Consider the following 230686-nt stretch of genomic DNA (forward strand, 5'->3'; position numbering starts at 1 on the left):
AAGGCGCCCTAGGTTCCGTCACCTCACTCATCGGCCGGCATGGCGGGTCCGTTCTGACCTCGCACATCACCGGCGACCACCTCGGGTTATCTGGGCACCTCCCCAGCGGCGAAATCTCCGCGCTGACGGCCCGGCTGCCCGACCTCACCGCAGGTGAGGGTGTCTGGATCAGCCGCCTCGATCATTTTGCTCCCGCGCCGCGTCCCGAGCCCAGCCGTCCCAGGAAGGGCCCAGACCCATTGGATCGCGAGATCTGGTTCCGAGACATGCCCCGCTAGACCTCTGCCGTGGCACTCTGGACTCATGGTGACTGTTGACCTCAATGCCGACCTCGGAGAGTCTTTCGGACGGTGGACGCTGGGAGATGATGAAGCACTCCTCCGTATCGTCACCTCCGCCAATGTCGCGTGCGGCTTTCACGCAGGCGACCCCGCAACGCTCGTGCGCACCTGTGCGTTAGCCGCTGAGCACGGCGTCACTGTGGGGGCACAGGTCGGTTACCGAGACCTAGCGGGTTTTGGCCGAAGGTTCATCGAGATGAGCCCAGATGACCTCTATGCCGACGTCGTCTACCAAATCGGCGCGCTCAATGCGATTGCGCGATCCCAAGGGACGTCGGTGAAATACGTCAAGCCACACGGAGCGCTCTACAACGCCGTCGTCCACCACCGAGTCCAGGCCGAGGCAGTGATTGACGCGGTGACCGACGTCGACCCGACCCTTCCCATTCTGGGTCTTCCCGGATCGGCACTTCTTGAACTGGCAGAAGAAGCCGGAACCCCTTGTGTGCGAGAGGTGTTCGCCGACCGAGGCTATACCGACGAGGGCACCTTGGTGCCGAGAGGAACTCGAGGCGCCTTGGTTCATGACCCGGCCGAGATCGCGCAGCGGGCCACGCGCATGGTGATCGAAGGGGTGGTCGAGTCCATTGATGGACGCCAGGTCGCTCTCGACGCGGACTCCGTGTGCTTGCACGGTGACTCACCCACCGCCGTCGAGGCCGCTCATGCCGTACGCACCGCACTGCAAGGCGCGGGCGTCTCACTTAGCGCGTTCGCCTGATGCGCGTACTCCCTTGTGGCGCAGGCGCGCTCCTGGTCGAAGTCGACACAACAAACCAACGACTCGACCTGGTGCGCCGTCTTGCCAATACTCCGGTGGCGGGCGTGGCAGAGACTGTTCCCGCCGCGCGCACAGTCCTACTCGTCCTGGAACCATCGACCGACCAGGGCAGGGTCACCGACGCCCTCAGGCGCCTCCCACCCGCGCCGGACACCCACGAGGTCGGTCACGACCTGGTACGCATCCCCGTGGCCTACGACGGCCCGGACCTCCAGGAGGTTGCCGACCACCTCCAGATCGCGCCCGACGAGGTTGTTCGACGCCATACTGCACAGATCTGGACGTGCGAGTTCGTCGGTTTTCTGCCCGGATTCGGCTATCTCACGGGCGAAGACCACAATCTCGATGTGCCCCGTCGGGAGTCTCCGCGCACCCGCATTCCGGTCGGATCGGTCGCGCTTGCCGCCGGCCTGTCGGCGGTGTATCCGACGTCATCGCCAGGTGGTTGGCAGTTGATCGGGAGCACGGATCTCGCGATGTTCGATGTCGATCGCGACCCTCCGGGCCTCCTGGTCGCCGGCACCCGCGTGCAGTTCGTGGAGGCGGCATGACCGCGCTCGTCGTCACCCGCGTCGACACCCTCGCACTGGTGGAAGATTCCGGCCGACAGGGTCATCGCCACCTTGGTGTTCCGCCGTCCGGTGCCGCCGACCGGACCTCCCTCGGCCGGGGAAATCGCGTGGTCGGCAACGATTCTGGTGCGGCCGGGATCGAAATCCTGCTCGGCGGTTTTGGTGTGCAGGCGACGACACCGCTCGTCATCGCGGTGACGGGAGCACCTGCACCCGTCACCGTCGGAGGGCGGCCAGCACCTTTTGGTGAGGCAATCCTGCTCTCGCCCGGCGACGAATTGCACCTTGGGCGCGTAACGTCCGGCCTGCGCATCTATCTCACCGTTGCCGGTGGAATCGCCGAATCAGGTTCAACGCCAAGGGTCTTAGGCAGCATGAGTAGCGATCCAACCTCGAGCATCGGGCCTGCTGCCTTGCAGCCTGGCACGGCCTTGGCGGTCGGCCTCCCCGATCGAGAACCCCATCTCGGCGTCTCGATCCCGCCGATAACTACCCCACCACTCGGCCTCGAATTGCCCGCGACGTGGGGGCCAAGAGCCGACTGGTTGAGCGACTCGGGTCGGGCGGCTCTGCAGGCGTCCCGATGGACCGTCTCGTCTCACACCGACCGGGTCGGTGTTCGGCTAGACGGCATAGCAGCTGAACTCGCCCGCCACGAACAACTCCCCAGCGAGGGACTGGTCCGTGGCTGCATTCAGGTGCCACCGAACGGCACACCGATCGTGTTCTTGGCCGACCACCCCACCACCGGCGGCTACCCGGTTGTGGCCGTGGTTGACGATGCCGCAACCGACCGGCTCGCGCAGGCCGCGCCTGGAACACCCGCGATGCTGCGGATCCGCTGACCCCGGAACGCTATTCAGTCGCGGCGGGCCCGCGCCTCTCGTGCGCGAACGGCGACCTCGTCGTCCGGCGGGTAGACGACCTCCATCAGCGACAAGCCATGCGCGGGCATCACCGTGACGGCCGGGTGTCGCATACCGCCGGCCAGAACGTCATACGGCCAGTCGACGTCGCGGTCGCCTTCGCCGACCGGGACGACGACACCGACGAGTGCGCGCACCATCGAATGGCAAAAGGCGTCGGCCACCACGGTGGCTTCCAGGACACCCGTCGAAGATCTGGACCAGGAGTAGTCGAGCAGCGTGCGCACTGTCGTAGCACCTACCCGCTTCTTACAGAACGCTGCAAAGTCGTTCAGTCCCAATAGTTTTCGCGCGGCAGCATCCATCGCCTCGACGTCAAGTGGGTGCTTGCGAACCACGGTGTCTCGGCGCCGAACCGGATCGAGGATGGTGATGTCGTCACAGAGCCGATAGCGATACCGCCGCCGGAGCGCCGAGAACCGCGCATCGAAACCCTCGGGGGCCGGGACGACCGACCGCACCACGACGTCGCTAGGCAGCACTCCCTGCAAGCGTTTCACTGCCGCCACCTCAGGCGGGTGGTCAGACCGGCCCGGCAGCGCTGCGTAAGCCTGCGCGTCGACATCGGCATGGCACACGGCACCCGCCGCGTGCACACCGGCGTCGGTACGCCCCGCAACCGTCAGCCGTACTGGCTGCTCCGCTCGCAGGATCGTCGTGAGCGCGGCGGACAGTTCGGCCTCGACCGTGCGATAGCCGGGCTGAGCCGCCCAACCCGAGAAGTCGGTCCCGTCATAGGCGAAGTCGATCCGAAGGCGCACCCGTCCAGCGTAGGCGCACCCAGGCCAAGGTTCACAGGGGTGCGGCGACCACCCAGTCGTACAACTCCGAATAGGTCATCTCACCGCGCTTGCTACCGACCTGCAGGTGGTAGCTGGACCGGTCGTCACCAGTGAATGTCAACAGGATCCAGTCACCATCGACCGGGTCTTCGAAGTGGTACATCCGGGTGTTGTGTGGCGACGTGATGCGCGGCACCCACTGCGGCGGGTCGAGCGCTTTCAGCGCCCGATCGGAACGCCCGGGTGCATAGGACAACAGGTCGACGGTGATGGTCGGTTTGCCGAACCCATCCTCACTCGCTCGACATCGCAGGGCGTACTCATAGGGGACCTCGGTCGCGGCCGTCTTTTCGTCGCTTGGCGCACACACCATTCGTTGGAAGCCCTTGTCCTTCGGACCATTGGGAAATAGCTTCGGCCACAAGGCAATTCCGGGCTGAGCCTTCTTCCACAGGGCAATCTCAGAGCTCGCGCTCGACACGGCAGTCGGCTTGGCTCCTTGGGTGACCGTGGACGGACTCGGACTCGCCTGAGTCTCGCCGCGCGAGTTAGCCCAGGCCAGGCCGCCAACCGCCATCCCGACCGCAAGAATCGCCGCTGTCGCCAGGATCGCTGTACGCCCACGTCGCGACGGAATGACCGACAGCGCCTCGGCGAACTCCAGGCAGGAAGGAAATCGTTCATCCGCCGACTTGCTCATCGCCCGAGCGATCGCCGCGGCGACTATGGCGGGCACCTCGCCGCGAGCGGCACGGACATCCGGGACGGGCGCGTTGAGGTGACCTCCACCGACCTCGACACCGGTGGTCCCGGGGTACGGCGGGGCGCCAGTCAGCAACGCGAACAGGGTGCAGGCCAGGGAGTACTGATCGGAGCGCCCGTCCACGGACTCGCCTCGCAACTGCTCGGGCGCGGCGAAGGCGACTGTTGCGCGCTGCACGTCCAGCCGCCCGGTGATCTGCGGGTGCCCGTGTGGCGTGGTCAGGGCAGAGATTCCAAAGTCGGTGAGGAGCGCCCGACGCGGCTGGCCGGGACGTTCCTGCGAGATCATAATGTTGGCGGGCTTGACGTCACGGTGAACCACACCGGACCGGTGAGCGGTCTCCAGGGCGACTGCGACCTGACGGGCGTAGGCGACCACTTCGGCCACGGGGAGTTGTCCGCGCTGGCGCAGTTCGGACGCTGCGTCCTGACCGTCGACGAGTTGGATCGAGATCCACGCGGTGCCCTGCTCGACGCCGCGATCGAGCACACTGACAATGCTGGGGTGATCCAGACTGGCGATCACCTCCGCCTCCCGGTCAAAGCGAGCTGCGGCGCCCGCATCGCTCGGGTCGGCCTGCAACAACTTCAGGGCGATATCGCGCGGCAGCCTCGGGTGACGGGCGGCATACACGGTGCCCATGCCACCGGTGCCGAGGCGCCGCACAATGCGGAACCCAGCAAAATTCGCCCCCGGCTGCAGTTCCGGACCCATGGTCGAAGATTAAACCGCGAGCGCCTCCCACGCCATGATCCCGGCGGATAGTCAACGCGGGTATGCGAACGGCCGGCCAGTCCGCGTGTTGCGGTCTGGCCGGCCGTATCGAGTGAGTCAGGCTCAGGCGTCGTCTTCGCCCTGCTGTGCCTTCTCGCCACCGGCGGGCTCAAAGCCCGCCTCGGCAGCGGCCTCAGCGGTCGCGAACCACACCTCGGCCTCAGTGGCGTCGTACCACTGCGAGCCGGGAACGTGGTACTTCATCGAGTCCTTGTTGCCCTTGACGTCAAAGCCCTCGGGGGCTGAGCCGTCTTCGAGTGGGGCCGCGGAGTCGGCGCCGAAGCCACCGTCGGTGGCCTCAGTGGTCTCTTCCGGCTCGGCCTCTTCGGCAGGTGCCGCTTCCTTGGCCGCACGCTTGGTGGCGCCCTCAGCCTCGGCCACGACGGCGCGCTTCGGCTTGGACTGCACCGGCTCGCGAACGAGCTCGATGACGGCCATCGGAGCGTTGTCGCCCTTGCGCGGCGCGATCTTGACGATGCGGGTGTAGCCGCCGTCGCGCTCCGCCATGTCGGGACCGATCTCGGTGAAGAGACGGTGCACGACACTCTTGTCGCGGATGACAGTCATCACCCGACGACGGGAGTGCAGGTCGCCGCGCTTGGCGAAGGTGACCAGACGCTCGGCGTACGGACGCAGGCGCTTGGCCTTAGCTTCCGTCGTGGTGATCCGGTCGTGCTCGAACAGCGCCGTGGCCAGGTTAGCCAGGATGAGCCGCTGGTGAGCGGCCCCGCCGCCGAGGCGAGCTCCCTTAGTGGGGGTAGGCATGGTTTCTCCTTGATGGTCGACGACTCATCCGCTGGGGCAAGTCGTCTGGGGCCCAAATAGTTCTTAGTACTGCTCGTCCTCGGCGAAGCTGGCGTCAGCCTCGTCGGCGGGTGCGTCCTCGTCCTCGTCATCGTCATAACGGTCAGCGATCGCGCCGGCGTCGAATCCGGGAGGTGAGTCCTTCAGCTGGAGACTCATCTCGCGCAGCTTGTCCTTGACCTCATCGATCGACTTCGAACCGAAGTTACGAATGTCGAGCAGGTCAGCCTCGCTGCGACCGACGAGTTCACCCACGGTGTGGATGCCCTCGCGCTTGAGGCAGTTGTAGGAGCGGACCGTGAGTTCGAGGTCCTCGATCGGCAGCGCCAAGTCGGCAGCCATCGCGGCGTCGGTCGGCGAGGGGCCCATGTCGATGCCCTCGGCCTCGACGTTGAGCTCACGAGCCAAGCCGAAGAGCTCAACCAGCGTCTTACCAGCGGACGCCATCGCGTCACGGGGTGCCATCGAGTTCTTGGTCTCAACGTCAACGATGAGCTTGTCGAAGTCGGTGCGCTGCTCGACACGGGTCGCCTCGACCTTGTAGGTCACGGCGAGCACGGGTGAGTAGATCGAGTCGACCGGGATCCGGCCGATCTCGTTGTCGAACGACTTGTTCTGCTGCGCCGAGACGTAGCCGCGGCCGCGCTCGACGGTCAGCTCCATCTCGAGCTTGCCCTTGTCGTTGAGCGTCGCGATGTGCAGGTCGGGGTTGTGCACCTCGACACCGGCCGGAGGCGCGATGTCAGCAGCGGTCACGGTGCCAGGCCCCTGCTTGCGCAGGTACATGACGACGGGCTCGTCGTGCTCCGAAGACACGACCAGGCCCTTGATGTTGAGGATCGCCTCAGTGACGTCCTCCTTGACCCCGGGGATGGTCGAGAACTCGTGCTGCACGCCGTCGATGCGGATGCTCGTCACCGAGGCACCAGGAATCGAGGAGAGCAACGTACGACGGAGGGAGTTTCCGAGGGTGTAGCCGAAGCCAGGCTCCAGCGGCTCGATGACGAACCGCGAGCGGTTGTCGGCGAGAACTTCCTCGGAGAGTGCGGGACGCTGTGCAATAAGCACGGTGTGTTTCCTTTCCACGGGCGACCGCTATATGACGCCCAGTGAGTACCAGTGAATCGGCTCTGTCCCCGATCCACCTATTCAGTTGTGTTCAGTTGCCCGCTCGACCGGCGTGGTGAGGGCCCGGGAGACCCGAGCCCTCACTCAGCCGAAGCAAGAAGACACCGACGAGAGGGACCGATCCAGCGACGAAGGAGCTGGATCAGTTCTTCGAGTAGAGCTCGACGATCAGCTGCTCGGTGAGCGGGATGTCGATCTGCTCACGGGTCGGGAGCTGGTGAATCAGCACCTGCAACGAGCCCTCGGAGACGTGCATCCAGGCCGGGGCCTGACGCTCGCCGAAGGTCTCGCGGGCGAGCTGAATCGGGAAGGCTTCCCGGGACTTCTCGCGCACGGTGATGATGTCGAACTGCTCCACGCGGTAGGACGGGACATCGACGCGCGTTCCGTTGACGCAGAAGTGACCGTGGGTCACGAGCTGACGGGCCGCACGACGGGTACGGGCCAAGCCTGCGCGGTAGATGACGTTGTCCAAGCGGGACTCGAGCAGGATCAACAGGTTGTCACCGGTCTTTCCCTGGCGACGGGCCGCTTCCTTGTAGTAGCGGACGAACTGCTTCTCCATGACGCCGTAGGTGAAGCGAGCCTTCTGCTTCTCCTGCAGCTGCGTCAGGTATTCCTTCTCCCGCACCCGGCCACGGCCGTGCTGGCCGGGAGGGAACGGACGCATCTCGAAACTCTTGTCGCCGCCGACGAGGTCGGTCTTGAGCCGGCGCGACTTCTTGGTGATGGGGCCGGTGTAACGGGCCATAGTTCTCTACTCCTCGAAGATTCTGCGCGGATCAGACGCGACGGCGCTTGGGCTGACGGACGCCGTTGTGCGGCACGGGGGTGACGTCCTGGATCGCGCCGACCTCAAGGCCGGTGGCGGTCAGGGAGCGGATCGCGGTCTCACGACCGGAACCGGGGCCCTTGACGAAGACGTCGACCTTCTTCATGCCGTGCTCCATGGCGCGACGCGCGGCGGCCTCGGCGGCCATCTGCGCGGCGAACGGCGTCGACTTACGCGAGCCCTTGAAGCCAACCTGGCCGGCGGAGGCCCATGCGATGACCGCACCGGTCTCGTCGGTGATGGAAACGATGGTGTTGTTGAACGTGCTCTTGATGTGCGCCTGTCCGGCGGACACGTTCTTCTTGACCTTGCGACGCGTCTTGGTCGCTCGGGTCTTGGGAGGCATCTCTACTTACTCCTGCTTGCTGGGGGAAAAAGGCTGTGGCGTCCGGCTGTTCTGTGATCGCTTCAGTCGGAACATGGATCGGATGTGCGAGGCAATCCGATCGATCACGTCAGCGGGATTACTTGGTGGCCTTCTTCTTGCCAGCCACGGTCCGCTTCGGACCCTTGCGGGTACGCGCGTTGGTCTTGGTGCGCTGTCCGTGCACCGGAAGGCCGCGGCGGTGCCGCAGGCCCTGGTAACTACCGATCTCGACCTTGCGGCGGATGTCGGCGGCCACCTCGCGGCGCAGGTCACCTTCGAGGCGGTACTCGCCTTCGAGGTGGTTACGCAGCGCGACGACCTGGTCTTCGCCCAGGTCGCGGACGCGGGTGTTCGGGTCGATACCGGTCGCGGCCAGCGTCTGCTGGGCGCGGGTACGGCCGACACCGAAGATGTAGGTGAGGGCGACCTCGACACGCTTTTCGCGTGGCAGGTCGACACCGATGAGTCGTGCCATGTTGGCGGTGTTCTCCTTGTGAATCTGCGGAGGTCTCGGGTGCAGTGCCAGTCCCGTTGGCCGGCCGGAGTGGCCGCGGGTCCCCAGCCTCCGCGCCGGGGGTGCGTCCTGAGCAATGTCAGGGGTCGGGCACTGCGTGCTATTCAGTTGGCGTGCTGTGAAGCTCTCCGACAGATGCCGGATCTGCTCAGCCCTGGCGCTGCTTGTGGCGCAGGTTTTCGCAGATCACCATGACTCGCCCGTTCCGGCGAATCACCTTGCACTTGTCGCAGATCTTCTTGACGCTCGGCTGGACCTTCATCTGCCTACTGTCTTGAAGTCGTGCTGCGGCTCGGTTGCCACAGCGTGCGGGTGATGGGTTCGTGCTCAGCGGTAACGGAAGACGATCCGGCCCCGGGACAGGTCATACGGGCTGAGCTCAACCACGACCCGGTCCTCAGGGAGGATTCGGATGTAGTGCTGCCGCATCTTGCCCGAGATGTGCGCGAGCACGGTGTGACCGTTGGTGAGTTCTACCCGGAACATCGCGTTCGGGAGCGCCTCAACGATCGTGCCCTCAATCTCGATGACACCGTCCTTCTTGGCCATGTCCTCCACAATCCGTTGGTTGGCGGCCGCCCTCTCGGAACGAAAGCAGCCGGAATGACCACGCGCAAACGTGGCCGTCGTCCATCGTACGTGAGGGCTGAAGGTTCCACGAAATCGAGCCAGCCGAACCAGTCGGGCGGCTAACCCTGACGCTCGAGCCAGGTCTGCCAGTCATCACCGCGAATGATGGCGCTGTCAGGCGGCAACATCGAGCCGCCAGCCATCGACGGCGGCCCGTCAATAGCTTCGACAGTCACATCGTCACCCAGGTGCAAGGCGTATCGGCGAACGAGGTCGACTAGTTGCTCGGGTTGAGGTCCAGCGAGGTCAGTGTCCTTTGCCTCGTTCGCAGTTGCGAGTTCTACCAGCAGGCGCACGATCTCGGCCACGTCGACCGGTTGGGTGGGCACATCGATGATCCGAGTCACGTCGCCTTCGCGATTCCACTGCAACATTTGCGCGGCGAAGTCGTGGAACTGCGTCGCCCGCAGCACTACAACACCCGGGGCGTAGGTGCGCGCCACCTTCTCCTGCTCAACCTTGGCGACGTAGTAGTCATAGTCCGGACTTCGGTCAGCACCCACGATCGACAGCAGGACGGTGCGCCGCACGGCCACCTCGGTGGCCGCCTCACCAAGGTTTTGGGCCACGGCCTGAAAGAACTCGATGGCCCCTGGGCCTACCGGGCCCTGTGTCACATCGACAACCACATCGACACCACGCAGGGCCTCCACCAACTCCCGACTCCCGGGTTGCGTCAGGTCGAAGCCTCCTTCACGAGAAATCCCGATCACCTCATGACCCAGCTCCTGCGCCAACGTGGCCACTCGTGAACCGATCAAGCCGGTGGCCCCGGCAACTGCAACGCGCATACTTCCCACCTTAACTCGGACATTTCTTGTCTATGTTTATGGTGGCAGATAACGTGGACAAGTTCAATCCGGGTATTGTTTGGGGGATGAAGTTGACAGCCGGGGTCGAGTGGGCGGTGCACTGCAGCGTCGTCCTGAGCCAGACCGACGAGCCAGTGTCAGCACAGCAGTTGGCTGAGTTACACGGAGTTTCCAAGACTTATTTGGCCAAGACCTTGCAGGCCCTGTCGCGCGCCGACATCATCACCGCGACCGAAGGTCGGGTCGGCGGCTATCGCCTAGCCCATCCGGCCGAGAAAACGACACTGCTTGACGTGGTGCTGGCCGTCGACGGTGCGGAGCCAGCGTTCCGATGCACAGAGATCCGACAGAACGGGCCGCTGCCGACGCCACCCGAAGCCTGCGTCACACCGTGTGGCGTCGCACGCGCGATGCAGACCGCCGAGCAGGCGTGGCGGCGTTCCTTAGCCAGTGTGACGATCGCCGGCCTTGCTGCCGGCGTCGGCGCGGAGGCTTTCGCTGGCGTGCGAGCCTGGCTCGCCCAAGGGCATCCGCCCGCCGACGGGTGAGAACGCGCAGATCGCGACCCCGACGTTCAGGTTCAACGACTTGGGAAAGATTGCTGGCGTGAAGTCGCGCGCACCGGCAACTTTTCACGAGTCGATGGATTGTGGACGGTTCGTGGTCAGTCGAGCGGGGCGTACCGCTCCCCCAGGTGCGCCTCGCCCCCGTCGACTTCGGTCAGCACCCACAGCCCACCCTCGGTGACAGCGATCGTGTTCTCCCAGTGGGAGCCACGCGAGCCATCCTGCGTCACGACAGTCCACTCGTCGTCCAACTCGTGGCTCTGATGCGTTCCGAGCGTGATCATGGGTTCGATGGCGACGGTGGCACCCGTACGCACGAGGGGCCCGCGCTCCCGAACTCGCTCGTTATAGACCGACGGCTCCTGGTGCATCTCGGTACCGATCCCGTGGCCGGTGTAACCATCGAGGATCCCCAGGCTGAGCTCGCGCGCGGAGGCCTCCGCCTCGACCCGGTCCTGAATCGCGGCGCCGACCGCGTGCAGACGCTCGCCATCCCGCAGCGCTCGGATGCCGTCCCACATGGATGCTTCCGTCACCTCGTTGAGCTCCCGGTCCTGCGGACGCCCAGTCTCATCGCCGCCGACGATCGCGGTGAACGCCGCATCGCCATGCCACCCGTCCACGATGGCTCCGCAATCCACCGATACGAGGTCGCCAGCCTCCAGAACCCGGGATCCCGGTATGCCATGCACGACCTCGTCGTTGACGCTGACACATATCACGCCGGGAAAACCGTAGTAGCCAAGGAAACTCGGGGCGGCGGCGTGGCCACTGATGACCGAGGCGGCGAGGTCGTTGAGTTGCCCGGTGGTGATGCCAGGTTCTAGGGCGGCATTCACCTCATCGAGCGCGGCTCGGACCACCAGACCGGCCCGGCGCATCACCCGGATCTGATCCGGGGTCTTCACCGGCAACACTGCGCGCCTCCATCCGAGCATGACCAGATGCTCCGCTCAGCGCGACGAGGTCTGCAACGCGTCGAGCGCGGCGCTGATACGTCCCGTGACCTCATCGATCTCGCCCATACCGTCAACCTCGACGACTCGACCCTGCCCGCCATAGTGCTCGGCCAGCGGGGCAGTCTCGCGGTTGTAGATGTCCATCCGCTCGCGGATGACCTCTTCGGTGTCGTCGGTACGCCCAGACGTCTCGGCCCGCTTGAGCAGGCGACCGACGACTTCGTCCTCATCGACGGTGAGCTGCAATACCGCGTCCAGCGGTGACTCGCGTTCCTCGAGCAGCGCGTCGAGGGCCAACACCTGCGGCATCGTGCGCGGGTAACCATCCAGGAGGAAACCGTTCTGAGCGTCCGGATCGGTCAGCCGGTCCGCCACGATCTGGTCAGTGACCTCATCGGGTACGTACCCACCAGCGGCCAAGATGTCCTTGACCTTCAAGCCCAACGGCGTCTCGTTCTTGATGTTGCTCCGGAAGATGTCACCGGTCGAGACGTGCGGGATCCCGCGTGCTTCTGCGAGCCGCTCGGCCTGCGTGCCCTTACCCGCGCCGGGCGGGCCAAGAATGATCAGTCGCATCGGTCAGGTGACCTTCCGTGTCGGGTCTCGATACGGTCGCTGCGCGACCTACTCGACCAGCGTTATCTTCTGCTACGAGCTAGCGCAAGAAGCCTTCGTAGTGATGTTGCTGCAACTTGGCGTCGATCTGCTTCACAGTCTCAAGACCGACACCGACCAGGATGATGATCGAGGCCCCGCCGAACGGGAAGTCCTGGCTCGCACCAAACAGGTCGAGCGCCACCAGCGGAATCAGCGCCAGGATCGACAGGTAGAGCGCGCCCACCACAGTGACGCGGTTCAGGACATACCCGAGGTACTGCGAGGTGGCCTTACCGGCGCGCACACCCGGAATGAAGCTCCCGGCCTGCTTGAGGTTGTCGGCCACCTCATCGGGCTGGTAGGTGATCGACACATAGAAGAACGTGAAGAACAAGATCATGCCGGTGAACAGTGCGGCGTACCACGGTCCCTGACCGTTGCCCAGGTTGTCCATGATCCAGCGCGCCCACCCGGCTGGCTGCTCCGTAGAAGGCGGCTGCGGTTGAGTGAACTGCGCCAACAACATCGGTAGTGACAGCAGCGAACTCGCGAAGATCAACGGGATCACGTTGGCCATGTTGACCTTGAGCGGGATATACGTCTTCGTCCCGCCATAGGATCTGCGCCCGATCATCCGTTTGGCGTACTGGACCGGTATGCGTCGCTGGCCGTTCTCTACGAACACCACCGCAACGACGATCACCATTCCGATGGCCAACACCATCAGGAACGTGCCCAAGCCCTTGGACTCCCTAATCGCCCAGATCGAGGTCGGCACGCCGGCCGCGATCGAGGTCAGGATCAGTAGGGACATACCGTTGCCAACACCCTTTTCGGTGACCTGCTCACCGAGCCACATCACCAGGCCGGTTCCGGCCGTCAAGGTGAGGATCATCAGGACCAGCGTCGGAAGGCTGTCGTCCTCCATGATCCGGGTGCACTGCGGGCCCAGCAGCGTGCCGGGCGCCCGGGCTGCGGTGGTCACCAGTGTCGACGACTGCAGGAGCGCCAGACCGATCGTCAGATAACGCGTGTATTGCGTCATCTTGGTCTGACCGGACTGCCCTTCCTTCTTCAACTGCTCAAAGCGGGGAATGACCACCGTCAACAACTGCACGATGATGCTGGCCGTGATGTACGGCATGATCCCGAGCGCGAAGACGCTCAACTGGAGTAGCGCACCGCCGCTGAACAGGTTGGCGAGCCCCAGGAGGCTGCCGTTGCCGGCTGCTGCTTCCTGGCACTGCTTCACCAAGGCATAACTGATGCCAGGGGTCGGAACGTGAGAGCCAAAACGGAAGATCGCCATCACCGCGAGGGTGAACAGAATCTTGTTACGCAGTTCCGGCGTGCGGAATGCGCGTCCGAGGGCGGTGAGCACTAAGTCCTCCTGGCGGGCCACCGTGGGTGGCAAGTCGTGAACGAAGAGAGACGATACCTGTTCAACATGATGGTTTGACGTCTGCTACCCACCGCAAACATCGCCACACCAGCTGAGACGACATACGCCCCGGGCGATCCGGGCCGTGTGGCCCGGGCACCCGGGGCGTATGTCATGTGCTGAGGGGCACGATCACCGAAGGGTGATCGAACCGCCAGCTGCTTCGATCTTCTCTCGGGCGGAGCCGGAGAACTTGTCGGCCGTGACGTTGACCTTGACCGAGATCTCACCGGTGCCGAGCACCTTGACGGGCTGGTTCTTGCGAACCGCGCCCTTGTCGACCAGCGCGTCGACCGTCACGTCGCCACCCTCGGGGAACAACGTCGCAATGGTCTCCAGGTTGACCACCTGGAAGTAGACCTTGCTCGGGTTCTTGAAGCCGCGAAGCTTCGGCAGCCGCATGTGGATCGGGGTTTGACCACCCTCGAACGCTGCGGGCACCTGGTAGCGCGCCTTCGTACCCTTGGTACCCCGACCTGCTGTCTTACCCTTCGAACCCTCACCGCGACCGACACGAGTCTTCGCGGTCTTGGATCCGGGGGCCGGACGCAAGTGGTGCACCTTCAGTGCGTGCGTCTTGTCAGCCATCAGTCCATCTCCTCCACGGTCACCAAGTGGGCAACCGTTTGGACCATGCCCCGGAACTCCGGACGGTCCTCTTTCACGACGGTGTCGCCGATCCGCTTCAGACCCAGCGAGCGCAGAGTCTCACGGTGCTGTGGCTTCCCGCCGATTTGCGAACGAGTCTGAGTCACCTTGATCTGTGCCATCAGGACCCCGTCCCGGCCGCGGAAGCCGCGGCGGCTTCCTTGGCGCCCTCTGCCATGGCCCGACGCATACCCGCCGGAGCAACCTCTTCGAGAGACTTGCCGCGACGTGCAGCAACAGCCTCGGGACGCTCCAGGCCCTTGAGGGCCGCGACGGTGGCGTGGACGATATTGATCGGGTTGTCCGAGCCGAGCGACTTGGACAACACGTCGTGGATACCGGCGCACTCCAGCACGGCGCGCACCGGGCCACCGGCGATCACACCGGTACCGGGCGATGCCGGACGCAGGAGCACAACACCAGCGGCGGACTCGCCCTGGATGGGGTGCGGGATGGTGCCCTGGATGCGCGGAACGCGGAAGAAGTTCTTCTTCGCTTCCTCGACACCCTTGGCGATCGCGGCTGGTGGCTCTTTGGCCTTGCCGTAGCCCACACCGACGGTGCCGTCGGCGTCACCGACGACAACGAGCGCGGTGAAGCTAAAGCGACGGCCGCCCTGGTGGACCTTGGCGACACGGTTGATCGTGACAACGCGCTCTTCGTACTGGTTGCGGTCGTTATCGCGACGGTTGTTGTCGCGGCCTCCGCGGCGGTTGTTGTCGCGGCCACCGTTGTTGCGCTGGTCGTTGCTGTTGCTGCTACTGCGCTCACCGGCCTGGCCGGCGGCGCCTCGACGCTGGGGTCCAGCCATCAGTGGTTCCTCTTCTCAGCCTTGTTGATGTTCACAGGGTCAGCCCGCCCTCGCGAGCCCCATCGGCGATCGCTGCGACGCGACCGGCGTACCGGTTACCGCCGCGGTCAAAGACGACAGCCTCAACCCCGGTGGCCTTCGCACGCTCGGCGAGCAACTCGCCAACACGCTTGGCCTTTGCCGTCTTGTCGCCGTCGAAGCCACGCAGGTCGGCTTCCATCGTCGAGGCCGACACGAGGGTCTTCCCCACGGTGTCGTCGACGATCTGCACGAAGACGTGGCGGCTTGAACGCGACACGACCAGACGGGGCCGGACAGGCGTACCAGAGATGCGCTTGCGCACCCGCAGGTGACGACGATCGCGCGCGCCTGACTTGCCAGCGGCCCGCTTAATGATCTTTGCCATGGCTTACTTACCAGCCTTTCCGACCTTGCGGCGGATGTGCTCGCCTTCGTAGCGGACGCCCTTGGCCTTGTACGGGTCAGGACGACGCAACTTACGAATATTGGCGGCGGTCTCGCCGACCAGCTGCTTGTCGATGCCAGACACCGAGAAGCGGGTGGGGTTCTCCACAGCGAACTGAATGCCCTCAGGGGCCTTGATCAGGATCGTGTGGCTGTAGCCAAGCGCGAATTCCAGGTCGCTGCCCTTGGCAGTGACGCGGTAACCCGTGCCGTGGATTTCGAGCTTTTTGGTGTAACCGTCGGCAACGCCGACCACCATGTTGTTGATCAGGCTGCGGGTCAACCCGTGCAACGAACGAGACTCACGCTCGTCGTTGGGGCGGGCCACCTCGACCGAACCATCGTCGCCCTTGGCGACGGTGATCGGATCGGTCACGGTGAGCGCCAACTGCCCCTTGGGGCCTTTGACCTGCACGTCCTGGCCTTCGATGGTCACCTCGACGCCGTTGGGCACCGGGACCGGAAGACGTCCGATTCGCGACATATTCTTCTCCTCCTTGGTCCCGTAGTTACCAGACGTAGGCGAGGACTTCTCCGCCCACGCCCTTGCTCTGGGCCTGCTTGTCGGTCAACAGGCCAGACGATGTGGAAATGATCGCCACACCCAGGCCACCGAGGACCCTTGGCAGGTTGGTGGACTTGGCGTAGACGCGCAGACCCGGCTTGGACACCCGGCGGACACCCGCGATGGAGCGCTCCCGATTCGGTCCGTACTTGAGGTCGATGGTCAGCGTTTTGCCTACCTCGGCGTCCTCGACGTGCCAGCCGGCAATGTAGCCCTCGGCTTCGAGAATTTCCGCGATGTGGCTCTTCAGCTTCGAGAACGGCATGGAGGTCGCGTCGTGGTGCGCCGAATTGGCGTTCCGCACTCGCGTCAGCATGTCCGCAATCGGGTCGGTCATGGTCATGGGGCTTCTGCCCTTCCTCACCGGGGTTTCAGCTCAGGCGGTACGCCTGCGCCGACCTACGGCGTTGGTGGTTAAAGGGGTAGGTCTATTACCAGCTGCTCTTGGTGACGCCGGGCAGTTCGCCACGGTGCGCCATCTCGCGCAGGCAAATTCGGCACAGGCCGAACTTGCGGTAGACCGAGTGCGGACGGCCGCAGCGCTGGCAGCGGGTGTAGGCGCGTACCGCGAACTTCGGCTTCTTCTTGGCCTTGTTGACCAGAGCGGTCTTCGCCATTGTCAGTTCTCCTTGAACGGGAAGCCGAGCTGCTTGAGCAGCGCGCGGCCTTCGTCGTCGTTGGCTGCGGTCGTCACGACCGTGATGTCCATACCGCGGACCCGGTCAATGCGGTCCTGGTTGATCTCGTGGAACATCGACTGCTCGTTGAGACCGAACGTGTAGTTGCCGTGGCCATCGAACTGCTTCGGCGACAAACCGCGGAAGTCACGGATACGAGGCAACGCGACCGACGTGAGCCGATCCAGGAACTCCCACATGCGGTCGCTGCGCAGCGTGGTGTGCGCACCGATGGGCATGCCCTCGCGGAGCTTGAACTGGGCAATCGACTTGCGCGCCTTGGAGACGGCCGGCTGCTGGCCGGTGATCGTCGCCAGGTCGCGCACAGCACCCTCGATGAGCTTGGAGTCACGCGCTGCGTCACCCACACCCATGTTGACGATGACCTTGGTCACCGTGGGCACCTGCATGGCGTTCGCGAAGCCAAACTGCTCCTGCAATGCCGACCGGATCTCGTCCTGGTAGCGCTGCTTGAGGCGGGGCTTCGTGTTGGTCTGGGTCGTCTCAGTCATCAGAGGTCCTTGCCTGAGCGCACGGACACACGGGTACGGACCGTCTTGGTCCGTCCGTCACGCTCAACCGTCTCGACCCGGGTCCGGATTCGGGTCGGCTTGTTGTCCTCGGGGTCCACGAAGGCCACGTTGCTCACGTGGATCGGGGCCTCGACGACCTCGATACCGCCGCTGGCGGCGCCGCCCTGGCCAGCACGGGTGTGCTTGGTCACGCGGTTGATGCCCTCGACCAGCACACGCTGGCTCTCGGGGTAGACCGCGATGACCTTGCCCTGCTTGCCCTTGTCGCCGCCATTGGCCTGGGTACGACCAGTGATGACCTGTACGAGGTCATTCTTCTTAATCTTCATCTTGGGCTTCGCCATTTCTCAGAGCACCTCCGGAGCCAGCGAGATGATCTTCATGAACTTCTTGTCACGCAGCTCACGGCCCACGGGGCCGAAGATGCGGGTTCCACGCGGGTCACCATCAGTCTTGAGGATGACGGCCGCGTTCTCATCGAACTTGATGTACGAGCCGTCGGGACGACGTCGCTCCTTACGGGTACGCACGATGACAGCCTTGACGACGTCGCCCTTCTTGACGTTGCCGCCAGGAATGGCGTCTTTGACGGTCGCCACGATGGTGTCACCGATGCCGGCGTAGCGACGGCCCGAGCCACCGAGAACCCGGATGCACAAAATTTCCTTGGCACCGGTGTTGTCGGCGACGCGAACTCGCGACTCCTGCTGGATCACAGTTTCTCTCCTGTCGTCTCACTGGTTCTCGGTGCCACGCGAGCGTGGATTCGAGCCTGGTGGAACGGATACTGGTCTTGGGTCCGTACGTCAGGTGAGCCCGACGTACGGCACATCACTTAGCGCGCTCGAGGATCTCGACGATTCGCCAGCGCTTGCTTGCCGACAGCGGACGCGTCTCCATAATCAGGACACGGTCGCCGATACCGGCCGAGTTTTCCTCGTCGTGGGCCTTCACCTTGCTGCTGCGGCGAATGACCTTGCCGTAGAGCGCGTGCTTCACCCGGTCTTCAACCTCAACGACGATGGTCTTCTCCATCTTGTCGCTGACCACGTAACCCTGACGGGTCTTGCGGTAATGACGGCTGGAGTCGGAGATCACCGCGCTCGCATCGAGGACGGTCTGCCCGTCGTCAACTGCCTTGGTGTTGTCGTCAGCCATGGTCAGCCCACGCTCGCTTTCTTATCGGACTCGGCCTCGTTCTCGTCAGCCGCGGGGGCGTCCGACTTGTCGTCGGCAACCGGAGCGCGACCAATGCCGTGCTCGCGCTCACTCATCTCGGTGTAGATGCGGGCGATGTCCTTGCGGACGGCACGCAACCGCGAGTTGTTTTCCAGCTGGCCGGTGGCCGACTGGAACCGCAGGTTGAAGAGTTCCTGCTTGGCCTTGGCCAACTCTCCGCGTAGCGCGGCGTCATCGAGCGCACGCAACTTGTCCGGCATCAGGTCCGGGGAACCGATCGCCATTAGAAGTCACCACCTTCACGCGCGACGAAGCGGCACTTCATCGGCAATTTGTGCATCGCCAGGCGCAATGCCTCGCGAGCCACATCTTCGGGAACACCGGACAGCTCGAACATGACACGACCCGGCTTGACGTTGGCGACCCACCACTCGGGGGATCCCTTACCGGAGCCCATGCGGGTTTCGGCCGGCTTCTTGGTGAGCGGACGGTCTGGGTAGATGTTGATCCAGACCTTTCCGCCACGCTTCATGTAGCGAGTCATCGCGATACGAGCGGACTCGATCTGACGGTTGGTCACATAGGCCGGCTCAAGCGCCTGGAGACCGAAGTCGCCGAAAGCCACGCTCGTGCCGCCCTTGGACATGCCACCGCGCTTGGGGTGGTGCTGCTTACGGTGCTTGACGCGACGGGGAATCAACATCAGGATTCGCCTCCCTCAGTGCTTGGGGCCTCCGCGGCCGCAGCTGCGGGTGCCGACTCGCCAGCAGGTGCCTGCTCGCGACCGGCGTTGTCGCCACCGCGGGCGGGACGATCGCCACCACGGCGAGGTCCGCCACCGCGACCCGGACGGTCACCATCCCGACGACCGCGCTGCGGACGCGACGGGGCGGCAGCCTGCTCACGGGCAAGTTCCTTGGCGGTGAGGTCACCGTTGTAGATCCAGACCTTCACGCCGATACGGCCGAACGTCGTCTTGGCCTCGTAGAAGCCATAGTCGATGTTGGCGCGCAGGGTGTGCAGCGGAACCCGACCCTCACGGTAGAACTCGGTACGGCTCATTTCGGCGCCGTTCAACCGGCCCGACACCATCACTCGGATGCCCTTGGCACCGGAGCGAGTTGCGGACTGCATGCCCTTACGCATCGCGCGGCGGAAAGCCACGCGGGCGGAGAGCTGCTCGGCGATGCCCTGGGCCACCAGCTGAGCGTCAGCCTCGGGGTTCTTGACCTCGAGAATGTTCAGCTGGACCTGCTTGCCGGTGAGCTTCTCGAGCTCGGTGCGCAAGCGGTCGGCTTCGGCGCCGCGACGGCCAATGACGATGCCTGGACGCGCGGTGTGGATGTCGACGCGAACCCGGTCACGGGTGCGCTCAATCTCCACGCGGCTGATGCCGGCGCGGTCCATGCCCGTGGACATGAGCTTACGGATCGCGACGTCTTCCTTGACGTAGTCGCGGTAACGCTGACCCGGCTTGTTGGAGTCAGCAAACCAGCGGCTCTTGTGCTCGGTCGTGATGCCGAGGCGGAAGCCATTCGGGTTGACCTTCTGACCCATTAGTTGCGGCCTCCCTTGTTGTTGCGCGGCGCGACCTTCAGCGTGATGTGGCTGCTGCGCTTGTTGATCCGGCTCGCACGGCCCTGCGCCCGGGGGCGGAACCGCTTCATGGTCGGGCCCTCGTCGACGAACGCCTCGCTCACCACGAGCTCACGCTCGTCAAACGCGCGGGACTGCTGGTCGGCGGTGACACGCGCATTGGCGATCGCGCTCTCGAGGAGCTTCTTGACCGGCTCGCTCGCACTCTGGGGAGCGAACTGCAGCGTGGCCAAGGCCTCGGTGACCTGCTTGCCGCGGATGAGGTTGACGACGCGGCGAGCCTTCATCGGCGTGACGCGGAGGTACCGCACCTTTGCCTGGGCTTCCATCGTCTGTCCTTCGGTTTCGGTGGTCATCGACGGCGCCCCTTACGGTCGTCCTTCTCGTGACCCTTGAAGGTCCGAGTCGGCGCAAACTCGCCGAGCTTGTGCCCGACCATCGATTCGGTCACGAAGACCGGCACGTGCTTGCGGCCGTCGTGCACGGCCAGCGTGTGGCCGAGCATGTCCGGGGTGATCATCGACCGGCGTGACCAGGTCTTGATGACGTTCTTGGTACCGGCTTCGTTCTGGACCTCGACCTTTTTGGCCAGGTGGTCATCGACGAAGGGGCCCTTCTTCAGGCTGCGTGGCATCTCGTATGGCTCCTATCAGCGCTTCTTGCCAGTACGACGGCGACGCACAATGAGCTTGTCGCTCTCCTTGTTGGGGCGCCGGGTGCGGCCCTCGGGCTGACCCCAGGGGCTCACCGGGTGACGACCACCTGACGTACGGCCTTCACCACCACCGTGCGGGTGGTCGACCGGGTTCATGACGACACCGCGGACGGTTGGGCGCTTGCCCTTCCAGCGGTTACGGCCGGCCTTACCCCAGTTGATGTTGCTCTGCTCGGCGTTGCCGACCTCGCCGATCGTCGCGCGGCAGCGGACGTCGACGTTGCGGATCTCGCCGGAGGGCATACGCAGCTGGGCGTAGGGACCATCTTTGGCCACGAGCTGCACGCGGGCACCAGCCGAACGAGCGATCTTGGCGCCACCAGCGGGCCGAAGCTCGATGCAGTGGACGACCGTACCGGTCGGGATGTTGCGCAGCGGCAGGTTGTTGCCGGGCTTGATGTCCGCGCCGGGGCCGTTTTCCACCCAATCGCCCTGCTTCAACTTCGCCGGCGCGATGATGTAGCGCTTCTCGCCGTCGGTGTAGTGCAGCAGTGCGATGCGTGCGGTGCGGTTGGGGTCGTACTCAATGTGCGCGACCTTGGCACGGATGCCATCTTTGTCGGCACGACGGAAGTCGATGAGACGGTAGGCCCGCTTGTGGCCACCACCGATGTGACGGGTGGTGATCCGACCGGAGGCGTTGCGGCCACCGGTCTTGGACAGCGGGCGAACGAGCGACTTCTCGGGCGTGGAGCGGGTGACTTCAGCGAAGTCCGCGACGCTCGAACCGCGACGACCCGGGGTCGTCGGCTTGTACTTACGAATAGCCATTAGATGCGTCTACTCCCCTCAGCCGACCTGGCCGAAGATGTCGATCGAACCCTCACGCAGCGACACGATGGCGCGCTTGGTGTCCTTGCGCTTACCCGTGCCGAATCGCGTACGGCGCGACTTGCCCTTGCGGTTCATGGTGTGGACCGAGTCAACCTTGACGCCAAAGACGGCCTCGACGGCTGACTTGATCTCAGTCTTGTTGGCCCGCGGGTCAACGAGGAAGGTGTACTTGCCCTCGTCGAGCAGGTTGTAGGACTTCTCAGAGACGACCGGCGCGAGCAGGATGTCGCGTGGGTCTTTGCGTGCGATGCTCATGCGTCCTCATCTCCTCGCTGTGCAGCAGCGCCACCAGCCGGCTCGAAGCCAGCAGCAGCGGCCGCTTCAGCGGTGCGGAACCAAACCTCGGCCACGGTGTTGTCATACCAACGCGAGCCGGGCACGTGGAACTTCATGGAGTCCTTGTTGCCCTTGACGGTGAAGCCCTCGGGGGCCGAGCCGTCGGCTAGTGGCTCGGCGCTGTCGGCCGAGCTCGTGGAGCCCTTCTTGGCCTTGGCAGCGGCGCGAGCCTGGTCACCAAAAGTCAGGAAGTGCTCGAGCGCAGCCTGCGTGAAGACCACGTCGTCGGCGCAGAGCACGTCGTAGGTGTTGACCTGGTCGCTCCACAGGACGTGCACATCCTCAAGGTTGCGCACGCTCTTGATGCCGACCGTGTCTTCGCGGTGCAGCACCACGAGGAGGTTCTTACGCTCGCTCAGGCTGCCGAGGACGTTGGCGGCGGTACGCGTGGACGGGGCGTCGCCCTCGACCACAGCGGTCAACACGTGGATACGACCGTGGCGCGCCCGGTCCGACAAGGCGCCACGCAGGGCGGCGGCCTTCATCTTCTTGGGGGTGCGCTGGCTGTAGTCGCGCGGCTGCGGGCCGTGGACCACGCCACCGCCGGCGAACTGCGGAGCACGAGTCGAACCCTGACGGGCGCGGCCGGTGCCCTTCTGGCGGTATGGCTTGGCGCCTCCGCCACGCACCTCGGCGCGGGTCTTGGTCTTGTGGGTTCCCTGGCGGGCCGCGGCCAACTGGGCCACGACGACCTGGTGAATCAGCGGGACATTGGTCTGCACGTCGAAGATTTCGGCGGGCAGCTCAACGGTGCCGGACTTCGTGCCCGTCGGCCCGAGGACATCGATGCTGGTCATGTCGCTCACGCCTCCTTTACAGCGGCCTTGGCGGCCGTCTTCACGAGGACGACGCCACCGCGAGGTCCGGGCACAGCGCCCTTGACCAGCAGCAGGCCCTGCTCTGCGTCGACCGCTTGAATGGTCAGGTTCTGGGTGGTCTGGCGCACGCCGCCCATCCGGCCAGCCATCCGCGTACCGCGAAAGACGCGACCCGGGGTGGCGCAGCCACCGATCGAGCCCGGCTTGCGGTGGTTGCGGTGGGCACCGTGGGATGCGCTCACGCCGTGGAAGCCGTGACGCTTCATCACACCGGCGAAGCCCTTGCCCTTGGTGGTGCCGACAACGTCGACCACCGCCCCGGACTCAAAGGCCTCAACGGTGATCTCCTGGCCGAGTGCGTACTCAGCAGCGTTGGAGGTACGCACCTCGGCGAGGTGGCGACGCGGGGTCACCCCTGCCTTCTCGAAGTGGCCCTTCAACGGCTTGGTCACCTTGCGTGGGTCGATCGCACCAAAGGCGATCTGGACCGAGTGGTAACCCTCGTCGTCCTGGACCTGCGTCACAACGCACGGGCCAGCTTGGATCACGGTTACCGGAATCAGGCGATTGTCGGCGTCCCACACCTGGGTCATGCCGAGCTTCTCGCCGAGGACGCCCGTCACTGGGCGCTCAGTAGTTGCAGTCATAGCGAGTCAATCCTTCGCGTTAACGAGCGGCCCGGTCAGAGCTTGATCTCGATGTTGACGTCGGCCGGAAGGTCCAGACGCATCAACGAGTCAACGGCTTTAGGGGTCGGGTCCACGATGTCGATGAGGCGCTTGTGTGTGCGCATCTCGAAGTGCTCGCGGCTGTCCTTGTATTTGTGGGGCGACTTGATGACGCAGAAAACGTTCTTCTCCGTCGGCAACGGCACCGGTCCAACGACCGTGGCACCGGCACGAGTCACCGTGTCGACAATTTTGCGCGCCGAGCTGTCGATGACTTCGTGGTCATACGACTTCAGCCGGATGCGGATCTTCTGTCCCGCCATTCGCGTGCGTCTCTCTCTCGCGTCCAACAAATTCTTTGTCCCGGAACGCCTGCCTGGTGTCCGACCCCCGCGCTCGGGTGTGTCGTGGCTGCTTCGCAGCACACCGCGGCACAATCTTGCGTGGTGAGGGTCGGCCCTGACGGACCGGGGGCTTGTGATTTCTTCTGGTGGCGTGCTGTGGCCCCAGTGAGATTGGGTCCTGGTCTGCACTGCCGCTAGAAGAAGGTCGCCGCTGACATGGATCAGCGCCGCGCAACAAGCAACCTGGCTAGTGTGCCAGAGCGGGCCGTGCCCGTCCAAATCGGTGCTGCGATGACCTTCGTCTCGCGGGCGTCGACCCGCGTACCGCGCCCGCCCAAAACTGAGTTAGGTGCCCTTGACCGGGAAATTTTCCAGTCAAGGGCACCTAACTCGGTTAGTTCCCCGGTACGAGGTCAGGCCCCGCTCGTCGCGCTCGAACGCTTCGCGAGGCGGGTCCACGTCTCCAGGACGGTGTCGGGGTTCAGCGACATCGACTCGATGCCCTGGTCGAGCAGCCAGTCAGCCAGGTCCGGGTGATCCGAGGGGCCTTGGCCGCAGATGCCAACGTACTTGCCCTGCTTGAGGCACGCCTCGATCGCCATGCTGAGCATCTTCTTGACCGCAGGATCGCGCTCGTCGAACTTGTCGGCCACCAGGCCGGAGTCGCGGTCCAGACCAAGAGTCAACTGAGTCATGTCGTTCGAACCGATCGAGAAGCCGTCGAAGTACTCCAGGAACTCCTCGGCATTGACCGCGTTGGAGGGGACCTCGCACATCATCACGACTTCCAGGCCGTTCTCACCGCGAGTGAGGCCGTTGCTCGCCAGCAGATCGATGACGCCCTTGGCCTCCCCCAGGGTGCGCACAAACGGGATCATGATCTTGACGTTGGTCAAGCCCATGTCTTCGCGGACTCGCTTCATCGCCTCACACTCCATGGCGAAGCAATCGGCGAAATCCGGGGATAGGTACCGCGAGGCCCCGCGGTAGCCGATCATCGGGTTCTCCTCGTGCGGCTCGTAGGCGGTGCCGCCGATGAGGTTGGCGTACTCGTTGGACTTGAAGTCGCTCATCCGCACGATGACCGGCTCCGGCGCGAACGCAGCCGCAAGCATGGCGACGCCCTCGGTCACGCGGGTGACGAAGAACTCGCGCGGGCTGCTGTAAGCCGCGGTCAGCGTTTCGATCTCCGCCTTCAGGTCGGCATCAATCTCGCGGCCCTCTTCCAGGTCGAGCAACGCCTTGGGGTGGATGCCGATCTGCCGGTTGATGATGAACTCCAGGCGGGCCAAGCCGATGCCCTTGTGGGGCAGCCTCGAGAACTCAAACGCTTGGTCCGGCGTCCCGACGTTCATCATGATCTTGACGGGAATCTCGGGCATCGCGTCCAACGCGGTGGTGTTGACCTCGAAGTCCAACTCTCCGGAGTAGACGAACCCGGTGTCGCCCTCGGCACAGGACACCGTGGCGGACTGTCCGTCCTCCAGCTGCTGCGTCGCGCTGCCGGTGCCCACGACGGCGGGGATCCCGAGCTCACGCGCGATGATCGCCGCGTGGCAGGTACGCCCACCTCGGTTGGTCACGATGGCGCTGGCGCGCTTCATGATCGGCTCCCAATCGGGGTCGGTCATGTCGGCGACGAGCACCTCACCAGGGACGAACTCGTGCATCTTGTCGACGTCAGTGAGTTTGCGGACCTTGCCCGCACCAATCTTCTGACCGATGGCGCGCCCCTCGACCAGGACGTCACCACGATCCCCCATGACATAGCGCTCCAAGGTGGAACCGCTCTGGCGGGACTTCACCGTCTCCGGACGCGCCTGCAGGATGTAGAGCTTTCCGTCGACACCGTCCTTGCCCCACTCGATGTCCATGGGCCGTCCATAGTGCGCTTCGATTTTGAGGGCGTGCTGCGCCAGCTCGGTGACTTCCTCATCCGTAAGCGAGAGTTTGCCGCGCTTGGCTTCCTCGACGTCGACGAACTCCGTGGTCTTTCCGACGCCGGCGTCCGCGGTGTAAATCATCTGAGTGGCTTTGCTGCCCACGGTGCGCTTGAGTACCGCGGCACGTCCCTCGCGCAGCGCCGGCTTGTAGACGTAAAACTCATCGGGGTTTACTGCACCCTGAACGACCGCCTCGCCCAGACCGTATGAACTCGTCACGAACACGGCTTCGTCGAAGCCGGACTCGGTGTCGATCGTGAACATGACACCTGAGGCTCCGATATCGGAGCGGACCATGCGCTGAATGCCCGCCGAGAGTGCCACGGCCTCGTGATCGAAGTTGCTGTGCACGCGGTAGGCGATCGCCCGGTCGTTGTAGAGCGAGGCGAACACCAACTTGATGGCGTGCAGGATGTTGTCGATCCCCTTGATATTGAGGAAGGTCTCCTGCTGCCCGGCGAAGGAAGCGTCCGGTAGGTCCTCCGCGGTCGCGCTGGAGCGTACGGCCCAGGTGACCTCATCGCCCTGTTCGCCGACCAACCGCTCGTAGGCGCTCCGGATCTCGGTCTCAAGGTCCTCAGGGAAAGGCCGCTTCTCAATGGCCTCGCGGATCCCGCGGCCGACGCGGGCCAACTCGCGGACGTCGTCCACATCGAGTTCGCGCAACTGAGCATTGATGTCGTCGGCAAGTCCGCTCTCGCTCAGGAAGCGCCGATAGGCATCGGCGGTGGTCGCGAACCCGGTGGGTACGCTCACCCCGGCCTTGGCCAGGTGCTGCACCATCTCGCCGAGGGAGGCGTTCTTTCCACCTACTCGCTCGACGTCCCCGAGGCCAAGGTCCTCGAACCACTCGATGTTTTTCGCGCTTCCAGGGGTCCCGGACATGCGTTTGTTCCTTTCGGGGTCACTGATCAACGGCGTACGTGCCGCTGAGGTCGCTCGTCGAGATTCTGCAGGATGACCGCCGTGATCTCCTCCACCGACTTGTTCGCCGAGGAGATGGACGGCACATTGTGCGCGGAATACAACGCTTCAGCGCGGCGCAGTTCATAACTGCACTGCGCCATGCTCGCGTAGCGCGAGCCTGGTCGACGCTCACCGCGCACCTGGCTGAGCCGGGCTGCGGTAGAGGACAGACCAAAAATGCGATCGGCGTACGGCCGAATGGGGCGTGGCAGACCCTGATGATCGAAGTCTTCTTCGACGAGTGGGTAGTTCGCGACCTTGAGGCCGTGCTGGATCGCGAGGTACATCGAGGTCGGGGTCTTCCCGCAGCGGGACGGCGCGATCAGGATCAGGTCGGCCTGGTCGAGGGCCCGCAGGCTCTGGCCGTCGTCGTGCTCCATCGAGTAGTCGATGGCCTTCATCCGAGCCTCGTACGCCAGTTGGTCGTCGATCCCGTGCACGGTCCCGGCATGGTGGGCGGCGTTGACGTGCAGGACGCGTTCCACCATGTCCAGGTGGGCGCCGAACAGATCGATGAACGCGCACTCGGTCTTGACCAACTCTTCCCGGATCGCCTCATCGGCCACCGTAGAGAACACCAACGGAGTCACCGCTTCAGTCTTGGCAGAGTCGACGTGAGCGACCACACGCTGGGCCTCAATCACCGTCTTGATGAACGGGATTTTGCGCTTGGTGAACGGCACCCGCGGGAACTGGCCCAAGATCAGGTTGCCGAGTGTCTCGGCAGAAATGCCCGTGCCGCCAGCGAGAAAGAACACCGGAGTTGATTCTGGCGTGGGCTCCGTCGGTGGCGACGTCATGGGGTGAGTGTGCCACCCCCGTACGCCGCCAGTGGCAGCGGTTCGCCTCGGTGCCACTGGATGACACCAGAGCGAACCTCTCGCAGTTCAGGCGGCCCTGGTGAAAGTGGTCACTGCTACACAACCCGGCCCAACCCGACCGCCGCAGCGTCCAGATCACGCTCCAGGTCGGAGTCGCGGCGCCCCGCGCCCTGGTGAAACGCTCGCCCGTCGAGCTCGATGATCTGGCGGCCAAGAACAAGGCCGTCGCGGATGACCGAGCCCGACAGCAAAGCCTGAGCCACCTGAAGCGACCCGGGCGGTAGGCCATGTGGGCGCTGCACCCGTCGCACGTAGCCCTGCTCAAGCACGCTGGTGGCACCGGCGCCAACATCTTCAACAACGCCCACCAGCCACTCGCGGTGGGCGACCCTAGACCGTCGGTCCAACGACTCCAGGACTCGTGCGGCCGTGGTCCGCCCCGCCTGGATTGGCTCAGCGATGGCAGCGACGGCGTTCAGATGAGCATGCCGCCTCCCCCTCGACAGGTATGCCAGTGCCAGATCGAGTGCGGCCTCCTCCTCGCGCTGCCGAGGCGGGGAGGCGACCCACAGGACTGACCGCTCGAGCGATGCGCGCGAATGAAGCCGGATCCAGGTCGGCGCTCGTAGGTGCCGCCCGCGGGCAATCGCGAGGTGAATCTGCCGCTCGTCCGCTGAGGCCCCAGGAAAGGTGCTTGCACTACCGCGCGCAGCGCGCACCGCAGAGGCCATCGCAAGTGCGGCTGGCTCGGCCCACAGCACAGCCGACCAGGCTCGTTGTTCCCAACTGATCGGACCAGTGTGCTCGGCCATCACACCCGGCAGAACGACGGCGAGGTCCTTGCGGCGGATCCATCGACGCATGTCGTGCGCTTGAGCGCCGTACGAGGCCAGCTGCGCGCGTCACGACTCCCGATTGCCGACGCAACAGGCCGGCGGCATCACCCAGGTCCATCTACCGAGCCTGCTGGAAACCTGCCCGCTGGGCTATGTGCTCGAAGTCCCCTGTGGACAACCGCGCACGCTGCGGTTCGCGTTGGTGCCAGTGGGTGACACCAACGCGAACCCTTCTCTCACTGTGGCGCCAGGATGCACACCTCGTTGCCGGACGGGTCGGCACACACCGTCCATGGCAGATCGGGTGCAGGCTGCTCGAGCACGCGGCCTCCGAGACGCCTGACGGACTCGACCAGGTCGGGATCGCCGCGGTCCGGACGTACGTCAAGGTGCAGACGACTCTTGCCCTGGCGTGGCTCGGGTTCAACGCACAACTCCAGCAATGGTCCAGCGCCACTTGGGTGCCGCAGCGACACGGGTGCGTACCCCACGGCGGGCTGCCATCCGGTGATCGCGGCCCAGAACGCACCATCGCGTTCTGGGTCGGAGGAGTCCAACGGGAGGGAGGCGATCGGCCCGGTGCCGCGCGCGTACTCCTCGCGATGTTCCATCACACAGAACGCGTTGCCTTCGGGGTCGGCGAGCACCACCCACGGCACCTCACCCTGTCCGAGATCGACGTGCGTCGCCCCGAGCCCCAACAGACGCTGCACCACCTCGTCCTGATCCGCACCGCCGAGCAGATCGAGGTGCAGTCGCTGCGGGCCCTCGAATGGGTCGGGGACCTGGGCGAAGCACAGGTCGAGGAACTGTTGCTCTCCGAGATCGAGGCGTGCCTCGACCAGGCCTAGCCCTTCGTACCCCACCTGCAGGCCGAACGCCGCCACCCAGAAGTCGGCGACCCGCCGCTCGTCGTGACAGTCCCAGCTGATGTTCTCCAGGCGCATAGTGGTCCTTTGGGCTGTGGGGCGCCCTCAGAAGATGGCCGCGACCCACTCCGGGTGATCGATAAACGGATTCCGGTTCTTCTGGATCGAGGTGAAGATGACCTCGTTGCGGTTCTTCTCGAAGGCGTCCGGTGGATCCTGCTGGCTCCATGCTTTCAGGACGGAAAGCCGACCCATGTACGGAGCGGAACCGTTGTTGACCTTGTCGTTGACCTCCAGGTCGGGAGCGCCGCCGGAGCCTTCGTAGCGCACCGCCATGTAGAAGATCATCCGTGCGACGTCCCCCTTGACCGCATCACGTGGTTCCCAGGAGTCGCTGTCGGAGAAGTTGCCGGGCGCTTCGTCGTTCTCCGTGCCACCCTCGTCGAAGTCGAGATTGCCGCGGTCGGAGTTCACGGTCACGTCGGTTGGGCGCAGGTGGTGGACGTCAGTGCCAGGACCGTTAGACGTTCCAAAGTCACCGTGGCTCTTGGCCCAGACGTGCTCCCGGTTCCAGTTGTCCGCGCCGCCACCGTTGTTCGACTTGGGTGTCGACTTCCCGGTGTATAGCTGGATGACGTTGTTGCTGTTGTTCGGGTCCTGGTCAGTCTTGCCCAGCGCGTCCCAGACGTCGCCATACGACAACACGGTCTGCTTGCTGATGATCGTGTTGAGCTTCGTCTTCAACGCTGGCCCGGTCAGGCCCTCAGTGCCGGCGTAGTAGTCGCCAGGGTCACTCGGCGGATCCGTGGGATCGGTGGGCGGGTCTGTGGGATCAGTCGGCGGGTCCGTGGGGTCGCCCGCGGTAGCGATCGATGAGGCGCTTTTCAACCCAGGATGGGAGAAGTACGCAGAGAGCGACCCGGTCGCATCCACCTGAGTGCCACGCAGATTCGGATTGCTCGCCAAGCCCCATGTCGAGCGCAGCCCGCTCGAAAGCTGGATAAAGAGCATCTTGCTCGGGTCGGTCTCCCCGGCCCGATCGGCCAGCGCGATGGCGTAGTCGTTCGGATACTTCGAGGTCACCACCGAGTTGGTACCGGTGGGCTGGCCGACGACATACCCGCGAACGGTCTGGCTGGACCCGTCCTGGCGGGCAAGGGCGTCCGTGACGCTCAGCGAGGCGGCATACGCGGCGCTCATGGAGGACGGCCACGGCGCGGCCATCGCGGTGAGCGGCGACGCAAGCGTGGGGGTCACGGCGAGCGCGGCCACCCCCAGGGCGGCAACGGAACGGCGAACGGTGATCAGCATGGCTTCCTTAGGTCAGATTCGAACGGCCCCTCCATGCTGCACACTCGCGCGGACGCATGGGGAAAGCCGAGGTAACCAATCTGCCAACACCGCAACGGTGGGGGTGCGCTCGTCGACCCATGTGGCTGCTTTACACAGGTTAATCAATGGGACATTAATGTGAACGCCGATCCATTGTGGAAGGGTTCCAGAAATCGATCTGTTCTTCTATTTATGGGCCAGCATTGATAGCATTGAAGATGCCTCCAGGGCACCCAGTCCGCGCATCAACTGCCGTGAACGAAGGCGCGGGACGCCTCTAGGAGATGTCATGTCCAAGAATCATTCATACACCTATTCAAAAAGGAGAACAGCTCCCGCGGTAGTGAGCATCGCTCTCTCGCTCGGCGCTATTGCCACCACGGCCCCGACTCCGTCAGATGCCGCCACACCGGCGGCTTCGTCCACGCCCACTTGGGCCGACGATTTCAACAGTTTTGACTCCACCAAGTGGGAGAAGCGACTCTTCCGCGACAAGAACAGCCTCGACGGTGCAGACTTCCCGGAGCAGGTTTCCATCACCGGTGACGGCCACCTGCGACTACGGGTCGGCAAACTGCCCGAACCACAGATCTTCTGGAGTCAGCCGATAACCCATGCCGGTGGTTACGTCTGGAGCCGCGGCAAGCACACCGTCGGGCCGGGACGGATTGACGTCCGAGCCAAACTGTTGCCCACCGGGAGTTCAACCGGGATCTGGACCGCAATCTGGTTTCGGGACACCACGCTGAATGGAGAAATCGACCTGGCCGAGATGATCGGCACACCAAACAAACAGCCGAAATACTACCCTTCCGATGGAACCGGAATTCAACAAACAGTCTATGCGAACATGGGGGTTAAATCCGATCCCTACCACCAGCGAAATTTCACCTTGAAATCACCTGCGGCCGAATGGCATGTCTATACGCTGGACTGGAGTCGCAGCCAGATCATCATGAGGATCGACGGAGTCGAGACCTATCGCACGAAGGACCCAGACATCATGAAGGCCTTCAGTGGATCTCTGGACATTCGATTCAGTCAGTTCATCGGCGAAAACTGGGGTTCTCGCGTCGGCGCGACCACAGGCAACCCCACGGACACCTTCATCGACTACGTCCGCTACTGGAAGGCTCCCGCGTAGGCCCGTGCGTCAGGAAGCGGTAACACGCTCCGCCGCGGCCAGCAGCACGCACGTGGTCACGACGGCCATCGCGTCGCGTACCTCTGACAGCGGCGGCAGGGTCGGCGCGAGCCGGATGTTGGTGTCCTGCGGGTCTTTGCCGTGGGGAAAGGACGCCCCGGCTGGCGTGAGCGCAACACCGGCGGCCTTGGCCAACTCGACCACGCGCGCGGCGGTGCCAGGAAGCACGTCCAGGCTCACGAAGTAACCGCCCTCGGGACGAGTCCACGTCGCAACCTCATGTGCCGCGAGGTCGTCGGTCAGGATCTCGTCGACCGCGTCGAACTTCGGCTTGATGATGGCCCGGTGTTTGGCCATATGAGCGCGCACGCCGTTGGCGTCACCGAAGAACTGCATGTGGCGCAAGTGGTTGACCTTGTCAGGACCGATCGAGCTCTTGCCGAGGTGACCGGTGAACCACTTCACGGTCTCGGTCGAGCCCGCGAGGAAGGCCACACCCGCGCCAGCAAAGGTGATCTTGCTCGTCGAGGCGAACACCACGGGGCGGTGCGGATGACCGGACGCCGACGCTAGCGAAAGGATGTCTGCGCTCTTGACCTCGGTGTCGGTCAGGTGATGCAAGGCGTACGCGTTGTCCCAGAGAATCTTGAAGTCTGGCGCCGCAGTCTCCATCCCCGCGAGTTCAGCAGCGACCTCTTGGCTGCAGGTGATCCCGGAGGGGTTGCCATAGGTCGGGACGAGCCACATCCCCTTGACGCTCGGGTCCTTGACCAATTCCTTGACCGCCGCCACGTCTGGGCCGTCGGCGTTCATCGGCACGGTGACCATCTCGATGCCGAGAGATTCCAGCAACGCGAAGTGGCGGTCGTAGCCGGGCACGGGACAGATGAACCGCATCGTTCCCTGGCCCGCCCAGGGGCCTTCTGAATCGACACCACCGTGCAGCAGGAGGTGCACCAAGGTGTCCGACATCAGGGTCAGGCTGCTGTTGCCGCCCGCAATGATCTGGCCGGGTTCCACGCCAAGCAACTCGGCGAAGAGGGCGCGGAGCTCGGGTAGTCCCGCGAGCCCGCCGTAATTGCGGACATCCGTTCCGTCCGCGGAGGTGTGGCCCTCCGGGAGGCTCAGCAGCCGCTCCGAGAGATCCAACTGCTCAGCCGAGGGCTTGCCGCGCGTGAGGTCGAGGGACAGTCCAGCGGCCACGTACTGCTCATATGCCGCGCGCTGCTCCTCGACAAAGGCTGACAGTTCTTCGGACGACAGGTCGGACAGGGCCACGCTCGGCTCCTCGAGGATGCGCACGGATAGTTGGTGGGGCCATTCTCGCAAAGGACCTTATGTCCCCGATCGCCCGTCCAGGGACTGGGTCTCAGAGGATCGAGGTGGGCAACCGGTGCACGGTGACGGCTCCGACGGCAGTCATGGGGTGCAGCGGATCTGGGTCGATCGACCCTGTCGGTCCGCCAAGCTCGGAGTGGGCCAGCGCGCTCATCACGACGTATGCATCGGCTCCAGACCAACCGTGATCCTCGACGAGAAAGTCGTACATGTCCTCATAGCCACGGTTGATGGACTGCTGGACGGGGTCGCCCAGACCAACAAAGACCATCTCCTCGCCGGTATCAACGCGCGGGGCACGCAGAACTCGAGCGCCGCCCGCCCCGCCTTTCACCAACTCGATCGACACGTGTGCGGTGCCCTGCGCCTCGATGGCGACGAAGGACGATTCACCACGCGCCATGATCGCGTGCAGGTCACCGATCGACAGGAGCGCGCCGGGCACCTGCACCGGCAGGTAGACCGTGGAGCCCGGCTTGGCATCGGTGAGGTCCATATTTCCGCCGTACGCATAGCTCGGCATCACCGTCGACCCGACCCCCGTTGCGGGGGCGACACCCATGCACCCGATCATCGGCTGGGCTGGGACAGTGAGCGATTCGGTGAGCGCGACCTGCCCGTCGCGGGTGATCGGCACACTGCGAGTCATCGACTCGGAGCCCATACGGCCAGCGAGCGCGCCGACCCCCGGCAGATATACCGACCAGCCGTGATCGATGAAGTCGATGGCGTGGATGGTGACCGCCAGCGTGTCGCCTGGCTCAGCGCCCTCGACATAGACCGGTCCGGTGATCGGGTTGATTTGCGCGGTGACTTTGTCGAGGCTGCCGCGCTCGTGGAGTTGGGCGTAGACCGCGTCGTCGGTCTCGAAGCCAATAACCGCCCCGGTTCCGGGCTCGATCCTGAGCGCCGGCGCCACAGCGGCGTCGAAGCCCGCCTTGCCGTAGGACTTGTCGAGGAAATGATCCATGGTGGGCTTCCTTCAATCGGGGGTAGAGGGGCTGAGGTCGAGACCGACAACGGGACCGATCACCGTAATGGCTGGCGCGCCGATCCCCGAGTGCGCAACGTCCTTAGCGAGCGACCGCAACGGAGCCCGGATGACCCGCTGGCCCGCTAGCGAACCGTCCGCGATGGTGGCCCCAGGCGTCTGCGGGTCGAGCCCGGCGACCATGAGCGCCTCGCAGTAGTCCGGAAGAGTCGCGACGGCCATGAGCAGCACGATGGTCAGCCCGGTGCGGGCGAGCGCTGCCACATCGACCTGGCAGTCAGGATGATGCGGCGGCAGGTGCCCTGACACGACCGAAAACCCTTGTGCGACACCGCGATGCGTGAGTGGGATACCGGCCAGAGCAGGAACCGAAAGCGCCGAACTCACGCCCGGCACGACCGTGACGGGGATTCCAGCCTCCGCGCAGGCCAGCATCTCGTCCCCGCCGCGGCCAAAGACGAAGGGGTCACCACCTTTGAGGCGTACGACCCGGCTCCCCGCGCGCGCATGCTCGACCAGCAACTCATTGGTCCGCTCCTGGCTGGTGCCGGGACCACGGGGCACCTTGGCGACGTCGAGGAGCGTTGCGGTGGGCGCGAGTTCGCGTAAGGCCGCGACCGGCGCCAGTCGGTCGAAAAGCACGACCTGCGCCTGGCGAAGGGCGCGCTCACCCTCTCGCGTCAGAAGCCCGGGATCGCCCGGTCCGCCGCCCACGAGGGTGACCGTCCCGCCATCGTGCTGACCGGAGGCCGGCACTGAGCGGTGCAAGCACGTCACGTTCGCGGCATCTGCCCAACGCTGCACGTCGGGCGTGTCTCCCACGCTCACCACGAGGTCGGCTTCCTGAACCAGATGCTCAGTGGCAGCGGACCGTGACTCGACCTCACCACGGGTGATCAGATCGTGCACCGAGGAAGGCATGCCCTCCCCCGCCACCACAACCCGCGCACCGGCCGCATGCAACTCGAGAACCGCTGCGGACACAGCACCGTCGAGCGCAGCACCGTCGAGCGACGCCACGCCTAGGGGCTCACTGAATGTCACCAAAACGCGGCGCCCGATGACCCGAACACTCGCTTTGAAGTCACGCATACTGGTCATTCTGGCCGACCTGATGAATTCAGATGGAACGCGTTCGGCTTGCTGACCGTCACAGGCCACGAAATCGAACAAACAAAGCCACACCGAGGAGTTTCCAAACATGCGCGCTATCCACCGCATCGCCGTCCTGCCGCTGATCGCCGCAGCGACCGCTGCGAGCCTCACGGCATGCCAGGACGAAGCACCGCCGGCCAGCCCGACCTCAGCGGCCGCTACGTCAGCGGCCGCCGAGTCATCGACCAGTGAGTCGTCGGCTCCGGCTGAGACTGCCGCTCCCACCGAATCAGGGTCCTCCAGCACTTCGGCGTCCGACGAGTCGGCCAGCGCGGTGCCCGAGAGCGAGCGCGAAGACGCCAAGAGCAAGTCGAGCATTCCCGCAGAACGCAGCAAGATCCCCGCCGGCCCGATGACTTCGGTCGAGGTCAAGACCCTCGGCGGCTACGACGCCTCCGGCGACGGTGAGCACGGCACCTTTTATGCAGTGCTCGACGTTGACTCCACCGAGCCTGGCCTGGTCGACCTCGAATACGTCTTGCTGGACAAGTCCGGCAAGGAGATCGGCGCCATCAAGGATGGCCTGAACGTCGGCGGCACCAAAGACGAGCTTAAGGTGACACGCGCCTCGGGTGAGTTGCCGCCGGCGAGCGAAGGCAAAGTGGAGAAGGTCCAACTCCGGGTGACGAAGAACACGGCCAATCAGTTCGCGACGGTCACCACGATCGACCCCAAGTTCGAGTTCGCCACCGACCCGGACGGTAACTTCCCGATCGTCAAGGGGCGCTACAAGACCGAGGGCAAGGCCAGCGTCACCAATCTCACCGCCATCTGCACCGACGCCCAGGGCATCGTCCATGCAGCCAGCAGCCCGGTCGAGAAGATCGAATCACCGACCTGGACCCCATTCGAGGTCAAGCTGATCCTCGCGCCGGATGGCTTCAAGCCGGCCAAGTGCTACGTCGGCTCCTGAACGCTCGCCAAGGCTGATGCGAGGTCGCCGTGGGGCTCCACGGCGACCTCGCTGAGACTCAGCCAGTCGGCCATGCTGCGCAGTTCTGCCGCGAGTTCAGCCGCCGTGTCGGCGGGCGCGCCGGGCTCGGCGTAAGCCCCGCGCACCACCAGGCGTCCGCTCGCCCGGTCGGCCTTCAGGTCGACGCGGGCGACCAACCGGTCGCCGAGGAGGAAGGGCAGCACGTAATAGCCGTGCACTCGCTTGGCGGCCGGAGTGTAGATCTCGATCCGGTAGAAGAAGTCAAACAACGCCTCGGCGCGGTCCCGCTCCCACACCAGCGGGTCAAAGGGCGCGAGCAGCGCCCGCGCTGTCATGCGCCGCGGGATGCGGGCGTCGCGGTGCAGGTATGCCGGTCGCTTCCATCCCTGCACCGTCACCGGCGTCAACTCACCGGACTCCACCAGCACATCGACCGCGCGCTGCGTGTCGGCCAGATAGGGCAGGCGGTAGTAGTCGCGCAAGCAGTGCACCGTCGCGACCCCGTGCGAGCGCGCAGCCCGCCGGACCAGCTCGATCTCAGCGTCCTCCCGTGAGATCGCCGGAGCGTCGAGGGCCTCCGCAGGCAGCACCCGCTCGGGCAGGTCATAGCGCAACTCGAACTGGCTATTGCGCCCCGCCGCCGCCAGTTGGCCCGACATGAACAGGAAGTCCAGCGCCACGCGCGCCTGCGACCAGTTCCAGCCCCAATGCTCTTTCCGGCGCGGCGCGCCATCGTCCAAGTCGCGCGCAGTCACCGCGCCCACATCCCGAACCTGTGCCAACACCTCGCGCTCGACGTCCAGCGGCAGCGGCGCATGCCACTTTGCCCGCCGCTGGGCGTATCGCTCCATCCGGTGCCGCATCACCGGCCACAGGTCGACGGGCATGAACGCCTGGCAGTGCGCCCAGTATTCGACCATCCGACGGGGACGGGTCTCAGCGGCCCGACGCAGCAGGTCGGTGTCGTAGGGACCCATCCGCGAGTAGAGCGGAAGGAAATGCGCCCGGGTCAGTACATTGACGCTGTCGACCTGCAGCACGCCGGTGCGTGCCACCGTCCGCTCGAACGTGCGCATGGTCGGGCGCGCGTGAGGCAGGTCAGCGAAACCTTGGGCGGCCAGAGCCACCCGACGGGCCTGCGCCAGAGACATCGAGGTCGACACCCACCGCATGCTAGTGGCGCGCGCCGACAACCCACCCCGGCGATCTGGGCCGCCTCGCCTTGCGCGGATTAACCTACGGGCATGAAGGTCACCGATCGACTCGGCACTGTCTGGCGGGTACGCCGCCGTTGGCTCCCCTGGAGGCGCCGACTGCGCGACATGACCCCGGACTGGTTTCCGCATATCGGCGGCCTGGGCGACGATCCGATCAGCATGATCATCGGGCTGATCGCCCTGGTGATCTTCCTCCCGGTGTTCATCCTGCTGCTGGTGGTCGCGCTGGAGTTTCTGCTCTTGCTGTTGCTGCTTCCGTTTGTGGTCCTTGCCCGTGTGCTCTTCGGCCATCACTGGGTCGTCGAGGCTCGCAAGGGCAGTTGGCCAGGCGACCTCTGGTGGGATGCGCCCTCAGGGTCTTGGTCCGAAAGCGGCCAACGCATCGACAACATCGCCGGCCTCATTCAGCAGGGGCGAACTCCCCCGCCAACCGTCGGGGACTGAACGACGAACGCCCCCGAAACTCCTCGCGGAGCCCGGGGGCGTTCGTACAGGCTGGTGATCAGCCGTTCAACACAAGATCACTCAATGATCTTGGTGACGCGACCCGCACCCACGGTGCGGCCACCCTCACGGATGTTGAACTTCAAGCCGTCCTCCATGGCGATCGGAGCGATGAGCTCGACCAGCATTTCGGTGTTGTCGCCTGGCATGACCATCTCGGTGCCCTCGGGGAGGTCAACGACGCCGGTCACGTCGGTCGTCCGGAAGTAGAACTGCGGACGGTAGTTGTCATAGAACGGCGTGTGACGGCCGCCCTCGTCCTTGGACAGGATGTAGACCTGCGCCTCGAACTTGGTGTGCGGGGTGATCGAACCCGGCTTCACGACAACCTGGCCACGCTCAACGTCCTCGCGCTTGGTGCCGCGAAGCAGCAGGCCGACGTTCTCGCCCGCGCGACCCTCGTCGAGGAGCTTGCGGAACATCTCGATGCCGGTGACCGTGGTGGTCTGCTTGTCCGGACGGATGCCGACGATGTCGACAGTGTCGTTGACGTTGAGCACACCGCGCTCGATACGACCGGTGACAACGGTTCCACGACCGGTGATCGTGAAGACGTCCTCAACGGGCATCATGAACGGCTTGTCGAGGTCACGCTCGGGCTGCGGGATGTACTCATCCACAGCGTCCATGAGTGCCATGAGCTTCTCGCCCCACTCGGCGTCGCCCTCGAGCGCCTTCAGCGCCGAGACCGGGAGCACCGGAACGTCGTCGCCCGGGAAGTCGTACGCCGAAAGCAGCTCACGAACCTCCATCTCGACGAGCTCCATGATTTCCTCGTCGTCCACCATGTCGGCCTTGTTCAGGGCGACGATGATGTAAGGAACGCCAACCTGGCGAGCCAGGAGGACGTGCTCCTTGGTCTGGGGCATCGGGCCGTCAGTCGCCGCAACCACGAGGATTGCGCCGTCCATCTGAGCGGCACCGGTGATCATGTTCTTGACGTAGTCAGCGTGACCCGGGCAGTCAACGTGCGCGTAGTGACGCGACTCGGTCTGGTACTCGATGTGAGCGATCGAAATCGTGATGCCGCGCTGCTTCTCTTCGGGCGCCTTGTCGATCGTGTCGAAGGCGGACGCCTCATTGAGGTCGGGAAGCTTGTCGTGCAGCACCTTGGAAATCGCCGCGGTCAGCGTCGTCTTTCCATGGTCGATGTGACCGATGGTGCCGATGTTGACGTGCGGCTTGGTCCGCTCGAACTTGGCCTTAGCCACTTGGGGTCCTCCTCAAGGACTTGGTCTGACGCCGGGGCGGCGCCGGGTTGGGTTTTCTCTTTCCGTACCGGTGGGCTGACGCGATAGTACGCGTCACTCGCCCCGGATCTTCTTGATGATCTCCTCAGCGACGCTCTTGGGAACCTCAGCATAGGAGTCGAACTGCATCGTGTAGTTCGCACGACCCTGGGTCTTGGACCTCAGGTCGCCGACATACCCGAACATCTCGGACAGCGGAACCAGGCCCTTGACGACCTTGGCACCACTGATGTCTTCCATGGACTGAATCTGTCCACGGCGAGAGTTAATGTCACCGATGACGTCGCCCATGTAGTCCTCGGGCGTACGCACCTCAACAGCCATCATCGGCTCAAGCAGCGCGGGGTCGGCCTTACGGACGGCCTCCTTGAGCGCCATAGAACCGGCGATCTTGAATGCCATTTCCGACGAGTCGACGTCGTGGTACGCGCCATCGAGCAGCGTCGCCTTGACACCCACCAGCGGGTAGCCCGCGAGCACACCGAGCTGCAAGGCGTCCTGGATACCGTGGTCGACCGAGGGGATGTACTCCCGCGGGATGCGACCACCCGTGACCTTGTTCTCGAACTCGTAGAACTCGCCCTCGGAGGTGTCTAGCGGCGCGAAGGTGATCTGAACCTTTGCGAACTGACCAGAACCACCGGTCTGCTTCTTGTGGGTGTAGTCGAACTTCTCGACCGCGCGACGAATCGTCTCGCGGTAGGCGACCTGAGGCGCGCCCACGTTGGCCTCAACCTTGAACTCCCGCTTCATGCGGTCGACCAAGATGTCGAGGTGGAGTTCGCCCATACCGCCGATCACGGTCTGGCCGGTCTCCTCGTCGAGGCGCACGGTGAAGGTCGGGTCTTCCTGCGCAAGGCGCTGGATGGCCGTACCGAGCTTTTCCTGGTCGGCCTTCGACTTCGGCTCGATCGCCACGTGGATGACCGGCTCCGGGAACGTCATCGACTCCAGAACGACCTGGTCGTTCAGGTCCGACAGCGTGTCGCCGGTGGTGGTGTCCTTGAGGCCGATCACCGCGTAGATGTGACCTGCAGACGCCTTCTCGACCGGGTTCTCCTTGTTGGCGTGCATCTGGAAGAGCTTGCCCAGACGCTCCTTCTTGCCCTTGGTCGCGTTGATCAACTGCGCGCCCGCGGTCACCTCACCGGAGTAGACCCGGATGTAGGTCAGCGTCCCGTAGAACGGGTGTGCGGCGATCTTGAAGGCCAGTGCGGCGAACGGCTGCGTGGAGTCCGGTCCGCGGTGCACGATGGCCTCTTCGTCGCCCGGCTTGTGGCCATCGGCGCCGTCGACGTCGATCGGGCTGGGGAGGTAGTCCAGGACCGCGTCCAGCAGCGGCTGAACGCCCTTGTTCTTGAACGCCGTGCCACAGAAGACGGGGTTGACCTCGTTGGCGAGGGTGAGCGTACGCACACCCTTGCGGATCTCGTCCTCGGTCAAGTCTTCGCCACCGAGGTACTTCTCCAGGAGCTCCTCGTCGGCTTCGGCGACCTTCTCGATGAGCAGGCTGCGGTACTCGTCAGCCTTGTCCTTGAGGTCGGCCGGGATCTCCTCGGTCGCGTACTCCTCACCGAGCTTGGTTTCACCGCGCCAGGTGAAGGCCTTCATGGTCACCAGGTCGATGACACCCTCGAAGTCAGCCTCTGCGCCAATGGGCAACTGCATGACCAGCGGAACGGCGCCGAGGCGGTCGACCATGGTCTGCACGGAGAAGTAGAAGTCCGCGCCCATCTTGTCCATCTTGTTGATGAAGCACATGCGCGGGACGCCGTACTTGTCAGCCTGACGCCACACGGTCTCAGACTGGGGCTCGACACCCTCCTTGCCGTCGAACACGGCAACCGCGCCGTCAAGGACACGCAGGTTGCGCTCAACCTCGACGGTGAAGTCGACGTGACCGGGGGTGTCGATCAGGTTGATCTGGTAGCCCTTCCAGAACGAGGTGACAGCAGCGGAGGTAATGGTGATACCCCGCTCCTTCTCCTGCTCCATCCAGTCGGTCGTGGAAGCACCATCGTGGGTCTCGCCCATCTTGTGCTTCACGCCGGTGTAGAACAGGATCCGCTCGGTCGTGGTGGTCTTGCCGGCGTCGATGTGCGCCATGATGCCGATGTTGCGGACCTGGTTGAGGTCAGTTAGCACGTCCTGTGCCACAGAAGGTCTCTTCTCGTCTCTCGTGCGTCTTCAGAATTCTGGTTGCGGTTAGGTCAACCGCTTCGCCGAGCGCGGCATTCCGCAGAATGCCGCGCCCTAGGCGACTACCAGCGGTAGTGGGCGAAGGCCCGGTTCGACTCGGCCATCTTGTGCGTGTCCTCGCGACGCTTCACTGCGGCGCCGAGGCCGTTGCTCGCGTCGAGGATCTCGTTCATGAGGCGCTCGGTCATCGTCTTTTCGCGGCGCTGGCGGGCGTAGCCAACCAACCAGCGGAGCGACAGCGTGGTCGCACGGTTGGGCTTGACTTCGATTGGCACCTGGTAGGTCGCGCCGCCGACGCGGCGGGACTTGACTTCAAGGGCGGGCTTGACGTTGTCGAGCGCGCGCTTGAGGGTCACGACCGGGTCGGTGCCGGTCTTGTCGCGGCAACCTTCGAGCGCGCCGTACACGATGCGCTCGGCGGTGGACTTCTTGCCATCCAGCAGGATCTTGTTGACCAACTGGGTGACCAGCGGCGAACCGTAGACCGGGTCGACGACGAGGGGGCGCTTCGGCGCGGGGCCCTTACGCGGCATTACTTCTTCTCCCTCTTCGCACCGTAACGACTACGGGACTGCTGGCGACCCTTGACACCCTGGGTGTCGAGCGAGCCGCGAACGATCTTGTAGCGGACACCCGGCAGGTCCTTCACACGACCGCCACGCACGAGCACGATGGAGTGCTCCTGCAGGTTGTGGCCGACGCCCGGGATGTATGCGGTGACCTCGATACCCGAGGTCAACTTGACGCGCGCAACCTTGCGCAGCGCGGAGTTCGGCTTCTTGGGGGTGGTGGTGTACACACGCGTGCACACGCCACGCCGCTGGGGGCTGCCCTTGAGTGCCGGGGTTGTGGCCTTGACGGCCTTGTCCTGGCGACCCTTGCGGACGAGCTGGTTGATTGTAGGCAACCTGGTCTCGACTTCCTGATCGATTCGTCTTGTCTGCGTGACCGCACGCGGATGCGCGCACTCACGTTCCTTGGATGCCGGCCGACTGCCCCACCCACGAGGTCGGGCGTGTCTTCCGGAGCCGCCACCCGCACTTCTGCGAGGATGACCTCACAGTTGCCCGGCGACAGCGTTGTGCGGAGCCTGATACACCGCCCGTTGCAGGGCAGGCAGGGCAGAGCCCACGCACGAAGCACAAGCGTACCGGCCGCGTGTTGCACGGCCAAATTGGTTCCCCAGGGCACCCCACGAGTCCCCAAGTGACCCCATCGGTCACCTGTGGTGACCGATCTGGGCATCTGGCGTCCGTAGGTACCCCATCGGTCACCTATGGATGCATCGCGGCCGCGGAGGAACTCCACGCAAGCAGATCGCCCACGACGTACTGGGTACGTCGCGGGCGATCTGATGGTCTCGACAAGCTCGACCGGCGTGAGGACAAACTCGACCGGCGTGAGGACAACCTCGACCGGCGTGAGGACAAGCTCGACCGGCGTTAGGACAAGCTCGACCGGCGATCAGCGGTCGCTGAAGCCCAACGACGCGTCGTCCAACCGGACGGCTTCGCCACTGCCCGGGCCGAAGACCGGGTAGTCGTAGGCCTGGTAGTCCGGCAGCGCGTAGAGCGCAGCCTTGGCCTCTTCAGTCGGCTCGACCGTCACATTGCGGTAGCGGGCCAGACCCGTACCAGCCGGGATGAGCTTACCGAGGATGACGTTCTCCTTGAGGCCCAACAGCGGGTCACTCTTGGCGTGCATCGCGGCCTCGGTGAGGACGCGAGTCGTCTCCTGGAAGCTCGCCGCCGACAACCACGAGTCCGTGGCCAACGACGCCTTGGTGATACCCAGCAGGTCGGGACGACCCGATGCCGGACGGCCACCTTCGGCGACCGACTTGCGCGATTCGTCTTCGAACCGACCACGCTCGGCCAGCTCACCAGGCAGCAACTCGGTGTCACCCGCTTCGATGATCGTCACGCGACGCAGCATCTGGCGCACGATGACCTCGATGTGCTTGTCGTGGATCGACACACCCTGCTGGCGGTAGACCGCCTGTACTTCGTCGACCAGGTGCTTCTGCACGGCACGCGGGCCGAGGATGCGCAGCACCTGCTTGGGGTCGATCGCACCCTGCACCAGCAGCGTGCCGACCTCAACGTGCTGGCCGTCCTCGATCAGCAGACGCGCACGCTTGCTGACCGGGTAGGCGTGCTCCTCAGAGCCATCGTCCGGCGTCAGCACCAGCTTGCGTGCCTTGTCGGTCTCCTCGATGACCACGCGACCTGTCGCCTCCGCGATCGGGGCGACACCCTTGGGGGTACGCGCCTCGAACAGCTCGACAACACGCGGCAGACCCTGGGTGATGTCATCACCCGCGGCACCACCGGTGTGGAAGGTACGCATCGTCAGCTGGGTGCCCGGCTCACCAATGGACTGCGCGGCAATGATGCCGACTGCCTCACCGATGTCCACGAGCTTTCCGGTCGCCAACGAACGGCCATAGCACTTGGCACAGGTGCCGACGCGGGACTCACAAGTCAGGACCGAACGGACCTTGACCTCCTCGACCCCTGCCGCAACCAACTTGCCAATGGCGACGTCACCGATGTCGTGGCTGGCCTGGACGAGAACCTCGCCACCCACCTCGATGTCGACCGCCGACGCGCGACCGTAGACCGAAGTCTCGGCGTCGTCGTGCTCGACCATCTTGCCGTCAGAGTTCTTCTGCGCGATCGGCAACAGCAGGCCACGCTCGGTGCCACAGTCGTCTTCACGAATGATGACGTCCTGGCTGACGTCGACCAGACGACGAGTCAGGTAACCCGAGTCGGCCGTACGCAACGCGGTGTCCGCGAGACCCTTACGCGTTCCGTGCGTGGAGATGAAGAACTCCAGCACCGACAGGCCTTCACGGAAGTTGGCCTTAATCGGGCGCGGGATGATCTCACCCTTGGGGTTGGCCATCAGGCCACGCATGCCGGCCAGCTGGCGAAGCTGGAACCAGTTACCACGCGCACCCGAGGCCACCATGCGGTAGATCGGGTTGTCCTTCGGGAAGTTCTCCTGCATAGCGGTCGACACATCGTTGGCCGCCTGGGTCCAGATCTCGATGAGCTCCTGACGGCGCTCGTCCTCGGTGATCAGACCGCGGTCGTACTGCTGCTGAACCTTCTCAGCCTTGGTCTCGTAACCGGCCAGGATCTCAGCCTTGTCGGGCATGGCGACGTCGGCAATCGACACCGTCGTACCCGAGCGGGTTGCCCAGTGGAAACCCGCCGACTTGAGCTCATCCAGGGAGGCCGCAACCTGACCCTTGGAGTAGCGCTCGGCAAGGTCGTTAATGATCGAGGACAGCAGACCCTTGTCCACCACCGAGTTCACGAAGGGGTAGTCCTCCGGGAGCGTCTCGTTGAAGATCGCTCGACCCAGCGTGGTCTCGACCACTGCACTCGCGACCATGCCTTCGGCGTCCGCCACGACACCCTCGGCCAGCGGCGTGCCAGCTGACGGTACGAAGTCGACCAAGCGCACCCGGATGGGCGTACCGAGGCCAATCTGGTGGGCGTCGAACGCCATCCGTGCTTCCGCGACGGTGGAGAACGAACGGATCTCCTCCGAGGCGCTCAGCTCAGAGGTCAGGTGGTACAGACCCATGATCATGTCCTGCGTCGGCATGGTGACCGGACGACCGTCCGACGGCTTCAGGATGTTGTTCGACGACAGCATCAGGATGCGCGCCTCGGCCTGCGCTTCGGTGGACAGCGGCACGTGGACAGCCATCTGGTCACCGTCGAAGTCAGCGTTGAACGCCGAGCAGACCAACGGGTGAATCTGAATGGCCTTGCCCTCGACCAACTGCGGCTCGAAGGCCTGAATGCCGAGGCGGTGCAGCGTCGGTGCGCGGTTGAGCAGCACCGGGTGCTCGGTGATGACCTCTTCGAGGACATCCCACACCACCGGGTTGGCGCGCTCGACCATGCGCTTGGCCGACTTGATGTTCTGTGCGTGGTCGAGATCGACCAAGCGCTTCATCACGAACGGCTTGAAGAGTTCCAACGCCATCTGCTTAGGCAGACCACACTGGTGCAGCTTCAACTGCGGACCGACAACGATGACCGAACGGCCGGAGTAGTCGACGCGCTTACCGAGCAGGTTCTGACGGAAGCGGCCCTGCTTGCCCTTGAGCATGTCGGACAGCGACTTCAACGCACGGTTGCCCGGCCCAGTGACTGGACGACCGCGACGACCGTTGTCGAACAGAGCGTCAACAGACTCCTGCAGCATCCGCTTCTCGTTGTTCACGATGATCTCGGGAGCACCGAGGTCAAGCAGACGCTTCAACCGGTTGTTGCGGTTGATGACGCGGCGGTACAGGTCGTTGAGGTCGGAGGTCGCGAAGCGGCCACCGTCCAACTGCACCATCGGACGCAGGTCCGGCGGGATGACCGGGACGCAGTCCAGCACCATTCCGGTCGGGTTGTTCTTCGTCGTCTGGAACGCGGTGACCACGCGCAGGCGCTTCAGCGCCCGAGTCTTCTTCTGACCCTTGCCCGTCGCGATGATCTCGCGCAAGGACTCGCCTTCAGCGTCAAGATCAAAGGTCTCGAGACGCTTCTGCAGTGCCGCGGCACCCATCCCGCCCTCGAAGTAGAGACCAAAACGCTCACGCATCTCGCGGTAGAGCACCTCATCGCCTTCGAGGTCCTGCACCTTGAGGTTCTTGAAGCGGTCCCAGACCTGCTCGAGGCGCTCGACCTGAATGTCAGCGCGCTTGCGGATCTGGTTCATCTCGCGCTCGGCCGACTCGCGCACCTTGCGGCGCGCGTCACCCTTTGCGCCTTCCTTCTCCAACTCGGCCAGATCGGCCTCGAGCTTGGCGGCGCGGGTGTTGACGTCGTTGTCGCGACGGTTCTCGATCTCCTTCTTCTCGACCTCGATCTGCGCCTCCAACGAGGGCAGGTCAGCGTGACGCTGGTCCTCGTCCACAGAGGTGATCATGTAGGCCGCGAAGTAGATGACCTTCTCGAGGTCCTTGGGTGCCAGGTCGAGCAAGTAGCCCAACCGGCTCGGCACGCCCTTGAAGTACCAGATGTGCGTGACGGGGGCGGCTAGCTCAATGTGGCCCATCCGCTCACGGCGCACGTTGGAGCGAGTGACCTCAACGCCACAGCGCTCGCAGATGATGCCCTTGAAGCGAACCCGCTTGTACTTACCGCAGTTGCACTCCCAGTCCCGAGTCGGACCGAAGATCTTCTCGCAGAAGAGTCCGTCCTTCTCCGGCTTAAGGGTTCGGTAGTTAATCGTCTCGGGCTTCTTGACTTCGCCGTGGCTCCACTCGCGAATGTCCTCCGCGGTTGCCAGGCCAATGCGCAGCTCGTCGAAGAAGTTGACGTCTAGCACGTTTGCTGCCTTCTTTCATATGACGTGAAGTCTGAAATCAGTTGAATGTCAGTGATATTCGTGTGGTGCCGACCTCTCCCGGTGCGCCCGCTGTGGGGCGCACCGGGTCTGAGATCAGACTTCTTCGACGCTGCTCGGCTCGCGCCGGGACAGGTCGATTCCGAGTTCTTCCGCAGCGCGGAAGACCTCCTGCTCGGAGTCGCGCAGATCGATCGTCTGACCGTCAGAGGACAACACCTCAACGTTCAGGCAGAGCGACTGCATCTCCTTGATGAGCACCTTGAAGGACTCCGGGATACCCGGGTCCGGAACGTTCTCGCCCTTGACGATGGCCTCGTACACCTTGACGCGGCCGGTGATGTCATCCGACTTGATGGTCAGGAGTTCCTGGAGGGCGTACGCCGCTCCGTAGGCCTCGAGGGCCCACACCTCCATCTCACCAAAGCGCTGACCACCGAACTGCGCCTTACCACCCAGCGGCTGCTGCGTGATCATCGAGTACGGACCCGTCGAGCGGGCGTGAATCTTGTCGTCGACCAGGTGGTGCAGCTTCAGGATGTACATGTATCCCACTGCCACCGGGTCCGGGAACGGCTCACCGGAACGGCCATCGAACAACCGCGCCTTGCCGGTGTCGTCGACCAAGCGGTCGCCGTCACGGGTCGGGGTCGTGGACTCCAACAGTCCGCGGACCTCGTCCTCACGAGCACCATCGAAGACGGGGCTGGCGATCTTGGTCATCGGACCCGCTTCCCGCGCGTCCTCCGGGATCATCGAGGCCCAGTCCGGGTTGCCATCGATCTTCCAACCGCGCGAGGCAGCCCATCCCATGTGCAACTCGAGCACCTGGCCCGGGTTCATTCGGGACGGAACACCCAGCGGGTTGAGCACGATGTCGACCGCGGTGCCGTCCTCAAGGAACGGCATGTCCTCGATCGGGAGGATCTTGGCGATGACGCCCTTGTTGCCGTGGCGGCCAGCGAGCTTGTCACCATCGGTGATCTTGCGCTTGTTGGCAACGTAGACGCGGACCAACTGGTTGACGCCCGGAGGCAGTTCGTCATCTTCATCGCGGTCAAAGACCTTGACGCCGATGACCGTTCCGGTCTCGCCGTGCGGCACCTTCATTGAGGTGTCGCGCACCTCGCGCGCCTTCTCGCCAAAGATCGCACGCAACAAGCGCTCTTCCGGCGTCAGCTCGGTCTCACCCTTGGGCGTGACCTTGCCGACGAGGAGGTCGCCGTCACGAACCTCGGCGCCGATGCGGATGATGCCGCGCTCGTCGAGGTCAGCCAGGACATCCTCGGAGACGTTGGGGATGTCCCGCGTAATCTCCTCAGGTCCGAGCTTGGTGTCGCGGGCGTCGATCTCGTGCTCTTCGATGTGAATCGAGGAGAGAACGTCGTCCTGCACCAGACGCTGCGACAGGATGATCGCGTCTTCGTAGTTGTGGCCTTCCCACGGCATAAATGCCACGAGCAGGTTCTGGCCCAGCGCCATCTCGCCGTTCTCCGTTGCCGGAGCGTCAGCGATCACGCCGCCCACCTCGAGGCGGTCACCCGCGTCGACGATGACCCGCTGGTTGTAGCAGGTGCCCTGGTTGGACCGGGAGAACTTCGCGATCCGGTAGGTCTGGTACGTGCCGTCATCATTGGCGACGGTGACCAGGTCAGCCGAAACTTCCTGGACGACGCCTGCCTTTTCGGCGCGGACGACGTCACCGGAGTCCAGCGCCGTGCGGTATTCGATACCGGTACCGACCAGCGGGGACACCGACTTGACCAACGGCACAGCCTGACGCTGCATGTTGGCGCCCATCAGCGCACGGCTGGCGTCGTCGTGCTCCAGGAACGGAATCAGCGCGGTTGCCGCGGAGACCATCTGGCGCGCCGAGACGTCCATGTAGTCGATCTCATCGACTGGCACGTCATCGGACTCGCCGCCCTTGGTCCGCGCGAGAACGCGCTCTTCAGCGAAGTGGTTGTCATCGGTGAGCTGCGCGTTGGCCTGCGCGATGACGTACTGGTCCTCTTCATCGGCGGAGAGGTAGACGATCTCATCCGTGACGTGGCGCCCATCGACCTTGCGGTAGGGGGTCTCCACGAAACCGAACGGGTTGATGCGGCCATAGGACGCAAGCGAACCGATCAGACCGATGTTGGGACCTTCTGGCGTCTCAATCGGACACATCCGGCCGTAGTGGCTGGGGTGAACGTCACGGACCTCCATGCCAGCGCGGTCACGCGAAAGACCACCTGGGCCGAGCGCGTTGAGCCGGCGCTTGTGGGTCAGACCCGCAAGCGGGTTGTTCTGGTCCATGAACTGCGACAACTGGCTGGTTCCGAAGAACTCCTTGATGGAGGCAACGACCGGCCGGATGTTGATCAGCGTCTGCGGCGTGATGGCCTCGACGTCCTGGGTCGTCATCCGCTCGCGCACCACACGCTCCATCCGGGACAGACCCGTACGGACCTGGTTCTGGATGAGCTCGCCCACATTGCGCAGGCGGCGGTTGCCGAAGTGGTCGATGTCGTCGACCTCGACCGGGATGTCAGCCGGCTTGGCGTCACGGACACCGGAGATCGTCGTGTCGCCAGCGTGCAGAGCCACGATGTAGTGGATCGTCGCGACGATGTCGTCAACACCGAGTACCGACTCGTTGAGCGGTGCCTGCAGGCCCAGCTTCTTGTTGATCTTGTAGCGACCAACCTTCGCCAGGTCGTAGCGCTTGGTGTTGAAGTAGAGGTTGTCCAGCAGAGTCTGGGCAGCCTCCTTGGTCGGCGGTTCGCCCGGACGCAACTTGCGGTAGATGTCCAGCAGCGCCTCGTCCTGGTCGGCCGTGTGGTCCTTTTCCAGGGTCTGGCGGATCGACTCGTACTGACCGAACTGCTCGAGGATCTGCGCCTCGGTCCACCCCAACGCCTTCAGCAGCACCGTGACGGACTGCTTGCGCTTACGGTCGATGCGCACACCGACCATGTCGCGCTTGTCGATCTCGAACTCCAACCACGCGCCGCGGCTGGGGATCACCTTGGCGGTGTAGATGTCCTTGTCGGTCGTCTTGTCGGCGGAACGCTCGAAGTAGACGCCGGGGCTACGGACCAGCTGGGAGACCACGACACGCTCGGTGCCGTTGATCACGAAGGTGCCGCGGTCGGTCATCAACGGGAAGTCGCCCATGAACACCGTCTGGCTCTTGATCTCACCAGTGTTGTTGTTCATGAACTCAGCCGTGACGAAGAGCGGCGCCGCGTAGGTCATGTCGCGTTCTTTGCACTCCTCGATGGAGTACTTGATCTCCTCGAACCGGTGGTCCCGGAACGAGAGCGACATCGAACCCGAGAAGTCCTCGATCGGGGAGATCTCCTCGAAGATCTCCTCCAACCCGGAACGGTCGGGTACGTCAGCGCGGCCGGCCTTCTTGGTCTCCGCGACACGCTGTTGCCAGCGCTCGTGGCCCAGAAGCCAGTCAAAACTCTCAGTCTGAAGAGCCAGCAGATCGGGAATCTCAAGGGGTTCGCGAATTTTCGCGAAGGTTAGTCGGCCAGAGGGCATCTTTGCCGAGGACAGAGTCTGAGTCGCAGTGCGCGAGGCAGCCAACGAAGGGTCCTTCCAGAGCCATAATGAGCGGCGGTCAGCGCGTCTTGTGACTCTGATCAGCCCTCATCCGAGGCCCGCGAGGCGCGGACACCACGGAGTCTCAGCTTCCACATCGACGGCTCCCGTTGCGACGAGGTCGCTTCCGGGCGCGTCAAAGATTGTCACTGAGAGCGAAGGTGAGTGAGCACAGGACAGCGCAAAGCGACAGCATACCGATATATGGGCAGCATGTCTAGCCGGTGCTGTCAAGCACCGTGAGCCGCGTTCTGCACCCCCGTGAGCCGCGTTGCGCAGCATGCTCCCCCGACATCCCAGGCTGCGTCAAGGATCCGCGCGGAAAACACCAAATCTAGAGGGAATCGTGACCCGCAGAAGAGAGTGGCGAGGTCACACTGTCGATGGTCACCCACCACCCGGCATGACCGGCCGCCCCTTGTCACACCTCAGGAGACTGTCATGAAGGTCCACGCTATCGGCGCCATCGCCGCGGCTCTCGCGCTCACCGCCACCACGGCATCTTCGTCGTCAGCCGTTGATGACCCGAGGCGCATCGTCAACGGCTCTGTCGCCACCGACAACCCGGGTGCGGTGTCCCTGTTCGTGACGGACCAGTTCGGTCTGTATGGCAATCCGAACCGGTCCCTCGCCTGGTGCACAGCGACGCTGCTGGACGCTGACTCGGTCCTTACGGCTCGTAGTTGCGTCGACGACTCCGGCCTGCCCCTCAACTATCTGCGCATCGGGTCGATGCGGCTCGGTGGGGGCACGACCCACGGAGCATCAGATGTTGTCTCGCACGGCAGCGCCGACCTCGCGGTCATCACGTTGAAGAAACCGGTGTCCAACCCGAACACCGCCACCTTGGCCGACAGCGCACCTGCAGTGGGCGACACGACGACCGTCTACGGCTGGGGACGCACCGAGTCGCCAGCCGAAGGAATGCCCTCCAAGTTGAAGAAGTCCAGCTCACCGGTCACGAGTTTGAGCGGCCAGGACCGATACGGCGGCACCGCCATCGTGACCGACGGCGGTGACGGTTCCGCGTGGATGGGCGACGAGGGCGCGCCGCAGGTCAACGATGCGGGCGAACAGGTCGGTGTCTACTCACAAGGCGGCTACGACAGCCCGCAGAACTTCGCATCGGTTTCGGACCACCTGGACTGGATCAAAGACGAGGCTGGCCTCTAATCTCCTGGACCCCGAATGCCGGGAAATCCGGACTAAACCTTTACCGTCACCAAACCCTCGGTAGATCGAATGCGACCTACGTTGAAGTCCATCGTTTCGTCCAATGCACGAGGAGATCACCATGAAATTCCGCACGCTCACCGCAGCAGCCGGCGCTCTCGCGATGACTGCCGTTCTCGCTCCGACCGCTCACGGCGTCGATGACCCCGGCCGCATCGTCGGCGGTTCGGTCTCGACGCAAGACCCGGGAGCCGCATCGCTCCACGTGGTCATCGAGGGCCAGGTGACCTTCTGGTGCAGCGCTTCGGTGCTCGACGCGAACTCGATCCTCACCGCGGCGCACTGCGTCGACCAGAAGGAGGACCATGTTCGGGTCGGCTCCCTCAACAAGTTCAGTGGCGGCACGAAACATCGCGTCTCGAAGGTCGCCGCCCACCCCAGCACTGACCTCGCGGTGCTCACGCTCGCGACTCCGATCGCCAACCCCAAGACCGTTCGGTTGGCGACCACCAACCCCTCCGTCGGTGACACCAACACGCTGTATGGCTGGGGCGGGACGACGCCTTCCGGTACCAACGATTCACCGGTCCTCAAGCAGGCGAATGTGCCCGTCACCAATGTGTCCCGCGGCTACATCACCTCGGGGGTCGGCAACGGCTACGCCATCTTCGGTGACTCCGGCGGCCCCCAGTTCGACCGCGCTGGCAATCAGGTCGGCGTGTGCTCCGGTGGCCATCCTGGGGAGGATCAGTCGTACGTATCGGTGTCTGACCACCTTGGCTGGATCAAGTCCAACGCAGGGCTCTGACCTGGTCTAATCCGTACCTCGTTGGCCGGGCACACCATGGGTGTGCCCGGCCAACGCGTATCCAGACGAAGTCTTGGATCCTTCCTGACCCGCTCTTGAAGAACTTCTGCCTACCTTGAATGAGTCCACCACAATCAAGGAGATCCCTCGTGAAGACTCGAATTCTGGGCGCCGCCACCGCGGCCCTCGCAGCCACCGCACTCGCCGCCCCTGCCGCTCAGGCCGTTGACGGCCCGGACCGGATCGTGGGAGGGAGCGCCAGCACCTCCAGCCCAGGCGCCGCAGCCCTGCACGTGATCTCACCCAGGACTGGCCAGGAGGTATTCGGGTGCAGCGCAAGCATGCTCAGCCCGACCAAGGTTCTGACGGCCCGTCACTGCACTGACGGATACCAGGAGACCCACGTCCGCGTCGGCTCGCTGAACCGATCGTCTGGCGGCACCAAGCACAACGTCGCCAGCGTGGTCGAACACCCCTCTACGGACCTCGCCATCCTCACCCTCGCCACGCCGGCGAGCGGCACCAAGACTGTGAAACTGGCGACTGCTGACCCTCAGGTCGGCGAGACAAACACGCTGTATGGCTGGGGCCGGACCGCTTTCGAGTCCGACTCATCGCCGGTGCTCAAGCAGGCGAACGTTCCGGTGCAAGGCACCAACTCCACGCCCGCCTACGGCGGTAAGGGCATCAAGTCGGGCGTCGGCAACGGGCACGCCTGGAAGGGTGACTCCGGCGGCCCGCAGTTCAACGCAGCTGGGCAGCAGGTTGGCGTCTGCTCGATCGGTGGCTTCGGCGTGTACCAGGTGTATGTCTCGGTGGCGAACTACCGGTCGTGGATCACCTCGAACGCCGGCCTGTGAGTTAGCTCTTCACCGCTTTCCACAATGGTCGGGCACCCCAGGGGGTGCCCGACCATTCGTGTTGCGTAGGGGGCCGGACATTCTTGCCGCACCGGCAAATACTCATACGAGGTCTTGAACTTTCGCTGACCTACGCAAGAGAAACCGGAATCTATGTTGATTTCAGGCCGTGGTCTACACCGGCGACGGCCATCCCTACAGATCACCAGGAGATAGTTCTCATGAAGAAATTCGCCTTGGGAGCCGCCACCGCAGCGCTCGCGATCACCGGCCTCACCGTCCCGACCGCGTCGGCAGTTGATGGTCCCGATCGCATCGTCGGTGGAACCACGGCTACCTCTAATCCGGGCACCGTTGCTCTCTTCGTCAACGGCGCTTACAACTGCACCGCGACCTTGCTGGACTCCAACTCAGTCCTGACCGCAAAGCACTGCATCGGCAACGGTTCGGCCAGCGCGCTCTCCTTCCGCGTCGGCTCACTCAGCAAGGGCTCCGGGGGAACGATCCACAAGGCGAGCAAGGTGACGTGGCACTCCGCCGACCTGGCCGTTGCGACGCTCGCCACCCCGGCCACCGGAGCCCCGACCGTTCGCCTGGCCACCGCACGCCCCGCAGCAAACGAGACGAACAAGATCTTCGGTTGGGGAGGGACGACCTGCGCTGAATTTCCTCCGTCGCCAGCCACGCTGAAGACCGCCAACGTACGAGTTCAGAGCCTCACGTCCGACAACTACGGTGGCATCGCCTTCAAATCGACCGGCATCAACGGCACCGCATGGAAGGGCGACTCCGGCGGCCCGCAGTTCAATGCGGCTGGTCAGCAAGTTGGCGTCGCGTCCACCGCCGACTGCTATTCGGTGCAGAACTACACCTCGGTTCCTGACTACCGCTCCTGGATTACTACCCAGGCTGCTGGCTGACCCACCCGGTTCACATCGCAAAGCGGTTGCCTGGTCGCTCGCCTCGGCCAGGCAACCGCTTTGTTCGCCGCACAGAAGGAGATCCGCCACATGAAGGTACGCCCTCTCGGTGCCGCTGCCAGCGTCATCGCGCTCACCGCACTTCTCGCGCCAACCGCCGACGCAGTCGACAAGCCCGATCGCATCATCGACGGCACTATCGCCACCAGCACCCAAGGCTCGGTCGCGCTCCATGCGAAGGACGTAACCGGAATCGTCGGGCCGGCCGGCGACGTCATCTTCAAATGCTCAGCAAGTCTGGTGGACGCCGACACAGTGCTCACCGCTCGACACTGCGTCGATGATGATCGGTTCCCCACCGACCACCTGCGGGTCGGCTCATTGAAGCGGGCGTCCGGCGGCACCGTTCATCAGCCATCCAAGATCGAGATTCATCCCGGTGCCGACCTTGCAGTCATCACGCTAGAAACCCCGGCTCAGGGCGCACCAACAGTGACTCTCACGAGTGAACGTCCCCCGATCGGTGAGACGAACCCGATCTATGGGTGGGGGAAGACCAGTTGTTCGGAGCCGGAGCCCTCGCCGGTGCTGAAGACCGCGAATGTTCGGTTCACTGGCATCACCAGCGACTACTACGGCGGGATCGCTCTCGGATCGACCGGCATCAACGGCACGGCCTGGCAGGGCGACTCCGGTGGCCCGCAGTTCGGCGCCTCTGGGGAGCAGGTCGGCGTGGCGTCGACCGCAATCTGCTCCGAGACTCAGGCGTACACCTCGGTCGCCGACTACCGGACGTGGATCACTGACCGGGCCAACGGCTGAGTTCCTTTACCCCCGCGGATAGCCACGTCGCACGGCGCGCTCCAGGATGCCCAGCGTCGCTTTGAGATTCGCCTCGGAGATCACCGGGAAGATGCCCAGATCCTTGAAGTCTTGGGAGGCCCGGCTCCAGTCGTAGTAGGAGGTGACCCTGGTGGCCTGGGACTCCGGTTCGAGCCGGTAGCCGAACACGTGGCCGATCGGTGGTTTGACCGTGCCGATGATGCTCCAGGCGATGTCGCGGCCCGACTCGAAGGCCTCGATCACCACCGTGACGTCGTACTGCCCCATGGGCATATCGCCCAAGGACTCCCGGTCCATGTGCACCAGGAAGGTGTCGCCCACTGCCGACACCGGAGCACCTTGGGCACCCTGCAACATGCCGGATGCGTCGATGGCGACGTGCCCGTCCGGGTCGCACAGCACCGCAAAAATATCGTCCGCCGGAAGTTCCATGACGCGCTGCACTTCGATGCGTTCAGTCATGGACGACAACGTACAGCGAGCCATGGTCCGGGCATGCCAACGGCGCGTGCCCCTGGTTAAGGGACACGCGCCGTTGGCGTCGGTGAGGCGCTTACGCAGCACCGTCACCGGGTTGCCGCCGAAGCGGCAGGGTCTTACTTGAGCTCGACGGTGGCGCCGGCGCCCTCGAGGGCTTCCTTTGCCTTCTCCGCGGCGTCCTTGTCGACGCTCTCGAGGATGGGCTTGGGGGCGCCATCCACGAGGTCCTTGGCTTCCTTCAGGCCGAGAGAGGTCAGCGCACGGACCTCCTTGATGACCTGGATCTTCTTGTCACCGGCAGCAGTGAGGATGACGTCAAACTCGCTCTGCTCCTCGGCAGCAGCAGCGTCGCCGCCGGCTGCCGGGGCTGCACCGGCGACGGCAACGGGGGCCGCGGCGGTGACGTTGAAGGTGTCCTCGAACTCCTTGACGAACTCGGAGAGTTCGATCAGGGTCATTTCCTTGAAGGCCTCAAGGAGCTCGTCAGTGCTGAGCTTCGCCATGGTGGCGTCCTTTCTATTGCGTTCGAACGGCTAGGCCGCTCGTGCCGTGAGTGGCGGTTGATGGTGGTGCTGTCTGATCCGCGTCGCGGATCAGGCGTCGTCGCCACCCTCGGCGACGTCGGTGCTCTCCTCGGCCGGAGCCTCGGATGCTGCGGCCGGGGCCGCGGGTCCTTCTGTCTCGACCTTCGCGCGCAGAGCGTCGACCACACGGGCCGTCTGCGAGAGCGGTGCGGAGAACAGGTAGACCGCCTGGCTGAGCTGGGCGTTCATCGCCCCGGCCAGCTTGGCGAGCAGCGTCTCGCGCGACTCCAGGTCGGCGAGCTTCTTAACCTCGTCAGCAGTCAGCGGGTTGCCATCCAGCACCGCGCTCTTGATGACCAGGTTGGGGTTGTCCTTGGCGAAGTTACGCAGACCCTTAGCCGCCTCCACCGGGTCACCGGTGACGAAGGCGATTGCCGACGGGCCTTCCAACTGCCCGTCGAAAGCGGTCACACCGGCGGCCGAGGCTGCCCGTGCGGTAAGCGTGTTCTTCACCACGGAGTAAGTCGCGTGCTCGCGAAGAGATTCACGAAGAGTCGAGAGCTGGCTCACTGACAATCCGCGGTACTCCGTCAGCACGGCCGCAGTCGATTCACGGAACTTCTCCGTGAGATCGGCAATCGCTGCGTCTTTCTGAGCGTTCGCCATGCGGGCCTCCTTCCGGGTGAGGCCGGTCGTCCAGGCCCGGACATGAAACGAGCCCCGGCGCAGATGCGCGGGGCTCTCAGCACGAGTTCGTGCGGTGTACGCGATCCACCCGAGGGCGGCGTACGGCCTGCTCACCTGCGCTGGTCGCCCGCTCCTGGCGGAACCTTCTGTCAACACGGGTGTGTCAACAACCGGCGGTCATTGGTGAGGTCAGACTACGGCGAGGGTGGGCGAGGCACCAAATCGGCAGCTCGCCCACCATCGCGCCTACTTCAGGTCACCCTTGTCCGTGCGCGCTACGGGGATCTCGATGGAGGTGTCCTGCACCGCGACCTTCATCGTGGCACCGGCCGCGGGGCGGACGGTGAATTCCTGGTCGCCCTGAAGCACCACCAGGCCGAGCTTCGAGCCAGCCTTCACGGTCGTATGGATCGGTTGGAGCTTGACGTCGACCGTCACGTCCTTGCCGCGCTTCAGTTCCTTTTCCCGGCTCACCGAGGACGCATTGCGAGGGTCTGCCCAGCCACGGGAGATGACCCGAGCCGTGCCATCCGGGAGGTACTCGACGAGCGCCGCCGTGAGGTTGGCGCGCTTGGCGTCGAAGGAGGCACGGATCCGCGCGGACGGGGATCCGGTGACCAGCACGTCACTGGGTAGGGCGTCGGTGGCAAACGCCAGGCGGTGTGGCGAGGTGGTTGCTTTGGCGAGGTCCGCGACGGTGATCGCAGCATTGTCCGTCACCGTCTGCGAACCCTTGGCCTTGCCAGCACTAGTCCCCTTCCGGTTCAGCATGCCGATGGCGTTGCCGTCGCCACTCGCTTTTAGCCGTACCGAACCCGACCCGGGCACCGGCCACGTGCGGTGTCGCTCTAGTTGCCTTTGACCGTTCACGACGTACGTCTGTGGCTGCTTCTCCACCCCGTTGCGGTGGTTCCAGAGGTAGCGGCTGAACCAGCGGTTCATGAGCTCATCAGTGGGTGGGCCGCCGTGCCCGCCCTGGTGGAGATAAATCTGCCGCGGGACGCCCTGTTTGCCCAACTCGCGATAGAGGTTCACCGCCTGATCCGGCATCACATTGCGGTCGTTCAGGCCATGCGAGATCAACGCCGGTGTGTGGAACTTATGCGCGTCCTCGAGGTAGTTGCGGTCCTTCCAGAACCTGGTGTAGTCACCGGTCACCCGATCTTGCTTCTTCGCCAGAGAGGACAGCACGCCCTGACACACCTCGGGGTTCTTCCGGGTCGTCACGGCATCGGCCAGCACATCGGCGTCTTCTCCTTGAAAGCCGCCTGGCGCGCGCACCGCGCCCTGGGATCGGTAATAGCCGTACCAACTGGAGATGGCTGCGTCGGGCACGATGGCCTCAAGGTTGGCGACCCCCGCGCTCGCGGCGGCGATCGGCAACGTTCCGTTGTAGGACGTGCCCGTCATACCCACGCGCCCTGTGGTCCACGCCGGCTTCTTGAGGCGCTCACCCCCGCGCTGCTCGGAGTAGGCCTTGCCCTTGCCGGCAAACCACTCGATCACCGCTTTCGCCGCGAGAGTCTCATTGCGATCACCGGTCGTCGCGCACCCATCGGATAGCCCACTTCCCGGCGACTCCATCTGGGCAACGGCGAATCCCCTTGTGACCCAGCGAGACTCAAACGATTTACTGATGATCGGAGTGGTGTTACCTGGCTTGAAAACGGGGGTCTTAATCCGCGACTTCGGGGGCTGTCCCAGCGGGTGATCAACTGACCAGTTCTCTGCCTCGGCCAGCCCGGCAAAGTACGGGCTGTCCTGGAGAATGATCGGCACCTTCACGCCAGCATCTCGAGACTCCTTGGGTCGGGCGAGGCTGACGTGGATCCGGTCGGGCCGACCGTCACCGTCGCTGTCGGAACGGCCCTCCACCCAGAACTCCTGGCGCTCCCACGTGGTGGCGTCCTTGTCGAAAACATCCTGGCTCAGACCATCTTTGAAGACTGGCCCATCAGATTCAGGCGCCGCCGACGCCGCGATAAGCGCGGGCGTCATCAGGCCCATGCATACGAGTGTGGCCAACGTACGGCCTGGGGCAGAGCGAGGGGTCATCGCGATCTCCTGGGTTGGTGGATGCGCATAGCCTGCCCTCTTTGCGACCCGCACGTGCGAAATTGCGGCCATCCCTTGTCGGGGAACGCGGCCGGGTCTAATGTCCGAAACATCAGCGCCCACCGCGTCCAGGCGATTACCGGACCTGGGTAGTTTTTGGGCGGTCTGCACTCAATGAGGAGCGCAAATGTCACAAGGTAACGACTGTGTGGTCTACAAAAGCAGCGGCGAGGTCGAGGTCGTCGATATCGGCTACCCCAAGATGGAAATGCCCAAGGAACTGGGTGGCCGACAGATCAACCACGGTGTGATTCTGGAACTTGTCGCGACGAACATTTGCGGCTCCGATCAGCACATGGTGCGCGGTCGGACGGCCGCCGAGCCGGGGCAAACGCTCGGTCACGAACCCACCGGCAAGGTCGTCGAAGTCGGCGGCGACGTGGAGACCCTCAAGGTCGGAGACATCGTCTCGGTTCCGTTCAACGTTGCCTGCGGGCGATGCCGAATGTGCAAGATGGGCCGCACCGGCGTCTGCGATCGAGTGAACACTGTAGGCGGCTGGGGTGCCGCCTATGGGTACGTCAACATGTCGGGCTGGATCGGCGGCCAAGCGGAGTTTCTGATGGTTCCGTACGCAGATTGGAACTGCTTGAAGTTGCCCGACACCGACGAGGCCCGTTCGAAAATCATGGACCTCGCGCTGCTGTCGGACATCTTCCCCACGGGCTTTCATGGGGCCGTGACGGCGGGAGTAGGGCCCGGAAGCACGGTCTACATCGCCGGCGCCGGCCCAGTGGGCCTGGCATCTGCCACGGGAGCGTTTTTGCTCGGCGCGGCCCACGTCATCGTAGGAGACCTCAACCAGGAGCGGCTCACGCAGGCAGAGTCATTCGGCTGCATCCCACTCGATGTGAAGAAGGGCCCGCTCGACGAGCAGATCGCCTCATTGTTGGGCCGCCCCGAGGTCGACTGTGCGGTCGACTGCGTGGGCTTCGAGGCATCGGGCCACGGCACCGAAGCCACCGAGGAAAAGCCCGCAGCCGTACTCAACGGCCTCATGGACATCGTCGAACCCGGCGGTGGCGTCGGGATCCCAGGGCTCTACGTGACCGGCGACCCCGGAGCCAGCGATGCCAATGCCAAGGAAGGTCGACTCTCCATCCGGATTGGCAAGGGCTGGGCCAAGAGCCAGCACTACACCACCGGCCAGTGCCCGGTCATGAGGTACAACCACTCGCTGATGGAAGCGATCCTTGGCGGACGCGCCGACATCGCGAAGAATGTCGGCGCGAAGTTACTGCCCCTTGAAGAGGCCCCGCAGGGATACCGGGACTTCGACCAGGGTGCCAGCGTCAAGTACATCCTCGACCCGCACGGACTCGCTGCCGCGATGGTCTGATGCACCAACGAAAATGCGGCCCGAACCCCTCAGGGTTCGGGCCGCACTCACGTGAGTTGTCGTCAGGCGGAAGCGTCGTCGCCCTCGCCAAGCAGGCTCTTGGTACGGCTGGAGTCCAGCGGGATACCGGGGCCGTTCGTCGTCGACATGGTCGCCTTGGTGATGTAGCGACCCTTGGAAGCGGACGGCTTCAACCGGAGGATTTCCTCCAGTGCGGTGGCGTAGTTCTCGACGAGCGACTTCTCGTCAAAGCTCACCTTGCCGATGATGAAGTGCAGGTTGGCGTGCTTGTCGATGCGGAAGTCGATCTTTCCGCCCTTGATGTCGCCGACAGCCTTGGCGACATCCATCGTCACCGTTCCGGTCTTCGGGTTCGGCATGAGACCGCGCGGCCCCAGGACCTTACCGAGTCGACCGACCTTGCCCATGAGGTCCGGCGTCGCCACGACGGCGTCGAAGTCGGTCCAACCGCCGGCCACCTTGTCGAGGAGCTCGTCGGTGCCCACGAAGTCGGCACCCGCTTCCTCGGCTGCGGCGGCCTTGTCGCCAGCGGCAAAGACCAGCACGCGGGCGGTCTTTCCGGTGCCGTGCGGGAGGTTGACCGTGCCGCGGACCATCTGGTCCGACTTGCGCGGGTCGATGCCGAGTCGGAAGGCAACTTCGACGGTGGAGTCGTACTTGCTGCTGCCGGTTTCCTTGGCGAGACGAACGGCCTCCAGCGGGGCGTACAACGTGTCAGCGTCGATCTTCTCGACGGCCTTCTGGTAGTTCCTGCTGCGCTTCATGAATTCTCCTGGTGGTTCAGAGTTGTGGTGTGCGGGTCAAGCGCTGACCCATCCCACGGTTTTCGGCTGAGCGATGCTCAGTCGGTGGTGATGCCCATCGACCGCGCGGTGCCGGCAATGATCTTGCTGGCCTGCTCGATGTCGTTGGCGTTGAGGTCGTCCATCTTGGTCTGTGCGATCTCGCGGACCTGGTCCTTGGTGAGCTTGCCGACCTTGGTCTTGTGCGGCTCGCCGGAGCCCTTCGGCACACCTGCGGCCTTCTTGATCAGTTCGGCGGCCGGCGGCGTCTTGGTGATGAACGTGAACGAGCGGTCTTCGAAGACCGTAATCTCGACCGGCACGACGTTGCCGCGCTGGCCTTCCGTCGCGGCGTTGTACGCCTTGACGAACTCCATGATGTTGACGCCGTGCTGACCCAAAGCCGGACCGACGGGCGGGGCCGGGGTGGCCTGGCCTGCCTGGATCTGCAGCTTGATGAATCCGGAGACCTTCTTCTTCGGAGGCATTCCTCAGTGTTCCTTCACTTGTTGTGGGCCGACGCCTTGGGCGATGACCCGGTTGCAGGACCGCCGCAAGGTAGCGGCGGCTGGGCGTTGCGATGAGGTCAGAGCTTCGCGACCTGACCGAACGCCAATTCGACCGGCGTCTCCCGGCCAAAGATGGATACCAGCACCTTGAGTTTCTGGGTGTCGGTGTTGATCTCGGAGATGGTGGCAGGCAGCGTCTCGAACGGGCCTTCCATCACGGTGACCGATTCGCCAACCTCGAAGTCAATCTCGATGGCCGGGGACGAGGACTTACTCGCCGCCTTCTGCTGGCTCGAACCGGCCGAATCGGTGTCGGATTCGGCAGACTCCGGCTCCTCGAAGGTCGGGTTGAGCATGGTCATGACCTCATCGAGGGACAGCGGTGACGGCTGATGGGCATTGCCCACGAAGCCCGTCACGCCTGGGGTGTGGCGCACCGCGCCCCAGCTCTCGTCGGTCAGGTCCATGCGGACCAAGACATACCCGGGCATCCGTACCCGGGTGCCGGTCTTCTTCTGGCCGTTCTTGATTTCGGAGAAGTCCTCGGTCGGGACCTCGACCTGGAAGATGAAATCTTCCATCGCAAGCGAGATGGCGCGCGTCTCCAAGTTGGTCTTTACGCGCTTCTCGTAGCCGGCGTAGGAATGGATGACGTACCACTCACCGAACTGCGAGCGCAGCTCGTCCATGAAGGCCTGACGCGGGTCAACCACCGGGACGTCTTCGCCAGCGGGCGCGTCGTCGGTCGCTTCCTCATCGTCGGAGACGGTGTCGTCCGAGACGGTGTCTTCGTCGGAGGCGGCGGGTTCATCGGAGACAACGTCCTCCGCGGGTGCGTCCGCCTCGTCGCTTGCGACAGTCTCAACGCCAGCGGCGGCGTCGTCCTCAGATGCCGACGCGGCAGCCTCGTTCGTCCCGTCCTGGGGTGCGTCGACCTGCGCCGACGCTTCGTCGGCCAGTGCCTCGTCGGTCGGGCTCCACTGCTCGGTCATGGACCTGCTTCCTTGTCGCTGCTTGCTGTGCGTGCCCCGTCAGGAGCACGGTCGTACATCGGTCATGGTCATGCGGGGTCGCGCGCTGGCTACTCGCTGAAGAGCCAACTGACCAGGCGCTTGAACACCTCATCGACGCCAATGATGTAGGCCATCACGATGCACAGGAAGATCACGACGACGATCGTGTATTGGACGAGTTCGTTACGCGTCGGCCACACGACCTTGCGCATCTCATCGATGACTTGCCGCACATAGAGGAAGAACCGAGCGAAGATGTTGCCCTTCTTGGGGCCTTGCGCATCGCTCCCAGCACCACTGTCGGTGGCGGTACTCGAGGTGCTCACGCAATCACACTCTTTCTTGGTCGGCTCGTCTCGTCGGTCAATGTCGGTCTATGCAGGGCACGAGGGACTTGAACCCCCAACCCCCGGTTTTGGAGACCGGTGCTCTGCCAATTGAGCTAGTGCCCTTCGGCTGTCACGGTTGGACTGCGACAGTCGAGGAAATGGTGGACAGCACGGGATCGTGGCTGGCGTCAACCATCCGAGAAGGCAGCATACGCGACCAAGAGGGGGCGACGCGAACCGGCAGAATCAGGTTGCCCAGGAGCGGGTCAGCAGGCCGCAGTACCGTCACCTCATGGTTGCTCCGGATGCTCCTGATGCGCGGCGTGCGATTCGCGCGCTGCCGAAGGCACACCTGCACTTGCACTTCACCGGCTCCATGCGCCTGTCGACCTTGCACGAGCTGGCTCAGCGTCACGGACTACGTCTGCCGCATGCCTTGCTGGAGGACTGGCCACCGACATTGTCCGGGGTCGATGAACGCGGCTGGTTCCGCTTCCAACGCCTATACGACGCCGCTCGAGCTTGCGTTCGCGACGAGGCCGATATGCGACGGATTGTCCGGGAGGCTGCCGAAGACGACGCCGCAGAAGGCAGCCGGTGGCTGGAGATCCAGGTCGACCCGACCTCGTACGCGGCCCACCTGGGAGGCATCACCCCGGCGGTCGAGATCGTCTTGGACGAAGCCCGTGCGGCGAGCGCCGCCACCGGCTGCCAGGTCGCAATCATCATCGCGGCCTCCCGCATGCGTCACCCCTTGGACGCCCGGACGCTGGCACGGCTGGCCGCACAGCATGCCGGCGAAGGCGCGGGCGATGTCGTCGGCTTCGGACTGAGCAACGATGAACGGCGTGGCACCACGCCAGACTTCGCCAAGGCCTTCGAAATCGCCCGGAACGCTGGCCTTGCCTCCGTCCCGCACGCCGGTGAACTGCTCGGTCCCGACGCCGTGGAGACCACGCTCGACAGCCTCGCCCCCACCCGCCTGGGCCATGGCGTACGCAGCATCGAGTCGCCGCGTGTGCTCGAGCGCGTCGTGAACGAGGGCGTCGCCCTTGAAGTCTGCCCCGCGAGCAACGTCGCCCTGGGCGTCTATCCGCAGATGGAATCCGTTCCGCTCCGCGAACTGGCTCAGTCCGGTGCGCAAATCGCCCTCGGTGCGGATGACCCGCTGCTGTTCGGCTCACGCCTGGTGGCTCAATATGACGCCGCGCGCGACCTGCACGGCTTCACCGATGCCGAACTAGCCGACCTCGCGCGCAGTTCGGTACGCGCCGCCCGCGCGCCCACACCGATAGCGGACGCGATCGTGGCCGACATTGATGACTGGCTGGCGGCACCAGCCGACTCAGCGGGCGAACCGGCCTAGAGCGAAAGACCGACAAAGACCGGCTCGTTGACCAACTCGACACCGAGTCGGTCGCGAACACCATCGCGCACCTCGCGGGCGAGCGCCGCGACATCGGCCGCAGTCGCTGATCCACGGTTGGTCACCGCGAGTGTGTGTTTGCTCGACAACGCGGCAGGCCCGGGCAGGCCGTATCCCTTGCCGAAGCCGGCTTTGTCGATGAGCCAGGCGGCGCTCGTCTTGGTTCTGCCCTGTTCGCCAGGAAACAGTGGCGGGGTCACATCAGGGCCGAGGACAGCGCGAGCGCGCTCGAGAAGGGCATCGCGCTGCGCGTCGGTAAGTTGCGGATTCGTGAAGAACGAACCGCACGACCAGGTGTCGTGATCTGTCTCATCGAGCACCATGCCGCGCTTGCGGCGCTGGGCTAAGACGCCGTCCCGAACCTCGACCATCGGCGCCCGCTCGCCCTGCTCGACGCCGAGTTGGGTGGCGAGGTCGGCGTACGCAATGGGCTGGGACATCGAGGAGGGGCGCAATTGGAAGAGCACGTCGAGCACGACGTAATAGCGAAACGCCTTGAAGATCGAGTACCGGTAGGTGAAACCACAGTCCGCGGCAGCAAGTGTTCGCACCTGCTGATCTCGGCGGTCGTAGACCCGCACGGAGGCGATGGTCGTGGCGACCTCCTGGCCGTATGCCCCGACGTTCTGCACCGGAGTCGCGCCCGCGAGTCCTGGGATTCCGGAGAGACATTCGATGCCCGACCAGCCCTCGCTCACAGCCTGTGCGACGACGTCGTCCCAGTTTTCGCCGCCGGCGACCCGGACCATGACGCCACCGCAGTCGTCGGCTGACTCGACCGTGACTCCGCGGGTGGCGATGCGGACCACGGTGCCGGGGAAACCTTCGTCGCGGATCACGACATTTGATCCACCCGAGAGCACCAACAGTTCTTCATCTGCTTCGTCGACCTCGCGGATCGCGTCGACAACTTCGTCGTTTGTCTCGGCCACGACGAGGCGCGCGGCGGGGCCGCCCACACGCATCGTGGTCAACGGCGCCAGCGGGACCTGGAAGAGTTCGCGCATCAGTCGAGTCGGACGGTCGCCAGAGCCCGGCTGAGCACCTTGTCGCCAGCGCACGTGGCCGTGAGCTCGACGATCGCGATGCCCGCGTCGGCGTCCACCGACTTCACGGTGCCGCCGACTTCCACATCAACACCGTCGCCATGGGGTACGGGCACCATGCCGCTGAAGCGGGTCGAGCACGCGGTGACCCTTCCGGGGTCTCCGGCCCAGTCGACCACGATCTGCATCGCGGCACCCATGGTCAGCATCCCGTGCGCGATGACATCGGGCAGTCCGACGCCGGTTGCGGTGCGTTCGTCCCAATGGATGGGGTTGAAATCGCCACTCGCTCCGGCATAGCGCACCAGGTCAGCGCGATCGAGATGGACGGTCTTGCCGGGGAGAGCCTCTCCGACCGTGACGTCAGCAAGGGCGGGCATCAGCTATCCCCTCGGATCACCATGAGTGAAGTGGCGGTGCATACGGGATCCTCGCCCGCGCGCACCTCGGTCGTGAGCGTCACCATGCTGTGCCCGCCAGCCACTCGCACTCGAGTGACCGTGGTCTGTGCGGTGACTTCATCGCCAGCCACCGTTGGTCGGTGGTGCACAAAACTCTGCTCGCCATGGACTAGCCGGGTGAAGTCGATCTCCGCTTCGGGATCGATCATCGCGGCGCCCTCGCCTTGTTGCGCCACACTCACCAAGAAGGTGGGCGGCGCGACCACGTCGGCATAGCCAGCCCGACGGGCCACCTCCGGGTCAGTGTGCTCTGGGTTCTTGGCACCGACCGCGGCAGCGAACTCGGCGATCTTGGCGCGCGAGACGACATAGGGCGCGGTGCGGGGGTATTCCCGTCCTTCGACGGCTGAGTTGACCGGCATACCCCCAGCCTATCCGGGCCGCCTCCCCCGCCGGACGAGCCGCGTCGGGACCCCCACCCGCCGGTCGAGCACGCGAGCGCCCCAGCGCGAGCCGTGTCGAGACCCCCACCCGCCGGTCGAGCAGGCGAGCGCCCCAGCGCGAGCCGTGTCGAGACCCACCCAACGCCGGTCGAGCAGGCGAGCGCCCCAGCGCGAGCCGTGTCGAGACCCACCCAACGCCGGTCGAGCAGGCGAGCGCCCCAGCGCGAGCCGTGTCGAGACCCACCCAACGCCGGTCGAGCAGGCGAGCGCCCCAGCGCGAGCCGTGTCGAGACCCCCAGTGAGAGGCGCGACCGGCATACGAGCGCGCAGCAGGGAGGATGAGCGCGGCGCTGGCTGGGTCTGGCGGGAGCCCGCCGAGGCGCTAGCCGAGAAGGGCGGATGGCTGCGTCGCGCTCGTCCTCCCGGCGGAGCGCGGGAGCCAAGGGGTCTCGACAAGCTCGACCGGCGTTGAGTTGGGCGCTCGACCGGCGTAGGGAACGGCTCGACCGGCGTAGGGAACGGCTCGACCGGCATACGAGCGCACAGCCGGGAGGACGAGGGCGGCGCTGGTTGGGTCTGGCGGGAGCCCGCCGAGGCGCTAGCCGAGAAGGGCGGATGGCTGCGTCGCGCTCGTCCTTCCGGCGGAGCGCGGGAGCCAGGGGTCTCGACAAGCTCGACCGGCGTTAGGTTGGGCGCTCGACCGGCGTCGGTCTCGACAAGCTCGACCGGCGTTAGGTTGGGCGCTCGACCGGCGTTGGTCTCGACAAGCTCGACCGGCGTTAGGTTGGGCGCTCGACCGGCGTTGGTCTCGACAAGCTCGACCGGCGTTAAGTGGGCGCTCGACCGGCGTTGGTCTCGATACGGCTCGCGCCAGGGCGCTCGCCTACTCGACCGCCGTTAGTTGGGGGCGACGGCAGAACACCCCGCCGGGCGAACCCGGCGGGGTGTTCTAGCGAAAGTGGATCTGCGTCAGCGCGTCTCGCGGTGCGCGGTGTGCTTGCCGCAACGCGAGCAGTACTTGGAGAACTCCATGCGGTCGGGGTTGTTCCGCCGGTTCTTCTTGGTGATGTAGTTGCGCTCCTTGCAGTCCGTGCACGCCATGGTGATCTTCGGACGAACGTCAAGGCTCTTCTTGGCCATTTGGGGCAACCTGCTCTCGGTGTTACTGCTCTTGGTGATCGTGCTTCGGTGGTACTGCTCACGCCAACGCTGGCGTGCCTGCGCTTGTTCCAGTAGCGGGAGCGGGACTCGATCCCGCGACCTCACGATTATGAGTCGTGCGCTCTAACCAGCTGAGCTACCCCGCCGTGCGGTACGAAGCTCGGCCGCGCAGCGGCCAGCTCACAAACCCGAGCCCCCAAACGGAATCGAACCGTTGACCTTTTCCTTACCATGGAAACGCTCTACCGACTGAGCTATAGGGGCCTGCCGCCTGGCGTACGTCACCCTCTGGAACCAGCGGGAGACGCTGCTTGGCAGCGCAGCGACGAGGTTACACGGTCACCTTCGCCAGGACGAAATCGAGACCTAGGTGCGTCCGTTCACGCTCGCCACCGCGTGGATGAGAGCCTGTCGATCGCCTCGCAACGTCAGGTCCCAGCCTGCCAAACCGGAGGGGTGCGAGATGCACCGAACGGTGGAGGGCAGGAGGACGGGCTTGCGGAAGGAGATGTCGAAGTCGTAGGCATCCGGCACCCGGTTCTCGACCGTGGCGAGCATGCGCGCAGCGCTCCACATGCCGTGGGCGATGGTCCGCGGGAAGCCCAGCGCCTTAGCCGAGAGTCTGCTCATGTGGATCGGGTTGACGTCCCCACTGACCCGGGCATACCGCCGCCCAAGGTCCGACGGAAGGCGCCAGCGGGCACCGGGTCCGTCGATCGGATCGGTGGTCTCGATGGTCTCGATACGGCTCGCCCTGGGGGGCTCGCCTACTCGACCGGCGTTGTCGTTGTCGGACTCGCCTACTCGACCGGCGTTGTCGTTGTCGGACTCGCCTACTCGACCGGCGTTGTCGTTGTCGGACTCGCCTACTCGACCGGCGTTGTCGGACTCGCCTACTCGACCGGCGTTGTCGGCGGGGTCGGCGGGGTCGGCGTTGTCGACCTTCTGGCCGCGGTGCAGGTAGGTGCTCCGTCCGCTCCAGACGAGTTCCTCACCGACGTACGCTGCGCCAACGAAGTCGACGGTCGCGCCCCGCTTGTGGGTGCGTGCCGGTTCAGCCTGCACGCTGAGTCGCATGTCCTCACCCACTCGAACGGGCCGGTACTGAGTGATCCGGTTCGCGAGGTGGACCGAACCCGCCAACGGATACGGGTAGGCCCGATCGGCAAAGAGCGCCACCTGCAGCGGGAAGGTGAGGACGTGAATATAGGTGGCGGGCAGTGAGTCCCGGAGCGTGAAACCACACACCTGGTCGTACGCCGCGAGCGCGTCCGGGTCGACACTGACGCCGCGACGCACCACCTCGAGTTCGGGGACCGCTCCCCCGCGCCCGGCGGCGGTCGCGACCGCCCTGACCATCATCGGGGCAAGGCGCGGCGCGCCCTTGAGTTCTTTGGTCCGCGCCATCTCAGGCCCCAAGCTGGCTCTGGCCGCAGACGCGCAGCACCTGGCCGGTCACGCCAGCGCTACCCGGCTCAGCCAGGAAGGCAATCGCTTCACCCACATCGATGGGGAGGCCACCCTGGATGAGGGAGTTCAGGCGGCGCCCGACCTCACGGGTCGCGAGCGGAATCTTGGAGGTCATTGCCGTCTCGATGAAGCCAGGTGCCACCGCGTTGACGGTGATTCCGCGTGCGCGCAGGTGCACACCTTCGTGCCGAACAGCTCCGATTACACCCGCCTTGGAGGCGGCGTAGTTGGCCTGTCCGCGATTTCCACCGATACCGCTGATCGACGCGACACCGACAATGCGGCCACCGTCGCGAAGCCCGCCCGCGAGGGAGTCATCGAGCAACGTCTGGTTGATCGCCAACTCGGCACGCAGGTTGACGTCCAGCACGCTGGACCAGCGCTCGGCGTCGGTGTTGACGAAGAGCTTGTCCCGAGTGATGCCCGCGTTGTGCACGATGACGTCGAGTTTGTCTGCCCGACGGGCCACTACCTCTGCGATGCGCGTTCCGGCCTCGGCTGAGGTGATGTCGAGTTGCAGTGCAGTCCCGCCGATCTCGTTGGCGACCTCTGACAACGGCTGCCCCGCGGCCGGAATATCCACGACGACGACGTGCGCGCCGCCACGTGCAAAGACCCGCGCAATGTCAGCGCCGATGCCGCGCGCCGCGCCTGTGACGACAGCTACCTGCCCCGCAAACGGCTGCTCCGGGTCGGTGTCCGCGGCCAAGGTGGCGCCGTTGATCGTCAGTGGCTGACCGCTGACGTATGCCGAGCGCGAGGAAGCGAAGAAGCGCAGCGGCCCAGCCAGGACGGATGGGTCACGCTGAGCGTCCTCATCGAGGCGCAGCAGGTTGGCCGTACCGCCCGCGCGGAGTTCCTTGCCAATGCTGCGGGTGAGGCCCTCAAGGCTCTGCTGCACCGCAGCGCCTTCGACACTTTCCGCGCCGGCAGGGTCGGCACCCAGCACGACGACACGACCGGACTTGCCGAGCGCCTTCACCGCCGGGGCGAGGATTCCGCGGACGACTTCGAGGTCGTCGATGGTGCGTGCGGTCGTGGCATCAACGATGACAGCGCCGAGCTTGGCGGAGTAAGTGGCATCGGCCTCTGCGGTGACGACTTCTGCGGAGGCGGCGGCCAAGGTCGCGCGGATCGATTCGGTGACCGGGCCGGGGCGCACCGCGCCCACTGCAACCGGTCCCGCGACCAGGTCCTGGCCGCGTTCGAAGCGGCGCAGGCGTGCCGGGCGCGGCAGGCCGAGCTGGCCCGCCACCGACTTGCCAAATCCTTGGTTCACAAAGTTCGCGTAGGTGTCAGTCACTTGGTTGCCTCCAGAATTGCCACGACGCCCTGCCCACCGGCAGCGCATACAGAAATGAGACCGCGGCCAGAACCCTTCTCGTGCAAGGCTTTTGCCAGGGAGGCGACGATGCGCCCACCCGTGGCCGCGAACGGGTGACCGGCCGCGAGGGAGGACCCGTTGACGTTCAGTCGGTCGCGGTCGATCGAACCGAGTGCTCCGTCCAGGCCCAATCGGTCGCGGCAGAACTCCTCGCTCTCGAAGGCTGCGAGCGTGCACAGGACCGTCGAGGCGAACGCCTCGTGGATCTCGTAGAAGTCGAAGTCCTGCAGGGTGAGGTTGTTGCGCTCCAGGAGCCGGGCGATGGCGTACGCCGGAGCCATGAGCAACCCCTCGGCGCCACTGACGTAGTCCACCGCGGCGGTTTCCGCGTCGACGAATCGTGCGAGTGGTTGCAGGCCCTTGGAGTCGGCCCATTCCCGGCTCCCCAGGAGAACCGCAGACGCACCATCGGTCAAGGGCGTGGAGTTGCCCGCGGTCATCGTCGCGCCCTCGCCCTTGCCGAAGACCGGCTTGAGCTTGGCGAGCTTCTCGACCGAAGAGTCGGGGCGCAGGTTCTGGTCGCGCGACAGCCCGAGATATGAGGTGACCAGGTCGTCCTGGAACCCGCGGTCGTAGGACGCCGCCAGGCCCTGGTGGCTGCGTACGGTCAGCTCGTCCTGAGCCTCGCGGGTGATGCCCCACTCCTTGGCGGTGATCGCCATGTGGTCACCCATCGACAGGCCCGTGCGCGGCTCGGAATTGGCCGGCTGCTCGGGGACCAGTTGGCTGGGGCGCACGGTCGCGAGCGCCGCAAGTCGCTGCTGCGGCGTCTTGGCGTAGTTGGCCTTCATCAAGGCCCGACGCAGGTCGTCATTGAGCGCCAGCGGCGCATCACTGGTGGTGTCGGCGCCGCCGGCGATGGCGGAGTCGATCTGACCCAGCGCGATCTTGTTGGAGGTGAGGATCGCCGCTTCCAGGCCGGTTCCACATGCCTGCTGGATGTCGTACGCCGGGGTCGTCGCGGCCAAGTGTGACCCGAGAACAGCTTCACGTGTGAGGTTGAAGTCGCGGCTGTGCTTGATCACGGCGCCCGCCGCGACCTCGCCAATTCGCTCGCCCTGCAACGCATATCGCGCGACCAGGCCATCCAGCGCGGCCGTCAACAGGTCCTGGTTGGAGGCTGCGAGGTATTTGCCGCCAGACCGGGCGAATGGGGTGCGGTTGCCGCCGAGGACGACAACGTCGCGGGGACTCGTACTGCTCATGCGATCAGCTCTCCTGCACGCTGGTGGGGCCCGGGCGGCAGTCAGCGCCGTCAGGGAAAGTTACCGATACCGAGAGTAGCAGATACATCGAGTAGCAGGTACTCTGGGCGGATGAACTCAGCTGGACCCGCACCACAAGCTCGCCCCGACGGTCGCACGTCCCGGTGGACCGAGCATCGAATTGAGCGGCGGCGCGAACTCACCGACGCCGCGCTTCGAGCGATCCGCGAGCATGGCGCCGCCGTCGGTATGGATGAGATTTCCGCGGTTGCCGGCACGAGCAAGACGGTCATCTATCGCCACCTCGGCGATCGTCTCGGCCTTTTTCAGGCCGTCTGCGAAACCGTCGACGCACGCATCCTCAAAGACTTCGACCGGGCCCTCACCTCGGAAGCGGGTCCGGGGCAGCAAGTCCCCCAAGGGTCGGATCTACGACCCATCGTCCTCGCAGTTCTCGACAGTTACTTCAGCCTGGTCGAGAAAGACCCCGAGGTCTATCGCTTCGTCACCCGTAGACCGCTCATTGATGTACCGGTCGATGAAGATCCCGTCGCAGGGATGTCCAACACCATTGCTGATGCACTGGCCGAACTTCTCCGGACCACCTTGATCGCGCACGGACGCGATCCGGGCGCCGCAACCCCGTGGGCTCATGGGCTGGTCGGCTTCGTCCGAGAATCCGCCGACCGGTGGCTCGCCACACCAGACCGAGCCCCGCGCTCGACCGTGGTGGACCAGCTCGCCGATCTCGCGGCGTACGGACTGACCGGGATTCTTAACCGACCCAGCGATAACCGCGAAAGGGCCTGATATGACTAACAATTCGAGCATCGCAGCCGAGATCACGACCGTCTTGGACGGCGCCTGGCACGATCTACGCGAGACGTTGCGTGACGAGGTCGACCCGCAGATTCAGCTCGGTGAGCCCGGCTGCACAGTCGATCAGCAGCGGGAGCGGGTGACCAACCAGCTCCGCGCTCTGGCAGCGCGCGGCCACGGCCGCATCGGCTTCCCGCACGAATACGGAGGCACCCACGACTATGGCGCCTCATGTGCAGCATTCGAGATCCAGGCCTTTGGGGACCTGTCCCTGCTGGTGAAGTCCGGCGTGCAGTTCGGGCTCTTCGGTGGGGCCGTCGCCCGCCTGGGCACCGCTCAGCACCACGAGACCTATCTACGTCCGATCATGGACGGCGAATTGCTGGGCTCCTTTGCCATGACTGAGGTCGGTCACGGCTCCAACGTTCAGCGCCTGGAGACCACTGCCGCCTACGACGCAGAGACCGATGAGTTGGTGATCCACACCCCGACGCCATCCGCGGTCAAGACCTACATCGGCAACGCCGCACGCGATGCGGAGTTGGCCGTCGTCTTTGCCCAACTCATGACGGCTGAGGGTGGCCACGGCGTGCACGCGGTACTCGTGCCCGTGCGCGATCAGACGGGCGCGACGATGCCGGGGGTGACCATTGGCGACAACGGTGTCAAAGCCGGCTTGCCTGGCGTCGACAACGGGACGTTCGCGTTTGACCAGGTGCGCGTACCGCGGACCAACCTGCTCGACGCCTACGGCGGCATCGACGGCTCCGGCAACTACGTCTCCACGATCGAAAACGAGAACCGCCGCTTCTTCACCATGCTCGGAACACTCGTCCGTGGGCGAGTATGTGTTGGTGGCGGATCCGGCTCCGCTGCCAAGAAGGCGCTCGCCATTGCTCTGCGTTACGGCGCGTCGCGGCGTCAGTTCGAAGCACCCGGCGACCAACAAGAGACGGTGGTCTTGGACTATCTGGCGCACCAGCGCAAGCTGCTCCCCCGGCTCGCGAAGTCCTACGCACTCTCCCTCGCTCAGAACCTTGTCATCGAGCGATTGGAAGAACTCCAGGGTGCGGAGGCTGGCGACAAGAATCAGGAGGGCCAGCGCGAGCTGGAAACTCGGGTCGCCGGCCTGAAAGCCGTGCAGACCTGGCACGCGCTCGACACCATCCAAACGTGCCGCGAGGCATGCGGTGGCGCGGGCTACATGGCGGAGAACCAACTTGCCCAGATGCGAGCCGATGTCGACGTCTTCACCACCTTCGAGGGTGACAACACCGTGCTCCTGCAACTGTGCGCCAAGGGTTTGCTGACTGACTACAAAGAGATGTGGGGCGACCTCGACCCCCGCGGAACCGCACGAGCCATTAGTCGTCAGCTCGCCGAAGGCATGGTCGAGCGGACTACTGGACGAGCACGCTTGCAAAAGCTGCTCGACGTGGCAAAGGGCCGCGACGATGACAGCGCTCTCGATGACCGGGGTTGGCAGCTGTCTATGTTTGAGCAGCGCGCAGACCACAGTTTGGAGGGCCTGGCCCGACGCCTCCGACGCATTGGCGACGGCGACGCCTTCGAGGTCTTTAACAAGGCACAAGACCACCTGCTGTTCGCCGCCCGTACCCACATCGACCGGGTCGTCTTTGAGGCGTTCGCCGAGGCCGTCGACGGGATGGACCAGGGTCCGGCCCGCGCCCTCCTGGACCAGGTATGCAGCTTGTATGCCTTGAGCTCCATCGAAGCTGACCGCGCCTGGTTCTTGGAGCACGGCCGAATCAACACCACCCGGTCGCGCGCCATCACCACCCAGGTGAATGACTTGTGCCAGGCCCTGCGCCCACACGTTGATGTCCTCGTGGATGGCATGGGAGTGCCCGAGGCGTTGATCACCGCGCCGATCGCTGCGCGGAGGGTTTGACCGTTACCGGCAGAGACGGAACCGATCGAGCTTATCCATAGTCGGAAACGCACTGCACGCGGTGCTGGGGCCTCAAGGGGGCCACTGAGGAGCATCCGCGCCCGACGAAGGAGACATCGTGAAGAAGACACTGGTTGGCCTTGCCACTGCTGGACTGATCGGTGCAGCACCGCTGATCGCAGCACCATCCGCCGAGGCGGGTGGCTGCACGTGGTACGTCTACGAGACGACCAAAAACACGACGTACTGGGAGTACTCCAGCGGAAATATCGTGAACGGCGGTTTCTGGAAGCGCCCGGCAAAGGGCTTCCGCCTGAAGACCAACGAGCCGTTCAATGGCAAGGCGCGCACCGCGATTAAGTACCACGTCTGGGATGGAAAATGGCAGAAGCTCAGCGCCACCCACCGGTTCCCCTACATCAACCGAGGCGCCGTCAAGTTCGACTACTGCTACTGATTCGCACGTCGGTGGTGCCGCACCGTCACATCTGATGGTGCGGCACCCACCATATGCCGTTTACCCACCGGATGTCGGTGGTCAATGCAACGCTAGGCACAGAGCGCATCAATGGGGAGTGCTCACCATGCGAGGAGACGCACATGCCACACGGAGACATCACCCACATCGACATTCCGGTGGCAGACCACGCCGCCGCGACCAGTTTCTACGGCGACCTGTTTGGCTGGCAGATCGCCGAAATCCCTGGCTTTGAGGGCTACCCGATGTGGCAGGCGCCCAACAAGATCAGCGGCGGCGGGCTTGCGCCGCGCGGAGAAGGGTTCACCCAGCCACGGTCCTACGTCGAGGTCGACTCCATCGATGACGTGCTCGCTCAAGCGACCGAGCGTGGCGCACGCGTCACGATGGAGAAGTCACCCATCAGCGAGACGTCATGGTTCGCCGTGTTCGAGGACCCAGACGGCAACGCCATCGGGCTGTACGAAGGTGTCACCGAAACGTCGGGCAACGGCTGAGCGCTCGGGCAACGGATGCTTCATTCGAAGTGTCGGCGCGGGACATCGACCAGCATCGTCTCGATCGCGGCGTCAGTGACACCGCGATCACGCAGCGCGGGGAGCACGTCCTGGCTGATGTGGCGGTAGTTCCACTTCGGCACAGCCTGCTTCTTCGCCTCAGGCGCGAACCAGTCGATGAAGCAGGCTGCGTCGTGGGCCAGTGCCATTCGATCGGCGTACCCCTTCGCGGCGAGAGCCACGATGGTGTTGATCCGATCCTCGAAGGGCAACAGCACGTCGAGTCCGAATCGATCCATCCCCAGAATTGACCCAGCGTCAGCGACCCGCATGAGGTAGTCCAGGTCGGTGGTGTCTCCCGAGTGCCCGATCACGACTTTGGTGAGGTCCACGCCTTCGTCGGCCAGGACCCGCTGCGCCACCAGCCCGGACTGGGTATGCGGGTTGGTGTGCACCGTGATCGGCGCGCCGGTCTGGGCGCTGGCCTGCCCCACGGCACGCATGACCCGCTCCACTCCAGGGGTCAAACCCTGCTCCTCGATCGCGCATTTGAGGAAAGCCGCCTTTACTCCGGTATCCGCGATGCCTTCGGTGAGGTCACCGACAAACAGGGTGACCAGTGGCTCGGGCACATCGAACAGCAGCCCTGGGCCGGTGTGGTGAAACTGAAACGGGATGTCGTTATAGGTGTAGAGCCCCGTCGCGACGATGATGTTGAGGTCGATCTGCTCGGCGATGCGCTGAATCCGCGGGATATAGCGCCCAAGGCCAAGCACGGTCGGGTCCATGATCGTGTCGATACCCAAGCTCTTCAGTTCGCGCAGGTCTCGAACGGCTTCGGCGATCTTTTCCTCATCATCCCAGTCACGCTGATAGTTCTCGCGATACTCCTCGCCCAAGACGAAGACATGCTCGTGAACAAGGACCTTCCCCAGGTCCTCTGACTCAACGTGGCCGGTCACGGTGCTGACGGTGCTCATGCGTTCTCCTTGGTGAGTTGGTTCAGAGAATGTCGTCGATCCAGGTTGTCCCCACCTGCACTGGCTCCGCTGCGCCACCCGTGAGGGCAGCGATCTGAGCAACCAACGCCGCGCGATCGGCAGCCACCATCTGAAGGGTTGCCAAGGAGGCATAGTCGACGCCGAGCACCTGAACGCCATGTGCCCGCAGTTCCGCCTCCACCCTCCCCGCATCGGCGTGCGCGAGGCTCAGCTCAAAGCGTCCGAGCTCACGACGACGCACGAATTGGGCATCGGCGAGGGCCTCTTGCACCGCGCCTGCGTAGGCCCGCGCCAGCCCACCCGTTCCGAGTTTGATGCCCCCAAACCACCGGACCACGACGGCAGCTACGTCACTGAGCTGGTGCCCGCGCAGCACCTCCAGCATCGGCGCCCCAGCCGTACCGCCTGGTTCGCCGTCGTCGTTGGATCGCTCGACGCTGGGCACAGGACCCACGACGAAGGCGGTGCAGTGATGGCGTGCGTCACGGTGCCGTCGCCGCATCTCATCCACCAACGCGCGCGCCTGCTCTTCGTCCTCGACCCGGCGCACGATGGCGAGAAACCGCGAGCGACGCACCTCCGTCTCGGCGGCGAGGTCGGCCCCTGCGGTCAGCGTGAGATACAAACCCAGCACCTCCTTTGCCGCACCACTTGACTCTCACATCGTGTCAGCGCTCAGGCTTGTCCCATGGCCGATACCCCGAAACTCATGACCATAGGCCGGTTCTCCTCGCTCACCCGGATCAGCGTTCGCATGTTGCGCCACTACGACGCACACGGCGTCTTATTCCCGGCACGAGTCGATGACGTCACCGGTTACCGGTCGTATGCGCCCGCTCAACTCGCAAACGCCGTCCTGGTGAGGCAGTTGCGCGACGTGGGTTTCGGCGTACCCGCCATCGGTGCCCTTCTGGCCGCCCGGAGCACCTCCACCTATGGCGATGCGCTCACCCAGCAGCGCGACGTCATCGTGGACGAGGTCCGCGCAGCGCAGCACCGACTCGACCTCATCGACCGGATGCGCGAGGCGCATCAGAAGGAGCAAACCATGTCTACCCACTCAGTCACCATCGAAGAGCGAGCGTTCGCGGCCCGCCGGGTCGCGTCCATGCGCGGCACCATCCCGACCTACAAGGACGAGAGCCAGCTCTGGGATCGCTTCATGCCAGAGCTGGGACGCCAGCAGATTGCCATTCTCGGCCCGTGCGGCGCTCTCGACCATGACGAGGACTACCAAGAGCAGAACGTCGACAAGGAAGTGTTTGCGCCGGTGCCTGCTGGCGCGACCGCGATCGAGCCTGTGCAAGTCCGCGACCTACCAGAACAGCGCGCAGTCTGCGCCACCCTCACCGGGCCCTATGACCTCATCGGCGATGCCTGCGACCAACTCGTGGCCTGGGCCGCCGAGCGCGGGCTGTCCGGCACCGGTGGGATGCGCTACATCTATATCAACGACGTACGCACCACTCCCCCAGAGCAACTCGTCACCGAGATCTACCTGCCCGTCGACTAGCAAACGCCGGTCGAGCCACACCTAACGCCGGTCGAGCAGGCGAGCAAACGCCGGTCGAGCAGGCGAGCGCCCAGCGCGAGCCGTGTCGAGACCCCTGAGGCGCGAACTCGGTCTCGACACGGCCTCGGCTAGCGCCTCGGCCTGCTCGACCGGCGTTAGGGAGTGGGGCTCGGCCAGCGCCTCGGCCTGCTCGACCGGCGTTAGGGAGTGGGGCTCGGCCAGCGCCTCGGCCTGCTCGACCGGCGTTAGGGGGTGCTGCTCGACCGGCGTTAGGGGGTGCTGCTCGACCAGCGTTAGGGGGTGCTGCTCGACCAGCGTTAGGGCGAGGGTCTCGACCGGCGTTCAAGGCAAGACAGAAGGCCCCGACCGACTGGTCGGGGCCTTCGTCGCACTGGGTGCCAGGTGAAGGATTCGAACCTTCGAAGCTTTCGCGACGGATTTACAGTCCGCTCCCATTGGCCGCTCGGGCAACCTGGCCTGACGTGCGCCGCCGAGGATAGCAACCCAGACGGCACCGACTCCAATCGAGGATGCCCCACTAGCCTCAGACATATTCGCCGACCGCCCATAGGAGGACCACATGGCCGATAGTTCATTCGACATCGTGAGCAAGACCGACAAGCAGGAGGTCAGCAACGCGCTCAACCAGACCGCTAAGGAGATCTCGACGCGGTACGACTTCCGCGGCGTCGATGCGTCCATCGAATGGTCTGGCGACACGATCCTGATGAAGGCCAACAGTGAGGAGCGTGTCCGCGCGCTGCTGGACGTCTTTCAGACCAAACTCGTGAAGCGCCAGGTCTCGCTGAAGTCCTTCGAATACAGCGATGACGGCGATCCCAAGCTCTCCGGCAAGGAATACCGCCTGTCAGCCTCGCTTCGCGATGGCATCAGCCAGGAGAACGCCAAAAAGATCTCCAAAATCATTCGAGACGAAGGACCCAAGTCGGTCAAGGCGCGCATCGAAGGCGACGAACTGCGGGTGTCCTCCAAGTCGCGAGACGACCTGCAGGAGGTCCAGCGCCTACTGAAGGCGTCCGATCTGGATGTCGCGCTGCAGTACACCAACTACCGCTGACGCGACGGTCGCTCACCGCGCTGGGCTCCGACCATGCGTAAGGCCAGGTCGGCATGGTGGTCGGCGACTTCGGCCGGTGTCCAACGCCCCTCGTCCCGGTACCACCGGCCCACATCGATCGACATGCCCATGACTGAAACAGCCGTCATGGTGGGCTCCGCGCAGTCCAGTTGACCTGAGTTCATGCCGCGTTCGATGGCGGACTGCAGGGTGTCTTGGATCTGGCGGCGCAGATCGTCGATCTCGACTCGGTGTTCGGTCGTCAGCGCGTCCAACTCGTAGTTCACGATGCGGGCGGTGGCGTGCTGCTCGGCCTCACGCAAGACGAATGCCCGCACAATCGCATAGACCTGCTCCACCGGATCAGCGCTGGACGCCTCCGCAGCAGTCACATCGGCGAGGGTGGCGGTGTGACCAGCGAGCGACAGCGCATACAGGAGCGCCTCCTTGCTCGGATGGTGCACGTAGACGGCTGCCGGACTCATCCCTGCAGCCGCTGCGATGTGACGGGTCGTCGTGCCGTGAAAACCGTTGTTTCCGAACGCCACTCGCGCAGCCTCGACCAATCGATCACGGGCCTCAATGTCCGGGGTACGCGCGCTGGCGCGACCCGCTTCCGACTGGCTCACCGTGATCACCTGCCTTCCTTGCTGCAGCCTGCTACGCACGCCATAGATTGACGGATCTTGACTTCTCCATTGACGAGCATGTCCTATGTGGGCCACGCTAAGCAAGCGCTTAGTCGGCGCAGCGCGCGACCTGATGAAAAACTTGGAGAGGTTCTCGACCTATGACCACTGACCTGACACAACGGCTGGCTGGCAAGGTCGCCATCGTGACCGGAGCCAGCCGCGGCATCGGGTATGCCGCGGCTGAGCGACTCATATCCGAAGGCGCCCGGGTCGTCATCACTGCGCGCAAGCCTGAGGCCCTCGCGGAAGCGACCGCCGCACTCGGCGGACCCGACGTCGCCCTCTCGGTCGCCGGACGAGCCGACGATCCCGAGCACCAAGACGAGGTCGTGCGTACGGCACTCGAGACGTTCGGGTCGATCGACATCATGGTCAACAACACCGGCATCAATCCGGCATATGGTCCGCTACTGGAAATCGACCCTGAGGTATCGCGAAAGATCTTTGCGGTCAACGTGATTGCCGCACTGGAGTGGGTCAAGAAGGTCCATGCTGGCTGGATGAAGGAGCACGGCGGGTCGATCATCAATATCGCGTCTATCGCCGGAGTTCGCCCAGCGCCCAGCATCGCGATGTACGGCACCTCCAAGGCGGCACTCATCCACCTCACGGAGGAGCTCGCGATGGAACTCGGTCCCACCATTCGCACCAATGCGATCGCACCAGCCGTGGTGAAAACCAAGTTTGCCGAGGCGCTCTACGAAGGTCGTGAGGAGAAGGTCGCGCAGCCCTACCCGTTGAAGCGCTTGGGCCAACCCGAGGACATCGCGAGCGCGGTCGCCTATCTCGCCAGTGATGATTCGGCATGGATGACTGGCCAGACGCTGGTCATCGACGGCGGCGTCACCCTCAATGGCGGAGCCTGAGCGGATGTCGACCTGGACTGACAAAGGCGTGGTCGTCACCGGAGCCGCCCGCGGCATCGGACGCGCCATCGCCGAGCGATTGCACGCCGAGGGCGCACGCCTTGTCGTCGCCGACATCTTGAGCGACCCCTTGGCCGAAACCGCTTCTGCCCTAGACGCATTCGCGGTATCTGGGGACTGTTCCTCCGACCTAGGCGCCCGCCGACTTGTCGACCGGGCACAGGATCACCTGGGACAGATCGACTGCTTCATCGGCAACGCTGGCATCGCTCGCGGGGAGGGCCTGGATGGCTCGTCCGATGACGACTGGGCCGACTCGTGGGAGGTCAACGTCATGGCGCACGTCCGCGCCACACGACTACTCCTTCCTGGTTGGCTAGAGCGAGGCGAGGGGCGCTATGTCCTCACCGCGTCGGCCGCCGGATTGCTCACCATCCTGGGCCAACCGACGTATGCCGTGACCAAGCACGGTGCCGAGGCCTACGCCGAATGGCTCGCGGCGACCTACGGTCACCGTGGCGTCAAAGTTCACGCGATCTGCCCCCAGGGTGTGTTGACCGACATGTACCCGGGCACAGGAGATGGCGGCCTTGCTGATGTCATCGGCCACGACGGCGCACTCCCACCAGCGGCCGTCGCGGACGCCCTCATCGCGGCCGTCGAGGCCGATGAGTTTCTTGTCTTGCCCCACCCCGAGGTACGCAACTATTTCGCTTACCGCGGCACCAAAACCGATTCGTGGTTGCGCAGCATGCAAAAACTGCAGCAGCGCCTCGATGAGTCAGCACCAGATCAATCAACCAACCAGTAGGAGAACCCCAGCATGTCCGACAGCATTCGTACTGCGATCGTCACCGGCGCCGCGCGTGGCATCGGCGCAACGATCGCCAAGCGCTTCGCCGCCGACGGCATGCAGGTTGCCGTGCTCGACCTCGACGAAGGCGCCTGCCAGACGGTCGTCGACGAGATCGCCGCGGCAGGCGGCAAGGCCCTCGCAGTGGGCTGTGATGTTTCCGACGAGGCAGCAGTGGCCGCTGCCGTAGAACGCATCGCGAGCGAGCTCGGCGCACCGACGACCCTGGTCAACAACGCCGGGATCATTCGCGACAACCTGCTCTTCAAGATGGGTGTCGAGGACTGGGACGCCGTCATGAATGTTCACCTTCGTGGCGCCTTCCTCATGAGCAAGGCCACTCAGAAGTACATGACCGAAGCGAAGTTCGGGCGCATCGTTAACCTGTCGAGCACCTCCGCGCTCGGCAACCGGGGCCAAGCCAACTACTCGGCCGCCAAGGCGGGCATGCAGGGCTTCACCAAGACCCTCGCGTTTGAGCTAGGCAAGTTTGGCGTCACCGCCAATGCGATCGCTCCTGGGTTCATTGAGACCGACATGACGGCCGCGACGGCCGAGCGCGTCGGCATGGACTTCGACGCCTTTAAGCAGGCCGCAGCCCAGCAGATTCCCGTGCAGCGCGTCGGCCAGCCCGAAGACATCGCCGCGACGGCGTCCTTCTTCGCCCGCGAGGAAGCCGGATTCGTCTCTGGCCAGGTTGTCTACGTCGCGGGCGGGCCCCGCGATTAATTCCCATCAGCCGCGCTCAACGAGAGGCACATCATGAAGACATTCAACGGAGTCGACGAGCTCAAGGCCGCTGTCGGCGAGCACTTGGGCTACAGCGATTGGCACGAGGTCACCCAGGAGGCCGTCAACCAGTTCGCCGAAGCCACCGGCGACCACCAGTGGATCCATGTCGATGTGGAGAAGGCGAAGTCTGGTCCGTTCGGCGGCACGATCGCGCACGGTTATATGACGGTGTCGTTGATCCCGAAACTGGTCTGGGAGATCTACGAGGTCACCGGCGTCAAACTCGGAATCAACTACGGCTCCAACAAGGTTCGCTTCCCCACTCCCGTTCCGGTCGGGTCCAAGGTGCGCGCTGGAGTGGAACTGGTGTCGGTGGAACCGTCCTCGCTTGGCTTCACCGTCACCGCGAAGGTCACGATTGAGCTCGAGGGCGCTGACAAACCCGCGTGCATCGCGGAGACCTTGTCAGTCATCGTGCCCTGACCGAGTAATCTTGACTCGTTCAAGTTAGCGGGGCAGACTCGTGAGCATGTCGACGAGGGCGGGTGATGAGCAGCAGCTGCGCGATGCAGCACTGCGCGTCACCCGCCCTCGTCTTTCTGTGCTCGATGCCGTGCGCGCGCACCCCCACGCGGAGACCGCCCTGTTGATCGACGCCGTACGACGTGATCTTCCGGACGTCTCCCATCAAACGGTCTATGACTGTCTGGACGCCCTCACCGGCGCCGGACTTCTCCGTCGAATCCAACCCACGGGCTTGGTCGCGCGGTATGAGTCACGGGTCGGTGATAACCATCACCACGTCGTGTGCCGCGCCTGCGGAGCGATCGCCGACGTGGACTGCGCGAAGGGTCACGCGCCGTGCCTCGCGGCATCAAATGATCACGGCTTCACTATCGACCAAGCAGAAGTGATTTATTGGGGCAAGTGCCCCGATTGCGCATCTCGCCGCACGCCCTAAACAGCACGATCCCAACCCGGAGGGAACCATGACAGAGACTGCTGGCCCCGCGATGAGCGGCTGCCCCGTTGCCCACGAAGAACTCCCCCACCCCACGCAGGGTGACCCCAACCGCCATTGGTGGCCCAACCGCCTCAACCTCAAAATGCTCGCCCCTAACCCGGCTGTCGGCGACCCGATGGACGCGGACTTCGACTACGCAGCAGAGTTCTCCTCCCTCGACCTGCCGGCCGTGAAGCGCGATATCGAGGCCGTCCTGACCAACTCGCAGGACTGGTGGCCAGCCGACTTCGGCCACTACGGCCCGCTCATGATCCGGATGGCCTGGCACTCTGCCGGTACCTACCGCGTCACTGACGGCCGCGGCGGCGGCAGCACCGGGCAGCAGCGGTTTGCCCCACTCAATTCCTGGCCCGACAACGGCAACCTGGACAAGGCACGCCGCCTCCTGTGGCCGGTCAAGAAGAAGTACGGCAAGAAGATCTCTTGGGCGGACCTGTTCGTCCTGACCGGCAACGTTGCCTTGGAGTCGATGGGCTTCAAGACCTTCGGTTTCGCCGGCGGACGCGAGGACGTCTGGGAACCTGAGGAGGTCTACTGGGGCGCCGAGACCGAATGGCTCGGCAGCGACAAGCGCATCCTCAACGAGAAGCGCGACCTGGAGAAGCCACTCGGCGCCCACCACATGGGTCTGATCTATGTGAACCCAGAAGGCCCCGAAGGCCAGCCCAACCCCGAACTGGCTGCTGTCGACATCCGCAACGCGTTCGGCCGCATGGCGATGAACGATGAAGAGACCGCCGCGTTGATCGTGGGTGGTCACACCTTCGGCAAGACCCACGGTGCCCACCCCGACGACAAGCAGGGCCCCGAGCCCGAGGCGTCGCCGCTAGAGGCCCAGGGTCTCGGATGGGCCAACGGGTACGGCACCGGAAAGGGCCCAGACCAGTTGACGAGTGGGCTCGAGGTCACCTGGACTTCAACCCCGGCACGTTGGGGCCACGAGTTCTTGCAGAATCTTTACGGCTTCGAATGGGAGCTCACCCAGAGCCCGGCCGGCGCCCACCAGTGGGTCGCCAAAGACGCCCCCGAGACGATCCCCGACGCGTTCGACCCGGAAAAGAAGCACCGTCCGACGATGCTCACCACCGACCTGGCTCTGCGCGTGGACCCGATCTACGGCGAAATCACCCGGCGTTGGTTGGACAACCCGGAGGAGTTGGCGGACGCCTTCGCTCGCGCCTGGTACAAGCTGACCCACCGCGACATGGGCCCCATCCAGCGTTATCTCGGCCCCGAGGTGCCCTCCGAGGAGCTTCTCTGGCAGGACCCCGTGCCTGACCGTGGCGAGTACAACCTGTCTGAGGCTGACGTGGCGACGCTCAAGGAGCAGATCCTGGCCTCTGATCTCACCGTGTCCCAGTTGGTCACCACGGCATGGGCGGCAGCGTCCACCCACCGGGTGAGCGACATGCGTGGCGGTGCCAATGGTGCGCGCATCGCACTGGAGCCGCAGAACGGCTGGGCGGTCAACAACCCCGACCAACTCAACACGGTGTTGTCAACGCTCAAGGGCATCAAGGACTCCAGCAGCATCACGGTTTCGCTGGCAGACCTCATCGTTCTCGGTGGTGTTGCCGCGATCGAGAAGGCCGCCAAGGACGCGGGGCATCCGGTCACTGTGCCGTTCACCCCCGGCCGCACCGACGCGAGCCAGGAGCAGACCGATGTCGAGTCCTTTGGCTACATGGAGCCGGTCGCTGACGGTTTCCGCAACTACGTCGGCAAGGGTGCCGAGTTGCCCAGTGAGTTCCTCCTTGTTGACCGCGCGAACTTGCTGGGCCTAAGCGCTCCGCAGATGACTGCGCTCGTGGGTGGGCTGCGCGTACTCGGCGCGAACTACGACGGGTCGACCACCGGTGTGCTCACCAAGAACCCGGGTCAGCTCACGAACGACTTCTTCGTGAACCTGCTCGACCTTGGTCACACGTGGCGTCCGGTCGACGGCGAGAGCGCCGACGCGACGACGTACGAGTGCACGGACGACGCGAGCGGCGAGACGTTGTGGACCGGAAGCCGGGTCGACCTGCTCTTCGGGTCCAACTCCGAGCTGCGAGCGCTCGCCGAGGTCTATGCCTCCGACGACGCCGCTGAGAAGTTCGTCAACGACTTCGTGGCTGCCTGGTCAAGGGTGATGGATCTGGACCGCTACGACGTCTGATCTTCCGACGCCCTAACTGCGTTAGGTGCCCTTGACCGGGAAATTTCCGAGTCAAGGGCACCTAACGCAGTTTTGTGCCCGGGGCTATGCCCCGAGACGGGCGCGGATGTCGCGGCCGATATCAGCCATTCGGGCGAGCACCTCGTCGCGCGGATCGTCACCGTTGGACCAGTTGGCGACCACGGCGTACGCCGCCGTTCGCGCGCCGACAGTGACTAACCCGATGTCAGCACGGGCAGTGCTGATCGTTCCAGTTTTGTTGATCAGCAACACATCTCGGTCTGCCTCTGTGTGTGCCAATGGGTCGAGCCCGAACGCCGACGCCACCATCGACAGGTCCGTGCCGAGGGCCAGCCAGTCAAGGACGCCGCGGTCGAGTGTGCCTTCGTGAACGAGGGTGAGCCACCGTACGAGCGACCGGGCCGAGGCAACGGAAAGCGTCTCGGCGTGGCCAGGCAGGCTGGGGTCGCGGTCTTCGCGGACTCGATCCAGCAGCGCCATGGGCGCCAGGTCATGCGCCGATGCGAGCGCCGCGACGGGGTCCAGGCCGATCTCGCGGATCAGCACATTGGTCGCCAGGTTGTCGCTCACCGCACCGATCAACCGACACGCATCACGCACAGTGATATCCCGCTGATCCAGCGCGCTCCACAACCCCGAGTCGCGGACGAACTCCTCGTCTTGCCAACGGATCTGGCGATCAGCGTCGAGTTGTCCGGTCCCGATCTGGCGTGCCGCTTCGCTCAGCAACAAGCACTTGCCGACCGAGGCCGTACGCAGCACCTCGTCAGGGTTCTCCACCAGCCATGGTGGATCGGGCGTCTCCGCGCTTGACGCGGAGCCCTCCGGTGGGAGTGGCTGGACCAGGATGCTCCACTGCAGGCTCATACTCCACTCTCACACGTGCCGGTCCGGGCTGCTGAATCTTCAGCGGAGGTTTGGGCCGCCGGCCATCCCCTGCAGGCGGGCAACGCGCTCGGCGGTGGGCGGGTGGGTGGACATGAACTTGGAGATGTCTTGGGCCCGGAATGGGTTGGCAATCATCATGTGTGAGGCGTTGACCACCTTGGGTTCAGGGGCCAATGGGGCAGCCTGCACCCCGCGCTCGAGTTTCTGCAGCGCAGAGGCCAGTGCGAGCGGATCGCCAGTGAGTTTGGCGCCATCTTCATCGGCATCAAATTCACGGGTACGGCTGATCGCCGCCTGGATCAGCATGGCTGCGGCCGGCGCCAAGATCGCCATGGCGATCAACACCAACGGGTTGGGCCGGTCCTCGCTGTTGCCACCGAAGAACGGCATCCACATCAGCATCTGCGCGACGGACATGATGATTCCGGCGAGCGCTGCGGCAACCGATGAGGTGAGGATGTCGCGGTTGTAGACGTGCATGAGTTCGTGGCCGAGCACGCCGCGCAACTCGCGCTCGTCGAGCAGCCCCAGGATTCCCTCCGTGCAGCAGACCGCAGCATTCTGCGGATTACGCCCCGTGGCAAAGGCATTCGGCGCCTGGGTCGGAGAAATATAGAGCCGCGGCATCGGCTTGCCGGCGGTGTTGGACAGCTCGCGCACGATTCGGTACATCTCCGGCGCCTGAGCCTCGCTCACCGGGTAGGCCTTCATGGCCTTGATCGCGATCTTGTCGCTGTTCCAGTAGCCGTAGGCCGTCATCGCGACGCCCAGCAGAGCGAAGATCCAGATATAGCCCGGGCCAATGAGGGCACCGATACTAAGAAGGACGGCGAAGATCACGCCAAAGAGGCCAGCGGTCTTGAGACCGTTGAAATGATTGTGCATATCTTGCTTAACGAGCACCCCGGGGAGCCTGTTCCCGTCGGGACCTACTAGTCAGCGCGTCGCGCCTCACCCCAGGAGCGCGAGCAGCGTCTGGGGCGCGAGGCTGACGATGACGAGCGCGAGCAGGCCCACCGCCACTACACCAGCGTGAACCGCGGAGGGTCGATCGGTCACCGCGTCGCTCGGCGAGTTACCGGCCATCGCCAGGACAACCCGAAGGTAGACCGCGACCCCGAGCATCGCGTTGAGCGCCGCGATAATGGCCAGCCACCACAGGTCACCCGCGACGACCGACCGCAGCGCCAAGACCTTCGCGAGCAGACCCACCACGGCGGGCGGAAGCCCCGCCAGCGTGAGGAGCCCGAAACCAATCGCCGCCGCGGCGATAGGGCGCCGGCGGAACAGGCCCTTCAGGCTGGACAACTCTCGTACGTTCTCCCGGCCTTCGGCGTGCGCCACCATCGTGAGACCCGCGAACACCACGAGGGTGCCGATGCTCGTGATGAGTAGGTATCCCGTCGCAGCCTTCACCGCCCCAGAGGCCAACGTCGCCAGCGGCAGAACAATCCAGCCCGCCTGAGCGATGGTCGACCACGCCAGCAGCCTCAGGGTGTTGCCTTCACGCAGGGCCAACAGGTTGCCGACGGTCATACTCAGCGCTGCGAGGACGCCGATCGCAGCGAGCGCGGGCGCCCCCAACACAGTCAGCCCGCGCAACATAGCCAGCAAGGCGCCGAGGGCAGCGAGTTTGGAGGTCACCGCGAGGAATCCGGCGATCGGAATCGAGGCTCCGGAGTATGCCTCAGGCGTCCAGGCGTGGAAGGGAACCAAGGAGAGTTTGAAACCGAGACCGGCGACCAGGAACACGACCCCCACAATGAGGACCCGTCGCGTCTCTGGCTGGCCCGCCGCGGTGATCACCGCGTCTCCGGCCAGCAACGGCGAGCCAGACGAGGCGAACCAGAAGGCGGCGCCCACGGCAAGCAACGCAAACGACACCAACGAGGTCATCAACAAGGACAGCGCGCCGTCCAGGGACGAGCGCCGTGCTCGCAACGCGACGAGCGCAACCGTCGGCAGGGTCGCCAACTCCAGCAGTACGAGCCAGGACCCAAGGTCTCGAGCTGCGGCCACCCCGGCGGCGCCGGCCGTACTCGCGAGCAGCATGGAGACGGTGACGGCCACGTGCTCCTTAGGCGCTGGAATCGGAATCGCGAGCAGCGCGATGACGGCCGCCGAGACCAGCACGCTGACTTGCAAAACCAGGGTCAGCCGGTCCGCCGAATACAGGCAGGTGGTGTCGGCCAGGCATAACGTCCCCCGCTGCGTGCTCTCCGGCCGCAGACCTGGAGCCGTCGCCATCACCGCTGCCAGCAGGGTGGCCACCGCGAGCCACCAATGCACCCGAACCAGGTGGGGGCGGATCGCGTCGATGACCAGGATCAGGACCGCACCGAGTGCAGGGATCAGCGCTGGGGCCAGGACGAGGTAGTCGATGTCGAAGCTCATCGGCTCACCCCAAGCAACTGGATCACGTCAGCTTCACTGATCGGCAGGATGGCCGATGGCGCCAGACCGAGCCCGACAACGGCCACGATGAGCACTGCGGCGACCACCCATTCAGCCCCGTGAAAATCGTCCGCACCCTCGCTCTTGTCGTCGGAGCCCCCACCGGTGAAGTGCACCAATCGCAGCACGCGTAGCGCATAGGCCGAGGCGAGCACACCACCAAGGGCAGCCAGAATCGTCAAGATCCGGAACAGCAACTCCGGACGATAGGCGCCCGGGGTCCACGCGGAGAACACCGCGAGCACTTCACCCCAGAACGCGGCCAGCCCCGGCAGCGCCAAGGAGCCCGCCATGCCGACGACCAGTGCGAACCCCAGCCGTGGCGACGTCTCGCGCAGGGCGGGACGCGGCATCGTCACATCGTCGTTGCCCCAGCGCTCCTTGAGCCCACCGGCGACGACAAACAACAGCGCCGACACCACGCCATGGGCCAGGTTGCCGTAGAGCGCGGCTTGAACACCCGTCACCGTTCCCGTCGAAAGCGCGAGCACCACGAAACCCATATGGGCCACCGAGGACCAAGCGACCAAGCGCTTCAGCGAAGGCTCGGCCAAACAGACGAGCCCACCCCACAGGATGCCGACCACGGCAATCACTCCGACGACAGGTGAGAGCTGCGCCAAGCCATCAGACACTGGACCGGCCACGAGCCGCACGACGCCGTACGTGCCGAGCTTGAGAAGCACCGCAGCGAGAAGAATCGAGCCCGCCGTGGGAGCCGAGGTATGCGCCGACGGGAGCCACGAGTGCAGCGGAAAGACCGGCACTTTGATGCCGAGGCCGACCAACAACAGCGCGGCAATCAGCACCTGCTGGGAGGTGCTGAGGGTTGCCGGACCCTGCGCCGCCAAGGTGGCCAGATCGCTGCTGCCGACGGCATACGTCATCGCCAGGATGCCGACCAACATGAGGGTCGAGCCGAGCACGGTATAGAGGACGAAGCGCGACGCCGCCTCAACCCGGGTGTGCGGATCGCCAAATCCCTTGATGAGCATCCACATCGGGATGAGGACGAGTTCGAAGGCAGCGAAGAACAGGATCGCGTCTTGGGCGAGGAAGGTCGCGATGGCCGCCCCGATCACCAGGAGCAGGCTGCCAAGGAAGGTGCCGTGTCGTTCGCGCCGCCCTGTGACCGCGGTGGCCGGTGGGCGCGCGATTCCGTGCAGCACCGTCAGGACGCCAATGCCAGCTGTCAGCACGAGCAATGGTGCGCTGATGCCGTCGATCCCGAGATGCAGGCGCAACCCAAGCGCTGGCACCCAGTCCTGATCGAGGACCGGCCGCTCGATGACCGCGATGCCGACGCACGCCGCGGAGACAACCGACGCGGACAGCGCGATCGCCGCCGAGGTCCGCTGGCCCACACCGGCGATGTTGTCGGCGATCACCAGCGCGGCACCAACGATCAACGGCGCGAGGACCGCGGCCAGCAGCACGGCTACCACAGGATCACCCCCAGCAGAGCGACCGCCAGGGTGCCCGCGAGGAGGGCGACCAAGCCCGAGGACGGCGTACGCCGGTGCACGGCCGAACCGCGATCCCCCAGCGTGCGCGCGGCAGTGGAGAGTCCGGATACGCCGCGGTCGAGGTGGGCCTCCGCACGATGCACCGTGCGCGCAAGCGCCAGGACGGGCTGGGCGACCAACGCGACATACACCGTGTCGATGCCGAGCGAACGGGAAGCGGCCGAGCGCCACGCCAGCGGTGCTCGCTCGGCAGCGTCGCCATAGGTCGTGCGCAACGACATGATCCGCACGAGCAGTGCTGCCGCGGTCATGAACAGCAGGCCCGCGGCAATCAACAGCAGGTTGGCGTGCCGCCAATCCAGCTCAATGAGCGGACTCGCGACGACCAGCCCACCCAACAGGCTCAGCAAGCCCAAGAGCCTCAGCCCGAGTCGGGCAATGGAAGTCGGCTCCGGGTCGGCCTCCTCTGGGCCAGGCGTCGCCTCCACTTCATCAGTGGGTTGCCCGAGCGCATCAACCTGCGGCGCCTCGCGCAGCATCTCGACAATGCTGACCTCAGCAACGGTGCGGCTGTCGACGAATGTCGTCTCCTCGACTCGGCGCTGAAACACCGTGCGGTGCTGGATGACCAACCAGGCCCGCATGCTGTACGCAGCCGTCAGGACGATGACCACGCCCACGACGAAGAACCCGGCCGTGGCGAGTTCTTGGCCCTCCGCCACACCTTCGGCGGCTGCCTCCAGAATCAGGTCCTTGGAGACAAAGCCCACGGTCGGCGGTACGCCCGCCAGCGCGAGCAAGCCCACCGCCAGGAGGAATCGAGTCTGTGGGTAGCGGCGGATACCGCCCGACATGCGGGCTACCACCGTGCCGCCGACGAGGACCGACAGCCAACCGATCATGAGGAAGAGCAGGGCCTTGAAGGCAGCGTGGCTCACCAGATGAGTGATGGCCAGGTCCGGTCCCGCGCCGTCGGGGATCAGGCTCAAGGCGCCCAACATCAGCCCGACCTGACTGACAGTCGACCAGGCCAGGAGCCGCTTGAGGTCGGTCTGCAAGACCGCGAGCAACGCCGCCAGAATGCTGCTGAACCCGGCGAATACGAGCAGGACGGTCCGCGCCGCGGGAGCTTCCTGCAGCAGTGGGAGGAGGTCGGCTAAGACGATGGTGCCGGCGGCCACCATCGTGGCCGCGTGGATCAACGCCGATGCCGGAGTGGGGCCTTCCATCGCGTCCGGAAGCCAGTCCTGGAACGGAACCTGGGCACTCTTGCCGAGGACACCGCAGATGACCCCAAGGAGCGCTGCCGTCAACGCGGTCCCGCCCGCTAGCGGCGCCGCCGACCAGTGGTCGACGACCGCCTCAAGGGAGGTCGACCGCGCTCCCATGGCGAGCGCCGCGAAGCCCACGACGAGGGGCGCATCAGCAAGTCGGGTCACTAGGAACGCTTTGAAGGCCGCCCGGCGAGCCTTTTCCCGTTCGGACTCGTGCCCGATGAGCAGGTAGGAGCACCACCCCATGAGCTCCCAGCCGACGAGCGTGAGGAGCAGGTCACCCGACAGCACCACGAGCTGCATACCTGCCGTGAACAGGCCTACGGTTGCAGCGAATTGGCGGTATCGCTGATCGTCCCAGAGATACCACCGGGCGAACGCCTGGACGACAAAGGACACCACGGCGACCACGACTGCCACCAAGACGTTCCAGCCCTCGAGGTGCAACTGAAGGGGTACGTCGAGTGCGGGTCCGAGGGCGAGCGCACCCACGGTCTCCGGGTCAATGATCGCGGCATCTTCGGTCACTTGGATCAGCAACCAGAGCGCAGCCAGGAGCCCCAGGAAGTTTGCGATCAACGCCACCGCGGCTGCAGCGCGCGAGGAGTGGCGTACCAGCGGAAGGGTGAGCAGCCCGCCCAGGGCGGGAAGCAGAATGACGGCGTGGCTGGGCTGCAGCGCGCCGTCCAAGGCGAGGTTCATGGACTGTCCTCATCGCCTGGGCGAGTCAGGTCGATGTCGCCTCGCGCTCGATAGACCGCGATCACCAGCGCGAGAGCGACCGCGATCTCCGCAGCCGCGATGGTGATGAGAAAGATGGTGAGCACTTGGCCCGCGACGTACGGATCCGGCTGTGCCGCACCCATCGTCACCAGCAGCAGTCCCGCGCTCGCGAGCAGCAACTCGACGCCGATCAGCATCAGCACGGCGTTGCGGCGGGCGACGATGCCGTAGAGGCCGGTCGCGACCAGGACCGCGACAAGGATCAGCGGCAACTGGAGATGAATCACCGGATGCTCTCCGAGTCTGCATCGCCGACGCCCAGGCGCGACATCGCCAACGCCGCGACCAGCGCGACCAGCAACAGCAGCGACAACAACTCGAACGGCCATACCCACGTGCCGAACAGTTCGCCGCCGAGGGCACTCGTCCCGGCGGACTGCACCGCAACCTTGCCCGCATAGGCGCTCACCAGAACCGCCCCGACCAGTCCGCCAGTGCCCGCGGCGAGCACAAAGCCCGCCCACCGGGTGGCGGCCGAGGTGTTGTGCGCTGTCGTACGCCCGGTCGGTGACCGCGTCACCATCATCGCGAAGATCACCAGCACCACGACGGCACCGACATAGACGATGAGTTGGACGAGTGCCACCAGCTCGGCGCCAAGCACGAGGTAGCACCCAGACAGCGCGCCGAGCGCGACGACCAACCAGAGCGCGGCATGCAGGAGGTAACTGGTCGTCACCGCACGGATCGCCGCCCCCGCAGTCACCAGGCCAGCGAGGAGAAAAAAGACATCATGCGTCGTCACTGCGCGTGATCGCCTTCCCCGCCGCTCGCCTCCAGCGCCTGCGGCGGCGGCACCGTCGGCATCCATTCGCCCAGCCGATCCTTCTCGTGCAGCAGATCGCGGATGTCGGTCGCCGAGTACTCGAACTCCGGGCTCCAGAACAGCGCGTCAAACGGGCATACATCGATGCAGATCCCGCAATACATGCACAGGCTGAAGTCGATGGCGAACCGGTCAAGGTGGTTCTGCTGACGGTCGCGGCCGCCTTCAGGCCCCGCGGGGATCGTCTCTTTGTGCGAATCGATGTAGATGCACCAGTCCGGGCATTCGCGCGCGCACAACATGCAGGAGGTGCAGTTTTCCTCCAGCAGGGCAATGACTCCCCGCGTGCGCGGCGCGAGTTCTGGCTTGGTCTCTGGGTATTGCTGCGTGTGTGCAGGGCGCGCCAAGGTCCGGGCCGTCGTCGCCAAACCTTTGACGAGTCCCGGTACGAAACCCTTGCCTGAGCGCTGCTGTGCCATCACGTCCGTTCGCTGGATTGCCGTCGGGAACGCTACCGGCACAAGGTCGTCCCGCCTGGGAGCCACACGGCATTGCCACGACACAGGTTGACTTGACCGCCAATCTGATCGGGTTCGATGCGATTCTCCCCGCGCCGGCCGCCGCCGATGGTATGAGTTTCCCCAGGCGATACGTTCACGACAGGGAGGCACGGCGTGAGTACGAGGCGAGTTGCAGCGATCGTGACCACCGGGGCACTCACCCTCGCGGCGTGCAGTGGCGGTGGCACCAGTTCCACCGGTTCCGATGGGCCTGAGGAAGACTTCGAATCGGTGCCCGCCAGTGCGGGATTCGAGCCCACCGCAACGGGACCCGCTCCCAAGCCGGACGGCGCAAAGACCGGCGGCACGGTCATCATCAAAACCGAGAGCGTCCCCGACAACATGGACCCCTCGACCCAGTACTACAACGACGCCCAGGCCATTCTGCGGCTGACAACTCGGACCCTGACGCAGTTCAAGATGAAGGGCAAGAAGTCAGTTCTCGTACCCGACATGGCAACCGACCTCGGCAAGCGATCCAAGGATGGGCTCTCGTGGTCGTTCACGCTCAAGGATGACGTGAAGTTCGAGGACGGCTCGACCGTCAAGGCGTCCGACGTGGCGTACTCGGTCAAGCGATCGTTCGCCACCGAGGAGATGCCGGGCGGACCGACCTTCCAGATCGAGTACTTCAACGACGGGGACACCTACAAGGGTCCGTGGAAGTCCGGGGAGAAGTTCGCCGGGATCACCCACGACGACAGCTCCCGGACGGTCACGTTTCACCTGCGCAAGAAGATGGAGTCCTTTCCCTACTTCGCGTCGCTCACGCTTTTTGGCGGCGTTCCCAAGGCGAAGGACACCAAGCTCACATATAAGAACCGTTGGGTCGCGACCGGCCCATACAAGATCGATTCGTATGCCAAGGGCTCCCGGCTCGTCCTCGCCAAGAACGATCAGTGGGACCCCGCGAGCGACCCGTCGCGCAACCAGTTCCCGGATCGCATTGAGATCAATTTCCAGCAGCAAGAGACCGCGACAGCGAAAGCCATCATGGCCAACAACGGGCCCGACCAGCGCACGCTCAGTTGGGCCGGGGTCGACGCCTCGATCGTCAACGACGCGATCGGTCCCAAGAAGAACCAGGTCGCGACCGGCGCAGACCCGTGCACCAGTTGGGGTGGCGCCACCATCGACACCACCAAGGTTCCGCTCGCCGTACGCCGCGCGATCGTGATGGCCTGGCCGACAGAAGGTATCCGGCTTGCCGGCGGGAGCACCCGCTTCAGTTCTGCGCCTGGCGGCTCGATCTCGGTACCGCAGATGCCCGGGTTTACGAGGTACGCCCTCCCCAAAGGCCAAGACGGGCAAGGCGCAGGCAACCCGGAGAAGGCCCGCGAGATGTTGAAGAAGGCCGGAAAGATCGGCTTCGTACTGTCGTACTACTACGGCAACGACACCGACGAAAGTCGCAAGGTGCAGGGCGTCAAGCAGGAAGCCCTCGAGCGGGCCGGATTCACAGTCAAGGCCATCGGCGTCAACTCGAGCGCTTACCGCGGCAAAATCTCTGCCCCCAAGGCGCCGACCAACATGGGCAACGGAGTGTCCGCAGGCTGGTGCTATGACTGGCCATCCGGCGACTCGGTCTACCCGCCGCTTTTCAAGAGCACCCTCCCCAAGAACTCCGGTGTGGGCAACGTGCAGAGCAGGGAACTCGATCAGGAGATGGAGCGGGTGTCCCGCATGCCGTTGGGCAAGCAGGGTCCCGAGTGGAGCAAGATCGACAAGAAGATCGTGTCCGAGATCGTGCCTGTCGTGCCCATGTCGTACTCCCGGGCGTCGGTCATCTTCGGTACCAAGGTCGGTGGCGTGATCGTTGACCCCAACCAGGGCATGCCACACCTGACGGACCTCTATGTGAAGTGATCGGTCCCATCTCGATGCGTGCCGTGGGGGCTAGGCTCACGCGGGTCGGCTCCCCTCGTTGAGCCGCCCAAGCAAGGTAAAGGACGTCATGCGTAGCGCCACTGCTGTCACCATCGCCACCGGAATGCTCGCGCTCGCCGCGTGCAGCACCTCCACTTCGGACTCCGAGGAGGCCGGGCCGAGCGACGATGGCGCCACCGTGCCGGCCAGCGCCGGCTTTCAGCCTGAAGCGAAAGGCCCTGCGCCGCAGCCTGCTGGCGCCAAGCCCGGCGGCAAAATCATCCTCAATACCAAAGGAACGCTGGACACCTCGGATCCTTCGACGCAGTACTCCAACGACGCCCAAGCGATACTGCGTCTGACGACGCGCACCCTCACGCAGTTCAAAATGGACGGTAAGGATTCGGTTCTGGTCCCGGATCTGGCCACGGACCTGGGACGCAAGTCTCCGGACGGCCTGTCCTGGACCTACACGCTGAAGAAGGGCCTGAAATACGAGGACGGTACGCCAATCAAGGCACGCGACATCGCCTATTCAGTGAAGCGTTCCTTCGCCACTGAGGAGATGCCTGGCGGACCGACCTTCCAGATCGAATACCTCAAAGGCGGCGACTCGTACAAAGGTCCGTGGAAATCTGGTGAAAAGTTTGAGGGAATCTCCTACGACGACGCCAAGGGCACCATCACCTTCAACCTCGTCCGCAAGATGGAGTCATTTCCCTACTTCGCCTCTTTGACGATGTTCGGGGGGATCCCGAAGGCTAAGGACACCAAGCTCGACTACCGCAAGCGTTGGGTTTCGACCGGCCCGTACAAGATCAAGACCCACAAGCTCGGCTCGCAACTCGTTCTGGACAGAAACGAGCACTGGAACCCCAAGACTGACCCTTCGCGGAATCAGTTTCCGGACACTTTCGAGTTCAACTTTGGGCGGGATGAGTCTGCTACCGCGAAGGCGATCATGGCCGACAAAGGCCCGGAGCAGTTCGCCCTCAGTTGGGAGGGTGTCAGCCCCACCGTCTTGCGCGATGCGCTCGGACCGAAGAAGAACCAAGTTGTCACTGGACCCAACCCATGCACCAGTTGGGAAGGGACCATGGACACGACTCGCATTCCGCTGGCTGTGCGTCGCGCCGTGGTGATGGCTTGGCCGACCAACGCCATCCGGATCGCGTCGGGAGCCACCCAGTTCAACGTGGCACCCGGCGGCACTCTGGCCGTGCCCCAGTTGCCCGGATTCACCCGCTACTCCCTGCCTGAAGGGCAGAACGGCCAAGGCGCAGGAAATCCAGAAAAAGCGCGGGCAATGCTGAAGAAGGCCGGAAAGTTGGGCTTCGAGTTGTCCTACTACTACGTCAACGACACACCTGAGTCCATCAAGGCGCAGGCTGCCAAGAAGCAGGGCCTGGAGAAGGCAGGGTTCAAGCTCAAGCCCATTGGGGTGTCTTCGGATGATCACCGCGCCAAACGGAACAATCCCGATGCACCGACCAATCTCGGCAACGGTTTCACCAACGGTTGGTGCTACGACTGGCCTTCCGGTGATTCCATCTATCCTCCCCTGTTCAAGAGCTCGCTGCCGCGCAACGGCGGCGTCGGCAACGTGAAGAACAAGAAGTTGGACGTCGAGATGCGTCGCATCTCCGAGATGCCGCTCGCCAAGCAAGGCCCGGAATGGACCAAGATCGACAAGAAGATCGTCTCCGAAATCGTTCCGGTCGTGCCGACTTGGTACTCGCGGGCGTCCGTGATCCACGGCACGAAGGTTGGCGGTCTCGTGATCGATCCCAATCAGGGACGGCCCAACCTGACGGACCTCTACGTGAAGTGACCAGGCGCGCGACCTCAGGCCTCGGGGAAGGGCTGCTCATAGCGGATCGGTCCGACCTCGATGCAGGCCGTGGGGTCGCCGCTCCAGTGCACCGGAAGGTCATAGCCGCGCACCGTGTCCACCACGCGCTCGGCCAATCGTGCCGCGCCGGACCCCATGTCTCCTGACATATCGGAGAAGCCGATCAGGAGGGTGCCGGTCGCGACCAGCCGATCGATGTCCTGGGTGTGCGAATACACATACCCCAGAACGGCATTGCCACGGCGAGTAGCCATGGCCTGAGCCTGCTCATATCCGTCTTCGGCCCCTTCACCGGTGTCCCAGCCCACGCCGAAAGACACGGCGATGCCATCGGCCTCCAGTCTGCTGAACGCGCGCCGTAGGTTGATGGTGTCTCGCGCGGAGTGCGGGACCAGGCGATTGTGCTCGGCAATGACGGCCTCGAGCACCTCCCGTGCTTCGTCCTCGCTCAACTCGGGCTCATCGGGAAATTCCCAGGCGAACTCGCCGCTGTCGATGAGGTCGCTTATGCGCTCTTCAAGGTCACTGCTGTCCTCCGTTCCGATCACCACCCAACTCATGACCAGCCCCGCGAAGGTCGCGCCCTCATATGGTGGGTACGCCGAGGACATCACGGGGTGGGGCCGCCACGCCTCGCGCTCGCCTGGCACCGGCCCTTCGGGCGCGACTAGAGGTGCTTCGCTCGGTTCGTGCTCTGCGTCCGAGTCGCCCTTGCGGCTGCCAGAAAGCCAGTCACGGAGTCCCATGCCCCTCAGTATTGACTCATCGGGTGGTGAGCACGACCCCAATGGCGGTGATGGCCAACTGCAGCAACGCCAGCGGCACCAACCCGAGCCAGGCAAGTCGCTGCAACTGATCTTCACGCATCCGCGGCCAGGCAACGCGCATCCAGATGATGAACACTGCCACGGCGAATCCTTTAAGAAGGGTCCACAGCCACCCGATCGTGTCGTCGAACGGACCCGTCCAGCCGCCGAGGTAGAGCACGACGAACAGCAGTGACATCACGACGATTCCGGCATATTCGGCCAGAAGGAAGAAGGCGAAGCGCAGACCGCCGTACTCGGTATAAGGACCCATCACCAGTTCAGCGTCAGCGATCGGCATATCGAACGGCGGCCGCTGCAACTCGGCAGTGGCAGCGACCATCAGCACGAGCGCGGCAGGCAATTGCCAGATCAGCCACCACGGTGTCCAGGCGTGGGCGATGTCGGTCAGCGACAGCGAGCCGGCTGCCAGAGCAAAGGATGCGGTCGCCAGGATCAGCGGGAGTTCGTAACTCACCAACTGCGCGGCCGAACGCATTGCGCCCACGAGGGCGTACTTATTGCCCGACCCCCACCCGGCCATCAAGGTGCCGAGGGCACCGACGCCCGTGACCGCGAGAACAACCAGCAGGCTGCCTGGCATGTTTGCCCCGGCCACTCCGTCGGAGAGCGGGATGACCGCGAGCGCGACGAGATAGGACACCAATGCCACTGCAGGCGCCAGTCGGAAAACCGTTCGATCGGCAGCAGCCGGAACGATGTCTTCTTTCTGGGCGAACTTCACCCCGTCGGCGATGAGTTGTGCCCAGCCGTGGAATCCCCCGGCGTGCATCGGCCCCAGACGGCCCTGCATGTGCGCCATGACCTTGTGCTCGGTCTGCCCTACGAGCAGGGGCAGCACCAAGAACGCCCCCAGCACCAGAGCCGCGCGGAGCACGATCTCCAGAATCGTCAGGCCGATCACCTCGGCCCCCATGACGAGTCGGGCACTCCCGGCGGAAGGTTTTTCCTGCGTCCGCGCTTCGGTGCTGGCGAATCTCCTGACTCACCAGGGTCTTTCGCGCCCGGCCACGGCTTGGAGACACGCGCCGCCAGCACAAAGCTCTTGCGCAGCGGGTGTCCCTCGAAGCCCTCGGGAAGAAGCAGTGGTCGGACCCCGAGTCGGCTGCCGTCTTCGAATCCGGTGAAGGCAATGCCGAACATTTCGTGGGTCTCGCGCTCATGCCAGGCGGCGCCGCGCCACAGGGTCGTGACGCTCGGCAGCGGTGCGCCATCAGCGATGCGGGTACGCACCAAGACTGAGCGGAGCGCGGCGGGCGACCCCATGTCGTACAGGTGGACGATGATCTCGAACCCTGGGTCCTCTTCCGCGTCCGTCTGATCCACGGCGGTAAGGAAGTCGAAGAACGCGAAACCTTCCCCGCGCAGACCTTCGAGCGTGGCGTACCAGTCGAGGGGAGCGCACTCTCGGCGCAGCGGTTCACTGCTCATCGGCAGCCTCCGGCGGCGCCACCAGCGGCCGCGTCACGGCGCCAGCAAAGCGGCGCCGGGCCGCAACACCCTCTGTGGTGAGGCGCTCGCTCGCGATCGACTCCTGCAGCGTCAGGATGCCGTGTAGCAGTGCTTCTGGACGTGGCGGGCATCCAGGAACGTAGACATCGACCGGAATGATCTGGTCGACGCCCTTGGTGACTGAGTACGAATCCCAGTACGGCCCACCAGAGTTGGAGCATGCGCCAAACGAAATGACGTACTTCGGCTCGGGCATCTGGTCATAGAGACGACGAACAGCAGGAGCCATCTTGTCGGTCACCGTCCCGGAGACGACCATCAAGTCGGCCTGGCGCGGACCAGGAGCGAAGGGGATGACACCCAACCGAATGAAGTCGTGCCGGGCCATGCTGGCGGCGATGAATTCGATGGCACAGCAAGCAAGTCCGAAGTTAAACACCCACAGCGAATAGCGCCGACCCCAGTTGAGGATCAGCCGCATCGGCTTGGGTGCTACCTGCTGTAGCGGACCGACACGAGGAGTGGGGAGGTCGACGGCAGAGGACTTTTCGGTCATGCCGTCCACCGCAGCAGTCCGCGGCGCGCGGCGTGGGCTAGCCCGACCAGAAGCACGCCGATGAAGATGGCCATCTCCACCAGGCTCGCCATCCCAAGGTTGGTGTCTCGCAACACCGTGGCCCAGGGGAAGAGATAAACCGCGTCCACGGCGAAGACGACATAGAGGAAGGCGAACCCGAGATAGCGAATCTGCGACTGCGCCCAGCCGTGCCCCACCGGATCGACGCCGGACTCGTACGTCGTGAGTCGGGTCGCGACCGGCGACACCGGCGCGAGGAGGCGTCTCATCACCATCGCGGCGCCGAAGAGCAGGACCCCAGCGAGACCCACGGCGAGGACGACGGCATAGCCGGCAAGTGGTTGGCTCACGGCCCCGAGAGTAACGACCCCATGGGTCCGAGCGCGGGAGCCCGAGCCGGTGCGGTGTGAATCAAACGCGCTCGCGGCTGCTGTCGGGGTGCGGGGCATACCTGTCTAGGGTCGGGGCCATGAATGCACGGCGGCCATCCCCACAGGTGCAGAGGTGGCACGCCGAGATGGCGCAGACCGGGCGCGTCGTGCTGCACACGAGCCCCGTGAAGGCCTCGCTCCTGCTGCTGGTCGGTGTGGTGTTTCTTGCCGTCGGCGTCATCGGCCTGATGGTGACGCTCGATGGTGACGGCAACCGGCCCCTCGGGGTGGCATGGTTTGGCTTCATCATCCTGTTCGGCCTCGCAGGTGTCGTGGCCTCGATAGTGCGCCTCGCCCGCCCGGCGCGGCTTATCGTCGAGCCGCACCAACTGATGTGGGGGCCGAACGTGATTCCGTGGGCGTGGGTGGGTTCCGTCGACCAGTACAGCCTGAAGCTCGGGAGTCCGAAGTTCCTCTATGTCCGCTTCAACGAGACAGCCCAGGCGGCCATCCCGCCTCCCAACGGCGCACTCGCACAGGGACTCTTGAAGGCCGATCACTCGATGTTCGGCGGCCCGGCGACCGCACTGCCACCTAACCTGAACGGTCGAATCAAGGACCAGCTGGCCTTCCTGCGGGAGGTCCACGCCTGGAGTCATGCATCCAGCAGCGGGTAGCCCATCTGCGGGATTTATCCAGCCCACTGCGTTCTGGGGGATCGGTCAGGTACGTGACGTTGCGGGCTCCCAGCCAAGAGCGGGCGCGACGTGCTCGGCGAACGCCTCCAGCACGTGGGCGTTGTAGTCGACACCCAACTGGTTGGGGATCGTGAGCATCAGAGTGTCGGCGGCCATGACCGCCGAGTCAGCCTTCAGTTGCTCGATCAGGACATCCGGCTCAGCGGCGTAGGTCTTGCCGAAGGTCGACCGGTAGCCGTCGATGATCCCGACCTGGTCCTCGTCGGGTCGACCACCGAAGTATGCGCGGTCCAGGTCGCTCACCAGCGGAAACACGCTGCGGCTCACCGAAACCCGCGGGGTACGCGGGTGCCCGGCGCCGGCATACGCCTCCCGATAGCGATCGATCTGCGACCGCTGCAACTCGTGGAAGGGGGTGCCGTCTGCCTCCGTGAGCAGGGTCGAGGACATCATGTTGAGACCGAGTTCACCGACCCACCCGGCTGTGTCGCGCGAGCCCGAACCCCACCAGATGCGATCGCGCAGGCCAGGCGAGTGAGGCTGCACCGGCAGCCGGGTTCCGCGCGGCGCACGTGCCGGGTCGGCGTCGACCATGCCCTCACCGTCGATCGCTTGGAGGAAGGTCGCGAACTTCTCGCGAGCAAGGTCACCGCCGCGCGGGTCTTGGGCGCCGGTGTAGCCGAACGCTTCATATCCACGCACCGCGGTCTCGGGCGATCCCCGCGAGATGCCGATGGCGATCCGCTGGTCGGCGAGGAGGTCGAGCGCGGCGAGGTCCTCGGCAAGGCTCAGCGGGTTCTCGTAGCGCATGTCGATCACGCCAGTGCCGACCTCGATCGACTGGGTACGCGCTGCCATCGCCGCGAGCAAAGGGATCGGCCCGGCCGCCTGCCGCTCGAAGTGGTGAACCCGGACGTACGCGCCGTTGACGCCGAGCTCGTCCGCCGCGACGGCGAGGTCAACCGTCTGGTGCAGCATGTCCGCGGCCGTGCGGGTCTGTGAACCGCGTAGCGGTGAGTAGTGGCCGAAGCTCAGGAAGCCGAAGGATTTCATTGACGTTTCAACCAATGCCCGTCGGTCTTTGTTCCTTCTCTGCGGGTCTATGCCCCAGTGCCGATGCGGTGGGGTCAGAATCAGGCATGCTCACCACCTTGCGCCAGAAGCTGCTTCCCGAATCCCAGCGCCGAACTCTAGAAGAGCTGTCCGAGGACTTGGAGTTCACTGGCGACACGGTCGGTAAGCAATCGGCCTTCTGGTCAATGCTGGTGCTGTCGGGCATCATCGCGGCTGCTGGCGTGTTCTCGGACTCCACGGCGACCGTGATCGGCGCGATGATCATTGCCCCGCTCTCGACACCGATCATGGGAATTGCGCTTGCGGTGGTGAAGCGGCAAATCAACGGGTCCATCCCGTATGTCCTCGGCGGCGTCGCGGTCGTCGTTGCCCTTGGCCTGCTGTTTTCCCTTGCGCTCCCGGCCGACTACGAACTGTTGGGCAATAGCCAGATCTCCGGCCGGGTCTCTCCCAGCCTGATCGACTTGGTCGCTGCATTGGGCTCTGGGCTGGCCGGGGCGCTGGCGTTTGCTCGGCGCGACGTCGGGTCGGTCCTGCCCGGAGTGGCGATCTCGATCTCGCTGGTCCCGCCACTGGTGGTCGTGGGCCTATGTCTGGGGCAAGGCTCTTTCGGGCTCGCGGCGGGCGCCATGCTGCTGTTCGTCTCCAACGTGGTGTCGCTGGTCATCGCAGGACTGTTCTTGTTCACGGTCCTCGGATACACCGCGCCGGGCGACACCGCCGACGATGCGCACGCCGACCGAACCTCCAAGACCGTCGCCCTGCTCTTCACCGTCGTCGTCGTTTTCCTCGGCATCAACACGGCAGCGAACTACCTTCTCGCACACTGGGAATCCGCGGTGAAACAAGCCGCCGATCGTTGGGTGGCCGACACTGCGGGCGCAGAGGTCACCGAAGTCAGTCAGCGGGGCACGGTGTTTGAGGTGCACGTCACCAGCCCCTCCGATCTTCCGCCGGTATCGCGGCTGGCGACCGCCGTCGAGAAGGAGTTGCCCGACCTCATCGACCTTCGCGTAGTCAACACCCGCGGTGAGGTCATCGATGCCGATTGAGCGTGCACACCGGCCTGTCGGTCAGGTCAGCCGACCACCGATGACGTGCCGGAAATAGTCATGCAGCACCGTCATCTCTGGTGAAAACTCTCGCCCCTGCGCCCACGCCAGACCAATGTCCATGTCTGGGACGGGGTCGGCGAGCACGACCGCCTCGATGCGCCCGCCTTCCAACGACCACGGGCGATAGACCATGTCCGACAGGACCGTGATCGCATCTCCGCCTGCGACCAAACTGCGGATCGCTTCGATCGAGGACGTGCTGAGATAGACCGTCGGCGGCTTCGCGGACCAGTAGGCGCGGGTCGTCTGATCGGCTTCGTCGACGGTGAGGAGCGCGTACGGAAACTCGGCGACGTCCGCGAGTGTCGGTTCAGTAAGTTCGGCGAGCGGGTGGTGTGGCGCGACCCACAGGCGCCGGCTGGAGTGCACCAGGGTTTCGTAGCGGATCTTTGGACTGTCGACGTTGGACGTGAGCACCACGGCCAAGTCAAGATCGCCATCGACTACCTGTTGCTCGATCGAGGTTCGATCCATCTCGAACCACTGGAGGTCCAGATGGGGAAACTGCAGCCGTAGCCGGTGAATGTGCGTCGGCAAGAAGTAGCCCATCACCGTGTAGGTCACCCCGACTCGCAGGGTTCCCCGGATATCCGTGTCGCCGGGCGCGGAGGTCTCCGCCTCACGTGCCAGCTCCAGGATCTGACGAGCCTTGGGCAAGAGGCTCCGGCCTGCCGCGGTCAGCGTCACGCCACGTGGGCTTCGTTCGAAGACCGCCCTCCCCAACTCGCGCTCAACACCTTGCACGGCCGTCGTCACGGCAGATTGTGAGACATAGAGCTCCCGCGCCGCCGCACTGACCTGTCCCGCTTCGGCCACCGCGACGAAGTAGGTCAGCTGCCGCATGGTGAATCCCACTACATCTCCAGGTATCCAGTTATTCGATATCAACCTATCGAAACATTCGTCTTCCCAATATCCTACGTCGCTGCCACGCTGCTGAATACACCTTCCAACTTCGAGGAGACATCCCGGTGAAGACCGCAGTAGATCTCAACTGCGACATGAGCGAGGGCTTCGGCACCTGGCGCATCGACGGCGACATCGACGGGCTCTTGATGCCGATGGTCTCTTCAATCAATGTCGCCGGGGGTTTCCACGCTGGCGACCCAGCCACCATCGCGTTGAACGTCCGGCGCGCCCGCGAGCACGGCGTGGGCGTCGGCGCCCACCCCGGGTTCCGCGATCTCGTGGGGTTCGGACGGCGTCATATCGACGCCGCACCCGATGAACTCGTCGCCGATGTCATCTACCAACTCGGCGCTGTTCGCGAGTTCACCCGTCTCATGGACGTGCCCCTGCAGCACCTCAAACTGCATGGCGCTCTCTACATGCACGCGGCTCGGGACGAAGACTTCGCCACCGCTCTGGTCGAGGCACTCCAACGAGTTGACCCCAGCCTGCCCGTCCTGGTCATGGGGGGCACCGTGATCGACGTCATCGCGCGCAAGCTCGGCCAGCCCGTGATCCGCGAGTTGTACGGCGACCGGCACTACGGCGCCGACGGCACCATTGTCTTTACTCGTGATGTCGGTCGACTGTCCCCGAAGGATGTTGCGGCCAAGGTCCTACAAGCCTGTCGCCAGGGCACCGTGACCACGGTCGATGGCGACGAGGTTCCCCTTGAGTTCGACTCGATCTGCCTACACAGCGATACCCCCGGAGCCCTCGATCTGGTAACGGCCACTCGTACCGCACTCGATGACTCCGGCATCACCGTCCAGAGTTTTACGCAGAAGGAGATTCAGCTATGAGCACGCATGACGTCACTTCACCCCTACCCGGCACGTTCTATACCCGAGAGTCGCCGACCTCCGATCCCTTTGTCTCCGTGGGCGATACGGTCGCAGTCGGGGACACGATCGGACTGGTCGAGGTCATGAAGATGTTTAACCCGGTCACCACAGACGTCGCTGGCACCGTTGTCGAGGTCCTAGTTGAAACCGAAGACGCCGTCGATGTGGGCGATCCGCTGGTCCGCCTCGAGGTGGGATGAGCTGTGGGTTCAGTCACCCGCCTACTCGTCGCTAACCGCGGCGAGATCGCCGTACGGATCATCCGCACAGCCCGCGAAATGGGAATCACAACCATCGCCGCTTATAGCGACGCGGACCGAGATTCCCTCCCGGTCTGGCTCGCCGATGAGTCGGTCCACATTGGCGGCGCACACGCCAAGAAGAGCTATCTGAACGCTGAGGTCCTCCTCGCCGCAGCGACCCAGAGCAACGCCGATGCCATCCATCCCGGCTACGGGTTTTTGTCGGAAAGCCCTGCCTTCGCGCGGGCGGTTGCCGATGCCGGTCTGACGTGGATTGGGCCGGATGCCAACATGATTGAAAAGATGGGCGACAAGGCGCGCGCCATCGAAACGGCTCGCACTGCCGGGGTTCCCGTGGTTCCGGGAAGCGATGGCCCAGTGCGCGATGTCGAGTCCGCGGTGGTGGCCGCCGACTCGATCGGTTACCCCGTGCTGATCAAAGCCTCCGCTGGTGGTGGCGGTCGTGGAATTCGTCCGGCCGCTGATGAGGCCGAGTTGAGGACCGAGATCGTGGCCGCGCAGCAGGAGGCCGAGGCGGCATTCGGCGACGGCACCGTCTACCTCGAAAGGTTCGTTCCCCGCGCACGTCACATCGAGGTGCAGATCCTGGGTGATGGTCACGACGCCGTGCACGTCTTCGAGCGCGACTGCTCACTTCAGCGTCGTCGGCAGAAAATTTGGGAAGAGGCCCCAGCGGCAGCGCTCTCAGACGACGTGCGCGAGCAGATGTGCACCGCGGCGGTCGATCTCGCGCGCTCGGTCGGCTATGTCGGCGCGGGGACAGTGGAGTTCCTCTACGACCCCACCACGACTGAGTTCTTCTTCATCGAGATGAACACCCGCATCCAGGTCGAGCACCCAATCTCTGAAGAAATCTCCGGAATTGACCTGATAGCGGCCATGATTCGAGTGTGCCAGGGTGAGCCGCTCGGCCTGACCCAGGATCAGATTGCCCGGCGGGGGCACGCCATCGAGGTCCGCATCAACGCCGAAGACCCCGCTCGCGGGTTCATGCCCTCCCCCGGGGAGATATCCAGCCTGACATGGCCGCTGGGGCCTGGGGTCCGCGTCGATTCGATGGCATACCCCGGCTATCGCATCCCCCCGTTCTATGACTCGCTCATCGGCAAACTGATCGTGTGGGGCACTGATCGCGAGCACGCACTTGCCCGCCTCGAACGCGCGCTACGTGAGATCGACATCGACGGTCCAGCCACCACCCTGCCGTTCTTCGACACGTTGCTGGCCCACCCCGATGTTCGGGCAAACACCTTTCATACCACCTGGATTGAGAGCGAGGCGATGAGCTGATGGCCAGCCGATACACCGTTGGTGCCGATGAGCACCTCTTTGTCGAAGTGTCAGAGGAGATGTCGCTCGACGCGTACTTCACCAGCTTGCTCGTGACGCAGGAACTTGCCGAGCGCAAGATTCCTGGCATCACCGAGATCTGCCCGGCGAATGCTTCCTTTCAGGTTCGCTTCGACCCCGACATCCTGCCGCTGGAGCAGTTGCGCGGCACCGTTGAAGAGATTGAGGCTGGGGTCGGCCGCCAGGAGGCGACGCTAGACACTCGGATCGTCGAGGTCCCCGTGCTCTACAACGATCCTTGGACCTACGAAACACTCATGCGGTTCCGGGACCGGCACCAGGATCCCAGTGGAACTGACTTGGAGTACGCCGCCCGGATCAATGGGTATGACGACGTGCCCGCTTTCATCGAAGCCCATTCGGGGACACCGTGGTTCGTCTCTATGGTGGGATTCGTCGCGGGGCTGCCTTTCATGTATCAAATGGTCGAGCGAGACCGTCAGATTCAGGTGCCGAAGTATGTGCGACCCCGCACTGATACCCCTAAGCAGACCGTGGGCTACGGCGGCGCGTTCAGTTGCATCTACTCCGTACGCGGCGCCGGCGGGTATCAAATGTTTGGCGTCACTCCGATGCCGATCTATGACCCGGCCGCAGAGACCCCGTACTTGAAGGAGGAGATGATCTTCTTCCGCCCGGGCGACGTGGTGCAATTCCGCCCCATCGACCGACCCGAGTACGACTCCATCTTGGAGTCGGTCGAGCGCCATGAGTTCATTCCACGCACAGCGCCAATCACGTTCGCGCTCAAGGACTTTGAATCAGATCCGGCCGGCTACCCGGCAACCTTGCAGGAGGCACTCCGTGGCTGAGCACAGCGCATCCATCGAGGTCGTCAAGCCCGGCCTGTCGACCACCGTTCAGGACCACGGCCGAAGCGGCCAGTACCACCTCGGCATCCCGCCCTCGGGTGCCATGGACCAGATCTCGTTCCGTGCGGCCAATCTGCTTCTTGGCAACGACGAGACCGCGGCCGTGCTGGAATGCGCGCTGATGGGTCCGGAGTTGAGATTCAACGACTCGCGACAGATTGCCGTGACCGGCGCGGAGATGACGCCGCTCGTGGACGGCACGCCTCATCCCACCAACACGGTGGTCGACGTAGAGGCTGGGCAGACGCTGTCGTTCGGCTTCGCCACGGCGGGAGCCCGCGCCTACCTTGCCGTCAGTGGCGGGTTCGACGTTCCCGTCGCGCTCGGCAGTCGGGCGACCTACGGGCTCGGCTCCTTGGGCGGCCATCACGGGCGGGCCCTGCAACCGGGCGACCCACTCCCCCTGGGCGATCCACGTGCGGCGGTTTCTCACCGTGCACTCCCCGAGGCGCTGCGGATGCCTCTAGCCAAGGAGCGCGAGCTACGTGTCGTACGAGGCCTTTACGACCATCGCGTCCAGCCTGATTCACTCGATGGGTTCTTCCAGGAGCCCTGGAAGGTGGCCTCGGAGGCGGACCGTGTCGGCTATCGCCTCAAAGGCGGGACACCGCTCAGATTTATCGATCGCGAGCCGCCATTCGGTGCGGGCGATGACCCGTCAAACATCACCGACGCGTGCTACCCGATCGGCTCGATCCAGGTCCCCTCGGGCCAGGAGCCGATCATCCTGCACCGGGATGCCGTCTCAGGCGGGGGCTACCTCATGGTTGGCGCCGTGATCAGCGCCGACATGGACGCCATCGGCCAACTGCCGCCCAACGCCACGATCCACTTCCGGGAAGTGACGCTCGAGGAGGCATTGGTCGCCCGACAGGAGCGCTCGGCCTGGCTCGAGCGACTGCGCGCGATCGGCTGACATCAGACTTCCCGTGGGCGTGGTCCAGGGTCCGCGCCCACGGGGACCCAATTCGCTCAGCGAACGGGCTTGGGGAGTTTGTAGCCAGCCGCGCAGAGCAACTCGCGCGCCTGCGTGGGGTCGTTGGTGATGATCCCGTCGACCCCGACCTTCAGCAGGTAACGGAAGGTCGCTGGATCATCCACCGTCCACGGCACGACGGTGAGCCCGCGAACGTGTGCGCGGCGGACCATGGCGCGGGTGACGTACGGCTCGCAGTCGGGGTCGGCCATCGAGCAACCCTGTGGGAACCCGGCCACCGGCGACACCGTGCGCACCCCGGGCAGGGCATCCGCAGCACGTACGAAATCCCCGTCGAAGTCGTCCACATCGAGACCACCAGTCCACGGCGACGCGCCGGGCTTGCCGACCTCGAGAAAGTCGTAGTTCGTGAGCGCTACCAGGGGAATTCGCGGGTTCAACCGGTGCATCTGACGCAACGCGCCCCAGTCGAAACTCTGAACGGTCACCTGACGGTGCAATCCGGAGCGCTTGATTTCCTGATGAACCAGGCGGACAAACTTCTGTCGAGGTGCCGTCTGCTCGGGCGCTCCGGCCTCCACCTTCGTCTCGATGTTGAGGCCGACCTTGTGCGCCTTGCGCTTCTTCACCAGATCAAAGACATCCGATAGTTCCAGCATCCGCGAGCCGGGGGTCGGCACCTGTTGCGGATATCCCGGCCGTTGCTGAAAGCCGCAGTCAAGGGTCTGAAGTTGGGCGAGGGTGAGGTCTTTCACGTACTTCCCGACATACGGAAACTCGGGGTCACCAGGGTTGGCAGGCGCAGTGTCCGTGCAGACCTCCGGGTTGGTCTTGCGGTCATGAGTCACCACCACCTTGTCATCCTGGGTGATCTGCGCATCGAGTTCGAGTGTCGAAACGCCCACGGACAACGCGTGATTAAACGAGCTCCGCGAACTCTCCGTGCGCTCGGCTATTCCGCCGCGATGCGCCTGCAAGTCGAAGGCGCCGCGTGGTTTCGGATGGGGAGGTGCCGCCCCCGCGGGAGGCAGCGCAGTCCCACTGACTATCGCTGCGGTGATCGACACCATCGCGGCAGTACGAAATCGTAGAGTCATACCGACCACAATCCCCTGTCGACGTGGACAGCGGAAGACCCAAGGATGACATGCACCGGACAAACGGACTCCTCGCCGATGGACGCGAGATCGTGTGGTACGACATCGATGGCACCGCCCGCGTTGCGCCGCGGGACGAACGCGACCTGCCGTCCACGTACCCCGACTCGCAGATGCGGTGCGACCCCTTAACCGGCGACTGGATCGCCGTGGCGTCGCACCGGCAGACCCGCACCTTCATGCCGTCCGCCAGTGAGTGCCCGCTGTGCCCAAGCAAGGATGGTTGGCTCTCAGAGGTCCCCTCACGCGATTACGAAGTGGTCGTCTTTGAGAACCGCTTTCCTTCATTCAGCACCCATAGCCAGCCCGCACCTACCGTCGAAACTCCACTGCAGCAGACCAGCGCAGGCCTCGGGCGGTGCGAGGTGGTCTGCTTCGGCAGCGACCACAACGCCTCGTTCGCTGACCTCAGCCCCGAGCGCGCCCGTCTCATCCTGGACGCCTGGGCGGATCGTACGCACGCGCTCAGTCAGATCGACACGATCGAGTATGTCTACCCATTCGAAAACCGCGGCGCCGAGATCGGCGTGACACTGCAGCACCCCCATGGGCAGATCTACGGCTATCCCTATGTGCCCCATGTGGCTTCACGCGAGCTCGCGAGCGCAGAGGCCTACGCGGCCGAACACGGCCGCAACCTGTTCGGCGACATCATCGAGTCCGAACGTCGTGACGGCGCCCGGGTGATCGCGCAAACGGAAGAGTGGATCGCCTTCTTGCCGTTTGCATCTCGGTGGCCGATCGAGATTCACGTCTACCCGCTGAGACGGGTGCGTGACCTGCCCGAACTGGACACCGCGCAGCGGGATGACTTCGCTCATCTCTATCTCGATCTGTTGGGCAGGCTCGACCGGCTCTACTCACAACCGACGCCGTACATCTCGGGTTGGCAACAGGCGCCAGTGCGCCAGCACCGCGAGGAAGCCTGGCTGCACCTAGAACTCTTGTCGGTGCGGCGAGCCGAAGGCAAGGTCAAGTTCCTCGCGGGTTCCGAGTCAGGTCAAGGAGGTTGGGTCAACGATGGCCAGCCCGAACAGTTGGCCGAGAGGTTGCGGTCACTGTGAAGGCGCAGCGCTTCGAAGGCGTCGAAACCCCCGACGGCACGTGGTTCGCTCCGGGGCGCATCAACATCATCGGCGAGCACACCGACTACAACGACGGATTCGTTTTACCGGCGGCGCTCGCCCAGGGCGCAACCGCACAGGTTCGACTCCGGAACGACGACCTCCTGCGCCTGCATGCCGTGGACCTGAACGAGTCGTGTGAGGTGCGTCTGAGCGAGGTGTCCCCCGGGGCTGGGCTCGGATGGGCGGCATACGTCGCGGGCGTCGGCTGGGCCGCCTCCCAGCGCGGACTCCCCGTGCCGGGCATCGACCTGGCAGTCACGTCGAATGTCCCCGTCGGCGCCGGCCTGTCGTCATCGGCCGCGCTCAGCTGTGTGACCGCGCAGGCGTGGAACGATCTCGCCGGGTGGGGCCTGGACGGCCCAGAGATTGCCGCGCTCGGTCGCGACGCAGAAAATCACATCGCTGGGGCCCCGACCGGTCTGATGGATCAGCTCGCTTCGGTGTGCGGTCGGGTCGGCCACGTCCTGCAGATCGACACCCGGACCGGCGAGATTCGTCCGGTGCCACTCGACCTCGACCGCGCGGGCCTGGCGATACTCGTGATCGACAGCAACACCCCGCATACCCACGCCGATGGCGAATACGCCGAGCGCCGAGCCTCCTGCCAAGCGGCCGCCGAGGCACTCGGCGTGCCTGCTTTGCGCGACGTGCCGATCGATGACGTGGCGTCGAGCCTTGCCGATCTGCCTGATGTGCTGCGCCGACGTGCACGCCATGTCATCACCGACAGCGCACGAGTCAAGCAGGTATCCCAACTCTTGGCCGGTGGCGCAGACCCACGACGAATCGGCCCGCTCCTCAACGCCTCTCACGAGTCGATGCGGCATGACTTCGAGATCACGGCGCCCACCGTCGACCTGCTGCAGGAGACTGCCGTCTCGGCTGGGGCGTACGGCGCCCGCATGACCGGCGGCGGATTTGGTGGGTGCGTCATTGCGTTGGTGGACGCCGGCGACGTCGATGCGATCGTGAACGCATGCGCCGCCGCCGCGGCCGCTGCTCACCACCCGAAGCCAGCCTCGTTCATCGCGCAGATCGGGGACGGCGCGCATCGCATAGACCGATGAAACACATCGTCAGACATACTCAGTTTCTCGAATCCCCCGCCGCGCATGGCTCGCGGGTTAACCTTCCACGTACCCGGGGCAACGCATAGGTGACCGCGGGCCCGGTCCTGTGTGCCGGTGAAATATCGAGGAGGGGATATGCCGACCCACATGTGGAATCGGCGTCGAGACGGGGTCGCTGGCCCGGTTGCGGACGAGCAAGTTGCGGACGAGCAAGTTGCGGACGAGCAAGAGCAAGGCGTTGCGGTTCTGCCCGAGCTTGCATACGTCGTTGATGCGTTGTCATGGGAGCGCGTCCACCTGCGACTTACGCTCGCCCCCGACGCCTCAGCGGGCGGGACTGAGACCTCCGGCCTGGAGTTCGTCCTGCGGGCGGGGCGCCGCGACCTGCCGATCCCGGCGACGCCGCTGCCCGCTGGCGGCTATGAGCTCCACGCCAACGTCACGACGTTCGCCGGTCGCCGGCAGATCCCCGACGGCACTTGGCAGATCGTCCCCCGGACTGCGGACGGCGAGGGTCCCCCGGCTCGACTTCGGTTGGATCGCGTCGAAACTCTCGAGCAGGACTCCCGTACGTTCCTTTACGACGGAAACCGGACCGCGTACGTCGTCGAGATCGCCATCACCGAGGACGACTACGACCCAAGGTTCTTGCTGCGCACGTACCAGTTGTTCCGCCGGACTAAGCGTCCGGCGAAGTCACGTAACCCGCTGATACGGGTTGAGAAGCGGGTCGCGAGCCGCAAGAACAAGGTGCGGGCGGCCCAGGGGCTGCTGCGCGCGACCGAGCTCAGTCCGATCCCCGACCGGCCGCGAATCCTGTTCGCCTCTGAGATGCGTCCGGCACTGGAAGGCAACCTTCTCGCTGTGCGTGATCGGATGGTCGCGCGTGGCCTCGACAAGCACGTCGAGCTCGACTACTCCTTCCGCATGCCGGGCAGCACTGACAAGGCCCGCACCGCCCAGTTGCTCTGGCAGCTCGGCCAAGCCGACGTCGTTCTCATCGACGACTACTTCCCGATGCTGGAGAGCATCAAACTGAAGCCGACCACGAGGGTTATCCAGTTGTGGCACGCAGGCAGCGGCTTCAAGTCGATCGGGTTCAGCCGCTTCGGCAAGTACGGCTCGCCCAAGCTGCAGAACGCGCACCGGCATTACACGTACGCCATCGCTGGCTCGACCCACCTGGTCGGTGTGTACGCCGAGGCGTTCGGCATCGAGGAGTCCGCGGTGATCCCCACCGGGCTACCGCGCATCGATACGTTCCTCGACCCCGGCACCATCGCTACGACACGCACACAGTTCTCTGCCGCGCACCCCGAGTTAGTTGGCAAAAAACTCATCCTCTTCGCCCCCACCTTCCGCGGACGAGGTTTCCGCGACGCTCACTATCCGTTCGAGCAGCTGGACTTCGCCCGGCTATACGACGTCCTTGGCGAAGACACGGTGTTCGCTGTTCGCATGCACCACTTCGTCAACGAGCGGGCGCCGATCCCCCCGCAATTTGCCGACCGGATCATCGATCTGACCGGTGTTGGCATCACGAACGATCTACTACACGTGACCGACCTGCTGATCACCGACTACTCCTCAATCATCTACGAGTACTCGCTACTGCGGCGGCCGATGCTGTTCTACGCCTACGACAAGGACAACTATGCAGCGACCCGCGGTTTCCACCGCAGCTTCGATGAAGTTGCGCCCGGCCGAGTCGTCACCACGTTCAACGACCTGCTTGAGGCGCTGCACAGCACCGACTTCGAGGAGTGGAAGGTCGAAGCGTTCCTCAAGGAGAATTTCGACCACACCGACTGTGGCTCCTCCGACCGAGTGATCGACCAACTAGTTCTCAGCCACCCTCGCATCTCCGCCCACCTGCGATCAGGCGAGCAGACCGATGATTGAAGAGGAGAGCGGGGCAGACCGGTCTCCCATCGTCGCGGTCATCTTCGCGGGCGGCATCGGCAGCCGGATGAACTCGCAGGCCCAGCCCAAGCAATTCCTGGAGATCCACGGCAAGCCGATCATCGTGCACACACTTGAGCACTTCGAGGAGCACCCGGAGGTCGATGCGATCGCGATCGCGATCCTGCCCGAGGGACGCGATCACCTGGAGCGGCTTGTCCGGCGGCACGAGCTCAGCAAGGTGCGCTGGATAGTTGATGGCGGGGCGACCGGCCAGCAATCCCGCCACGCCGCGCTCGTGGCAGTAGCCAACGACCAGCCGCCGGAGACAATCGTGCTCATCCACGATGGGGTTCGGCCAGTGATCAACCGAGCCCTCATCGACGCCAACCTGGAGTCGGTGCGCCGTCACGGGTCGGCGATCACCTGCACGAAGTTCAACGAGACGGTGATCTCGACACCGACCGACCGGGTCGAAGACGTCATCCCGCGCGACCACATCTACGCCGCCCAGGCGCCGCAGTCTTTCCGGCTACAGGACATCCTGTCGGTCTACGAGCGCGCCGTCGCCGACGGTGAGCTGGATTCGATCGACTCCTGCACACTGATGCACTCCTACGGCTACCCGCTGCACAGGGTCGTCGGGCCTCGCTCGAACCTCAAGATCACTACCGCGGAGGACTACTACGTGTGTCGCACTTTCTTCGACCTTGTCGAAGGTCAACAGATTTCGGGGTTCTGAAATGGTGACAAGCGCTGATCCCGTCGTCGATGCCGACACGACCGCAATCGCCGAAGCCGACCTGCCCTGGAGTGAACTGGCGGGCGCCAGGGTGCTGGTCACCGGCGCCAGCGGCATGATCGGCAGTTACGCCTGCCTTGCCTTGCTCGCCGCCTCAGAGCGGCATGGCCTGGGCCTACACGTCGACGCGCTGGCGCGCAGCGCCGATCGGGCGCAGGCCGCTCTCGGACCCGCCGTCGACCGGGCCGACATGGACGTCGTGATCGGCGACGTGACGGCCCTGCCCGACCTGGAGGCCGACGTCATCGTGCACGCCGCCAGCGCAGCCCAGCCCGGGAGCCACGTCGCCGACCCGGTAGGCACGTTCCGTGCCAACGTCACTGGCACGCTAGACCTTCTCGAGTTGGCCCGGAAGCACCCCGCACAGTTTCGCGGCATGGTGTTCACCTCGTCCGCCGAGGTCTATGGCGCCCAGCCCGAGACCACCGACCTGATCGGCGAGTCCTCGTATGGCGGCTTCGACCACCTCGCGCCGCGGGCTTCGTACGCGGAGGGCAAGCGTGCCGGCGAGACCGCCTGTGCGGCCTACGCCCAACAGCACGACCTACCGATCCGCATCGCCCGGCTCGGGCACATCTACGGACCAGGGATGTCCCTCGCCGACACGCGGGTGCAGGCGGAGTTCGCCCGTCAAATTGCCCGCGGCGAGGACATCGTGCTCAACAGCGACGGCTCGGCGGTGCGCACCTATACCTATGTCGCCGACGCGATCACCGGCATGCTCACGATCCTGCTTCGTGGCGACGAGCTCGCCTACAACGTGGCTGATCCCGCTGGCCTGATCTCGATCCGCGAACTCGCCGAGACGTTCACACAGGTGCGTCCCGAGCGGGGCTCGGCGCTGCGTTTCGGCCCGGCTGTCGACCCGTCGATCTATCAGCGCGCCAAAATGCAGGGATTGGACAGCAGCCGACTAGCGGCGCTGGGCTGGAACCCGCAGGTTGCCTTGACCGACGGCGTCGCCCGGATGATCGACAGCGTCTCCAGCCGGTTGGCAACAGTCGGGACCGACGACTAGGGGTAAGCGCCTCCTACGGCGTACGCCAGGTCACGGCTCCGTCTGAGGCGATGTCAAGAGCATGCTTAGTCAGGTGCAGCCTTCCCTCGCGGTGGGCTGCGATCCTGTATCTACCCGGCGCCGCGGATGTCGAGGCAATAAACACGCCTACACCGCCACGTTGCTCCACCTTCCCGGGTAGCGGGACGGCCGCTGCCTGGAGCGCCTCCGGCGGTGTGTCCTTGGTCGAGTCACCGGGCACCAGGGACAGCTCCTCGACCTGGAGCGCACCGGACGGCTCGGGAAGCCGGGTCAACTCGACCGCCAGGTCGCGAGCGGTTCCTGCGGGGCCAGGCCGCGGGCCGGCGTCGCTGACGAGCGTCCGCAGTCGCTGCTCCAGGTCGATCGATAGTGCCTGCGACGCGCTCGAGTAGGTGACCGCTGGCTGTCCGTCAATGACCCTCGGCATCGGTGGGCCGGTAAACCGCACCGACTTCAATGCGCGGTAGCCGACCCAGTTGAACTCCATGCGCAGGTCCCACACGTTGTCGCGCAGCGGGTTGCCCTCGGCGGCGGTGCGCAGGTCAATCGTCGCGGTCCCGGTCACGCGCACGCCCAGTCCGGTTGATGTCTCCACCAAGCCAACCGGCGTGGCGTCGAAGGCGACCGGCCAGGTGAGGTAGTCGCTGCGACTTCGCAGAACCGGCTCGGCGCGCAGTCCGGTGAGCTCGGCATCGGTGAGGTGCGCCGCCGAGGCTGCGACCTTCTCGCGGACCACTTCGGGGAGCGCGAGCATCACGCCAGCACGGTCATACACCATTAGCGGACGGGCTGGATTCTCCGGAGCAATAGTGGCCTCGATCTGCACCGTGAGGGTGTGCCCCGACCAAGTGACATCCTTGGCGACCGCTTCGCCGGTGACGTTCTTCTCCAGAGTGTGCATCGCGACCAGCTGCTCTCGGTCGCGGCGACGCACTAGTCCGGCGAGGATCTGGTATTTGCGCGGCAGCGCTCGTTCAACGTCTCCGCGGCAGTAGCGCTGGACGAGCTTGCTCGCGTGCCGCAGCGCCTGTTCGCTGCCTGCGTCGTCACGCCGGGCGAGCAAGCGGATCATCCGATCCATCACACGCACCCGCAGGTGCAGGTCGAGCATGATCCGCCGGGAGTCGGCGTTATCACGGCCGGAGAGCGCCCGGTCGGCGTGTTGCATCAACTCAGCGAGCCACTCCCAGTAGTCGGGCCGCGACAAGTCAAAGCTGTGCGAGGTGTTGGTGTCGCTCGCGTGCCAGAGATAGACCGGGGTATCGGTAAGAACCGAGACGACCTTGGCGTGGCGATAGGCATCGATGTTGAAGAACTGGTCCTCCCACAGCACTCTTGCGCCGTCGCGAAAGCGAATCCCGTGCTGTTCCACTAGAGCTCGTCGGTAGAACTTGTGTGGCACCAGCGGCAACAGATAGTCGATGGCGTCGCGCGCGCGGACGTCGGGCAGATTTCCCGCACGCATGCTGGAGATCCCCCACCAGCCGTCGTTGGTCTTGGACTCCTTGGGACTGAGTACGTCGGCGCTGGTCTGAAGCGCGTACTCGTAAGAGCGCCGCAGCCCGTCTGGATAGAGCGAGTCGTCGTGGTCCATGAAGAGCAGGTACTCGCCGCGCGCGTGGTCGATTCCGACGTTGCGCGGTCGGCTCGCCCACCCGCTGTTGGGTATTTCGAGCACCCGCCAGGTCGGCCGCGTCGCGACGATTTCGCGCAACCGGTCGGCCGTACCGTCGCCGGACCCGTCGTCCACGAAGATCACCTCGAAGCTCGAGGCCGGCATCGTCTGCGCATCGAGCGACTCGACCACCCGCCATATGCCATCCCCCGAGCGGTATGTCGCGATGATGATGCTGACCGTAAACCCCGCAGTTTCCCCTGTCACCTGACCCAGGCTAGCCGCAGCAAGGCGGCGCCGAGTGCGAACCCGCGCAGGCAGTCAGGCAATCGGCCCGCCACCGCTACCCGTAGGCCTCACTTGGCGTCGGAGGCGGAAAGGTCGGCGCACGACCTCTGCCCGGTGCCGATCGCGCCGCGTCAGACAGCGATGCCCTATCGAAAGGTGCCCGATGGGGCAATCTGTCGCGACCCGGGTCCCGAAACCGACCAGCAGTGACCGATGTGGGCACCCCATCGAGGACGTCAGGCCCGCGATTCCGGGCGAGAGTACGCTGGACGGACACTGGTCTGGGGAGCCCTACCGAAGGCGTACCCTACGGAGTGTTTGATTACCTATAACCAACTGTAGGGATAGCGCGTGAGCACCTCGCACGTCCAACAAGTCGACCGAGTCGTGATCCGATTCGCCGGCGACTCCGGCGACGGCATGCAGTTGACCGGTGACCGGTTCACTGCTGAGACCGCGGTGCTGGGCAATGACCTGTCGACCCTGCCTAACTTCCCGGCCGAGATTCGAGCCCCGCAGGGCACGCTGCCGGGCGTGAGTTCCTTCCAGGTGCAGTTCGCTGACCACGACGTGCTCACTCCGGGCGATGCGCCCGACGTGCTGGTTGCGATGAATCCCGCTGCGCTCAAAGCGAATCTCGGCGACCTGCCGCGCGGCGCGACGATCATTGCCGATAGCGATGAGTTCGCCAAGCGCAACCTCGCCAAGGTGGGATATGAGTCCAACCCGTTGGACGACGACACCCTGGAGTCCTGGCAGGTGCAGTCGGTCCCGCTGACCTCGATCACGGTCGAGGCGCTGGCCGATTTCGACCTGACCCGCAAGGACAAGCAGCGGGCCAAGAACATGTTTGCGCTCGGCTTGCTGTCCTGGATGTACAACCGCCCGACCGATGGCACCGAGGCGTTCCTCAAGGCCAAGTTCGGCGGCAAGCCAGAAATCCTCGAAGCCAACCTGGCCGCACTGCACGCCGGTCACGCATACGGCGAGACCACCGAGGCTTTTGCCGTCACCTACGAGGTGCGGCCGGCCCCGATGAAGACCGGCACCTACCGCAACATCACGGGCAACTCGGCGATGGCGTACGGCTTTGTCGCCGCGGCGCATCGCGCACAGATTCCGCTCGTGCTCGGTTCCTACCCGATCACCCCGGCTTCGGACCTGCTCCACGCGTTGTCCGGGCTCAAGCGCTTCGGCGTGACGACCATGCAGCTAGAGGATGAGATCGCCGGCGTCGGCGCGGCACTCGGCGCGGCGTTCGGCGGGTCAATCGGCCTGACGACCACGTCGGGTCCGGGCTTGGCGCTCAAGGCAGAGACCATCGGACTCGGGGTCTCCCTCGAACTGCCCTTGGTCATCGTCGACGTTCAGCGCGGTGGACCATCCACTGGCCTGCCGACCAAGACTGAGCAGGCCGATCTGCTGCAGGCGATGTACGGCCGCAACGGCGAGTCTCCGGTCGCGGTCATCGCGCCGAGCAGTCCCACGGATTGTTTCGATGCCGCGTTGGAGGCCGTACGCATCGCCACGACCTATCGCACCCCGGTCATCGTGCTCTCTGACGGCTACCTCGCCAACGGATCGGAGCCGTGGCAGGTCCCAGCGGTCGACGCTCTCCCCGACCTTCGCGTCGAGCAGACAACCGAGAAGAACGGCACTGACGACGACGGGAACCCGGTCTTCCATCCCTATGCCCGGGACACCGAGACCCTCGCCCGCCCGTGGGCGGTGCCTGGCACACCCGGTCTGGAGCACCGCATCGGCGGCATTGAGAAGGCCGACGTCACCGGCAACATCTCCTATGACCCGGGCAACCACGACCACATGGTGCGGTTGCGCCAACGCAAGATCGACGGCATCGCCGACTCGGTCCCGCACCTGGAGGTGGACGACCCGACCGGCGACGCCAGGATTCTGATGCTCGGCTGGGGGTCGACGTACGGCCCCATCACCGCAGCGGTCCGCAAGGTCCGGGCGACCGGCGCGCCCATCGCCCAGGCACATCTGCGTCACCTCAACCCCTTCCCGCACGGGCTAGAGGAAACACTCAAGTCCTATGACAAGGTCATCGTCCCGGAGATGAACCTCGGGCAGCTCGCCCTGTTGCTTCGCGGGAAGTTCCTGGTTGATGTCCAGAGCCACACAGCAGTGCGCGGACTGCCTTTCACCACAACCGAACTCGCGAGCGTCATCACCGAAGCACTCGACGAACTGACCCACGCTGGTCTCGATACGGCCTCCGCTAGCGCTCCGGCCTACTCGACCGGCGCTAGCGCTGGTCTCGACAAGCTCGACCGGCGGGATGTGCTCGACAGCGCTGGTCGAGTAGGCGAGCGGCCTGCCGCGAGCCGTATCGAGACCACGGAGGAAACACGATGAGCATCGACCTGGGCATTCCGACGCTGGGCACCGCCGACGTCCCGCAACGGGGCGAGGACGAGAAGCTGACCGGGAAGGACTTCACCTCCGACCAAGAAGTGCGCTGGTGCCCCGGATGCGGTGATTACATCGTGTTGAAGGCGGTCCAAGGATTCCTTCCCGAGCTCGGCCTGCGGCGGGAGAACATCACGTTCGTCTCTGGCATTGGCTGCTCCTCGCGCTTCCCGTACTACCTCGACACCTACGGCATGCACTCGATTCATGGACGCGCGCCAGCCATCGCGACCGGGCTCGCGACCTCCCGCAAGGACCTTTCGGTGTGGGTGGTGACAGGCGACGGCGATGCGCTGTCGATCGGCGGCAACCATCTGATCCACGCCATGCGCCGCAACGTCAACATGACGATTCTGTTGTTCAACAACAAGATCTATGGCCTCACCAAGGGGCAGTACTCCCCCACCTCGGACGTCGGCTCGGTCACCAAGTCCACGCCTGCCGGGTCGGTGGACCGCCCGTTCAATCCGGTGTCTCTCGCGCTCGGCGCTGAGGCGACCTTCGTGGCCCGCACGATGGACTCCGATCGCAAACACCTCACCGGCGTCCTCAAAGCGGCAGCGGAGCACCGCGGCACGTCACTCGTCGAGATTTACCAGAACTGCCCGATCTTCAATGATGGCGCCTTCCAGATCCTCAAGGACAGGGACGAGGCCAGCGCGCGGATCATGCACCTGACCGATGGCGAGCCCGTGAGAGCCGGTGAAGGCGAGCAGGCCCGGGTGGTCGTACGCGACGAATCTGGTTCTCTTGCAGTCGTTCCCGAAGCCGACGCTGATCCAGCACGGGTGGTCCGCCACGACCCAACGGCCGACGACCCGAGTCAGGCCTTCGCGCTGAGCCGCCTCGATGACCCGACGTTCGCGCAGGTACCCATGGGCGTCTTCCGCTCCGTCTCGCGGCCGACTTATGACGACGCCGTACGCACCCAGGTCGACGGTGCGGTGGAGTCGGCCGGCGGCCCGGCAGCCGACCGCGACCTGGCCGCGCTGCTGACCGGAAATGACACCTGGACCGTTGCCGAGAATGCTGCGGGGTTCGAGGCGCAGACACGCTGAGCAAAGTCGGCCTGCGCGGTCGTAACCTGACCCGGTGAGCGAGCAGGAGACCGAGACCCGCAAGGGCACGATCTACGGCGCGCTGGCGTACTCCCTCTGGGGTGCCTTTCCGCTCTACTTCCATGCGCTCATCCCGGCCGGGGCCTGGGAGGTCCTCACCCACCGGATCCTGTGGACGATGCTGTTGTGCGTCGTCATCCTGGTCGCCACCCGTCAGATCCCGGCGCTCTGGCGCCTGCTGAAAGACCGGCAGCGGTTGGCGTATCTCTCGGCGGCGAGCTTCTTCATCGCGGCCAACTGGGTCATCTATGTGGTCGCGGTCATGGCCAATCGCACCAGCGAGGCAGCCCTGGGTTACTTCCTCAACCCGCTGGTGACCGTCGCCCTCGGCGTCATCGTGCTGCATGAGCGGCTCCGTCGTCTGCAATGGGCCGCCGTCGCCGTGGGTGGAGTGGCCTGCGTCTATCTCGCCGTCACCTTTGGCAAGCCACCGTGGATCTCCCTGGCCTTGGCTGGATCGTTCGCGACATACGGCCTGATCAAGAACCGTGTCGGCGGCGCCATGACACCGCTGCAGAGCCTGTCCGCCGAAACCGTGATCCTCAGCGTGCCCGCCGTGCCACTGCTGATCTGGATCACCGCGCAGAACGAGGGAACCTTCACCGGCTATGGCGCTGGCCATACCGCGCTCTTGGTCTTCTCCGGCGCCGCGACCGCCGTACCGCTCTTGCTCTTCGCCGCGGCCGCCCGCCGCATCCCGCTCAGCCTGGTTGGGCTCCTGCAGTTCGCTACGCCGATCCTCCAACTGCTCTGCGGCGTCCTCCTCCTGCACGAGGTGGTGCCGACCAGCCGCTGGGTCGGCTTCGGCATCGTCTGGGTCGCGCTGGTGCTGTTGACGATCGACTCTTTGCGGTCAGCGGCGAACACTCGCCGCCGACGGCGAATTCCGCCCGCCGGTTGAGATACCGCAGCACCAACACTCAACCCGCAAGAGCGAAAAGGTCGGCGAACTTCACTCGAATGACCTCGGCCGGAGTGTCGGGTTCAGGCGTCGATGCCCGAGTGCCCTGAACCGGCGGTGAGGTGGACACGTAGGTCTTGCCCGTCGGCGTGGTGATCCGAATGGTGTGCGGGTGCGCCCCTGACGCTGGGCCTGCTCGTTGGTCATGATCGCCGTCGTCATCGTGGATGACCTCGGTGACCCATCCGGGAATCTCCTTGACGTGATTAAACCGTTGGCACACGCCAGCGCCGTTGTCGATCGACGTCGGCCCACCGTCTGTGTGCCGGCGTAGGTGGTCCATGTCCCGGATCGGAGCGTCACAAAACGGGATCCGGCAGACCTGGTCGCGGATTCGGATAAACCGGCGCAGGGTGCCATCGAACTTGCGGCGCCTGCCGTCAAGGTCGGTTAACTGGCCGGTGGCGGGATCGGTGAACAACCGGCGCACCCAGGCCTGGGCCACGTCGACGTCGACCGGCGTAACTCCCAGTAGATCCGGCACTCCAGCAATGACGGCACGGGCCAACGCGGCTGGCACCGGCCCGTACCCGTTCAGCCAGGATGGTCCGTCCGGGTCCGAGTTGTCGGTGGGCGTCGCATTCATGGCACCACTGGCCTTGCTCTCGAATGGCGCTCCGCTTGGTGGCGCGTCGCCAAAAAGCTGTTCTGTCGTCATCACCAGCTGCACCTCAACTGGCGTACCCGCCGCCGTTGCCTGGCCCGTGGCGCGCTCAACGAACAGGTCTGCCATGACCTGGCTCATGCTCCGCTCGGCTGGGTCCCCCGCCGCGATGATCGCTATCGCATCTCGTCGCAGCGCCGCATATGCGGCGACACCTCGTGCCGCGGGCACCAACGCGGTGACCATGCACATCGTGTCGGGTGCCGGACGGGACCACACGCACCGGTCCGCCGCAGCCTTCGCAGCGCGCTCAACCGCCCCCGCCGGGTCAATCGCGTATGCCACTTTGCGCGCCGCGGCGGCCGCCGTTCGGCGCGTGGCAGTCGGCAGCATCGTGACGAGTCGCGCATCGGCTTCGTGTCGTTCGGAGTGCCCAAGGTGCGCGGTTTCGCGGTGCACCGCGTGAGAGACCTCAGCGCTGATCACGCCGCGGGTGAAGAGATCGGCGGTGCGCGGCAGGTCGTCATGCAACGCCTTCGCCAGGCCAAGGTCGCGCGACGCCTGAGATGGCGACAGCTTTCGAGCCAGCGCGACCTGGTCAGCGACGCCCTGCCCCACTCGGCTGCCTCGCACCCCCAGCTGTCGCTGACTCACTCGCTGCGATGCGTCGAAATCGACCGACAATCGGGCGATCGCGCCCTGCGCTGCGTTTGCCAGCACTTGCAACTGTTCGATCTGAGTGATCAGGTCGAAATCCTGTGGTGCGCAACCCATCCCGATGACCTTCTCGATCATGTCTCGCAGGCCGATGGCCTCGCGGTCGGGATGGACTTTTTCCATGACCACAGTCAAGCACCGACCACTGACACACCACGGCCGCGTGGGCTAGCGCCACTCGTGCCATTTCCCACCGCGACAGCAGGTGAGACGCGGGCGCATTCTGCCCCGTACAGAGGGTTGCCGGGTTAGCGTGCTCTGAACGGCCGCGGGGTGGCCCAGAGCGTAGGGAGTGCGCCCATGTCCAGCGTGACCTCAGAAAAGCCTGTCGAGCAGGAACGGTCGTCGTTCCTCTATCCAGGCATGCTGCTGCCCTTTGTCCTGATGGTCACCTGCTTCGCCGCGTGGGGCATCGCGGCGAACATGACCGACACCCTCGTGGCGACGTTCCGCGGCGTGTTCTCGATGAGCACCACCCAGGCGACACTCGTTCAGTCGTCCTACTACGGCGCCTATTTCCTGCTTGCTCTGCCGGCCGCCTTCGTCAATCAACGCTTCAACTACAAGGTCGGCGTGCTACTGGGCCTCGGCCTCGCCGCTGGCGGTGGGCTGCTGTTCCTGCCCGCGGCGGCCTCCAAGGAGTACGCGTTCTTCCTGATCGCGATCTTTGCGCTCGCTGCGGGCCTGTCCGTCCTGGAGACGTCGGCAAATCCGTACGTGATGTCGATGGGGCCAGAGGCAAATGCCACCCGCAGACTCAACTTCGCGCAGTCGTTTAATCCGCCGGGCACGATCACCGGCGTGCTGTTGGCAACTTTCGTCATCCTGCCGCAGCAGAGCGACGCCACTGAGTCCGAACGAGACGCCATGCCGGCCAGTGAACTGTCGGCGCTTCAAGACCAAGAACTCGGCGCAGTGATGACGCCGTACGTCGGGCTCGCCGTCCTGCTGGTGATCATCTGGCTCGGCATCGCGTTCGTTAAAGTCCCCGGGATCACGAGTGGTGGGCGCGAGGTGTCCGCCCAAGGCAGCGGTGGTCTGGTTAGACGACTCGTGGCAAATCGCCACTACTCCTTCGGGGTGGTTGCGCAGTACTTCAACGTCGCCGCGCAGACCTGCATCTGGACGTTCACCATCATCTACGTGCAGGACTTCGTCGACGCGAGCAAGAAGGAGGCCGGGTTCTGGTTGCTCGGAAGCCTCATCATCTTCTCCATCACCCGTTTTGCGATGGTGGCCCTGATGGGCAAGTTCGACAGCCGCTACCTGATGTTGGCGATGACATCCCTTGGTGTCGTGTTGTGCACCGTCGTCATGGTGTCGCCCAACATTGTCGGGGCCATCGCGGTAATTTCGCTGTCGATGTCGTTGTCCCTGCTGTTCCCCACCATCTACGGCATCGCGCTGGAAGGTCTTGGGCCCGACACGAAGTTCGGTGCGGCCGGGTTAGTCATGGCGATCGTCGGCGGCGCCACCGTCCCACTCATCCAGGGCGCGCTCGTGGATTCGATCGGCTCGAACTGGTCCTACATCGTCCCGGCGTTGTGCTTCTGCGTGATCATCGCTTACTGCCTATACACGATTCGCACGCCGCGGCCGGTCGCCGAGTCCGCGTAGGCACGACGCCGCCGTCAACTCTTCGCGCACGCGACACGGTCCGCCTTGTTCAACGCCGAGCCGCATATGGTGACCGCCCACTTGAGTTCGGCGGTGTAGTCCCGACCACCAGCGGTGTAATCCACCATGACTTCCTCGATCTTTGCCCCCTTAGCGCCGGCCTCTACCGAGTAGATGAAATCCAGGATGCCCTTTGCCGGGTCCCCAGTGTTCTTGCACGACCGCCGCACCTTGTACCCCTCCAAGTCAAGGATGTAGTGCCCCCGGTTCGCCGCCGCCCCAGGCTCAGCCCCAAACTCAGTCCAACCAGCCTTTGGGCGACCGTATGCCGACTGGAAAAGCTCGAACGGCGGCGCCACCTCGGTCTTCGACTTCATGACCACTTCGGACCGTCCCACCCGTCGAATGGCAGGGATGAACTGCAGCGGCTCAACCGACGCCGAATACCGCACCTTCCGAATGGTGCTGACCACACCCTGCCCCTCGCCCTTCGTGCACAGTCCGTACCCGAAACTGCGGAAACGCGGCTTGGCAGACGGCCTCAGAGTCAACTCACCATCACCGGCCACAATGGACAGCGGGCCATCACGCTCAGAATCTGCTTCCCCGCCGCACCCGGTCCATGCCACGACACTAAACAGCACGCACGCCGAAGCAACACCTACCGAGCGAAGGTGGGTACGAAGGAATCTCACGGATGGGTCCTACGCATCAACTTGGCACTGTGCGCATGTGCGTCATTCACTTTCCAGCCTCGGCCGCGTTGAACAACATTCCCCGCCTGGTTGTCGATCTGTGGATCATAGCCAGAGGCTGTCGCCCTGGAGCGCAGTTAGCCAAACGCCAGTCGTGCGGCGGCTGCTACCCCCCGAGCACCTGCTCCAGATGAGAATTGCCGAACACCCGGTCCGGGTCGAGCCGATCGCGCAGCTCGACAAAATCGTCGAACCGTTCGTAGCGAGCGCGCAGGTCGGCCGCGCGGAGATCGTGCATCTTGCCCCAGTGCGGGCGCACCTCCGGGCCCATGAGCATCTTCCAGACATCACCAAAATAGGGCTGCTCGGAAAGCCGGTGATACTGGTGAATCGCGACATAGGCGCTCGGGCGCCCGTACGACGTCGACAACCACCGGTCATCCGCCGCCGTAAACCGCACCTCGACCGGGAAAGTCACTCGCTGATCACCACGGTGGAAATAGTCGCGCAACGTCCGCAGCGCGCCAGCCACCTGGTCCCGTGGCATCGACAGTTCACTCTCGCGGAATCGCACGGTCCGCTCAGTAGTCAGGACGGAGTACGACCGATCGGTGTAGGTGCGCTCGGTCAGCACGCGTGCGGTCAGTTGGTTCACGCGCGGGATCAACGTAGGTGCCCGAGATGTCACTCGGTTGATTCCTTCGAATGCGGAGTTCGCGAGGATCTTGTCATCGAGCGTCGCTCGCCAGCGCGGCAACGGGTTCGCCTGCTCCGTTGCCTCTAGCCGGACGTTCGTCTTGGTCTGCACCCGGTCGGTGTGCGGGAAGTAGAAGAACTCAAAGTGGTCCTGGCCCTCGACTATCTCGGGGAGACGCTCAAGGACGGCATCAAGCCGGTCCGGTGATTCATGGGCACGCAGCAAAAAGGCTGGTACGCATTGCAGTTCGTATTCCGTCACGATGCCGAGCGCACCCAGGCCCACCGCGGCCGCAGCCACACGATCTGGCTGGTGGGCGTCGTCATAGCGAACGACGGACCCGTCTGCCAGCACCATCTCGATCGCGCGCACGAAGCCTGCGAGACCAGTCAGGGCATCGCCCGTGCCATGAGTCCCGGTCGCAATCGCCCCCGACACCGTCTGCCCGTCGAAGTCGCCCAGATTGGGCATTGCCAAACCAAGGTCCCAGAGCGCGGGGTTCATCTCGCGCAGCCGGGTCCCAGCGCGGACGCGAACCCGCTGGGTGTGCACGTCGTGACTCACGATCCCCGTGAGTCGGTGCAATTGAAGCTGGAGATCAACCGGTTGACCGATAGCGCTGAACGAATGTCCCGCGCCAATCGCCTTGACCTTGCGTCCAGTTCGAGCAGCAAGCGCAACGGCCTCGGCAACCTCCTCGGTGGTCGCCGGCGCGAGCACGTCGAAGCCGCTGGCGGCCACATTGCCAGCCCAGTTCTGCCACATGCGTTCAGCCAAAGTTCTTCCCTTCACCGCGGTACGTCGGAATCCGGCGTATCTGCTCGCCGTCCACCAACAGCACCTCGTCGAAGCGCTCACACATCTCGCCGGCTTTGGCATGCCGAAACCACACCGGATCACCAATCCGCATTCCGCGGGCCGCCGGGCCGCGCAACGGGGTCTGTACCTCACCGAATCCTTCGTGGGTGAACGGCTTCAGACCCGAAGGGAACGCGACAGTCGGCGTACGGGATGAGCCTACGGGGCCGCTGGCAATGTAACCACCAAACGCCGCGACCACCACGTCCTCCGCAGGCTTGCGCACCACAGGCGACACAAAAAATGCCGCCGGCCGATGCTCGGCCCCGTCGTACCGATCGAACAGCGTAGGAGCGAAAAGCCCTGACCCGGCCGCGAGTTCAGTCACCACCCCGTCGTCCTGAAACCAGTGAAGACTCCCGGTCCCGCCTGCATTGACGAACTCCAGATCTGCATGGTCCTCGACCGCCCGTCGCACCGCGGCCCGGCGCCGCGTCAGCTCGCCCCACGATCGCTGCTTCATCCATCGGATATGTGGTCCGGTGTCCGGGACCCCCGCAATCTGCGCGTCATAGAACATCAGGCCCACCAGACGCACCTGCGGCTCCTTGGCCGCACTCGCGGCGAGTGCCGCGGCTTGCTCGGGCGTCCTGATACTTGAACGATGCGCGCCGACCTGCAGCCCACCAAGACTGACCGCGCAGCAGATGTCGAGGCAGACTCGGACCGGCGCGCCCGTGGCCGCGGCCCGCACCATCTCCAGATGTTCGGGTAGATCCACCATGAAGGTGACCTCACGGGCCGCGACGGGATCATTGCTGACGGCCGCGATCGTGGCCGGGTCGATCGTCGGGTACGCCACCAATACGTCGCGAATTCCCTTGCTGACAAGCCACAGCGCTTCGGGCGCTGAATACGCGAGGACCCCCGCAAAGCCAGGCTGTGCGAGGACCTCCTCGATCAGACCACGCACGCGAATCGACTTGGAGGCCAACCTGATCGGAACCGGGGACCGCTCGCGCATCGACACCGCGTTGGCACGCATCGCTGCGTTATCGACCACTGCCATCGGGGCGACAACTGGCGGCAGCGACGACAAATAGTGAACACTGTTCATTCTTTTAATTCTACGCGTCCGCTGCCGGTCAGCGGGCGGTCTTGCGCGACGAACTAGCCCGCCCACGAAGGTCAGAGCGTCGCCCGTTCGTCACTCAGCCTTCAGGTTGCAGTCATGCGCTGTGCAGGGAAGCGGTCGCCATCGCCTTCTAGGTTTCGAGGGTCAACTCCCTGACCGACCTGAAGGACGACGTTTTCCCGTGACTGTCGAATCCCGATCACTTCTGCCTCTGCTGCCCCTACCCCATCGTGGCGGCCGCAGCCCCATGACCTGCAAATACAAGTGCGATGACGCCTGTAGCAAACCCACCAGGAACACCTCACCCAACGAGTACTTCGGTGATGTCGTCGCTCGGAGCGCAAGCCGCCGTACAGTCCTGAAGGCTCTTGGTGTGACTGCCGCGTCCGCCGGGGCCTACTCCGTCGCGGGCGCTGCGCCCGCTGCGGCGGCGCCGCCTGCAAGCTCTGGCACCTTTGTCTACGAATTCACCGGGACCGCCCCTGTCCCCTTTGAGACCGACAAGGTCACCACGCCCGAGGGATTCACCTGGAAGCCGCTGGTGAAGTGGGGAGACCCAATCGTCAAGGGCGCGCCCGACTTCGACTTCGACAACCAGACTGCAGCCGCTCAGGAGAAGCAGTTCGGCTACAACTGCGACTACGTCGGTTTGGTCAAGACCGGCGACAACGCCGGCGTCCTCGCCGTCAACAACGAATACACCAACGACGAGTTGATGTTCCGCGACGAAGAGCTCTCCGACGAGCAGATCAAGATCGTCATGGCAGCACACGGCCTGTCGGTAGTCGAGGTCACGCGCGACGGCGCGGAGTGGACCGCCCAGATGGGCGCGGCCCGCAATCGGCGCATTACGGCCAGCACCCCGTTCCAGATCGTTGGTCCGGTGCGTGGGGATGACCTGGTGAAGACCTCCGCCGACCCCAAGGGCGAGACCGTCCTCGGCACCTTCGCCAATTGCGCGGGCGGCGCCACTCCCTGGGGCACCATCTTGTCCGGCGAGGAAAACATCAACGGCTATTTCAATGCGAGCGAGGTTCCGGCTGACCAGCAGGAGGCCTACGAACGCTACGGATTCGACAGCGAAGGTCGCGGCTGGGAGCGCGTCGACCCGCGGTTCGACACCGCCGAGGAGCCGAACGAACCCAACCGGTTCGGATATGTCATCGAACTCAACCCGCTCAACCCCAACTCCACCCCCAAGAAGCTCACCGCGTTGGGTCGCCTCAAGCACGAGGGCGCCAACGTCGTCATCAATGACAGCAGGCATGCCGTGGCCTACATGGGCGACGACGAGAAGTTCGACTACATGTACAAATTCGTCTCCAAGGGCACCTACCGTGACGGCGACGACGCACACAACGCCACGCTGCTTCACGAGGGCGATCTGTATGTCGCGAAGTTCAGCGGCGATGGCGCCGAGGACGGCATCGCCGACGGTACGGGCACCTGGATTCCACTTGTGGAAGGCGGCGAGTCCAAGGTCGAGGGCATGTCGGTCGCACAGGTCCTCGTCCACACTCGGTTGGCCGCCGACACGGTGTCACCGACCAAGATGGACCGGCCCGAGGACGTTGAGCCCAACCCGGTCAATGGCAAGGTCTATGCCGCACTCACTAACAATTCCGACCGCGTGCCGAGTCAGATTGACGACGCCAATCCCCGCGCCAGCAACAAGCACGGTCAGGTCCTGGAACTCTCGCCGAACGACGGCGACCACACGGCGACCGACTTCACCTGGAAGCTCGTCCTGATCTGTGGTGATCCCAACGATCCAGCGACCTACTTCAATGGTTACGACCGCAGCGAAGTCAGCCCCATCTCGTGCCCGGACAATGTCGCCTTCGATGGCCAAGGAAACCTGTGGATCTCCACTGACGGCAACGCTCTTGGCAACGCCGACGCGTTTTTCATGATGCCGCTTGCCGGAGAAAACACTGGTCACCTGCAGCAGTTCCACACCGTGCCCCACGGCGCCGAATCCGCCGGCCCACTCATCGTGGACGACCTCACGGTGTTGTGCTCGGTGCAGCACCCCGGCGAAGTCGACGATGCCTCGCCAAGCAACCCGCAGTCACTGTTCCCCTACGACGGCACCAAGCAGCCCCGCCCGTCGGTCATCCAGATCTTCCGGGAAGCCACCGCGGACCCGTCCGAGTCTCCTACCGGTTCACAGACCGGGTCGCCCACCAGTTCCAGTGGCCACTCCTCCACTGTGTCGGGACCTCCCGTGGAGACAGGCGTGTCCGGCGAAGGCGACAACGCCGCCTCCGTGGGTTTCGGCGCACTTGCGCTCGGCGGTATCGCAGCGGCGGGAGTGGTGGCCCGAAGGAGGCTTAACTCCTAAGGCCACCGCTGTCATTTCCCCCTTCGCGAGGCGAATCAGCCTACGGTTGCTGATATAGCAAACCGCTGCGAAGGAGACGACGTGCCTGCCAACGTCAGCCGAATCCGTTCCATGCTCCCGATCGCGGGCGCCGGTGGCGGCCGTGCGTCGATGACCTGTCGTCACCGGTGCAGCAACCAGTGCGATCAGGCTCCGCCGAACACCTCGAACAACCCCTACTTCGGTGACATCGTCGCTGCCGGCGCCTCGAGGAGAACGGTGCTGCTCGGCGGCGGCGCGGCTTTCGCCGTCGCCGGTTCCAGCGTCGCGGCGGCGGAGCCGGCCGCCGCCGGCGGTGGGCGCCCGTCGAAACGCAGCAAGTACGTCTACGACTTCAGCTCTATTCCAGCCCGGTCGGCGGACTGCGACCAGGTCGACGTACCGCGCGGATTCCGGTGGGAGCCGCTGTTGCGCTGGGGTGACCCGATTCTGCCCGGCGCTCCCCGGTTCGACTTCGAGCACCAAACCGCCCGAGCCCAGGAACGGCAGTTTGGCTATAACTGCGATTATGTCGGCCTGGTGCGTACCGGCCGACGCACCGGACTTTTGAGCGTCAATCACGAATACACCAATGAAGACCTGATGTTTGGCGTGACCGACTACGCCAAACTGTCCGACGAGCAATTGCGGATCGCCATGGCCGCCCATGGATTGTCTGTCGTGGAGGTTCGCAAGGACGGAAAGCGTTGGCGTGCCCGACTCGGCTCGCGCCATAACCGCCGCTACACCGCCTCAACCCCGTTCCGACTCGACGGCCCGGCCGCAGGTGATCCGCTGGTGCGTACCTCCGCCGATCCAAAAGGCCGGACCGCGCTCGGCACGTTCAACAACTGCTCGGGCGGTACAACCCCCTGGGGTACGACGCTGCACGGCGAGGAGAACATTCACGGCTACTTCAACGTGACCTCCGTGCCCGAGGACCAGCAGCAGGCCTACGAACGCTACGGGTTCAGCGGGACCGGCCGCGGGTGGGAGCGCGTCGACCCGCGCTTTGACACCGGCCAAGAACCCAACGAGCCCAATCGGCACGGCTGGATCGTCGAAATCGACCCGACCGACCCGCGCTCCACACCTCGCAAGCACACGGCGATGGGTCGCTTCAAGCATGAGGGCGCCAATGTCATCATCGATGAGGGCGGGCACGCCGTGGCCTATATGGGCGACGACGAGAAGTTCGAGTACATGTACAAGTTCGTGTCACGCGATAAGTACCGCAAGCGCGACCGACAACACAACCTGACGCTGCTATCGGAGGGCGACCTCTACGTCGCGAAATTCACCGGCGATGGGTTCGAGGACGGCGTCTCAGACGGCACCGGCCAGTGGCTCGCCCTGGTCAAAGATGGCGCCTCAATGGTGGCTGACATGACGGTCGCCGAGGTGCTCGTGAACGTGCGTACGGCAGCTGACCGGCTCGGCGCCACCAAGATGGACCGGCCCGAGGATGTCGACATCAACCCGGTCAATGGCCGGGTCTATGGGGCCTTAACCAACAATGACGAGCGGTCGCCCAGCCAAATTGACGAGGCCAACCCGCGGGCACTCAACAAGCACGGCCAGATCATCGAAATTACGCCGCACAAGGGCGATCACACGAGCACCCGCTGCACCTGGAAACTCGTACTGATTGCTGGTGACCCCGACGACCCCGCCACCTACTTCAATGGCTATGACAAGTCAGAGGTGACCTCGATCTCCTGTCCCGACAACGTCGCCTTCGATGGACGGGGTGACTTGTGGATCTCCACCGACGGCAACAAACTCGGCCACAACGATGGCTTCTTCCTGATGCCATTGAAGGGGCGAGACAAGGGCAAGTTGCAACGCTTCCTCAACGTGCCCACAGGTGCAGAGGCCTGCGGTCCGCTCATCGTTGACGACGCCACGGTGTTCTGCGCAGTGCAACACCCTGGCGAGATCGACGGCGCGACTCCGGAGAATCCCGCCTCGCAGTTCCCCTACGAGCGCAACCGCCAGCCACGGCCATCGGTCATTCAGGTGTGGAAGGAACGCTAGCCGTCGCGACGACAGGTGTGCTCAGCGGCGCGACGCCATCCTGCTGACCTGACGTTGTACGCGCTGCAAGCGGCGACGGACCAGGCGCCCCAAGCGTTTGAGGTCGCGAGCGCCTGCTCGCGACCGGCTCTCGGCCGCCTCCGCGAACGTGCGGCTGCGGCCTGCCACTGACTGTTGTCTCTTGATCTCGGCCTCACGCTCGGCGGCAAAACGACCCGGATCCCGCACTGCGACACTGAGATTTTTTGCACCGCGAGTTGCGTACGGCCACACCATCATTCCGCCCACAAGGCGCGGGGGCGGCAGCGGCTGACCGTGCAGTGGCACCCGATATTCCGAGGCCCACCCAGCGCCCACAACGCGGCCACGCAGATCGAGGTACCCACCTTTGGGGTGCTGTTCGGCGAGTTGACGAGCATCGATCAGGACCTCTGTCGTGGCCTCAAGCGTGTCGCCTTCAATGCGCTCCGACGTTCCTGGGGCGTAATCAACAGCAAGCGATTCTCGGTCGACCACCAGCACGCTCATCCCGACTGTCTGGTCGGAAATGTCGATCTTGGGCAGCTCAAGATCGGGTACGAAGTGGTGGGTGTCCCAGTACACCGTGTCGCCCTCCGTCACGGTTCGGATCGCACGCCCGTCGGAGTAGATCAGACGACCGTGCACCAGGACCCGGATCTTGTCGTCGTCGGTCCAGGCGACCTCATCGACCGTGATCCGGGAAGTCACGCCGCGTTCGGCGTCACCAACAATCCGAATGTCGTCCAGGGTGTTGTTGGCCAACATGTGAGAGCGCAGCCGAGCACCTGCACCAAGCCACGGCCACTGCTTCTCGCCCAGGCCGAATCGCTCTCGCACCCGGCGATGCTCGCGGAACAGCGTTTCTTGATATTCGACCGACTTGTTGAGCAGGGCACCGCCGCGCAGCCGCACCAAGACCTTTCGGTCATACCAGTGCGCGTAGAGCTTGTCGCGCAGCGGCCCAGGCTCGGTATTGGCCTCGATGACTTCGAGGATCTCTTCGACGCATTGGACATACCGTGCCGGGTCGAACTGCGTCATGCTCGCGTTGTCGTCACCCGTGCTGCGCCGCATCCAGTAGTAACAGAGCTTGTCTGCCAGGATCGAGATCCGCTCAGCAGCGAAGTAGCACTTGATGAAGAAGAGATGATCCTCCAACCGGACCCGCCCCTCCGGGAAGCGGATTCCATGCGCACGCACCATCTCAGTCCGGACCAACTTGTGTGGCGTCATGATTGCAAGGACCGGGTCCTTGCCGAGCTTGGCGTCCTTAATGTTCTTCCGAAAGACATGGCGGGGCACGCCACGCCCGGGTCCGACCCCAACCTCCTTGGGAATGACGATGTCTGCGCCAGTCTCCTGGGCATAGTCGTACATCCACTCCAGCGCACGCGGCGCAAGTTTGTCGTCGTTGTCCGCGAAGAAGAGAAACTCGCCTTGTGCAGCATCGATGCCTAGGTTGCGAGGCTTGCCCGGCCACCCAGAGTTGGGCGTACTGTGCAGGACCCGCACGTGTGGTCGGGAAGCAGCCCATTCGTGCAGGCGCTCCCGCGTCCCGTCGGTCGAGTCGTCGTCGGCGAAAATCACCTCGAACTCTGTGGAGGGCATGGACTGCTGGTCGATGCTCGTGAGGAGCTCGGTGATATCAGTGCCCGGGTTGTATACCGCAACCACGAGCGTTACTTTCACGGCCAAGACTATTTCTCCCCCAACGTCACCTGACGGTATTTTTGCCACTTCACCCTACTCCGGCCATTCGGGTCAGTCTAAAACCCGCTTCAGGAGGTACGGCTCGCCACGGCGAGCGGCAGTGCCTCCAGGGCATCCCGCGCGTCTGAGGCGGGAAGGGTACGCGCCAAGTCGGCGGCCCGTCTGGCAAGACGCTGAGTGTGCTCCCGCGCCTGCTCGATCGCCGGGTGCGCGCGCAACAGGCCTAACGCCTCCGCGTGCAGCGCGTCATCGACCAACGGCTCGGAGATCAACTCACGCAAGCGCGCGCTGCCCTGGTCGGTGGACTGCCGCGCATAGAGCACGGGCAGCGTGAGTACGCCTTCGCGCAGGTCGGTCCCGGGTGTTTTGCCCGATTCCTCCGCGTCGCTGACAATGTCGAGAATGTCATCGGAGAGTTGGAAAACCATCCCGATCAGTTCGCCATATTCGCGCAGGGTGTCGATGCGCTCCGACGGGCACCCGGCAAACATCGCGCCATACCGAGCGGCGGTCGCGATCAGCACACCGGTCTTGTCCGCCAGCACCTTCAGGTAATGCTCAAGCGGGTTCGCCTCATCGGTGGACTGGCGGTCGTCCTGAATCTGCCCGGCACACAGCCGGACGAAGGTCTGCGCCTGGATCAGCACAGCCTCCGCACCGAGGCCCGCCACGATCTCCGAAGCCCGCCCAAAGAGCAAGTCGCCGACGAGGATGGCCGTCGAATTGTCATACGCCGCATTGGCACTCGCGACGCCACGTCGAAGCGTGGCCTCGTCCATCACGTCGTCGTGGTAGAGCGACGCGAGGTGGGTCAGCTCGACACCGACAGCCGCGTCGACGACCTCCGGTGAGCGCCCCTCGCCGATCTCGGCTGCCAACAGCGTCAGCATCGGGCGGAAACGTTTGCCCCCAGCCTCGACGAGGTGACCTGACGCATCGGCGATGAACGGATCGTCGTGATCGACGACTTCCCGCAATCTCTGATCAACCAACTCCAGGCCCTCGAGGAGCTTTTTGCCGAGAGCTGGAGACACCGCCGGGAGCCCGGCCATGGCGGTGGGCGTGGTCACCGGATGAAGATCGACGCGTCGTTGGCCAGATCAAGCAGCGGCGAGGGTGCGACACCCAAGACCACCGTGGCCAGGACCCCGATGGTGACTGCCACTGCCGTCATGGCCGTAGGAGTCACCGCCACGGTGTCGTCCTGAGGGTCCGAGAAGTACATGAGGACGATGATCTTGACATAGACGAACGCGGTGATCATCGAGGCAATGACGGCGATCACGGCCAGCCAGGTGGCGCCGCCGGAGATCGCGGCGCTCAGCACCGCAAACTTCGCGGTGAAGCCAGCGGTCAACGGAATTCCGGCGAAGGCCAACAGCAAGAAGGAGAACGCTGCGGCCACCACCGGGCTGCGCCGCCCAAGACCAGCCCACTGATTCAATCGCGTTGCCTCGTTGCCCTGCGAACGCACCAGGGTGATGAGCGCAAACGCCGCGATCGTGCTGAAGCCGTAGGCCACCAGGTAGAACATGACGCTGGTGACGCCCGCCTTCTCCAAGGCCACCAGGCCCACCAGAATGAAACCGGCGTGGGTGATCGAACTGTAGGCCAGCAACCGCTTCACATCGGTCTGGGTCACCGACAGAATGGCTCCCACCAGCATGGTCAGCACCGCGATGATGGCCACGACCGGCTGCCAGTTCCAGGCGAGGCCGTCGAAGCCGACATACAGCAAACGCAGTAACGCACCGAACGCCGCGACCTTGGTGCACGCAGCCATGAAGCCCGTCACGGTGGTCGGCGCGCCCTGATAGACGTCTGGCGTCCAGGACTGGAACGGCACTGCTCCCACCTTGAAGAGCAATCCCACCAATACCAACATCAGTCCGGGGATCAGCATGGCGTCGACTCCGGTGACCGTACCGATCGCCGCGGCAATCTCACCGAACTTGATCGACTTGGTGGCGCCATAGATCAGCGCCGCTCCAAAGAGGAAGAAGGCCGACGAGAAAGCACCCAGCAGGAAGTACTTCAACGAGGCTTCCTGGGACAGCAGTCGACGGCGGCGCGCCAAACCGGTCAGGATGTAGAGCGGGAGCGAGAGCACCTCAAGGGCGACGAACATGATCAGCAGGTCACCCGCTGCCACAAACATCATCATGCCGGAGATCGAGAACAGCACGAGCGAGAAAATCTCGGTGCTCGTTGCGCCGAGCCGAACAGCGGCCGCCTCCTGCGGAGAGCCTGGAACCGTGGCACCCGATTGGGTGAAGTTGTCCGGCTGGTCCTGGTCGAGTCGCTCGGCCATCGCCAGGACTGCGGTGAACCCGAGGGCCAGGATCGCGCCCTGGAGGAACAATGCGGGCCCATCGATGATGATCCCGCCTGCTGCGGTTTCGCCCTGGTGGTCGCGAGCAACCGTCGCGACGGCGACCAGCGCCCCCAGGAGCGCGACGACGGTGAGGCCGAGTTGCAGAACGTAACGAGACTGTCGTGGTGCGAACGCCTCGATCAGCACCGAGATCAAACCGGCGCCGAACACCAGGAAGATCGGAAGGACACCGAAGTACTCGATCTTGGTGACAACAAACTCAGCAGCCGGAACGCTGACTGGCGCGGCGGTCACTTGTGGCTCCCCTCGGCGACACCCTGCTCAGGCGCCGGATCGGTCACCCCGACCTGCTGCAGCGTCGCATCGACAGCTGGACCCAGGAGGTCAAGGGCAGGCTTCGGGTAGAAGCCCAGGAACAGGAATATGGCGATCAACGGTGCCGCCACAAGCTTTTCGCGCAGCGACACGTCGAGCACGTGGTCTTGGTCGAGCGGCTTGGGTCCGGTCGCAACCTTCTTGTACATCAACAGGACGTACAGAGCCGCAAGGACAACACCGAAGACGGCAATGATGGTGGCGACTTTGTATTTGCCGAAGCTGCCCACCATCACCAGGAACTCGGAGACGAACGAGTTCAGGCCCGGCAACGCGAGCGCCGAGAGACCGGCGATCAGGAAGAACCCGGCCAGGACCGGCGTAACCCGCTGCCAGCCACCGAAGTCGGAGATCTTGCTACTCCCCCGACGGGCAACGAGCATGCCGCCGAAGAGGAACAACGCGGCAGTCGTGAACCCGTGGTTGATCATGTACAGGTTCGAGCCCACTTGCGAGGTGCTGGTCAGCGCGAAGATGCCCAACACGATGAAGCCGAAGTGGCTGATCGAGGTGTAGGCGATTAGGCGCATCATGTCGTCCTGACCGATCGCCACGATGGCGGCGTACAGGATCGAGATGACTGCGAGGGTGATCACGAACGGGGTGGCCCACTGCGAGGCACCCGGGAACAACTCCAGGCAGAAGCGGATCATGCCGTACGTGCCGACCTTGTCCAGCACGCCGACCAGCAGGGTCGAGGTGGCTGGTCGGGCAGCGGCTGCGGCATCCGGGAGCCAGGTGTGGACACCCACCATCGGTGCCTTGACCGCAAAAGCGAAGAAGAAGCCGATGAACAGCCACTTCTCGGCGCCACCGAAGTCGGTTCCCGCGAGGGTGTCGACCAGGAAGCCGTCCCCGCCACGTGGTCCGTTGAGGTAGAGCCCGATGACCGCGACCAGCATGATGAGGCCGCCAGCAAGGGAGAAGAGCAGGAACTTGACGGCGGCATACTGCCTGCGAGCCCCGCCGAACATCCCAATCAGGAAGTAGACCGGGATCAGCATCGCCTCGAAGAAGACATAGAACAGGAAGACGTCGCGCGCGGCGAAGACCCCGATCATGAACGTCTCGAGGATGAGCATCAGCGCGAAGTAGAGCTTCAGCCGGCCGGCGTTGTCGCTGTCGGACTCGACGTCGTCCCAGGCCGCGAGGAGGCAGATCGGCACGAGCACCAGGCTCATCAGAATGAGCGCTAGGGCGATCCCATCGACACCGAGGGCGTAGGACACCCCGAATTGCGGAATCCAGGCGTGCGTCTCGGTGAATTGGTACTTCTGGTCGCCGCCGTCCCACGCGAACTGGGTCGCCGCCACCACACCGAACCCGAGGGTGACCAGCGAGATACCCAACGCAATGGGTCGCACCAACGCCACGCTCTTTGCGGGCAGCAGCGCGATCACGAGCGCACCGACCAGCGGAATCAGACCCAGCAGGGTGAGCCAGGGGAAATCATTCGACATCACTGCACCACCCACACGGCACCGAGGATCACGACGACGCCCACGAGCATCGTCAGGGCATAGGTCCGCACGAACCCGTTTTGCAGCTTGGCCAGGCGGGAGGACGAGCCACCGACCATGGCGGCCAAGCCACCGGCAGCGCCGTCAACACCATGGTTGTCGGCGAAGACCAGCGAGCGGGTCAGATGCAGGCCCGGACGGGCAAACACTGCCTCGTTGAAGTCGTCCTGGTAGAGGTCCTTGCGCGCGGCACGCGTCGCGAGGGAGCCCACCGGCGGAGTCTCTGGGACGTCATCGCGCCAGTAACGCATAAACGCCAACCCAGCACCGATGGCGACCAGGATCAGCGTGGCGGCCATGATCACCGGGATCGGGAGCACGGGGTGTTCCTCGCCGTGGGCACCCACGACCGGCTCCAGCCAGTGCGTCATGATCCCGGTCGGGCCAAGCGCCAGACCCAGGAACGCCGAGCCGACTGCGAGCACGATCATCGGGATCGTCATGGTCAGAGGCGATTCGTGCGGGTGCACGGCCTGCTCACCTTCGGTAATCCACCGGCGCTTGCCGTGGAAGGTCATGAAGAACAACCGCGACATGTAGAAGGCGGTCACTCCGGCACCGATCAGCGCGGCTCCACCAAAGACCCATGGCTGCCAACCTTCACCGATGAACGCCGCCTCGATGACCTTGTCCTTTGACCAGAACCCGGAGAACGGTGGGACTCCAAGGATCGCCAACCAGCCGAGACCAAACGTGATCCAGGTGATCTTCATGACGGCGGACAGTCCACCGAACCGACGCATGTCGACCTGGTCGTTCATGCCATGCATGACCGACCCAGCCCCGAGGAACATCCCCGCCTTGAAGAAGCCGTGCGTCAGCAAGTGGAAGATCGCGAACGCGTATCCCACCGGCCCCAGTCCCGCGGCCAACATCATGTAGCCGATCTGACTCATCGTGGAGGCGGCCAGCGCCTTCTTCATGTCGTCCTTGGCACAACCAACGATCGCCCCGAACAGCAAGGTGATGGCGCCGACGATGGCCACGGCCAACCGGGCGCCTTCGGAGGCGTCAAAGATCGCGTGGCTACGCACGATGAGATAGACACCGGCGGTGACCATGGTTGCCGCGTGGATGAGGGCCGACACCGGGGTCGGGCCAGCCATCGCGTCGCCGAGCCAGCTCTGCAGCGGGAACTGCGCGGACTTACCGCACGCAGCCACCAGCAGGAACAGTCCGATCGCCAGGACCGCGCCCTCGCTCAGTTGCCCCGCAGCGGCGTTGACGCCCGCGAAGTCGACCTTGCCGATGACCGCAAACATCGTGAAGACGGCCAGCAGCAGACCCATGTCACCGACACGGTTGACGATGAACGCTTTGTTGGCGGCGGTGGCGTACGCCGGGTTGTGGTTCCAGAACCCGATCAGCAAGTAGGACGCGAGACCGACACCCTCCCAACCGACAAACAGCAAGACGTAAGAGTCAGCCAGCACCAGCAGCAGCATCGCCGCGATGAACAGGTTGAGGTAGGCGAAGAAGCGCCGCTTGTCAGGGTCGTGCTCCATGTAGCCCAGCGAGTACACGTGGATGAGCGACCCGACGAAGGTGATGAGCATGACGAAGACCAGCGACAGCGGGTCGACCAGCAGGCCAGCGTCGACCTGGAATGAGCCGGCGTGGATCCACTCGAAGAGTTCGACACTCTGCCCGCGCTCTTCGGCGCTGCGACCGGCCATCTGGAGGATCGCCGCGGCGCCGATGACGAAGCTTGCCCAGGCCAGTGCGGTCGCGAGCAGCGGACCGAACTTATTGGTGGCTTTTCCGCCGACGAGGAGCAGCGCGGCACCGGCGAGCGGCAGGGCCACCAGCAGCCAGGCGTACGACGCCACTCCCGATGCGGCAACCGGCTCGGCTACCTCACCACTCGAGGCGAGCATGCTCGCCGCAGGAGTCACAAAATTCACACCGGCTCCCTTATAGCTTCAGCAGATTGGCGTCGTCGACCGAAGCCGAACGGCGGGCACGGAAGATGGCCATGATGATCGCCAATCCGACGACCACCTCAGCTGCGGCGACCACCATGACGAACAGTGCAATGACCTGGCCATCGAGCTCGCCGTGCATACGGGCGAAGGTCACAAAGGCGAGGTTGGCCGCGTTGAGCATCAACTCAACGCCCATGAACACGATGATGGCGTTGCGGCGGAGCAGGACGACTGCGCCACCGATCGAGAACAGGATCACCGACAGGTAGATGTAGTTCATGAGGCTCATCGGGCGTCCTCCCCGTCATTGGTCGAGCTGGTGTCGACACGGTCACTCGCCGTACCGGTCGAGTCCCCGGTCTCGCGCTCCAGCGCGCTCGTGGAGTCGGTGAACTCCGAGGTGCCGACCACCTGACCGCGGGCCCGCAGCACCCGAGAGATCGACAGCTCCGATGGCGTTCCGTCCGGGAGCAGCGCCGGAGTGTCAACCGCGTTGTGGCGGGCGTACACACCGGGAACGGGCAGACCCGAAACGTTCTCGTTGCGGCGGATACGGCGGCGGGACCAGTCGGCCTGCGAGGCCTTGGGGGTCAACCGTTCGCGGTGCGCCAACACCATCGCGCCGAGCGCCGCGGTAATAAGGAGCGCGCTGGTGGCTTCGAATGCCCACACGTAGGGGCCGAAGATCAGCTTGGCGGCACCGCTGACGTTGCCATCGGCGTTGGCCTGCTCGAGCCCGACCGGCGGCGGCGTGTTGGCCTTGGCCACCAGTGACATCGCCATCGCCGCGAACGCACCCGCGAGCAAGAGACCTGCGATGCGCTGGCCTTTGATCGTCTCGACCAGCGAATCCGAAGCATCGACACCGACCAGCATGATGACGAAGAGGAACAACATCATGACGGCACCCGAATAGACGAATACCTGGATGATGCCGAGGAATTCAGCCTGCTGGGCGATGTAGAACACACCCATCAGCACCATGGTCAGGGCCATACCCATCGCGGCATGGACAGCCTTGCGAGCAAAGAGGAGACCAAGCGCGCCAGCGACAGCCAACGGCGCCGCCAACCAGAACAGCACCGTTTCGCCGGCGCCTACCGTCATCATGCGGTTTCCTCGGTCTCGACACGGCTCGCGCTAGCGCGCTCGCCTGCTCGACCGGCGTTGGGGTCACTCGCGCTAGCGCGCTCGCCTGCTCGACCAGCGTTGGGGTCGCTCGCGCTAGCGTTGGTGTCACTCGCGGTGCTTACCTGCGCGTCGACCCACTCCTGCTGTTCGGGGGTGGATCCACTGACCTTGCCCTGGTAGTAGTCGCGCTCTTCCATGCCGTCGACCATCGGGTGCGGGGCGGGCAGCATGCCGGTCTGGATGGGCGCGAGCAACTGATCCTTAGTGAAGATCAGGTCGGCACGGTTGTTGTCGGCCAACTCATACTCGTTGGTCATGGTCAGCGCGCGCGTCGGGCACGCCTCGATGCACAAGCCACAAAAAATGCAGCGCAGGTAATTGATCTGGTAGACGCGGCCGTAGCGCTCCCCCGGCGAGAACCGCTCACCGGCGGCATCGTCGTTGTTGGCGCCTTCGACCAAGATCGCGTCGGCTGGGCAGGCCCAAGCGCAGAGCTCGCACCCCACGCACTTCTCCAGCCCATCAGGATGCCTGTTGAGCTGGTGGCGCCCGTGGAACCGCAACTGGGTGGGCCGCTTCTCCTCGGGATACTGCTCGGTCTCGATCTTGCGGAACATCGTCCCGAAGGTGACGCCGAATCCGGCGACCTTCGCAAAGAGGCCCGGCTCGTCACTCTTACGGTCAGCCATGGGTGTCCTCCGAGTCGGCATGGGCGTCGGTCGGGTGGGAGCCTGCTCTGGCACCCGCAGGCTGCGGGGCTGCAGCAGCGAGCGCTGGCGCAGGCTCCTTGAGTCGCTGTCCGGGCATCGGTGGAACCGGGTGCCCGCCGGCGAAGGGGTCGATCTCCACGGCCGGTTCTTCGGCCTCGCGCGCAGCTTGGATACGCGCGTCGCGGCTGTCCCAGACCCAGACGATGGCCAGGACGACCACGCCTATACAGGCGACCACGAACAAGGTGGCTCGGGGGAATTCTCGGCCCAGGAGGCTGACCTTGCCATCGCCCAGGAAGCCCAACTGCGATGCGCGGACGAAGGCGACCATGACGACCCAGACCAGCGTGGTCGGGATCATGACCTTCCAGCCGAGCTTCATGAACTGGTCGTAACGGACACGCGGCAACGAACCACGCAGCCACACAAAGAAGAACAGGAAACTCCACAGTTTGGCGGTGAACCAGAACAGGCCCCACCAGCCGCCGTTGAACATGCCATCGCCGATGGCCGCGATCCCCGGAGGTGCCTGCCAGCCGCCCAAGAACAGGGTGGTGGCGAGCGCTGAAACGGTGAACATGTTGACGTACTCACCGAGGAAGAACATCGCGAACTTCAGCGAGGAGTACTCGGTGTGGAAGCCACCCGTCAGCTCGCCTTCGCCCTCAGCAAGGTCGAAGGGCAGACGGTTGGTTTCACCCACCATGGTCACGAGGTAGACCACGAAGGAGAAGAACGCCGGGATGATGAACCACAGGTCACTTTGAGCCGAGACAATCTGACTCGTGGACATCGAGCCGGCGTAGAGGAAGACCGCGACGAGCGCGAGACCCATGGCGATTTCGTACGAGATCACCTGAGCGCTGGAGCGCAGACCACCCAACAGCGGGTAGGTCGAACCCGAGGACCAGCCGGCGAGCACGATGCCGTAGACGCCGACACCGGCGACCGCGAGCACCAGCAGGGTGGCCACCGGAGTGTCAGTCAATTGCAACGGTGTGTAGTGACCAAACATCCACACATCGCCAGAGAGCGGGATGATCGCGAACGCGACGAAGGCCATCGCACCGGCCAGCGCGGGCGCCGTCCAGTACATGATCTTGTCGGCGTTTTTCGGGACGACATCTTCCTTGAGGGCCAGCTTGACGCCGTCGGCAAGGGTCTGCAGCAGACCGAACGGACCGGTGCGGTTCGGGCCGGGTCGCTGCTGCATCCGACCAATGACGCGCCGCTCAAACCAGATGATCAGCAGGGTGCTGACCAGCAGGTAGACGAACAGCAGCAGCGCCTTGACCGCAGAGAGCCATAGCGGGGTGTCGCTGAAGTCTGCGGTCGGGTTGTCGGTCGCCGCCGGAAGCATCGACACGGCGTGGCTTACCGCTGTCACGGTCATACCGCACCGCCCTTCTGGTTGGTCTCGACAAGCTCGACCGGCGTTGCGGACTCGACCGGCGTTGCGGACTCGACCGGCGTTGCGGACTCGACCGGCGTGGTGCCGGGCGCGAGGCTCACGACGGAACCACCGCCAGCGCCGAGCGTGGCGCAGACTGTCGAACCGGGCGAGTTAGACGGCACCCACACGACGTAGTCGGGCATCTCGGTGACCTGCACGGGCAGCGTCAACTGGCCCCGCTTGGTCGCCACGGACAACGGTGCGCCATCGGTCACCCCGACGCTCTGCGCGGTGGTCGCAGAGATGCGCGCCACCGGGCGCCGTGCCGTGCCAGCCAGGAAGGGCTCGTTGTCCTGCATCGTGCCGAGGTCGAGCATCTGCGGCCAGGTCGCGAGGACTGCTTCACCGATCAACGGACGGGGTACGCCGCCACGGCGCACCCGCGGACGCTCGGCGCGCGCAGCGGAGGTCGATCCGAGTTCGGCCAGTTCGGCGCGTACCTGGTCGACCGTCCGGGTCCCCAGGAATTCGCCGAGCTCGGCAGCCAAGAGGTCCAGCACCCGGAAGTCGGACATGGCGTTGGACTCCAGCGACTGCTCGAAGGGGCGATCGCGACCTTCCCAGTTGAGGAAGGAGCCTGCCTTCTCCTGGTGTGGTGCAACCGGGAGCACGACGTCGGCATACGGAGCGGCGCCAATTTCACGGATCTCCAACGAGACCACAAAGGCCCGCTCCAGCGCGGCGCGCGCCAGGTCCGGGTCCGGCAGGTCATCGGGATCCAGACCTCCGACGACCAGTCCCGCAAGTTCACCGGACGCGGCAGCCTCAAGGATTGCGGTGGTGTCGCGACCCACGGAATCGGGCAGGTCGGTAGCACCCCACACGGTGCCCACCTGGGCCCGCGCATCGGCGTCAGTGACCTCGCGGCCGCCGGGCAGCAGGCTCGGAAGCGCACCAGCCTCGAGCGCACCCCGCTCCCCTGCGCGGCGTGGCACCCACGCCACGCGCGCCCCCTTGGCTTCCGCCAGGTCGATCAGCGCGGACAGTCCACCGGCCACGGTCGACAGGCGATCGCCGACGATCATGACGGTGCCGTCATCGAGCTTCTTGACCTGCTCGGCGACCTCGTCGGGTAGGTCGGCTCCGCCCTGGCCGATCGCCGCCAACACCTCAGCCTCGGTGCCTGGCGCGGTCGGGATGAGCGTTCCGCCCATTTTCTCCAGGCCGCGGGTGGCGTAGGGCGCCAGCGACATGACCTGGGTCTTGTTCGTGCGCCACGCCTTGCGCAGGCGAAGGAACAGCATGGCGGCTTCGTCTTCGGGTTCCAGTCCGACCAACAGGACCGAGCTGGCGTTCTCGACATCGGCGTAGGTCACCGCACCGTTGGCCGGGTTGGTCCCGACCACGCTGTGCGCCAGGAAGGATGCTTCCTCAGCGGAGTGCGGGCGGGCCCGGAAGTCAATGTCGTTGGTGCCCAGCACGAGGCGGCTGAACTTGGCGTACGCGTAAGCGTCTTCGGTACTGATCCGGCCACCGGTCAGCACACCGACACCGCCAGCGCGGGCCAGTTGGAGTCCGCGGGCTGCCGCTTCGAGTGCTTCTGGCCATGCGGCGACTTGCAGGTCGCCGTGCTCATCGCGCACGAGCGGCGTCGCAAGACGGTCTTTGGCCGTGGCGTAGGTGAACGCCCAGCGGCCCTTGTCGCAGTTCCACTCTTCGTTGACGTCGGGGTTGTTGAGCGCCATCCGACGCAGCACGGCGCCCCGGCGATGATCCACCCGCAACGAGCAGCCACCAGCGCAGTGCTCACAGACGCTCGGGGTCGAGACCAAGTCGAACGGGCGCGACCGGAACCGGTAGGCCGCGCCGGTCAGCGCGCCGACCGGGCAAATCTGCACGGTGTTGCCAGAGAAATAGGACTCGAACGGCTGATCTTCGTAGATGCCGACCTGCTGCAGGGCGCCGCGTTCGATCAGGGCGATGAACGGGTCACCCGCGATCTGGTCGGAGAATCGCGTGCAGCGCGCGCACAGGACGCACCGTTCACGATCCAGCAGGACTTGGCTGGAGATATTGATCGGCTTGGGGAAGGTGCGCTTGACGTCGACAAAGCGTGACTTGGCCCGACCATTGCTCATGGCCTGGTTCTGAAGCGGGCATTCACCACCCTTGTCACACACCGGGCAGTCGAGCGGGTGGTTGATGAGCAGGAGTTCCATGACGCCCTGCTGAGCCTTGTCGGCCACCGGCGAACTCTGCTGGGTCTTGACCTCCATGCCTTCGCTGACCTCAAGGGTGCAGGAGGCCTGGGGCTTCGGCATCGGTCGCTTCGAGCCGTCCGGGCCCTGGGTCGACACCTCCACCAGGCACTGCCGACAAGCCCCCACGGGCTCGAGCAGTGGGTGGTCGCAGAAGCGCGGGATCTGAATGCCCAGGTCTTCGGCAGCGCGAATGACCAGGGTTCCCTTGGCAACGCTCACCGGTCGACCATCGACCGTCAGCGTGACCTCATCGACCTTCGCCGGGGCGTCCGCCCCGCTGGTCGAGCTTGCCTCGCTGGTCGAGCTTGTCGAGACCGTCATACGGTCGCCTCCTCCTGCTCGGGCTGAGCAAACAGGGTGTTGCGCTCCGGCGGGAAGAGCTCCCACCACGGCTGAGTGATTCCTGCTTCGAACTCCTCGCGGAAATACTGGACGGCCGAGGTCACCGGGGAGGTGGCACCGTCGCCCAGCGCGCAGAAACTGCGGCCGAGGATGTTGTCGCAGATATCGACCAACTTGTCGATGTCTTCCTGGGTGCCCTGGCCGTACTCCAGCCGGGTCATGATCTGCTTCAGCCAGAACGTGCCCTCACGGCACGGCGTGCACTTGCCGCAGGACTCGTGCGCGTAGAAATCGATCCAGCGGGATACCGCACGCACGACCGACGTGGTCTCGTCAAAGATCTGCAGCGCACGGGTTCCCAGCATCGAGCCAGCCTCGGCGACCGACTCGAAGTCCAGCGGTACGTCGAGGTGCTCATCGGTGAAGATCGGTGTCGAGGAACCACCTGGCGTCCAGAACTTCAGTTTGCGGCCGCCGCGCATACCGCCGGCCATGTCGATGAGTTCACGCAGCGTGATGCCCAGCGGGGCTTCGAATTGGCCCGGGCGGGTGACGTGCCCAGACAGGCTAAAGATGCCAAAGCCCTTGGACTTCTCGGTGCCCATTTCGGAGAACCAGTCCACGCCGTGGTTGACGATCGGCGGGATCGAGGCAATGGACTCCACATTGTTGACCACCGTCGGCCGGGCATAGAGACCTGCAACGGCTGGGAATGGCGGCTTCAACCGTGGCTGGCCGCGACGTCCCTCGAGGCTGTCCAGGAGCGCGGTCTCTTCACCGCAGATGTAGGCCCCGGCGCCAGCGTGGACGGTGACGTCCAGGTCGTAGCCGGTGCCCAGGATGTCCTTGCCGAGGTAGCCGGCTGCATACGCCTCTTCGACCGCGCGTAGCAGTCGCCGGTAAACGTGCAGGACCTCGCCACGAAGGTAAATGAACGCGTGGTTGCAGCCGATCGCGAACGAGGTGATCGCCACCCCCTCGATGAGGAAGTGCGGCGCCGCCATCATCAGCGGGATGTCCTTGCAGGTGCCCGGCTCGGACTCGTCGGCGTTGACCACCAGATAACGGGGACCGCCGTCCGGTGGGGGCAAGAAGCCCCACTTCATGCCGGTCGGGAAGCCCGCCCCGCCACGGCCACGCAGGCCGGAGTCTTTGGACATCTGCACGAGGTCTTCGGGCTTCATCTTCAGCGAGGTGCGCAGGGCCTGGTAGCCCTCGTTGTCCTCGTAGGTCGCCATCGTCCAGGACTGTGGGTGATCCCAGAACTTCGTGAGGATGGGAGTCAGGGCGGTCGTCATGCCGGGTCCTTCCCGAAGTCTGCGGAACTATGGAGTCCCGGCTGCGGTGCCGCCGCCTCGCCAGCCGGGCTCGGGTTCGGGTCGAGTACGCCCTGGTCCGCGTCGGAGTCGCCCTTGACGATGCGCAAGCCCTCCAAGGACGCCGGGCCTGCGCCCACGCCCTCGTCGGCGCGACCGTCGGAGAAGCCGGCCAGCACGCGCGACATCTGCTTAAAACTGCAGACGGTGTTGGCTCCGCGGGTGGGGCGTACGTCTTTGCCCGCACGCAGGTCGTCGACCAGTTGCGTGGTGGACTCCGGCGTCTGGTTGTCGAAGAACTCCCAGTTGGCCATGACGACCGGGGCGAAGTCGCAGGCGGCGTTGCATTCGACACGCTCGAGCGTGACCTTGCCGTCCTCAGTGGTCTCGTCGTGGCCGATGCCCAGGTGCTCGGAGACGGTGTCCCAGATCTGGTCGCCGCCCATGATGGCGCAGAGGGTGTTGGTGCAGACGCCGACGGTGTATTCGCCGTTGGGGTGGCGCTTGTACTGGGTGTAGAACGTCGCGACGCCAGCGACCTCGGCCTCGGTCAGGTCGAGTTGCTCGGCGCAAAAAGTGACGCCACGACCGGTGACGAAGCCGTCGACACTCTGAATCAGGTGCAGCATCGGCAACAACGCCGAGCGCTTGACCGGGTAGCGCGCGATGATCGCCGCCGAGTCGCGAGTCAAGCCCGCAAGCGTCTCAGCGTCGTACGGCTCCTCGCTGGAATGCAGCGGGGTGTGGGGATGCAACGGGTTAGGCAACCCGCCGGTCGAGCTTGTCGGGACCTCGCTCATCGGTCCACTCCTCCCATGACCGGGTCGATGGACGCGACGGCCACGATGACGTCGGCAACCGAGCCGCCCTCACTCATGGCGGCAGCGCCCTGCAGGTTGTTGAAGCTGGGATCGCGGAAGTGCACCCGGAAGGGGCGCGTCCCACCGTCGGACACGGCGTGGCACCCGATCTCACCCTTGGGCGACTCGATGGCCGCGTACGCCTGGCCGGGCGGCACCCGGAATCCTTCGGTGACCAACTTGAAGTGGTGAATCAGGGATTCCATCGACTCGCCCATGATTTCGCGGATGTGATCGAGGCTGTTGCCCTGACCATCGCTGCCGACGGACATCTGAGCGGGCCACGCGATCTTCTTGTCTTCGACCATGACCGGTTGGCCCACGGCGGCCGGGCCGCTGGTGGCTTCCAAGCGGTCCAGGGCCTGCTCGACAATGCGCAGCGACTGGTGCATCTCCTCGATGCGGACGCGCAACTTGCCGTAGGCGTCGCAGCTGTCCCAGGTCGCGACCTCGAAGTCGTAGGTCTCATAGCCGCAGTAGGGATCAGATTTGCGCAAGTCGTAGGGCAAACCCGTCGAGCGAAGGACGGGCCCGGTCATACCAAGCGCCATGCAGCCGGCCAGGTCGAGGTACCCCACGTCGACCGTGCGTCCCTTGAGGATCGGGTTCTCCAGGAGCAACTTCTCGAGCTCGCCGATACCGCGCTTGAGGGCAGGGATGGTCTCCCTGGCCTTGTCGATGCAGCCTGCGGGCAGGTCCTGCGCGACACCCCCGGGGCGGATGTAGGCGTTGTTCATGCGCAGACCGGTCACCATCTCGAAGATGGCCAGGATCCGCTCACGTTCGCGGAAGCCAATGGTCATGACCGTGGTCGCCCCGAGCTCCATACCGCCAGTGGCCAGGCACACCAGGTGGGAGGTGATCCGGTTCAGCTCCATCATGAGCACCCGGATCGTCTGGGCGCGCTCGGGAATCTGATCGGTGATGCCGAGCAGTTTTTCGACCGACAGGCAGTAGGCCGCCTCGTTAAACAACGGCATGACGTAGTCCATGCGAGTACAGAAGGTCACGCCCTGGGTCCAGGTGCGGAACTCCATGTTCTTCTCGATACCGGTGTGCAGATAACCGATACCTGCCCGCGCTTCGGTGACGGTCTCGCCATCGAGTTCGAGGATGAGGCGAAGCACGCCGTGCGTGGACGGGTGCTGCGGACCCATGTTGACGACGATGCGCTCTTCGTGGAGCGCGGCCGCTTCTTCCGCGACGTCGTCCCAGTCGCCGCCAAAGGCGTTAAACACCTTGGCGTCGCTGGTGTCGCCCTCATTGGATGTCTGGGCGTAGACGTCTGGGGTCTCAGTCGTGTTGGTCATCAGGAGTACGACCTCCGCTGGTCGGGAGGCGGAACGGTGGCGCCCTTGTACTCCACCGGGATACCGCCGAGCGGGTAGTCCTTGCGCTGAGGGTGACCGGGCCAGTCATCCGGCATGAGAATGCGGGTCAAAGCGGGGTGTCCATCAAAGATGATGCCGAACATGTCCCAGGTCTCGCGCTCGTGCCAGTCGGCGCCGGGGTAGGTGGACACAATCGACGGGATGTGCCGGTCACTGTCGGGGCAGGTCACCTCGAGGCGTACGCGCCGGCTGGCGTGCGTGATCGACAGGAAGTGATAGACCGCGTGGAGTTCGCGACCCTCGTCGTGCAGATAGTGAACGCCGGAGAGGCCGGTACACATCTCAAAGCGCAACGAAGGGTCATCTCGAAGCACCTTGACCACTGCGGGCAAATGTTCGCGCGCGACGAACAGGGTGAGTTCGCCGCGGTCGACGACGACTCGCTCCACGGCGATGCCATAGGCATCGGCGCCGAGCACGCGCTCCAGGTTGTCGGCCACATCGTCGAAGTAGCCGCCATAAGGCCGAACCGCGTCGGCCGGAAACATAATCGGCCGCTCAAGGCCGCCGTAGCCACTGGTGTCATTGCCCAGGGATGAGCCGAACATGCCCTTCTTTTGCGCGATGACGACGGGCTCAGGGCCGTCCTGCGCTGGGGCAACTTCACCGTTGGTCGTCTCGTCCGTCACGCCAGCAAACCCTTCATCTGGTGCGTCGGTGTCGCCTCGAGCGCAGCCTTCTCGGCGGCGCGGGCAGCCTCGACGCGGTTGACGCCGAGCGGGGTGTTCTGAATCTGGTCGTGCAACGTGAGAATCGCGTTGAGCAACATCTGTGGCCGCGGCGGACACCCAGGCAGGTAGACGTCGACCGGGACGATGTGATCGACGCCCTGCACGATCGCGTAGTTGTTGAACATCCCACCCGAGCTGGCGCAGACGCCCATCGAGATGACCCACTTGGGCTCGGGCATCTGGTCATACACCTGGCGTACGACGGGCGCCATCTTCTGGCTCACGCGACCGGCCACGATCATCAGGTCCGCCTGGCGGGGGGTTGCGCTGAAGCGCTCCATCCCGAACCGTGCGAGGTCGTAGTCGGGGGTGCCGACGGCCATCATCTCGATGGCGCAACAGGCCAGGCCAAAGGTCGCGGGCCATACGGAACTCTTGCGCATGTAGCCGGCAAGTTGTTCGACCGACGTCAGCAGAAAGCCCGCCGGTAGTTTTTCCTCAATACCCATGTCGTGTTACTCCCAGTCCAGGCCGCCGCGACGCCACACATAGGCGTAAGCGACGAACACCGTGATGATGAACAGGACCATCTCGACCAGGGCGAAAAGCCCGAGTTGTTCGAAGGCCACTGCGAACGGATAGAGGAAGACGCTCTCGATGTCGAAGATGATGAACAACATCGCGGTCAGGTAGTACTTGATCGGCACCCGGCCGCCGCCATCGGCGTGGGGGCTGGGTTGGATTCCACATTCGTAGGCGTCCAACTTGGCGCGGTTGTAGCGCTTGGGCCCGGCGAGCGCGCCTGCGACGACCGAGAAGATCGCGAAGCCCGCTCCGATGCCAGCAAAGATGAGCAGCGGAGCGTAGGAGTAGTTGGTCAGCCCATTCACGAAGCTGGCTCCTTCCAAACGCCTGGGTGAAGCGCCTTATCCATCGTATTCACCGTCGCACCTTTTGCCGGGTCATGCGGGCGGACTCATGAAGGCCGACGTCAAACTGAGACCGCGAGACCTCGTGCTTGTGACAGCTTTCACGAACTCCCGGAGTCTAGGGCCGGGGCCGCGCGGAGCCCTACTAAGGAGGGCCTTACCGGCGCTGGGGATTAGGGCCGGTATGCGCGATGGAGCGCGACAATTCCGCCCGACAGGTCGCGCCACGAGGTGTCCTGCCAGCCGGCGCCGGTGATGAGTCGGGCGAGTTGTTCTTGATTCGGCCACGCCTGAATGGATTCGGCCAGGTAGACGTAGGACTCGGCATTGGAGCCGATCCGTCGAGCAACCTTGGGCAGGATGCCCATGAGGTACTCCGTATAGACCTTGGCGAAGGCAGGGTTGGTTGGCGTGGAGAACTCGCAGATCACTACGCGCCCACCGGGCCGCGTGACGCGCGCAAACTCCCGCATCGCCGCCTCGGTGCTGGCGACGTTGCGCAACCCGAAGGACATCGTGACCGCGTCGAACGAGGCGTCCGCGAACGGCAAGCTCATTGCGTCGGCGGCCGCGAACGGCAGGTTGGCCTGACGAGCCCTGCCCTGGCGCAACATTCCGAGGGAGAAATCCGCAGCCACGACGTGCGCCCCCGCCTCACCGAAAGGAACGCTGCTCGTGCCGGTGCCTGCAGCGATGTCCAGGATTCGTTCGCCCAGTTGGGGCGCAACGGCCTCGACGACTTTGCCGCGCCAACGACGGTCTTGACCAAGGGACATCACGTCGTTGGTGATGTCGTAGCGCGCCGCGACGTCGTCAAACATGCGGGCGACGTCCTGGGGGCGTTTGTCGAGGCTGGCGCGCATCATGGGTCCATCTTCGCGCAGGCCTCTCACCCCCGTCCGCTCACCCTCCAACGAGCGCCTGACCGCCGCGGCGAATAGTCTGACCCCTCGTGACCACCGAACCGGCGCTGACATCTCGCAGCGCGCCGTCCCTCGTGGCGCGTACGGCCCTGGTCGCCGACCCCGGGGATCTGGCCGCGCTGCTGCCTGACGACGCCGACCCCCGCGACCTCATGACGTGGTTGCGCGATGGGGACGGACTGGTCGGGTGGGGGCGCGCCGCATCCATCACCTGCACCGGACCGAATCGATTCGCCGAAGCCGACACCTGGTGGCGTGCGGTGTGCGAGCAGTCAGTCATCCGCGACGCCGTGCACGAGCCAGGCACCGGTCCTGTGGCCTTCGGCACTTTTAGCTTCGCCTCGGACTCGGCCATCGCCTCGACGCTGGTGGTGCCCTCCGTCGTCGTCGGCCGCAAGGGTGGCAAGTGCTGGGTCACCACGATTCGTACGGGCGCATCCCTGCCGCAGAACGTGGTCATCGAGCCCTCGCGACGTCCCATCGCCCCGTCCAGTCCGGCGTTGCGGCCGGGTGCTTTGACGGGACCGCAATGGGCCGACGCCGTGGCCAAAACCGTGCGCCGAATTCAGGGCGGCGCCATCGACAAGGTGGTCCTCGCGCGCGATGTCATCGCCACCTGCGATGAGCCCCTAGACCCTCGGTGGCTGTTGGCCAAACTCGCGCAGGACTACGCCAACACCTGGACCTTCGCGGTCGATGGCCTGCTCGGCGCGAGCCCAGAGATGCTGGTACGCCGCGAGCGCGGCTTGGTGACCTCCCGTGTTCTTGCCGGAACCATTCGCCGTACCCAGGACGACGAGCACGACCTCGCGCTCGCCGGGAGTTTGGCCCGCTCGTCCAAGGACCTAGAAGAGCACGAATATGCGGTGCGGTCAGTAGCCGAATCCCTCGCTCCCCATTGCCAATCCATGAATGTTCCGGAGTCGCCGTTCGTGCTGCACCTGCCCAACGTGATGCACCTCGCGACCGACGTCGCGGGGGTCCTCGGCGACGAATCTTCCGCCTTACGCCTGGCGGCCTCCTTGCACCCGTCCGCGGCGGTCTGTGGCACTCCGACCGCCGAAGCGGCGCGGGTGATCTCGGAGTTGGAAGAACTCGATCGCGGTCGCTATGCCGGCCCGGTCGGCTGGATGGACGCCGCTGGCGACGGCGAGTGGGCTATCGCGTTGCGCTGTGGCGAGCTTGATGCCCAAAACCCTTCGCGCGTACGCCTTTTCGCCGGCTGCGGCATTGTCGCCGGCTCTGACCCGGAAGCCGAACTCGCCGAATCTGAGGCGAAATTGCTGCCGATGCGGCAAGCACTCGGCGCGATCTGAGCACGCGGAACGTCTCGCCTAAGGCGAGTGGCTTGCCTCCGCGAGCGCGGCGAGGGTGTGAAGTTGCTTGCGCATCATCGGCAGGTCACCCCAGGCGAGCGCTGCTGCGTGTGCCCTCGACAGCGGACCTTCGCCCCGCCAGAAACGCAGCGTGGCGACCAGCCGACATCCCGTACCGTCCGGAATCACCTGATAACTCACGACGACCTCGCCAAACAGTCGGCGGCCTAGACCGGGCGACATGGCCAGCACGAGTTCTCGACCGGCGGTCACCTCGACCGCGGTGAAGATCGTCATCACGCGCTCACCGGGTTCGACTGGTCCCAGGTCCGATCGCAGCTCGGGCGGGCTCTTGCGTCCAAGGTTGTCCACCAGGTCATAGCTGTAGGGCGCCAGCCGCAGGTTGCCGAGCCATGCGAAGACATGCTCGGGCGGTGCCGCGACTGACACGGCGCGCACGGCTCGACTGCTGCTAGCGGGCGACCAACGGTCAGCACCGCACTCGCGTGCGACGTCCTCGCGCGTCGCACCCCACACCCACGGGAGGCTCATGAGACCAACATGGCACTCGCGGCAAGGCACCTACTCTGGACTGCGTGACAAACCGCCGCACCCTGTTGGTCGTGCACCACACGCCGACTCCGCTGCTTCGAGAAATGCACGAGGCGACGCTGCAAGGCGCGCACGATGACGCGATCGACGGCGTCGACGTACGCGCAGTGTCGGCGCTGGAGGTCACGATCGATGACTTTCTGCACGCCGACGGCTACCTGCTCGGGACTCCCGCCAATTTTGGCTACATGTCGGGCGCGCTGAAGCACGCGTTCGACAGCACCTACGACGACATTCGCGGCAAGATCGATGCCCGCCCGTTCTCCTTCTGGATTCATGGGCGCAGCGACACCACTGGCGCTCGCCGGGCGGTGGAGTCCATCACCACCGGCCTGGCGTGGAAGCTCGCGGCGGAACCGGTCGAGGTGATCGGTAAACCGTTGACCGATGGCGATCAAGCTCTCCTGGTCGAGCTCGGAGGCACGCTCGCTGCCCTTCTGATGGGCTGAGCAATTCAATTCGATTGCCGACGACGCCAGCCACGGAGTTGACTGTGTTCTGTGACGATTCAGATCCGCGGGGCGGACGATGCCGAGAAGTTTCTTCAGACTGACTTGACGGTATGGGCCGATGGGCGGCTGCCGCTTCCGCTGGACACCGCAGTCCTACCCCAAGAGGAGCAGCGCTTTGCTGCCGTTCTCGACGACTGGCCGGCAACCGAGGAGTGCTACGCCGGAATCTACGGCGTCTATGACCTGGAGCTCAGCATCCCCGGCGCGCAGGACGAGATCCTGGTTGCTCCCGTCGCCGGTCTGACCTGGGTTGGTGTCCATCCCGATGCCCGACGGCGGGGCGTACTCAGCGCGATGATGCGCGACCACTTCGAACGAACCGCGGCGGCAAATTCGTCAGGGCTTTCGGTCCTCAACGCCAGCGAGCCAGCGATCTACGGGCGCTTCGGTTATGGAGTCGCTGCGGCGAAGACGGTCGCCAGCCTGAGCACCGGGACGACCCTGGAGGCGACCGGACTCGAGGAGGATGCCGCGCGCATCTCCACCCGACTCGTGACTGCACGAGCGGACGGTGTCCCGGAGCGGATGCGTGCAGCCGCACACGCTGCTGCGATGCATGCCCACGGCAGCGTGGTCCGGGAATTACGGACCTACGAACGGTTCGTCGCTGAGCCACACGAGGTGCTCTACGAGAAGGAGCCGTGGCAGTGCTTCCTCGCGACCGAGAACGGTGCAGACATCGGCTATGCGTTCTTCCGTCGCGAGCCCAAGTGGGACAACGACCAACCCCAGGGCGTGGTCACGGTGGAACTGGTCGGGACGCCACCAGCTCAACTCGCGCTAATGCGCAGACTTCTCAGCCTGGATCTGATGTCCACAGTGAAGATCTCGCCACGTCCCACTGACGACGTCCTTCGAGCCTGGTTGGGCAGCGAGCGCGGCGTCATCGGGCCGTCCGTCGACAACCTGTGGCTTCGCTTCGTCGACCTGCCCAAGGCTATGTCGCTGCGCGGCTATACCGGACCCGGCGAGGTCGTTATTGAGGTCGCGGACGAGGTTCTGCCCGACCAAGGCGGCCGTTGGCTCCTCACCGCGACCGCCCACGGCCAAGGCGGTGTGGAACGTACCGATCGTGCGGCCGACCTCTCGCTCACGACTCAGCAGTTGGCGAGCGCCTACCTCGGTGCGGGCGGCCTGCCGACACTCCACCGAGGCGGTTTGCTCACCGAGCAGCGCGATGGCGCGGTGGTGGAGCTGGAGCACATGATGCGCACGGCTGCTGGGCCAGCTGGCTCGGTGGGATTCTGACCTTCGCGATGTCTTAGGTCGCCAGCACAGCCTGGGTGGCGGCCGCCACGATCGACTCCCGCAAGTCGCGCTGACCGGCCCGGTCCATGCGTACCTCGACGACATGAATTCCCTTCGAGGGGTGCATGATCCGCTCTGCGAGGCGATCGACGTCGGAGACCAGTTCGTGCTCAATGTCGTGGGCGGCGCACAGGTCAGCGAAGCGTGTCCCGGTCGGCGTCGCGAAGATCCGCTCGAACGGTCCTGCCAACTCGGCCTGGCCTGGCTCCAGCACGCCGAAGATGCCGCCACCATCGTCATTAAGGACGACAATCGTGAGATCTGGGCGCGGCTCGTTCGGCCCGATGAGGAAGGCGTTCGAATCGTGCAGGAAGGTCAGGTCGCCAACGATCGCGAAGGTTGGTGAGTCTGGTCGGGAAAGTGCCAGCCCGATCGCCGAACTGAGCACGCCATCGATTCCAGCAAGACCTCGATTACTAACTGCCAGAACGTCTTTGGCGATGCGCGACGGGTTTCGTCCGATCTCCAAATCGCGGGCCGTGTTCGACGACCCGACGTAGACGTGCGACCCCATCGGCGCGTGGTGCACCACCGTGGAGGCAATCGCTGGCCCACTCGGCCAGGACTCCGCGACCAGATCACCCACGGATTCCACCAAAGCAGATCCGGCCTTGCGCCACCGAGAAGCCCACTGGCGATCGACGCACCCAGAGACGGCGTCGTGGCTGCGGAGGACGTCGGCCCAGTCGTGCACCCGACGGACGACGTGACCTGGGTCCGCCCAGGTCGTGAGCGCCGTGACCGCCTCGACCGTGGTGTCGGGGTGCGCGAGCAGGCGCTGCACCGGGCGGGACAGCGTCAGGCGCCCACCTACCAGGACCCGCTCGGGCCGGTTTTCCTCAAGCCATTCTTCGGCCTGCAGGATGAGTGACCCGTGGGGCATGCTGCGGCCACGGTGATAACGGCCGAAAGGTTCGGCGATCAACGGCCATCCGGCGACGTCAGCCAATTCCGAGAGTTCTACCGCCCGACTCGGGTTGGGTAGGTCGCCGAGCATGACGAGAGTTCGGGGTACGGGCGCGATACCCGGACCGGAGCCCACCGCTGGGTGATGACCGGGGGTACGCAACTCCAGCCATGGCACACCGCGGGGCCGACCCTCAAGGGATTCGGGCCATTCGGCGACATCGTCAGTCGGCACCAACGGCTCCCGCAGCGGGATATTGAGATGCACCGGTCCGGCGTCACCGCTGGGCAGACCTTCGCTCTCGGCCACCGCGCGCCCAATGACGCTGCGCCAGTTGGCGTTCTGCCCACCTCGAATATCCGGCGCCCCCGGCTCATGGAACCAACGACAGGACGCACCAAACAGCTTCACCTGGTCGGTCGTCTGATTCGCCCCGAGACCCCGCAATTCCGGCGGGCGGTCGGCGGTCATGACGATGAGCGGGACCGCTGCGTGCGCAGCCTCGAGGACTGCTGGGTAGAGGTTTGCCGCTGCGGTTCCGCTGGTGGTGACGACCGGCACCGGAACGCGCGTCACCTTGCCGAGCCCCAGCGCGAGGAACCCCGCCGAGCGCTCATCGACACGCACATGGAGCCTCAGGCGACCCTTGGCGTCGGCCTCATGCGCGGCGTACGCCAGCGGCGCCGAGCGGGAGCCCGGGCACAACACCAGGTCCTTTATGCCGTGCCGGATCAGTTCGTCAATCAGCACGGTCGCGATGGCCATCGAAGGATTCACCCGGCCAATCCTGCCGTACGCGACCCGGCACGCACCGCTTAGTCCGCGCGTACTCCCCAGCCGGCGCTCCAGGTCTCCCCCGGTTCGAGCACGATCAGGTGGTCTCCAGTCGCGAACGCATTTGCGGGACAGGTCATCGGCTCGACGGCAATTCCGGTGGCGCGACTGCGGCCACCGGGCAGCGAGTCTCCGGTAAACGCTTGGACATAGGGGTAGGCGCTCGCGTCGGCCCACAGGGTGGTTACCCGCCCCCCGTAGGCGATCGTGACCCGCCACCGCCCGTCGTCGTCAGGCTGCAGATCGGTGAAGGCATGGTCGAGGGCCACATCTCCGACTGACCGGAGCGCCGAGAAATTCAGGTCCGGGGAGATGGGCGCACTTCCGTTGGGGATGAGCCGGTCATCGACCCGGATCAGGGTCTCCGCGGGAAGTCGCAGACTCGCCTCGTCCACCGTCGGCTCGCCAGCGGTGAGGTAAGGGTGGGCGCCGAAGCCAAACGGAGCCGCAGTGTCACCAACGTTGGTCGCCGAAGGCGTCACTGTCAGCCCGTCCTCGCCGAGGGCATAACGCATCGTCAGTTTTAGCGCGGCATCCCAACCTTGTTGCGGTAGTAGTGAATACGTGACTGTCAGCGCACTATCTTCCATCGACTCAAGCGTCCATATGGCCCACCGCACCAGTCCATGCGATGCATTGGCGCGCGCCGGTTCGCTCAACGCGAGCTGTTGATCGCGACCCGCAAAGGTGTACTGCCCGTCGCGGATCCGGTTCGGCCACGGCATGAGCATCTGGCCTCGCCCGGCATCAGCCTTGGCTGATGCGTCATAGCCGAAGAGGACGGGCTTGCCGCCCACGACGTACTCCCTGATGCCGCCACCAACCTGCACGATGGTGGCGTGCTGGTCGCCGTAGCGGATAGTCCATTGCTCGCCGCTGGGGGCATACGACTGGCTCATGGGGCCAGGATCTCTGTCGCGCGCTCGCGCATCTCGACCTTGCGGACCTTCCCGGTCACGGTCATCGGGAACTCCTCGGTCACGTGCACATACTTTGGGATCTTGTAGTGCGCCAGCTGCCCGGTACAGAACTCGCGAATCGCGTTGGCATCCAACGGTTCCGCGTCGGGCTTCATGATGATCCAGGCCATGAGTTCTTCGCCATACTTCTCATCCGGCACCCCGATCACTTGCACATCCGCAATACCGTGGTGGGTGTAGAGGAACTCTTCAATCTCACGCGGGTAGACGTTCTCCCCACCTCGGATCACCAGGTCCTTGATGCGACCGACGATGGACACATAGCCGTCGTCATCCATCGTGGCGAGATCACCGGTATGCATCCAGCGCGCGGGATCAATCGCCTCAGCCGTCTTTTCTTCCTGCTCCCAGTACCCGAGCATCACCGAGTAGCCGCGGGTGCACAGCTCTCCCGCCTCGCCCCGCGCCATCGGAAGACCGGACACTGGATCAACGACTTTGATCTCCAAGTGCGGCATCACCCGGCCGACAGTCTCCGTGCGTCGCGCCAAATCGTCGTCGACGCGAGTCATCGTCGACACCGGCGAGGTCTCGGTCATGCCATAACAGATCGCGACCTCGCTCATGTTCATCTCGGCCACCACCCGCTTCATCACCTCGACCGGGCACGGCGAGCCCGCCATGATCCCGGTACGCAGCGCGGACAGGTCATAATCCGCAAAAGTCTCAAGGCCAAGCTCCGCAATGAACATGGTCGGCACGCCATAGAGCGACGTACACCGTTCTGCGACCACCGCATCCAGCGTCGCGACCGGATCGAACGATGGCGCCGGAATGACCATGGTTGAGCCGTGGGTGGTGCACGCGAGGTTTCCCATCACCATGCCGAAGCAGTGATAGAACGGCACCGGAATGCACACTCGGTCGGCCTCGCTGTAGCCGACCGTCTCGCCGACGAAGAAGCCGTTGTTGAGAATGTTGTGGTGCGAGAGGGTGGCCCCCTTGGGAAATCCCGTTGTCCCAGAGGTGTATTGGATGTTGATGGGGTCGTCGGTCGTCAGTTCCGCCGTACGCGCCTCAAGATCCTCGTCCGCGATGCCTGAGCCCGCCCCGACCAGGTCCGCCCAACCACTCGAGCCTTCGATCGGGCTGGCGTCGAGCGATATGTAATAGACCTCTTCCAGCCCGGGGCAGTCGGCGCGCACCTCCTCGACCATGCTGCGGTAATCAGATGTCTTGTGTGCTTTGGCACTCACCAGAGTGCGCATCCCCGATTGATTGATGACAAACGTCAGCTCGTGCGCGCGATAGGCAGGGTTGACGTTGACGAGCACCGCACCGACCCGCGCCGTGGCGTACTGCAGCAAGGTCCATTCGGGGCAGTTCGGCGCCCAGATGCCGACCCGATCGCCCTTCTGGACCCCGCGGGCAAGCAGCCCCTTGGCCACGGCATCGACGTCGGCGGCAAACTCGGCGTAGGTCCACCGTCGCCCTGTCGGCACATCGACTAAGGCCTCCCGCGACGCGAACGCGGCAACAGTCCGGGCGAGGTTGGCCGGAATGGTGTCCCCGAGCAGGGGCACGTCGGAGATTCCGGACGCATAGGACGGCGGGGCGGTGGAGCCGGGCACGATGACCTCCTGGGTGCGAGGGTGCGATGGGTTCCACCATAGGAGTCGGACGCATGGCCGGGTGCGATGTACACCTAAAGTGGGCAAGTGCCTGAACCCGCTCGCTCGTATGCCGACGACCTACGATCGCGCAACGACGATGAGTTGGCCCTCCTCGTGCAGCACCGCCCCGACTTAGCGCGGCCAGCCCCGGCCAATCTGAGCGCGCTTGCGGCCCGCGCGGCGACCGTACCCAGCACCCGACGCGCCCTGGAACACCTCGACGCCGGTCTCTTGCACGTCCTTGAGGCGGTGCTCGTCGCCGGTTCGGCACCTGGCGCGCCGGACCTGCTGGGCACTGACATGGCGTGTATCACCCATGCGCTGGACGAACTGTGGCGACGCGGCCTGCTGTGGTCTGCGCCCAATGGACTGCGCCCAGCGCGGGCCATTGGGGAATCCCTGACCCACCCGGCTGGCCTCGGCCCGCCAGCCGCGACGCTCGCGCACCGCCCACCTGCCGACATCGACGCCGCTGTCGGCCGCCTCGGCGAGGCGGCGCGCACGGTCCTGGAGAGGATGCGCTGGACGGTTCCCCGGGCCACCCTCGACGGCCCCACTCTGCGCGCCGCGCGTGAAGAACTCATCGACGCCCAGCTACTCGTACGAGCCGACGGCACTGATGTGATTCTGCCCCGCGAGGTGGCTCTGGCCCTTCGCGGCGGCCGCTTGCACCAGCACCCGCTAGACCCGCCACCCTCGACCGGGCTGCCCACGCGCAGCACCACCGATGTGGACGCAGCTTCAGGCGCCGAGGCGCTCGAACTACTCAGCCAAGTCGAAGAAGTCGCACATGCCTGGGAGTCGAACCCGCCGCGGGTTTTACGCTCCGGAGGCCTGGCGGTCAAGGATCACAAGGCCGTCTCCTCGCTCCTCGATATCTCGGCGGAACGATCCGCATTCGTCATCGAGATCGCCACTGCGGCAGGACTTTTCGCGACTGACGCCGAAATTGAGCCGTCCTGGTTGCCAACAGTTGGATACGACTCGTGGCGCGCCGCATCCCCCAGTGACCGTTGGGCCCGCCTGGCCACGGCATGGTGGAACACCAGCCGTGCACCATCACTCGTGAGCCAACGCCTCGACGGCAAAGCCATCAATGTCCTCAGCGAGCAGGCCGCCTGGCCACTCCTGCGTACCCAGCGGCGGGACGTCGTCGCGGTTCTCGCCGGACTGCCGGAGGGATCGGCCCCATCCATCGACGCAATCGAAGACCACCTGCGCTGGCGACGCCCACTCCGGCTGCCAACCGGCGCGCCGACGCAAGCCGCGACCGTGATTCAGGAGGCGACCTGGCTCGGAGTGCTCGGTCGCGGAGCGCTGAGTGCCGTCGGACGCGGACTCCACGACGCCGTCGACCTAGACGGCCTCATCGCGCTGGCGGCAGCCCACCTGCCAGAGCCCATCGGTCATGTGCTCATCCAAGCCGACCTGACCGCAGTGGCACCGGGCCCGCTGACTGACGAGATCAACCGCCTGATGCGCCTCTCCGCCGACATCGAATCGCGCGGTGGGGCAACCGTTTTCCGCTTCAGCCCGGGAAGCGTACGCCGCGCGCTGGACTCGGGGATGTCCTCTGGCGACCTGCTCGAACAACTTCGAGCGGCGTCCCTGACCCCCTTGCCGCAGCCCTTGGAATACCTCACCGCCGATGTTGCACGTCGACACGGACAAGCCCGGGTTGGCGCCGTCGGCTGCTACATCCGCAGCGACGACGAGACCGCGCTGTCGGCGATGCTCGCCGACCCCGATCTGGCACCGCTCCAACTTCGCCGGATCGCCCCAACCGTTCTGGTGTCACCCGTGCCCGCGGCGACCGCCGTGGCCCAATTGTCCGAGCATTCCCCGGTGGCTGAGACTTCCGACGGCGGGATCCTGCTGACTGGTCGTCAGGCGCGACGGGCTCGCGTGACCCGAGGCGGCCCCTCCCCGGTGAGTGTTGAGTCGCTGGACGCCGACCTGGCCATCGAACTGGTCGGGCGGCTTCGTGGACGCGAGGCCGCAGACGTCGAACGCGCTGCAACACAACAGGGTCCGCCGATTCCGGAGACCGATGCGACCGTTGCGGTCACGTTGCTTGCGGATGCCGCCGCTGAGGGCGCCGCGGTATGGATCGGGTATGTCGATGAAACCGGGTCCCCGCGCCGAGCGCTGTTCCGCCCAGAGCAGGTGCAGGGCGGGCGCGCCGTCGGCACCGTCGACGGCTCGGCCAACCGGCGGGCGTTCGCGATGCACCGCGTCACCGGGGTTGTTCTCCCGGACTAGCCTGCCGCCGACATCCGCAACTTACCTTTACGAAAGTTTTCGGCCGCACCCCCTTGTGTGCGACACCATGTTGCGTCTAGATTTCACTGCGACACGATGTTGCAGTGACTTGGCTCACAGCCGGGCACCACGTCGCGAAAGGTGGACGACCATGACGATGACCGCTCGTAAGCCGCAGATGGACAACACGGCGCCGGAGCGCAGCGAGGACTACCTCGCGACGCTGCAAACGCTGTCCGAGGCATCGGTCGAGCAGCACTTCGACGCATTCAAGGACATCGACTGGGACCATCCGGACTATGCGATCGTCCCCGACGACGACCGGTGGATTCTTTCCGCGGTGGACGCGCTCGGCGGCACACAGTGGTACCAATCGCTGCCCCGAGAGCGCCAAATCGAGGTGGGCATGTATCGGATGGCCAACCTCGCCAAGGTCGGCCTGCAGTTCGAGCAGCTGTTGATCGGCGGGATCATGAATCACGCCCTGACCCTGCCCAACGGCAGCCCGGAGTTCCGCTACTCCACTCATGAGGCCACCGAAGAGTGCCACCACACTCAGATGTTCCAGGAGTTCGTGAATCGCTCAGGGACGAACGCCGCGGGTAGCCCGGCCTGGTTCCGCCGAATGGTCCCGATCATTGCGATGGCCGGGAGCATTCACCCCTATGTCTTCTTCATTGGGGTGCTCGCCGGCGAGGAACCAATCGATCACTTGCAGAAGGAAATCCTGCGCTCGGGCGACCGAATGCACCCGCTGGTGAGGCGCATCATGCAGATCCATGTGGCCGAAGAAGCCCGGCACATCGGGTTCGCCCATCAATACCTGCAGAACCGTGCCGGCTCGCTCAACAAGGTCGAGCGGGGCGTGGTGTCGGTCCTGATGCCGGTCATCATGCGCACCCTGTGCGACGTGATCATGAAGCCGAGCAAGCAAATGGTCCAAGACCTGCAAATCCCAGAAGACGTAGTCAAGGAGATCTGGTGGAAGTCTGACCGCTCCGCCAAGGTGCTACGCGACATGTTCGGCGATGTGCGGATGCTGGCCGAAGAGACCGGGTTGATGAACCGCACCTCTCGGCGCGTGTGGTCTCTGATGAAGATCAACGGCCGCCCCTCGCGCTTCCGCAGCCAGCCCGCCAACGCGGCCACCTGATTCCGGATCGTCATGGCTCATTACGTCGTCACCCAGTCCTGCTGCGCGGATGCGTCCTGCGTGGTGGCCTGCCCGGTCAACTGCATCCACCCGGCACCTGGAGAACCAGGATTCGGCACCACCGAGATGCTGTACGTCGACCCCAAGACATGCGTGGGCTGCGGCGCCTGCACCACGGCATGTCCCGTCGGGGCGATCGTGCCCGACACCAGCTTGAACTCTGCGCAGAAACCCTTCCTGCAGTTGAATGCTGAGTACTACGAGATGTTTCCGCACGAAGATCGCTCGCCGGTGGCGCATGTCCCAGCCCAGCGCAGGCTGCGTCGCCCGGGCCCGTTTCGCGTGGCGATCGTCGGTGCCGGCCCGGCGGGCCTTTACACCGCCGACGAGTTGCTGGCCCACCCGGAAGTGTCATCGGTCGAGGTCTTTGATCAACTTCGAACGCCGCACGGCCTAGCCCGGTTCGGCGTTGCACCCGATCACCAGCACACCAAAGGCATCTCCGACCTCTTCGCGGCCATCGAGCGCGAACCTCGGTTTTCCTACCGCCTTGGAGAGCGAGTCGGAGTCGATATCACGTTGACGCAGTTGCGGGAAACGTACGACGCCGTGGTCTATGCCGTTGGCGCCAGCGCCGATCGACCGCTCGGTATCCCCGGCGAAGACTTGACCGGCTCACTCGCGGCGACCGATGTCGTGGGGTGGTACAACGGCCACCCAGAGCAAAGCGATCTCCACGTTCCGCTCGGCCAGATTGCCAACCCATCCCAGCGCGCGGTCATCATTGGCAACGGCAACGTCGCCCTTGATGTGGCCCGGATCCTGACGGCCGACCCTGCCGCTCTCGCCGAGACCAGCATCGATCACATGGCGCTGGAAACCTTGCAGCACAGCGACCTTCGCGAGGTGGTCATTCTCGGTCGGCGCGGGCCGGCCCAGGCCGCCTTCACCGCCCCGGAACTCATTGGTCTCGCCGGCCTTGAAGACATCAACGTGCGAGTCGAGGCCAATTCGACCGACTTCGACCGAACGACGGCGAGTGGGCGAGTCCTGGCCGACCTTGCGGCCAGGCCACAGTCTCCCGACGACCACCGTCGACGCATCGTGCTGCGCTTCACGACCTCGCCGGTTGAGGTCACCGGCACCCGACGAGTGACCGGCGTCCTCGTCGCTCGCAACGAACTGATCGCCGATCCCGACGGTGGCGTCCGCGCTCAGATGACCAGCGACACCGAGACGATCGAGGCTGGCATCGTGATCCGCGCCATTGGGTTCCGCGGCAAACCCGTTGCGGACCTGCCGTTCAATGAGGTCGCGGGAACGGTGCCGCACGAGCAGGGCAGGGTCGCTCCCGGCGTCTATGTCGTGGGCTGGATCAAGCGCGGACCGAGCGGCTTCATCGGCACCAACAAGACCTGCGCTCAGGAGACCGTCAGCTCACTCCTGGACGACCTAGACGCCGGTGCGACCGCGATGCCGCGGCCGTTGACAGCGCGTGGGGTCGCCTGATGAGCCATCCTGTTCTCGTGAATGCACCAGCCTCGACCGACGGCCGCAGCCTGCGATGGGAACAGCACAAGACTGAGCGGCGCAAGGCGGTCCTGTCCGCTGCACTCGAACTCATCGAGTCCAGCAAACCGGGTGCCGAAGTCAACGTTCAGGACATTGCCGAGCGCGCCGGGATCAACCGGTCGGTGCTCTACCGCCACTTCGAGGACCGTGCCGACCTTGACCTCGCCGTACAACAGGAGATCTGCTCGCAGCTCGGGATGGCGCTCGCCGAGGAGCTCGACTTCCATGGCACCCCGCGCGAGATCTCCGATCGAGCCGTGACCGGATTCGTGCACTGGGCGGTCGCCAACCCCGCGCTCATGCGATTCGCCGAGCGTGACCTGCCCGGCGATGCTCCCAAACCGCTCGATACCTCGATCGAACAGATCGCCCAGCAGATCGAATTTCTCATGAGCGCCTTCGTCGTGCTCCTCGGCGCCGAGCTCTCAGAAGACGACCGCGACAGCCTAGAGCCTTGGGTCTTTGGCCTGATCGGCAACTGCTTTGAGTCCGTACGCCGCTGGACCAGTCGCGACACCCTGCGACCTGACGTGGCCTACTTCACCGAGTTCACCTGCCAAGTGGTCTGGCTTCAGATCGAAGGCATGGCCACATCGCGCGGCATCGATCTACCGGACGTGCCCATCGAGGAGCTGCTCGCAGCGCTCGACCTCACCGAACCATCTGCCTGAATCCACCCCGACCGAGGAGCATCTTCATGCCTCGTACGACCGACCTCACCGGCAAGGTTGCGCTGATCACTGGTGCTGCCAACGGAATTGGCGCCGATACTGCCCGGGCACTCGCCGCTCGCGGTGCCCGCCTCGTCCTATCCGACATCGACACCGCAGCGCTTGACCTCATCGCGCGCGAGCTGGGCGATGACGTACTCACGCACGTTGCCGACGTCACTGATCTCGCGCAGATGGAGGCTGTGGTCGCTGCGGCGACCGAGCGCTTCGGCGGCATTGATCTCGTGCTCGCCAACGCTGGGATCGCGTCCTATGGCTCGGTGGCCCAGGTCGACCCGGCTGACTTCAAGCGGGTCATCGATATCAACCTGCTCGGCGTCTTCCATACCGCGCGGGCGGCACTCCCCACCCTCATCGAACGCAAGGGATACCTGCTGGTGGTGTCCTCACTCGCAGCCTTTGCCCCGGCACCCGGCCTCGCGGCGTACAACGCCAGCAAGGCTGGCGTCGAGCACTTCGCTTATGCCTTGCGCCTCGAAGTCAACTGGCAGGGCGTTGATGTCGGTACGGCCCACATGTCCTGGATCGATACCCCGATGGTGCAGGACGCCAAGAAGGACCTCGGCGCCTTCCGCGCAATGCTCAAGTCGATGCCGTACCCCATGAGCAAGACGACCGATGTCGAGACTTGCGTCGCAGCGGTCGTCGAAGGTTTGGAGCGGCGCAGCCGCCATGTCTACGTCCCCGGCTGGGTCGGTGCGCTCGCCCAGGGCCGTGCCGTCCTGTCGAGTCGGCTCACCCAGGCGATCATGAACCCGAAGACCAGAAAGCTGCTCCCGCAGATGGATGCCGAGGTGCGTGCGCTCGGCCGCTCGACCAGCGCCCGATTCCGCCAGACCGCTGACACGACCACCACTGACCAGGCAGGTGCCGCATGAGTCCCCAACCCGAGCACGTCGACCACCTGATCATCGGCGCTGGCCTGTCCGGCATCGACATGGCCTACCACCTGTCGAAGGAGTTCCCGCAGCGGACGTACGCCCTCCTGGAGATGCGCGGAGCCATCGGCGGCACGTGGGATCTATTCCGCTACCCCGGTGTTCGCTCCGACTCGGACATGTACACCCTCGGCTTCCGGTGGAAGCCGTGGCGTGGTGAGAAGTCGATCGCCGACGGCGCTGACATCCGCTCCTACCTGCACGAGGCCGCCGCCGAGCACGGCATTGACCAGCACGTGCGCTACCACCACAAGTTGCTGCGCGCCGACTGGTCGTCCGCCGATGCTCGCTGGACGGTTACTGTCGAGCGCGCGGAACCCGAATCGGGCACGAGCGAAACCATCGAACTCACCAGCAACTTCCTGTTTTCCACGTCGGGCTACTACCGCTACGACCAGGGATTCACACCAGATTTCGCCGGTCGTGAGGACTTCAAGGGGCAGGTCATTCACCCCCAGTTGTGGCCGGAGGATCTGGACTACACCGCCAAGCGTGTCGTCGTGATCGGTTCTGGCGCAACGGCGGTCACCCTCGTACCCGCCATGGCCGACTCCGGAGCAGCGCACGTGACCATGCTGCAGCGGACTCCGACCTACATCATCAGCCAGCCGGGCAAGGACTCGATGGCTAAAGCGATGATGGAGAAACTGCCCCCGAAGATCTCATCGGTCCTGGTGCGCGGTCGGTACATCGCGCAGTCAACCGCGTTCTACGAGTTCTGCCAGGCGCGCCCCAAGGCGGCGCGTGCATACCTGCGCGCTATGTCCAAGCGTCAGCTGCCGTCGGACATCGACGTCGATAAGCACTTCAAGCCGCCGTATGACCCGTGGGACCAGCGCCTGTGCCTGGTTCCTGGCGGCGACCTTTACCGGGCGCTGCGCCGGCACGACGTCGACGTTGTCACTGACCAGATCGATCGCTTCACGGAGAAGGGGATTCGGCTGCAGTCCGGTCAGGAGCTTGAGGCCGACATCGTGGTCACGGCGACCGGCCTCAACCTGGTCGCTTTCGGTGGCGCCGAACTCGCCATCGACGGCGAGACGGTGCACCTACCCGACACGATGGCGTACAAGGGAATGATGCTTTCCGGCATCCCCAATTTTGCCTTCATCGTCGGCTACACGAACGCCTCATGGACCCTGAAAGCCGACCTGGTGTGCGCCTACACCGCGCGCATGCTGCGGCACATGGAGACCACGGGCCAGACGGTTGTGACTCCGCGACGCGACGACTCGGTCGGCGAAGAACCGTTCCTCGACTTCGCCGCCGGCTACGTGCTGCGAGCCGTGGACCAGTTCCCCAAGCAGGGCTCAAGCGAGCCGTGGCGCCTGAAGATGAACTACTTCAAAGACCGCAAGGTCTTCGGAGCCGACCCGGTCGACCCGGCGCTGGAATACTCCAGGCCACCGGTACGCGACCGCGCGGCGGAGCCCGTCTCCTGAGGGCCTAGTCGAGACAGAACTCCACCCACCAACGCTGGTCGAGCGCGCCGAGGCGCTAGCCGAGGCCGAGTCGAGACCACCCCCCAACGCCGGTCGAGCAGGCCGAGGCCGTGTCGAGACCACCCCCTAACGCCGGTCGAGCCGGCCGAGGCGCTAGCCGAGGCCGTGTCGAGACCACTTACCAAGGTCTCGACACGGCTCGCGCCAGGGCGCTCGCCTGCTCGACCGGCGTCAGTGGGCGCTCACCCGGTTCGAGCTCCACACCGGGCGGGGGCGGGAAGACGTACCCGAGGGCCTCCCGCCATAAGGCGGATAGGGCGCGCGGGTCTCGCGCATCGATCGTGATCTGCAGTTGTCGAGTGCTCATGCCTCATCACCACCTGGCTTCCGGACGGATGCTGACCTCATGGGCCAGCGGTTTGATCTGGTGTCATCGGATGACACCAGACCACACCGTTGACCCCACCATTGCTGGTCGAGCAGGCCGAGGCGCTAGCCGAGGCCGAGTCGAGACCACCCCCCCAAGGTCTCGACACGGCTCGCGCCAGGGCGCTCGCCTGCTCGACCGGCGTTAGTAGGCGCTCGACCGGCGTTAGTAGGCGCTCGGCCGGCGTTAGTGGGTACTCGCCTGCTCGACCGGCGTTGGTGGTCGATTGCGTTAGAAAATGCGGACGCGCTCGTCCTCCGCCAGGAACATCCCGTCCCCCTCGCCAACCCCGAACGCCTCGTGGAACTCGGACAGGTTGCGAGCCACGTTGGCACGCAAGTCCATTGGGGAGTGTGGGTCGATCGTCAGTAGCCGCTTGGCCTCGGATTCGCGTGCCTTGCCACACCACACCTGCGCCCAGCCCAGGAAGAACCTCTGGTCTCCGGTGAATCCGTCGAGTTCGGGCGCAGGCGAAGTCTCTTGCGCGATCTTGTACGCCTTGAACCCGATGGTCAGGCCGCCCAGATCACCGATGTTCTCTCCCACCGTGAGACCACCATTGACCTTGCTACCCGGCGCGTCTCGCGGCTCGAGCTCACTGAACTGATCAATCAGCTTCTGCGACAAGGCATCGAAACGCTCACGGTCCTGCTCGGTCCACCAGTCGGTGAGATTGCCATCGCCGTCGAACCGGGAGCCCTGATCGTCGAAGCCGTGGCCCAGCTCGTGACCGATGACGCCACCGATGCCGCCGTAGTTGACCGCATCATCGGCGTCGACATCGAAGAATGGCGGTTGCAAGATCGCCGCCGGAAAAACGATCTCGTTCATGGTGGGCATGTAGTACGCGTTCACCGTCTGCGGGGTCATGAACCACTCGCCCTTGTCGACTGGTTCACCGACGCGATTGAGCATCCGGTCAATCTCCCAAGCCGTCGCGCGGGCCACATTCCCCACCAGGTCGTCGGGACGAATTTCTATGTCGGAGTAGTCTTTCCACTCATCCGGATAGCCAATCTTTGGCCGAAAGCTGGAGAGTTTGTCCAGCGCGCGCTCCCGCGTCTGTGGGCTCATCCACTCCAAAGTCTCAAAATCGCGCCGGTATGCCTCCGTCAAGTTGGCCACCAACTCCTGCATACGCGCCTTGGCGTGGGGCGGGAAATGCTGCTCGACATAGAGCTGGCCGGCCGCTTCGCCGATGAATTCCTCGACGAGCGAGACGCCACGCTTCCAGCGCTCGCGCAGCTGCGGCGTACCCGACAGCTCCTTGCCGTAGAACGCGAACTGCTCGCGCACGAGTGCGTCGGCCAGGTAGGACGCGCGGCCACGGAGGATGCGCCACCGCAGCCAGGACTGCCACGCCTCCAACGGCTCTTCGCGCAGTGCGTCGGCGAATCCGGTGAGATAGGAAGGCTGCTGGACGACGGCGGGGTCCAACACTTTGGGGTCCGCCTGGAGCCCGCCGAGCCACGCGTCCCAGGCGACACCGGGCGTGATCTCTTCGAGTTCGGCCCGAGTCAACTTGTTGTACGTCTTCACCGCGTCGCGGCAGGCCACCCGATCCCAGTGCGACTCAGCCAGCCGGGTCTCTAGTGCCATCACCCGATCAGCCTCGGTCGGGTCGAGCCCCGCGAGATCAAACATGCGCCCGATGTGAGCGACGTACTTGTCACGCACCTCGGCGTGTTCCTCGAGGCGGTAGTAGGACTCGTCGGGAAGACCGATGCCAGCCTGCGAGAGGTAGAGCACGTTGTGCGTGCTGTTGCGGGCGTCGGCAATCGAGTAGAACCCGACAAAGCCGTCGATACCAGCGCGCTCCAACCCGCCGAGCACCTGAAGAAGGTCACGCGGACTAGAAATCGCTTCGACCGCCACGAGATCGTCAGCGATGGGCGTCATACCGAGTTCTTCGGCGCGGGCCTCGTCGACAAACGAGGTGAACAGGTCGCCGACCTTGCGCCGCGCGCTCCCCGGCTCCGCGTCGGACGCCGCCGCCGACCGGATGATGTCGACCATCGCGGCCTCGGCTTCCTCGCGCAACCGATCAAAGGATCCGTACCTCGCGCGGTCCTCCGGAATGTCGTGGGTGGCACACCAGGTGCCATTCACAAAACCGAAGAGATCGTCTTGCGGGCGAACAGAGCGATCAAAGTTGTCGAGGGTGATGCCAGAGCGCGTCATGACTCCACCGTAGGCGTGCGCTCGGTGGATGTGGCACCTGCCAGGGCACGAACCACCGCCGACGGCGACGGCCGCCCAAGCTGCTCAGCCATCCAAATGCTTGTCGCCACCAGCGCGTCCAGGTCGACGCCCGTTTCGATGCCCAGACCCCGACAGGCCCAGACGAGATCCTCGGTCGCGAGATTTCCCGTAGCGGACTTGGCATAGGGGCAGCCGCCGAGTCCTCCAGCTGAGGCGTCCACGGTGCGTACGCCGTGCCGCAGGGCGGTGAGCGTGTTCGACAGTGCCTGCCCATAGGTGTCGTGGAAGTGCACTGCGGTGCGATAGGTCGCGATGCCTTGGGAATCCAGCGCCTCCAGGAGCCGGGAGACGTGACCTGGCGTACCCACGCCGATCGTGTCGCCGATGCTCAACTCGTCGCAGCCGAGGTCCATCAATCGGCCGCACACGTCGACCACCTGCGCGATGGGCACCGGCCCTTCCCACGGGTCGCCGAAACACATGGAGACATAAGCCCGCACCCACACCTTGTCCTCCTGGGCGCGCTGGACCACCGGCGCGAACATGTCGATCGACTCGGCGATGGTGCGGTTGAGGTTCTTGCGGGCAAATGTCTCAGTCGCGGAGCCGAAGATCGCGACCGCGCGGGCGCCCGCTTCAAGGGCGTTGTCGAGTCCGCGCTGGTTGGGTACGAGCACCGGCCGGGTGCGCTGGCGACCGAGTTCGCCAAGCGACTCCATCACCTCGGCCGCATCGGCAAGTTGCGGAATCCACGACGGCGGGACGAACGAGGTGACCTCGACGGTGTTGAGACCCGCCGCCACGAGACGGCGGACGAACTCGGCCTTGATCCCGGCGGGAATCACGGACTTTTCGTTCTGCAATCCGTCGCGCGGTCCGACCTCGTAGATCGTGATCTGCTCGGGCATACCAGGCGTCGACACCGTTGTCGGAAGACTCATGGTTGGCATCGTGCCATCTCACGCCACGCCCCGCCCCGCACACTGGCCAGGGATTGCCTTCTAGGCTGGAGGGTATGAGTCTTCTTCGCTTCGCAGCCCGCGCCTGCACATCAGCCATCTTCATCAAAGGCGGTATCGACAGCTTCAGCAACCCGTCCGGCCGAGCGCAACTTGCCGGTGGCCTGCTGTCCCAACTGCGCCAGACTGCTCCGGTGCCCGCAAGCGACGAGCAACTCGTGCAGGCCAACGCAGTCGTCCAGGCCGTTGCTGGCAGCACCCTGGCCCTTGGTATCGCGCCCCGCCTCTCGGCTACCGCGTTGGGTGCGTCCCTGGTGCCGACCACCCTCGCCGGGCACGCCTTTTGGGAGAAGACCGACCCGCAGCAGAAGGCGGCTGAGCAGGTGCAGTTCGCTAAGAATCTCGCCATCTTGGGCGGCCTGATCTACATCGCAACAAGCTGAACCCGTACGACGGGAAGGTTGTCGGCTGCCGCGTCGTTACGCCCCGTGGGCGTCTATTGAGATGAGGTATGCATGCCAGACGGGCCGCTGATCGTTCAGAGTGACAAAACCATCTTGCTGGAGGTCGACCACGACCTGGCGACGGAAGCGCGGCACGCCATCGCTCCGTTCGCGGAGCTGGAGCGTGCACCTGAACACATCCACACCTATCGCGTCACCCCGCTGGCGTTGTGGAATGCGCGTGCGGCGGGTCATGACGCCGAGCAGGTAGTCGATGTCTTGCTTCGTTTCTCGCGGTACCCCGTCCCGCAGGCCCTGCTCATTGACGTCGCCGAGACGATGGACCGCTACGGCCGGTTGCGGCTCGAGCGCGATGGCGACCAACTCACCCTGGTCACGACCGATAAGCCTGTCCTCGAAGAAGTGTTGCGGCACAAGAAGATTCAGCCGCTCATTGGCAAGCGCCTGGACGACCTGACGGTCGTGGTGCACAACTCCGAGCGCGGAGCGATCAAGCAACAACTGATCAAGGCCGGTTGGCCCGCTGAAGACCTCGCGGGATACGTCGACGGCGAGGCCCACCAGATCGACCTCGCCCAGGATGGGTGGTCGTTGCGGCCGTACCAGCAGGAAGCCGTTGACGGTTTCTGGCACGGCGGGTCCGGTGTCGTGGTGCTGCCGTGTGGCGCGGGCAAGACCCTCGTCGGCGCGGCCGCGATGGCAGAGGCGAAGGCGACCACTCTCATCTTGGTGACCAACACCGTCAGTGCCCGGCAGTGGCGCGATGAGTTGTTGGCGCGCACGTCGCTCACGGAGGACGAGATCGGTGAATATTCGGGCGCCCGCAAGGAGATTCGCCCGGTGACGATTGCGACGTACCAAGTGCTGACGATGAAGCGCAAGGGCGTCCACCCGCACCTGGAACTACTCGACGCCCGCGACTGGGGTTTGGTGCTCTACGACGAGGTGCACTTGCTGCCCGCGCCGATCTTCCGCATGACGGCTGACCTGCAAGCCCGTCGCCGACTCGGACTCACCGCCACGCTCGTACGCGAGGACGGTCGCGAGTCCGACGTCTTCAGCCTCATCGGCCCGAAACGCTACGACGCCCCGTGGAAGGACATCGAGGCCCAGGGCTACATCGCGCCCGCGGACTGTGTCGAGGTGCGCGTGAGTCTCAGCGAGACCGAGCGGATGACGTATGCCACCACCGAGGCCGACGTCCGCTACCGCTATGCCTCGTGCGCGCCGGTCAAGGAGAGCGTGGTCGAGCAGTTGGTGCGCCAGCACCAGGGCGCCCCCACGCTGGTCATCGGCCAGTACCTCGACCAGCTCGAAGGCCTTGCCGGGCGGTTGAACGCTGACCTCATCACCGGCGAGACGCCGGTGGGGCAGCGGCAGAAGCTCTATCAGGCGTTCCGGGACGGTGAGATCTCCACGCTAGTCGTGAGCAAGGTCGCCAACTTCTCGATCGATCTGCCTGAGGCGTCCGTGGCGATTCAGGTGTCGGGGACGTTCGGCTCCCGCCAAGAGGAGGCCCAGCGTCTCGGCCGGGTGCTGCGTCCCAAGGGCGATGGGCGTACGGCGCATTTCTACACGGTCGTCACCCGCGACACCGTCGATGCGGAGTACGCCGCCCACCGGCAGCGCTTCCTCGCCGAGCAGGGGTATGCGTACCGGATCGTGGATGCCGAGGATCTGCCGACAGCGCCAGTCGAGTAGGCGAGCGCCGTATCGAGACCACGCCCTCACGCCGGTCGAGACCACGCCCTCACGCCGGTCGAGCCTGTCGAGACCACACCCCCGCGCCGCCGCCCGCGTCGACTAGCGCCAAATCAGGGGTACGAAACCCTTAACACCACTCATTCGCCGCCACTCGACGCGGCGGGAAGTTCAGCTCACGCCGAACAACGTCTTGATCGGGTCGACCGCGAAGTAGAGCACAAACAACCCAGACACGGCCCAGAGCAGCGGGTGCACCTGGGAGGACTTCCCGCGCACCACCTTGAGCAGGACGTAGGAGATGAAGCCCGCGCCGATTCCTGCGGAGATCGAATACGAGAACGGCATCAGGACCATCGTCAGGAACGCTGGCAGTGCGACCTCGATGTCCTTCCAGTCGATATCCGTCGCGTTCGTCATCATGAGGTATCCGACGATGACCAGCGCAGGGGTCGCGGCCTCGTGCGGCACCATCGACACCAACGGCGCGAAAAACATCGAGAGCAAGAACAACCCGCCCGTGACGATCGACGCCAGTCCGGTCCGGGCACCATCCCCGACCCCCGCAGCCGACTCGATGTACGACGTATTGCTACTCACGCCGCCCGCACCACCAGCAATCGCGGCGACCGAGTCGACGACCAAGATCTTCTGGCTGCCCTCCGGCAACCCGTCCTCATCCAACAGGTCGCCTTCTGAGCCGACCGCCACCATCGTGCCCATGGTGTCGAAGAAGTCGGCGAGCAGCAGGGTGAAGATCGTGAGAATGACCGCTACGGCACCCAACGACTCGAACGAGCCCAGTAGCGAGAAGTTGCCTAGCAAGCCCAGGTCGGGCAAATCCACGACCTGCTCAGGCAGTTTGGGGATGGTCAAGCTCCATCCGCCGGGGTTCACGACCTTGCCGGTGGCGTCCGTACGACCACCGACATGACCGACCGCCTCCACGATCAGAGCAAGAACCGTCGCTCCGACGATGCCGTACAGGATCGCGCCACCGACCTTGCGTGCCATGAGGACGGCGATCGTGAACAGGCCGAGGACAAAGACGAGGGTTGGCCATCCGGTGAGTTCGCCCCCGGCGCCCAATTCGACTGGGACCGCGGGCGCCTGGCGCACGATGCCAGCGTCATACAAGGCGATGAAGGTCAAGAACAGGCCGATGCCAATCGTGATCGCGGTACGCAGCGCAGCGGGAATCGCGCGCAGCACCGCCTTGCGGATCCCGGTCAGTACGAGCAACAGGATGATGATGCCTTCAAGCACCACCAGGCCCATGGCATCGGCCCAGGTGACATTGGGTTGGGCCGCGATCCCGTACGCCACAAAAGCGTTGAGCCCCAAGCCTGTTGCGAGGGCCATTGGGAAATTGGCGACGAGTCCCATCAGGATCGTCATGACTCCCGCAATCAACGCCGTCGCGGCCGCCACCATGGCGAGATTGGGCGCATTTCCCCCGCCCAAGAATTCACCGGTGCCGTCCTTGACCGTGCCGATGATCAACGGGTTGAGCACGACGATGTAGGCCATGGCAAAGAACGTGACGAGGCCGCCTCGGACTTCCTGGGCCACAGAGGAGCCACGAGCACTGATGTGGAAGTAGCGGTCGAGCGCGGAGGCCTGCGTACGAGTTTCGGGATTGCCCATGGTCCGAGCCTATGCTGGGTTGGTGAGCAATTCGGGCGACTTCGGGACTCAGGCCGACGAACCGCCCGTGACGCCTCCACCCGTGCAGGTCAACACCGCCCGAGTTATTGAGATCGGTCTCGGACTGTGGGCAGTCGCCTTAGCGGTCGTCCTCGCGGTTCCGACGCTGCATGAAGGAGAGCGCGCCTGGTGGGTTTGGGTGCCCGTCGCTGGGCTCGTCCTGGGTGCGCTCGGCTGGATCTACGTCCGACGCGGCCGGGGAAATGCGGCCGAAGCCTGAGCGTGGGGCGGCTAGCGCCTAGGTCGAAACGTCGACGGCGAAGTCGTCCATGACCGGTGGCTCGACGCGCTCCGGCGAGGATGCAGGGGCATCGGCTTCGGAGTGCGCGCCGCACCCGTGGTCCAAGGAGACTACTGAGCCATCGGAGGGTGACCACTCGCTGGCGCAGACGCCAAAGGTCTGTCGGAGCACGCCAGCCATCGGCACGAGAAACCCGCACGAGCCGCACGCGGCAGGAGCTTGCTTGGCGACCTCTGCCTGCGGGCCGTGGTCGCCGTCGTACCACCGGCGCGCGGCGAGCTCTCGGCCTTCGCCGGACAGCACACGCGTACGCCCGAGGCCCAATTCAAAGATCGCGACCTGGTCAACGTCTTCTTCGCCCGTTGCCTCGAAACCAAACTCCAAACTGGGGTCGTCCGCGACATACGGCGTGACATCCCCGGCGTTGACGTCACCCGGCGCGAGCCGCTCAGCGTAGGGCAACCACTCCGGCGAGAGCAGCGCTTCGGAGGTCGGCAGCAGGTGGGTTTCGCAGATGGTGGCATGGCGCTGGCGGGGTGCCCGTGCGAGCAACACCGACCACACCCAGCCCGGGTATCCCTTGGCGGTGCAGGCGAAGTGATGGGTCGCCAGCCGATCCGAGGTCATCTCGGCCTTGACGTGGTCACCGACCGTGCCCGGTTCGGCGATCGCCACGGCGGCTTCGCGGGCCAGGGCCTGGGCGGCGTCATCCACCAGCACTTTGTCGACCTTGAGCGTCGGCATGTCAGCCCTCGATGTCGTCGGCAACGGCGCGCAGCACAGCGGCAACCTTGGCGGCCTGTGGCGCCGGCGGGTAGTGACCCCGGCGCAGCGACGTGCCGACGCCGTCGAGCAACTTGATCAGGTCTTCCACCACGATGCTCATGTCATCCGTCGACTTACGCGACCGCGCGTGCAGCGACGGTCCACCGTCGAGCACGGTCACGCTGAGCGCCTGCGCCCCACGACGGCCCTCGGCAACGCTGTATTCGACCCGCGTACCGGCCTTGAGTTTGGTGACGTCAGAGGGCAGTGCGCTGGAGGGCAGGAACACGTCCTGGCCGTCGTCGCCAGAAACAAAGCCGAAACCCTTGTCGGCGTCGAAGAACTTCACCTTGCCGGATGGCACTGTCCACCTACTTCTCACATGAATTGGAGCGGATGTCGCGACGCAGTCGAGTGGTTCGGATCCCCACATCGCACCGGTACTCACGCCACACAGACATCTGCACTGGTCAGGCTAGCGGCTCATCCGGGAGTGCCGAAATTGATATTCGATCTGCTCGCGGTGCGGACGCTCAACCGTTGTAGTAAGGGGGTGGCTGCTGGTTGTACGGGTAGCCATGCGGACCGGGGCCGCCCTGGGCCATTCTCCGCTTTGAGGAGTTGTATTTCACCAGTCCCCAGATGAACAGCCCGAGACCCACAATGCCGATGATGAACGGCACTCCGATCGCGACGAAGACCAGGATCACTCCCTTTCCAGCCATGCCAGCAAGGCCGGAGTCGATCACGAGGGTGTCGTTCGTGCCGCAGGTCACGGTGTACGCGCCGGTCTCCGCGGGGGTAAAGGAGTAGGCCGAGGTGAACGTCTGGTCACCCGAGGTCACCTCGGAGCTCTGACTGGTTCTCGATAGTGCGACCTCTGAACCCGAGGGATCCTTGACCGTGCAGTCGGGAAGGGCGGTGGCCGATCCGGTCTCTGTGTCGACCTGCGGGTCAAGCCCGAGCACAAAGACGGACGTCTCGGCGCCGGAGTCGAGCTGGATCGTGCCACCGGGTGGGACCGTGGACTCGTCGATACCGCTGATGACTTGGCCGACGCCCAACACCAGGGCCACGACAAACACCAGCGGGGCCAGCAGGAAGAAGAACACACCACCGGTGACCATCCGCTTGACGCCTTCGCGCTTCATCGCTGCCTGCCTTGGATCGAGGTGACCGCCGACGAATGCCGACTCCTGCGTACAGGGTACGGCGCTCGGGGCCGATGGCCCGCGTCGCTGGCGGGGCAGCAGGTCCGTGCGCGGTGAGGCATGATGATCGAGTGGACTCCGATGCCGTCCTGACCATGCTGCGCGAGGTGGCCGCTGAGGTCATTACGCCCCGTTTTCGAGCACTCGCCGAGGGCGAGGTGATGGAGAAGAACCCCGGCGATCTCGTGACTGTCGCTGACCGCGAGGCCGAGGTGGTCATCACCCGCGAGCTACAGTCGGCCTACCCTGACGCGACCGTGATTGGGGAAGAAGCCACTGCCGCCGACCCGACGCTGCTGGAGGGCTTGTCCGAGCTCGACCACTGGTTCACGGTCGACCCTATTGATGGCACGAAGAATTTTGTGCACGGGTCCCCTGACCACGCCGTCATGGTGGCGGAGGTCCTGCACGGCGAGGTTGTGCGCAGTTGGATTTGGCAACCGGAGCACGGCCAGGCGTTCGTCGCAGAACGCGGCGCTGGCGCCTGGGTCGATGGCGTACGCATCGCCCACCGCGCCCCTGATCCGATGGGCGCCCTTGCCGGCGTGACGTCGCGCCGCTCGTCCGAGGGCGTCGTCCTGGGCGACCTACCGCCGTTAAAGCTGTCATGGGTGTGTTGCGGCGTCGACTACCCCCAGCTGGCCATGGGCGGGGCTGACTTCATCACGTACACCCACGCGATGCCATGGGATCACGCCCCGGGCGCACTTCTCCTCGCGGAGACCGGCGGTGTCCTGCGCCACCTCGACGGCTCGACGTATAGCCCATATGAGACTCGCGGCGGCCTGCTAGGAGCAGCGTCGGTCGAGATCGCTGATCGGGTCAGTCCGCTCCTGAAGTAGCCCCCACACACGCCGGTCGAGCAGGCGAGCCCCCACACACGCCGGTCGAGTAGGCAAGCCCCCACACACGCCGGTCGAGTAGGCAAGCCCCCACCAACGCCGGTCGAGTAGGCAAGCCCCCCACCAACGCCGGTCGAGTAGGCGAACCCCCACCAACGCCGGTCGAGTAGGCGAACCCCCACACACGCCGGTCGAGTAGGCGAACCCCCACACACGCCGGTCGAGTAGGCGAACCCCCACACACGCCGGTCGAGTAGGCGAACCCCCACACACGCCGGTCGAGTAGGCGAGCGCCCCAGCGCGAGCCGTATCGAGACCACTCAGGCGCGTTCACCCGAACGGAGCACCTCGTGACATGCACCCACCCGTTCGCGCCACCACCCCTGACGGCCGGCGGGCGCGGCGTACCGCTCGAGCAATTCGGGGTCCGGTTCCACGTCCCGCAGCGCGATCGCCCCGCCGACCGGGACCAGGCTCTCGTTCACGACATCGGCCTCAAACAATCCCAGCGTCCCCAGTCCGCAGGCGTGCTCTAGTTGTGGAAGCGCCGCGGCCAGCGCGAGACCGGCGCGGATTCCAACGCTAGAGTCCAGCGCGCTCGAGACCACTGCGGGCAGCCCGCACTCAGCCACCACGTCGAGCGCGTGCTGCACACCTGCGAGTGGCGCGACTTTGACAACGACGACGTCGGCGGCGTCAAGCTGTGCCACTCGTATCGGATCTTCGGCCTTGCGAATCGACTCATCCGCCGCCACCCGGACATCAATTCCGTTGCGGGCCAGCGTCATCCGTAGGTCGCGCAACTCTTCCACGGTTGCGCACGGCTGTTCGGCGTACTCCAGGTCATAGACCGCGAGTTTCCCTAGGGCATCGGCCGCCTGATCGACAGACCACCCGCCGTTGGCGTCGACACGGATCTTGGCGCGCGCTCCCATCGCATCTCGTACGGCAGCGACCCGATCAAGGTCGTCCTGCAACGTCTGGCCCGGCTCGGCGACTTTGATCTTGGCCGTCGTGCAGCCGTCGTAGCGGTGCAAGACGCCCGGAACTTCAGCCGCCGAGACTGCAGGAATCGTGGCATTCACCGGGATGGTGGCGCGCACCGGATCGGGCCAGCCCACATAGGCAGCCTCGATGGCCGACGCCAACCAGCGGCTCGCTTCGACGGGTTCATATTCCAAGAATGGCGCGAACTCGCCAACGCCGACCGGCCCTGAGATATAAGCGATCTCGCGCTCGGTGACCCCCCGGAAGCGCGTCCGCAACGGCAACCGCACGACTCTTAGCGTGCTGAGCAAGTCGGCTAGCGGTGGAGTGCTCATCGCTCTCGCTGCTCCTTGCCGAAGAGCACAGGTCGATCCTCCGAAAGCGCCAGGTCGAGTTGCCGATAAAAGCGCGGTTGCAGATCCGGAAGCCCATCGACCTCGAACCACTGAACATCGGTGGACTCTTCGTCCCCGACCCGCGCTTCCCCACTCACCCAGCGGCAGCGGAAGGCGTGGTCGAGATATTGAGCGCGGTCCCCGTTGGGATATTCCATCGGTATCAGCGAGGACACCGCGATGAGGCGCTCCACCTCGATCTCGACGCACGCCTCCTCCAACGCCTCGCGCTGGGCCGTGACATCCGGCTCCTCGCCGGGATCGCAGATGCCAGTGATGGGCGTCCACCGACCGTTGTCCGAACGTCTGACCAGCAGCACCTGAGGGCCGCGCGAGCCCTCGCGCAGGACATACGCGGACGCTCCCGGCAACCACAGCAGGTCGGTGCCGACCTTCTCTCGCAACGCCAGGACATGTTCGGGGATCGGCATGAGTCGAGTCTATGAACGCGCGCCGATCATCGCGCACCCGCTGGAGATGGCGATCGTGGAGCAACTATCCGCGCATGGACCGGCGACCGCTACCGAGCTATCCGATGTGCTGGATGAATCCCCGTCCAACGACGCACACCGACCACCCTCATGGGTCGGGTGTCCGCAAGCGTCGAAGTGATTCTCGGAGTCCCCCAGTCCATCTCCATTGCTCTCGGCGCCGCACTGGTGACGGCCGTGAGTTATCGCGTGATCTGGGGTGTGATGTGCGTGGTGATTCTGATCGCCGCGGCGTACGTCGCCTGGTCGGCACTCAGCCCTGAGCGACCTACGACACAACTGGCGAAGGGGAGCCACCGATCGCCTTCTCGGCCACGCCTTAGACGGTAGCCGAAACTCGCGCCGCTTCGTGCGCACGGTCGAGGGCCGTGGTGAACTCCGCCACGAGGTCCTCAGGGCATTCGATGCCGACCGAGAAGCGCAGCAAGCCATCACCAATTCCGGCGACCTCACGCGCCTCCGCGGTCATGGAGGCGTGGGTCATGGTGGCGGGGTGAGCGACCAGGCTTTCCACCCCACCAAGTGACTCCGCGAGGGTGAAGCAGTGCAGGTCCGCGACGAAGGCGCGTACGGCATCGGCTCCACCGTGCAGTTCAAGGGAGAACATCGCACCGAAGCCATCCTGCTGCTTCTTCGCGATCTCATGTCCGGGATGATCCGGCAAACTCGGGTGGTGTACGCGAGCGACCGCGGCGTGCTCAAGCGCTGCCGCGATGATGGCGTCCGCGTTCTCCTGGTGCGACCGCAGCCGGGCGTTGAGAGTACGAAGGCCACGCAGAGTCAGGTAGGAGTCGAACGGCGCGCCGGTCAGACCCAACGTGTTGTTCCAGTAGGCAATCTCTTCGTGGAGTTCCGGTGTTGCGGCGATCACCGCACCGCCCACGACGTCGCTGTGGCCGTTGATGTATTTCGTCGTCGAGTGCACGACCACGTCGGCGCCGAGTTCGATGGGGCGCTGCAGGATCGGCGAGAGGAAGGTGTTGTCGGCGACGACCGTCGCGCCGACCGCGTGCGCGGCATCGGCGACGGCGCGAACGTCCGTGAGGCGTAGCAGTGGGTTCGACGGGGTCTCAATCCAGACCACCGTCGGCTTGTCGGCGATCGCCGCGGCGACATCGTCGGCATTGGTGTAGTCGACGGTGCGCAGCCGGAACTGGCCGCGCGCGGCCAGAGAGTCGAAGAGCCGCCAGCTGCCGCCATAACAGTCGTGCGGGATCACAATGGTGTCGGTCGGCGTCAGCAACGCGTTGAGACACAAGGTGATTGCACCCATACCGGTTGCCGTCACGCTGGCGCCGAAGCCGCCCTCAAGCGTGGCGAGTGCCTCACTGAGGAGGTCCCGGGTCGGGTTCCCTGAGCGGGTGTAGTCGTACTGCCGGGGCTGGTTGTAGCCCTCAAAGCTGAAGTTGCTCGACAGGTGCAGGGGCGGAACGACCGCGCCGTGCGAAGTGTCGGTGCCGATGCCGGTGGTGAGTCCACGGGTGAGGCGAGAGATGTCAGTCATGGTGTCCTCCTGGTCGTCAGGTGGCCAGCCATGCGGACCGGGAGGTGTACGAGCCACCGGCGCCGAGGCGTCCGCGACCCTCCATCTTCCGGCTAGGCAAGCGCTTCAGAGCGAAACGACAAACCGCCGCAGGACTTGGCACCTTTTTCACGAATTGCTTCGCGAAAGGCTGCCCCGGCTTCATCGGGCCTGTCCCTCAGCCGGTCTTGATGGATCGTGCGAAGCCAACGGTAGCGGACTCTGATCGCCACGTCACACCGCCGCCCGCAATGTGAGCGGCCGCGACGCCCTCCCAGCGGTATACTAAAAGTATGACGTCGACGACTATCAAGGTCAGCCGCGAGACACGCGACCGCCTGAAGCGCCAAGCGGCCGCGACGGGAACGTCGTTAAGCGAGCACCTCGCTCGGCTCGCTGATCTGGCCGATCGGCGCGCTCGGATGGAGTCCTTGCGCACCGCGATCTCACAGACCCCTTCAGCCGAAGCCGACGCCTATTCCACGGAAGTTCAGGAGTGGGAGGCCGTCGAGCTCACGGACGCATCCCGTGATCAGTGAGAGTCGACCGCCGCGCCAGGGGGACGTCTGGTGGGCCTGGCTCGACCCGACAGCGGGGCTCGAGCAGGGTGATCGACGCCCCGTTGTCGTGATTGCCAGCACCGCCTACCTCGAGGTCGTGGACACTTTGGCCATCGTTGTCCCCGTGTCATCGACTGAGCGGGGTTGGCCGAATCACGTTGAGATACAAGGTGTTCCCCATGTTTCGGGCTGGGCGATGACCGAGCAACTGCGGACCCTCAGCATGGAGCGGCTCGACGCGCTCGCCGGGACTGTCACGCCGCACACCCTGGCGACCATCCAGGTGTGGCTGCGCGACTTCCTGGATCTCACGCCATAGCCCGCGGACGCTGTCTCCTACGATCGAGGCGTGACTGAGTCGACCGAAGCCAACCCCTTCCGCCCCGACGAGTGGGAGGTCGTACCCGGGTTTGAAGACCTGACCGACCTGACCTACCACCGCGCCAAGGACGTGGGATGCGTACGCGTCGCGTTCGACCGACCCGACATCCTCAACGCCTTTCGCCCGCACTCCGTGGATGAGTTGTACCGGGTGCTCGATCATGCCCGGCGTACCGCCGATGTCGGCTGCGTGCTGTTGACTGGAAACGGCCCGTCCGCGTCGGGCAAATGGTCGTTCTGCTCCGGCGGCGACCAGCGGATTCGGGGCCGCAGCGGCTACCAGTACGCCGATGGGGAGACCGCGGACACGGTGGATGAGCGACGGGTCAAGGCCGAAGGTGGCCGCCTCCACATCCTGGAGGTGCAGCGCCTCATCCGCACCATGCCTAAGGTCGTCATCGCAGTGGTCCCCGGGTGGGCAGCCGGTGGCGGGCACAGCCTGCACGTCGTGTGCGACCTGACGATCGCCAGCCGCGAGCATGCGCGCTTCAAGCAGACGGACGCCGACGTGGGTTCCTTCGACGGCGGGTACGGCTCGGCCTACCTCGCCAAGCAGGTCGGCCAGAAGTTCGCGCGCGAGATCTTCTTCCTGGGACGCACCTACACCGCCGAGGACATGCACCGGATGGGTGCGGTCAACATCGTGGCCGATCACGCCGACTTGGAAGTCGAGGCACTGGCGGCGGCCCGCGACATTATGGGCAAGAGCCCAACGGCCCAACGCATGCTGAAGTTTGCGTTCAACCTCTCCGATGACGGCCTGATGGGCCAGCAGGTGTTCGCCGGCGAGGCGACGAGGTTGGCGTACATGACCGACGAGGCTGTCGAGGGACGCGATCAATTCCTGGAGAAGCGCGACCCGGACTGGTCGCCGTTTCCATGGTACTTCTAGGCCCGTACGACTAGCGATGCTGCTCAGCCTCATCTGGTGCAGCTGAGCGACATCGTTAAGCGCGTCGCGAGTCAGCTCTTGACCCACGGCGTAGACCACAACACGTCACCGGTCTCGAGCATGGACTTGAGATTGGCGAGGACAGCTGGCCACCCGTTGGAAATCCCCTGCAGCATCTCGGTGTTCGGCAGTTTGCTGTGGGTCACGGTTAGCCGTACGTAGCCGTCCTCAGGCTCAATCACGAAGGCCACCTCTGACGAGCCGTTCGGGCGGCCTTCACCGGAGGAACTCTCGAAAGTCATCGTCAGGCTGCGCGGTGGATCGGCGACCAAGACTGTGCCCGCCACGTCGACCACACCGGACTCATCAACCTGGCGATGCTCCCAGCGCGACCCCACCTGCCAGTCTGAAACGTTGGCGTGCCCCCAGTACCTTGCGGTGAGGTCGGCGTCGGTCAACGCTTGCCATACCTGATCAGGAGTAGCGCGGATGTAGGTGACATACAGGTAGTCCGGCACCGTGACTTCTGCCATGGCGATCTCCTCTGCTCGATGCTTGATCGCGCCGAGCGCCGCGAGGCGGTCTGCCTCGTAGGCGGCGATCCAGCGCTCTCCGATCTCCTGGATGGGGACCGGGTTGAGGAAGTGCAGGCGCTCGCGCCCACGACGGGCGACCGTGATGAGCTGCGCCTCGGCTAATACGTCGAGGTGCTGCGTCAGCGATTGACGTGCCATCGCCACGCTCTCGCACAGCCCGCTCAGGGTCTGCCCGTTCTGCGCGCGCAGCCGATCCAGCACCAGCCGTCGGGTTGGATCGGCCAACGCACGGAAAGCCGGATCGAGGTCTCGATCTGCACTCACCCGTCAATTATGCAGTCATATGCCTGCATATTGCAACGGGCTCATCTACTCCCGGCGACCATAAGGTCGATCCAGACGTCTGGCGGGAGTTCTGGCCGCCCTGGTACGGCCCGCCGCTCCAGAGTCCACTCCGGGTCGAGACTCGCCGCGACGGACGGCCAGAAGCGGGACGCCCCACCGTTGGCGTCCTGATAGGCAAGCTGCCAGCGGCCCGGGTGCGCCGCCATCACTTCGGTCGCCAGGCGGGATCCCACGCCATCCCGCCGCGCCGCCGCCACCACGAAGAAACTGCTCAACACGTGGATTGGTTCATCGAGCGACCGCAACACAGCAAAACCGATCGGGTGCGGGCCAGACGTCATGAGGTACGACTGCCAGCCGGGCCGACCGGCCAACGCGTTTTCGAGTCGCTCGGAGCGATACCTGCCCTCAGCATCGGGTAAGCCACCCGTGAAGCTCGACATGTCGTGCTGAAACATGAGCCAGAGTCGACGCATCACGTCGTGTTGAGCCTCGCTCGGAGCCCCAATACGAAATGGGGGTGTCGTCATGCTCGACGGTGCACCTTGTGCTGCGCCGGTTGCGCACGGGGGCGGACGACCATGGAATCGATGTTGACGTGCTTCGGCCGCGCGGCCACAAAGGAGACGCACTCGGCGATGTCTTCCTGGGTCAGCGGACCGACAACACCGGCATACACCGCAGCTGCTTTCTCGGCGTCACCATGGAACCGGACGAGCGAGAATTCGTCGGATTGCACCATGCCCGGGTCGATCTCACACACCCGAACCGGCCGGTCATAGACCTCCAGTCGCAGCGAGCCGATCATGGCACGCACCGCATGCTTCGCCGCGACATATCCGCCGCCACCCTCATAGGAAACGTGAGCAGCCACCGAACCGATCACGATGATTTCGCCCTCCGCTCGTACCAGCGCTGGCATGAGCGCCTGAACACAACGGGCAACGCCAATCACGTTGGTCTCAAACATGGTTCGCCACTCGTCGAGGTTGGCGTCCACGACCGGTTCGACACCCAGCGCACCGCCTGCGTTCGCAACCAGAACATCGAGACGGTCACCAACCTCCGCCGCGAGCGCCGCCACCTCCTCAGCTGAGGTGACATCGCACGTCACCGCACGGCCGTCGATCTCACGGGCCAGTTCTCGAACTCGCCCCGTTCGGCGAGCCGCGCAAATCACCTCGTACCCATCCGCCGCAAGCCTGCGCGCACTGGCTCGGCCAATTCCGCTGCTCGCACCAGTCACTACCGCCACTCGTCGCTGCGTCATGACCCCATCCAAGCGGTTACGAAAACTATTCGCACGCACTACCCACCAGTCTTGGACACTTGGTGAGACGATCATCAGACCGAGGCGTGAAACACGCCACGGTCAGGGGTGACAAACTAGTCAAACGGGACTAGCGTTCTTCCCAGAGAACATTGTTCTCTGGGGGTCGTCGCCTCTCCATGCGGGTCGGCGGTTCCGCGGCAGCGGCGAAAGAGGATCTGCCCTGAATCTTTCGCTGCTGCCGCACCTATTTTCACGACTTACGCTGTCTTCGTGCCTGAACTCCTGCCTGTCGCTGTCGACCCTGCGCGACTTCCCGTGTTTCTCGAAGCGCTGACAGCGATGCTCGAAGGCAGCGGCCCAGCCCTCCTGCCGTATGCCGCCGGGACACCCGAGCCGTCCACACCCTCGGGTCCCTTCCCCGACGATCTCGGCATCGTCGCCTCGACCTCCGGCTCGACTGGACCGCCAAAGCGAGCAGCACTCACCCGCGCCAACCTGATCGCGAGCGCCGCGGCGACCCACGAACGGCTGGGTGGCCCTGGGCAGTGGCTCCTCGCGCTGCCGGCTCACCACATTGCTGGCATGCAGGTCCTCCTGCGCTCCCTCCTTGCTCGACAAGCGCCGATCCTGCTCAACCTCGACCAAGGATTCGATCCCGCTGACATCGGCGATGCGCTCGCCTGGGCGCCGCCCGGACGGCACTACACCTCGCTCGTGCCGGTGCAACTGCAGCGGGTGCTCGACCACGCCGAGGGCGCCAGGGCGCTGCGGACGTTCGACGCGGTTCTCATCGGCGGCGCCTCGTGCCCACCAGCACTCCTGGCACATGCTCGCAGCGAGGCCATCAACGTCGTCACGACCTACGGAATGAGCGAGACCGCTGGCGGGTGCGTCTACGACGGAAAACCTCTGAACGGCACCGAAGTTCACTTCGATGACGACGGACGCATCGGACTGTCCGGTCCCATGGTTGCGGCGGGCTATCTCAGCCAAGGCCCGGCCAACAGCGTCTTCGACACCGCCCCGTCTGGCGAACGACGATTCTGGACCGATGACCTTGGCGCGTTCGAAAACGGGGCGTTGCGCGTACTCGGTCGTCGCGATGACCTCATCATCACCGGCGGCCTCAAGGTGGCACCACGACTCGTTGAGGAGGCGGCACTGGCGCTACCTGGCGTGGACGATGCGGTGGCCGTCGCAACCCCGTCGGACAAGTGGGGACAGGCCGTCAGCCTGGCGGTGGCGTCGGATCACTCACTGAGCATTGCCGCGATCCGCGAGGACTTGCGCGGCTCGCTGCCTGCGCATGCACTACCAACCCGCTTGATCGTTCTCTCCTCGTTGCCGACCCGCGGACCTGGTAAGCCGGACCGCGCGGCCATCGCGTCCATGGACGAGTGGCAGAATTGGTCCACACCACGGGGATTCACGAGGAGGTCAGCATGCCCAGAGTGATTGTCCCGCTACTCGGGCTCGCGCTGACGGTCTATGCGCTGGTCGACTGCGGCCAAACTGGGGCCCGGCGTACGCGTTACCTGCCCAAGCCTGCCTGGCTCGCGGTCATCGTCCTGCTCCCCTTCCTCGGCCCCGCCGGCTGGCTCCTTGTCGGGAAAGTTCGCCAGGCACCTGGCCCGAGTCGACGGTCTCGTCCGCGAGGACCTGATGACGACCCAGACTTCCTCCGCGGCTTGTAATTCCCTTCACCAGAACACAATTGGAGCACCGCAACTGATGGCCACGTTGAAACAGTGGGTTGATGGCGCCCGCCCGCGCACCCTCCCGGCTGCGATTGCTCCGGTCGCCGTCGGCACTGGCGCGGCGTATGCCATGGAGGACGCAAACCCGGGCAACGCCCTCCTTGCGGCCGTGGTCGCCCTTGCCTTGCAGGTGGGCGTCAACTACGCCAACGACTACTCCGATGGCATCCGAGGCACGGATGACGATCGCGTCGGCCCGGTCCGCCTCGTGGGGCAAAAACTCGCGATGCCGGCAAGCGTCAAGATGGCGGCGTTCATCTGCTTTGGGATTGCAGGTCTCGCTGGCCTGGCCCTGGTCACACTGGCGAACGCCCCGTGGATGATCCTGGTGGGCCTGGTGTCGATCATCGCCGCGTGGAAATACACCGGCGGGTCGAACCCGTATGGCTATCTCGGTCTCGGCGAAGTCTTCGTCTTTATTTTCTTTGGCCTGGTGGCCGTGCTTGGGACGACGTACACCCAAGCGGGACGCATCGACGCCATCTCCGTTGCCGGAGCTATCGGGGTCGGCGCCGTTTCCTGCGCGGTGCTAGTGATGAACAACCTGCGCGATATCCCTGGGGACCGCGAGTCCGGAAAGCGAACTCTGGCCGTCCGGATGGGCGACCGAGCGACGCGAATTTTCTATCTGGTCCTGCTCGCGACCTCCGTCGCCGCGGTCATCGCCATCGGCCTCATGCAGCCACCTGCGTTTCTCGGGCTTCTTGCCCTCGCTGCGGCCGTACCAGCCATTCGGGTGGTCACCGGCGGGGCGCTGGGCCGCGACCTGATTCCCGCACTCGCCTCAACGGGCCGCTACCTTTTGGCGTACGGCGTCCTGGTCGGCTTCGGACTGTGGCTGGTGCCCGTTCTCGCCTGACCGATCAACCCCGTATTTCGCCACCACCGAGGAGAACCCATGGGACTGACCCGAACTCAGAACTTCACCGTCTCCCTCGATGGTTTCGCGACCGGGGAAGGCCAAAGCCTCGAGGCGCCCTTCGGCCACGCCGATCCAAGCAGACTGATGCAGTGGGCGATGCAGACCCGTTCCTTCGCCCGCACGCACGGGCAGGTCAACGCGACCGGTACTACCGGAATCGACGATGTCTATGCGTCGTCCTTCGATCACGGCATCGGCGCCGAGATCATGGGCCGACACAAGTTCACCTATGAGCGCGGCCCCTGGTCCGACCCCGACTGGCGCGGATGGTGGGGTGACAACCCGCCGTTCCACACTCCGGTGTTCGTTCTGACGCACTACCCCCGTGAGCCGATCGAGATGGAGGGCGGCACCACGTTCCACTTCATCGACGCCACGCCCGCGGAAGCGCTCGCCCAGGCGAAGGAAGCGGCCGGCGAACTCGACGTACGCATCGGTGGCGGCCCAAGTGTCGTGCGCGACTTTCTCGCCGAAGGGCTCATCGACATCGCCCATATCGTGCTCGCGCCTGTTCTTCTCGGGCGCGGGGTGCGTGTCTGGGACGGACTGGAGTCACTCGAGGAGCGGTACGACATCGAGCCCACCAGCAGTCCCTCCGGAGTCGTCCACCTCACCTTGACCCGCAAGCCCTAAAGGGAGACATATCGTGCAAAAGTTCAAGGTCGGAGACGGCGTCACCGTGACCGAGGGTCCCATGAAGGGCCTCTACGCCACCGTGGTGTGGTTCTACGACAAGAAAGAGCAATACCTGGTCCGCTTCTCCGGAACCCAGCAGGTCTATTTCACAGAGGACCAGATCGTCCCCTGGTCTGATCGCTAGCGGGTCTCGACAAGCTCGACCGGCGTAGGGGCTCGACCGACGTGAGGGCTCGACCGACGCTGGTCTCGACCGGCGTTGGGCTCGATACGGCGTTAGTTGGGCGCTCGACCGACGTTGGTCTCGATACGGCTCGCGCCAGGGCGCTCGCCTACTCGACCGGCGTACGAGCGCGCAGCCGGGATGATGAGCGCGGCGCTGGCTGGGTCTGGCGGGAGCCCGACGAGGCGCCAGCCGAGACGGGCGGATGGCTGCGTCGCGCTCGTCATCCCGGCGGAGCGCGAGAGGGTCTCGACAAGCTCGACCGACGTTAGTTGGGCGCTCGCCTACTCGACCGGCGTTGGGGGCCTAGTCCTCGTCATCCTCAAAGGTCCGGTTCTCCTCAGCCTTAGCCCGACGCTGCGCGACCTTTCCCTCAATCTTGGCCGCGAACTCCTCACGGGGTCCGACCAGGAGGAAAACTGACACGATCGCCGAGGCGATAGCCGATACGCCGAGCAGCAGGATGCCGCGCATCCCCAAAAGCCACAAGATCAGCAGGACCGCGAAGAAGACAAAAAGCCGCAGCACGGTGTATCGCACGGATCAGAGCCCCGAGTAGGAGTGCATACCAACGAAGAACACGTTGACGACGGTGTAGTTGAGGATCACGCACGTGAAACCCGCGATGGCGAGGTAGGACGCCCGCTTCGAGGTCCACCCCGACGTGACGCGAGCGTGCATGTAGGCGGTGTAGACGACGAAGATCACGAATGACCACACCTCTTTGGGGTCCCAGTCCCAATAACGCCCCCACGCCACCTGCGCCCAGATCGCGCCGGCGATCACGGTGAAGGTCCACAACGGGTAGGCAATGACGTGCACGCCGTATGCCGCCTGGTCCAGCGTGCGCGCCCTCGGCAAGGAATCCATAAAGCTCGCCTTGCCGTTCCCCTCTTCGGCAGCCGCCTCCCGGCGCGCCTGAGCGAGGTGAAGCAAGGTCAGGACAAATCCGACGGTGAACAAACCAACCGACAGGGTCGCAATGGTGACGTGAATCGACAACCAATAACTGCGCAGCGACGGCACGAGCTGGGTCGCGTCGGTGTAGAGCACCATCGCGGCCAGCATTTCGGTCAGGACGACCGGCGCCGTGATGAAGACACCGAACCAGCGCAGGTCGCGCTGCGTGCTCCAAATGAGGAACACCGCCATCGTGAAGCCCGCTGCGGCCAGGGCGAATTCGTACATATTGCCCAGCGGTGTCCGGTGCACCGACAGTCCACGCAGGACGATCGCGACAAGCAGCAGCCCGAATCCGAGCCACGACAGCGCCATGCCTACGCCCGCCCATTGCCGCTTGACCGGCTCGTCGGGGGACACCTCTCGGGTCAACACCATCGTGTTGCCGTTCATCTCGGCCTGCGATTCCGCCGCGGCCTCGACCACGGCGCGCCGCTTCTGACCGCCCGCAAGGTCGAGCGCGAAGGCCAGCATCGCGAGCGCGAGAACAACCGCTGACCCGGCGAGCGCGTAGGTCGAGTTGTCGGCGAAGGCCTGGTTGGCCGCCTGCGTCATCATGGCTTCGTTCCTGTTCGTCTCAGCGAGCCCGCGATGTCATCGGCATACTGCTCAATTGCGGACTCGAGTCGGGGGTCGTGGTTTTTCACCATGCCGCCGACCTCTACCAGGGTACGGCCACCCTCCGGGTCAGTTTTCACGCGTACGAACACCCGCCGTCGCCGTAGGACCAGCGACGCGATGAGTCCACCGAGGCCCACCATCGCCGAGACGAGCGCGGGGATCTTGCCCGGGTCCCGGCGTACGGACAACCCGCCCCATCGGGGGATGCCTTTCTCGAAGGTGATCGAGCCGCGATCCCCCGGCAGGTCGACCGTCTGCCCAGGTCGCACCAGCAGGCGCAGCGGCTCACCATTGGCCGCGCGCACTTGCTTCATCGCCTTGGTGTCGAGGGTGTAGACCGACTGCGGCCGACCCTGCGGGAAGAGGTCGCCTTCATAGAGCCCCAGGACCAGCGCCGGGTCGTTCAAACCCGGGAAGGTCGAGTACGGACCCTGCTTCTCGTCAAAATCGAGGGACGGGATGAAGAACCCGAAGAATCCGAGCTGTTCGGGGCTGGCGCCGGCCACCTTGACCGCGCCTGTCGACTTGTAGACATTGTCCTGCGGCAGGAACGGCGTGGCCTGCTGGTACATGACCTTGCCGTCCTTGTCGCGCACGGTGATCTTGGGTGCGTAACCGTTGCCCAGCAGGTAGATCGAGCTGCCGTCTTGCCCGGTCGGGTGGTTCGGGCTGACATTCGACTGCTTCTTGGTGCCCTGCTCGTCTTCGGTGGTGACGTCCGCGTCGAAGCCGCGCGGCTGGCCGTACTGCGAACTACCGGGTGGGACCCCGTCCTCGAACTCGGCTTTCAGCTTGTTGAGCTTGAGGCTCCATGCCGGAAGCGACGACGAATCAACCCACGGGCCGGGGTCCAAGGTGTCGTATCGACCTGCGGTGCTCGCGAACGACTCGCCCTCGGTGACGATGACATCGCCGCGCCACCCGAACAGGTGGCCCAACGCGACCGACACGATGATGCAGACCAAGCCGACATGGAAGACCAGGTTGCCGATCTCACGACCGAGACCGACCTCGCCCGACAACCATCCCTCGCCTTCACGCAGCCGAAAACGCCTCTTGCCCAATACGTTCCGCGCTGCATCGAGGGCTTCCTCCTGAGTCGCCTCGACCTCGGTGGTGGCATATGCCTCTAACCGACTCAATCGCTTGGGTGCCACGGGGACCTGGGCCCTGGCGGACTTCCACTGCTGACGCATACGCGGCAGGATGCAGCCCAGCAACGAGACGACCAGCAGCAAATAGATCGCCGAAAACCACGGCGACGCATAGACATCGAAGAAACCAAATTTGTCTAGCCACGGCCCGAGGTCCGGGTGGCGGTCGAGATAGTCCGCCACGCGTGCGGCGTCAATGCGTCGCTGCGGCCAAATCGAGCCCGGCAGTGCGGCAACCGCCAACATCAACAGCAGGAACAGCGCCGTACGCATGCTCGTGAGTTGGCGCCAGAACCACCGCGCCGTCCCGATGACGCCGAGGCTTGGTGCCAACTCCCGGCGCTTTGCCGACTTCTTATCGCTCATCTCAGATCACCGGCTCGAACGTATTGACCAGTTGCAGTTGCACCCACGAGGTCACCTGCTCCCATACCCCGGTCAGCATCAGCAGACCCAGGACGACCATCAGGCCGCCACCCACCAGTTGAATAGGGCGATGCCGATCACGCAGCCAAGAGGATGCGCGCTCAGCCCGCGACCACCCCGCCGCGATCAGGAGGAAGGGCAGGCCCATCCCCAGGCTGTAGAGCGAAGCGAGCAGGACGCCGCGCTGCATGGCCGAACCATCGTCAGACAGCGACGCAGTCAGAGACACGATGGCGGCCAGCACCGGTGAGGCACACGGGCTCATCCCGAGCCCGAAGGCGGCACCGAGGAAAGGCGCCCCGGTGAGGCCCGCGGCCGGGCGCCAGCGAACGGGTCGCCCGCGCTGACCGATGACGCCGAGATAGACGAGTCCGAACACCAGGACGATCGCGCCACCGATGCGCATTAAGAGGGTCTGGTTGCCGCGTAAGAACTCCGCGGCGGTGCTTGCGGCAAGCGCGATACTGACGAAGACGGCCGAGAAGCCGAGCACGAAGAGGAACGCCCCCGCGACCAGCCGACTGCGCCTGCTCTCGTCCGTCAATCCCGTGACATAGCCCAGAAATCCGGGGACCAAGGGAAGGACGCAAGGACTGGCAAAGGACACCAGGCCCGCCACGACGGCCAACCCCATCGCGAGCGGAAGACTGCCGGCAGCGATGGTCTGGGCGGCGTCAGCCGTCATCGGACTGCGCCCCTCACGAGGACGCCGATTCCTTCACCACATCGTCGACCAAGGTTCGCAGCGTTGCCTCACTGGTCTCGCCTGAGACGCGGGCCGCGATCCGGCCCGAACGGTCGAGCACCAACGTCGTGGGTGTCGTGGCCGCCTTGCCTTGCAAGCCCAGTAGCGTCTTGCCCCCGTCGTCCCGCAGCGAGGGGTAGGAGACGCCAAACTTGTCGAGCGTCGACTGCGCCGCAGCAACGCTGTCGCGCTGGTCAAGGCCCATGAACTGGACTGGAGCGTCTTTCTTCTCGTACTGCGACCACACTTTTTGCAGGTGAGGCATTTCGTTCTGGCACGGGCCGCACCAGGCGCCCCAGACATTCAGCACAACCACGGTGCCGCGTTCGTCGGACACGTTCCATTTCTTGCCCTCAAGGGTCGAACCAGAGACCGTCACCGGTCCCTTGCGCTCGCCTGCGGACAGGGTCTCAATGGAGCCGTCGCCAGCAATGTAGTTCTTGTTATCGCCTTGGCGGGCCTGGTCGGAGATCGAACCCTCATCGGCGCCGCAGCCGGCCAGGACGAGCGCACCGGCGAGCAGCGCCGCAGTACGCGGCAGCCACGCAAATTTCATGCTCCGGCCACTCCCTCGCCGGTCAGGAGGCGCGCGGCGGGCTCGGCGTACTCGAGGGCGTCCAGGTCGTCATCGGCAAATACGAACGTGGTCACTGACGCCAATGAGCACTGGCGGCGGCGCGGGTCATGCGCGAGACGGTGCCCCTCGGCAGCTTGGCGGATGGTCCAGATCGGCAGCTGATGAGACACGATCACTGCTTCGTGGCCATAGGCGGCCGTGCGGGCGTCCCGGATCGCGGCTGCCATGCGCTGCACGATCTCGGCGTACGGCTCGCCCCAACTCGGCTGCAACGGGTTGATCAATCGCCGCCAATATCGCGGGTGGGCTAGCTGCTGCGGGCGGGAGCCGATCGTGCTGCCTTCGAAGGAGTTGCCTGCCTCGATGACGCGCTCATCGAGGTGCGGCGTCAGTTCGAGGTGCGCGGCAAGCGGTGCGATGGTTTCTTGCGCCCGTTCCAGAGGTGAGGAAACCAGGTGTGTGATGTCGTGGGGCGCGAGGTAGTCGGCGGCAATGCGCGCCATCTCATGACCACGCGGGGAGAGGTGGTAGCCAGGCAACCGCCCGTAAAGCACTCGGCCGGGGTTGTCGACTTCACCGTGGCGCACAACGTGCACGCTGGTGCGCACGGAACGGGTGACCATGGCAGGAAGTGTCCCATCCGACCCTGAGAACTGGCTCATCGCTCGGCTGCTGCGGCCGCCGCGGCTGCTGGGAGCGCGTCGGTGATGCGCTCGATCGCGGCGTCGTCGTGACTCGCACTGACAAACCACGCTTCGTAGGCGCTCGGGGGCAAGTGCACACCGTGCTCAAGCATCGCGGTGAAGAATCGCCCAAAGGCGGCGGTGTCTTGGGTGCTGGCGTCGGCATAGTTGAGCACTGGCTCATCGCGGAAGAAGACCGAGAACATCGACCCGGCCCACTGCACCACGTGGGGTACGCCCGCCTTCGAAAGCGCGCTTGATGCCGCCTCCGCGATCGTGTGCGCGACCGAATCGAGCTGGCTGTAGACCGCTGGGGTGCACGCCTGCAGCGTGGCCAGACCGGCCGCCGTGGCGACCGGATTGCCTGACAGCGTCCCGGCTTGATAGACCGGCCCGTCCGGTGCGAGGTATGCCATGAGGTCGGCCCGCCCGCCGAAGGCAGCAGCCGGGAACCCACCACCCATGACCTTGCCAAACGTAATCAGATCTGGCTCGATGCTCGCGGAGTCTTCGGCGCCGTACCAGCCAGAAGCCGAGCAGCGGAAGCCGGTCATAACCTCGTCGCTGATCAGCAGCGCACCGTGCTTTCGGGTGATCTCGCGCAGTCCCTGCTCGAAACCTGGCTGCGGTGGTACGACGCCCATATTGCCCGGGCATGCCTCGGTGATGAGGGCGGCGATCTGGTCACCATGCTCAGCGAATGCTGCCTCGACAGCCCCCAGGTCGTTATAGGGCAACACGATGGTCTCCCCCGCCGACGACTCCGGCACCCCTGCTGAGTCGGGGAGCGCGAAGGTGGCCAGCCCGCTGCCAGCTGCCGCCAGCAAGGCGTCGACGTGGCCGTGATAGCACCCTGCAAACTTCACTACCTTGGAGCGTCCGGTGGCACCTCGCGCCAGGCGCAGCGCGCTCATGGTCGCCTCGGTGCCGCTGCTGACCAGACGAACCTGGTCGACGGGGGTACGCGCCACAATCTCGGTCGCAAGCGCCACTTCGTTCTCGCTCGGCGTTCCAAACGAGAACCCGCGCGCGGCTGACTCCTGCACCGCAGCGAGCACGTCCGGGTGAGCGTGACCCAGAATCATCGGCCCCCAGGAGCAGATCAGGTCGACATAGTGATTGCCATCGACGTCGGTCAGCCACGGGCCTCGCGCGCTGCGGATGAAGCGAGGGGTCCCGCCCACTGCACGGAACGCCCGCACAGGTGAGTTCACGCCTCCAGGGGTGACGGTGCGGGCGTGCTCGATCAGTGCGGCGGAACGGGTCGTGGGGTGCTCGCTCGACATGGACCCAGTGTCTCAGCGGGCGTGGTCACACCGGCAGGCCGGTCACCGTCAGAAGCCTTCGCCCGCGCGAGGCGCTTCCGCCGCATCGCCGAGTTGCTCGGAGATCCTGGCCGAAAATGATCCCAGCTCGGCGAACTCCGCCGGCGCCAGGATGTCGACGAGGTATCGACGGACTCCCTGAACGTGAACGGTGGACGCACCGTCAAGAAGTTCGGCACCGGCGGTGGTCAGGGTCAACTCGACGCCACGTCGATCGTCCGTGGCCGAGCGGCGCGTGACCAGGTCGCGCTGCTCAAGGCGCTTGGCCGTATGCGTAAGTCGACTCCGGGACTGCACCACGATCTCAGCCAGGGCACTCATGCGCAGGCGCTGTCGATCGGCCTCGCTCACCATGGATAGCACTTCGTATTCGGCCAGGGAGATCCCGAAGGCGGCCTGTAGATCACGATCCAATGCGACCCACAATTGCCGCGAGGCGCGCAGATACGCGCGCCATGCCGCTTGCTCGCGCGCATCTAGCCACGCGGGCTGCCCTGAGTCCATTAGGTCATCGTACGAGCCGCACACGCGACGTACGCCATCAAGGCGCGGTCAATGCAGCGTTGGCGCGTCAGGGCCCGTAGTCGGGCGCCGCCGACGTAATCGTGGAACGCATCTAGTCGCCCCTCACCAACTGGTGAGCGCGTTGGTATGACACGCCCAGCGCCTTACCGACGTCACGCACCGGCAGGCCACGCTCCGCAAGTTTGCGCGCCGCCACACGCCTTAGATCGGCGGCTTCAGCACGAGCGTCAGCCTCAACCCGATGCAGTTGTTCAACCTTCGCCAGGTCGGCGGCAACGTCCTGCGGGAGTTCGACAGCGACATCGACCTGCACATCCTCGACCGGAACGTCGAGAAGCGACGCCACCAGATCCGCAGCCATGTCGTCCACTTCGCGCAGATTTCGCGCCTGAGTAGGGCCGACGCCATCCACTTCGACAGCCCAATACTTCCCGACCTGCCGGGCCGTGCCCGTGTAGGTGCTCATCGCTTCCACCAGTCCTTTCCCAGCGTCTCCCCCGCTTGCTTGCGGATGCTCTCTGCGGTGATCTCGTTGATCTCGTTGTGTCGGGGAATCGCAACGCTCTGGCCACCCAGTGCGTAGATCGTGTGCCTGCCGCCCTCGCGTAGGAGCGCCCACTCCACGCCCTGGCGCTTAGCTGCCTTGGCGATCTGCTTGGTCAGATCCGCCCGCTTGGTCACGAACCTAGTCTATCCCAACATAGACATTCAAGTCCAGTGAAGGGTAGACATAATAAAGCCATACCCGGCTCCGCGCGCTAAAGCGGCGCGGTCAATCCAGCGTTGGCGCGTCAGGGCCCGTAGTCGGGCGCCGCCGGAAGCCCCCAGGCTTCCTCAAGCGACGTCGCTTTGGACTCCTTGAGGTAGCGGGCCATCCATGTCCCGACATAGCGCAGGTGCCATGGTTCGGGGTCATAGCCGGTGTGACCGCCGTTGCCCTTGGTGTAGCGGATCACAAACCCGTGATCGGCCGCGTGCTGCGCGATGAAGGTGCCTTCGGGGGTGTCTTCGAAGCACTCGTCAAGGGTGCATTCATCGTCGGAGGCCCTGGCATCGATCGCCAGCCCAGTCTGGTGCTCGGAATGACCCGGCCGAGCAGAGTAGCGGTCTGCCGCGTCCCTGCCTTCGCGCTCGACGTAGCCGTCATAAAGGGTCTTCTGTCGCGCGTACGTGCGGTAGGCGCTCACCGCCTGGAAGGACACTTTCTGTGCCAGTGCCGCCTCCTGAAAGACCAGGAAACTCACTGCGGCCGCAGGGTGAAACTGCAGCCCTGCAACGGTTTCCAATCCCTCGGGCACTTCATCGGCCCCCATGGGAAGTCGCTTGTTGACCACTCGCCAGATGCTGCTAGCCAACCTCGACTCTTGGGTCGAGACCGTGATCGTTTCTTCGAATCCCACGGTCGGGTTTTTGCCCGCGGTCAGGACAGTGATCGTGAGCGTGGTCTCGGCGTTCGCCGCGACCTTCACCGGCACCAGTGCCTTTCCGGTGGCGGACAATGTGGCCTTGCCCAAGGCCTTGCCTGCGGGCCCACGCACGACGGCGGTGCTGAGACTGCCCGGCTTCGCGGCATCGACAGCCACCAGGACACGATCGGTCGTCATCGGCTCTGCCATGACGTCGACATCCGCGCTCGACGCCGCGCTCACGGGCGACGCCGAACTGCCAAGAGCGATGCCCAGCGCGGCGGAGGAGCCGATGGCGGCCCGCAGTAGGTGCCGTCGAGAAAGAGTCAGCATGGGACTCGATCGCGAGCGATCCACCGGGCGACCTCGGTTGCGTAGTAGGTGAGAATGATCTGAGCTCCAGCCCGTCGAATCGACGTCAGGGACTCCATCACCATACGGTCTCGATCAATCCAGTTGTGGCCAGCGGCCGCCTCAATCATGGCCATTTCGCCGCTCACCTGGTATGCCGCGACGGGCACATCAGACTCGGCGGCGACCGCAGCCAGCACATCGAGATAGGGCAGTGCGGGTTTGACCATGACGATGTCGGCGCCTTCGGCCAGATCGAGCGCCAACTCCCGCATGGCTTCAACGCCATTGCCCGGATCCTGCTGATAGGTCGCCCGGTCGCCGCGCAGCGTCGACTCGACGGCCTCCCGAAATGGTCCGAACGCCGCGCTCGCGTATTTGGCCGTGTAGGCCAGGATCACGACATCGGTAAAACCGGCCTCATCCAAGGCAGTACGGCACGCCGCGACTTGGCCATCCATCATCCCTGAGGGCCCCACGACGTGAGCGCCCGCGCGGGCCTGGGCGACAGCCATGTCGGCATAGCGCACCAGCGTGGCGTCGTTATCGACCTTTCCCTCGGCGTCTAAGACGCCGCAATGTCCGTGCGACGTGAACTCGTCCAGGCACAAATCGGCCATGAGCACGGTGTCGTCGCCGAATTCATCCCGTAGGCGCCGAAGCGCAACATTGAGAATCCCGTCGGGATCGGTCCCGCCGGAGCCCACTTCATCGCGCTCGCTTGGAATCCCGAACAGCATCAACCCGCCGACACCGAGCTCGACCGCTTCCCGCGCCGCGACCACCAGGCTCTCCAGTGTGTGCTGGACGACGCCGGGCATCGAACTGATCGGGGTCGGCTCGGTCGCGTCTTCCTTGACGAACATCGGCAGCACGAGTTCGGCTGCGTGCAGCCGGGTTTCGCGCACCAGCCGGCGTACTGCCGGCGTCTGCCGCAGGCGACGCGGACGTGGCAAGGACGATGTCACGCCTTGGCCTTGCTGCGCCGCGACCCCGATTTCTTCTTTTCGCTCGGGCGGCGTACGGCTTCACCTGCTTCTGCAGCCTCCAGTTGAAGGCTGTGACCGAAGTCGGCAAGGGCATCGACCAACACGTCAGCCGAGGGCTCCGAGGCGAGAACGTCGACGCGCAGTCCGTGCTCCTCCGCGGTCTTGGCGGTCGCCGGGCCAATGCACGCCACAATCGTGGCGGGGTGGGGCTTCCCCGCGATTCCCACCAGGTTGCGCACCGTCGAGGACGAGGTGAAGCACACCGCGTCGAACTTGCCGGTCTTGATGGCCTCGCGCACCTCGGGGGCCGGCGGCGCGGCGCGAACCGTGCGGTAGGCCGTGACGTCGTCAACCTCCCAGCCGATCTCCTGCAGACCAGCGACCAACGTGTCGGTCGCGATGTCGGCACGAGGCAAAAAGACCCGATTGATCGGGTCAAGCACCTGGTCGTAGTCCGGCCAGTCCTCCAGCAGTCCCTGCGCCGACTGCTCTCCACTCGGGATCAGGTCGGGCTCCAGGCCCCATTCGCGCAGGGCTTCAGCGGTGACGCCGCCCACGGCGGCAATCTTGAGGCCAGCGAAAGCGCGGACGTCCAGGCCGAACTCGACGAACTTCTCGCGCACCGCGCGGACAGCGTTGACCGACGTGAAGCCGATCCACTCATACCGTCCGGTGACCAGGCCTTTCACGGCCCGCTCCATCTGCTGCGGGGTACGCGGCGGCTCCACGCTGATCGTCGGCACGACCGAACTCTCCGCACCGAACCGGCTCAGCCGCGTCGTCATCGACCCGGACTGCTCCTTGGTGCGCGGTACCAGAACGTTCCACCCAAACAATGGCTTGGTCTCCCACCACGACAGCTGCTCGCGCAGGTCGACGGTCAGACCCACGACAGCGAGCGACGCCTCGGCGATCTCCGCATTGGCGAGCGACTCCGCGACCTCGGCGAGGGTGCCTGTGTGGGTGGCCTGGCGGATGGTGGTTCCGCCAGTGGTCAGCGCAACCGGAGTCTGCGCATCCCGTCCCGCCGTGAGCAGTTTGCCCAAGGCGCTCGAGAGCACATCAGGACCGCCCAGGAGCACCACCGTGGTGTTCCGATCGATGGAAGCGCTCCAGTCGACACCAGTCGCGCGCGCCGGTATGACGTGCAGCGCCTTGGACGAACTCGCTGTGAGCGGCACTCCGGCATAAGCCGGAACGGCTTGGACGGCGCTGACGCCAGGAACGATCTCGAAGGCGATACCGGCCTTACGGCAGGCCGCTGCTTCCTCGGCGAGACCGTTGAAGGTCGAGGGGTCGCCGTCCATGAGGCGCACGACGACGTGGCCTTCGCCAGCGTTCTTGGCGGCGCGTACGACCACCTTGGCGCGGGAGGCCGAGGTGAGACGTTGACCGGCTTCGCCGTGTCCGCCTTCGACGATCTCAACGTCTTCGCTCGCGTGGGCGCGTGCAAACGTCTCGTCCGCGATCTGGTCGACGACGATGACGTCAGCGTCGCGCAACTGTTCGTGAGCCCGCACGGTCATCAACCCGGGGTCACCCGGGCCTGCTCCCACGAAAACGACGATTGCTGGGGCCTTGGTCTTCTTACTGGTGGTGCTCACTGCTCAGCCTCCGGAAAGCTGTCGGGTCGTGCAGGATTGGTGCTGGCACTGGTAGCCGGTGGCCGGTTCGGCGGCGGCAGCGCTTCGGCGGCGCCGTCGCTGAGGAAGACCTCGGCTAACTCATGGCCTATTCGTTCAGGGTCGGCGTACGGACCGACGCGCGAGCGACGGATATCGACGGTGGCGTCGGTGCTGCCAACAAATCCGCGCAAGGAGATCTCCAGCTGTCCGTCGACGTCTTCGACGACCTCGGCGAGGGCGCCGACTGGCGCGGAGCACCCGGCCTCCAGCGCACCCAAGAGTGCGCGCTCGGCGGTGACGGCGGCTCGCGTGTCGGCGTCATCCAAAGTGGCGATGAGCTCGATGAGTGCGGGCCGGTCGGATCGACATTCAACGGCCAATGCCCCTTGACCGGGCGCGGGCAAGATCTGCAGCGGGTCGATGATCTCGGTCGCATCGTCGGCCCGGTTGGTACGCACCAGCCCGGCACGAGCGAGGATCACGCCATCGCATTGGCCCGCGTGAACGTAGCCGATGCGCGTATCGATGTTGCCGCGAATGTCGCGAACCTCATGACCGAGTCCAAGGGCCGCTAGTTGCGCTGCTCGGCGAGGTGAGCCCGTACCGACGACACTGCCCGCAGGTAGTTCGCCAAGGGTCAATCCGTCTCGAGCGACCAGAACGTCGCGGGCGTCTTCGCGAACCGGGATACCGGCGACGGTGAGGCCTGGCTCTGGTGCCACAGGAAGGTCTTTGAGCGAGTGCACCGCCAGGTCCACCTCCCCTGCCAGCAGCGCGGCACGCAGCGCGGCGGCAAAGACTCCGGTGCCACCGATCGTGGCCAGTGAGCCCCGATTGGTGTCTCCCTCGGTCGTGATCGTCACGATCTCAACCTGCTGTCCGGCATCGCGCAGGCGGTCAGCAATCTGCTCGGACTGCGCCAGTGCCAAGGCGCTTCGGCGAGTGCCGAGGCGCAGAGCGGCGGTCGTCATGGTGCTTCACCACCTTCGGCAGGGGGACGGGTCACGGCCGCGGCGTGGGCCGGGTCGAGGTCGAACAGGGCGCGGAGAGCCGCCGTGTAGTCGTGGCCCTCGCCGGCCAACTCCTTGATCCGCACGGTGGGGGTGTGCAGCAGCTTTTCTACGACTCGGTGGACCGTCATGCGCACTTGGGCCGCGTCCTCCTCGGTGAGCCCAGGGGCGCGCTGGCGCAGGCGATCGAGTTCCAACGTCATCACGTCAGCGGCCTGGGCCCGCAGCAAAGCGACCGTAGGCGCCACCGAGGCTGCTCGCTCCGCCGTGCGGAAGTCGTCGACTTCGGAGGCGACGAGTGCGCGTACGGCAGACACCTGATCCTGATCCTGCCCCTCCCCCTCGTGGAGGCTTTCGAGCGAGATCAGTTGAGCCATTGGCCAATTGGCGATCTCCGGCGCGATATCTCGGGGCAACGCGAGGTCGACGAACGATTGCGGTCCCCCACCCGGACTCATCACCGCACCATCGATGACGTAGCCCAAGGCGCCGGTGCACGACACGATGAGATCGGCCTGGGCAATCGAGTCCGGAAGTTCCGTCCACGGGCGAGCGGTCGCGCCGACCGCCAATGCGAGGCGTTCGGCGGCGTCGTGCGTTCGGTTGATCACCGTGAGCGAGGCAGCACCCGCACGTGAAATCGTATGAGCGGCAAGGCTGCTCATCGCCCCAGCACCCACGACGAGAACGTTGAGGTCAGCTAGCGGGCCAACATGTGGCTCGGCCTTGCCAATGCCGCGCTCGACCAGAGAACGACTCACCGTGTCGATATCGGTCTCAGAGTGCGCGCGCTTACCGACCCGCAAAGACTGCTGAACCAAACCATCAAGGTGGCCGCCGACATAACCGCCCGCGCGGCCCACCCGCAGCGCATCACGAAGCTGGCCCAGGATCTGAGACTCCCCGACCGCCATCGACTCCAGGCCAGCCGCCACCGAGAAGAGGTGGGCGACCGCCCGATCGGAGAAGTGCACATAGAGGTGCTCGCGCAGGGTCGAGAGTGGAATCCCGGTGGACTCCGCCAACGCATCGCCGATATCGGTTACGGCGCCGTGGAACGTTGCCGCGTAGGCGTAGACCTCGATGCGGTTGCATGTATCGAGCAACAACACTTCGTGCAGTTGTTCACTGCGGTTGAGCCGCTTGAGGAGATCCTCGCGCTGCGCCCCGTCTAGCGTCGCGCGCTCCAGAATCGACATGGACGTCGTGCGGTGGGACAAGCCAATGACAATCGCGGTCATGCCGTCTCCTCCCGCTTCGTCGCACGCTCGGAGGCGTGCATCCCGTCGGCGCTCGCGAGCCGGGGATGCTGCTGGTGGAACGCCAGAATCTGGAGTTCGGTGGCCAGGTCGACCTTGCGCACCTCGACGCCTTCGGGCACCACAAGCACGGCGGGAGCGAAGTTCAGGATCGAGCGCACCCCCATGTCGACCAGGCGATCGGCCACTGACTGGGCCGCCGCTGGCGGGGTGGCGATGACACCGATCATGCTGTCGGTGCGTTCCCGCGCCAGGTCGGCAAAGTTGATGACCGAAATACCGGCGAACGATCGGCCCACGACCTCAGGGTCTTCGTCGACCAGCCACTTCACTGCGAAGCCGCGCGTCGCGAATCCGGAGTATGCCGCCAGCGCGTGCCCCAGGTTGCCCATCCCAATGATGGCAAGGGCGAAATCGTGGCGCAGCCCCAACTCGCGTTCGATCTCATCCTGGAGCCGAACGACGTCGTAGCCCACGCCACGTACGCCATAGGAACCGAGGTGAGAGAGGTCTTTGCGGAGCTTGGCAGACCGGACGCCGGCAGCGTCGGCAAGTTCTTCGGAGGAGACAGTGTCCGTTCCAGCGGTCACCAGGGCCGTCAAGGCGCGCAGGTAAACGGGCAGGCGCGCAACGGTCGCAGCAGGTATCCCGCGGCGTGGGCTCGGCTCTGCGGACACGGCTGCCTCGGCTCCTCTCGCTGCAGGAGACCGCTAGGCAAACCAGGCGGCATCGGGAACAGCCGACACTGACCAGGTGAGAACGCGGTTCCTGCGTTCATCGGTGCCCCATACCAAACGACGTTGCCGTCGATGAAGGGACCCCCGCAATATAGGCACTTGTGAACACAGGCACAAAGTCGCGTTGAGACCCCCTCACGTGTTATGGGGCTCGCTGTGGTAGTGGCGAGTTAGCTCGAAGTCCGTCGCGAGGCGACGGCCCACGCCGGGAATCAGCGGGCGAGCAGGGCGCGGCGCAGACGCCGCTCGTCGACGCGGAAGTAGTCGTGTTGCTTCCCATCGACCAGGGTGACCGGGATCATCTCGGCGTACTGCTGCATGAGGTCGTCATCGTCCAGGATGTTGCGCTCGCTCCACGGGACCTCGAGCTCAGCGCAGACGGCCTCGATCACGGCGCGTGCGGCATCACACAGATGGCAGCCGGGTTTGCTCAGGAGGACGACCTCGTGGTCCGACCCGGACCGCAGCCAACCCACAGAACTCTGAACTCCTAGAAGAAGACCGAGCGGCGGCGCAACAACAGCGAATAGAGCGACTGCTGGATGGTCTCGCGCACCTGGTCGGTCAGATCAAAGACCAGCATCGGGTCCTCGGCCGCCTCGGCGCCCAGGGTGGCGGTGTCAATCGGCTCACCGAACTCGATGATCCATTTAGACGGGAGCGGGATCGCGCCCAGTGGACCCAGGAGCGGGAAGAATGGCGTGATCGGGAAGTACGGGAACCCGAGCACCCGCGCGAGACTCTTGAGGTTGCCCACCATCGGGTAGATCTCTTCGGCACCCACGATCGAGCACGGGATGATCGGCACACCCGACCGCAGCGCGGCCGAGACGAATCCGCCCCGCCCGAAGCGCTGCAAGCGGTACCGCTCGGAGAATCCCTTGCCGACACCCTTGAAACCTTCGGGGAAGACCGCCGCAAGCTCACCCTGAGCCAGGAGCCGCTCCACATCGGCGTTGGCCGCCAGGGTGCTGCCCGCCTTACGCGCCAGGTCACCGATGAACGGTGAGGAGAAGACCAGATCGGCGCCGAGGGCTCGCAGGTGCCGCCCGATGGCATCGTGCACGGCCACCTGAAGCATGAGCCCGTCGACGGGCACGGTCCCGGAGTGGTTGGCCACCAGGAGTGCGCTGCCGTCCTTCGGAAGGTTCTCGACGCCCACGAGTTCGACGCGAAACCACCGTTGGTAGATCGGGCGCAGGAGTGGCAGCCAGACCTCTTCGGCGAATTCGGGGTCGAAGCCGAATTCATCGATGGGGTAGTCCCCCGCGACGCGTCGGCGTAGGTAGGCAAGGGTGCGCGCAACGCGCTGCTCGAGATCGTCACCGGCGAGACCCGAGGCCTTGCCTGCTGCTCGCAGCAGGCCAATGAGCACCTCAACGCCCTGCTCAAGGGTGCCTACGGACAAGAGCGAGGCGTCGCCGTCGCCCTGGGGCGCTTCTGGTGTGGGGTCGGGGGTCGCCAGGTCGGGTACGGCGTGCAGGGCTGGTCGAGAGCGCGCAGCCTGCTCGGCGGCAGCGGCGCGTACGGCCCCGCGGGGTGGTCGACGTCGCGGGGCGCGGCTCACCGCGCCGAGCTCGGCTGGCGTTGCCGCCGACGACTTCGGCGTCAGCTTGGCGGCCGTGGTTTTCTTTGCCGCAGGCTTCTTCTGCGGCTTGCCCGTTGATTTTGCGGCCCCAGACTTCGAGGCTGGCGCCTTCTTGGCGGGTGCCTTCTTCGCGGGCGACTTCTTAGCCGTCGCTGCCTTCTTCGTCGTCCGACGGCGGGGCGTCGAAGGTTCACTCACGTCGGATCACCTATCAGGGCTGACACGGCGGCGCCCACGGACGGTGGGAACACCCGGTCCGCGCCGAAGACATCGCGAATGGTGTCGCGGGTCGTGCGTTCGGGGCTGAAGTTGAGAAGTTCGCGCATGCGCGTGGTGTCCACGCCCCGCCCAAAGCACAACCATTCCCACTGTGCGGCATCGAAAGCCCCCAGTCGGGCGGCTTTCGTGGCCGCGCTAACGGCTTGTGGCATGACCGGCACAAAGGGCAACGTGGGTCGACCAGCCAGTCGCGCGGCCTGGCGTACGGTCACCAACCCGTCACCCGCGACGTTGACGATGCCGCTGGACTCGCTCACCGTCGCGGCGACCAGGGCACCGACCGCATCGTCGAGATGCAACAACTGAATGCGGCCGTTGTAGCCGACTGGCACTGGAAGGGCGCGCATGCCGAAGTAATCCGACAGCGGGGTGCGCATACCGGGACCGGCGATGTTGGCCATCCGCAACAAATTCACGTCAACGTCGGGCCGGCGGCGGGCGAACCCGCGAACGTAGTTCTCGACTTCCACCGAGTCGCGCGGAAAACCGTTGGTCGGGGCCTTGCGAGCCGTCATGTCCTCGGTGAACATCGCGGGGTCGCGCGGTGACGAGCCATAGACCGCAGTCGTGGACTTCACTACGAGTCGGCGCAGTGACTCCGCCTTCTGACACGCAGCAAGCAACTGCATGGTGCCGATGACGTTGATTTCCTTCTGCGCGGCACGCCCCCCGGCCTGCCGAGGAGTCGTGATGACGCCCAGGTGGACGACCGTGTCGACCTTCTCCTGCCGAATCACCTTGCCGATAATCGGGTTTCGAATATCGGCGCGGACGAACTGCGCCCGCCCGATGCTGTGCGGCGGTGGAACCGAGTCGACACCGATCACCCGGCGGACGTGGTCGCCCTCGCTGAGCGCTCGCGCAGTCAACCCGCCTACCAGGCGGGAGACCCCTGTGACCAGCACGACCTCGGCCATGGCGCGAACGTCCTGGCGCTTACTTCTTGTTACGACGCTGGTGACGCGTCTTACGGAGCAATTTGCGGTGCTTCTTCTTGGCCATCCGCTTACGTCGCTTCTTGACTACTGAACCCATACGTCGTCCTATCGATCCACCGAAGGGTGAGTTTGTGTTGTGACGCGATCGGATAACCGCGCCGGTCGGGCTCAGGGTATCGCCCGTGCCGGTTAGGCCCCAATTCAGTGGCTGGATACCGTCGTCGCCGTAGCGGTCCAGGACGGCGCTCGGCGCACCAATCAGGCAGAGTCGATGTAGGAGTTGCGCAGGTATTCGTGCACCGCGTCCTCGGGAACCCGGAAGGAGCGGCCCACGCGGACTGCGGGGAGGTCTCCGTTATGGACGAGGCGATACACCGTCATCTTCGAGACGCGCATCAATTTCGCAACCTCGGCGACGGTCATGAACGACACATCCTCGACCTGGCGCTCTTCGGCCATTGGATGACCCCGACCTTTCCTTATGTGTTGACACCCGCGGGCCCACCATCCGGGCCCACGAGCCCACACCTGGGGTGCCTGTGGCCTGCGAGACGCAGGGTGACGGTGGTGCGGCTCTGCGACGCAACCATAGGCCCCCTGTGGGGTTCCTGAAAAGTCCTGAGTCCCTCAAAAGCCCCCACGTCCAGTCAACACGCCGGGAACGGTGCGGAAATTTTGACCCGTGCGCTAATCGAAGTAGATGTCCAAGCCGTGGAGCGGAAACACTGCCTCACGGGTCGCGTAGACGGCCTTGTCGTGGGCGTTGTCTGGGTCGAAGCCGCTGGCCCAGGAGCGGTACCAGATCATGCCGTCCTCGCTCACTCCGTCCCCCATCCGCGGTGGGCCGGGTCGCCCCACTAGCTGGCGCACATATTCGCGCCAGGCGGTCGGGACAGGCTCATTCAGATCTATGGGCTGGTGGGCCGCGATGGCGGTCAGGTGACTCCAGGCACGAGGTACGACGTCCACGAGCTCGTACCCGCCCCCGCCGAGCGCTACCCACTTTCCGTCACACACGCTGTGCGCCAGGCGGTGCAAGGTGTCATAGGCGTTGACTTGCGCGTCGATCGACAAAGCCATGTGCGCCAGTGGGTCCGAGAAGTGTGAGTCGCACCCTTGCTGGGTGACCAGGACTTGTGGCGCGAAAGCGCGCACCAGGGACGGAACGACCGCGTGGAGCGCCCGCAGCCAGGCGGCGTCGCCAGTGCCGGGGGGCAGTGCCACGTTGACCGCGGTTCCTTCGGCCCCAGCGCCCCCGACCTCGGCCGGGAATCCGGTGCCAGGGAACAGAACTCGGCCACTTTCGTGAACCGAGATCGTCAAGACCCGTGGATCGTCCCAGAACGCGCGCTCAACTCCGTCGCCGTGATGAACGTCCACGTCGACATACGCCACGCGCTCCGCGCCATGATCGAGCAACCACTGGATTCCGACCGCGACATCGTTGTAGATGCAGAAGCCGGAGGCTCGATCGGCCATCGCGTGGTGCATGCCGCCGGAGAAGTTCACCGCGTGCTCAGCAGCTCCGGTCCACACGTCCTCGCAGGCTTGCCGCGTCGCGGCCACAATCAGCGCTGACGCCTCGTGCATTCCGGCGAATGCGGGCACGTCGTCCGTGCCCATACCGAAAGCCACATCTGCCTGCGCTGGATCAGCGGAGGCCCGGCGCACAGCAGCGATGTATTCGGCCGTATGCACCGTGCCGAGCATTCCGTCAACGTCCTCCGGCATCGCCGGTGAGACCGTCGTGAGCCCTGGGGCGGCTAAGACGCCCAACTGGTCGAGCAGGCGCGCGGTGAGATCGAGGCGCACTGGCGCCATAGGGTGCCCGGCTCCGAAGTCGTACTGAGTCAGCACTCGATCCCAGAAGAGGTGGGTGCCAGGCACCGGTGCCTCAGACCGGCTCGGACGTGGGCACGGCGCCCGGGTCACCACCGAGCGGGAAAATCATCGCCATTTCGAGGTTGTCGTCGTCCTCGTCATCGGACGCGGCCTCCGCCTTCATCGGTCGGCGGGAGTCCGTGGGTCGGAATCCGAAACTACTGGCGAACGCGACACCACGGCCGTTGTCGATGCCGACCCAGTAGACGACGTGGTCGAGCTTTTCCTCGCGAGCCTGGTTGACCCCGGCCTCCACGAGTTTCCAGGCCACGCCTTTGCCGCGCAGGTCCGGGCTGACCCACAGGCCAAACAGCTCGGCAACGGCCTCACTGGTGTCGCCATCCTGATCGACGTCGGCTTCGTCCACGACGTCTCCGACTGAGACCACGCCCACGGGCGCGCCATCAAGTTCAGCAACGAGACGCCGCGAGCGCGACATCCTCTGACGCCAGAAAGATTCGTCAAACTGCTTCTCGCGCTGATGGGAGGCCGCGAAGGCATCCGGCGACTCTTCTAGGGCAGCCAACCGGATATCCCGGTAGGCCTGCCAGTCATCGTCCCCAAGAGCGCGCACGCTGATGTCCGTCATGCCTCCACTGTCCCATGTCGCTACTGGGCCTGTGCCAAGAGGCGGGCCTGCAACCCGCGAACCGCTCACTCTCCGGACAGTTCCGCGGACCTGAGTGCCGCAGCCTCCATCGCGGCTTGGAAGGCCGCGCGCACGGCTCGCTCGTCCAGTTCCCGCAGCGCGGCGACCGTGGTGCCCCCAGGGCTAGAGACTCGTTCTCTCAGAACCGTCGCGCTGTCCCCGGACTCCTTGACCAACGTCGCCGCCCCGAAGACTGTCTGGACGACGAGTTCGCGCGCGATGTCGCGTGGTAGGCCAAGGAGCACAGCACCGTCGATCATGGATTCAATGACCGCGAAGACGTAGGCCGGTCCGCTGCCGCTCACGGCCGTCACCGCGTTTTGGGATGACTCGGGCACGACGACGGCCTGCCCGCACGCACGCATCAGTTCGGCGGCGGCCTCCACCTGCTGCGGTGTGCAGTGCGTTCCGCCACTCAGCGCTGCCATGCCTTCGCCGACGAGTGAGGGGGTGTTGGGCATGACGCGCACGACGGCGACTCCCTCAGGCAACCCGCCTTCCAGGCTCGATGTCGTCAACCCAGCGGCGATGGAGATGACCAAGGCGTCAGCTTTGAGGCTGCCTCCAATCTCCGCGAGGACAGTCGCCATGTCTTTGGGCTTGACGGCGAGGACCACGGTGTCGGCGGCCGCCACCGCCTCGGTCGTGGCAAGCCCGCGGACGCCAAACTTCTCGATGAGGTGCGTCACCCGATCGGCGCTGGGGTCACTGATGATCAACTGCTCGCTGCGATATCCAGAGCGCAGCAATCCCGACAGGATCGCCTCCCCCATCGCCCCGGCGCCGATGAAGGCGACTGTCTCATCCTGCGAAATCTGCGTGTGGTCTGCCGGTTGGTTCATCTCGCTCCTCGGCTCCGGTGCATGGTGAACCCAACGTACTGATGGGGCAGAACGACGCCGGTGTCCACCCCGCGAACACATCTGCGCGAATCCACGCCTAGGCCGGAACAAACGTGCCAAAGTCGGAGGGTTGTCATCCAGCGCCCCTGCCCGGAGGCGCACAAAGTCGAAGGATCCTTGAGATGCGTCGCGTTTTCCGTTCTTCGCGTGGCCCCATGGCTGGCGCGATGGCCCTGCTCATTCTGGCCGGGCCTGGCCTCTCTGGCGCTGGTGCGCAGCCCCAGCAGGCAAAAGATGCCACACCAAAAGCCGCCCACTGCCCCACGCTTCAGCGCGCCAGCGATTGGTACGGCGACAACGCGGTGCAGATTCAGCAGGCGATCGACGAGCGAGGCCGGTGCAGTTGGCGCGGGACTGAGCCCAGATTCCGGCCGTACGCGGTCTTCGACTGGGACAACACCGTCATCAAAAACGACATCTCCGACCAAACGGTCTTCTGGATGCTGCGCCACAACAAGATCCTGCAGCCGCCAAACCGGGATTGGAAGAAGACCAGCCGCTACATGACCACAGCCGGCGCCAAGGCACTCAAGGCAGCCTGCGGTTCTCTCGCGGCGCCTGGCAAGCCACTGCCCACCGGGCGCTCGGTGACGTGCGCCGACGAGATCCTGTCGGTGCGCAAGACGGCCGAAACGACGTCGGGAAAGGCCGTCTTCACCGGGTTTGACCACCGCGAGATGGAGGCTTCGTACGCCTGGGTCGCCCAGATCCTTCAGGGGTACCGCCCTGCTCAGGTGCGCGCGATCGCCAGCCAGGCGCGAGCGGCCGCGCTGAAGGCGCCCGTCGGCGCGACCCAGAAGATCGGCTCGTCCCGCGAGACCGCGTGGATCCGCTACTACCCCCAGGTCAAGGACCTCATCTCCACGCTCAAGAAGGCTGGCATCGAGCCGTACGTCGTGTCGGCCTCACCCAAGGAGTTCGCCGACGTCTGGGGCGGCGCGGTCGGGATCGACCGCAAGCACACCCTTGGCATTAGCCAACTCACCAAGCGAGGAAAACTGACCGGCCATCTGCGCGGCTGCGGCGGGAAAGCCGACGGCAGCGACGCGATCATGACCTATGTCGACGGCAAACGCTGCTTCATCAACCAGGACATCCTCGGCATCAAGGGTCCGCGCGCGCTCAAGCCGGCGCCACGACTGATGCGGCCGGTCGTGGCCGGGGGCGACGCTACGACCGATGTGTCCATGCTGAGTGATGCCACGGGCGCCCGCGTGGTGCTCAACCGAAACAAGGACGAGCTCATGTGTCGGGCGTACGACAACGCCGATGGGCGTTGGGTGATCAACCCGATGTTCATCGAGCCCCTGCCGAAGAGGGCCGAGCCCTACCCGTGCGCCAGCACCGCCTACACCGACCGCGCAGGACGCCCCGGGCCGGTGCTCCGACCCAACGGCACGGTGACCCCCGACCAGACCGACACGGTGCACAGCTGACGTCAATGCGCATACTCATCCGCGGTGGCCGCCCACCTCACGACACGACCTCAAACGAGGCTGCGGTCGGCTGGCGTGGCACCGGGAGTTTCGCCACAAACATCGGCAACATGCTGTTCGCCGACTCGGTCTATCGCACCCTGAACGTGCCGGGCGCGGACCTTGAATGCGACGCCCACGCCCCGGAGTGGCGCCAGTTCACCGCCGCCGAGTCGGCCGATATCAACGAGAACTACGACGCCTACGTGTTGCCGATGGCAAACGCTTTTCGGGCTACCTTCGCCGAGAAGAACCTTCCCCGCATGACCGCGCTGATCGAAAACTTGACCATTCCGGTCGTGGTCGTCGGGGTCGGGGCGCAGATGGATCTGGACGGACGCAACGCCCAGGTGAGTGAGGCTGGCCGGGCCAACACCACCGCCTTTGTTCGAGCGGTACTCGAGAGATCGGCCTCCATCGGCGTCCGCGGTGAGATGACCCGTGATCTCCTGGTGTCCTTCGGCCTTCCCGGCGACCGGATCGACGTCATCGGATGCCCGTCGATCTATATCAACTCGCGCGACTTTGCGGTCACGCGCAAGGTTGATGCGCTCGGCCCGGACGCCCGTCTCACGATGAGTCTCGAAGGTGCCGACAACGGCAAGGGCGACGCGGACACGATGACTGGCCTGGGTGACATCTGGAGGGCCAACGAGCGTTCCTACGCCGACCTGACCGCCGTCTACCAAACGCTTGCCGGCGTGGAGCTCATCTTGTGGGGTGAGCCCGCCCAAGGATGCCCGCCGGGAACGCCGCAGACCGTCCACGACGCGGCCTACCGCGAGGACCGCCTTCGCACCTTCACCCACCCCAGGACGTGGCGGGAATATCTGCAGGATCGCGACTTTGTGTTCGGCGTCCGCATCCACGGCAACATCGCCGCGGTGACGGCAGGCACACCGGCCGTCATGCTGTCCAGCGACTCTCGGACGAAGGAACTGGCCGACTATCACGGCATCCCCCAGATTTCACTGCGCACGCTGGTGGCATCCGGTCGTTACCTGGCCCAAGACCTCTACGAGAGCGCCGATGTCGACGCGATGAACCGGGCCATGCCGCAGGCGTGGGATCGCTACCACGCCTTCTTGGAACGCAACGGTCTTCAGCACATACATCAGCCCGGCTTCGCCAACCCGGACTACGACCGGCAATTGGCGCATCTCCATCTTCCACCACCGATCCGGCCCATCAGCGCGGCCGACCCGGAGGGGTTAGCCACCCGAATTCGCTGGATCCGCCAGGGCCGCTGGGGCGACCACCACCGCCCGCATGGCGGCTACCGCCCGTCCTTTGAACTCGATGCGACGGACGTCAAGTCGCCGGCGGGGCTGGTGCGGGGATTGCGCGCCGAGACCACAGCCGCACAGAGGAAGTCCGAGGAGCAGGTGGCCAAACTGGCTGCGGAGGTGGCCCAATTGCGCGCGGAGGTGGAACAGCTGCGGTCTCGTGGGCTGGGGCGGAGCTGAGCCCATCGGCGCGGGGCTAACTGGGCGCGGCGAAGTGGAGGCGCGCGAAGGCGAGCGCTTCGGTCAGATCGAGTTCGCGGCGCTCGTCGTCAAGCCGACGAGTCCCGACCTCAACGACTACCGCTCCCGAAAAACCCTGTGCGGCAAGGGTTTCTAGCACTTCGGCGCACGGCTGACTGCCACGCCCAGGCACTAAGTGCTCGTCCTTGTAGGACCCCAGACCGTCCGCTAGATGAAGGTGCGCGAGCCGGTCGCCGAGCGAATTCACCATCTGCATCGCGTCCGATCCTGCGGTCGCGGTGTGGGACAGGTCGATAGTCACGTGCTGGTAGTCGAGGTCGACGGGGTCCCAATGCGGCAGGTATGCCTGCATCTCGCGCTGGCGCGCCCGCCACGGAAACATGTTCTCGACCGCGAGGCTGACGGGCGTACGGGCCTCACGGTCGGCGATGCCCTCCACGAACTCAGCGGCATAGTCACGCTGCCACCGAAACGGTGGATGGAGCACCACGGTGTTTGCGCCAACCTGCTCGGCTAGTTCGACGGAGCGATCGACCTTCTCCCACGGGTCGGTGCCCCATACGCGCTGGGTCAGAAGCAAGGTCGGCGCGTGAATCGAGCAGATCGAGACGCCGTGTTGATCGGCAAGCTCGGTCAAGGCGTCAGCTTGCTGGCTGAGTGGGTCGGTCCACACCATCACTTCGACGGCGTCATAGCCCAGCCGCCCAGCAATCTCGAACGCCTGCTCCACGCCAAGCGGGTAGACCGAAGCCGTGGAGAGCCCGATCGGGGCGTCGGGCACCAATGGCATCTGGGGCGTGCGACTGGGAGAGGTCATTGCCTTCAGGATTCCAGCCAGTCCAGATGGCGCAGAATGACCCCCTCGCGAAGCGCCCATGGGCAGATGTCGAGTTCTTCGACGTCCAGCAGATGCATTGCGGCCTCAGCCACCAGGGCTCCCGCAATCAACTGCGGAGCCCGCGCCACCGACACCCCGCTCAACTCGGCACGTTCCTGGACGGTCATCTCTGCGATCCGTGGAATGAGCTCGGTGAGCTCGGCCCGAACCAACCGGCGCGGGGTGAACGGACCTTCGGCACTGGGTGCCGCGCCCAGGATCCGAGAAAGTGACCGGAAGGTCTTGCTCGATCCGACCACCCGGTCAGGCGGCCCAAACCGGTTGATATCACGCACGATTCGTGCGATGTCGCTCCGCACCTCGCGGCGTATCGTACGGACATCTTCGGCCGTGGGGGGATCGCCCGGGAGTCTGCGCGACACGCGACCCGCACCGAGCGGGAGGCTGATCGCGGCGTCGGGTTCTTCATCGATTCCGGTCGAGAGTTCAAGGCTGCCACCGCCGATGTCCAAGCACAGCAGCCGACCCGCTGACCACCCAAACCAACGACGAGCGGCCAAGAAGGTCAGCCGCGCTTCGTCCGCTCCGGACAACACCTGCAGTTCGACTCCGGTTTCCTTGCGGACCCGGGCCAGGACATCCTCACCGTTGGGGGCCTCCCGGATCGCGCTCGTCGCAAACGCCATGACGTCTTCGATGCCCTCGTCCTCGGCGACATCGACGCATTGAGCGACAAAAGTCGCCAACTTGTCAGAGGCCTCATCGTCGATCGATCCGTCCGCGGTGGTGTGCTCGGACAGCCGCAGCGCGATCTTATGAGAGGACGCGGGAATCGGCCGTGCCCCACGGTGGGCGTCCACCGCCAGGAGATGAATGGTGTTGGAACCGACGTCGATGACCCCTAGTCGCATGCGAGCACACTAACGACACGTTCAGGCCGCATCACCACTGCGGCATAGGTCATCCCGCGATCTGCTACTACGCTCCGGGTGGTGACCGAGATGCGTAGCGACGGTCCGCGGACCTGGGCAGAGTTTCCCAACCCGGACAACGAGAATGAGCGGTTCCGGTGCGACCTGACATGGTTGACATCCAACTGGACCTGCATCTTTGGCAATGGCTGCAAAGGCATCTATGCCGACGCCCCTGACTTCGGGTGTTGCACGCTCGGCGCCCATTTCAGCGACAAGGCCGACGTGAAGAAGATCAAGAAGATCGTCGCCCAGCTCGGCCCTGACGAGTGGCAGTACTACGACGAGGGGCATGGCGCGCAGGGGTGGCGGGAGAAGGAGGACGGCGAGACCAAGACCCGGGTGGTCGATGGCGCCTGCATTTTCCACAACCGGCCCGGCTTTCCTGCTGGCGACGGCTGCGCTCTGCACCAGCACGCCTTATTGCTCGGTGAAGAGCCGCACACCATGAAGCCCGAGGTGTGCTGGCAGTTGCCCATCCGGCGAACCTTCCGCACGGTGGAGATGCCCGACAACACTTCCTATTTGGAGGTGTCCATCGGCGAGTACGACCGTCGCGGTTGGGGACCCGGCGGCCACGATCTCGATTGGTACTGCTCGAGCAACCCAGAGGCGCACGTCGGGTCGGAGCCGGTCTATATCTCCAACAAGGGCGAGTTGGTGCACCTGATGGGCGAGGAGGCGTACGCCGTCTTGGTAGAGCACTGTGTGGCACACCTCGCCGCGGCGAAGGCGGCCCGACGACCTGGTGGCCGAAAGATGCTGCCCCTGCTGGTGCATCCCGCGACGTTGGCAGCGCAGGATGCGAACCGCCGCTCAAGATGACGAGACGGTTTCCACTTGCCGATGTTTGCCGAGACCGGATGGGCGTACCTCTTCGGGCCGGGTGCGAACCGGGGGTGCGTGAACTGGAGCGGGCCATGGCGCCTGGAGGGGTTGCGTACCTGATCGATAACGACGCCACCCGCTCGACTTTCGGCGCATGATTCCGCTCCGCTTGGCCTTCCTACGACCCCTTGGCCGTCCAACGATTCTGGGACGCGCAGGGCTTCACGACCGAGCCGCTCGTGATGCGCTGGCACATGCAGTCCCGCGCTGACTTCGAGCGGGTCATCCATCTCGAGTTCCAGCCGTGCATCGCGCGAGCGATCTCGAAGGAGCACATCGGCACCTCAGTCGACTACGCCGTCGCGCTGAGGTGGCGGCGCTACTGTCGTCGCGCGTTCTGCGAGCCGGTCCAGAGAGCACCCACTCACATCCCTCGGTGCGTTTCTGCCCCGCACGCACGGCTCGGAGGTACCGTCGATGATGGTTGCCCTAGCGCGGCTTCAGATGGGAGCCCCGCGGCCAGAGAATAGGTGGAGGTTGGCATGAAAAATATCGTGCTTCGTGGAATTTTGGTGGGGGGGCGTGCCTCATAATGGCCGGCCCCTCATACGCTGAGGGGAGTTGGACGGGAAGCGTGACAGATGCCCAGCCGGGCTTCGGTTCCCGGACTTGGATAGACAAAAACTCAGATAGCGCCTCCAACTATGTTCAGATCTACTCGTGCGACCGAAGCGCAACCGTAGCAACCTATCGCAACCGACAGTTTCCGGTTCCGGACGAAGTTGTGGGCGTGGAGAAGAAAACCTGCGATGCCAAGGCGACCTACAACAAGGGAACCAAGGGCGACATTCACTTCACCGTGAAGTCTACCGGGGATAGTGGCGGGCTTGACGGCAAAGTCAAGGTCGGTTACTAGATTTGATAGAGGAAAAATTGCGCATATCCCTTGAGGACCTCGCGGTCCAACGTGGACGTCGCGATGTCCTCAAGGGATTGACTTGGAACCCGCCCGAACGCGGTCGGACCTTACTTCTAGGACGCAATGGCGCGGGAAAAACGACAACCTTACGAACGATGTCGGGGAGTCTCCGCCCACGCGCCGGCAGGATTTTACTCAACGGCAAGAGGGCGAAGCCTATCGATCTCCGTCGCACGGTCGCGTTGATGCCTCAGGGAATTGTTGAAGTCCCCGGATTGACTGTCGTCCAACAGGTTGCGTTCGCGGGGTGGCTTGCAGGCCGTTCAGCCCAAGGAGCACAGTCCGCCGCGTTAAAATCCCTAGAATTGACGGATCTTTTCCACCTTAGAGATCGCGACCCAAAGAAATTATCAGGCGGGGAGCTACGAAGGCTCGGACTTGCCGAGGCTCTCGCCCGCCCCGCCCAGATGTTACTTCTCGACGAGCCGACCGCAGGACTTGATCCGCTACAACGTGCGAAGTTCCGTGAGACACTCATGTCAATCAACCACCCCACGGTTGTATCAACTCACCAACTTGATGACGTCTACGACGTCTACGACGCCGTAGCAGTACTCGACAGATGTCGCATCGTCTTTGCCGGCACGATGGACGAATTCCTTTCGAATGGCCACGGGACGGGTGTTGCTCAACTAGCGGAGAGCGCGTTTGGGATTCTTACGGAGTCTGCGCAGTGAGTTACTGGGGCGGGATGCGGTGGTCAAGCGCGTGGCTATTCATTCCCCTCATAATCGTCAGCACCTACTCTGCAGCAATCTCCGAGTTGGATTACTTTGGAAACTACCCCCTAGTAGCATCCTCGCAACCCTGGGTGAGCATGATCACTGTCGCACCACTGCTGGCGGGGTGGGGAGCGTGGGATGCGGGTCGGCTGCGCGCTTGGCTAGATCTGCACTCTAGCGGAAGAGGGTATCGCGCACGGGCGATTCAACGGGCGCTAGCACCTGCGATGTTCGCGGGCGCGGCCTTGGTCACAGCTACCGTCTCGTTCGTCGCTGGCTCACCTGGTTCGCTCCTTGAGTGGTCCGTGTATGCAACCGCTACGATCACGATGCTGGCCTTCGCAGCGGCGGGAATTGCAATCGGACTTACTGCCCCGAGGATCGCCGCTTGCCCTGTCGCGGTCGCGGTCGCCTATGCGGCGATGGCTCTTCCCGTTATCGACCCCGCCCAATGGCCGGGGCAAGTCACTCTTACCGGAATTGTCGCCCCATGCTGTTCCTCGAACGAACAGATCAATCCCCAGACTCTTGTGGCGGCTTGCCTCGTGGCCCTCTTGATAACAGCCGGCGCGACACTATCCATAACACTATTGAGCGGTCGAACTGCTCGGTCAATTACGCTCGCCACCAGTTTCGCCCTCAGCGCGGTTTTGGCAGCCGTGCTGGGTGTGACGCTTGGAGAACGGGCGCAGGTCGAAGCTCGATCCACCTCGCTTTCATGTCAAATTCAAAGCGGCCTAAAAATATGTGTTTGGCCTGAAAACGCTTCACACCTTTCACAAGTGCACTACAAGATCAACACGGCGATAAACGCGACGAAGTCATTGGGCGTAGACCTCCCTAGGCATTGGAGTCAACGCCCAGAACGGGGTGCAGCGTATTTTGTCTGGTCCGATGAATCCTCGGGCGAAGAACATTCCTATGCGCTAGGTATTGATATAGCACACCGCCTTGGATGCCGCCACCCAGATGATGAACTCATCACGGCCTCCTACATCGCCCGTCAAATGGGAGTGTCGCCTTCGGCGCTTATCGCACGCAATCCAGATATGTCGGCGACTATTGTGCAGTTTGACGACCTATCCTCGACCGGTCGAAGGGCAACATTTTCACGACAGATCGCGGGGTGCTCACCATGAAAAACTATTTGAGATCTCGTCGCTGGATATGGCTGTTTTCAGCGGCATTCCTTACCGCTTTGCTACCCACTACAGTTGATACCCAGATTGCTCTCCCTGGCATATTCGGTCCAGGCCAGGGCAGCGTTGTCACTCTCGCCATCGCCTGCCCTCTCCTGCTGGCAATAGTCGCCGCATGGTCGCTTACGGCGCGTCGAACTCATCTATCAGAAAGCGCTTTGCGGAACACCGAGTCCTTTGACGCGCTTCTTGTGCTGGCCGCGGTGGCCCTAGTAGTTCTCCTGACAGTCGCCCAACCCGATTCGCGCTGGGAGGTTCCCCGCAACACAATTCTTTTGGTGGGGATGTCAACAACAGTCGCAGCCCGACTCTCACCTCCCGCCGCGACCTCGTTCTTGACTCTATTTGTCGTATTTGTCCTAACGTACGGAACTGCAGCCCCCGGATCTCGATTCATACGAGTTCTGCAGGCCGGACCGCAGGCCACTTGGCCCCTCGCAATATGTGCGGTGATTACGGTGGCCGCCGGCAGCGCTCTGCTGGTTCGGGAGTCTTCACGGCTGAGGGCGTAGCGAAGGCAGCCCGGACATCACTCGTACATCACCGATGTTCGTGGTGACAGACCCAGCCAAAACCGCAGGCTCGTGGGCGTACTCAGTTCGCCACAAACACAGGAGCTCGACATGCGTACACCCACTCGTAGCACTGCTCGCACCGCCGTCGTCGCCAGCCTCATCGGGGCCGCCACCTTCGCGGGCGGAAGCGCGGTTGCGGGAAACTTCACCGAGCCATCTGCCCAGGACAACCCGCTCGTCCAACGCGGGTGTGTCATCCGCTTCGACACCTCGGGGCCAGATGGCAAGACCCAGCCGCGCATCCATGCCAACAGCAAGCACTACTGCGTCGGAGTCACGAGCGAGCCGACGGTGGACGATCGCGGCCGCCTGGTGGTGCGCACGGACGGCTCGGACCAGGCGATCGTCACTATCGCGGTGAACCCGGACGAAACGCTGACCGAGAAGGGCATCTCGTGCGGCGGAAGCGGTGGAAGCGGGGTCACCCGGATCACCTGCACCGACCGCGAGGGAAAGGTCGTGCCCGCCGATTCGCCGCAGATGCACGACAAGTACGCCAACCTCTGGCTGGGCTGGACCACCTGGCAGAAGTAGCCGCGTCCGCAAGAACCAGAGCTTCATGGAACGAACCACCTGCTCCGTGAGTCCACGTTGTAGCAACGTCGACAGCACGGAAGTGGGATCACATGAGCGGCACGTTTGGCCCGCTCTTGCGCCAGGCTCGGCGCAAGAGCGGGCTCACCCAGGAAGACCTCGCGGCAGCATCCGGCCTGAGCGTGGAGGGCATTAGCCTGCTCGAGCGCGGCGTCCGGACCCGACCGCGCGGCAGCACTGTCGCGCTCATCGTGGAAGCTCTTGACCTGCCAGCGGAGGACGCCTCAGCCCTTCGCATTGCCGCGGTCGAAGGCGACACCTCGACTGAGCCCGAGGTCCCGATAGACCTCAAACCGTCTCAGACACCGTCGGCGACCAGCCGGCCTGCGCGCGAACTACCCCCACTACCCGCGCATTTGGTGGGACGCGACGCGGACTTGAAACGCCTCGAGGCTCTCGCGCAAGGCTCGGGTCCGGTGATCGCGTTAGTCGGGCTCGGTGGCGTCGGAAAGTCAGCGCTCGCGATCTCGCTCGCGCACCAGATCAGCCACCACTTTCCGGACGGCGTGATCTACCTCGACCTGCGCGGCACCGACCGGTCCGAACGGCTCGGGCCACTCCCCGCGCTCCGCTCGATGATGGCCTCCATCGGTGCGGATCCATACTCGCTGCCGCTTGACATCGAACGGGCGAGCGCCAGTTGGCGCTCCGCCACCGCTGGACAGCGCTTCCTTCTGGTTTTGGATGATGCCGCTGACCTTCACCAGGTTCAGCCGCTCCTCCCCTCGCCCGGCGGAACCGTCCTGCTCACCAGTCGGCGCGGCCTTGCCGCCGGGCATCTGGACATGCAGCAACACGAGGTCACCCCGCTAAGCCAGGAGGACGCCCGCTCGCTGCTCTTGGAGTTGGCGTCTGCTCGATCGGCCTCCGAAGCCCGCCCAGGCGAAGACGAGGAGTCCGATCTGCACGCCTTGGCGGATCGATGCCATGGGCTGCCGCTCGCGCTGCGCATGATCGGCGCCCGGCTCACGTCCCGTTCGCACTGGCCTGCCAGGTACCTCCTCGAACGCATCGACTCTGCCGGGGGAAATCTCCTGGACTTCACGATTGGCGACCTGTCCTTACGCCAAACACTCGTGACGTCAGTGGAGGAACTTGATGCCAGCTCTGACCCCACGGATATCCTTGCTTACCAGGTCTTTCTGGCGCTTGGCCTCATCCCTGGCGGTCCGGTTTCGCTGACGGTCATCGGGTGTCTCGTCGGGCTGGACGACCTGGCAGTCGACCCTGTCGTCGAACGCCTGGTCGAGGTCAGGCTCCTCGAACCAGGCTCCCAGCCCGGGACGTACGTCATGCATAACGTCCTGAGATCTGTTGCCCAGGACCTCGCCGGAGGGTGTGCCGCTGAGTTTGTTGAGGAAGTCCGCAGCCGCCTAATTGCGCTCTTTAGCGGGTTGGCGTGGCGAACCCGCGAACTCGCCAGACCAACACCGGTCGCGTTCGCCGTGACCGAATTGACGGCACCGGCACCACCGAATTGGTCCCGCGAGCGCTGCATGGGTGAACTGGCAGCACATGCCGAGATCTGGCACGCCATCACGCGCTCGGCCGAGGGCGCTAAGCCCACAATTCGTCAAGCCGTCGCTCGGATGACGATGGGGTTGATCACGTTCTTCATCGCCGAGGCAGACACCGCCGGATGGCCCGATCAGCTCACCGCGGCACTGGTAGCTCTCGCCGATGACACTCAGCCCGAGGCGGCATGGTTGCACGTAGACCTCGCGCTCGCGCTCTCCGGCAATGGCGATCAGAGTCGTGCCACCGAGTCCGCCGCGCACGCCCGCGGTCTTGCTCAGCGCAATGGCGATATCCAGTGCATGTGCTGGGCGCGGATCGCTGAATCCTTGGCGCTGTCACGAGACGGAAACATCGAGCAAGCGCGCGCGAGCCTTCGCGAGGTACGCGACTTGGCCATCACGATCGGGGATCTCCGGGTCGAGGCTGCCGCCTGGCGCGATCTCACTGTCCTTGAGCACGGAGCCGGGCAGATGGCGGCCGCGGTCGAAGCAGGCGAGAAGGCGTTGCGGCTTTATCTCCAGGTTGGCGCAGAACGAGGCGTGGTTATGGCACAGATCAACCTCGGTGTCGTACTGCGCGATGCCGAGCACCACGAGCTCGCACAACCGTTGCTGCAACAGGCCCTCACAGGCGCACGCGAGATCGGGGATCGTGCACTCACCACCGAAGCTCTGGACGAGCTCGGACACTGGCATAACCTCCGGGGCGATTGTGAGGGTGCCGTGGGCCTGCTGCACGAGGGGCTGGACCTCGTGGATGAGGAAGGTGGCAGGCAATGGGAGGCACGCATTCGAGTTCGTCTTGCCTGCGCCCTCCAAGAGCTTGGGCGGGAAGACGAGGCCAGCGCCCATTGGGCTGCAGCCGCCGACGTCCACCTTGCACGTGGCGAACTGGAGGAGGCAGCACGCGCTGCCAATCAGGTGGCGGCTGGTGGCGCCCGGCTACGCCTAATTCCAGGAGATGTCGAACCCGGACAACGCTCGTCCGGGTGACGTACGCGCCTAGTCCGTGGGCGAAATTGCCTGGAACGACAAGTCTTTCGAGCAGCGCCGAAGGTTCGCTTCGGCACCTCTCGAAAGGATCTCGACATGCGTACCCTGCGCAACGCGACGGCCCTCGCAGCCGTCACATCCACCACACTGGTCGGCCTCGGCATGAGTCCGGTGTCGGAGGCGACAGCGGCCCCGACACCCGCCGCTGCGTCGTCGTCTGCCATGGACGGCACCAAGTGCACTGAAGCATCCCGGTTCTTCCAACTCCGCGCTGAGGGAACCGAACTCTGGGTCGCCAGCGTCAGTCGCGCCAATACGGCCAAGCCCACGGTGTATTCCTGGACGAAGGCGTACGACATCCCTGGCGGCAAGGGAACCGCCGTCGCGGCCCACTCCACCTCACCGAGTTCAAAGGGCATCCAGTTGCTGCTCTCTGATGAGCACGGCTCCCTTCGCTCGCTGAACTACGAGAAGGCCAAGAGCAAGGTGACCTCACACCGCACCCTCGCCGCCGGGACGGCCGACAAACCCGGCTCCTACCGCTACACCTCCCTCACCTCCGACGGCAGCCGGCTCTGGGGTGTGCAGGGTGGCAAGCTCCACGTGATGACCGGGGTCTCCACCACGAAGGCGCCGACCGGGCGTGCCACTGTCTCCGGTCTCACCGGGTTCTGGCCGCGGGCGCTCGCCGGTATGTCGTCCGGATCTCACGAGATCGCCTGGACCGACTCAAAGGGCGCGTTGACCTACGCCGACGTCACCAGCACGGGCGGATGGAAAATCAAGAGCAAGAAGGTCGTCACCAAGGGGCCCTACACCTCTGAGGCGATTGCCAGCCCCGGTGGGAACATCCTGATGCGCTCAGATGGTGAGTCGTTGTTGCGCTATCGGGCTTCCGCTGAGGGTGTCAAGGACCGCGACCCCATCAGCTCGACCTGGAAGGTCAACAACAACTACCCCATGACCACCGTGGCCGACGTGTGCTCGGCGACTTCTCCGAGCGGAAACACAGGAGCCGGTGGCTACAGCCTTCCGCTGGAACGTAATGCACAGCCTCGGTCTGAGTATGACGATCCGCACCACGATTACCCCGCCATCGACATGGCAATCCCGACAGGCACCAAAATTCTCGCTGTGCGTGGTGGGACTGTGACGCATGTATCTGGAGGTTGCGGACTGGGAATCCTGGTTAAGGGAGACGACGGCGCCGAGTACACCTACTGCCATCTTGATAGCCGAGGCGTCGCCAATGGCGCCAAGGTCAAGGCTGGCCAGCAACTCGGCCTCTCCGGGAACACCGGCCACTCAACGGGGCCGCACTTGCACCTCCAACTCAGGAGCGGGGGCGAACTTCGCTGCCCACAGAAACTCCTTCTCGCCGTCTACGACGGCAAGACACCGCCTTCGCCTTCTGCCCTCCCCAGCTCGGGCTGCACCAACTGAGCCAGGCCATTCCGACCGCGGCCGCGGCGCGTCCAACCGACATCACACATCCGAAAGAACGGAAATCGCCATGACTACCTACACACGTCCCATCACCCGTATGACGCTTGGCCTGAGTGCTGTTGCCCTCGCTGCGGGGCTCGGCACCGGAACCCTCGGCAGCGCCAGCACGGCACACGCCGAGGCGCCCTCATCGTCAAACGTCGAATGTTCTTCTCCGAGTAGAGTTTTCCAGCTCCGAAACGGAGGTACCGAGATCTGGTATGCGAGCTACACCGGACTGGAATCGGCCAAGCCGAAGGCCTATGCCTGGGTCAAGGCAGGAACACTCCCCAAGGAACGCCCAGGCAAAGCCATCGCCGCCCACGCAGACGGCAAGAACTCGGTCCAGTTGATCGTCACCGACGACGACGGTGGCATGCGGAGCTTTTCCTTCGGCAAGGAACGGCGCACCATCAACTCCGGAACCACCCTCGCCACCGGCAGCGCCAGCAAACCCGGAAAGTACAACTTCGACCACCTCGCCTCCGACGGCAACAAGTTGTACGGCGTCAACGGCAAGGCGCTCTACGTCATGACGTCGGTCTCGACGACGAAGGCGCCCGAAGGATTCGCGCGAGTGGAGGGTTTCAACAATCGACCCGTCGCGATGTTCGGAAACAGCGGCCCAGGCTCCTTCAAGCTCGCCTGGACTGACGGCGGAGGGGACTTGCACTACTCCAGCGTGCGCAACACCGGGACCGGGTGGAAAGAGCAATCCCGCACTGCCGTCAAGGATTTCAGCACTTCTACCTCGATCGCCTCGCCCGGCGGCAATGTGACGCTCCGTAAGAGCGGCAACACCACAGCGCGCACCATGGTTGACCCTGTCGACGGTCGCGGAGAAACGTCCACAATGTCGAAGAGCTCAGCTCCGGCAAGCGGTGGAATGAGTGCGGTGCCCACCACCTGCACGGTGGAACTGCCTGCGACGAAACCAAACACGACGAACGAGGGGCGCGCCTTTGACTACTTCGTCGCCAAGGGGTATTCAAAGGTCCAGTCTGCAGGAATCGTCGGCAATCTCATGCAGGAATCCGGGGTGGACCCGACACGCAGCCAGGAGCCGACTGGCCCAGGACGCGGTATTGCCCAGTGGAGCGTGGGCGACAGGTGGGACGCGCTGAAGACTTATGCGTCGAGCAAGGGAAAGTCCGCCACCTCATTGGAGCTCCAGCTCGACTTCATCGTCCACGAGCTGAACACCTACCCGGCGTTCGGCAAGTCCGACCTCAAGAAGGCGACAACCATCGAACGCGCGACGATCGTGTTCCAAAACAAGTACGAGATCTGTGGCGACTGCCACCAAGTGACTCGGGTGAAGTACGCCGAGCAGGCCTACGACAAGTTCGCCTGACCCCCTCCCACCCCTGTGCCGGTGGCCCACGCCTGGAGCGTGTGCCACCGGCACTGTCGGTGCCACCGTCTACCGTTCTCGCCATGGCATCCAAGTCTCGTTCCCGCGCCACGTACAAATGCGCTGACTGCGGCTGGACCACCGTGAAGTGGGTGGGCCGCTGCGGTGAGTGCCAAGCCTGGGGCACCGTCACCGAAGCAGGCGTCACGGCCGCGCGTACGGCCCCATCCCGCGTCGTCGAGCGACCGGCCCAGGCAATCGGCGACATCGACGTCACGAGTTCAGCGGCCAAATCCACGGGTGTCGGCGAGTTCGACCGCGTGCTCGGCGGTGGGCTAGTCCCGGGCGCCGTCGTTCTAGTCGCCGGAGAGCCCGGCATCGGCAAGTCCACCCTGCTACTCGACGTCGCGGCGCGCGCCGCTCGTGAGTCCCGCGACGTGCTCTATGTGAGCGGCGAGGAGTCAGCAGCCCAGGTCCGCATGCGTGCCGAACGCATCGAGGCCATGGCCCGCACCCTCTTCCTGGCCAGTGAGACCGACCTGGCCACCGTTCTCGGACAGATCGAGCAGGTCCAGCCCGACCTCGTCATCATCGACTCAGTGCAGACCATCGCGAGCGCCGACATCGAGGGCGCCGCAGGCAATGTCGCCCAGGTCCGCGAAGTCGCCGCCAGCGTCATTCAGCACGCCAAGGCCCGCAACATCGCCGTCATGCTCGTCGGTCACGTCACCAAGGACGGCGCCATTGCCGGACCGCGAGTGCTCGAGCATTTGGTCGATGTCGTCGTCCAGTTCGAGGGTGAGCGCCATTCTCGGTTGCGCCTCGTACGCGCTCACAAGAACCGCTTCGGACCCACCGACGAAGTCGGCTGCTTCGACCTGTCCGAGGTCGGCATCGTGGGCCTTCCAGATCCCAGCGGACTGTTCCTATCCCGCCGCGATGAGCCGGTCAGCGGCACCTGTGTGACCGTGAGCCTCGAAGGGCGCAGACCATTGGTGGCCGAGGTACAGGCACTTCTGGCACCGTCGGGCGGCGGCTCCCCGCGACGTACCACCAGCGGAATCGATTCCTCCAGAACAGCGATGATCCTGGCCGTTGTCGACCAGCGGGTGGGCGCGAAGGTGCGCGACCACGACTGCTACGTCTCCACCGTGGGTGGTGTGCGCTTTACCGAGCCCGCCGCCGACCTCGCCATCGCCTTGGCGCTCGTGAGCGCAGGCAGTGGACACCCGCTCCCCGCCGGTTGCGTCGCAATGGGCGAGGTCGGGTTGGCCGGTGAGGTTCGAGCCGTCGCCGGAATCCCGCGTCGACTGGCCGAAGCAGCCCGAATCGGGTTCACTCGCGCCATCATTCCAACCGGGTCACTGGGCAATGAGCCCATCCCCGCAGGCATGACCGTGCGCGAGGTCGATGACCTGGTAGCGGCCGTGCGGCTGGTCGACGGGGCTGCCCAACGCGAGCAATCTGCGAGTTAATGTCCGCTAGCGTGCGTGCCAACCCACAGACGCTTGGAGACACTCATGGTTGCGCCCTACTTCTTGTCCAATTCCTCGGTGATTCCCGCAGGCCCTGAGACGGCGTTCGCGGTGCTCATCGACGTCCCGCTGGAGCAACTCTTCACCCAGCGAGGGGGGCTCATCCCCGCGGTCAAGGGGACCAGAGGGACAACATGGGCTGCTGTGGGTGACACCAGAACAGTCGAACTCGCCGACGGATCCACCAACACGGAGACGCTCGTGGGCCTGGACACACCACGCGTCTACAACTACGAACTCAGCAACTTCAACGGGCCACTGAATTTGTTGGCATCCACCGTCGAAGGGTCATTCACGTTTGCCGAGGAAGGCACCGGGACGCGCGTCACGTGGACCTGGACCATCCACCCCCGGCACCGCGCCGCCAGGCTAGCCATGCCCGCGCTAGGTGCTTCGTGGCGAAAGTTCGGAGACAACATGTGGCCGAATTGGGTGCAACTCGTCTCCGCATAAGCCATCCGGCCTGAGCCCTGCCCGGATTCGCACATTCCGGACAATCCGTCCGGGTGCGGGTTGTCCGTGGCGTCCTACCAGCGCGCGGGGCAACGTGGCGTCCTATCGGGTGGAGCCTCGAGCAGCGAGCCCAACGCCACGAGAAGGAGTACGTCATGAATCCCGTTATGAGTCGTCGCACGATCCTCGCCGGGGCCGTCGCTAGCGCAGGGGTCGGCCTGGTGGGCATCCGCCCGGCGGCCGCAGCCACGGTGACCCGGCCCAAAATCATTGGTTGCTCCGAGTGGGGCGCCAAAGCCGCCACAGATCCAGTCAAGATGGTGGGGCCCCCGACCAACATCGTCGTCCACCACACGGCGACCCCTAACGTCACCGACTACTCCGCATCGGCAGCCCACGCGATCGCGCGGTCGATCCAAGGCTCGCATCTTGGCAATGGATGGATTGACACCGGCCAGCAATTCACCGTCAGCCGCGGCGGGTATGTCCTCGAAGGTCGCCATCGAAGCGTCGAGGGCCTCGACGGTGGCAAAAAACAGTTTCCGCAAGGCGCCCACACCAACGGCCAGAACGACACCGCCATCGGCATCGAAACCCAAGGCACGTATGAAACTGGCTTGCCACCCGAACAGCAGCGGAAAGCACTGGTGCACCTGTGCGCCTACCTCTGCCAGACGTACGGCCTGACGCCGGACGCGATCGAGGGGCACCGGGACTTCAACAGCACTGCCTGCCCAGGGGACGCCTTCTATGCAACCCTCCCCCAACTCCGCAAAGAGGTAGGCACCCTGCTCGGCACCGGCGGTGGAGGTGGCGGCGGTTCCGCCAGGGAATGGCCCCTCCTGAAGTCCGGTGCGTCAGGCTTCCGGGTGAAAGCGGCACAACACCTGCTGCGCGAGGCCGGCCATAGCGTCCCCGTCACCGGATCCTTCGACGCGGCCACGTCATCCGCGACCAAGGCCTTCCAGAAGGCCAAGAAGCTGACCGCCGATGGAGTTCTCGGCCAGAAGACCTGGGAGGCTCCCCTCGCGGTCAAGGTCCGCAACGGGTCCCGCGGCGAAGCGGTCCGCGCACTCCAGGTGGCTCTGAACGCACGCGGCGCCAGCATGACCGTCGATGGAGTCTTTGGGAGCGGCACCGGATCAGCGGTCAAGAAGTTCCAGAGTTCGGTGTCTATCGGCTCGGATGGAGTCGTCGGCCCCGACACCTGGTCACACCTCCTGCGGGTCTAACCGCGCCCGTTCGTCGTGCGAGCGGTGGTCGATCAGCCAATGGCGCAGATCGGCCGCCGCCGCTCGGTCGCCGGCCTGCTCATAGATGCGGACGGCGGTCCACCAATGCTCGTCAGCCTCGGAGAGCCGCCCCAGTCCGTGCAGTGCATGCCCTAAGCGGCGCCGGAGGCTGGCCTCGCCCGTCCGCCCGCCGCGGTCTTCGACCAACGCCAGACCGTCTCGCAGCACCCGCAAGCCTCGGCGGTGGTCGCCTGCCAACACGTACCAATACCCGAGTTCATCCAAGGCCTCAGACTCCAGCGTGCGATCGCGGATGACGGTTGCTTGGGTCACCGCCTCCTCGAGATGGGCCCGCGCCTCACCCATTTGTCCCAGGTCACGCAGCATGACGCCCACATTGATCAGCGCCATCGCGATCCCGCGAGATGCGTCAGCGAGGCGGTACAGGCGTAGCGCCTCGCGCTCGGCTTCCAGTCCCAATTCTGTTGCGCCACTTGAGGCCTGGACGATCCCGAGATCGCGCAATGCCCCGGCCAACATCCGAGTGTCGCCCACCTCACGTCCCCGGTCCACGGCCACGGTCACGTCCTCCAGCGCATAGTCCAGGCGTCCGATGCGTCGCCACGCACTGGACCGATGGGATAACGCCGCAACCTCGGCTCGTGGCCGCCCCCGTTGTCGCGCAATGTCGAGCACCCGATCAACGTGAGTGCTGGCAACGGCCAACTGCCCGCGTACCCCATAGAACATCGCCAGGTCCAGGCGAAGGTGCATCTCCTCGTCCTCACACCCCGCAGGCAACGACTCCACCGCGCCCTCCAGCAGCGCCCGCCACGACGTCGAATCGGCCCTAGCAACGAAATACGACACCAGTCCGAGGACCGTATGCGCGCCCACCACGGCGCCCTCGTCGTCGTACGTGACCACATCCCTGATAAGTGCGACCACCTGCTCAAAGTCTGCGGCGAGGAGATCGATGCACTCCACGGGATCGGTGACTGACATCGGACCGGACTTCAGCGCGGCTTCGTCGAGACCCTCCGCGCTGGCGCGGGTCAGTCCACGAGAACACCACGCGACCGCCCGATATGCCTCCAGGACGCGGAATCGGACCTCCCGCACTGCCGCATCTCCCGACTCCTCGCGAGCCCGATCTGCCATGAACCGATGAATCAGGTCATGGGCGCGAAACGCCCCCGGCGATGGGCTCGATACCAGGCTGTTGTGTGCCAGCCGCTCAAGCGCTCGCCGGGCGCGCGATTCCGTCCAACCCGTTGCTACTGCAATGGAATTCGGCGATGCTGCCGGCGAGGGAAGCAGCCCGACCACATGCATCGCCAGCGCAGCATCATGATCACCCGCGTTGTCGCTCACAGCGAGGTCGTCGATCAGACCAACGAGTGTTCCACCCAAGTCGGGCCCATGGCCGCCACCGTCACCAAGGCGTTCAGGATCAGCCGCGACGTCCGCCGCCAAATCAGCCACGCCCAGGTCGGGGTTGGCTTGCAGTCGTGCGCCAATAAGCCGAATGGCGAGCGGTAGCCCAGCACACGTCTGAACGAGCACACTCGCGGCCGCAGGATCCTCCATCAGCCTGCTGGTTCCCGCAAATTCGGCAAGCAGTGCCTCCGAGTCATTGGGGGGCAGGGGATGCAGTTGCACCTGCCGGACATCACGCAGCACTCCGACGCTCTGTCGTGCGGTGATGATGACCGCGTTCCCTGGAGAGGCCGGAAGGAGCGGCTCGATCTGCTTCCAGTCGGCGGCATTGTCGAGAACGAAGAGCAGGCGTGTCCCGCTGGTCGACGAGCGAAGGTAGGCCGAACCCAGGTCGGCATCTCCGAGGATGGCCAAGTCACGCACGCCCAACGAGGCGAGCACAAAGGACAGGGCATCCCCGGTGGACATCGGCGAGTCGTGTCCATGGAGGTCGAGATAGATCTGCCCGTCGGGGTAGTGCTCTGCAAGCCGGTGGGCGACCAAGAGCGCCAGCCCCGACTTCCCGACCCCGCCCATGCCGGTGATCGCTGCCGCCGCTGGAGTCGTTCGCTGGCCCGGGTCAGAGAAGTCCTGCACCAGTTGATGAACGACCTCATCACGCCCCACGAAAGCCGCCGGAGGTGCCAGCAGTTGATGTGGGCGCTCGGGCACCCT

General features: G+C 64.8%; 233 protein-coding genes, 4 tRNA genes and 1 riboswitch (2 of these 238 cut by a window edge). Of the genes, 84 read left to right on the forward strand and 153 right to left on the reverse strand.

Going from position 1 to position 230686, the window contains the following annotated elements; all coding sequences use genetic code 11:
- The 4 genes in view from F562_RS0110230 to F562_RS0110245 are tightly spaced (at most 25 nt apart) and all read left to right on the forward strand, a layout consistent with a single transcriptional unit that may run on beyond the window.
- A protein-coding gene (locus F562_RS0110230) for an elongation factor G (RefSeq protein WP_018156866.1) crosses the window boundary here: on the forward strand, positions 1-278 show its final stretch. Its footprint begins 1678 nt before the window's first position; only the last 278 of its 1956 coding nucleotides appear in the window; its start codon lies off the left edge, out of view; it ends in the stop codon at positions 276-278.
- A 25-nt stretch (positions 279-303) separates the two neighbouring features.
- Entirely contained in the window at positions 304-1062 is a 759-nt protein-coding gene (locus F562_RS0110235; RefSeq protein WP_018156867.1) for a LamB/YcsF family protein, read from the forward strand.
- Complete coding sequence (locus F562_RS0110240; protein WP_018156868.1) at positions 1062-1673, forward strand: 5-oxoprolinase subunit B family protein; 612 nt, start codon at positions 1062-1064, stop codon at positions 1671-1673. The genes F562_RS0110235 and F562_RS0110240 overlap by 1 nt, the downstream gene beginning before the upstream one ends.
- Positions 1670-2539, forward strand: coding sequence for a 5-oxoprolinase subunit C family protein (locus tag F562_RS0110245; protein WP_018156869.1), 870 nt, complete (start codon positions 1670-1672; stop codon positions 2537-2539). Before F562_RS0110240 ends, F562_RS0110245 begins: the two co-directional genes overlap by 4 nt.
- 14 nt (positions 2540-2553) lie before the next feature.
- Here the strand turns inward: F562_RS0110245 and truA are convergent, their stop codons facing one another.
- The 10 genes from truA to F562_RS0110295 all read right to left on the reverse strand — a co-directional run bounded on the left by truA (position 2554) and on the right by F562_RS0110295 (position 10005).
- A complete protein-coding gene (gene truA / locus F562_RS0110250) occupies positions 2554-3381 on the reverse strand; it encodes a tRNA pseudouridine(38-40) synthase TruA (RefSeq protein ID WP_018156870.1) in 828 nt (275 codons plus the stop codon).
- Positions 3382-3412: 31 nt separating this feature from the next.
- Positions 3413-4879: a serine/threonine-protein kinase gene (locus F562_RS20190; protein WP_018156871.1), complete on the reverse strand. Its 1467-nt coding sequence runs from the start codon at positions 4877-4879 to the stop codon at positions 3413-3415.
- A gap of 123 nt (positions 4880-5002) precedes the next feature.
- Positions 5003-5704 carry a 50S ribosomal protein L17, sunset domain variant gene (gene rplQ / locus F562_RS0110260; RefSeq protein WP_018156872.1) on the reverse strand — a complete coding sequence of 234 codons (702 nt, stop codon included), beginning with the start codon at positions 5702-5704 and terminating at the stop codon, positions 5003-5005.
- A 63-nt stretch (positions 5705-5767) separates the two neighbouring features.
- Positions 5768-6811 carry a DNA-directed RNA polymerase subunit alpha gene (locus F562_RS0110265; protein ID WP_018156873.1) on the reverse strand — a complete coding sequence of 348 codons (1044 nt, stop codon included), beginning with the start codon at positions 6809-6811 and terminating at the stop codon, positions 5768-5770.
- Between the two features lie 202 nt (positions 6812-7013).
- Positions 7014-7622, reverse strand: coding sequence for a 30S ribosomal protein S4 (gene rpsD / locus F562_RS0110270; RefSeq protein ID WP_018156874.1), 609 nt, complete (start codon positions 7620-7622; stop codon positions 7014-7016).
- A 31-nt stretch (positions 7623-7653) separates the two neighbouring features.
- Positions 7654-8049 (reverse strand): 30S ribosomal protein S11, encoded by a 396-nt coding sequence (rpsK, locus tag F562_RS0110275; protein WP_018156875.1) that lies wholly within the window; start codon positions 8047-8049, stop codon positions 7654-7656.
- A gap of 118 nt (positions 8050-8167) precedes the next feature.
- Positions 8168-8545 carry a 30S ribosomal protein S13 gene (gene rpsM / locus F562_RS0110280; protein ID WP_018156876.1) on the reverse strand — a complete coding sequence of 126 codons (378 nt, stop codon included), beginning with the start codon at positions 8543-8545 and terminating at the stop codon, positions 8168-8170.
- A 187-nt stretch (positions 8546-8732) separates the two neighbouring features.
- A complete protein-coding gene (gene rpmJ, locus F562_RS0110285) occupies positions 8733-8846 on the reverse strand; it encodes a 50S ribosomal protein L36 (RefSeq protein ID WP_006592630.1) in 114 nt (37 codons plus the stop codon).
- Between the two features lie 65 nt (positions 8847-8911).
- Positions 8912-9133, reverse strand: a complete 222-nt coding sequence (gene infA, locus F562_RS0110290; RefSeq protein ID WP_018156877.1) for a translation initiation factor IF-1 — start codon at positions 9131-9133, stop codon at positions 8912-8914.
- A 140-nt stretch (positions 9134-9273) separates the two neighbouring features.
- Complete coding sequence (locus tag F562_RS0110295) at positions 9274-10005, reverse strand: SDR family oxidoreductase (RefSeq protein ID WP_018156878.1); 732 nt, start codon at positions 10003-10005, stop codon at positions 9274-9276.
- An 86-nt stretch (positions 10006-10091) separates the two neighbouring features.
- On the opposite strand from F562_RS0110295, the gene F562_RS0110300 reads away from it, so the two are divergent.
- On the forward strand, positions 10092-10574 hold the full coding sequence (locus F562_RS0110300) for an RrF2 family transcriptional regulator (RefSeq protein WP_018156879.1): 483 nt from the start codon (positions 10092-10094) through the stop codon (positions 10572-10574).
- 116 nt (positions 10575-10690) lie between these two features.
- Here F562_RS0110300 and map read toward each other — a convergent pair whose 3' ends face one another.
- From map to F562_RS0110445, 29 genes are all read right to left on the reverse strand, one after another.
- Positions 10691-11530: a type I methionyl aminopeptidase gene (gene map, locus F562_RS0110305; RefSeq protein WP_026181181.1), complete on the reverse strand. Its 840-nt coding sequence runs from the start codon at positions 11528-11530 to the stop codon at positions 10691-10693.
- 15 nt (positions 11531-11545) lie between these two features.
- A complete protein-coding gene (locus F562_RS0110310; RefSeq protein WP_018156881.1) occupies positions 11546-12127 on the reverse strand; it encodes an adenylate kinase in 582 nt (193 codons plus the stop codon).
- Between the two features lie 79 nt (positions 12128-12206).
- Positions 12207-13529 carry a preprotein translocase subunit SecY gene (secY, locus tag F562_RS0110315; RefSeq protein WP_018156882.1) on the reverse strand — a complete coding sequence of 441 codons (1323 nt, stop codon included), beginning with the start codon at positions 13527-13529 and terminating at the stop codon, positions 12207-12209.
- 192 nt (positions 13530-13721) lie between these two features.
- The gene (gene rplO / locus F562_RS0110320) at positions 13722-14177 is read right to left on the reverse strand and encodes a 50S ribosomal protein L15 (protein ID WP_018156883.1); all 456 of its coding nucleotides are present in this window, start codon (positions 14175-14177) and stop codon (positions 13722-13724) included.
- On the reverse strand, positions 14177-14359 hold the full coding sequence (gene rpmD, locus F562_RS0110325; RefSeq protein WP_018156884.1) for a 50S ribosomal protein L30: 183 nt from the start codon (positions 14357-14359) through the stop codon (positions 14177-14179). Before rpmD ends, rplO begins: the two co-directional genes overlap by 1 nt.
- A complete protein-coding gene (gene rpsE, locus F562_RS0110330) occupies positions 14359-15048 on the reverse strand; it encodes a 30S ribosomal protein S5 (RefSeq protein WP_018156885.1) in 690 nt (229 codons plus the stop codon). The genes rpmD and rpsE overlap by 1 nt, the downstream gene beginning before the upstream one ends.
- Before the next feature lie 31 nt (positions 15049-15079).
- On the reverse strand, positions 15080-15454 hold the full coding sequence (gene rplR / locus F562_RS0110335) for a 50S ribosomal protein L18 (protein WP_018156886.1): 375 nt from the start codon (positions 15452-15454) through the stop codon (positions 15080-15082).
- Between the two features lie 3 nt (positions 15455-15457).
- The gene (gene rplF / locus F562_RS0110340; RefSeq protein WP_018156887.1) at positions 15458-15997 is read right to left on the reverse strand and encodes a 50S ribosomal protein L6; all 540 of its coding nucleotides are present in this window, start codon (positions 15995-15997) and stop codon (positions 15458-15460) included.
- A gap of 25 nt (positions 15998-16022) precedes the next feature.
- Positions 16023-16421: a 30S ribosomal protein S8 gene (gene rpsH, locus F562_RS0110345; protein ID WP_018156888.1), complete on the reverse strand. Its 399-nt coding sequence runs from the start codon at positions 16419-16421 to the stop codon at positions 16023-16025.
- Between the two features lie 88 nt (positions 16422-16509).
- On the reverse strand, positions 16510-16695 hold the full coding sequence (locus tag F562_RS0110350; RefSeq protein WP_018156889.1) for a type Z 30S ribosomal protein S14: 186 nt from the start codon (positions 16693-16695) through the stop codon (positions 16510-16512).
- A gap of 2 nt (positions 16696-16697) precedes the next feature.
- Positions 16698-17267, reverse strand: a complete 570-nt coding sequence (gene rplE, locus F562_RS0110355; RefSeq protein WP_018156890.1) for a 50S ribosomal protein L5 — start codon at positions 17265-17267, stop codon at positions 16698-16700.
- Positions 17267-17632, reverse strand: a complete 366-nt coding sequence (rplX, locus tag F562_RS0110360; protein WP_018156891.1) for a 50S ribosomal protein L24 — start codon at positions 17630-17632, stop codon at positions 17267-17269. Before rplX ends, rplE begins: the two co-directional genes overlap by 1 nt.
- A gap of 3 nt (positions 17633-17635) precedes the next feature.
- Positions 17636-18004: a 50S ribosomal protein L14 gene (rplN, locus tag F562_RS0110365; protein WP_018156892.1), complete on the reverse strand. Its 369-nt coding sequence runs from the start codon at positions 18002-18004 to the stop codon at positions 17636-17638.
- A gap of 115 nt (positions 18005-18119) precedes the next feature.
- Complete coding sequence (rpsQ, locus tag F562_RS21290) at positions 18120-18446, reverse strand: 30S ribosomal protein S17 (RefSeq protein WP_018156893.1); 327 nt, start codon at positions 18444-18446, stop codon at positions 18120-18122.
- A gap of 2 nt (positions 18447-18448) precedes the next feature.
- The gene (gene rpmC, locus F562_RS0110375) at positions 18449-18751 is read right to left on the reverse strand and encodes a 50S ribosomal protein L29 (protein ID WP_018156894.1); all 303 of its coding nucleotides are present in this window, start codon (positions 18749-18751) and stop codon (positions 18449-18451) included.
- Positions 18751-19170, reverse strand: a complete 420-nt coding sequence (gene rplP / locus F562_RS0110380) for a 50S ribosomal protein L16 (protein ID WP_018156895.1) — start codon at positions 19168-19170, stop codon at positions 18751-18753. Before rplP ends, rpmC begins: the two co-directional genes overlap by 1 nt.
- Entirely contained in the window at positions 19170-20024 is an 855-nt protein-coding gene (gene rpsC, locus F562_RS0110385; RefSeq protein WP_018156896.1) for a 30S ribosomal protein S3, read from the reverse strand. Before rpsC ends, rplP begins: the two co-directional genes overlap by 1 nt.
- Positions 20024-20392: a 50S ribosomal protein L22 gene (gene rplV / locus F562_RS0110390; RefSeq protein WP_026181182.1), complete on the reverse strand. Its 369-nt coding sequence runs from the start codon at positions 20390-20392 to the stop codon at positions 20024-20026. Before rplV ends, rpsC begins: the two co-directional genes overlap by 1 nt.
- A gap of 23 nt (positions 20393-20415) precedes the next feature.
- On the reverse strand, positions 20416-20697 hold the full coding sequence (gene rpsS / locus F562_RS0110395; protein WP_018156898.1) for a 30S ribosomal protein S19: 282 nt from the start codon (positions 20695-20697) through the stop codon (positions 20416-20418).
- 15 nt (positions 20698-20712) lie between these two features.
- Positions 20713-21549 carry a 50S ribosomal protein L2 gene (gene rplB, locus F562_RS0110400; RefSeq protein WP_018156899.1) on the reverse strand — a complete coding sequence of 279 codons (837 nt, stop codon included), beginning with the start codon at positions 21547-21549 and terminating at the stop codon, positions 20713-20715.
- 18 nt (positions 21550-21567) lie between these two features.
- Complete coding sequence (gene rplW, locus F562_RS0110405; RefSeq protein ID WP_018156900.1) at positions 21568-21867, reverse strand: 50S ribosomal protein L23; 300 nt, start codon at positions 21865-21867, stop codon at positions 21568-21570.
- Positions 21864-22745 carry a 50S ribosomal protein L4, sunset domain variant gene (gene rplD, locus F562_RS0110410; RefSeq protein ID WP_051080224.1) on the reverse strand — a complete coding sequence of 294 codons (882 nt, stop codon included), beginning with the start codon at positions 22743-22745 and terminating at the stop codon, positions 21864-21866. Before rplD ends, rplW begins: the two co-directional genes overlap by 4 nt.
- 5 nt (positions 22746-22750) lie before the next feature.
- Positions 22751-23413: a 50S ribosomal protein L3 gene (rplC, locus tag F562_RS0110415; protein ID WP_026181183.1), complete on the reverse strand. Its 663-nt coding sequence runs from the start codon at positions 23411-23413 to the stop codon at positions 22751-22753.
- Between the two features lie 35 nt (positions 23414-23448).
- The gene (gene rpsJ / locus F562_RS0110420; RefSeq protein ID WP_018156903.1) at positions 23449-23757 is read right to left on the reverse strand and encodes a 30S ribosomal protein S10; all 309 of its coding nucleotides are present in this window, start codon (positions 23755-23757) and stop codon (positions 23449-23451) included.
- A gap of 434 nt (positions 23758-24191) precedes the next feature.
- Positions 24192-26606, reverse strand: a complete 2415-nt coding sequence (ppsA, locus tag F562_RS0110425; RefSeq protein WP_018156904.1) for a phosphoenolpyruvate synthase — start codon at positions 26604-26606, stop codon at positions 24192-24194.
- Positions 26607-26632: 26 nt separating this feature from the next.
- A complete protein-coding gene (locus F562_RS0110430; RefSeq protein WP_051080165.1) occupies positions 26633-27487 on the reverse strand; it encodes a pyruvate, water dikinase regulatory protein in 855 nt (284 codons plus the stop codon).
- 116 nt (positions 27488-27603) lie between these two features.
- Positions 27604-28371: a hypothetical protein gene (locus F562_RS18770; RefSeq protein ID WP_018156906.1), complete on the reverse strand. Its 768-nt coding sequence runs from the start codon at positions 28369-28371 to the stop codon at positions 27604-27606.
- A gap of 209 nt (positions 28372-28580) precedes the next feature.
- Positions 28581-29291: a VOC family protein gene (locus F562_RS0110440; RefSeq protein WP_018156907.1), complete on the reverse strand. Its 711-nt coding sequence runs from the start codon at positions 29289-29291 to the stop codon at positions 28581-28583.
- A gap of 27 nt (positions 29292-29318) precedes the next feature.
- Positions 29319-30524, reverse strand: a complete 1206-nt coding sequence (locus tag F562_RS0110445) for an endonuclease (protein ID WP_018156908.1) — start codon at positions 30522-30524, stop codon at positions 29319-29321.
- A 310-nt stretch (positions 30525-30834) separates the two neighbouring features.
- Here F562_RS0110445 and F562_RS0110450 point away from each other — a divergent pair, with 310 nt between their 5' ends.
- Positions 30835-31689 (forward strand): glycoside hydrolase family 16 protein, encoded by an 855-nt coding sequence (locus tag F562_RS0110450; protein WP_083915522.1) that lies wholly within the window; start codon positions 30835-30837, stop codon positions 31687-31689.
- Between the two features lie 9 nt (positions 31690-31698).
- Here F562_RS0110450 and F562_RS0110455 read toward each other — a convergent pair whose 3' ends face one another.
- The 3 genes from F562_RS0110455 to cobA form a co-directional block, all read right to left on the reverse strand.
- Positions 31699-32991, reverse strand: coding sequence for an aspartate aminotransferase type Ic (locus tag F562_RS0110455; protein ID WP_018156910.1), 1293 nt, complete (start codon positions 32989-32991; stop codon positions 31699-31701).
- A gap of 67 nt (positions 32992-33058) precedes the next feature.
- The gene (locus tag F562_RS0110460) at positions 33059-33997 is read right to left on the reverse strand and encodes an acetamidase/formamidase family protein (protein WP_018156911.1); all 939 of its coding nucleotides are present in this window, start codon (positions 33995-33997) and stop codon (positions 33059-33061) included.
- Positions 33998-34009: 12 nt separating this feature from the next.
- Complete coding sequence (cobA, locus tag F562_RS0110465) at positions 34010-35110, reverse strand: uroporphyrinogen-III C-methyltransferase (RefSeq protein ID WP_040385762.1); 1101 nt, start codon at positions 35108-35110, stop codon at positions 34010-34012.
- A 109-nt stretch (positions 35111-35219) separates the two neighbouring features.
- Here cobA and F562_RS0110470 point away from each other — a divergent pair, with 109 nt between their 5' ends.
- Positions 35220-36086, forward strand: a complete 867-nt coding sequence (locus tag F562_RS0110470) for a hypothetical protein (protein ID WP_018156913.1) — start codon at positions 35220-35222, stop codon at positions 36084-36086.
- Here F562_RS0110470 and F562_RS0110475 read toward each other — a convergent pair.
- Complete coding sequence (locus tag F562_RS0110475; protein ID WP_018156914.1) at positions 36071-37279, reverse strand: winged helix-turn-helix domain-containing protein; 1209 nt, start codon at positions 37277-37279, stop codon at positions 36071-36073. The two genes, F562_RS0110470 and F562_RS0110475, sit on opposite strands and share 16 nt — an antisense overlap.
- 72 nt (positions 37280-37351) lie before the next feature.
- Between F562_RS0110475 and F562_RS0110480 the strand changes: the two genes are divergently transcribed.
- The gene (locus tag F562_RS0110480) at positions 37352-37768 is read left to right on the forward strand and encodes a hypothetical protein (RefSeq protein WP_018156915.1); all 417 of its coding nucleotides are present in this window, start codon (positions 37352-37354) and stop codon (positions 37766-37768) included.
- Between the two features lie 77 nt (positions 37769-37845).
- On the opposite strand, the gene tuf is transcribed toward F562_RS0110480, so the two are convergent.
- The 4 genes from tuf to rpsL all read right to left on the reverse strand — a co-directional run bounded on the left by tuf (position 37846) and on the right by rpsL (position 42184).
- A complete protein-coding gene (gene tuf, locus F562_RS0110485) occupies positions 37846-39039 on the reverse strand; it encodes an elongation factor Tu (RefSeq protein ID WP_018156916.1) in 1194 nt (397 codons plus the stop codon).
- 93 nt (positions 39040-39132) lie between these two features.
- Positions 39133-41235 (reverse strand): elongation factor G, encoded by a 2103-nt coding sequence (fusA, locus tag F562_RS0110490; RefSeq protein ID WP_018156917.1) that lies wholly within the window; start codon positions 41233-41235, stop codon positions 39133-39135.
- Between the two features lie 104 nt (positions 41236-41339).
- Positions 41340-41810: a 30S ribosomal protein S7 gene (rpsG, locus tag F562_RS0110495; RefSeq protein WP_018156918.1), complete on the reverse strand. Its 471-nt coding sequence runs from the start codon at positions 41808-41810 to the stop codon at positions 41340-41342.
- On the reverse strand, positions 41810-42184 hold the full coding sequence (rpsL, locus tag F562_RS0110500) for a 30S ribosomal protein S12 (protein WP_018156919.1): 375 nt from the start codon (positions 42182-42184) through the stop codon (positions 41810-41812). Before rpsL ends, rpsG begins: the two co-directional genes overlap by 1 nt.
- A 299-nt stretch (positions 42185-42483) precedes the next feature.
- On the opposite strand from rpsL, the gene F562_RS0110505 reads away from it, so the two are divergent.
- On the forward strand, positions 42484-42723 hold the full coding sequence (locus F562_RS0110505; RefSeq protein WP_018156920.1) for a hypothetical protein: 240 nt from the start codon (positions 42484-42486) through the stop codon (positions 42721-42723).
- 18 nt (positions 42724-42741) lie between these two features.
- On the opposite strand, the gene F562_RS0110510 is transcribed toward F562_RS0110505, so the two are convergent.
- Together F562_RS0110510 and rpoB are read right to left on the reverse strand one after the other, a co-directional pair.
- Positions 42742-46623 carry a DNA-directed RNA polymerase subunit beta' gene (locus tag F562_RS0110510; protein WP_018156921.1) on the reverse strand — a complete coding sequence of 1294 codons (3882 nt, stop codon included), beginning with the start codon at positions 46621-46623 and terminating at the stop codon, positions 42742-42744.
- A 114-nt stretch (positions 46624-46737) separates the two neighbouring features.
- On the reverse strand, positions 46738-50223 hold the full coding sequence (gene rpoB, locus F562_RS0110515; protein ID WP_018156922.1) for a DNA-directed RNA polymerase subunit beta: 3486 nt from the start codon (positions 50221-50223) through the stop codon (positions 46738-46740).
- A gap of 456 nt (positions 50224-50679) precedes the next feature.
- Between rpoB and F562_RS18775 the strand changes: the two genes are divergently transcribed.
- The 5 genes from F562_RS18775 (at position 50680) to F562_RS0110540 (ending at position 54821) form a co-directional block, all read left to right on the forward strand.
- On the forward strand, positions 50680-51411 hold the full coding sequence (locus F562_RS18775; RefSeq protein WP_018156923.1) for a S1 family peptidase: 732 nt from the start codon (positions 50680-50682) through the stop codon (positions 51409-51411).
- Between the two features lie 121 nt (positions 51412-51532).
- On the forward strand, positions 51533-52219 hold the full coding sequence (locus F562_RS18780) for a S1 family peptidase (RefSeq protein ID WP_156822614.1): 687 nt from the start codon (positions 51533-51535) through the stop codon (positions 52217-52219).
- 149 nt (positions 52220-52368) lie between these two features.
- Positions 52369-53079 carry a S1 family peptidase gene (locus F562_RS0110530; RefSeq protein WP_018156925.1) on the forward strand — a complete coding sequence of 237 codons (711 nt, stop codon included), beginning with the start codon at positions 52369-52371 and terminating at the stop codon, positions 53077-53079.
- A gap of 221 nt (positions 53080-53300) precedes the next feature.
- On the forward strand, positions 53301-53999 hold the full coding sequence (locus F562_RS0110535; RefSeq protein ID WP_018156926.1) for a S1 family peptidase: 699 nt from the start codon (positions 53301-53303) through the stop codon (positions 53997-53999).
- Positions 54000-54089: 90 nt separating this feature from the next.
- A complete protein-coding gene (locus F562_RS0110540; protein WP_018156927.1) occupies positions 54090-54821 on the forward strand; it encodes a S1 family peptidase in 732 nt (243 codons plus the stop codon).
- A gap of 6 nt (positions 54822-54827) precedes the next feature.
- On the opposite strand, the gene F562_RS0110545 is transcribed toward F562_RS0110540, so the two are convergent.
- From F562_RS0110545 to F562_RS18785, 4 genes are all read right to left on the reverse strand, one after another.
- Positions 54828-55304, reverse strand: coding sequence for an SRPBCC family protein (locus F562_RS0110545; RefSeq protein ID WP_018156928.1), 477 nt, complete (start codon positions 55302-55304; stop codon positions 54828-54830).
- Positions 55305-55438: 134 nt separating this feature from the next.
- Complete coding sequence (rplL, locus tag F562_RS0110550; RefSeq protein ID WP_018156929.1) at positions 55439-55825, reverse strand: 50S ribosomal protein L7/L12; 387 nt, start codon at positions 55823-55825, stop codon at positions 55439-55441.
- A gap of 90 nt (positions 55826-55915) precedes the next feature.
- Positions 55916-56512, reverse strand: coding sequence for a 50S ribosomal protein L10 (gene rplJ, locus F562_RS0110555; protein WP_018156930.1), 597 nt, complete (start codon positions 56510-56512; stop codon positions 55916-55918).
- 267 nt (positions 56513-56779) lie between these two features.
- On the reverse strand, positions 56780-58588 hold the full coding sequence (locus F562_RS18785; protein ID WP_018156931.1) for a Xaa-Pro dipeptidyl-peptidase: 1809 nt from the start codon (positions 58586-58588) through the stop codon (positions 56780-56782).
- Between the two features lie 187 nt (positions 58589-58775).
- Here F562_RS18785 and fdhA point away from each other — a divergent pair, with 187 nt between their 5' ends.
- Positions 58776-59987, forward strand: coding sequence for a formaldehyde dehydrogenase, glutathione-independent (gene fdhA / locus F562_RS0110565; protein ID WP_018156932.1), 1212 nt, complete (start codon positions 58776-58778; stop codon positions 59985-59987).
- Positions 59988-60049: 62 nt separating this feature from the next.
- On the opposite strand, the gene rplA is transcribed toward fdhA, so the two are convergent.
- The 5 genes from rplA to F562_RS0110590 form a co-directional block, all read right to left on the reverse strand.
- Positions 60050-60772 (reverse strand): 50S ribosomal protein L1, encoded by a 723-nt coding sequence (rplA, locus tag F562_RS0110570; RefSeq protein WP_018156933.1) that lies wholly within the window; start codon positions 60770-60772, stop codon positions 60050-60052.
- Between the two features lie 77 nt (positions 60773-60849).
- Positions 60850-61278, reverse strand: a complete 429-nt coding sequence (rplK, locus tag F562_RS0110575) for a 50S ribosomal protein L11 (RefSeq protein WP_018156934.1) — start codon at positions 61276-61278, stop codon at positions 60850-60852.
- Positions 61279-61376: 98 nt separating this feature from the next.
- Complete coding sequence (gene nusG, locus F562_RS0110580; RefSeq protein WP_018156935.1) at positions 61377-62291, reverse strand: transcription termination/antitermination protein NusG; 915 nt, start codon at positions 62289-62291, stop codon at positions 61377-61379.
- A gap of 89 nt (positions 62292-62380) precedes the next feature.
- The gene (secE, locus tag F562_RS0110585) at positions 62381-62638 is read right to left on the reverse strand and encodes a preprotein translocase subunit SecE (RefSeq protein WP_018156936.1); all 258 of its coding nucleotides are present in this window, start codon (positions 62636-62638) and stop codon (positions 62381-62383) included.
- Positions 62639-62691: 53 nt separating this feature from the next.
- Positions 62692-62764: transfer RNA gene (locus F562_RS0110590), tRNA-Trp, on the reverse strand.
- A gap of 169 nt (positions 62765-62933) precedes the next feature.
- On the opposite strand from F562_RS0110590, the gene F562_RS0110600 reads away from it, so the two are divergent.
- Positions 62934-64007, forward strand: coding sequence for an adenosine deaminase (locus F562_RS0110600; RefSeq protein ID WP_018156937.1), 1074 nt, complete (start codon positions 62934-62936; stop codon positions 64005-64007).
- On the opposite strand, the gene F562_RS0110605 is transcribed toward F562_RS0110600, so the two are convergent.
- The 9 genes from F562_RS0110605 to F562_RS0110645 form a co-directional block, all read right to left on the reverse strand.
- Positions 64004-65074: a UDP-N-acetylmuramate dehydrogenase gene (locus F562_RS0110605; RefSeq protein ID WP_018156938.1), complete on the reverse strand. Its 1071-nt coding sequence runs from the start codon at positions 65072-65074 to the stop codon at positions 64004-64006. The genes F562_RS0110600 and F562_RS0110605 overlap by 4 nt on opposite strands.
- The gene (locus tag F562_RS0110610) at positions 65074-65493 is read right to left on the reverse strand and encodes a MaoC/PaaZ C-terminal domain-containing protein (protein ID WP_018156939.1); all 420 of its coding nucleotides are present in this window, start codon (positions 65491-65493) and stop codon (positions 65074-65076) included. Before F562_RS0110610 ends, F562_RS0110605 begins: the two co-directional genes overlap by 1 nt.
- On the reverse strand, positions 65493-65936 hold the full coding sequence (locus F562_RS0110615; RefSeq protein WP_018156940.1) for an FAS1-like dehydratase domain-containing protein: 444 nt from the start codon (positions 65934-65936) through the stop codon (positions 65493-65495). Before F562_RS0110615 ends, F562_RS0110610 begins: the two co-directional genes overlap by 1 nt.
- A gap of 990 nt (positions 65937-66926) precedes the next feature.
- Complete coding sequence (rpmG, locus tag F562_RS0110620) at positions 66927-67097, reverse strand: 50S ribosomal protein L33 (RefSeq protein ID WP_026181187.1); 171 nt, start codon at positions 67095-67097, stop codon at positions 66927-66929.
- Between the two features lie 93 nt (positions 67098-67190).
- Positions 67191-67264 (reverse strand) — tRNA-Met (locus F562_RS0110625).
- 45 nt (positions 67265-67309) lie between these two features.
- Positions 67310-67382 (reverse strand) — tRNA-Thr (locus F562_RS0110630).
- 102 nt (positions 67383-67484) lie between these two features.
- Positions 67485-68525, reverse strand: coding sequence for a MaoC/PaaZ C-terminal domain-containing protein (locus F562_RS21050; RefSeq protein ID WP_026181188.1), 1041 nt, complete (start codon positions 68523-68525; stop codon positions 67485-67487).
- 1 nt (position 68526) lies between these two features.
- Positions 68527-69891 (reverse strand): 3-oxoacyl-ACP reductase, encoded by a 1365-nt coding sequence (locus F562_RS0110640; RefSeq protein ID WP_018156942.1) that lies wholly within the window; start codon positions 69889-69891, stop codon positions 68527-68529.
- Positions 69888-71177, reverse strand: a complete 1290-nt coding sequence (locus F562_RS0110645; RefSeq protein ID WP_018156943.1) for an acetyl-CoA C-acetyltransferase — start codon at positions 71175-71177, stop codon at positions 69888-69890. The genes F562_RS0110640 and F562_RS0110645 overlap by 4 nt, the downstream gene beginning before the upstream one ends.
- Positions 71178-71288: 111 nt before the next feature.
- Here F562_RS0110645 and F562_RS18790 point away from each other — a divergent pair, with 111 nt between their 5' ends.
- From F562_RS18790 to F562_RS0110665, 4 genes are all read left to right on the forward strand, one after another.
- The gene (locus F562_RS18790) at positions 71289-71987 is read left to right on the forward strand and encodes a TetR/AcrR family transcriptional regulator (protein ID WP_018156944.1); all 699 of its coding nucleotides are present in this window, start codon (positions 71289-71291) and stop codon (positions 71985-71987) included.
- A gap of 1 nt (position 71988) precedes the next feature.
- Entirely contained in the window at positions 71989-73908 is a 1920-nt protein-coding gene (locus tag F562_RS0110655; RefSeq protein WP_018156945.1) for an acyl-CoA dehydrogenase family protein, read from the forward strand.
- Between the two features lie 118 nt (positions 73909-74026).
- Complete coding sequence (locus F562_RS0110660) at positions 74027-74365, forward strand: hypothetical protein (RefSeq protein WP_018156946.1); 339 nt, start codon at positions 74027-74029, stop codon at positions 74363-74365.
- 143 nt (positions 74366-74508) lie between these two features.
- A complete protein-coding gene (locus tag F562_RS0110665) occupies positions 74509-74883 on the forward strand; it encodes a VOC family protein (protein ID WP_018156947.1) in 375 nt (124 codons plus the stop codon).
- Between the two features lie 20 nt (positions 74884-74903).
- Here F562_RS0110665 and F562_RS0110670 read toward each other — a convergent pair whose 3' ends face one another.
- Complete coding sequence (locus F562_RS0110670) at positions 74904-75863, reverse strand: phosphotriesterase family protein (RefSeq protein WP_018156948.1); 960 nt, start codon at positions 75861-75863, stop codon at positions 74904-74906.
- A 22-nt stretch (positions 75864-75885) separates the two neighbouring features.
- On the reverse strand, positions 75886-76518 hold the full coding sequence (locus tag F562_RS0110675; RefSeq protein WP_018156949.1) for an IMPACT family protein: 633 nt from the start codon (positions 76516-76518) through the stop codon (positions 75886-75888).
- Positions 76519-76572: 54 nt separating this feature from the next.
- Between F562_RS0110675 and F562_RS0110680 the strand changes: the two genes are divergently transcribed.
- A complete protein-coding gene (locus F562_RS0110680; RefSeq protein WP_018156950.1) occupies positions 76573-77397 on the forward strand; it encodes a MerR family transcriptional regulator in 825 nt (274 codons plus the stop codon).
- A gap of 396 nt (positions 77398-77793) precedes the next feature.
- On the opposite strand, the gene F562_RS0110685 is transcribed toward F562_RS0110680, so the two are convergent.
- Positions 77794-77874: transfer RNA gene (locus F562_RS0110685), tRNA-Tyr, on the reverse strand.
- A 103-nt stretch (positions 77875-77977) separates the two neighbouring features.
- Here F562_RS0110685 and F562_RS0110690 point away from each other — a divergent pair.
- The gene (locus F562_RS0110690) at positions 77978-78475 is read left to right on the forward strand and encodes a YajQ family cyclic di-GMP-binding protein (protein ID WP_018156951.1); all 498 of its coding nucleotides are present in this window, start codon (positions 77978-77980) and stop codon (positions 78473-78475) included.
- Here F562_RS0110690 and F562_RS0110695 read toward each other — a convergent pair.
- Complete coding sequence (locus tag F562_RS0110695) at positions 78466-79104, reverse strand: TetR/AcrR family transcriptional regulator (protein ID WP_051080227.1); 639 nt, start codon at positions 79102-79104, stop codon at positions 78466-78468. The genes F562_RS0110690 and F562_RS0110695 overlap by 10 nt on opposite strands.
- Before the next feature lie 161 nt (positions 79105-79265).
- Between F562_RS0110695 and F562_RS0110700 the strand changes: the two genes are divergently transcribed.
- The 6 genes from F562_RS0110700 to katG are packed head-to-tail and all read left to right on the forward strand — an operon-like array spanning position 79266 to position 84800.
- A complete protein-coding gene (locus F562_RS0110700) occupies positions 79266-80033 on the forward strand; it encodes an SDR family oxidoreductase (protein WP_018156953.1) in 768 nt (255 codons plus the stop codon).
- Between the two features lie 4 nt (positions 80034-80037).
- On the forward strand, positions 80038-80844 hold the full coding sequence (locus F562_RS0110705; protein WP_026181191.1) for an SDR family oxidoreductase: 807 nt from the start codon (positions 80038-80040) through the stop codon (positions 80842-80844).
- A 12-nt stretch (positions 80845-80856) separates the two neighbouring features.
- Positions 80857-81615, forward strand: a complete 759-nt coding sequence (gene fabG, locus F562_RS0110710) for a 3-oxoacyl-ACP reductase FabG (RefSeq protein WP_018156955.1) — start codon at positions 80857-80859, stop codon at positions 81613-81615.
- Positions 81616-81648: 33 nt separating this feature from the next.
- On the forward strand, positions 81649-82101 hold the full coding sequence (locus F562_RS0110715) for a MaoC family dehydratase (protein WP_018156956.1): 453 nt from the start codon (positions 81649-81651) through the stop codon (positions 82099-82101).
- Between the two features lie 46 nt (positions 82102-82147).
- Entirely contained in the window at positions 82148-82579 is a 432-nt protein-coding gene (locus F562_RS0110720; RefSeq protein ID WP_018156957.1) for a Fur family transcriptional regulator, read from the forward strand.
- 28 nt (positions 82580-82607) lie between these two features.
- Positions 82608-84800 (forward strand): catalase/peroxidase HPI, encoded by a 2193-nt coding sequence (katG, locus tag F562_RS0110725; RefSeq protein ID WP_026181192.1) that lies wholly within the window; start codon positions 82608-82610, stop codon positions 84798-84800.
- Between the two features lie 84 nt (positions 84801-84884).
- On the opposite strand, the gene F562_RS18795 is transcribed toward katG, so the two are convergent.
- The 8 genes from F562_RS18795 to F562_RS0110765 all read right to left on the reverse strand — a co-directional run bounded on the left by F562_RS18795 (position 84885) and on the right by F562_RS0110765 (position 92973).
- On the reverse strand, positions 84885-85688 hold the full coding sequence (locus F562_RS18795) for a serine hydrolase (protein ID WP_018156959.1): 804 nt from the start codon (positions 85686-85688) through the stop codon (positions 84885-84887).
- 39 nt (positions 85689-85727) lie between these two features.
- On the reverse strand, positions 85728-86594 hold the full coding sequence (gene htpX / locus F562_RS0110735) for a zinc metalloprotease HtpX (protein ID WP_018156960.1): 867 nt from the start codon (positions 86592-86594) through the stop codon (positions 85728-85730).
- 66 nt (positions 86595-86660) lie between these two features.
- A complete protein-coding gene (locus F562_RS0110740) occupies positions 86661-88103 on the reverse strand; it encodes an NADH-quinone oxidoreductase subunit N (protein ID WP_018156961.1) in 1443 nt (480 codons plus the stop codon).
- A complete protein-coding gene (locus F562_RS0110745; protein ID WP_018156962.1) occupies positions 88100-89608 on the reverse strand; it encodes a complex I subunit 4 family protein in 1509 nt (502 codons plus the stop codon). The genes F562_RS0110740 and F562_RS0110745 overlap by 4 nt, the downstream gene beginning before the upstream one ends.
- On the reverse strand, positions 89602-91605 hold the full coding sequence (locus F562_RS0110750) for an NADH-quinone oxidoreductase subunit 5 family protein (protein ID WP_018156963.1): 2004 nt from the start codon (positions 91603-91605) through the stop codon (positions 89602-89604). The genes F562_RS0110745 and F562_RS0110750 overlap by 7 nt, the downstream gene beginning before the upstream one ends.
- On the reverse strand, positions 91602-91913 hold the full coding sequence (gene nuoK / locus F562_RS0110755; RefSeq protein WP_018156964.1) for an NADH-quinone oxidoreductase subunit NuoK: 312 nt from the start codon (positions 91911-91913) through the stop codon (positions 91602-91604). Before nuoK (F562_RS0110755) ends, F562_RS0110750 begins: the two co-directional genes overlap by 4 nt.
- Positions 91910-92431, reverse strand: a complete 522-nt coding sequence (locus F562_RS0110760; protein ID WP_018156965.1) for an NADH-quinone oxidoreductase subunit J family protein — start codon at positions 92429-92431, stop codon at positions 91910-91912. The genes nuoK (F562_RS0110755) and F562_RS0110760 overlap by 4 nt, the downstream gene beginning before the upstream one ends.
- Entirely contained in the window at positions 92428-92973 is a 546-nt protein-coding gene (locus F562_RS0110765) for a NuoI/complex I 23 kDa subunit family protein (protein WP_018156966.1), read from the reverse strand. The genes F562_RS0110760 and F562_RS0110765 overlap by 4 nt, the downstream gene beginning before the upstream one ends.
- 153 nt (positions 92974-93126) lie before the next feature.
- Between F562_RS0110765 and F562_RS0110770 the strand changes: the two genes are divergently transcribed.
- Entirely contained in the window at positions 93127-94878 is a 1752-nt protein-coding gene (locus F562_RS0110770) for an ABC transporter substrate-binding protein (RefSeq protein ID WP_156822619.1), read from the forward strand.
- A gap of 88 nt (positions 94879-94966) precedes the next feature.
- On the forward strand, positions 94967-96709 hold the full coding sequence (locus F562_RS0110775; protein WP_018156968.1) for an ABC transporter substrate-binding protein: 1743 nt from the start codon (positions 94967-94969) through the stop codon (positions 96707-96709).
- Between the two features lie 14 nt (positions 96710-96723).
- On the opposite strand, the gene F562_RS20195 is transcribed toward F562_RS0110775, so the two are convergent.
- Genes F562_RS20195 through F562_RS0110800 form a run of 5 tightly spaced genes read right to left on the reverse strand, consistent with a single transcriptional unit; the run spans position 96724 to position 99936 of the window.
- Positions 96724-97476: a DUF6891 domain-containing protein gene (locus tag F562_RS20195; RefSeq protein WP_018156969.1), complete on the reverse strand. Its 753-nt coding sequence runs from the start codon at positions 97474-97476 to the stop codon at positions 96724-96726.
- Positions 97477-97492: 16 nt separating this feature from the next.
- Complete coding sequence (locus F562_RS0110785) at positions 97493-98473, reverse strand: complex I subunit 1/NuoH family protein (RefSeq protein ID WP_018156970.1); 981 nt, start codon at positions 98471-98473, stop codon at positions 97493-97495.
- Complete coding sequence (locus F562_RS0110790; RefSeq protein ID WP_018156971.1) at positions 98458-98988, reverse strand: NADH-quinone oxidoreductase subunit C; 531 nt, start codon at positions 98986-98988, stop codon at positions 98458-98460. Before F562_RS0110790 ends, F562_RS0110785 begins: the two co-directional genes overlap by 16 nt.
- The gene (locus tag F562_RS0110795; RefSeq protein ID WP_026181197.1) at positions 98978-99565 is read right to left on the reverse strand and encodes an NADH-quinone oxidoreductase subunit B; all 588 of its coding nucleotides are present in this window, start codon (positions 99563-99565) and stop codon (positions 98978-98980) included. Before F562_RS0110795 ends, F562_RS0110790 begins: the two co-directional genes overlap by 11 nt.
- Entirely contained in the window at positions 99562-99936 is a 375-nt protein-coding gene (locus tag F562_RS0110800) for an NADH-quinone oxidoreductase subunit A (protein WP_018156973.1), read from the reverse strand. Before F562_RS0110800 ends, F562_RS0110795 begins: the two co-directional genes overlap by 4 nt.
- Positions 99937-100055: 119 nt before the next feature.
- On the opposite strand from F562_RS0110800, the gene F562_RS0110805 reads away from it, so the two are divergent.
- Entirely contained in the window at positions 100056-100634 is a 579-nt protein-coding gene (locus tag F562_RS0110805; RefSeq protein WP_156822621.1) for a hypothetical protein, read from the forward strand.
- Positions 100635-100679: 45 nt separating this feature from the next.
- Here F562_RS0110805 and F562_RS0110810 read toward each other — a convergent pair whose 3' ends face one another.
- Positions 100680-101708 (reverse strand): LLM class flavin-dependent oxidoreductase, encoded by a 1029-nt coding sequence (locus F562_RS0110810; protein ID WP_018156975.1) that lies wholly within the window; start codon positions 101706-101708, stop codon positions 100680-100682.
- Positions 101709-101794: 86 nt separating this feature from the next.
- Here F562_RS0110810 and F562_RS0110815 point away from each other — a divergent pair, with 86 nt between their 5' ends.
- Entirely contained in the window at positions 101795-102781 is a 987-nt protein-coding gene (locus tag F562_RS0110815) for a DUF389 domain-containing protein (protein ID WP_018156976.1), read from the forward strand.
- A gap of 21 nt (positions 102782-102802) precedes the next feature.
- Here the strand turns inward: F562_RS0110815 and F562_RS0110820 are convergent, their stop codons facing one another.
- Positions 102803-103687 (reverse strand): LysR family transcriptional regulator, encoded by an 885-nt coding sequence (locus tag F562_RS0110820; protein WP_040385774.1) that lies wholly within the window; start codon positions 103685-103687, stop codon positions 102803-102805.
- A gap of 128 nt (positions 103688-103815) precedes the next feature.
- On the opposite strand from F562_RS0110820, the gene F562_RS0110825 reads away from it, so the two are divergent.
- Genes F562_RS0110825 through F562_RS0110845 form a run of 5 tightly spaced genes read left to right on the forward strand, consistent with a single transcriptional unit; the run spans position 103816 to position 108038 of the window.
- Positions 103816-104595, forward strand: a complete 780-nt coding sequence (locus F562_RS0110825) for a 5-oxoprolinase subunit PxpA (protein ID WP_018156978.1) — start codon at positions 103816-103818, stop codon at positions 104593-104595.
- The gene (locus tag F562_RS0110830) at positions 104592-104837 is read left to right on the forward strand and encodes an acetyl-CoA carboxylase (RefSeq protein ID WP_018156979.1); all 246 of its coding nucleotides are present in this window, start codon (positions 104592-104594) and stop codon (positions 104835-104837) included. Before F562_RS0110825 ends, F562_RS0110830 begins: the two co-directional genes overlap by 4 nt.
- Positions 104838-104840: 3 nt before the next feature.
- Entirely contained in the window at positions 104841-106190 is a 1350-nt protein-coding gene (locus F562_RS0110835; protein ID WP_018156980.1) for an acetyl-CoA carboxylase biotin carboxylase subunit, read from the forward strand.
- Positions 106190-107062 carry a 5-oxoprolinase subunit B family protein gene (locus F562_RS0110840; RefSeq protein ID WP_018156981.1) on the forward strand — a complete coding sequence of 291 codons (873 nt, stop codon included), beginning with the start codon at positions 106190-106192 and terminating at the stop codon, positions 107060-107062. Before F562_RS0110835 ends, F562_RS0110840 begins: the two co-directional genes overlap by 1 nt.
- Positions 107055-108038 carry a 5-oxoprolinase subunit C family protein gene (locus tag F562_RS0110845; RefSeq protein WP_018156982.1) on the forward strand — a complete coding sequence of 328 codons (984 nt, stop codon included), beginning with the start codon at positions 107055-107057 and terminating at the stop codon, positions 108036-108038. Before F562_RS0110840 ends, F562_RS0110845 begins: the two co-directional genes overlap by 8 nt.
- Before the next feature lie 56 nt (positions 108039-108094).
- On the opposite strand, the gene F562_RS0110850 is transcribed toward F562_RS0110845, so the two are convergent.
- A complete protein-coding gene (locus tag F562_RS0110850; protein WP_026181199.1) occupies positions 108095-109156 on the reverse strand; it encodes a glycerophosphodiester phosphodiesterase family protein in 1062 nt (353 codons plus the stop codon).
- A gap of 50 nt (positions 109157-109206) precedes the next feature.
- Here F562_RS0110850 and galT point away from each other — a divergent pair, with 50 nt between their 5' ends.
- From galT to F562_RS0110875, 5 genes are all read left to right on the forward strand, one after another.
- Entirely contained in the window at positions 109207-110280 is a 1074-nt protein-coding gene (gene galT, locus F562_RS0110855; protein WP_018156984.1) for a galactose-1-phosphate uridylyltransferase, read from the forward strand.
- Positions 110277-111410 (forward strand): galactokinase, encoded by a 1134-nt coding sequence (gene galK / locus F562_RS0110860; RefSeq protein ID WP_018156985.1) that lies wholly within the window; start codon positions 110277-110279, stop codon positions 111408-111410. The genes galT and galK overlap by 4 nt, the downstream gene beginning before the upstream one ends.
- 138 nt (positions 111411-111548) lie before the next feature.
- Entirely contained in the window at positions 111549-113315 is a 1767-nt protein-coding gene (locus tag F562_RS18805) for a CDP-glycerol glycerophosphotransferase family protein (RefSeq protein ID WP_018156986.1), read from the forward strand.
- The gene (locus F562_RS0110870; RefSeq protein WP_018156987.1) at positions 113308-114057 is read left to right on the forward strand and encodes an IspD/TarI family cytidylyltransferase; all 750 of its coding nucleotides are present in this window, start codon (positions 113308-113310) and stop codon (positions 114055-114057) included. The genes F562_RS18805 and F562_RS0110870 overlap by 8 nt, the downstream gene beginning before the upstream one ends.
- A gap of 1 nt (position 114058) precedes the next feature.
- Positions 114059-115135: an NAD-dependent epimerase/dehydratase family protein gene (locus F562_RS0110875; protein ID WP_018156988.1), complete on the forward strand. Its 1077-nt coding sequence runs from the start codon at positions 114059-114061 to the stop codon at positions 115133-115135.
- A gap of 13 nt (positions 115136-115148) precedes the next feature.
- On the opposite strand, the gene F562_RS0110880 is transcribed toward F562_RS0110875, so the two are convergent.
- Entirely contained in the window at positions 115149-117038 is a 1890-nt protein-coding gene (locus tag F562_RS0110880) for a glycosyltransferase family A protein (RefSeq protein WP_169333380.1), read from the reverse strand.
- 372 nt (positions 117039-117410) lie between these two features.
- Between F562_RS0110880 and F562_RS0110885 the strand changes: the two genes are divergently transcribed.
- From F562_RS0110885 to rarD, 3 genes are read left to right on the forward strand one after another with little or no spacing between them, the layout of a single operon-like run.
- Positions 117411-119438: a 2-oxoacid:acceptor oxidoreductase subunit alpha gene (locus F562_RS0110885; protein ID WP_018156990.1), complete on the forward strand. Its 2028-nt coding sequence runs from the start codon at positions 117411-117413 to the stop codon at positions 119436-119438.
- Positions 119435-120550, forward strand: coding sequence for a 2-oxoacid:ferredoxin oxidoreductase subunit beta (locus F562_RS0110890; RefSeq protein ID WP_018156991.1), 1116 nt, complete (start codon positions 119435-119437; stop codon positions 120548-120550). Before F562_RS0110885 ends, F562_RS0110890 begins: the two co-directional genes overlap by 4 nt.
- A gap of 34 nt (positions 120551-120584) precedes the next feature.
- Entirely contained in the window at positions 120585-121511 is a 927-nt protein-coding gene (rarD, locus tag F562_RS18810; protein WP_018156992.1) for an EamA family transporter RarD, read from the forward strand.
- Between the two features lie 19 nt (positions 121512-121530).
- Here rarD and F562_RS18815 read toward each other — a convergent pair whose 3' ends face one another.
- A complete protein-coding gene (locus F562_RS18815) occupies positions 121531-123015 on the reverse strand; it encodes an HNH endonuclease signature motif containing protein (RefSeq protein WP_018156993.1) in 1485 nt (494 codons plus the stop codon).
- Between the two features lie 177 nt (positions 123016-123192).
- Here F562_RS18815 and fucP point away from each other — a divergent pair, with 177 nt between their 5' ends.
- Positions 123193-124509 carry an L-fucose:H+ symporter permease gene (fucP, locus tag F562_RS0110905; RefSeq protein ID WP_018156994.1) on the forward strand — a complete coding sequence of 439 codons (1317 nt, stop codon included), beginning with the start codon at positions 123193-123195 and terminating at the stop codon, positions 124507-124509.
- A 14-nt stretch (positions 124510-124523) separates the two neighbouring features.
- Here fucP and F562_RS0110910 read toward each other — a convergent pair whose 3' ends face one another.
- The 3 genes from F562_RS0110910 to F562_RS0110920 all read right to left on the reverse strand — a co-directional run bounded on the left by F562_RS0110910 (position 124524) and on the right by F562_RS0110920 (position 127816).
- Positions 124524-125204, reverse strand: coding sequence for a hypothetical protein (locus F562_RS0110910; RefSeq protein ID WP_156822622.1), 681 nt, complete (start codon positions 125202-125204; stop codon positions 124524-124526).
- Between the two features lie 166 nt (positions 125205-125370).
- The gene (locus F562_RS0110915) at positions 125371-126678 is read right to left on the reverse strand and encodes a D-arabinono-1,4-lactone oxidase (RefSeq protein ID WP_026181201.1); all 1308 of its coding nucleotides are present in this window, start codon (positions 126676-126678) and stop codon (positions 125371-125373) included.
- Positions 126671-127816 (reverse strand): alanine racemase, encoded by a 1146-nt coding sequence (locus F562_RS0110920; protein WP_018156997.1) that lies wholly within the window; start codon positions 127814-127816, stop codon positions 126671-126673. The genes F562_RS0110915 and F562_RS0110920 overlap by 8 nt, the downstream gene beginning before the upstream one ends.
- A 265-nt stretch (positions 127817-128081) precedes the next feature.
- Here F562_RS0110920 and F562_RS18820 point away from each other — a divergent pair, with 265 nt between their 5' ends.
- Both F562_RS18820 and F562_RS0110930 read left to right on the forward strand, forming a co-directional pair.
- Positions 128082-130178, forward strand: a complete 2097-nt coding sequence (locus F562_RS18820; RefSeq protein ID WP_018156998.1) for a PhoX family protein — start codon at positions 128082-128084, stop codon at positions 130176-130178.
- An 81-nt stretch (positions 130179-130259) separates the two neighbouring features.
- Positions 130260-132233: an alkaline phosphatase PhoX gene (locus F562_RS0110930; RefSeq protein ID WP_018156999.1), complete on the forward strand. Its 1974-nt coding sequence runs from the start codon at positions 130260-130262 to the stop codon at positions 132231-132233.
- Positions 132234-132254: 21 nt separating this feature from the next.
- Here the strand turns inward: F562_RS0110930 and F562_RS20200 are convergent, their stop codons facing one another.
- The 17 genes from F562_RS20200 to F562_RS0111015 form a co-directional block, all read right to left on the reverse strand.
- Positions 132255-133943, reverse strand: a complete 1689-nt coding sequence (locus tag F562_RS20200; protein WP_169333381.1) for a glycosyltransferase family 2 protein — start codon at positions 133941-133943, stop codon at positions 132255-132257.
- An 89-nt stretch (positions 133944-134032) separates the two neighbouring features.
- Positions 134033-135034 (reverse strand): polyprenyl synthetase family protein, encoded by a 1002-nt coding sequence (locus F562_RS0110940; protein ID WP_018157000.1) that lies wholly within the window; start codon positions 135032-135034, stop codon positions 134033-134035.
- The gene (gene nuoN, locus F562_RS0110945; RefSeq protein WP_018157001.1) at positions 135031-136593 is read right to left on the reverse strand and encodes an NADH-quinone oxidoreductase subunit NuoN; all 1563 of its coding nucleotides are present in this window, start codon (positions 136591-136593) and stop codon (positions 135031-135033) included. Before nuoN ends, F562_RS0110940 begins: the two co-directional genes overlap by 4 nt.
- Entirely contained in the window at positions 136590-138134 is a 1545-nt protein-coding gene (locus F562_RS0110950; RefSeq protein WP_018157002.1) for an NADH-quinone oxidoreductase subunit M, read from the reverse strand. Before F562_RS0110950 ends, nuoN begins: the two co-directional genes overlap by 4 nt.
- Positions 138134-140071 carry an NADH-quinone oxidoreductase subunit L gene (gene nuoL, locus F562_RS0110955; RefSeq protein ID WP_018157003.1) on the reverse strand — a complete coding sequence of 646 codons (1938 nt, stop codon included), beginning with the start codon at positions 140069-140071 and terminating at the stop codon, positions 138134-138136. The genes F562_RS0110950 and nuoL overlap by 1 nt, the downstream gene beginning before the upstream one ends.
- Positions 140072-140108: 37 nt before the next feature.
- Entirely contained in the window at positions 140109-140408 is a 300-nt protein-coding gene (gene nuoK, locus F562_RS0110960; RefSeq protein ID WP_018157004.1) for an NADH-quinone oxidoreductase subunit NuoK, read from the reverse strand.
- Complete coding sequence (locus F562_RS0110965; RefSeq protein ID WP_018157005.1) at positions 140405-141229, reverse strand: NADH-quinone oxidoreductase subunit J; 825 nt, start codon at positions 141227-141229, stop codon at positions 140405-140407. The genes nuoK (F562_RS0110960) and F562_RS0110965 overlap by 4 nt, the downstream gene beginning before the upstream one ends.
- A complete protein-coding gene (nuoI, locus tag F562_RS18830; RefSeq protein ID WP_018157006.1) occupies positions 141226-141939 on the reverse strand; it encodes an NADH-quinone oxidoreductase subunit NuoI in 714 nt (237 codons plus the stop codon). Before nuoI ends, F562_RS0110965 begins: the two co-directional genes overlap by 4 nt.
- Entirely contained in the window at positions 141932-143353 is a 1422-nt protein-coding gene (gene nuoH / locus F562_RS0110975; protein ID WP_018157007.1) for an NADH-quinone oxidoreductase subunit NuoH, read from the reverse strand. The genes nuoI and nuoH overlap by 8 nt, the downstream gene beginning before the upstream one ends.
- Positions 143350-145935: an NADH-quinone oxidoreductase subunit G gene (locus tag F562_RS0110980; protein WP_018157008.1), complete on the reverse strand. Its 2586-nt coding sequence runs from the start codon at positions 145933-145935 to the stop codon at positions 143350-143352. Before F562_RS0110980 ends, nuoH begins: the two co-directional genes overlap by 4 nt.
- Positions 145932-147254: an NADH-quinone oxidoreductase subunit NuoF gene (nuoF, locus tag F562_RS0110985; protein ID WP_018157009.1), complete on the reverse strand. Its 1323-nt coding sequence runs from the start codon at positions 147252-147254 to the stop codon at positions 145932-145934. The genes F562_RS0110980 and nuoF overlap by 4 nt, the downstream gene beginning before the upstream one ends.
- A complete protein-coding gene (gene nuoE / locus F562_RS18835) occupies positions 147251-148072 on the reverse strand; it encodes an NADH-quinone oxidoreductase subunit NuoE (protein ID WP_018157010.1) in 822 nt (273 codons plus the stop codon). Before nuoE ends, nuoF begins: the two co-directional genes overlap by 4 nt.
- Complete coding sequence (locus tag F562_RS0110995) at positions 148069-149442, reverse strand: NADH-quinone oxidoreductase subunit D (protein WP_018157011.1); 1374 nt, start codon at positions 149440-149442, stop codon at positions 148069-148071. The genes nuoE and F562_RS0110995 overlap by 4 nt, the downstream gene beginning before the upstream one ends.
- Entirely contained in the window at positions 149442-150152 is a 711-nt protein-coding gene (locus tag F562_RS0111000) for an NADH-quinone oxidoreductase subunit C (protein WP_018157012.1), read from the reverse strand. Before F562_RS0111000 ends, F562_RS0110995 begins: the two co-directional genes overlap by 1 nt.
- Positions 150149-150703 (reverse strand): NuoB/complex I 20 kDa subunit family protein, encoded by a 555-nt coding sequence (locus F562_RS0111005; protein WP_018157013.1) that lies wholly within the window; start codon positions 150701-150703, stop codon positions 150149-150151. Before F562_RS0111005 ends, F562_RS0111000 begins: the two co-directional genes overlap by 4 nt.
- Positions 150704-150709: 6 nt before the next feature.
- Positions 150710-151084: an NADH-quinone oxidoreductase subunit A gene (locus F562_RS0111010; RefSeq protein ID WP_018157014.1), complete on the reverse strand. Its 375-nt coding sequence runs from the start codon at positions 151082-151084 to the stop codon at positions 150710-150712.
- A 212-nt stretch (positions 151085-151296) separates the two neighbouring features.
- A complete protein-coding gene (locus tag F562_RS0111015; protein ID WP_018157015.1) occupies positions 151297-151989 on the reverse strand; it encodes a demethylmenaquinone methyltransferase in 693 nt (230 codons plus the stop codon).
- Between the two features lie 86 nt (positions 151990-152075).
- On the opposite strand from F562_RS0111015, the gene F562_RS0111020 reads away from it, so the two are divergent.
- On the forward strand, positions 152076-153362 hold the full coding sequence (locus F562_RS0111020; protein ID WP_018157016.1) for an isochorismate synthase: 1287 nt from the start codon (positions 152076-152078) through the stop codon (positions 153360-153362).
- A gap of 18 nt (positions 153363-153380) precedes the next feature.
- On the opposite strand, the gene F562_RS0111025 is transcribed toward F562_RS0111020, so the two are convergent.
- Complete coding sequence (locus tag F562_RS0111025) at positions 153381-153914, reverse strand: SRPBCC family protein (RefSeq protein ID WP_040385317.1); 534 nt, start codon at positions 153912-153914, stop codon at positions 153381-153383.
- Positions 153915-153958: 44 nt separating this feature from the next.
- Here F562_RS0111025 and F562_RS0111030 point away from each other — a divergent pair, with 44 nt between their 5' ends.
- Both F562_RS0111030 and F562_RS0111035 read left to right on the forward strand, forming a co-directional pair.
- Positions 153959-154423, forward strand: coding sequence for a flavodoxin family protein (locus F562_RS0111030; protein ID WP_018157018.1), 465 nt, complete (start codon positions 153959-153961; stop codon positions 154421-154423).
- Positions 154424-154474: 51 nt separating this feature from the next.
- Positions 154475-155734: a GNAT family N-acetyltransferase gene (locus F562_RS0111035; RefSeq protein ID WP_018157019.1), complete on the forward strand. Its 1260-nt coding sequence runs from the start codon at positions 154475-154477 to the stop codon at positions 155732-155734.
- A 13-nt stretch (positions 155735-155747) separates the two neighbouring features.
- Here F562_RS0111035 and menD read toward each other — a convergent pair whose 3' ends face one another.
- From menD to F562_RS0111050, 3 genes are read right to left on the reverse strand one after another with little or no spacing between them, the layout of a single operon-like run.
- Positions 155748-157478 carry a 2-succinyl-5-enolpyruvyl-6-hydroxy-3-cyclohexene-1-carboxylic-acid synthase gene (gene menD, locus F562_RS0111040; RefSeq protein WP_026181202.1) on the reverse strand — a complete coding sequence of 577 codons (1731 nt, stop codon included), beginning with the start codon at positions 157476-157478 and terminating at the stop codon, positions 155748-155750.
- A gap of 38 nt (positions 157479-157516) precedes the next feature.
- Positions 157517-158434 carry an aldose 1-epimerase family protein gene (locus tag F562_RS0111045; RefSeq protein ID WP_018157021.1) on the reverse strand — a complete coding sequence of 306 codons (918 nt, stop codon included), beginning with the start codon at positions 158432-158434 and terminating at the stop codon, positions 157517-157519.
- Positions 158431-160086 (reverse strand): AMP-binding protein, encoded by a 1656-nt coding sequence (locus F562_RS0111050; RefSeq protein WP_018157022.1) that lies wholly within the window; start codon positions 160084-160086, stop codon positions 158431-158433. Before F562_RS0111050 ends, F562_RS0111045 begins: the two co-directional genes overlap by 4 nt.
- Before the next feature lie 87 nt (positions 160087-160173).
- Here F562_RS0111050 and F562_RS0111055 point away from each other — a divergent pair, with 87 nt between their 5' ends.
- From F562_RS0111055 to F562_RS0111080, 6 genes are all read left to right on the forward strand, one after another.
- Positions 160174-162390, forward strand: coding sequence for a helicase-associated domain-containing protein (locus tag F562_RS0111055; RefSeq protein WP_018157023.1), 2217 nt, complete (start codon positions 160174-160176; stop codon positions 162388-162390).
- Positions 162391-162541: 151 nt separating this feature from the next.
- Positions 162542-163543, forward strand: a complete 1002-nt coding sequence (locus tag F562_RS0111060; protein WP_018157024.1) for an AurF N-oxygenase family protein — start codon at positions 162542-162544, stop codon at positions 163541-163543.
- Between the two features lie 12 nt (positions 163544-163555).
- The gene (locus F562_RS0111065; protein ID WP_018157025.1) at positions 163556-165052 is read left to right on the forward strand and encodes an FAD-dependent oxidoreductase; all 1497 of its coding nucleotides are present in this window, start codon (positions 163556-163558) and stop codon (positions 165050-165052) included.
- A gap of 17 nt (positions 165053-165069) precedes the next feature.
- Entirely contained in the window at positions 165070-165786 is a 717-nt protein-coding gene (locus F562_RS18840) for a TetR/AcrR family transcriptional regulator (RefSeq protein ID WP_040385801.1), read from the forward strand.
- Positions 165787-165812: 26 nt separating this feature from the next.
- Positions 165813-166724: an SDR family oxidoreductase gene (locus F562_RS0111075; protein ID WP_018157027.1), complete on the forward strand. Its 912-nt coding sequence runs from the start codon at positions 165813-165815 to the stop codon at positions 166722-166724.
- Complete coding sequence (locus tag F562_RS0111080; RefSeq protein WP_018157028.1) at positions 166721-168226, forward strand: flavin-containing monooxygenase; 1506 nt, start codon at positions 166721-166723, stop codon at positions 168224-168226. Before F562_RS0111075 ends, F562_RS0111080 begins: the two co-directional genes overlap by 4 nt.
- A 178-nt stretch (positions 168227-168404) precedes the next feature.
- On the opposite strand, the gene F562_RS20930 is transcribed toward F562_RS0111080, so the two are convergent.
- From F562_RS20930 to F562_RS0111095, 3 genes are all read right to left on the reverse strand, one after another.
- Positions 168405-168593, reverse strand: coding sequence for a VOC family protein (locus F562_RS20930; RefSeq protein WP_018157029.1), 189 nt, complete (start codon positions 168591-168593; stop codon positions 168405-168407).
- A 291-nt stretch (positions 168594-168884) separates the two neighbouring features.
- Positions 168885-170834, reverse strand: a complete 1950-nt coding sequence (locus F562_RS0111090; protein WP_018157030.1) for a M13 family metallopeptidase — start codon at positions 170832-170834, stop codon at positions 168885-168887.
- Entirely contained in the window at positions 170831-171796 is a 966-nt protein-coding gene (locus tag F562_RS0111095) for a hydroxymethylglutaryl-CoA lyase (protein ID WP_051080233.1), read from the reverse strand. Before F562_RS0111095 ends, F562_RS0111090 begins: the two co-directional genes overlap by 4 nt.
- 74 nt (positions 171797-171870) lie before the next feature.
- Between F562_RS0111095 and F562_RS0111100 the strand changes: the two genes are divergently transcribed.
- Both F562_RS0111100 and F562_RS0111105 read left to right on the forward strand, forming a co-directional pair.
- The gene (locus F562_RS0111100; protein WP_018157032.1) at positions 171871-172257 is read left to right on the forward strand and encodes a DoxX family protein; all 387 of its coding nucleotides are present in this window, start codon (positions 171871-171873) and stop codon (positions 172255-172257) included.
- A 72-nt stretch (positions 172258-172329) separates the two neighbouring features.
- Positions 172330-173979 (forward strand): DNA repair helicase XPB, encoded by a 1650-nt coding sequence (locus F562_RS0111105; RefSeq protein ID WP_018157033.1) that lies wholly within the window; start codon positions 172330-172332, stop codon positions 173977-173979.
- 171 nt (positions 173980-174150) lie between these two features.
- Here the strand turns inward: F562_RS0111105 and F562_RS0111110 are convergent, their stop codons facing one another.
- On the reverse strand, positions 174151-175626 hold the full coding sequence (locus tag F562_RS0111110; protein WP_018157034.1) for an NCS2 family permease: 1476 nt from the start codon (positions 175624-175626) through the stop codon (positions 174151-174153).
- Positions 175627-175648: 22 nt separating this feature from the next.
- On the opposite strand from F562_RS0111110, the gene F562_RS18845 reads away from it, so the two are divergent.
- On the forward strand, positions 175649-175906 hold the full coding sequence (locus F562_RS18845) for a DUF2530 domain-containing protein (protein WP_245553640.1): 258 nt from the start codon (positions 175649-175651) through the stop codon (positions 175904-175906).
- An 18-nt stretch (positions 175907-175924) separates the two neighbouring features.
- Here F562_RS18845 and F562_RS0111120 read toward each other — a convergent pair whose 3' ends face one another.
- The 3 genes from F562_RS0111120 to F562_RS0111130 all read right to left on the reverse strand — a co-directional run bounded on the left by F562_RS0111120 (position 175925) and on the right by F562_RS0111130 (position 177843).
- Complete coding sequence (locus F562_RS0111120) at positions 175925-176671, reverse strand: DUF3027 domain-containing protein (protein ID WP_018157036.1); 747 nt, start codon at positions 176669-176671, stop codon at positions 175925-175927.
- 1 nt (position 176672) lies between these two features.
- On the reverse strand, positions 176673-177056 hold the full coding sequence (locus tag F562_RS0111125) for a cold-shock protein (RefSeq protein ID WP_018157037.1): 384 nt from the start codon (positions 177054-177056) through the stop codon (positions 176673-176675).
- A 169-nt stretch (positions 177057-177225) separates the two neighbouring features.
- Positions 177226-177843 carry a hypothetical protein gene (locus F562_RS0111130; RefSeq protein WP_018157038.1) on the reverse strand — a complete coding sequence of 206 codons (618 nt, stop codon included), beginning with the start codon at positions 177841-177843 and terminating at the stop codon, positions 177226-177228.
- 131 nt (positions 177844-177974) lie between these two features.
- On the opposite strand from F562_RS0111130, the gene F562_RS0111135 reads away from it, so the two are divergent.
- Positions 177975-178745, forward strand: coding sequence for an inositol monophosphatase family protein (locus F562_RS0111135; RefSeq protein WP_018157039.1), 771 nt, complete (start codon positions 177975-177977; stop codon positions 178743-178745).
- Positions 178746-179065: 320 nt separating this feature from the next.
- Here the strand turns inward: F562_RS0111135 and F562_RS0111140 are convergent, their stop codons facing one another.
- Together F562_RS0111140 and F562_RS0111145 are read right to left on the reverse strand one after the other, a co-directional pair.
- Positions 179066-180067 (reverse strand): o-succinylbenzoate synthase, encoded by a 1002-nt coding sequence (locus F562_RS0111140; RefSeq protein WP_018157040.1) that lies wholly within the window; start codon positions 180065-180067, stop codon positions 179066-179068.
- Positions 180064-180558 carry an NUDIX hydrolase gene (locus F562_RS0111145; RefSeq protein ID WP_018157041.1) on the reverse strand — a complete coding sequence of 165 codons (495 nt, stop codon included), beginning with the start codon at positions 180556-180558 and terminating at the stop codon, positions 180064-180066. The genes F562_RS0111140 and F562_RS0111145 overlap by 4 nt, the downstream gene beginning before the upstream one ends.
- Between F562_RS0111145 and F562_RS20205 the strand changes: the two genes are divergently transcribed.
- Positions 180557-180739, forward strand: a complete 183-nt coding sequence (locus tag F562_RS20205) for a winged helix-turn-helix domain-containing protein (RefSeq protein WP_018157042.1) — start codon at positions 180557-180559, stop codon at positions 180737-180739. The two genes, F562_RS0111145 and F562_RS20205, sit on opposite strands and share 2 nt — an antisense overlap.
- Positions 180718-180948: a hypothetical protein gene (locus tag F562_RS20785; RefSeq protein ID WP_156822623.1), complete on the forward strand. Its 231-nt coding sequence runs from the start codon at positions 180718-180720 to the stop codon at positions 180946-180948. Before F562_RS20205 ends, F562_RS20785 begins: the two co-directional genes overlap by 22 nt.
- Here the strand turns inward: F562_RS20785 and metB are convergent.
- The gene (gene metB / locus F562_RS0111155) at positions 180938-182122 is read right to left on the reverse strand and encodes a cystathionine gamma-synthase (RefSeq protein WP_018157043.1); all 1185 of its coding nucleotides are present in this window, start codon (positions 182120-182122) and stop codon (positions 180938-180940) included. The genes F562_RS20785 and metB overlap by 11 nt on opposite strands.
- A 78-nt stretch (positions 182123-182200) precedes the next feature.
- Positions 182201-182338, reverse strand: a riboswitch (SAM riboswitch).
- A gap of 95 nt (positions 182339-182433) precedes the next feature.
- Here metB and F562_RS18855 point away from each other — a divergent pair.
- From F562_RS18855 to F562_RS0111170, 3 genes are read left to right on the forward strand one after another with little or no spacing between them, the layout of a single operon-like run.
- On the forward strand, positions 182434-182679 hold the full coding sequence (locus tag F562_RS18855) for a hypothetical protein (RefSeq protein ID WP_018157044.1): 246 nt from the start codon (positions 182434-182436) through the stop codon (positions 182677-182679).
- Complete coding sequence (locus F562_RS0111165) at positions 182669-183019, forward strand: type II toxin-antitoxin system PemK/MazF family toxin (protein ID WP_018157045.1); 351 nt, start codon at positions 182669-182671, stop codon at positions 183017-183019. The genes F562_RS18855 and F562_RS0111165 overlap by 11 nt, the downstream gene beginning before the upstream one ends.
- A 30-nt stretch (positions 183020-183049) precedes the next feature.
- Positions 183050-183973, forward strand: a complete 924-nt coding sequence (locus tag F562_RS0111170; RefSeq protein ID WP_018157046.1) for a 1,4-dihydroxy-2-naphthoyl-CoA synthase — start codon at positions 183050-183052, stop codon at positions 183971-183973.
- A gap of 71 nt (positions 183974-184044) precedes the next feature.
- On the opposite strand, the gene F562_RS0111175 is transcribed toward F562_RS0111170, so the two are convergent.
- The 3 genes from F562_RS0111175 to F562_RS0111185 are packed head-to-tail and all read right to left on the reverse strand — an operon-like array spanning position 184045 to position 186124.
- The gene (locus F562_RS0111175) at positions 184045-184833 is read right to left on the reverse strand and encodes an ArsR/SmtB family transcription factor (protein WP_018157047.1); all 789 of its coding nucleotides are present in this window, start codon (positions 184831-184833) and stop codon (positions 184045-184047) included.
- A gap of 41 nt (positions 184834-184874) precedes the next feature.
- Entirely contained in the window at positions 184875-185384 is a 510-nt protein-coding gene (locus F562_RS0111180) for a GNAT family N-acetyltransferase (RefSeq protein WP_211206449.1), read from the reverse strand.
- The gene (locus F562_RS0111185; RefSeq protein WP_018157049.1) at positions 185381-186124 is read right to left on the reverse strand and encodes an SDR family NAD(P)-dependent oxidoreductase; all 744 of its coding nucleotides are present in this window, start codon (positions 186122-186124) and stop codon (positions 185381-185383) included. Before F562_RS0111185 ends, F562_RS0111180 begins: the two co-directional genes overlap by 4 nt.
- A 273-nt stretch (positions 186125-186397) precedes the next feature.
- Between F562_RS0111185 and menE the strand changes: the two genes are divergently transcribed.
- From menE to F562_RS0111215, 6 genes are read left to right on the forward strand one after another with little or no spacing between them, the layout of a single operon-like run.
- Positions 186398-187582: an o-succinylbenzoate--CoA ligase gene (gene menE / locus F562_RS18860; protein WP_018157050.1), complete on the forward strand. Its 1185-nt coding sequence runs from the start codon at positions 186398-186400 to the stop codon at positions 187580-187582.
- Positions 187570-187821 carry a PLD nuclease N-terminal domain-containing protein gene (locus tag F562_RS0111195; protein WP_026181206.1) on the forward strand — a complete coding sequence of 84 codons (252 nt, stop codon included), beginning with the start codon at positions 187570-187572 and terminating at the stop codon, positions 187819-187821. The genes menE and F562_RS0111195 overlap by 13 nt, the downstream gene beginning before the upstream one ends.
- A gap of 37 nt (positions 187822-187858) precedes the next feature.
- Complete coding sequence (locus F562_RS0111200) at positions 187859-188743, forward strand: 1,4-dihydroxy-2-naphthoate polyprenyltransferase (RefSeq protein ID WP_018157052.1); 885 nt, start codon at positions 187859-187861, stop codon at positions 188741-188743.
- A 39-nt stretch (positions 188744-188782) separates the two neighbouring features.
- Positions 188783-189439 carry a dihydrofolate reductase family protein gene (locus tag F562_RS0111205; RefSeq protein ID WP_018157053.1) on the forward strand — a complete coding sequence of 219 codons (657 nt, stop codon included), beginning with the start codon at positions 188783-188785 and terminating at the stop codon, positions 189437-189439.
- 13 nt (positions 189440-189452) lie between these two features.
- Complete coding sequence (locus F562_RS20790; protein WP_018157054.1) at positions 189453-189626, forward strand: KOW domain-containing RNA-binding protein; 174 nt, start codon at positions 189453-189455, stop codon at positions 189624-189626.
- A 41-nt stretch (positions 189627-189667) separates the two neighbouring features.
- Positions 189668-189937 carry a hypothetical protein gene (locus F562_RS0111215; RefSeq protein WP_018157055.1) on the forward strand — a complete coding sequence of 90 codons (270 nt, stop codon included), beginning with the start codon at positions 189668-189670 and terminating at the stop codon, positions 189935-189937.
- A gap of 34 nt (positions 189938-189971) precedes the next feature.
- Here the strand turns inward: F562_RS0111215 and F562_RS18865 are convergent, their stop codons facing one another.
- The 24 genes from F562_RS18865 to proC form a co-directional block, all read right to left on the reverse strand.
- Positions 189972-190205, reverse strand: coding sequence for a DUF4229 domain-containing protein (locus F562_RS18865; RefSeq protein WP_018157056.1), 234 nt, complete (start codon positions 190203-190205; stop codon positions 189972-189974).
- Between the two features lie 3 nt (positions 190206-190208).
- Positions 190209-191183: a c-type cytochrome biogenesis protein CcsB gene (gene ccsB / locus F562_RS0111225; protein WP_018157057.1), complete on the reverse strand. Its 975-nt coding sequence runs from the start codon at positions 191181-191183 to the stop codon at positions 190209-190211.
- Positions 191180-192766 carry a cytochrome c biogenesis protein ResB gene (gene resB / locus F562_RS0111230; RefSeq protein ID WP_018157058.1) on the reverse strand — a complete coding sequence of 529 codons (1587 nt, stop codon included), beginning with the start codon at positions 192764-192766 and terminating at the stop codon, positions 191180-191182. Before resB ends, ccsB begins: the two co-directional genes overlap by 4 nt.
- 1 nt (position 192767) lies before the next feature.
- The gene (locus F562_RS0111235) at positions 192768-193511 is read right to left on the reverse strand and encodes a cytochrome c biogenesis CcdA family protein (RefSeq protein ID WP_018157059.1); all 744 of its coding nucleotides are present in this window, start codon (positions 193509-193511) and stop codon (positions 192768-192770) included.
- Between the two features lie 13 nt (positions 193512-193524).
- Positions 193525-194127, reverse strand: a complete 603-nt coding sequence (locus F562_RS0111240) for a TlpA family protein disulfide reductase (protein ID WP_018157060.1) — start codon at positions 194125-194127, stop codon at positions 193525-193527.
- Positions 194124-194771 carry a histidine phosphatase family protein gene (locus tag F562_RS0111245; protein WP_018157061.1) on the reverse strand — a complete coding sequence of 216 codons (648 nt, stop codon included), beginning with the start codon at positions 194769-194771 and terminating at the stop codon, positions 194124-194126. Before F562_RS0111245 ends, F562_RS0111240 begins: the two co-directional genes overlap by 4 nt.
- A 35-nt stretch (positions 194772-194806) precedes the next feature.
- Positions 194807-196117 (reverse strand): glutamate-1-semialdehyde 2,1-aminomutase, encoded by a 1311-nt coding sequence (hemL, locus tag F562_RS0111250; protein ID WP_018157062.1) that lies wholly within the window; start codon positions 196115-196117, stop codon positions 194807-194809.
- 48 nt (positions 196118-196165) lie between these two features.
- Entirely contained in the window at positions 196166-196660 is a 495-nt protein-coding gene (locus F562_RS0111255; RefSeq protein WP_018157063.1) for a MarR family winged helix-turn-helix transcriptional regulator, read from the reverse strand.
- A 112-nt stretch (positions 196661-196772) separates the two neighbouring features.
- The gene (locus tag F562_RS0111260; protein WP_018157064.1) at positions 196773-197147 is read right to left on the reverse strand and encodes a hypothetical protein; all 375 of its coding nucleotides are present in this window, start codon (positions 197145-197147) and stop codon (positions 196773-196775) included.
- Complete coding sequence (locus F562_RS0111265; protein ID WP_018157065.1) at positions 197144-197362, reverse strand: type II toxin-antitoxin system HicA family toxin; 219 nt, start codon at positions 197360-197362, stop codon at positions 197144-197146. The genes F562_RS0111260 and F562_RS0111265 overlap by 4 nt, the downstream gene beginning before the upstream one ends.
- Positions 197363-197472: 110 nt before the next feature.
- Positions 197473-198420, reverse strand: coding sequence for a M15 family metallopeptidase (locus F562_RS20590; protein ID WP_018157066.1), 948 nt, complete (start codon positions 198418-198420; stop codon positions 197473-197475).
- Entirely contained in the window at positions 198414-199406 is a 993-nt protein-coding gene (hemB, locus tag F562_RS0111275; RefSeq protein ID WP_018157067.1) for a porphobilinogen synthase, read from the reverse strand. Before hemB ends, F562_RS20590 begins: the two co-directional genes overlap by 7 nt.
- Positions 199403-201031 (reverse strand): bifunctional uroporphyrinogen-III C-methyltransferase/uroporphyrinogen-III synthase, encoded by a 1629-nt coding sequence (locus F562_RS0111280; RefSeq protein ID WP_018157068.1) that lies wholly within the window; start codon positions 201029-201031, stop codon positions 199403-199405. Before F562_RS0111280 ends, hemB begins: the two co-directional genes overlap by 4 nt.
- Positions 201028-202023 carry a hydroxymethylbilane synthase gene (hemC, locus tag F562_RS0111285; protein ID WP_018157069.1) on the reverse strand — a complete coding sequence of 332 codons (996 nt, stop codon included), beginning with the start codon at positions 202021-202023 and terminating at the stop codon, positions 201028-201030. The genes F562_RS0111280 and hemC overlap by 4 nt, the downstream gene beginning before the upstream one ends.
- A complete protein-coding gene (locus F562_RS0111290) occupies positions 202020-203303 on the reverse strand; it encodes a glutamyl-tRNA reductase (RefSeq protein ID WP_018157070.1) in 1284 nt (427 codons plus the stop codon). The genes hemC and F562_RS0111290 overlap by 4 nt, the downstream gene beginning before the upstream one ends.
- Positions 203300-203998, reverse strand: coding sequence for a redox-sensing transcriptional repressor Rex (locus F562_RS0111295; RefSeq protein WP_018157071.1), 699 nt, complete (start codon positions 203996-203998; stop codon positions 203300-203302). The genes F562_RS0111290 and F562_RS0111295 overlap by 4 nt, the downstream gene beginning before the upstream one ends.
- Positions 203999-204270: 272 nt before the next feature.
- On the reverse strand, positions 204271-204534 hold the full coding sequence (locus F562_RS0111300) for a glutaredoxin family protein (protein ID WP_018157072.1): 264 nt from the start codon (positions 204532-204534) through the stop codon (positions 204271-204273).
- A 14-nt stretch (positions 204535-204548) separates the two neighbouring features.
- The gene (locus tag F562_RS0111305; protein ID WP_018157073.1) at positions 204549-205844 is read right to left on the reverse strand and encodes a lysophospholipid acyltransferase family protein; all 1296 of its coding nucleotides are present in this window, start codon (positions 205842-205844) and stop codon (positions 204549-204551) included.
- Positions 205841-206842, reverse strand: a complete 1002-nt coding sequence (locus F562_RS0111310) for an NAD-dependent epimerase/dehydratase family protein (protein WP_018157074.1) — start codon at positions 206840-206842, stop codon at positions 205841-205843. The genes F562_RS0111305 and F562_RS0111310 overlap by 4 nt, the downstream gene beginning before the upstream one ends.
- Positions 206843-206861: 19 nt before the next feature.
- Positions 206862-206960 carry a 30S ribosomal protein bS22 gene (locus tag F562_RS20595; RefSeq protein WP_082775156.1) on the reverse strand — a complete coding sequence of 33 codons (99 nt, stop codon included), beginning with the start codon at positions 206958-206960 and terminating at the stop codon, positions 206862-206864.
- Between the two features lie 161 nt (positions 206961-207121).
- Entirely contained in the window at positions 207122-207322 is a 201-nt protein-coding gene (locus F562_RS0111315; protein ID WP_018157075.1) for a helix-turn-helix domain-containing protein, read from the reverse strand.
- 228 nt (positions 207323-207550) lie between these two features.
- Complete coding sequence (locus F562_RS0111320; protein ID WP_018157076.1) at positions 207551-208750, reverse strand: acetoin utilization protein AcuC; 1200 nt, start codon at positions 208748-208750, stop codon at positions 207551-207553.
- Positions 208751-208757: 7 nt separating this feature from the next.
- Positions 208758-209333, reverse strand: coding sequence for a GNAT family N-acetyltransferase (locus F562_RS0111325; RefSeq protein ID WP_018157077.1), 576 nt, complete (start codon positions 209331-209333; stop codon positions 208758-208760).
- 65 nt (positions 209334-209398) lie between these two features.
- Entirely contained in the window at positions 209399-210235 is an 837-nt protein-coding gene (gene proC / locus F562_RS0111330; protein WP_018157078.1) for a pyrroline-5-carboxylate reductase, read from the reverse strand.
- A 182-nt stretch (positions 210236-210417) separates the two neighbouring features.
- Here proC and F562_RS0111335 point away from each other — a divergent pair, with 182 nt between their 5' ends.
- Positions 210418-211731 carry an HAD family hydrolase gene (locus F562_RS0111335; RefSeq protein ID WP_026181209.1) on the forward strand — a complete coding sequence of 438 codons (1314 nt, stop codon included), beginning with the start codon at positions 210418-210420 and terminating at the stop codon, positions 211729-211731.
- Positions 211732-211736: 5 nt separating this feature from the next.
- Positions 211737-213236 carry a polysaccharide pyruvyl transferase family protein gene (locus F562_RS18875; protein ID WP_018157080.1) on the forward strand — a complete coding sequence of 500 codons (1500 nt, stop codon included), beginning with the start codon at positions 211737-211739 and terminating at the stop codon, positions 213234-213236.
- A gap of 16 nt (positions 213237-213252) precedes the next feature.
- Here the strand turns inward: F562_RS18875 and F562_RS0111345 are convergent, their stop codons facing one another.
- Both F562_RS0111345 and F562_RS0111350 read right to left on the reverse strand, forming a co-directional pair.
- A complete protein-coding gene (locus F562_RS0111345; RefSeq protein ID WP_245553641.1) occupies positions 213253-214074 on the reverse strand; it encodes a sugar phosphate isomerase/epimerase family protein in 822 nt (273 codons plus the stop codon).
- Between the two features lie 5 nt (positions 214075-214079).
- Positions 214080-215006 carry a Ppx/GppA family phosphatase gene (locus F562_RS0111350; protein ID WP_018157082.1) on the reverse strand — a complete coding sequence of 309 codons (927 nt, stop codon included), beginning with the start codon at positions 215004-215006 and terminating at the stop codon, positions 214080-214082.
- An 81-nt stretch (positions 215007-215087) separates the two neighbouring features.
- Here F562_RS0111350 and F562_RS0111355 point away from each other — a divergent pair, with 81 nt between their 5' ends.
- The 10 genes from F562_RS0111355 to F562_RS0111405 all read left to right on the forward strand — a co-directional run bounded on the left by F562_RS0111355 (position 215088) and on the right by F562_RS0111405 (position 228532).
- Complete coding sequence (locus F562_RS0111355) at positions 215088-215891, forward strand: DUF3109 family protein (protein WP_425386856.1); 804 nt, start codon at positions 215088-215090, stop codon at positions 215889-215891.
- 637 nt (positions 215892-216528) lie between these two features.
- Positions 216529-216810, forward strand: a complete 282-nt coding sequence (locus F562_RS0111365) for a hypothetical protein (RefSeq protein WP_018157085.1) — start codon at positions 216529-216531, stop codon at positions 216808-216810.
- Between the two features lie 77 nt (positions 216811-216887).
- The gene (locus F562_RS18885; RefSeq protein WP_245553695.1) at positions 216888-217550 is read left to right on the forward strand and encodes an ATP-binding cassette domain-containing protein; all 663 of its coding nucleotides are present in this window, start codon (positions 216888-216890) and stop codon (positions 217548-217550) included.
- Between the two features lie 1867 nt (positions 217551-219417).
- Positions 219418-219903, forward strand: coding sequence for a hypothetical protein (locus F562_RS0111375; protein ID WP_018157087.1), 486 nt, complete (start codon positions 219418-219420; stop codon positions 219901-219903).
- Between the two features lie 92 nt (positions 219904-219995).
- Entirely contained in the window at positions 219996-222473 is a 2478-nt protein-coding gene (locus F562_RS0111380) for a helix-turn-helix domain-containing protein (protein ID WP_018157088.1), read from the forward strand.
- Between the two features lie 96 nt (positions 222474-222569).
- The gene (locus tag F562_RS21295) at positions 222570-223916 is read left to right on the forward strand and encodes a M23 family metallopeptidase (RefSeq protein WP_018157089.1); all 1347 of its coding nucleotides are present in this window, start codon (positions 222570-222572) and stop codon (positions 223914-223916) included.
- Between the two features lie 70 nt (positions 223917-223986).
- Positions 223987-225312: a phage tail tip lysozyme gene (locus tag F562_RS20220; RefSeq protein ID WP_156822627.1), complete on the forward strand. Its 1326-nt coding sequence runs from the start codon at positions 223987-223989 to the stop codon at positions 225310-225312.
- 83 nt (positions 225313-225395) lie between these two features.
- Positions 225396-226787 carry a DNA repair protein RadA gene (gene radA, locus F562_RS0111395; protein WP_026181210.1) on the forward strand — a complete coding sequence of 464 codons (1392 nt, stop codon included), beginning with the start codon at positions 225396-225398 and terminating at the stop codon, positions 226785-226787.
- A gap of 45 nt (positions 226788-226832) precedes the next feature.
- Positions 226833-227300 carry an SRPBCC family protein gene (locus F562_RS18900; protein ID WP_018157092.1) on the forward strand — a complete coding sequence of 156 codons (468 nt, stop codon included), beginning with the start codon at positions 226833-226835 and terminating at the stop codon, positions 227298-227300.
- Positions 227301-227455: 155 nt separating this feature from the next.
- Entirely contained in the window at positions 227456-228532 is a 1077-nt protein-coding gene (locus F562_RS0111405; RefSeq protein ID WP_026181211.1) for a peptidoglycan recognition protein family protein, read from the forward strand.
- On the opposite strand, the gene F562_RS0111410 is transcribed toward F562_RS0111405, so the two are convergent.
- On the reverse strand, positions 228512-230686 hold the 3' portion of the coding sequence (locus F562_RS0111410; RefSeq protein WP_018157094.1) for an XRE family transcriptional regulator. The gene runs 267 nt beyond the window's last position; only the last 2175 of its 2442 coding nucleotides appear in the window; its start codon lies beyond the right edge, outside the window — the gene reads right to left on this strand; it ends in the stop codon at positions 228512-228514. The genes F562_RS0111405 and F562_RS0111410 overlap by 21 nt on opposite strands.

This window comes from Demetria terragena DSM 11295 (assembly GCF_000376825.1).
In the GTDB taxonomy this organism is placed as follows: Bacteria; Actinomycetota; Actinomycetes; order Actinomycetales; family Dermatophilaceae; genus Demetria; species Demetria terragena.

Coding starts and splice junctions, on each gene's coding strand:
- F562_RS18805 (WP_018156986.1), top strand. CDS start 111,549: ATGCCGACCCACATGTGGAATCGGCGTCGAGACGGGGTCGCTGGCCCG.
- F562_RS0111045 (WP_018157021.1), bottom strand. CDS start 158,434: ATGAGCCAGTCGTATGCCCCCAGCGGCGAGCAATGGACTATCCGCTAC.
- F562_RS18780 (WP_156822614.1), top strand. CDS start 51,533: ATGAAATTCCGCACGCTCACCGCAGCAGCCGGCGCTCTCGCGATGACT.
- F562_RS18900 (WP_018157092.1), top strand. CDS start 226,833: ATGGTTGCGCCCTACTTCTTGTCCAATTCCTCGGTGATTCCCGCAGGC.
- F562_RS0110440 (WP_018156907.1), bottom strand. CDS start 29,291: ATGCGCCTGGAGAACATCAGCTGGGACTGTCACGACGAGCGGCGGGTC.
- F562_RS0110600 (WP_018156937.1), top strand. CDS start 62,934: ATGGTTGCTCCGGATGCTCCTGATGCGCGGCGTGCGATTCGCGCGCTG.
- rpsG (WP_018156918.1), bottom strand. CDS start 41,810: ATGCCGCGTAAGGGCCCCGCGCCGAAGCGCCCCCTCGTCGTCGACCCG.
- F562_RS0111140 (WP_018157040.1), bottom strand. CDS start 180,067: ATGAGCACTCCACCGCTAGCCGACTTGCTCAGCACGCTAAGAGTCGTG.
- ccsB (WP_018157057.1), bottom strand. CDS start 191,183: ATGATGACGCAGGCGGCCAACCAGGCCTTCGCCGACAACTCGACCTAC.
- F562_RS0111145 (WP_018157041.1), bottom strand. CDS start 180,558: ATGCCGATCCCCGAACATGTCCTGGCGTTGCGAGAGAAGGTCGGCACC.
- F562_RS0111065 (WP_018157025.1), top strand. CDS start 163,556: ATGGCTCATTACGTCGTCACCCAGTCCTGCTGCGCGGATGCGTCCTGC.
- rpmD (WP_018156884.1), bottom strand. CDS start 14,359: ATGGCACAGATCAAGGTGACTCAGACTCGTTCGCAAATCGGCGGGAAG.
- F562_RS0111245 (WP_018157061.1), bottom strand. CDS start 194,771: ATGGTCACCCGTTCCGTGCGCACCAGCGTGCACGTTGTGCGCCACGGT.
- F562_RS0111205 (WP_018157053.1), top strand. CDS start 188,783: ATGGGACTGACCCGAACTCAGAACTTCACCGTCTCCCTCGATGGTTTC.
- F562_RS0110350 (WP_018156889.1), bottom strand. CDS start 16,695: ATGGCGAAGACCGCTCTGGTCAACAAGGCCAAGAAGAAGCCGAAGTTC.
- F562_RS0110240 (WP_018156868.1), top strand. CDS start 1,062: ATGCGCGTACTCCCTTGTGGCGCAGGCGCGCTCCTGGTCGAAGTCGAC.
- F562_RS0111375 (WP_018157087.1), top strand. CDS start 219,418: ATGCGTACACCCACTCGTAGCACTGCTCGCACCGCCGTCGTCGCCAGC.
- F562_RS0110705 (WP_026181191.1), top strand. CDS start 80,038: ATGTCGACCTGGACTGACAAAGGCGTGGTCGTCACCGGAGCCGCCCGC.
- F562_RS0110470 (WP_018156913.1), top strand. CDS start 35,220: ATGCGCGCTATCCACCGCATCGCCGTCCTGCCGCTGATCGCCGCAGCG.
- nuoI (WP_018157006.1), bottom strand. CDS start 141,939: ATGGCTGACCGTAAGAGTGACGAGCCGGGCCTCTTTGCGAAGGTCGCC.
- F562_RS0111130 (WP_018157038.1), bottom strand. CDS start 177,843: ATGAAGCGCGAAGGCGTCAAGCGGATGGTCACCGGTGGTGTGTTCTTC.
- resB (WP_018157058.1), bottom strand. CDS start 192,766: ATGAGCGATAAGAAGTCGGCAAAGCGCCGGGAGTTGGCACCAAGCCTC.
- F562_RS0110820 (WP_040385774.1), bottom strand. CDS start 103,687: ATGCGGCAGCTGACCTACTTCGTCGCGGTGGCCGAAGCGGGACAGGTC.
- F562_RS0111120 (WP_018157036.1), bottom strand. CDS start 176,671: ATGCCGACGCTCAAGGTCGACAAAGTGCTGGTGGATGACGCCGCCCAG.
- F562_RS0110680 (WP_018156950.1), top strand. CDS start 76,573: ATGGCCGATACCCCGAAACTCATGACCATAGGCCGGTTCTCCTCGCTC.
- F562_RS0111315 (WP_018157075.1), bottom strand. CDS start 207,322: ATGGCCGAAGAGCGCCAGGTCGAGGATGTGTCGTTCATGACCGTCGCC.
- fucP (WP_018156994.1), top strand. CDS start 123,193: ATGTCCAGCGTGACCTCAGAAAAGCCTGTCGAGCAGGAACGGTCGTCG.
- F562_RS0111015 (WP_018157015.1), bottom strand. CDS start 151,989: ATGATGCGCGCCAGCCTCGACAAACGCCCCCAGGACGTCGCCCGCATG.
- rpsQ (WP_018156893.1), bottom strand. CDS start 18,446: ATGGCTGACGACAACACCAAGGCAGTTGACGACGGGCAGACCGTCCTC.
- rplJ (WP_018156930.1), bottom strand. CDS start 56,512: ATGGCGAACGCTCAGAAAGACGCAGCGATTGCCGATCTCACGGAGAAG.
- rpsJ (WP_018156903.1), bottom strand. CDS start 23,757: ATGGCGGGACAGAAGATCCGCATCCGGCTGAAGTCGTATGACCACGAA.
- F562_RS18770 (WP_018156906.1), bottom strand. CDS start 28,371: ATGCGTCGATGGATCCGCCGCAAGGACCTCGCCGTCGTTCTGCCGGGT.
- F562_RS0110430 (WP_051080165.1), bottom strand. CDS start 27,487: ATGACGTCGCCACCGACGGAGCCCACGCCAGAATCAACTCCGGTGTTC.
- katG (WP_026181192.1), top strand. CDS start 82,608: ATGACAGAGACTGCTGGCCCCGCGATGAGCGGCTGCCCCGTTGCCCAC.
- F562_RS0110830 (WP_018156979.1), top strand. CDS start 104,592: ATGAGCACGCATGACGTCACTTCACCCCTACCCGGCACGTTCTATACC.
- F562_RS18875 (WP_018157080.1), top strand. CDS start 211,737: ATGCGCATACTCATCCGCGGTGGCCGCCCACCTCACGACACGACCTCA.
- F562_RS0110295 (WP_018156878.1), bottom strand. CDS start 10,005: ATGCGCGTTGCAGTTGCCGGGGCCACCGGCTTGATCGGTTCACGAGTG.
- F562_RS0111100 (WP_018157032.1), top strand. CDS start 171,871: ATGAGTCTTCTTCGCTTCGCAGCCCGCGCCTGCACATCAGCCATCTTC.
- rpsS (WP_018156898.1), bottom strand. CDS start 20,697: ATGCCACGCAGCCTGAAGAAGGGCCCCTTCGTCGATGACCACCTGGCC.
- rplF (WP_018156887.1), bottom strand. CDS start 15,997: ATGTCGCGAATCGGACGTCTTCCGGTCCCGGTGCCCAACGGCGTCGAG.
- F562_RS0110545 (WP_018156928.1), bottom strand. CDS start 55,304: ATGACTGAACGCATCGAAGTGCAGCGCGTCATGGAACTTCCGGCGGAC.
- rpsM (WP_018156876.1), bottom strand. CDS start 8,545: ATGGCACGACTCATCGGTGTCGACCTGCCACGCGAAAAGCGTGTCGAG.
- F562_RS0110995 (WP_018157011.1), bottom strand. CDS start 149,442: ATGACCAACACGACTGAGACCCCAGACGTCTACGCCCAGACATCCAAT.
- F562_RS21295 (WP_018157089.1), top strand. CDS start 222,570: ATGCGTACCCTGCGCAACGCGACGGCCCTCGCAGCCGTCACATCCACC.
- F562_RS0110785 (WP_018156970.1), bottom strand. CDS start 98,473: ATGGGGGCCGAGGTGATCGGCCTGACGATTCTGGAGATCGTGCTCCGC.
- rplP (WP_018156895.1), bottom strand. CDS start 19,170: ATGTTGATTCCCCGTCGCGTCAAGCACCGTAAGCAGCACCACCCCAAG.
- nuoF (WP_018157009.1), bottom strand. CDS start 147,254: ATGACGACCGCCCTGACTCCCATCCTCACGAAGTTCTGGGATCACCCA.
- infA (WP_018156877.1), bottom strand. CDS start 9,133: ATGGCCAAGAAGGACGGTGTCATCGAGATTGAGGGCACGATCGTTGAG.
- F562_RS0110535 (WP_018156926.1), top strand. CDS start 53,301: ATGAAGAAATTCGCCTTGGGAGCCGCCACCGCAGCGCTCGCGATCACC.
- F562_RS0110750 (WP_018156963.1), bottom strand. CDS start 91,605: ATGAACCTCGCCTTGGACGGCGCGCTGCAGCCCAGCCACGCCGTCATT.
- F562_RS0110310 (WP_018156881.1), bottom strand. CDS start 12,127: ATGCGACTGATCATTCTTGGCCCGCCCGGCGCGGGTAAGGGCACGCAG.
- rplC (WP_026181183.1), bottom strand. CDS start 23,413: ATGACTGCAACTACTGAGCGCCCAGTGACGGGCGTCCTCGGCGAGAAG.
- F562_RS0111235 (WP_018157059.1), bottom strand. CDS start 193,511: ATGACGGCTGACGCCGCCCAGACCATCGCTGCCGGCAGTCTTCCGCTC.
- F562_RS0111405 (WP_026181211.1), top strand. CDS start 227,456: ATGAATCCCGTTATGAGTCGTCGCACGATCCTCGCCGGGGCCGTCGCT.
- F562_RS18820 (WP_018156998.1), top strand. CDS start 128,082: ATGACCTGCAAATACAAGTGCGATGACGCCTGTAGCAAACCCACCAGG.
- fdhA (WP_018156932.1), top strand. CDS start 58,776: ATGTCACAAGGTAACGACTGTGTGGTCTACAAAAGCAGCGGCGAGGTC.
- F562_RS0110875 (WP_018156988.1), top strand. CDS start 114,059: ATGGTGACAAGCGCTGATCCCGTCGTCGATGCCGACACGACCGCAATC.
- F562_RS0111310 (WP_018157074.1), bottom strand. CDS start 206,842: ATGGCCGAGGTCGTGCTGGTCACAGGGGTCTCCCGCCTGGTAGGCGGG.
- F562_RS0110475 (WP_018156914.1), bottom strand. CDS start 37,279: ATGCGGTGGGTGTCGACCTCGATGTCTCTGGCGCAGGCCCGTCGGGTG.
- F562_RS0110690 (WP_018156951.1), top strand. CDS start 77,978: ATGGCCGATAGTTCATTCGACATCGTGAGCAAGACCGACAAGCAGGAG.
- F562_RS0111255 (WP_018157063.1), bottom strand. CDS start 196,660: ATGGACTCAGGGCAGCCCGCGTGGCTAGATGCGCGCGAGCAAGCGGCA.
- F562_RS0110920 (WP_018156997.1), bottom strand. CDS start 127,816: ATGAACAGTGTTCACTATTTGTCGTCGCTGCCGCCAGTTGTCGCCCCG.
- F562_RS20595 (WP_082775156.1), bottom strand. CDS start 206,960: ATGGGTTCAGTAGTCAAGAAGCGACGTAAGCGGATGGCCAAGAAGAAG.
- F562_RS0110810 (WP_018156975.1), bottom strand. CDS start 101,708: ATGAAATCCTTCGGCTTCCTGAGCTTCGGCCACTACTCACCGCTACGC.
- F562_RS0111095 (WP_051080233.1), bottom strand. CDS start 171,796: ATGAGTCTTCCGACAACGGTGTCGACGCCTGGTATGCCCGAGCAGATC.
- rpsC (WP_018156896.1), bottom strand. CDS start 20,024: ATGGGTCAGAAGGTCAACCCGAATGGCTTCCGCCTCGGCATCACGACC.
- hemC (WP_018157069.1), bottom strand. CDS start 202,023: ATGACGACCGCCGCTCTGCGCCTCGGCACTCGCCGAAGCGCCTTGGCA.
- F562_RS20220 (WP_156822627.1), top strand. CDS start 223,987: ATGACTACCTACACACGTCCCATCACCCGTATGACGCTTGGCCTGAGT.
- fabG (WP_018156955.1), top strand. CDS start 80,857: ATGTCCGACAGCATTCGTACTGCGATCGTCACCGGCGCCGCGCGTGGC.
- F562_RS18785 (WP_018156931.1), bottom strand. CDS start 58,588: ATGACCCCTCGCTCTGCCCCAGGCCGTACGTTGGCCACACTCGTATGC.
- F562_RS0111195 (WP_026181206.1), top strand. CDS start 187,570: ATGCCCAGAGTGATTGTCCCGCTACTCGGGCTCGCGCTGACGGTCTAT.
- F562_RS21050 (WP_026181188.1), bottom strand. CDS start 68,525: ATGGCGCGGACCAAAGAACTCAAGGGCGCGCCGCGCCTTGCCCCGATG.
- nuoL (WP_018157003.1), bottom strand. CDS start 140,071: ATGCTCGCCTCGAGTGGTGAGGTAGCCGAGCCGGTTGCCGCATCGGGA.
- F562_RS0110665 (WP_018156947.1), top strand. CDS start 74,509: ATGCCACACGGAGACATCACCCACATCGACATTCCGGTGGCAGACCAC.
- F562_RS0110815 (WP_018156976.1), top strand. CDS start 101,795: ATGCTCACCACCTTGCGCCAGAAGCTGCTTCCCGAATCCCAGCGCCGA.
- rpmG (WP_026181187.1), bottom strand. CDS start 67,097: ATGGCCAAGAAGAGCCTTGACGTTCGTCCGAAGATCACCATGGCGTGC.
- F562_RS0110645 (WP_018156943.1), bottom strand. CDS start 71,177: ATGAGCAGTACGAGTCCCCGCGACGTTGTCGTCCTCGGCGGCAACCGC.
- F562_RS0110235 (WP_018156867.1), top strand. CDS start 304: ATGGTGACTGTTGACCTCAATGCCGACCTCGGAGAGTCTTTCGGACGG.
- F562_RS0111290 (WP_018157070.1), bottom strand. CDS start 203,303: ATGACCGCGATTGTCATTGGCTTGTCCCACCGCACGACGTCCATGTCG.
- F562_RS18775 (WP_018156923.1), top strand. CDS start 50,680: ATGAAGGTCCACGCTATCGGCGCCATCGCCGCGGCTCTCGCGCTCACC.
- F562_RS0111350 (WP_018157082.1), bottom strand. CDS start 215,006: ATGCGACTAGGGGTCATCGACGTCGGTTCCAACACCATTCATCTCCTG.
- F562_RS0110245 (WP_018156869.1), top strand. CDS start 1,670: ATGACCGCGCTCGTCGTCACCCGCGTCGACACCCTCGCACTGGTGGAA.
- F562_RS0110775 (WP_018156968.1), top strand. CDS start 94,967: ATGCGTAGCGCCACTGCTGTCACCATCGCCACCGGAATGCTCGCGCTC.
- rpsD (WP_018156874.1), bottom strand. CDS start 7,622: ATGGCCCGTTACACCGGCCCCATCACCAAGAAGTCGCGCCGGCTCAAG.
- F562_RS0110450 (WP_083915522.1), top strand. CDS start 30,835: ATGTCCAAGAATCATTCATACACCTATTCAAAAAGGAGAACAGCTCCC.
- rpmC (WP_018156894.1), bottom strand. CDS start 18,751: ATGGCGATCGGTTCCCCGGACCTGATGCCGGACAAGTTGCGTGCGCTC.
- F562_RS0110460 (WP_018156911.1), bottom strand. CDS start 33,997: ATGGATCATTTCCTCGACAAGTCCTACGGCAAGGCGGGCTTCGACGCC.
- F562_RS20930 (WP_018157029.1), bottom strand. CDS start 168,593: ATGAGCACTCGACAACTGCAGATCACGATCGATGCGCGAGACCCGCGC.
- F562_RS0110610 (WP_018156939.1), bottom strand. CDS start 65,493: ATGCCCGCCCTTGCTGACGTCACGGTCGGAGAGGCTCTCCCCGGCAAG.
- nuoK (WP_018157004.1), bottom strand. CDS start 140,408: ATGAGCCTCATGAACTACATCTACCTGTCGGTGATCCTGTTCTCGATC.
- galT (WP_018156984.1), top strand. CDS start 109,207: ATGCACCGGACAAACGGACTCCTCGCCGATGGACGCGAGATCGTGTGG.
- F562_RS18790 (WP_018156944.1), top strand. CDS start 71,289: ATGAACTCAGCTGGACCCGCACCACAAGCTCGCCCCGACGGTCGCACG.
- F562_RS18795 (WP_018156959.1), bottom strand. CDS start 85,688: ATGAGCCTGCAGTGGAGCATCCTGGTCCAGCCACTCCCACCGGAGGGC.
- rpsE (WP_018156885.1), bottom strand. CDS start 15,048: ATGGCTGGACCCCAGCGTCGAGGCGCCGCCGGCCAGGCCGGTGAGCGC.
- F562_RS0110445 (WP_018156908.1), bottom strand. CDS start 30,524: ATGCTGATCACCGTTCGCCGTTCCGTTGCCGCCCTGGGGGTGGCCGCG.
- F562_RS0110740 (WP_018156961.1), bottom strand. CDS start 88,103: ATGAGCTTCGACATCGACTACCTCGTCCTGGCCCCAGCGCTGATCCCT.
- ppsA (WP_018156904.1), bottom strand. CDS start 26,606: ATGTCCGGGACCCCTGGAAGCGCGAAAAACATCGAGTGGTTCGAGGAC.
- rplW (WP_018156900.1), bottom strand. CDS start 21,867: ATGAGCATCGCACGCAAAGACCCACGCGACATCCTGCTCGCGCCGGTC.
- rplK (WP_018156934.1), bottom strand. CDS start 61,278: ATGCCTCCGAAGAAGAAGGTCTCCGGATTCATCAAGCTGCAGATCCAG.
- F562_RS0110890 (WP_018156991.1), top strand. CDS start 119,435: ATGAGCATCGACCTGGGCATTCCGACGCTGGGCACCGCCGACGTCCCG.
- rplE (WP_018156890.1), bottom strand. CDS start 17,267: ATGACTGAGACGACCCAGACCAACACGAAGCCCCGCCTCAAGCAGCGC.
- F562_RS0110840 (WP_018156981.1), top strand. CDS start 106,190: ATGGCCAGCCGATACACCGTTGGTGCCGATGAGCACCTCTTTGTCGAA.
- proC (WP_018157078.1), bottom strand. CDS start 210,235: ATGAACCAACCGGCAGACCACACGCAGATTTCGCAGGATGAGACAGTC.
- F562_RS0111060 (WP_018157024.1), top strand. CDS start 162,542: ATGACGATGACCGCTCGTAAGCCGCAGATGGACAACACGGCGCCGGAG.
- rplV (WP_026181182.1), bottom strand. CDS start 20,392: ATGGAAGCCCAGGCAAAGGTGCGGTACCTCCGCGTCACGCCGATGAAG.
- F562_RS0110655 (WP_018156945.1), top strand. CDS start 71,989: ATGACTAACAATTCGAGCATCGCAGCCGAGATCACGACCGTCTTGGAC.
- rpsH (WP_018156888.1), bottom strand. CDS start 16,421: ATGACCATGACCGACCCGATTGCGGACATGCTGACGCGAGTGCGGAAC.
- F562_RS0111380 (WP_018157088.1), top strand. CDS start 219,996: ATGAGCGGCACGTTTGGCCCGCTCTTGCGCCAGGCTCGGCGCAAGAGC.
- F562_RS0110950 (WP_018157002.1), bottom strand. CDS start 138,134: ATGTCGAATGATTTCCCCTGGCTCACCCTGCTGGGTCTGATTCCGCTG.
- F562_RS0110670 (WP_018156948.1), bottom strand. CDS start 75,863: ATGAGCACCGTCAGCACCGTGACCGGCCACGTTGAGTCAGAGGACCTG.
- rplX (WP_018156891.1), bottom strand. CDS start 17,632: ATGGCGAAGCCCAAGATGAAGATTAAGAAGAATGACCTCGTACAGGTC.
- nusG (WP_018156935.1), bottom strand. CDS start 62,291: ATGACCGAGCAGTGGAGCCCGACCGACGAGGCACTGGCCGACGAAGCG.
- F562_RS0110720 (WP_018156957.1), top strand. CDS start 82,148: ATGTCGACGAGGGCGGGTGATGAGCAGCAGCTGCGCGATGCAGCACTG.
- F562_RS0110300 (WP_018156879.1), top strand. CDS start 10,092: ATGAAGTTGACAGCCGGGGTCGAGTGGGCGGTGCACTGCAGCGTCGTC.
- F562_RS20190 (WP_018156871.1), bottom strand. CDS start 4,879: ATGGGTCCGGAACTGCAGCCGGGGGCGAATTTTGCTGGGTTCCGCATT.
- F562_RS0111185 (WP_018157049.1), bottom strand. CDS start 186,124: ATGACGCAGCGACGAGTGGCGGTAGTGACTGGTGCGAGCAGCGGAATT.
- htpX (WP_018156960.1), bottom strand. CDS start 86,594: ATGCACAATCATTTCAACGGTCTCAAGACCGCTGGCCTCTTTGGCGTG.
- F562_RS0110805 (WP_156822621.1), top strand. CDS start 100,056: ATGAATGCACGGCGGCCATCCCCACAGGTGCAGAGGTGGCACGCCGAG.
- F562_RS18855 (WP_018157044.1), top strand. CDS start 182,434: ATGACGTCGACGACTATCAAGGTCAGCCGCGAGACACGCGACCGCCTG.
- rpsK (WP_018156875.1), bottom strand. CDS start 8,049: ATGCCTCCCAAGACCCGAGCGACCAAGACGCGTCGCAAGGTCAAGAAG.
- F562_RS0111080 (WP_018157028.1), top strand. CDS start 166,721: ATGAGTCCCCAACCCGAGCACGTCGACCACCTGATCATCGGCGCTGGC.
- F562_RS20205 (WP_018157042.1), top strand. CDS start 180,557: ATGAGTCGAGTCTATGAACGCGCGCCGATCATCGCGCACCCGCTGGAG.
- F562_RS0111110 (WP_018157034.1), bottom strand. CDS start 175,626: ATGGGCAATCCCGAAACTCGTACGCAGGCCTCCGCGCTCGACCGCTAC.
- F562_RS0110605 (WP_018156938.1), bottom strand. CDS start 65,074: ATGCGCGAACTCTTCCAGGTCCCGCTGGCGCCGTTGACCACGATGCGT.
- rplO (WP_018156883.1), bottom strand. CDS start 14,177: ATGGCTGACAAGACGCACGCACTGAAGGTGCACCACTTGCGTCCGGCC.
- F562_RS0110790 (WP_018156971.1), bottom strand. CDS start 98,988: ATGAGCAGTGAACCGCTGCGCCGAGAGTGCGCTCCCCTCGACTGGTAC.
- F562_RS20195 (WP_018156969.1), bottom strand. CDS start 97,476: ATGGGACTCCGTGACTGGCTTTCTGGCAGCCGCAAGGGCGACTCGGAC.
- radA (WP_026181210.1), top strand. CDS start 225,396: ATGGCATCCAAGTCTCGTTCCCGCGCCACGTACAAATGCGCTGACTGC.
- F562_RS0111260 (WP_018157064.1), bottom strand. CDS start 197,147: ATGAGCACCTACACGGGCACGGCCCGGCAGGTCGGGAAGTATTGGGCT.
- map (WP_026181181.1), bottom strand. CDS start 11,530: ATGCTCGGATGGAGGCGCGCAGTGTTGCCGGTGAAGACCCCGGATCAG.
- cobA (WP_040385762.1), bottom strand. CDS start 35,110: ATGCGTGACTTCAAAGCGAGTGTTCGGGTCATCGGGCGCCGCGTTTTG.
- F562_RS20590 (WP_018157066.1), bottom strand. CDS start 198,420: ATGCTGACTCTTTCTCGACGGCACCTACTGCGGGCCGCCATCGGCTCC.
- F562_RS18815 (WP_018156993.1), bottom strand. CDS start 123,015: ATGGAAAAAGTCCATCCCGACCGCGAGGCCATCGGCCTGCGAGACATG.
- F562_RS0111105 (WP_018157033.1), top strand. CDS start 172,330: ATGCCAGACGGGCCGCTGATCGTTCAGAGTGACAAAACCATCTTGCTG.
- F562_RS0111325 (WP_018157077.1), bottom strand. CDS start 209,333: ATGACGGACATCAGCGTGCGCGCTCTTGGGGACGATGACTGGCAGGCC.
- F562_RS0110850 (WP_026181199.1), bottom strand. CDS start 109,156: ATGACTCTACGATTTCGTACTGCCGCGATGGTGTCGATCACCGCAGCG.
- rplR (WP_018156886.1), bottom strand. CDS start 15,454: ATGGCAAAGATCATTAAGCGGGCCGCTGGCAAGTCAGGCGCGCGCGAT.
- rplQ (WP_018156872.1), bottom strand. CDS start 5,704: ATGCCTACCCCCACTAAGGGAGCTCGCCTCGGCGGCGGGGCCGCTCAC.
- F562_RS0111240 (WP_018157060.1), bottom strand. CDS start 194,127: ATGAAATTTGCGTGGCTGCCGCGTACTGCGGCGCTGCTCGCCGGTGCG.
- F562_RS0111345 (WP_245553641.1), bottom strand. CDS start 214,074: ATGACCTCTCCCAGTCGCACGCCCCAGATGCCATTGGTGCCCGACGCC.
- F562_RS0110540 (WP_018156927.1), top strand. CDS start 54,090: ATGAAGGTACGCCCTCTCGGTGCCGCTGCCAGCGTCATCGCGCTCACC.
- nuoH (WP_018157007.1), bottom strand. CDS start 143,353: ATGACCGTGACAGCGGTAAGCCACGCCGTGTCGATGCTTCCGGCGGCG.
- F562_RS0111335 (WP_026181209.1), top strand. CDS start 210,418: ATGCGTCGCGTTTTCCGTTCTTCGCGTGGCCCCATGGCTGGCGCGATG.
- F562_RS0111005 (WP_018157013.1), bottom strand. CDS start 150,703: ATGGGTATTGAGGAAAAACTACCGGCGGGCTTTCTGCTGACGTCGGTC.
- rplD (WP_051080224.1), bottom strand. CDS start 22,745: ATGACCAGCATCGATGTCCTCGGGCCGACGGGCACGAAGTCCGGCACC.
- rplL (WP_018156929.1), bottom strand. CDS start 55,825: ATGGCGAAGCTCAGCACTGACGAGCTCCTTGAGGCCTTCAAGGAAATG.
- metB (WP_018157043.1), bottom strand. CDS start 182,122: ATGACTGACATCTCTCGCCTCACCCGTGGACTCACCACCGGCATCGGC.
- F562_RS0110480 (WP_018156915.1), top strand. CDS start 37,352: ATGAAGGTCACCGATCGACTCGGCACTGTCTGGCGGGTACGCCGCCGT.
- F562_RS0110795 (WP_026181197.1), bottom strand. CDS start 99,565: ATGACCGAAAAGTCCTCTGCCGTCGACCTCCCCACTCCTCGTGTCGGT.
- hemL (WP_018157062.1), bottom strand. CDS start 196,117: ATGTCGAGCGAGCACCCCACGACCCGTTCCGCCGCACTGATCGAGCAC.
- F562_RS0110965 (WP_018157005.1), bottom strand. CDS start 141,229: ATGATGACGGTAGGCGCCGGCGAAACGGTGCTGTTCTGGTTGGCGGCG.
- F562_RS0111200 (WP_018157052.1), top strand. CDS start 187,859: ATGGCCACGTTGAAACAGTGGGTTGATGGCGCCCGCCCGCGCACCCTC.
- rplB (WP_018156899.1), bottom strand. CDS start 21,549: ATGGCTATTCGTAAGTACAAGCCGACGACCCCGGGTCGTCGCGGTTCG.
- F562_RS0110615 (WP_018156940.1), bottom strand. CDS start 65,936: ATGCCGGTCAACTCAGCCGTCGAAGGACGGGAATACCCCCGCACCGCG.
- F562_RS0111025 (WP_040385317.1), bottom strand. CDS start 153,914: ATGAGCCTCCCGTGGGTGTGGGGTGCGACGCGCGAGGACGTCGCACGC.
- F562_RS0110980 (WP_018157008.1), bottom strand. CDS start 145,935: ATGACGGTCTCGACAAGCTCGACCAGCGAGGCAAGCTCGACCAGCGGG.
- rpmJ (WP_006592630.1), bottom strand. CDS start 8,846: ATGAAGGTCCAGCCGAGCGTCAAGAAGATCTGCGACAAGTGCAAGGTG.
- F562_RS0111075 (WP_018157027.1), top strand. CDS start 165,813: ATGCCTCGTACGACCGACCTCACCGGCAAGGTTGCGCTGATCACTGGT.
- F562_RS0111090 (WP_018157030.1), bottom strand. CDS start 170,834: ATGACGCGCTCTGGCATCACCCTCGACAACTTTGATCGCTCTGTTCGC.
- F562_RS0111180 (WP_211206449.1), bottom strand. CDS start 185,384: ATGACGACACCCCCATTTCGTATTGGGGCTCCGAGCGAGGCTCAACAC.
- F562_RS0110715 (WP_018156956.1), top strand. CDS start 81,649: ATGAAGACATTCAACGGAGTCGACGAGCTCAAGGCCGCTGTCGGCGAG.
- nuoE (WP_018157010.1), bottom strand. CDS start 148,072: ATGAGCGAGGTCCCGACAAGCTCGACCGGCGGGTTGCCTAACCCGTTG.
- F562_RS0110700 (WP_018156953.1), top strand. CDS start 79,266: ATGACCACTGACCTGACACAACGGCTGGCTGGCAAGGTCGCCATCGTG.
- rplA (WP_018156933.1), bottom strand. CDS start 60,772: ATGAAGCGCAGCAGGAACTACCAGAAGGCCGTCGAGAAGATCGACGCT.
- F562_RS0110870 (WP_018156987.1), top strand. CDS start 113,308: ATGATTGAAGAGGAGAGCGGGGCAGACCGGTCTCCCATCGTCGCGGTC.